194 protein-coding genes, 2 tRNA genes, 9 pseudogenes and 1 riboswitch (2 of these 206 cut by a window edge) are annotated in these 229,781 nt (G+C 71.8%); of the genes and pseudogenes, 95 read left to right on the top strand and 110 right to left on the bottom strand.

Translation table 11 applies throughout. From position 1 onward, the window contains the following. Positions 1-871: the 5' portion of a sugar ABC transporter substrate-binding protein gene (locus IG90_RS0109750; protein ID WP_030580595.1), read on the bottom strand. Its footprint begins 428 nt before the window's first position; 871 of the gene's 1,299 nt are visible here — the first part of the coding sequence; the start codon lies at positions 869-871; the stop codon falls past the left edge of the window. A gap of 279 nt (positions 872-1,150) precedes the next feature. Here IG90_RS0109750 and IG90_RS0109745 point away from each other — a divergent pair, with 279 nt between their 5' ends. The 7 genes and pseudogenes from IG90_RS0109745 to IG90_RS0109720 all read left to right on the top strand — a co-directional run. Then, the gene (locus IG90_RS0109745) at positions 1,151-1,915 is read left to right on the top strand and encodes a GntR family transcriptional regulator (protein ID WP_030580592.1); all 765 of its coding nucleotides are present in this window, start codon (positions 1,151-1,153) and stop codon (positions 1,913-1,915) included. Positions 1,916-2,165: 250 nt separating this feature from the next. Beyond that, positions 2,166-4,391: a carbon starvation CstA family protein gene (locus tag IG90_RS0109740; RefSeq protein ID WP_030580590.1), complete on the top strand. Its 2,226-nt coding sequence runs from the start codon at positions 2,166-2,168 to the stop codon at positions 4,389-4,391. After that, complete coding sequence (locus IG90_RS0109735) at positions 4,388-4,591, top strand: YbdD/YjiX family protein (protein WP_030580587.1); 204 nt, start codon at positions 4,388-4,390, stop codon at positions 4,589-4,591. Before IG90_RS0109740 ends, IG90_RS0109735 begins: the two co-directional genes overlap by 4 nt. A gap of 127 nt (positions 4,592-4,718) precedes the next feature. Continuing rightward, entirely contained in the window at positions 4,719-5,393 is a 675-nt protein-coding gene (locus IG90_RS0109730) for a hypothetical protein (protein WP_030580584.1), read from the top strand. After that, a pseudogene (locus IG90_RS41735) lies at positions 5,390-5,910 on the top strand (GNAT family N-acetyltransferase); the annotation flags it as partial. The gene IG90_RS0109730 and the pseudogene IG90_RS41735, both read left to right, overlap by 4 nt. A 67-nt stretch (positions 5,911-5,977) precedes the next feature. Further along, positions 5,978-6,101, top strand: a riboswitch (cobalamin riboswitch). Between the two features lie 136 nt (positions 6,102-6,237). Next, complete coding sequence (locus IG90_RS0109725) at positions 6,238-8,661, top strand: ribonucleoside-diphosphate reductase subunit alpha (RefSeq protein ID WP_030580581.1); 2,424 nt, start codon at positions 6,238-6,240, stop codon at positions 8,659-8,661. Next, a pseudogene (locus IG90_RS0109720) lies at positions 8,661-9,395 on the top strand (ribonucleotide-diphosphate reductase subunit beta); the annotation flags it as partial. The gene IG90_RS0109725 and the pseudogene IG90_RS0109720, both read left to right, overlap by 1 nt. A gap of 188 nt (positions 9,396-9,583) precedes the next feature. Here IG90_RS0109720 and IG90_RS0109715 read toward each other — a convergent pair. After that, positions 9,584-9,799 (bottom strand): hypothetical protein, encoded by a 216-nt coding sequence (locus IG90_RS0109715; protein WP_030580576.1) that lies wholly within the window; start codon positions 9,797-9,799, stop codon positions 9,584-9,586. Between the two features lie 81 nt (positions 9,800-9,880). Here IG90_RS0109715 and IG90_RS0109710 point away from each other — a divergent pair, with 81 nt between their 5' ends. Next, positions 9,881-10,861 carry a GlxA family transcriptional regulator gene (locus IG90_RS0109710; RefSeq protein ID WP_030580573.1) on the top strand — a complete coding sequence of 327 codons (981 nt, stop codon included), beginning with the start codon at positions 9,881-9,883 and terminating at the stop codon, positions 10,859-10,861. A 28-nt stretch (positions 10,862-10,889) separates the two neighbouring features. Here the strand turns inward: IG90_RS0109710 and IG90_RS0109705 are convergent, their stop codons facing one another. From IG90_RS0109705 to IG90_RS0109670, 8 genes and pseudogenes are all read right to left on the bottom strand, one after another. Further along, positions 10,890-11,627: a D-Ala-D-Ala carboxypeptidase family metallohydrolase gene (locus IG90_RS0109705; protein WP_030580570.1), complete on the bottom strand. Its 738-nt coding sequence runs from the start codon at positions 11,625-11,627 to the stop codon at positions 10,890-10,892. Between the two features lie 169 nt (positions 11,628-11,796). Then, positions 11,797-12,435, bottom strand: coding sequence for a peptide deformylase (def, locus tag IG90_RS0109700; protein WP_030580567.1), 639 nt, complete (start codon positions 12,433-12,435; stop codon positions 11,797-11,799). 120 nt (positions 12,436-12,555) lie between these two features. Beyond that, entirely contained in the window at positions 12,556-13,551 is a 996-nt protein-coding gene (locus tag IG90_RS0109695; protein WP_030580564.1) for a tetratricopeptide repeat protein, read from the bottom strand. Between the two features lie 92 nt (positions 13,552-13,643). Further along, positions 13,644-14,171: pseudogene (locus IG90_RS41730) on the bottom strand (metal-dependent phosphohydrolase); the annotation flags it as partial. 235 nt (positions 14,172-14,406) lie between these two features. Continuing rightward, positions 14,407-14,727 (bottom strand): mycothiol system anti-sigma-R factor, encoded by a 321-nt coding sequence (gene rsrA / locus IG90_RS0109685; protein ID WP_030580561.1) that lies wholly within the window; start codon positions 14,725-14,727, stop codon positions 14,407-14,409. Beyond that, a complete protein-coding gene (locus IG90_RS0109680) occupies positions 14,724-15,380 on the bottom strand; it encodes a sigma-70 family RNA polymerase sigma factor (RefSeq protein WP_007458152.1) in 657 nt (218 codons plus the stop codon). The genes rsrA and IG90_RS0109680 overlap by 4 nt, the downstream gene beginning before the upstream one ends. Before the next feature lie 302 nt (positions 15,381-15,682). Beyond that, positions 15,683-16,324 carry an alpha/beta hydrolase family protein gene (locus IG90_RS0109675; RefSeq protein ID WP_030580558.1) on the bottom strand — a complete coding sequence of 214 codons (642 nt, stop codon included), beginning with the start codon at positions 16,322-16,324 and terminating at the stop codon, positions 15,683-15,685. Positions 16,325-16,349: 25 nt separating this feature from the next. Further along, positions 16,350-17,165 (bottom strand): SOS response-associated peptidase, encoded by an 816-nt coding sequence (locus IG90_RS0109670; protein ID WP_030580555.1) that lies wholly within the window; start codon positions 17,163-17,165, stop codon positions 16,350-16,352. Positions 17,166-17,217: 52 nt separating this feature from the next. Here IG90_RS0109670 and IG90_RS0109665 point away from each other — a divergent pair, with 52 nt between their 5' ends. The 4 genes from IG90_RS0109665 to IG90_RS0109650 all read left to right on the top strand — a co-directional run bounded on the left by IG90_RS0109665 (position 17,218) and on the right by IG90_RS0109650 (position 20,864). After that, positions 17,218-17,931, top strand: coding sequence for a M50 family metallopeptidase (locus tag IG90_RS0109665; protein WP_030580553.1), 714 nt, complete (start codon positions 17,218-17,220; stop codon positions 17,929-17,931). A 114-nt stretch (positions 17,932-18,045) separates the two neighbouring features. Further along, complete coding sequence (gene aroA, locus IG90_RS0109660; RefSeq protein ID WP_030580551.1) at positions 18,046-19,398, top strand: 3-phosphoshikimate 1-carboxyvinyltransferase; 1,353 nt, start codon at positions 18,046-18,048, stop codon at positions 19,396-19,398. Between the two features lie 3 nt (positions 19,399-19,401). After that, the gene (gene rsgA / locus IG90_RS0109655) at positions 19,402-20,418 is read left to right on the top strand and encodes a ribosome small subunit-dependent GTPase A (RefSeq protein WP_030580549.1); all 1,017 of its coding nucleotides are present in this window, start codon (positions 19,402-19,404) and stop codon (positions 20,416-20,418) included. Between the two features lie 122 nt (positions 20,419-20,540). After that, positions 20,541-20,864 (top strand): DMT family transporter, encoded by a 324-nt coding sequence (locus IG90_RS0109650; protein ID WP_030580547.1) that lies wholly within the window; start codon positions 20,541-20,543, stop codon positions 20,862-20,864. Here the strand turns inward: IG90_RS0109650 and IG90_RS0109645 are convergent. Further along, a complete protein-coding gene (locus tag IG90_RS0109645) occupies positions 20,756-21,478 on the bottom strand; it encodes a TetR/AcrR family transcriptional regulator (protein WP_030580544.1) in 723 nt (240 codons plus the stop codon). The genes IG90_RS0109650 and IG90_RS0109645 overlap by 109 nt on opposite strands. 124 nt (positions 21,479-21,602) lie before the next feature. Here IG90_RS0109645 and IG90_RS0109640 point away from each other — a divergent pair, with 124 nt between their 5' ends. Together IG90_RS0109640 and IG90_RS0109635 are read left to right on the top strand one after the other, a co-directional pair. After that, the gene (locus IG90_RS0109640; protein WP_078841966.1) at positions 21,603-22,478 is read left to right on the top strand and encodes an inositol monophosphatase family protein; all 876 of its coding nucleotides are present in this window, start codon (positions 21,603-21,605) and stop codon (positions 22,476-22,478) included. A 68-nt stretch (positions 22,479-22,546) separates the two neighbouring features. After that, complete coding sequence (locus IG90_RS0109635; RefSeq protein ID WP_030580538.1) at positions 22,547-22,945, top strand: CBS domain-containing protein; 399 nt, start codon at positions 22,547-22,549, stop codon at positions 22,943-22,945. 24 nt (positions 22,946-22,969) lie between these two features. On the opposite strand, the gene IG90_RS0109630 is transcribed toward IG90_RS0109635, so the two are convergent. Then, positions 22,970-24,439 carry a catalase gene (locus tag IG90_RS0109630; protein WP_030580535.1) on the bottom strand — a complete coding sequence of 490 codons (1,470 nt, stop codon included), beginning with the start codon at positions 24,437-24,439 and terminating at the stop codon, positions 22,970-22,972. Between the two features lie 169 nt (positions 24,440-24,608). Here IG90_RS0109630 and IG90_RS0109625 point away from each other — a divergent pair, with 169 nt between their 5' ends. Beyond that, positions 24,609-25,022: a Fur family transcriptional regulator gene (locus tag IG90_RS0109625; RefSeq protein ID WP_030580532.1), complete on the top strand. Its 414-nt coding sequence runs from the start codon at positions 24,609-24,611 to the stop codon at positions 25,020-25,022. A gap of 109 nt (positions 25,023-25,131) precedes the next feature. Here the strand turns inward: IG90_RS0109625 and IG90_RS0109620 are convergent. The 4 genes from IG90_RS0109620 to IG90_RS0109605 form a co-directional block, all read right to left on the bottom strand. Beyond that, a tRNA-Met gene (locus IG90_RS0109620) sits at positions 25,132-25,205 on the bottom strand. 101 nt (positions 25,206-25,306) lie between these two features. Next, positions 25,307-27,412 (bottom strand): tetratricopeptide repeat protein, encoded by a 2,106-nt coding sequence (locus IG90_RS0109615; protein ID WP_030580529.1) that lies wholly within the window; start codon positions 27,410-27,412, stop codon positions 25,307-25,309. 221 nt (positions 27,413-27,633) lie between these two features. Further along, positions 27,634-27,710: transfer RNA gene (locus IG90_RS0109610), tRNA-Met, on the bottom strand. A 42-nt stretch (positions 27,711-27,752) separates the two neighbouring features. Continuing rightward, on the bottom strand, positions 27,753-30,788 hold the full coding sequence (locus IG90_RS0109605; RefSeq protein ID WP_030580526.1) for a UPF0182 family protein: 3,036 nt from the start codon (positions 30,786-30,788) through the stop codon (positions 27,753-27,755). Between the two features lie 135 nt (positions 30,789-30,923). On the opposite strand from IG90_RS0109605, the gene IG90_RS0109600 reads away from it, so the two are divergent. Then, the gene (locus IG90_RS0109600; protein WP_233435969.1) at positions 30,924-31,484 is read left to right on the top strand and encodes a PPA1309 family protein; all 561 of its coding nucleotides are present in this window, start codon (positions 30,924-30,926) and stop codon (positions 31,482-31,484) included. Between the two features lie 48 nt (positions 31,485-31,532). Here IG90_RS0109600 and IG90_RS0109595 read toward each other — a convergent pair whose 3' ends face one another. The 3 genes from IG90_RS0109595 to IG90_RS0109585 form a co-directional block, all read right to left on the bottom strand. After that, on the bottom strand, positions 31,533-32,648 hold the full coding sequence (locus tag IG90_RS0109595) for a YlbL family protein (RefSeq protein WP_030580520.1): 1,116 nt from the start codon (positions 32,646-32,648) through the stop codon (positions 31,533-31,535). Positions 32,649-33,046: 398 nt separating this feature from the next. Then, complete coding sequence (locus IG90_RS0109590) at positions 33,047-33,508, bottom strand: molybdenum cofactor biosynthesis protein MoaE (RefSeq protein WP_030580517.1); 462 nt, start codon at positions 33,506-33,508, stop codon at positions 33,047-33,049. Between the two features lie 105 nt (positions 33,509-33,613). Continuing rightward, positions 33,614-34,765: an SDR family oxidoreductase gene (locus IG90_RS0109585; RefSeq protein WP_030580514.1), complete on the bottom strand. Its 1,152-nt coding sequence runs from the start codon at positions 34,763-34,765 to the stop codon at positions 33,614-33,616. A 190-nt stretch (positions 34,766-34,955) separates the two neighbouring features. On the opposite strand from IG90_RS0109585, the gene IG90_RS0109580 reads away from it, so the two are divergent. Both IG90_RS0109580 and IG90_RS0109575 read left to right on the top strand, forming a co-directional pair. Then, entirely contained in the window at positions 34,956-36,419 is a 1,464-nt protein-coding gene (locus IG90_RS0109580; protein ID WP_030580511.1) for a zinc-dependent metalloprotease, read from the top strand. Then, positions 36,416-37,018: an NUDIX hydrolase gene (locus IG90_RS0109575; protein ID WP_245170710.1), complete on the top strand. Its 603-nt coding sequence runs from the start codon at positions 36,416-36,418 to the stop codon at positions 37,016-37,018. Before IG90_RS0109580 ends, IG90_RS0109575 begins: the two co-directional genes overlap by 4 nt. Before the next feature lie 53 nt (positions 37,019-37,071). On the opposite strand, the gene IG90_RS0109570 is transcribed toward IG90_RS0109575, so the two are convergent. The 4 genes from IG90_RS0109570 to IG90_RS0109555 form a co-directional block, all read right to left on the bottom strand. Continuing rightward, complete coding sequence (locus tag IG90_RS0109570) at positions 37,072-37,827, bottom strand: AIM24 family protein (protein ID WP_030580505.1); 756 nt, start codon at positions 37,825-37,827, stop codon at positions 37,072-37,074. Positions 37,828-37,846: 19 nt separating this feature from the next. Next, positions 37,847-38,527: an AIM24 family protein gene (locus IG90_RS0109565; protein ID WP_030580502.1), complete on the bottom strand. Its 681-nt coding sequence runs from the start codon at positions 38,525-38,527 to the stop codon at positions 37,847-37,849. 11 nt (positions 38,528-38,538) lie between these two features. Next, complete coding sequence (locus tag IG90_RS0109560; RefSeq protein WP_030580499.1) at positions 38,539-40,176, bottom strand: TerD family protein; 1,638 nt, start codon at positions 40,174-40,176, stop codon at positions 38,539-38,541. Positions 40,177-40,296: 120 nt separating this feature from the next. Continuing rightward, the gene (locus IG90_RS0109555; protein WP_030580496.1) at positions 40,297-40,920 is read right to left on the bottom strand and encodes a M48 metallopeptidase family protein; all 624 of its coding nucleotides are present in this window, start codon (positions 40,918-40,920) and stop codon (positions 40,297-40,299) included. Positions 40,921-41,167: 247 nt separating this feature from the next. Between IG90_RS0109555 and IG90_RS0109550 the strand changes: the two genes are divergently transcribed. Together IG90_RS0109550 and IG90_RS0109545 are read left to right on the top strand one after the other, a co-directional pair. Next, entirely contained in the window at positions 41,168-42,400 is a 1,233-nt protein-coding gene (locus IG90_RS0109550; RefSeq protein WP_030580493.1) for a ThiF family adenylyltransferase, read from the top strand. Positions 42,401-42,464: 64 nt separating this feature from the next. Next, positions 42,465-43,904 (top strand): ABC1 kinase family protein, encoded by a 1,440-nt coding sequence (locus tag IG90_RS0109545; RefSeq protein ID WP_030580490.1) that lies wholly within the window; start codon positions 42,465-42,467, stop codon positions 43,902-43,904. A gap of 68 nt (positions 43,905-43,972) precedes the next feature. Here the strand turns inward: IG90_RS0109545 and IG90_RS0109540 are convergent, their stop codons facing one another. The 5 genes from IG90_RS0109540 to IG90_RS0109520 all read right to left on the bottom strand — a co-directional run bounded on the left by IG90_RS0109540 (position 43,973) and on the right by IG90_RS0109520 (position 47,952). Then, complete coding sequence (locus IG90_RS0109540; protein ID WP_030580486.1) at positions 43,973-44,176, bottom strand: hypothetical protein; 204 nt, start codon at positions 44,174-44,176, stop codon at positions 43,973-43,975. 98 nt (positions 44,177-44,274) lie between these two features. Then, positions 44,275-44,634, bottom strand: coding sequence for a hypothetical protein (locus tag IG90_RS0109535; RefSeq protein ID WP_030580483.1), 360 nt, complete (start codon positions 44,632-44,634; stop codon positions 44,275-44,277). Next, positions 44,631-44,999: a WhiB family transcriptional regulator gene (locus tag IG90_RS0109530; protein ID WP_003966445.1), complete on the bottom strand. Its 369-nt coding sequence runs from the start codon at positions 44,997-44,999 to the stop codon at positions 44,631-44,633. The genes IG90_RS0109535 and IG90_RS0109530 overlap by 4 nt, the downstream gene beginning before the upstream one ends. Before the next feature lie 176 nt (positions 45,000-45,175). Continuing rightward, a complete protein-coding gene (locus IG90_RS0109525) occupies positions 45,176-45,505 on the bottom strand; it encodes a hypothetical protein (RefSeq protein WP_030580478.1) in 330 nt (109 codons plus the stop codon). 167 nt (positions 45,506-45,672) lie between these two features. Continuing rightward, positions 45,673-47,952: an ATP-dependent DNA helicase UvrD2 gene (locus IG90_RS0109520; RefSeq protein WP_078585255.1), complete on the bottom strand. Its 2,280-nt coding sequence runs from the start codon at positions 47,950-47,952 to the stop codon at positions 45,673-45,675. Between the two features lie 180 nt (positions 47,953-48,132). On the opposite strand from IG90_RS0109520, the gene IG90_RS0109515 reads away from it, so the two are divergent. Further along, the gene (locus IG90_RS0109515; RefSeq protein WP_003966448.1) at positions 48,133-48,387 is read left to right on the top strand and encodes a mycoredoxin; all 255 of its coding nucleotides are present in this window, start codon (positions 48,133-48,135) and stop codon (positions 48,385-48,387) included. Positions 48,388-48,465: 78 nt separating this feature from the next. On the opposite strand, the gene nudC is transcribed toward IG90_RS0109515, so the two are convergent. The 5 genes from nudC to IG90_RS0109490 form a co-directional block, all read right to left on the bottom strand. Further along, positions 48,466-49,422 carry an NAD(+) diphosphatase gene (gene nudC, locus IG90_RS0109510; protein WP_030580472.1) on the bottom strand — a complete coding sequence of 319 codons (957 nt, stop codon included), beginning with the start codon at positions 49,420-49,422 and terminating at the stop codon, positions 48,466-48,468. Positions 49,423-49,505: 83 nt separating this feature from the next. Then, entirely contained in the window at positions 49,506-50,900 is a 1,395-nt protein-coding gene (locus IG90_RS0109505; RefSeq protein ID WP_030580470.1) for a dipeptidase, read from the bottom strand. 10 nt (positions 50,901-50,910) lie between these two features. Continuing rightward, positions 50,911-54,315 (bottom strand): ATP-dependent helicase, encoded by a 3,405-nt coding sequence (locus tag IG90_RS0109500; protein ID WP_030580459.1) that lies wholly within the window; start codon positions 54,313-54,315, stop codon positions 50,911-50,913. Positions 54,316-54,370: 55 nt separating this feature from the next. Beyond that, positions 54,371-57,742, bottom strand: coding sequence for an ATP-dependent helicase (locus tag IG90_RS0109495; RefSeq protein ID WP_033893931.1), 3,372 nt, complete (start codon positions 57,740-57,742; stop codon positions 54,371-54,373). Between the two features lie 209 nt (positions 57,743-57,951). Continuing rightward, entirely contained in the window at positions 57,952-58,458 is a 507-nt protein-coding gene (locus IG90_RS0109490) for an MGMT family protein (protein WP_033893929.1), read from the bottom strand. A 221-nt stretch (positions 58,459-58,679) separates the two neighbouring features. Between IG90_RS0109490 and IG90_RS0109485 the strand changes: the two genes are divergently transcribed. From IG90_RS0109485 to IG90_RS0109475, 3 genes are all read left to right on the top strand, one after another. After that, positions 58,680-61,454, top strand: a complete 2,775-nt coding sequence (locus IG90_RS0109485; protein WP_030580453.1) for a lysylphosphatidylglycerol synthase transmembrane domain-containing protein — start codon at positions 58,680-58,682, stop codon at positions 61,452-61,454. Positions 61,455-61,544: 90 nt separating this feature from the next. Then, entirely contained in the window at positions 61,545-63,137 is a 1,593-nt protein-coding gene (locus IG90_RS0109480; RefSeq protein WP_030580451.1) for an alpha/beta hydrolase, read from the top strand. 107 nt (positions 63,138-63,244) lie between these two features. Then, positions 63,245-64,921: an alpha/beta hydrolase gene (locus IG90_RS0109475; protein ID WP_107062493.1), complete on the top strand. Its 1,677-nt coding sequence runs from the start codon at positions 63,245-63,247 to the stop codon at positions 64,919-64,921. A gap of 9 nt (positions 64,922-64,930) precedes the next feature. On the opposite strand, the gene moeZ is transcribed toward IG90_RS0109475, so the two are convergent. The 7 genes from moeZ to IG90_RS0109440 form a co-directional block, all read right to left on the bottom strand. Further along, complete coding sequence (gene moeZ, locus IG90_RS0109470; RefSeq protein WP_030580447.1) at positions 64,931-66,109, bottom strand: adenylyltransferase/sulfurtransferase MoeZ; 1,179 nt, start codon at positions 66,107-66,109, stop codon at positions 64,931-64,933. A gap of 99 nt (positions 66,110-66,208) precedes the next feature. Then, entirely contained in the window at positions 66,209-67,033 is an 825-nt protein-coding gene (locus IG90_RS0109465) for a spherulation-specific family 4 protein (protein ID WP_030580445.1), read from the bottom strand. Next, a complete protein-coding gene (locus IG90_RS0109460; RefSeq protein WP_030580443.1) occupies positions 67,021-67,986 on the bottom strand; it encodes an NAD-dependent epimerase/dehydratase family protein in 966 nt (321 codons plus the stop codon). Before IG90_RS0109460 ends, IG90_RS0109465 begins: the two co-directional genes overlap by 13 nt. A 173-nt stretch (positions 67,987-68,159) precedes the next feature. Next, positions 68,160-69,371 (bottom strand): hypothetical protein, encoded by a 1,212-nt coding sequence (locus tag IG90_RS0109455; RefSeq protein WP_078585264.1) that lies wholly within the window; start codon positions 69,369-69,371, stop codon positions 68,160-68,162. A 118-nt stretch (positions 69,372-69,489) separates the two neighbouring features. Further along, a complete protein-coding gene (locus IG90_RS0109450; protein ID WP_030580439.1) occupies positions 69,490-71,391 on the bottom strand; it encodes a DUF3492 domain-containing protein in 1,902 nt (633 codons plus the stop codon). Positions 71,392-71,795: 404 nt separating this feature from the next. After that, positions 71,796-73,223 (bottom strand): DUF3152 domain-containing protein, encoded by a 1,428-nt coding sequence (locus tag IG90_RS0109445; protein WP_030580437.1) that lies wholly within the window; start codon positions 73,221-73,223, stop codon positions 71,796-71,798. An 8-nt stretch (positions 73,224-73,231) separates the two neighbouring features. Continuing rightward, positions 73,232-74,197, bottom strand: a complete 966-nt coding sequence (locus IG90_RS0109440) for an alpha/beta fold hydrolase (RefSeq protein WP_030580434.1) — start codon at positions 74,195-74,197, stop codon at positions 73,232-73,234. Positions 74,198-74,381: 184 nt separating this feature from the next. Between IG90_RS0109440 and IG90_RS0109435 the strand changes: the two genes are divergently transcribed. From IG90_RS0109435 to IG90_RS0109420, 4 genes are all read left to right on the top strand, one after another. Beyond that, positions 74,382-74,597 carry a hypothetical protein gene (locus IG90_RS0109435; RefSeq protein ID WP_030580431.1) on the top strand — a complete coding sequence of 72 codons (216 nt, stop codon included), beginning with the start codon at positions 74,382-74,384 and terminating at the stop codon, positions 74,595-74,597. Positions 74,598-74,764: 167 nt separating this feature from the next. Beyond that, complete coding sequence (locus IG90_RS0109430; RefSeq protein ID WP_010061601.1) at positions 74,765-75,406, top strand: TetR/AcrR family transcriptional regulator; 642 nt, start codon at positions 74,765-74,767, stop codon at positions 75,404-75,406. A gap of 140 nt (positions 75,407-75,546) precedes the next feature. Further along, a complete protein-coding gene (locus IG90_RS0109425; protein WP_030580428.1) occupies positions 75,547-75,774 on the top strand; it encodes a DUF3107 domain-containing protein in 228 nt (75 codons plus the stop codon). Between the two features lie 202 nt (positions 75,775-75,976). After that, positions 75,977-76,252 carry a hypothetical protein gene (locus IG90_RS0109420; protein WP_030580425.1) on the top strand — a complete coding sequence of 92 codons (276 nt, stop codon included), beginning with the start codon at positions 75,977-75,979 and terminating at the stop codon, positions 76,250-76,252. A gap of 25 nt (positions 76,253-76,277) precedes the next feature. Here IG90_RS0109420 and IG90_RS0109415 read toward each other — a convergent pair whose 3' ends face one another. Then, on the bottom strand, positions 76,278-77,024 hold the full coding sequence (locus IG90_RS0109415) for a ferritin-like fold-containing protein (protein ID WP_030580422.1): 747 nt from the start codon (positions 77,022-77,024) through the stop codon (positions 76,278-76,280). Between the two features lie 451 nt (positions 77,025-77,475). Between IG90_RS0109415 and IG90_RS0109410 the strand changes: the two genes are divergently transcribed. Next, positions 77,476-79,701, top strand: coding sequence for a DEAD/DEAH box helicase (locus IG90_RS0109410; protein ID WP_030580419.1), 2,226 nt, complete (start codon positions 77,476-77,478; stop codon positions 79,699-79,701). Positions 79,702-79,857: 156 nt separating this feature from the next. After that, entirely contained in the window at positions 79,858-80,715 is an 858-nt protein-coding gene (locus tag IG90_RS0109405; protein ID WP_030580417.1) for an alpha/beta fold hydrolase, read from the top strand. A 47-nt stretch (positions 80,716-80,762) separates the two neighbouring features. Here the strand turns inward: IG90_RS0109405 and IG90_RS0109400 are convergent, their stop codons facing one another. Beyond that, positions 80,763-81,674, bottom strand: coding sequence for an NYN domain-containing protein (locus IG90_RS0109400; protein WP_030580414.1), 912 nt, complete (start codon positions 81,672-81,674; stop codon positions 80,763-80,765). 207 nt (positions 81,675-81,881) lie between these two features. On the opposite strand from IG90_RS0109400, the gene IG90_RS44745 reads away from it, so the two are divergent. Further along, positions 81,882-82,034, top strand: a complete 153-nt coding sequence (locus IG90_RS44745; protein ID WP_164493907.1) for a hypothetical protein — start codon at positions 81,882-81,884, stop codon at positions 82,032-82,034. 132 nt (positions 82,035-82,166) lie between these two features. On the opposite strand, the gene IG90_RS0109390 is transcribed toward IG90_RS44745, so the two are convergent. From IG90_RS0109390 to IG90_RS0109380, 3 genes are all read right to left on the bottom strand, one after another. Next, entirely contained in the window at positions 82,167-82,721 is a 555-nt protein-coding gene (locus IG90_RS0109390) for a MarC family protein (protein WP_030580410.1), read from the bottom strand. A 144-nt stretch (positions 82,722-82,865) separates the two neighbouring features. Then, on the bottom strand, positions 82,866-83,732 hold the full coding sequence (locus tag IG90_RS0109385; RefSeq protein ID WP_030580407.1) for a PHP domain-containing protein: 867 nt from the start codon (positions 83,730-83,732) through the stop codon (positions 82,866-82,868). Positions 83,733-83,831: 99 nt separating this feature from the next. After that, on the bottom strand, positions 83,832-84,509 hold the full coding sequence (locus IG90_RS0109380; RefSeq protein WP_030580404.1) for a DUF6758 family protein: 678 nt from the start codon (positions 84,507-84,509) through the stop codon (positions 83,832-83,834). 176 nt (positions 84,510-84,685) lie between these two features. Between IG90_RS0109380 and IG90_RS45685 the strand changes: the two are divergent. Continuing rightward, a pseudogene (locus IG90_RS45685) lies at positions 84,686-84,914 on the top strand (MFS transporter); the annotation flags it as partial. Positions 84,915-84,930: 16 nt separating this feature from the next. Here the strand turns inward: IG90_RS45685 and IG90_RS0109375 are convergent. Next, positions 84,931-85,515, bottom strand: coding sequence for a suppressor of fused domain protein (locus IG90_RS0109375; protein ID WP_030580401.1), 585 nt, complete (start codon positions 85,513-85,515; stop codon positions 84,931-84,933). Positions 85,516-85,960: 445 nt separating this feature from the next. Here IG90_RS0109375 and IG90_RS0109370 point away from each other — a divergent pair, with 445 nt between their 5' ends. Beyond that, positions 85,961-87,088 (top strand): magnesium and cobalt transport protein CorA, encoded by a 1,128-nt coding sequence (locus IG90_RS0109370; protein ID WP_030580398.1) that lies wholly within the window; start codon positions 85,961-85,963, stop codon positions 87,086-87,088. Positions 87,089-87,290: 202 nt separating this feature from the next. Further along, entirely contained in the window at positions 87,291-87,824 is a 534-nt protein-coding gene (locus tag IG90_RS0109365; protein WP_030580395.1) for a hypothetical protein, read from the top strand. A gap of 13 nt (positions 87,825-87,837) precedes the next feature. Here the strand turns inward: IG90_RS0109365 and IG90_RS0109360 are convergent, their stop codons facing one another. After that, the gene (locus IG90_RS0109360; protein ID WP_030580392.1) at positions 87,838-88,608 is read right to left on the bottom strand and encodes a hypothetical protein; all 771 of its coding nucleotides are present in this window, start codon (positions 88,606-88,608) and stop codon (positions 87,838-87,840) included. Between the two features lie 188 nt (positions 88,609-88,796). On the opposite strand from IG90_RS0109360, the gene IG90_RS0109355 reads away from it, so the two are divergent. From IG90_RS0109355 to IG90_RS0109345, 3 genes are read left to right on the top strand one after another with little or no spacing between them, the layout of a single operon-like run. Beyond that, positions 88,797-90,071 (top strand): magnesium transporter MgtE N-terminal domain-containing protein, encoded by a 1,275-nt coding sequence (locus tag IG90_RS0109355; protein ID WP_030580389.1) that lies wholly within the window; start codon positions 88,797-88,799, stop codon positions 90,069-90,071. Next, complete coding sequence (locus IG90_RS0109350) at positions 90,061-90,621, top strand: DUF1003 domain-containing protein (protein WP_030580387.1); 561 nt, start codon at positions 90,061-90,063, stop codon at positions 90,619-90,621. Before IG90_RS0109355 ends, IG90_RS0109350 begins: the two co-directional genes overlap by 11 nt. Before the next feature lie 43 nt (positions 90,622-90,664). Then, positions 90,665-91,798, top strand: coding sequence for an Mrp/NBP35 family ATP-binding protein (locus IG90_RS0109345; protein WP_030580385.1), 1,134 nt, complete (start codon positions 90,665-90,667; stop codon positions 91,796-91,798). Between the two features lie 77 nt (positions 91,799-91,875). Here the strand turns inward: IG90_RS0109345 and IG90_RS0109340 are convergent, their stop codons facing one another. From IG90_RS0109340 to sigE, 5 genes are all read right to left on the bottom strand, one after another. Further along, entirely contained in the window at positions 91,876-92,535 is a 660-nt protein-coding gene (locus IG90_RS0109340) for a hypothetical protein (protein ID WP_030580384.1), read from the bottom strand. A gap of 125 nt (positions 92,536-92,660) precedes the next feature. Beyond that, complete coding sequence (locus tag IG90_RS0109335) at positions 92,661-93,161, bottom strand: sec-independent translocase (protein WP_030580382.1); 501 nt, start codon at positions 93,159-93,161, stop codon at positions 92,661-92,663. 155 nt (positions 93,162-93,316) lie between these two features. Then, positions 93,317-95,152, bottom strand: a complete 1,836-nt coding sequence (locus IG90_RS0109330; protein WP_030580380.1) for a S1C family serine protease — start codon at positions 95,150-95,152, stop codon at positions 93,317-93,319. An 89-nt stretch (positions 95,153-95,241) separates the two neighbouring features. Continuing rightward, positions 95,242-96,303, bottom strand: a complete 1,062-nt coding sequence (locus IG90_RS0109325) for an anti-sigma factor family protein (RefSeq protein WP_030580378.1) — start codon at positions 96,301-96,303, stop codon at positions 95,242-95,244. After that, positions 96,300-97,061, bottom strand: coding sequence for an RNA polymerase sigma factor SigE (sigE, locus tag IG90_RS0109320; RefSeq protein WP_233435975.1), 762 nt, complete (start codon positions 97,059-97,061; stop codon positions 96,300-96,302). Before sigE ends, IG90_RS0109325 begins: the two co-directional genes overlap by 4 nt. 179 nt (positions 97,062-97,240) lie before the next feature. Between sigE and IG90_RS0109315 the strand changes: the two genes are divergently transcribed. Next, positions 97,241-97,906: an O-methyltransferase gene (locus IG90_RS0109315; protein ID WP_033895262.1), complete on the top strand. Its 666-nt coding sequence runs from the start codon at positions 97,241-97,243 to the stop codon at positions 97,904-97,906. A gap of 103 nt (positions 97,907-98,009) precedes the next feature. Here the strand turns inward: IG90_RS0109315 and IG90_RS41720 are convergent, their stop codons facing one another. After that, on the bottom strand, positions 98,010-98,177 hold the full coding sequence (locus IG90_RS41720; protein WP_003966491.1) for a DUF3117 domain-containing protein: 168 nt from the start codon (positions 98,175-98,177) through the stop codon (positions 98,010-98,012). Between the two features lie 315 nt (positions 98,178-98,492). Between IG90_RS41720 and chcB the strand changes: the two genes are divergently transcribed. Next, entirely contained in the window at positions 98,493-99,305 is an 813-nt protein-coding gene (chcB, locus tag IG90_RS0109305) for a 2-cyclohexenylcarbonyl CoA isomerase (protein ID WP_030580372.1), read from the top strand. Positions 99,306-99,312: 7 nt separating this feature from the next. Here chcB and IG90_RS0109300 read toward each other — a convergent pair whose 3' ends face one another. After that, a complete protein-coding gene (locus tag IG90_RS0109300; RefSeq protein WP_030580369.1) occupies positions 99,313-99,909 on the bottom strand; it encodes a DNA-3-methyladenine glycosylase I in 597 nt (198 codons plus the stop codon). Further along, the gene (locus IG90_RS0109295; RefSeq protein WP_051860072.1) at positions 99,906-100,340 is read right to left on the bottom strand and encodes a DivIVA domain-containing protein; all 435 of its coding nucleotides are present in this window, start codon (positions 100,338-100,340) and stop codon (positions 99,906-99,908) included. Before IG90_RS0109295 ends, IG90_RS0109300 begins: the two co-directional genes overlap by 4 nt. A 64-nt stretch (positions 100,341-100,404) precedes the next feature. Here IG90_RS0109295 and folP point away from each other — a divergent pair, with 64 nt between their 5' ends. Continuing rightward, positions 100,405-101,277, top strand: a complete 873-nt coding sequence (gene folP / locus IG90_RS0109290) for a dihydropteroate synthase (RefSeq protein WP_030580364.1) — start codon at positions 100,405-100,407, stop codon at positions 101,275-101,277. Positions 101,278-101,461: 184 nt separating this feature from the next. Here the strand turns inward: folP and IG90_RS0109285 are convergent. Beyond that, a pseudogene (locus IG90_RS0109285) lies at positions 101,462-102,238 on the bottom strand (LOG family protein); the annotation flags it as partial. Positions 102,239-102,342: 104 nt separating this feature from the next. Beyond that, positions 102,343-103,422, bottom strand: a complete 1,080-nt coding sequence (dapE, locus tag IG90_RS0109280; RefSeq protein WP_030580358.1) for a succinyl-diaminopimelate desuccinylase — start codon at positions 103,420-103,422, stop codon at positions 102,343-102,345. A 61-nt stretch (positions 103,423-103,483) separates the two neighbouring features. Between dapE and IG90_RS0109275 the strand changes: the two genes are divergently transcribed. Beyond that, a complete protein-coding gene (locus IG90_RS0109275; protein WP_164493906.1) occupies positions 103,484-104,413 on the top strand; it encodes a hypothetical protein in 930 nt (309 codons plus the stop codon). Between the two features lie 290 nt (positions 104,414-104,703). Continuing rightward, positions 104,704-105,189: a hypothetical protein gene (locus tag IG90_RS0109270; RefSeq protein WP_030580351.1), complete on the top strand. Its 486-nt coding sequence runs from the start codon at positions 104,704-104,706 to the stop codon at positions 105,187-105,189. Between the two features lie 93 nt (positions 105,190-105,282). On the opposite strand, the gene IG90_RS0109265 is transcribed toward IG90_RS0109270, so the two are convergent. Next, entirely contained in the window at positions 105,283-106,377 is a 1,095-nt protein-coding gene (locus IG90_RS0109265; protein ID WP_030580349.1) for a bifunctional succinyldiaminopimelate transaminase/glutamate-prephenate aminotransferase, read from the bottom strand. 166 nt (positions 106,378-106,543) lie between these two features. Beyond that, positions 106,544-106,864 carry a ferredoxin gene (fdxA, locus tag IG90_RS0109260; protein WP_007446848.1) on the bottom strand — a complete coding sequence of 107 codons (321 nt, stop codon included), beginning with the start codon at positions 106,862-106,864 and terminating at the stop codon, positions 106,544-106,546. Positions 106,865-106,983: 119 nt separating this feature from the next. Between fdxA and IG90_RS0109255 the strand changes: the two genes are divergently transcribed. The 3 genes from IG90_RS0109255 to IG90_RS0109245 all read left to right on the top strand — a co-directional run bounded on the left by IG90_RS0109255 (position 106,984) and on the right by IG90_RS0109245 (position 109,834). After that, the gene (locus IG90_RS0109255) at positions 106,984-107,988 is read left to right on the top strand and encodes a GNAT family N-acetyltransferase (protein ID WP_030580346.1); all 1,005 of its coding nucleotides are present in this window, start codon (positions 106,984-106,986) and stop codon (positions 107,986-107,988) included. A gap of 88 nt (positions 107,989-108,076) precedes the next feature. After that, positions 108,077-108,958: a transglutaminase-like and tetratricopeptide repeat-containing protein gene (locus IG90_RS0109250; protein WP_030580344.1), complete on the top strand. Its 882-nt coding sequence runs from the start codon at positions 108,077-108,079 to the stop codon at positions 108,956-108,958. Between the two features lie 270 nt (positions 108,959-109,228). Beyond that, a complete protein-coding gene (locus IG90_RS0109245) occupies positions 109,229-109,834 on the top strand; it encodes a response regulator transcription factor (protein ID WP_030580341.1) in 606 nt (201 codons plus the stop codon). Here IG90_RS0109245 and IG90_RS0109240 read toward each other — a convergent pair. From IG90_RS0109240 to IG90_RS0109220, 5 genes are all read right to left on the bottom strand, one after another. Next, the gene (locus IG90_RS0109240; protein ID WP_425338022.1) at positions 109,803-111,734 is read right to left on the bottom strand and encodes an ATP-binding cassette domain-containing protein; all 1,932 of its coding nucleotides are present in this window, start codon (positions 111,732-111,734) and stop codon (positions 109,803-109,805) included. The two genes, IG90_RS0109245 and IG90_RS0109240, sit on opposite strands and share 32 nt — an antisense overlap. Continuing rightward, positions 111,731-113,542: an ATP-binding cassette domain-containing protein gene (locus IG90_RS0109235; RefSeq protein ID WP_051860073.1), complete on the bottom strand. Its 1,812-nt coding sequence runs from the start codon at positions 113,540-113,542 to the stop codon at positions 111,731-111,733. Before IG90_RS0109235 ends, IG90_RS0109240 begins: the two co-directional genes overlap by 4 nt. 80 nt (positions 113,543-113,622) lie before the next feature. Beyond that, the gene (locus IG90_RS0109230; RefSeq protein ID WP_018956281.1) at positions 113,623-113,754 is read right to left on the bottom strand and encodes a SapB/AmfS family lanthipeptide; all 132 of its coding nucleotides are present in this window, start codon (positions 113,752-113,754) and stop codon (positions 113,623-113,625) included. Positions 113,755-113,795: 41 nt separating this feature from the next. Then, complete coding sequence (gene lanKC / locus IG90_RS0109225; protein WP_030580331.1) at positions 113,796-116,456, bottom strand: class III lanthionine synthetase LanKC; 2,661 nt, start codon at positions 116,454-116,456, stop codon at positions 113,796-113,798. A 210-nt stretch (positions 116,457-116,666) separates the two neighbouring features. After that, positions 116,667-117,644 (bottom strand): ArsR family transcriptional regulator, encoded by a 978-nt coding sequence (locus tag IG90_RS0109220; protein WP_030580328.1) that lies wholly within the window; start codon positions 117,642-117,644, stop codon positions 116,667-116,669. Between the two features lie 170 nt (positions 117,645-117,814). On the opposite strand from IG90_RS0109220, the gene IG90_RS0109215 reads away from it, so the two are divergent. Both IG90_RS0109215 and IG90_RS0109210 read left to right on the top strand, forming a co-directional pair. Next, positions 117,815-119,053: an MFS transporter gene (locus IG90_RS0109215; RefSeq protein WP_030580326.1), complete on the top strand. Its 1,239-nt coding sequence runs from the start codon at positions 117,815-117,817 to the stop codon at positions 119,051-119,053. Continuing rightward, a complete protein-coding gene (locus IG90_RS0109210) occupies positions 119,050-119,634 on the top strand; it encodes a sugar O-acetyltransferase (RefSeq protein WP_030580323.1) in 585 nt (194 codons plus the stop codon). The genes IG90_RS0109215 and IG90_RS0109210 overlap by 4 nt, the downstream gene beginning before the upstream one ends. A gap of 45 nt (positions 119,635-119,679) precedes the next feature. Here the strand turns inward: IG90_RS0109210 and IG90_RS0109205 are convergent, their stop codons facing one another. Further along, complete coding sequence (locus IG90_RS0109205) at positions 119,680-120,183, bottom strand: DUF4265 domain-containing protein (RefSeq protein ID WP_030580320.1); 504 nt, start codon at positions 120,181-120,183, stop codon at positions 119,680-119,682. 278 nt (positions 120,184-120,461) lie between these two features. On the opposite strand from IG90_RS0109205, the gene IG90_RS0109200 reads away from it, so the two are divergent. Beyond that, the gene (locus tag IG90_RS0109200) at positions 120,462-121,013 is read left to right on the top strand and encodes a matrixin family metalloprotease (RefSeq protein WP_030580317.1); all 552 of its coding nucleotides are present in this window, start codon (positions 120,462-120,464) and stop codon (positions 121,011-121,013) included. Positions 121,014-121,018: 5 nt separating this feature from the next. Continuing rightward, a complete protein-coding gene (locus IG90_RS40685; RefSeq protein ID WP_157846306.1) occupies positions 121,019-121,663 on the top strand; it encodes a hypothetical protein in 645 nt (214 codons plus the stop codon). 212 nt (positions 121,664-121,875) lie between these two features. Here the strand turns inward: IG90_RS40685 and IG90_RS0109190 are convergent, their stop codons facing one another. From IG90_RS0109190 to IG90_RS0109175, 4 genes are all read right to left on the bottom strand, one after another. Then, the gene (locus IG90_RS0109190; protein WP_167344989.1) at positions 121,876-124,113 is read right to left on the bottom strand and encodes a hypothetical protein; all 2,238 of its coding nucleotides are present in this window, start codon (positions 124,111-124,113) and stop codon (positions 121,876-121,878) included. 175 nt (positions 124,114-124,288) lie between these two features. Further along, on the bottom strand, positions 124,289-124,780 hold the full coding sequence (locus IG90_RS0109185) for a DUF6113 family protein (RefSeq protein ID WP_030580308.1): 492 nt from the start codon (positions 124,778-124,780) through the stop codon (positions 124,289-124,291). Then, a complete protein-coding gene (gene mshB / locus IG90_RS0109180) occupies positions 124,777-125,679 on the bottom strand; it encodes an N-acetyl-1-D-myo-inositol-2-amino-2-deoxy-alpha-D-glucopyranoside deacetylase (protein WP_030580306.1) in 903 nt (300 codons plus the stop codon). The genes IG90_RS0109185 and mshB overlap by 4 nt, the downstream gene beginning before the upstream one ends. Before the next feature lie 93 nt (positions 125,680-125,772). Continuing rightward, the gene (locus tag IG90_RS0109175) at positions 125,773-125,967 is read right to left on the bottom strand and encodes a hypothetical protein (RefSeq protein WP_010063247.1); all 195 of its coding nucleotides are present in this window, start codon (positions 125,965-125,967) and stop codon (positions 125,773-125,775) included. A 176-nt stretch (positions 125,968-126,143) separates the two neighbouring features. Here IG90_RS0109175 and IG90_RS0109170 point away from each other — a divergent pair, with 176 nt between their 5' ends. After that, positions 126,144-128,270, top strand: coding sequence for a S9 family peptidase (locus tag IG90_RS0109170; protein ID WP_030580302.1), 2,127 nt, complete (start codon positions 126,144-126,146; stop codon positions 128,268-128,270). Positions 128,271-128,701: 431 nt separating this feature from the next. Here the strand turns inward: IG90_RS0109170 and IG90_RS0109165 are convergent, their stop codons facing one another. From IG90_RS0109165 to IG90_RS0109110, 12 genes are all read right to left on the bottom strand, one after another. Continuing rightward, the gene (locus IG90_RS0109165) at positions 128,702-129,886 is read right to left on the bottom strand and encodes an ABC transporter ATP-binding protein (RefSeq protein WP_030580299.1); all 1,185 of its coding nucleotides are present in this window, start codon (positions 129,884-129,886) and stop codon (positions 128,702-128,704) included. Next, entirely contained in the window at positions 129,876-130,853 is a 978-nt protein-coding gene (locus tag IG90_RS0109160) for an ABC transporter ATP-binding protein (RefSeq protein WP_030580296.1), read from the bottom strand. The genes IG90_RS0109165 and IG90_RS0109160 overlap by 11 nt, the downstream gene beginning before the upstream one ends. A 13-nt stretch (positions 130,854-130,866) precedes the next feature. Beyond that, positions 130,867-131,844 carry an ABC transporter permease gene (locus IG90_RS0109155; protein ID WP_030580294.1) on the bottom strand — a complete coding sequence of 326 codons (978 nt, stop codon included), beginning with the start codon at positions 131,842-131,844 and terminating at the stop codon, positions 130,867-130,869. Next, the gene (locus tag IG90_RS0109150; protein ID WP_030580290.1) at positions 131,837-132,760 is read right to left on the bottom strand and encodes an ABC transporter permease; all 924 of its coding nucleotides are present in this window, start codon (positions 132,758-132,760) and stop codon (positions 131,837-131,839) included. Before IG90_RS0109150 ends, IG90_RS0109155 begins: the two co-directional genes overlap by 8 nt. A gap of 125 nt (positions 132,761-132,885) precedes the next feature. Continuing rightward, a complete protein-coding gene (locus IG90_RS0109145; RefSeq protein WP_030580288.1) occupies positions 132,886-134,520 on the bottom strand; it encodes a peptide ABC transporter substrate-binding protein in 1,635 nt (544 codons plus the stop codon). Positions 134,521-134,686: 166 nt separating this feature from the next. Beyond that, on the bottom strand, positions 134,687-135,829 hold the full coding sequence (locus tag IG90_RS0109140) for an ABC transporter ATP-binding protein (protein WP_030580285.1): 1,143 nt from the start codon (positions 135,827-135,829) through the stop codon (positions 134,687-134,689). Beyond that, a complete protein-coding gene (locus IG90_RS0109135; RefSeq protein ID WP_030580282.1) occupies positions 135,822-136,880 on the bottom strand; it encodes an ABC transporter ATP-binding protein in 1,059 nt (352 codons plus the stop codon). The genes IG90_RS0109140 and IG90_RS0109135 overlap by 8 nt, the downstream gene beginning before the upstream one ends. Positions 136,881-136,891: 11 nt before the next feature. Further along, on the bottom strand, positions 136,892-137,845 hold the full coding sequence (locus IG90_RS0109130) for an ABC transporter permease (protein ID WP_030580279.1): 954 nt from the start codon (positions 137,843-137,845) through the stop codon (positions 136,892-136,894). Next, positions 137,838-138,767 (bottom strand): ABC transporter permease, encoded by a 930-nt coding sequence (locus IG90_RS0109125; protein WP_030580276.1) that lies wholly within the window; start codon positions 138,765-138,767, stop codon positions 137,838-137,840. The genes IG90_RS0109130 and IG90_RS0109125 overlap by 8 nt, the downstream gene beginning before the upstream one ends. Positions 138,768-138,893: 126 nt before the next feature. After that, the gene (locus tag IG90_RS0109120) at positions 138,894-140,513 is read right to left on the bottom strand and encodes a peptide ABC transporter substrate-binding protein (RefSeq protein ID WP_030580274.1); all 1,620 of its coding nucleotides are present in this window, start codon (positions 140,511-140,513) and stop codon (positions 138,894-138,896) included. Positions 140,514-141,059: 546 nt separating this feature from the next. Next, positions 141,060-142,934, bottom strand: a complete 1,875-nt coding sequence (gene typA, locus IG90_RS0109115; RefSeq protein ID WP_030580270.1) for a translational GTPase TypA — start codon at positions 142,932-142,934, stop codon at positions 141,060-141,062. A 367-nt stretch (positions 142,935-143,301) separates the two neighbouring features. Then, positions 143,302-145,752, bottom strand: a complete 2,451-nt coding sequence (locus IG90_RS0109110) for an ABC transporter family substrate-binding protein (protein ID WP_030580267.1) — start codon at positions 145,750-145,752, stop codon at positions 143,302-143,304. A 363-nt stretch (positions 145,753-146,115) separates the two neighbouring features. Between IG90_RS0109110 and IG90_RS0109105 the strand changes: the two genes are divergently transcribed. Next, positions 146,116-147,186 carry a LacI family DNA-binding transcriptional regulator gene (locus IG90_RS0109105; protein WP_030580264.1) on the top strand — a complete coding sequence of 357 codons (1,071 nt, stop codon included), beginning with the start codon at positions 146,116-146,118 and terminating at the stop codon, positions 147,184-147,186. 96 nt (positions 147,187-147,282) lie between these two features. Here IG90_RS0109105 and IG90_RS0109100 read toward each other — a convergent pair whose 3' ends face one another. Next, on the bottom strand, positions 147,283-148,296 hold the full coding sequence (locus tag IG90_RS0109100; RefSeq protein WP_030580261.1) for an acetylxylan esterase: 1,014 nt from the start codon (positions 148,294-148,296) through the stop codon (positions 147,283-147,285). 252 nt (positions 148,297-148,548) lie between these two features. Between IG90_RS0109100 and IG90_RS0109095 the strand changes: the two genes are divergently transcribed. The 5 genes from IG90_RS0109095 to IG90_RS0109075 all read left to right on the top strand — a co-directional run bounded on the left by IG90_RS0109095 (position 148,549) and on the right by IG90_RS0109075 (position 154,642). Continuing rightward, positions 148,549-149,793 (top strand): sugar ABC transporter substrate-binding protein, encoded by a 1,245-nt coding sequence (locus IG90_RS0109095; RefSeq protein WP_030580258.1) that lies wholly within the window; start codon positions 148,549-148,551, stop codon positions 149,791-149,793. Positions 149,794-149,795: 2 nt separating this feature from the next. Then, entirely contained in the window at positions 149,796-150,767 is a 972-nt protein-coding gene (locus IG90_RS0109090; RefSeq protein ID WP_030580255.1) for a carbohydrate ABC transporter permease, read from the top strand. Further along, positions 150,764-151,642, top strand: coding sequence for a carbohydrate ABC transporter permease (locus IG90_RS0109085; RefSeq protein WP_030580253.1), 879 nt, complete (start codon positions 150,764-150,766; stop codon positions 151,640-151,642). The genes IG90_RS0109090 and IG90_RS0109085 overlap by 4 nt, the downstream gene beginning before the upstream one ends. A 94-nt stretch (positions 151,643-151,736) precedes the next feature. Next, positions 151,737-152,957 (top strand): glycoside hydrolase family 1 protein, encoded by a 1,221-nt coding sequence (locus IG90_RS0109080; RefSeq protein ID WP_030580251.1) that lies wholly within the window; start codon positions 151,737-151,739, stop codon positions 152,955-152,957. Positions 152,958-153,181: 224 nt separating this feature from the next. After that, positions 153,182-154,642, top strand: a complete 1,461-nt coding sequence (locus IG90_RS0109075; protein WP_030580249.1) for a glucoamylase family protein — start codon at positions 153,182-153,184, stop codon at positions 154,640-154,642. Positions 154,643-154,809: 167 nt separating this feature from the next. On the opposite strand, the gene IG90_RS0109070 is transcribed toward IG90_RS0109075, so the two are convergent. From IG90_RS0109070 to IG90_RS0109050, 5 genes are all read right to left on the bottom strand, one after another. Beyond that, on the bottom strand, positions 154,810-155,988 hold the full coding sequence (locus IG90_RS0109070) for a methyltransferase domain-containing protein (RefSeq protein ID WP_030580247.1): 1,179 nt from the start codon (positions 155,986-155,988) through the stop codon (positions 154,810-154,812). A gap of 280 nt (positions 155,989-156,268) precedes the next feature. Continuing rightward, positions 156,269-157,117: a helix-turn-helix domain-containing protein gene (locus tag IG90_RS0109060; protein ID WP_030580245.1), complete on the bottom strand. Its 849-nt coding sequence runs from the start codon at positions 157,115-157,117 to the stop codon at positions 156,269-156,271. A gap of 12 nt (positions 157,118-157,129) precedes the next feature. Further along, on the bottom strand, positions 157,130-157,648 hold the full coding sequence (locus tag IG90_RS0109055; protein WP_030580243.1) for a DUF6879 family protein: 519 nt from the start codon (positions 157,646-157,648) through the stop codon (positions 157,130-157,132). Further along, on the bottom strand, positions 157,629-157,904 hold the full coding sequence (locus IG90_RS45670) for a hypothetical protein (protein ID WP_078585257.1): 276 nt from the start codon (positions 157,902-157,904) through the stop codon (positions 157,629-157,631). The genes IG90_RS0109055 and IG90_RS45670 overlap by 20 nt, the downstream gene beginning before the upstream one ends. Positions 157,905-158,044: 140 nt before the next feature. Beyond that, positions 158,045-158,392 carry a hypothetical protein gene (locus tag IG90_RS0109050; RefSeq protein WP_030580240.1) on the bottom strand — a complete coding sequence of 116 codons (348 nt, stop codon included), beginning with the start codon at positions 158,390-158,392 and terminating at the stop codon, positions 158,045-158,047. A gap of 26 nt (positions 158,393-158,418) precedes the next feature. On the opposite strand from IG90_RS0109050, the pseudogene IG90_RS0109045 reads away from it, so the two are divergent. The 3 genes and pseudogenes from IG90_RS0109045 to IG90_RS0109035 form a co-directional block, all read left to right on the top strand. Continuing rightward, positions 158,419-158,637: pseudogene (locus IG90_RS0109045) on the top strand (transcriptional regulator); the annotation flags it as partial. After that, positions 158,634-158,849: a DUF397 domain-containing protein gene (locus IG90_RS0109040; protein WP_030580235.1), complete on the top strand. Its 216-nt coding sequence runs from the start codon at positions 158,634-158,636 to the stop codon at positions 158,847-158,849. The pseudogene IG90_RS0109045 and the gene IG90_RS0109040, both read left to right, overlap by 4 nt. Before the next feature lie 102 nt (positions 158,850-158,951). Then, on the top strand, positions 158,952-159,605 hold the full coding sequence (locus IG90_RS0109035) for a class I SAM-dependent methyltransferase (RefSeq protein ID WP_030580232.1): 654 nt from the start codon (positions 158,952-158,954) through the stop codon (positions 159,603-159,605). A 104-nt stretch (positions 159,606-159,709) separates the two neighbouring features. On the opposite strand, the gene IG90_RS0109030 is transcribed toward IG90_RS0109035, so the two are convergent. Beyond that, the gene (locus IG90_RS0109030) at positions 159,710-160,240 is read right to left on the bottom strand and encodes a MepB family protein (protein WP_030580229.1); all 531 of its coding nucleotides are present in this window, start codon (positions 160,238-160,240) and stop codon (positions 159,710-159,712) included. 131 nt (positions 160,241-160,371) lie between these two features. Between IG90_RS0109030 and IG90_RS0109025 the strand changes: the two genes are divergently transcribed. Continuing rightward, positions 160,372-161,154, top strand: coding sequence for a D-Ala-D-Ala carboxypeptidase family metallohydrolase (locus IG90_RS0109025; protein ID WP_030580228.1), 783 nt, complete (start codon positions 160,372-160,374; stop codon positions 161,152-161,154). Positions 161,155-161,213: 59 nt separating this feature from the next. Here IG90_RS0109025 and IG90_RS0109020 read toward each other — a convergent pair whose 3' ends face one another. Next, positions 161,214-161,645: a PaaI family thioesterase gene (locus IG90_RS0109020; protein ID WP_030580225.1), complete on the bottom strand. Its 432-nt coding sequence runs from the start codon at positions 161,643-161,645 to the stop codon at positions 161,214-161,216. 162 nt (positions 161,646-161,807) lie between these two features. Between IG90_RS0109020 and IG90_RS44270 the strand changes: the two genes are divergently transcribed. Then, positions 161,808-161,966 (top strand): hypothetical protein, encoded by a 159-nt coding sequence (locus IG90_RS44270; RefSeq protein ID WP_157846307.1) that lies wholly within the window; start codon positions 161,808-161,810, stop codon positions 161,964-161,966. A 240-nt stretch (positions 161,967-162,206) separates the two neighbouring features. Beyond that, the gene (locus IG90_RS0109010; protein ID WP_030580222.1) at positions 162,207-163,184 is read left to right on the top strand and encodes a glycoside hydrolase family 6 protein; all 978 of its coding nucleotides are present in this window, start codon (positions 162,207-162,209) and stop codon (positions 163,182-163,184) included. On the opposite strand, the gene IG90_RS0109005 is transcribed toward IG90_RS0109010, so the two are convergent. Both IG90_RS0109005 and IG90_RS0109000 read right to left on the bottom strand, forming a co-directional pair. Then, on the bottom strand, positions 163,172-164,698 hold the full coding sequence (locus IG90_RS0109005; RefSeq protein ID WP_030580219.1) for a DUF6056 family protein: 1,527 nt from the start codon (positions 164,696-164,698) through the stop codon (positions 163,172-163,174). The genes IG90_RS0109010 and IG90_RS0109005 overlap by 13 nt on opposite strands. Positions 164,699-164,705: 7 nt before the next feature. Beyond that, positions 164,706-166,217, bottom strand: coding sequence for a glycosyltransferase (locus IG90_RS0109000; protein ID WP_030580216.1), 1,512 nt, complete (start codon positions 166,215-166,217; stop codon positions 164,706-164,708). Between the two features lie 256 nt (positions 166,218-166,473). Here IG90_RS0109000 and IG90_RS0108995 point away from each other — a divergent pair, with 256 nt between their 5' ends. Both IG90_RS0108995 and IG90_RS0108990 read left to right on the top strand, forming a co-directional pair. Further along, positions 166,474-168,609 (top strand): TPM domain-containing protein, encoded by a 2,136-nt coding sequence (locus IG90_RS0108995; protein WP_030580213.1) that lies wholly within the window; start codon positions 166,474-166,476, stop codon positions 168,607-168,609. A 52-nt stretch (positions 168,610-168,661) separates the two neighbouring features. After that, positions 168,662-169,375: a PspA/IM30 family protein gene (locus tag IG90_RS0108990; protein WP_030580210.1), complete on the top strand. Its 714-nt coding sequence runs from the start codon at positions 168,662-168,664 to the stop codon at positions 169,373-169,375. Positions 169,376-169,397: 22 nt separating this feature from the next. Here the strand turns inward: IG90_RS0108990 and IG90_RS0108985 are convergent, their stop codons facing one another. The 5 genes from IG90_RS0108985 to IG90_RS0108965 all read right to left on the bottom strand — a co-directional run bounded on the left by IG90_RS0108985 (position 169,398) and on the right by IG90_RS0108965 (position 174,535). Further along, positions 169,398-171,965, bottom strand: a complete 2,568-nt coding sequence (locus tag IG90_RS0108985; RefSeq protein ID WP_030580207.1) for a SpoIIE family protein phosphatase — start codon at positions 171,963-171,965, stop codon at positions 169,398-169,400. Positions 171,966-172,179: 214 nt separating this feature from the next. Next, positions 172,180-172,623, bottom strand: a complete 444-nt coding sequence (locus IG90_RS0108980; protein ID WP_030580205.1) for an ATP-binding protein — start codon at positions 172,621-172,623, stop codon at positions 172,180-172,182. A 118-nt stretch (positions 172,624-172,741) separates the two neighbouring features. Continuing rightward, positions 172,742-173,146, bottom strand: a complete 405-nt coding sequence (locus tag IG90_RS0108975) for an NUDIX hydrolase (RefSeq protein ID WP_106972922.1) — start codon at positions 173,144-173,146, stop codon at positions 172,742-172,744. Between the two features lie 209 nt (positions 173,147-173,355). After that, entirely contained in the window at positions 173,356-173,556 is a 201-nt protein-coding gene (locus IG90_RS0108970; RefSeq protein WP_030580200.1) for a hypothetical protein, read from the bottom strand. A gap of 226 nt (positions 173,557-173,782) precedes the next feature. Continuing rightward, complete coding sequence (locus tag IG90_RS0108965; protein ID WP_030580196.1) at positions 173,783-174,535, bottom strand: GntR family transcriptional regulator; 753 nt, start codon at positions 174,533-174,535, stop codon at positions 173,783-173,785. 235 nt (positions 174,536-174,770) lie between these two features. Here IG90_RS0108965 and IG90_RS47050 point away from each other — a divergent pair. Continuing rightward, a pseudogene (locus IG90_RS47050) lies at positions 174,771-174,878 on the top strand (hypothetical protein); the annotation flags it as partial. 174 nt (positions 174,879-175,052) lie between these two features. On the opposite strand, the gene IG90_RS0108960 reads toward IG90_RS47050, so the two are convergent. Continuing rightward, entirely contained in the window at positions 175,053-176,642 is a 1,590-nt protein-coding gene (locus IG90_RS0108960) for a S8 family peptidase (protein WP_030580194.1), read from the bottom strand. A gap of 216 nt (positions 176,643-176,858) precedes the next feature. On the opposite strand from IG90_RS0108960, the pseudogene IG90_RS45665 reads away from it, so the two are divergent. The 3 genes and pseudogenes from IG90_RS45665 to IG90_RS0108945 all read left to right on the top strand — a co-directional run. After that, positions 176,859-177,604 (top strand): annotated as a pseudogene (locus tag IG90_RS45665) (pyridoxal-phosphate dependent enzyme); the annotation flags it as partial. Between the two features lie 161 nt (positions 177,605-177,765). Beyond that, on the top strand, positions 177,766-180,486 hold the full coding sequence (locus IG90_RS0108950) for a glycosyl hydrolase family 65 domain-containing protein (RefSeq protein ID WP_030580192.1): 2,721 nt from the start codon (positions 177,766-177,768) through the stop codon (positions 180,484-180,486). A gap of 73 nt (positions 180,487-180,559) precedes the next feature. Continuing rightward, positions 180,560-180,808: an SCO4226 family nickel-binding protein gene (locus tag IG90_RS0108945; protein WP_030580190.1), complete on the top strand. Its 249-nt coding sequence runs from the start codon at positions 180,560-180,562 to the stop codon at positions 180,806-180,808. Between the two features lie 176 nt (positions 180,809-180,984). On the opposite strand, the gene IG90_RS0108940 is transcribed toward IG90_RS0108945, so the two are convergent. Together IG90_RS0108940 and IG90_RS0108935 are read right to left on the bottom strand one after the other, a co-directional pair. Then, complete coding sequence (locus IG90_RS0108940; protein WP_030580187.1) at positions 180,985-182,100, bottom strand: SPFH domain-containing protein; 1,116 nt, start codon at positions 182,098-182,100, stop codon at positions 180,985-180,987. A 29-nt stretch (positions 182,101-182,129) separates the two neighbouring features. Next, positions 182,130-182,567, bottom strand: coding sequence for an NfeD family protein (locus IG90_RS0108935; protein WP_030580183.1), 438 nt, complete (start codon positions 182,565-182,567; stop codon positions 182,130-182,132). A gap of 395 nt (positions 182,568-182,962) precedes the next feature. On the opposite strand from IG90_RS0108935, the pseudogene IG90_RS0108930 reads away from it, so the two are divergent. Next, positions 182,963-183,373, top strand: a pseudogene (locus IG90_RS0108930) (Uma2 family endonuclease); the annotation flags it as partial. 328 nt (positions 183,374-183,701) lie between these two features. Here the strand turns inward: IG90_RS0108930 and IG90_RS0108925 are convergent. Further along, positions 183,702-185,120 (bottom strand): ATP-binding protein, encoded by a 1,419-nt coding sequence (locus tag IG90_RS0108925; RefSeq protein ID WP_030580177.1) that lies wholly within the window; start codon positions 185,118-185,120, stop codon positions 183,702-183,704. Between the two features lie 1,080 nt (positions 185,121-186,200). Here IG90_RS0108925 and IG90_RS0108920 point away from each other — a divergent pair. Both IG90_RS0108920 and IG90_RS0108915 read left to right on the top strand, forming a co-directional pair. Beyond that, complete coding sequence (locus IG90_RS0108920; RefSeq protein WP_030580174.1) at positions 186,201-186,476, top strand: hypothetical protein; 276 nt, start codon at positions 186,201-186,203, stop codon at positions 186,474-186,476. Continuing rightward, positions 186,473-186,880, top strand: coding sequence for a PIN domain-containing protein (locus IG90_RS0108915; protein WP_030580172.1), 408 nt, complete (start codon positions 186,473-186,475; stop codon positions 186,878-186,880). The genes IG90_RS0108920 and IG90_RS0108915 overlap by 4 nt, the downstream gene beginning before the upstream one ends. Here IG90_RS0108915 and IG90_RS47045 read toward each other — a convergent pair. Then, a complete protein-coding gene (locus IG90_RS47045; RefSeq protein ID WP_425338023.1) occupies positions 186,800-187,123 on the bottom strand; it encodes a hypothetical protein in 324 nt (107 codons plus the stop codon). The two genes, IG90_RS0108915 and IG90_RS47045, sit on opposite strands and share 81 nt — an antisense overlap. Here IG90_RS47045 and IG90_RS45650 point away from each other — a divergent pair. After that, positions 187,047-187,577: a hypothetical protein gene (locus IG90_RS45650; RefSeq protein ID WP_030580171.1), complete on the top strand. Its 531-nt coding sequence runs from the start codon at positions 187,047-187,049 to the stop codon at positions 187,575-187,577. The two genes, IG90_RS47045 and IG90_RS45650, sit on opposite strands and share 77 nt — an antisense overlap. Positions 187,578-187,652: 75 nt before the next feature. After that, complete coding sequence (locus IG90_RS44730; protein ID WP_164493891.1) at positions 187,653-187,826, top strand: hypothetical protein; 174 nt, start codon at positions 187,653-187,655, stop codon at positions 187,824-187,826. Between the two features lie 418 nt (positions 187,827-188,244). On the opposite strand, the gene ychF is transcribed toward IG90_RS44730, so the two are convergent. Then, positions 188,245-189,333, bottom strand: coding sequence for a redox-regulated ATPase YchF (ychF, locus tag IG90_RS0108900; RefSeq protein ID WP_030580168.1), 1,089 nt, complete (start codon positions 189,331-189,333; stop codon positions 188,245-188,247). Between the two features lie 319 nt (positions 189,334-189,652). On the opposite strand from ychF, the gene IG90_RS0108895 reads away from it, so the two are divergent. Beyond that, positions 189,653-190,216 (top strand): DUF6542 domain-containing protein, encoded by a 564-nt coding sequence (locus IG90_RS0108895; protein ID WP_030580165.1) that lies wholly within the window; start codon positions 189,653-189,655, stop codon positions 190,214-190,216. 92 nt (positions 190,217-190,308) lie between these two features. Here IG90_RS0108895 and ppgK read toward each other — a convergent pair whose 3' ends face one another. Both ppgK and IG90_RS0108885 read right to left on the bottom strand, forming a co-directional pair. Continuing rightward, a complete protein-coding gene (gene ppgK / locus IG90_RS0108890) occupies positions 190,309-191,061 on the bottom strand; it encodes a polyphosphate--glucose phosphotransferase (RefSeq protein ID WP_030580162.1) in 753 nt (250 codons plus the stop codon). A gap of 38 nt (positions 191,062-191,099) precedes the next feature. Next, positions 191,100-192,089 (bottom strand): 4-hydroxy-3-methylbut-2-enyl diphosphate reductase, encoded by a 990-nt coding sequence (locus tag IG90_RS0108885; RefSeq protein WP_206433874.1) that lies wholly within the window; start codon positions 192,087-192,089, stop codon positions 191,100-191,102. A gap of 93 nt (positions 192,090-192,182) precedes the next feature. Between IG90_RS0108885 and IG90_RS0108880 the strand changes: the two genes are divergently transcribed. From IG90_RS0108880 to IG90_RS0108865, 4 genes are all read left to right on the top strand, one after another. Continuing rightward, the gene (locus IG90_RS0108880; protein WP_030580142.1) at positions 192,183-193,586 is read left to right on the top strand and encodes an APC family permease; all 1,404 of its coding nucleotides are present in this window, start codon (positions 192,183-192,185) and stop codon (positions 193,584-193,586) included. A gap of 175 nt (positions 193,587-193,761) precedes the next feature. Further along, entirely contained in the window at positions 193,762-194,979 is a 1,218-nt protein-coding gene (xseA, locus tag IG90_RS0108875; protein WP_030580140.1) for an exodeoxyribonuclease VII large subunit, read from the top strand. Between the two features lie 94 nt (positions 194,980-195,073). Beyond that, positions 195,074-195,313 (top strand): exodeoxyribonuclease VII small subunit, encoded by a 240-nt coding sequence (locus tag IG90_RS0108870; RefSeq protein ID WP_030580137.1) that lies wholly within the window; start codon positions 195,074-195,076, stop codon positions 195,311-195,313. 218 nt (positions 195,314-195,531) lie between these two features. After that, complete coding sequence (locus IG90_RS0108865) at positions 195,532-196,122, top strand: malonic semialdehyde reductase (protein WP_030580134.1); 591 nt, start codon at positions 195,532-195,534, stop codon at positions 196,120-196,122. Positions 196,123-196,273: 151 nt separating this feature from the next. Here IG90_RS0108865 and IG90_RS0108860 read toward each other — a convergent pair whose 3' ends face one another. Further along, positions 196,274-196,825, bottom strand: coding sequence for a DUF4245 domain-containing protein (locus IG90_RS0108860; RefSeq protein ID WP_033893992.1), 552 nt, complete (start codon positions 196,823-196,825; stop codon positions 196,274-196,276). Between the two features lie 156 nt (positions 196,826-196,981). On the opposite strand from IG90_RS0108860, the gene glpX reads away from it, so the two are divergent. After that, positions 196,982-198,013, top strand: coding sequence for a class II fructose-bisphosphatase (gene glpX, locus IG90_RS0108855; protein WP_030580130.1), 1,032 nt, complete (start codon positions 196,982-196,984; stop codon positions 198,011-198,013). 96 nt (positions 198,014-198,109) lie between these two features. Here glpX and IG90_RS0108850 read toward each other — a convergent pair whose 3' ends face one another. Together IG90_RS0108850 and IG90_RS0108845 are read right to left on the bottom strand one after the other, a co-directional pair. After that, on the bottom strand, positions 198,110-198,481 hold the full coding sequence (locus IG90_RS0108850; RefSeq protein WP_030580127.1) for a WhiB family transcriptional regulator: 372 nt from the start codon (positions 198,479-198,481) through the stop codon (positions 198,110-198,112). A 184-nt stretch (positions 198,482-198,665) separates the two neighbouring features. After that, positions 198,666-199,364, bottom strand: a complete 699-nt coding sequence (locus tag IG90_RS0108845; protein ID WP_030580124.1) for a DUF1707 SHOCT-like domain-containing protein — start codon at positions 199,362-199,364, stop codon at positions 198,666-198,668. Between the two features lie 196 nt (positions 199,365-199,560). Between IG90_RS0108845 and IG90_RS0108840 the strand changes: the two genes are divergently transcribed. Further along, the gene (locus IG90_RS0108840) at positions 199,561-201,231 is read left to right on the top strand and encodes a fumarate hydratase (protein WP_030580121.1); all 1,671 of its coding nucleotides are present in this window, start codon (positions 199,561-199,563) and stop codon (positions 201,229-201,231) included. A gap of 60 nt (positions 201,232-201,291) precedes the next feature. On the opposite strand, the gene IG90_RS0108835 is transcribed toward IG90_RS0108840, so the two are convergent. Then, entirely contained in the window at positions 201,292-202,293 is a 1,002-nt protein-coding gene (locus tag IG90_RS0108835; RefSeq protein WP_030580118.1) for a LuxR C-terminal-related transcriptional regulator, read from the bottom strand. Between the two features lie 220 nt (positions 202,294-202,513). Between IG90_RS0108835 and IG90_RS0108830 the strand changes: the two genes are divergently transcribed. The 7 genes from IG90_RS0108830 (at position 202,514) to IG90_RS0108795 (ending at position 218,465) form a co-directional block, all read left to right on the top strand. After that, positions 202,514-203,788 carry an MFS transporter gene (locus IG90_RS0108830; RefSeq protein WP_051860090.1) on the top strand — a complete coding sequence of 425 codons (1,275 nt, stop codon included), beginning with the start codon at positions 202,514-202,516 and terminating at the stop codon, positions 203,786-203,788. After that, a complete protein-coding gene (locus IG90_RS0108825) occupies positions 203,733-206,996 on the top strand; it encodes a type I polyketide synthase (RefSeq protein WP_030580112.1) in 3,264 nt (1,087 codons plus the stop codon). Before IG90_RS0108830 ends, IG90_RS0108825 begins: the two co-directional genes overlap by 56 nt. Beyond that, a complete protein-coding gene (locus tag IG90_RS45645; protein WP_051860075.1) occupies positions 206,993-212,905 on the top strand; it encodes a MupA/Atu3671 family FMN-dependent luciferase-like monooxygenase in 5,913 nt (1,970 codons plus the stop codon). Before IG90_RS0108825 ends, IG90_RS45645 begins: the two co-directional genes overlap by 4 nt. After that, on the top strand, positions 212,902-214,203 hold the full coding sequence (locus tag IG90_RS0108810; RefSeq protein ID WP_030580108.1) for a M18 family aminopeptidase: 1,302 nt from the start codon (positions 212,902-212,904) through the stop codon (positions 214,201-214,203). Before IG90_RS45645 ends, IG90_RS0108810 begins: the two co-directional genes overlap by 4 nt. A 66-nt stretch (positions 214,204-214,269) precedes the next feature. Beyond that, positions 214,270-215,007, top strand: coding sequence for a thioesterase II family protein (locus IG90_RS0108805; protein WP_030580105.1), 738 nt, complete (start codon positions 214,270-214,272; stop codon positions 215,005-215,007). After that, complete coding sequence (locus IG90_RS0108800; RefSeq protein WP_051860076.1) at positions 215,004-215,867, top strand: SDR family oxidoreductase; 864 nt, start codon at positions 215,004-215,006, stop codon at positions 215,865-215,867. The genes IG90_RS0108805 and IG90_RS0108800 overlap by 4 nt, the downstream gene beginning before the upstream one ends. Positions 215,868-215,912: 45 nt before the next feature. Beyond that, entirely contained in the window at positions 215,913-218,465 is a 2,553-nt protein-coding gene (locus IG90_RS0108795; protein ID WP_030580099.1) for an amino acid adenylation domain-containing protein, read from the top strand. A 58-nt stretch (positions 218,466-218,523) separates the two neighbouring features. Here IG90_RS0108795 and IG90_RS0108790 read toward each other — a convergent pair whose 3' ends face one another. Continuing rightward, complete coding sequence (locus tag IG90_RS0108790) at positions 218,524-220,077, bottom strand: ricin-type beta-trefoil lectin domain protein (RefSeq protein ID WP_030580096.1); 1,554 nt, start codon at positions 220,075-220,077, stop codon at positions 218,524-218,526. Between the two features lie 106 nt (positions 220,078-220,183). Between IG90_RS0108790 and IG90_RS0108785 the strand changes: the two genes are divergently transcribed. The 3 genes from IG90_RS0108785 to IG90_RS0108775 all read left to right on the top strand — a co-directional run bounded on the left by IG90_RS0108785 (position 220,184) and on the right by IG90_RS0108775 (position 224,660). Further along, entirely contained in the window at positions 220,184-221,599 is a 1,416-nt protein-coding gene (locus tag IG90_RS0108785) for a class II fumarate hydratase (protein WP_030580094.1), read from the top strand. A 79-nt stretch (positions 221,600-221,678) separates the two neighbouring features. Beyond that, positions 221,679-222,365: a cytidylyl-2-hydroxypropylphosphonate hydrolase gene (gene fomD / locus IG90_RS0108780; RefSeq protein ID WP_030580091.1), complete on the top strand. Its 687-nt coding sequence runs from the start codon at positions 221,679-221,681 to the stop codon at positions 222,363-222,365. 384 nt (positions 222,366-222,749) lie between these two features. Next, positions 222,750-224,660, top strand: coding sequence for an ATP-binding SpoIIE family protein phosphatase (locus IG90_RS0108775; protein ID WP_030580088.1), 1,911 nt, complete (start codon positions 222,750-222,752; stop codon positions 224,658-224,660). A 70-nt stretch (positions 224,661-224,730) separates the two neighbouring features. On the opposite strand, the gene IG90_RS0108770 is transcribed toward IG90_RS0108775, so the two are convergent. Further along, a complete protein-coding gene (locus IG90_RS0108770) occupies positions 224,731-226,962 on the bottom strand; it encodes a transglycosylase domain-containing protein (protein ID WP_030580085.1) in 2,232 nt (743 codons plus the stop codon). 238 nt (positions 226,963-227,200) lie between these two features. Between IG90_RS0108770 and IG90_RS0108765 the strand changes: the two genes are divergently transcribed. From IG90_RS0108765 to IG90_RS0108745, 5 genes are all read left to right on the top strand, one after another. Then, on the top strand, positions 227,201-228,172 hold the full coding sequence (locus IG90_RS0108765) for an SPFH domain-containing protein (protein WP_030580082.1): 972 nt from the start codon (positions 227,201-227,203) through the stop codon (positions 228,170-228,172). Next, positions 228,169-228,456: a type II toxin-antitoxin system antitoxin gene (locus tag IG90_RS0108760; RefSeq protein WP_030580079.1), complete on the top strand. Its 288-nt coding sequence runs from the start codon at positions 228,169-228,171 to the stop codon at positions 228,454-228,456. Before IG90_RS0108765 ends, IG90_RS0108760 begins: the two co-directional genes overlap by 4 nt. A gap of 101 nt (positions 228,457-228,557) precedes the next feature. Next, the gene (locus IG90_RS0108755; RefSeq protein WP_030580076.1) at positions 228,558-229,082 is read left to right on the top strand and encodes a PadR family transcriptional regulator; all 525 of its coding nucleotides are present in this window, start codon (positions 228,558-228,560) and stop codon (positions 229,080-229,082) included. Continuing rightward, the gene (locus IG90_RS0108750) at positions 229,079-229,765 is read left to right on the top strand and encodes an ABC transporter ATP-binding protein (RefSeq protein ID WP_030580074.1); all 687 of its coding nucleotides are present in this window, start codon (positions 229,079-229,081) and stop codon (positions 229,763-229,765) included. The genes IG90_RS0108755 and IG90_RS0108750 overlap by 4 nt, the downstream gene beginning before the upstream one ends. Then, positions 229,762-229,781, top strand: the 5' portion of a protein-coding gene (locus tag IG90_RS0108745) for an FtsX-like permease family protein (protein ID WP_030580071.1). The gene runs 2,374 nt beyond the window's last position; only the first 20 of its 2,394 coding nucleotides appear in the window; it begins with the start codon at positions 229,762-229,764; its stop codon lies beyond the right edge, outside the window. Before IG90_RS0108750 ends, IG90_RS0108745 begins: the two co-directional genes overlap by 4 nt.

The following is a 229,781-nucleotide window of genomic DNA, read 5'->3' as shown; positions in this document are numbered from 1 at the left end:
TCTCGCCCGTGGTGACGCTGCCGGCCTCCCAGGCCTGGCCGTAGATGACCGCGGCCTTCTCGTTGGCCATGACGTTGGCGTGGTCCTGCTCGTCCTTCGTCACGTCGGCCTTGTTGTACTTCTTGACCAGGTCGACGTAGTGCTGGATGCCCTTCTGGGCCTCCGGGGTGGAGAGCGCGGCCTTCCACTCCTTGCTGCCCTCGTCGTACTCGGCTATCTGGCCACCGAAGGCGGCGACGTAGGACATCGCGGCGTACCAGTAGCGGCCCGGGTAGTAGAGGGACGAGGCGCGCTTGTCCTTCTTGCCCAGCTCGGCGTCGACCTTGTCCATCGCGGCGAGGAACTCGTCCTCGGTCTGCGGGAGGGCGTCGCTGCCGGTGCCGGCCTTCAGCATGTCCTTGTTGTACACGGCCAGACGGGCGCTGGCGTAGTAGGGAACGCAGTAGGTCTTGCCCTCGAAGGAGCACGTGTCCTTAAGACCCTTGATCCAGGTGTCCGAGTTCTCGTACTTCTTGGGGTCGATTTCTCCGAGCGCACCATTGAGGATGTACTGCATGGTCTCGGTATTGCCGAGTTCCACGACATCCGGGAATTTGTCGCCACCGAGGGAGGTGTCCAGCTTCTTGACCTTGTCGGCCCACTGCTGGTACTGAACCTTGACGGTGACACCCGGGTACTTCTTGTTGAACTCGGCGTTGACGTCCTTGACCAGCTCGGGCCAGGTGGACTGGGCCTCGCCCATGAGCCAGACGGTCAGGTTTTCCTTGCGGTCCTTCGGGTCCGCCGACGAGTTCTTGTCGTCCGAACCACACGCCGCGACCGAAACCAACATGCCCGCGACACCGATAGCCGCGATGAGCTTGCGCTTCACGTCAAACCCTCCTCAGGGATGCTGCAACCCCACCCACCGCGAAGACATTCGACGAGTTCTGCTGGGGCTGGACCTGGTCTTTAATGGTTTAGACCAGTACCGGGAGCTTGGCCTAGACCTTTAGGGGTGTCAAGGGTGTATAAGAAGTGCACTCGCGTCCGTTATAGGACCGACACCTAAGGGAGGGCGACGACCCGTGACCGGACCGTGCCACCATGTGAGCCGCGACAGACGGAGGAGCCGGTGACGGCAGCAACGCAGCAGTCGGGAAGGCGGGCCATGGGTGCCGACGGGGGCAGTTCGGGGAACGAGACCGGTACCGGTACGCGCACGGCGCGCGTACCGAAGTACTACCGGCTCAAGCGGCATCTCCTCGACATGACGGACACCCTGCCGCCCGGCACCCCGGTGCCGCCCGAACGCACTCTGGCGGCAGAGTTCGACACCTCGCGCACCACCGTGCGCCAGGCGCTCCAGGAGCTGGTCGTCGAGGGCCGGCTGGAGCGCATCCAGGGCAAGGGGACCTTCGTCGCCAAGCCGAAGGTCTCCCAGGCGCTCCAGCTCACCTCGTACACCGAGGACATGCGAGCCCAGGGACTGGAGCCGACGTCCCAACTGCTGGACATCGGCTATGTCACGGCGGACGACACGCTCGCCGGCCTGCTGGACATCTCGACGGGCGGCCGGGTGCTGCGCATCGAGCGGCTCCGGCTCGCCAGCGGGGAGCCCATGGCGATCGAGACCACCCATCTTTCGGCCAAACGCTTCCCGGCGCTGCGCCGTTCGCTGGTGAAGTACACCTCGCTCTACACCGCGCTCGCCGAGGTGTACGACGTCCGCCTCGCCGAGGCGGAGGAGACCATCGAGACCTCGCTCGCCACCCCGCGCGAGGCGGGTCTGCTGGGCACCGACGTGGGTCTGCCGATGCTCATGCTGTCCCGTCATTCGGTGGACGGCCAGGGCGAACCGGTGGAGTGGGTGCGCTCGGTCTACCGGGGCGACCGCTACAAGTTCGTGGCCCGCCTGAAGCGTCCGGCGGACTGAGGACCAGCAGCGCGCGAGCAGGCGGTGGCCCGGGGATCCCCTCCCCGGGCCACCGCCTTTTTCCGGCCATCCACGGGTGGAGCCGGATCGCGTGAACCGATCCCCCCTACCGTCCGTGTCGTTACTGCGGAACCTCGGTGGAGACATCTGCGATGCGCGACCGGTATGCGGACAGGGGTTCCGGAGGGCGGCCGCACCACCTAGATTTCGCGCACGTTACGACAGTGATCGCGCGAGGGGACGGATCGATATGCCGGAATCGCCCACATCAGCACCACCGGTTCCACCAGCACCGGGGCGGCGAGCGCCGACCCCGAAGTCCATAGCCGTCTGGAGCCTGGTGGCCCTTGCCGGCGCCATCGGCTGGGCCACCCTCGCGCTCTCGCGGGGTGAAGAGGTCTCCGCCGCCTGGATGCTGGCAGCGGCCCTCGGCTCGTACGCCATCGCGTACCGCTTCTACTCCCGGTTCATCGCCAACCGGGTCCTGAAGGTCGACAAGAACCGCGCGACCCCCGCCGAACGGCTGGACAACGGCGTCGACTTCCATCCCACCGACCGCCGGGTGCTGTTCGGCCACCACTTCGCCGCCATCGCGGGGGCGGGACCCCTGGTCGGCCCCGTGCTCGCCGCGCAGATGGGCTACCTGCCGGGCACGATCTGGCTCGTCGTCGGCGTCATCTTCGCCGGCGCCGTCCAGGACATGGTGACGCTCTTCTTCTCCACCCGCCGCAACGGCCGTTCGCTCGGCCAGATGGCACGCGACGAGATAGGGCCGGTCGGCGGGATCGCCGCCCTGGTCGCGGTCTTCATCATCATGATCATCCTGCTCGCGGTCCTCGCGCTGGTCATCGTGAACGCGCTCGCCCACTCGCCGTGGGGCGTCTTCTCCATCGGCATGACGATCCCGATCGCCCTCTTCATGGGCGTCTACCTGCGCACCCTGCGGCCCGGCAAGGTCAGCGAGGTCTCCCTCATAGGCGTCGCGCTGCTGCTCCTCGCGATCGTCTCGGGCGGCTGGGTCGCCGAGTCGTCGTGGGCGGACTTCTTCACGCTGGAGCCGGGCACGCTGGTCATCTGGATGATCGTGTACGGGTTCCTCGCCTCCGTGCTCCCCGTGTGGCTGCTGCTGGCCCCGCGCGACTACCTCTCCACCTTCATGAAGGTCGGCACGATCGGGCTGCTGGCCCTGGGCGTGGTCGTCGCCCTGCCGACCCTGAAGATGCCCGCGGTCACCGACTTCGCCTCCAGCGGCTCGGGCCCTGTCTTCGCCGGCTCGATGTTCCCCTTCGTCTTCATCACCATCGCCTGCGGCGCGCTCTCCGGCTTCCACTCCCTGGTCTCCTCCGGCACCACGCCGAAGATGGTCCAGAAGGAGACGCAGATCAGGATGATCGGCTACGGCGCCATGCTGGTCGAGTCGTTCGTGGCCATCATGGCGATGATCGCGGCCTGCATCATCGACCCGGGTCTGTACTTCGCCATCAACGCGCCCGCCGGCGTGATCGGCGACAGCGTCCAGTCCGCCTCCCAGGCCGTGGCCAACTTCGGCTTCACCATCACCCCGGACGCCCTGGCCCAGGCCGCGAAGGACGTGGAGGAGGCGAGCCTGCTCTCCCGGACCGGCGGCGCGCCGACGTTCGCGCTCGGCATGTCGGAGATCTTCTCCGCGGTGGTCGGCGGGACCGCCATGAAGGCGTTCTGGTACCACTTCGCCATCATGTTCGAGGCACTCTTCATCCTGACCACCGTGGACGCCGGCACCCGGGTCGGGCGCTTCATGCTCCAGGACATGCTGGGCAACGCCTACAAGCCGTTCCGCGAGGTCAGCTGGAAGCCGGGCGTCTGGTTCGCCAGCGCCGTCGTGGTCGGCGGCTGGGGCTACTTCCTCTGGGTCGGCGTGCACGACCCGCTGGGCGGCATCAACCAGCTCTTCCCGCTCTTCGGCATCGCCAACCAGCTGCTGGCAGCCGTGGCGCTGGCCGTCTGCACCACGCTGCTCGTCAAGTCCGGCCGCCTGAAGTGGGCGTGGGTCACCGCGGTCCCCCTCGCCTGGGACGTGGCGGTCACCCTCACCGCGAGCTGGCAGAAGATATTCTCGCCGGACGTGAAGATCGGCTTCTTCGCCCAGCGCGACAAGTACCAGGCGGGCATCGACGCGGGCGAGGTGCTGCCGCCCGCCAAGTCCATGGACGACATGCAGACCGTCGTCACCAACTCCACCGTCGACGGGGTGCTGTGCGCGCTCTTCGCGCTCCTCATCATCGTGGTGCTCGTCGACGCCGGCCGGGTCTGCTTCAACGCCATCCGCGACCCGGAGAGCGTGAAGCTCCACGAGGCGCCGTACGTCGAGTCCACGCTCGTCGCCCCGGCCTCGCTCATCGCGACCAAGGAGGAGAAGGCCGAACTGGTCGCCGCCGGCGTCGGCCCCGAGGGCGGTGCCCGCAAGGAGGCGGCGGGAACGGGGAGCCCGACATGACCGTCGCGGACGTACGGCGGGTGGCGGGACGGATCCGCTGGTACGTCCGTGAGCTGACCGGCGAGTCGGCGTACGACCGCTATGTGGAGCATGCGCGTGTCCACGATCCGGACACGCCGGTGATGACCCGCCGCGCCTTCGAGCGCAGCCGCACGGACGCCCGCGAGGCGGATCCGCGCGAGGGCTTCCGCTGCTGCTGAGCACCACCGGCCGATCGGGGCCGCCGCATCCCTCCGGGGACCCGGCGGCCCCTTTTCGCGCCCCGTACGGGCCCGGCCGTTCGTTTTCCCGGTGCGCGGAGCCCTCGCCGTACGAAAGGATGTGCCCATGACATCGCGCTCCCGGCCGCCCCGGCTCCGGCCCCTGCTCCTGACCGTGACGCTGGCACTGGCCCTGGCGGCGGCGGGCTGCGGCACCGAGCCGGCGCCCGACCGGGTGGCGGGCCGGAGCTCCTCGGGCGATCCGGCGCCCGACCGGGCGGAGTTGGAGGCGCGGGCGAGCGCCACGCAGATCGTCGCGGAGCATGTGTGGGTGACCGAGGCCGCGGGCTACGCCCTGGCGCGCCAGTCGGTCGGGGTGCTCGGTGACGACGGGTTCGGCAGCTCCTACACCGCACCGGACGGCGGAATGCTCCAGTTGTCGGTGGAGCGCCGCCCGCACGCCGAGGCCGACTGTACGGACGGCTCCGCGGCCGCCGGCGGCTCGGAGCCCCTGGTGACGTGCGAGCGGGACGGCGAACAGTGGTACCGGGCCACGGAGTCGGGCCACGCGTACGCCCGGGAACAGGGCGAACTCGTGATCACGGTGAGCGGGGCGCGCGAGAAGGTGGACCGGGCGACGCTGCGGTCGGCGGCGCGGGCCGCCCACCGCGCCGACGACCACGAGCTGGACCAGGTGCTGCCGCCGGCCGGGGATGCCTCCGGGCGGCAGCCGGTCGAGCGCGGCGACCTGCCACCAATGGGTGACGGCGCCCCGAACAACGATGTGGGAGCGAGTGGCTGACGGATCTGACGATCAGAGCGGCGGAGCCCGGCGAGTGGCCGCACCCGGCGACATCGTCGCCGGGGCCTGATCACGGCGACGATCTGCCGGACGGCCCGCAGGACCCGTATCCGCTCAAGCTGCGGGCGGTGGAGCAGCGGGCGGCCGAGGCCGAGGTGCTCGTCGCGCTCGATGCGGACGGGGCGGTGCTCGGGGGTGTGACGTATGCCGCTCCCGGCACTCCGTGGCGCGACATCGCCGGTCCGGACGAGGCCGAATTCCGGATACCGGCCGTGGCCCACGCCGGGCGCGGACGGGGCGTGGGCAGGGCGCGGGGGAGGCCCTCGTGCGGGCGTGCGTCGAGCGCGCCCGGTCCGCCGAGGGCGTCCGGGGGCTGGTGCTGTCGATGCAGCCGGCCATGCTCGGAGCCCATAGGATCTACCGTCGGCTCGGCTTTCCTCGGACTCCCGAACGGGGCTGGGAACCGGCGCCGGGCCTACGGCTCATGACCTTCCGGCTGGATCTGCAGACGGCCTCCCGAGGGGCGCACCACATCGCCGCGACACAACATGTGGGGGCCGCAGTATCTGGCGGCCCCCACATGTATGCTCGACCTCGCTGTCGTCGCAGGGGAATCCGGTGCGAATCCGGAACTGTCCCGCAACGGTGTGATCAGTGTGCTTTTGCGCACCGCCGAGTCCGAAGACCTGTCGACAGCGCGTCCGGCTCGACCGAACCGGACGCCAGACGTCCGGGCCTCGCGGATGGGCCGGTGGACGCCGTCAGCTGTGCTGCCCTGCCCCGGGTTTCGCGCTGCCCGGCTTCCCCGCCTTCCGCCGGCCCCTGCCGAGCGAGGTAAAGCCCAGTGACCATCGCGCCCGCCGATCCGGTTTCAGCCACCGAATCCGCCGAGTCCGCAGTGTCGACCACGGCCGGGAAAGTCCCGAACGACGGACCCGGGACCGCCTTGCTGCGGACCCTGACCGACCTCACCGTCGATCTGACCGACACCGACCCCGGCCGGGTCGCCGCCGCCGCGCTGCGCGGGCGCAACGCCCGTTCCGACGAGGCCGAGCTGCGCTCGCTGGCCACCGAGGCCGCCGCGGGGCTGATCTCCGAGGACCCGGCGTACTCCCGGCTCGCCGCCCGGCTGCTGACCCGCACGATCGCGGACGAGGCCGCGGGGCAGGGCGCGACCTCCTTCTCCGCCTCGGTCGCCGTCGGGCACCGCGAGGGCCTGATCGCCGACCGCACCGCCGCGTTCGTGGAGCTCCACGCGGCCGCGCTCGACCGGCTCGTCGAGCAGGCCATGGCGGACGGCGCCGACGACCGCTTCGGCTACTTCGGTCTCCGTACGCTGCACAGCCGTTACCTGCTGCGCCACCCGATCACCCGCCAGGTCATCGAGACCCCGCAGCACTTCATGCTGCGCGTGGCCGCCGGCCTCGCCGAGGACGACTCGGTGCGGGCGCTGGACGAGGTCGCCGCGCTGTACGGGCTGATGAGCCGGCTGGACTACCTCCCCTCCTCCCCCACGCTGTTCAACTCCGGCACCCGGCACCCGCAGATGTCCTCCTGCTATCTGCTGGACTCGCCGAAGGACGAGCTGGACTCGATCTACGACCGCTACCACCAGGTGGCGCGGCTCTCCAAGCACGCGGGCGGCATCGGTCTGTCGTACTCCCGCATCCGCGCCAGGGGTTCGCTGATCCGGGGCACCAACGGGCACTCCAACGGCATCGTGCCGTTCCTCAAGACGCTGGACGCCTCGGTCGCGGCGGTGAACCAGGGCGGCCGGCGCAAGGGTGCGGCGGCGGTCTACCTGGAGACCTGGCACGCGGACATCGAGGAGTTCCTGGAGCTCCGCGACAACACCGGTGAGGACCAGCGGCGTACGCACAACCTGAACCTGGCGCACTGGATCCCGGACGAGTTCATGCGCCGGGTCGACGCGGACACCGAGTGGTCGCTGTTCTCCCCCGCCGACGTGCCCGAGCTGGTCGACCTGTGGGGCGACGCCTTCGACGCGGCCTACCGGGCGGCCGAGGCCAAGGGGCTGGCCCGCAGGACGATTCCGGCGCGTGAGCTGTACGGCCGGATGATGCGGACCCTCGCGCAGACCGGCCAGGGCTGGATGACGTTCAAGGACGCCTCCAACCGGACCGCGAACCAGACCGCCGAGCCGGGCCGGGTCGTGCACTCCTCGAACCTGTGCACCGAGATCCTCGAAGTCACCGACGACGGCGAGACGGCCGTCTGCAACCTGGGTTCGGTCAACCTGGGCGCCTTCGTGGCCAACGGCTCGATCGACTGGGAGCGGCTGGACGCCACCGTGCGCACCGCCGTGACCTTCCTGGACCGGGTCGTCGACATCAACTTCTACCCGACCGAGCAGGCCGGGCGCTCCAACTCCCGCTGGCGGCCGGTCGGTCTGGGTGCGATGGGCCTCCAGGACGTCTTCTTCCAACTGCGTCTGCCCTTCGACTCCCCCGAGGCCCGCGCGCTCTCCACGCGGATCTCCGAGCGGATCATGCTCGCCGCGTACGAGGCTTCCTGCGACCTCGCGGAGCGGTCGGGTCCGCTGCCCGCCTGGTCCGAGACGCGGGCCGCACGCGGTGTGCTGCACCCCGACCACTACGACACCGAGCTGAACTGGCCGGAGCGCTGGGACGCGCTGCGCGCCCGGGTCGCGAAGACCGGCATGCGCAACTCGCTCCTGCTGGCGATCGCACCGACCGCCACGATCGCCTCGATCGCCGGGGTGTACGAGTGCATCGAGCCGCAGGTCTCCAACCTGTTCAAGCGCGAGACGCTCAGCGGTGAGTTCCTCCAGGTCAACGCCTACCTGGTGGACGAGCTGAAGAAGCTCGGCGTGTGGGACGCCCGCACCCGTGAGGCGCTGCGCGAGGCGAGCGGCTCCGTGCAGGGCTTCGCCTGGATCCCCGAGGACGTGCGGGCGCTGTACCGCACCGCGTGGGAGATCCCGCAGCGCGGCCTGATCGACATGGCGGCGGCCCGTACGCCGTTCCTCGACCAGAGCCAGTCGCTCAACCTGTTCCTGGAGACGCCGACGATCGGCAAGCTCTCCTCGATGTACGCGTACGCCTGGAAGCAAGGGCTGAAGACGACGTACTACCTGCGTTCGCGCCCGGCGACCCGGATCGCCCGTGCCGCGTCCGGTCAGGCGTCGGCCGCCGCCCTCATTCCCGTACAGCAGGCAACGGCTCCCGACGCGGACGCCATCGCCTGCTCCCTCGAAAACCCCGAGTCCTGCGAGGCCTGTCAGTAATGAGCACCAACGACGAGAAGAACCTGCTCGACCCGGGCTTCGAGCTGACCCTGCGCCCCATGCGCTACCCGGACTTCTACGAGCGCTACCGGGACGCGATCAAGAACACCTGGACCGTGGAGGAGGTCGACCTCCACTCGGACGTCTCCGACCTCGCCAAGCTGTCGCCGGGTGAGCAGCACATGATCGGCCGGCTGGTGGCGTTCTTCGCGACCGGTGACTCGATCGTCTCCAACAACCTCGTGCTGACGCTGTACAAGCACATCAACTCCCCCGAGGCGCGGCTGTATCTGTCGCGGCAGCTCTTCGAGGAGGCCGTGCACGTCCAGTTCTATCTGACGCTGCTCGACACCTACCTGCCCGACCCGGACGACCGGGCGGCGGCGTTCGACGCGGTCGAGGAGATCCCCTCGATCCGTGAGAAGGCCCAGTTCTGCTTCAAGTGGATGGACTCGGTCGAGAAGATCGACCGGCTGGAGACGAAGGCGGACCGCCGCCGCTTCCTGCTGAACCTGATCTGCTTCGCGGCGTGCATCGAGGGGCTGTTCTTCTACGGCGCCTTCGCGTACGTGTACTGGTTCCGCTCGCGCGGTCTGCTGCACGGTCTCGCCACGGGCACCAACTGGGTTTTCCGTGACGAGACGATGCACATGAACTTCGCGTTCGAGGTCGTGGACACCGTCCGCAAGGAGGAGCCGGAGCTCTTCGACGACGCGCTGGAGCAGCAGGTCACCGTGTTTCGAAAGTAGCGCCGTCCGCCCGGAGGGCGGGCTCGGCGGCGTCTGGTGCGTGCGATCGCAAGGCGGAGGGTCGCCCCGATACTGGATGTATCGAGGTGATCCCGACAACGCGGCGAGCGTGCGTGCCAGGCGTCGCCGAGCAGGCGGGACTTTCGAAACACGCCCTAGACCGGAGGGGTTTCTCAGACCCTGGCCCAGCTTCTGAGGTAGGGGCGCCGCGCAGCCGTCACCGGTCGCGCGGCGCTCCGCGTTTCCGGGGGCCCGGCCGGGCGCCGCCCCCGTTCCGCCTCCCGCAGCTGGCGGTCGACGCGGCGTTCGCGGACGACGCCGAGGGCGACGGGCGCGAGGACGAGGGCGAAAAGTGCCGCTACGAACAGGTAGTTCAGGAATGTGTTCATGCCTCTACTCTGGACCGCCCGGACGAGAATCATCAGTGGCAGGACTGCCATGGGGCATCAAATAGCTGCCACACTGGGTCCATGCTGACCAATGTCGCCGCCCTTCTCCTCGACGAGGTCCACCCCTTCGAACTCGGCGTCCTGTGCGAGGTGTTCGGTCTGGACCGCAGCGACGAGGGCCTGCCGGTGCACGACTTCGCGGTGGTCTCCGCCGAGGGCCCCGTCCTGAACACCCACGCGGGCTTCACCATCACCACGCCGCACGGCCTGGAACGGCTGGAGGAGGCCGACCTCATCGCCGTACCGGCGGGCAGCAACTTCGTGCGGCGGGAGTATCCCGAGGAGGTCCTCGACGCACTGCGCCGGGCCGTGGAGCGCGGCTCGCGGGTGCTGAGCGTCTGCTCGGGGGCGTACGTCCTCGGCGCGGCCGGGCTGCTGGACGGCCGCCGCTGCACCACGCACTGGCGGCACGCGGAGGAGCTGGCCCGGCGCCACCCGAAGGCGATCGTCGAGCCGGACGTGCTGTACGTGGACGAGGGCCCGGTGATCAGTTCCGCGGGCACCGCCGCCGGGATCGACGCGTGTCTGCACCTGATCCGGCAGGAGTACGGCCAGGAGGCGGCCAACACCCTGGCCCGGCGCATGGTGGTGCCGCCGCACCGGGACGGCGGGCAGGCGCAGTACATCAGCCGCCCGCTGCCCCGGAACGCCTGTGACACGGTCGGCTCGACCCTGGCCTGGATGGAACAGCACCTCGACCAGGAGATGAGCGTGGAACAGCTGGCCGCACTGGCGCACATGTCGCCGCGCACCTTCGCCCGGCGGTTCCAGCAGGAGACCGGGACCACGCCCTACCGCTGGCTGCTGCGGCAGCGGGTGCTGCTGGCCCAGCATCTGCTGGAGACCTCCGACCGGACGATCGACACGATCGCGGGGCAGACGGGCTTCAGCACGGCGGCGACGCTGCGGCACCAGTTCGTGCGGTCACTGGGCACCACGCCGAACGCCTACCGCCGCACGTTCCGGGGCCCGGCGGCCACGGCCGTGCCCGACGTCGCCTGAGCGCCGCCGGGCGCGGCCGCGGGAAGGGTCAGATGCCGCAGCTGGGCGCCGACCAGAAGTGGTTGCCCCCCTGGTTGACGTGCACGTGGTCGTTGTGGCCGGAGTAGCCGGGGCCGAGGATTCCCCGGAAGCCGTGGTAGCGGGCCTGCTTGGCCAGCGTGCACAGGGAGTGGGGCGAGGCGCCGAGGTCGACCGCGTCGCCGTACAGATGACGGCTGTTGCTCGCCCCGCCGACGGCCGAGTTGCAGGAGTAGGAGCGGAAACCGCTGGTGACACGGATCGACTGGTCACCGAGCGCGTGGCGCAGCGCCTCCAGCTTCCACATGCTGCTCAGCGCGTTGGCCTTGGCCGTACCCGCCGCGACCGCGCCGCCGGCCCAGGTGCTGTTGCACTTGTTGAGCTCGGGGTACGTGAAGTGGATCGGCGTGCAGTCGTTGTCCTGGAGTTCGTAGAGCTTGGCCTGGGTGGCGGGCCCGGCGACCCCGTCGGCGGCCAGGCCGTAGGCCGCCTGGAACCGCTTGACGGCGGCGGTGGTGGCGGGGCCGTAGGAGCCGTCGATGGCGAGGACCGCGTTGTAGCCCGGGTAGCCGGCCACCCGGATCTGGAGCTGGGTGACATCGCTGCCGGTGGCGCCGGCCTTCAGGGTGCGGGTCCAGGTGTAGCAGCCGTCGGCCTGCGCGGTGCCGGCGGTCAGCACCGCACCACCCAAAGCAAACGTAATGGTCATGACAAGTCCGAGCAGAACGCGTGCGGTGCGTCTCAGCACAGGGGTCTCCCTCTGAACGTCACGGTCGATGTGCCCGTGAGCCTGCCCCGGTCAGCTACGCGCGTCAACTACCTCTGGGGAAAATGCAGTTGTCTGCCGGGGGTGGAGTTCGAAAACCGGCGGGCACCCGACACCGGCGAACCGGTACCGGGTCCCTGCGGGGACGTCCTCAGTCGTTCGGGACGACCTCGTAGCGCGGCGTGCCCTCGTCCATCTGCCGCAGCGCGTCCTTGCGCTCCCGCTTGGAGAGCCGGTCGATGTACAGGTAGCCGTAGAGGTGGTCCGTCTCGTGCTGGAGGCAGCGCGCGAAGTAACCGCTGCCCCGGACCTTGATCGGGTTGCCCTTCGCGTCCTGCCCGCGCACCACCGCGTAGTCGGGGCGGGCGAGCGAGGCGTACGCGGTCGGGACCGAGAGGCAGCCCTCGTTGGAGTCGTCCAGCACCCGCGCCTCGGGAGCCAGCTCCTCCAGGACCGGGTTGCAGATGACGCCGGTGTGCCGCTTGCCGTCGTCGTCGGGGCAGTCGTAGACGAAGACCTTCAGGTCCACGCCGATCTGGTTGGCGGCCAGGCCGACGCCCTCGGCCGTCTTCTGGCTGGCGAACATGTCGTCGATCAGCTGCGCCAGCTCGTCGTCGAACGCGGTGACGTCCTTGCACTCCTTGTGCAGCACCGGGTTGCCCACGACCGTGATCGGACGGGAGGTACCGCGCGCGCGATAGGCCGCCTCACGCTCCTCGCAGTCCTCCGTGTCGACGAGGAACCCCTCCTCGTCCACGCCGATCCGCCCGTCCGTCTCCTGCTGCGACATGTCCGCCGTACGCCTTCCTGCAAAACCTGAACTCGGTGACCCCGCCGCATCCCGTCAGAGCCCGGGAACCGCGAGTGGAACAGCACCGCGATCGGTGCGCGTACAGCCTACGGGCACAGGTCAGCAGACTTCTTCGAGATCCCGCCACCCGCGGCTGTCCGGGCTGTCGGCGACCCAGCCGTCCAGCAGCCCGCGCACCAGACCGGCCGGGGCCGCGAGACCGCACTCGCGCTCCGGGACCCACAGATCGCCGCCGCCCGCGGTGCGGTGACCCAGCGGACCGGGATGGCCCGGTTCGCTGTGGTCGTGCGGGTCCAGGTGCTCCCCGTCGCCCTCGTCGCTCTCCATCCGGCTCTCCGAACACGCCCGGCACAGCAGCCGCACGGACGAGGACCAGTCCTCGGCGGCGAACCCGGCGTCCGACGCCAGCTTCTCCAGCGCGTCCCGGTCGTCCTCGGTGGCCGCCTCCAGCAGCACCACCCAGGTCGGCACCGGGGACGGCGCCCACAGCTCGATCTCGTCGAACACCGGGTACGAGGGCCCGGCCGCGGTGACCCGCTCGCCGTTGGGCACCCCGTCGTGCAGGACGACCTCGCCCCAGCGTCGCCCGGAGGACGGCAGCGGGATCGAGAGCACCTCGATCCGGGCCGGGTCGAGCCGGCGGCCCCAGACCACCTCGGCCTCGCCCTCCGGCGAGAGCCGCACCGCGGCACTGCCCAGCTCCATGCCGGTCGGCTCGGTGGTGGCCGCGCTGTGCTGGCCGCCTCCGGGAACCTTCAGGCCGTACGCCTGCCAGGCCCGCCTCGCCAGCGGCCAGTCCTGGAGCGCGGTGGCCGCGATCCCGACGTTCCACCAGTCCGGGGCGCCAGGCTCCCGGTCGAGCAGTGCGACGGCCCGCAGGCCCGCCGCCCTCGCCTGCTCCCAGTCGTGCCGGAACTTGTGCAGCAGCGCCAGATTGAACCAGGACTCCGAGAGCCAGGGCTCCAGATCCGCCGCGCGCGTCAGCAGCGCCCCCGCGTCCTCGTACCGGCCGTCGCCGATCAGCGTGAACGCGCGGTCCGTGGCCTGCCGCCAAGAGGCGGACGGCCGATGCCGTACCTTCCCGAAGATCCTCACGATTCCCGCCTGTCCCGACTGGACACCCTCGTCATCCGCTCTGCTTTCGCATCCAACCATGCCCGGCCGGACGCCCGCTCATTACCCATGGGTTACCCAGCTCCGGCCGGGGTCAGACCGCCCCCGCGAGGACGCGCCCCAGCGCCTTGACCACCTGCGGCCGGTGGTCGTGCCCCGTGCCGAGCCTGAGCTGCTCCAGCGCGCCGAGCGGTCCGCCCACGCCTTCCCCGCGCACGTCGTCGTATGCGTTGACCGTCCTGACGACCCTGGCGGCGGCAGTTGCGCCCGGTACGGATCGGTCAGCTGCGGCCCGGCCGGCCCCAGCTCCCGCCCCACGGCGACGGCGAGCGCGGCGACCCGGTGGGCATGGCCGGGTGGGGTGTACCCGGCGATCTCGGTGGCGCGGGCGAGCGAGGCGATCATCCGCCGGCAAGTCGTGCGGACGGCCGCGTACCGGCGGACGGAGACCTGCGTGAGCAGCAGCGGCCCGCGCAACCCGCCGGCGCCCATGGCCCCGCGACCGCGACCCCCAGCACCACCCGGGTCGCGCCGATCGCGATCCCGATCCCGGCGAGCGCGCGCACCTCGTCCGCCAGGAGCGGACCGTACGGCAGTGGGGCGCCGGGCCCGTCGGGGCGGGGACTTCCGAACGCGCCAGGAGGACGGTCAGCAGGTCGTCGCGAGGGCGCAGGCGGGGAGCGCGCACCAGGTCGCGCCGAGGACGGCGGCCAGGATGCGGGCACGCGCCGCCGCAGGTGTGCCCCTCACGCCCGCAGCATGGTCGGCGGACGCGCCACGCTGGCGAGTTGAGCGGCTCACCGAGCCGCTACGGGCCCGATGAGCACATTCGGGTGACTATTCGGCGGCGGTCGCCGACCGGTCCGTGTCGTGCACCGTCACGTCGTGATCGGGCACGGCCTCCCCGGCCCGGATCAGGTCGATCCGGCCCATCACCTTGGAGCGCAGGTCGGTCGGGACCTCGTCCTGTCCGCAGCAGCGCTTGACCAGCTTCTTCACGGCCTGTTCGAGGCCGTACTTCTCCAGGCACGGGGAGCACTCCTCGAAGTGCACCTCGAACTTGGTGCACTCGCCCTCGGGCATCTCCCGGTCGAGAAACTCGTAGAGATGGTCGAGGACCTCCGAGCAATCCGTCTCGTGCGGCTCTCCGCAGCTCATGAGGCCGAGCCCTTCCGATCGTCCGAGTCACCGGCACCGGCCGCGACGAGCCCGCGCTCACGGGCGTAGTCCTCCAGCATGCCGCGCAACTGGCGGCGGCCGCGGTGCAGCCGGGACATCACCGTACCGATGGGAGTCCCCATGATGTCCGCGATCTCCTTGTAGGCAAAGCCCTCGACATCGGCGAGATACACGGCGATACGGAACTCCTCGGGAATCGCCTGGAGCGCCGACTTCACGTCGGAGTCCGGGAGATGGTCGAGCGCCTGGGACTCCGCCGAGCGCAGACCGGTCGACATGTGCGACTCGGCCCGGGCCAGCTGCCAGTCCTCGATCTCCTCGGCGGCGCTGCGCTGGGGCTCCCGCTGCTTCTTGCGGTACGAGTTGATGAAGGTGTTGGTGAGAATGCGGTACATCCACGCCTTGAGGTTGGTGCCCTCACGGAACTGGTGGAAGGAGCCGTACGCCTTGGCGTAGGTCTCCTGGACCAGGTCCTCGGCATCGGCGGGGTTGCGCGTCATGCGCAGCGCGGCCGAGTACATCTGGTCGAGAAAGCCGAGGGCGTCGCGCTCGAAGCGCGCGTTGCGCTCGGCTGACGTCTCCGGTGCACGGCCGTCGTCGGTCCCTGTGTCGGTCCCAGTGACCGGACCCACCTCCTCCAACGATGTGGCGGAGCCGAAACCGGACCCGCTCGCCTCGGAGAATAGTCGACCTTGCTTCGACACGGCCTGTCGATTTCCTCCGCCCAGGGGCCGCTCGGGGGTGGTCCTCGCAGCAGGCAGCACGCTCCACTCCAGGTCAGCGGCGTTCGAGCGGCTGGGGCAGATGGTCGAACCCATGCGACGGACTCCCTCTCCACGTACGACGATGTTGTACCGACGTCCCGAACAACAGCGCCCTCGCGCGGAGCATTCCCGGGGCCTGTGCCACGCGCGAGAGGCCCGGGCCACCCATGTCATCCGAGTGACGCGAGCCACCCGGCGACCGCGTCGGTGAGGAGGCCCATCGTCTGCTCCTCGGTCGTCCCGGACCTCTTCGGCACCGCGAACCCGTGGTCGCCGTGGGGCACTTCGGTCAGCTCGTACGGGCCGGGCGGGAACTCCTCGGGCCGGCCGAACGGGTCGTTGCCGCCCTGCACGACCAGGGTGGGCACGCCCGCGCCGAGGAGTTCGTCCGCCCGGGACTTCTCGGGCTTGCCGGGCGGGTGCAGCGGGAAGCTGAGCGCGAGGACGGCCGCCGCGCCCAGTTCGGTCGCCGTCCGGCAGGCGACCCGGGCCCCGGCGCTGCGGCCTCCGGCGACGACGGGGAGCCCGGGAGCGGCCAGGGCGGGCCACAGACCGCGCCAGCCGGTGTCCAGGGTCTTCGGGGCGGGGGCCACCTTCTTGCCGGCCACCCGCCAGGGCTGCTCCACCAGGGCGACGGTGACACCGTGCCCGGGCAGGACGGCGGCCAGGGCCTTGAGGTCGCGGGCCTCGATACCGCCGCCCGCGCCGTGGCTCACAGCCAGCACGAGGCGGGGTGCGGACGCGGGGACCCAGGTGATCCTGGCCTCACCGGCGTCGGTGGTGACGTTCTGCGTACTGCGTTGACGGCTCACCGGGCCATCCTCCCCCGAGGCCCGTTCAGAACAGCGTGGACTCCTCCGGCGCGGCCAGCTCCTCCAGCAGTTCGGGGCCGTTGTTGCGGACGTTGCTGACGGCGGTGGCGACCGGGTAGGCGCGCATCAGCCCGCCGGGCGGCGGCTCCAGGAGCGCGCGCAGCTCGTCGAGGCCCGTGTGCGTGGGGTCCAGCCAGGTGTCCCAGCGGTCGGGCGTGAGCATCAGCGGCATCCGGGGGTGGATGTCGGCGAGGGTGCCGGGCCCCTCGGCGGGGGCGACGGCCAGCGGGGTGGTCTCGGCCTCGGTGGTGATCACCGAGCAGGTCACCCACCAGGCGTTCTCGTGGTCGCCGGGCAGCGTCGCGTCGCGCCAGAACTCGTACAGCCCGGCCATCGCGAAGACCGACCCGTCGGCGGGGGTCACGAAGTACGGCTGCTTCCGGGCCCGCTTCTTGCCCTTCTTCTCCTCCAGCTGCCGTTCCTCCGAGCCGGTGACCCACTCGTAGTAGCCGTCGGCGGGCAGGATGCAGCGGCGCTGCGCGAAGGCGCGCCGGAAGGAGGGCTTCTCGTGCACGGTCTCCGCGCGGGCGTTGATCATCCGGGCGGCGCCCTCGGGGCTCTTCGACCAGGACGGCACGAGTCCCCATCTCAGGGCGCGCAGCTGGCGAACCGGACGCTGGTCGTCGGCGTCCTTAACAGGACGCTCCAGAACCGCGTAGACCTCTTTGGTCGGCGCCACGTTCCAGTCCGGCTCCAGGGTCTCGGTGGGTTCCCACTTCTCGACACCGAAGAGCCCGGTCAGGTCCTCGGGTGCCCGACTGGCTGCAAACCGTCCGCACATGGATGCCAGACTGCCACGACCGCCCACCCCCACCGCAAGGAGTCGCCCGCCGATGAACAGCACCGAACTGGGCGATCTGTGGGATCGCGTCACCGGAACCCAGTCCGCTCCCGAGCAGTGGCTGGTGGTGGTGACGGCCGCGCTGGCGCTCATCGCCGTCGTGCCGAACCCGATATGGCGGCTGGCGCGCAACACCATCACCATCGCCCACGAGGGCGGCCACGGGCTGGTGGCCCTGCTCACCGGGCGGCAGCTCTCCGGCATCCGGCTGCACTCGGACACCAGCGGACTGACAGTGAGCCGCGGCAAGCCGACCGGGATCGGCATGATTCTCACGGCGGCGGCCGGCTACACGGCCCCCTCGCTGCTGGGCCTCGGCGGCGCCTGGCTGCTGACGAACGGCAGGATCACCCTGCTGCTGTGGGTGGCGACGGCGCTGCTCGCGGTGATGCTGGTGATGATCCGCAATGTGTACGGGGCCCTCACCGTCATCCTGACCGGCACGGCCTTCCTGCTGGTGTCCTGGCTGGCCTCCTCGGACGTCCAGTCGGCGTTCGCGTACGCGGTGGTGTGGTTCCTGCTGCTGGGCGGGGTGCGGCCGCCGTTCGAGCTCCAGTCCAAGCGGCGCCACGGAGGCGCCCCGGACTCCGACGCGGACCAGCTGGCCCGGCTGACCCACGCCCCGGCAGTGCTGTGGCTGTTCCTCTTCCACGCGGTGTCGCTGTGCTCGCTGATCGGCGGCGGGCGGTGGCTGCTGGGGTGGTGAGGGCGCGCCGGGGCCCCGGCGCGCCCTCCGGCCCGTACCACTCTCTCGTTACGAGCTGGTTTCCGCCCTTCTGGGCAGGATCGGGGTCGGCGCGGAACCACTAAAGTGATGGCCATGACCGAGAGTTCCGTGCACCCCGCCCTCTGGCCCGCCCCCCACGCGAGCGGCGCCGTCGACGCGACCGTCACCGTGCCCGGATCCAAATCGGTCACCAACCGCGCGCTCGTGCTGGCCTCGCTGGCCGCCGAGCCGGGCTGGCTGCGCCGCCCGCTGCGCTCCCGCGACACCCTGCTGATGGCCGACGCGCTGCGCGCGATGGGCGTCGGCATCGAGGAGACCGTCTCCTCCTCGTCCGCGACCAGCCCGTCCGCCGCGGCCTCCCCGGACAGCTCCGGCGAGGCCTGGCGGGTCATTCCGGCGGGGCTCCACGGCCCGGCCACGGTCGACGTCGGCAACGCGGGCACGGTCATGCGCTTCCTGCCGCCCGTCGCCACGCTCGCCGACGGCCCGGTCCGCTTCGACGGCGACCCCCGGTCCTACGAGCGCCCGCTGACCGGCGTGATCGAGGGACTGCGGGCGCTCGGCGCGCGGATCGACGACGACGGGCGCGGGGCGCTGCCGCTGACCGTGCACGGCGGCGGGGCGCTGGAGGGCGGCCCGGTGTCGATCGACGCCTCGTCCTCCTCGCAGTTCGTCTCGGCGCTGCTGCTGTCGGGGCCGCGTTTCAACCAGGGGGTGGAGGTCCGGCACACCGGATCCACGCTCCCCTCGATGCCGCACATCCGGATGACCGTCGACATGCTGCGGGCCGTCGGCGCCCAGGTGGACGAGCCGGAGACGGGCGGCGAGCGAGACGTGTGGCGGGTCTCCCCCTCCGCCCTGCTCGGCCGGGACCTGACGATCGAGCCGGACCTGTCCAACGCCCAGCCGTTCCTGGCCGCGGCCCTGGTGACCGGCGGCCGGGTCACGATCCCCGACTGGCCCGAGCGCACCACCCAGCCGGGTGACGCGCTGCGGGAGATCTTCACCGCGATGGGCGGCAGCTGCGAGCTGACCGAGCGCGGGCTGACCTTCACCGGTACGGGCCGTGTTCACGGCATCGACGTGGACCTCGGCGAGGTCGGCGAGCTGACCCCGGGCATCGCGGCGGTCGCGGCGCTGGCCGACTCCCCCTCCACGCTGAGCGGCGTCGCCCATCTGCGGCTGCACGAGACGGACCGGCTGGCCGCGCTCACCAAGGAGATCAACGAGCTGGGCGGTGATGTCACCGAGACGGCCGACGGGCTGCACATCCGCCCGCGCCCGCTGCACGGCGGTGTCTTCCACACGTACGACGACCACCGCATGGCCACCGCCGGGGCGATCATCGGCCTGGCGGTGAAGGGCGTGGAGATCGAGAACGTGGGCACGACCGCCAAGACCCTGCCGGACTTCCCGGACATGTGGACCGGGATGCTCGGGGCCTAGAAGATGCGCCGTTACGGGAAGAACCCCGACGAGGACGACATCCGCGTCCGCCCCAACCGCAAGGGCAACCGGCCGCGTACGCACATCCGGCCCAAGCACGAGGACGCCGAGGACGGCATGGTCCTCACCGTCGACCGGGGCCGGCTCACCTGCCTGGTCGAGGGCCGGACCGTGGTGGCGATGAAGGCCCGTGAGCTGGGGCGCAAGGCCGCCGTGGTGGGCGACACCGTCTCCATCGTCGGCGACCTCTCCGGCGAGAAGGACACCCTGGCCCGGATCGTGCGCATCTCCCCGCGCCGTACGGTGCTGCGCCGCACGGCGGACGACGACGATCCGTACGAGCGCGTGGTCGTCGCCAACGCGGACCAGTTGGCGATCGTCACCGCGCTGGCCGACCCCGAACCCCGACCGCGCATGATCGACCGCTGTCTGGTGGCGGCGTACGACGGAGGGCTCACCCCGCTCCTGGTGCTGACCAAGTCCGACCTCGCGTCGCCGGACAAGCTGCTGGAGGCGTACACGCCGCTCGGTGTCCCGTACATCGTGACCAGCCGTGAGGAGCTGGAGAGCGGGGACGCGGCGGCCCAGGTGCGCGAGTTCCTGAACGACCGCGTCACCGCCTTCGTCGGGCACTCCGGGGTCGGCAAGACGACGCTGGTCAACGCCCTGGTGCCGAAGGACCGGCGGCGGACCACGGGCATCGTCAACGCGGTCACCGGCCGAGGGCGGCACACCACCACCTCGGCCCTCGCGCTGCCGCTGCCCGGCGACCGCGGCTGGGTCGTCGACACCCCGGGCGTCCGGTCCTTCGGACTGCACCACGTCGACCCGTCGCGCGTCATCAACGCCTTCCCCGACCTGCAGCCGGGCACCGAGAACTGCCCGCGCGGCTGCACCCACGACGAGAACCAGCCCGAATGCGCGCTGGACGCCTGGGTGGCCGAGGGGCACGCCGACCCGGCTCGGCTGGACTCCCTGCGCAGGCTGCTCGCGACCCGGGAACGGCGCGAGGGCGACTGACGGCCACATGCGGCCGGAATCAGCCCTGGCCATGCGGACAAGTTTGCCGCCTTCAACCACTGGTGAAGGCATAATCACACCGAGTGGGACGTAGCCGTCACCTACGCGGGAGGCAACTGACGATGGCGTGGCTGCTGGTCGTGGTCGCAGGACTGCTGGAGACCGGCTTCGCCGTGTGTCTGAAGCTCTCCCACGGATTCACCCGGCTCTGGCCGACGATCGCGTTCGCCGCGTTCGCGCTCGGCAGTTTCGGTCTGCTGACCCTGGCTCTGCGGAAGCTGGACGTCGGTCCGGCGTACGCGGTGTGGACCGGGATCGGGGCGGCCGGGACCGCGATCTACGGCATGGTCTTCCTCGGTGACGTGGTCTCCACGCTGAAGCTGGTGTCGATCTCACTGGTGATCATCGGTGTGATCGGCCTCCAGCTGTCCGGCTCCGCCCACTGAGACCGCCCGCCCGCCTGCCCCGCCCCCGGCCGGCCCTCCACCCCCCGGGCGGGACGCCGGCCGGGCCGCCTCCCGGACGAGGCGGAGCGCGCGCGGCTGTCCGCGGCGTCGTCGCCCGGCACCGGGACGATCACACAGGACAGCGCGAGGCGTAACGCGATCTCGCAGCGCCCGGCGGCCTCGGGCGACGCGGCCGCAAGCCGTTCCCGGACCAGCGCGAACAGCTCCCCGGGGGCCGGCGGCGGTCTCCCACCCGTACGCCCCTGGGAGCCCGGCCGACGGTCCGGACGGGGCAGCCCCTCGGCCCAGTGCCCGGTGAGCAGCGCCTTGACCAGCGCGTCCTGGCGGGCGGCCCGTACCGTCCACAGCGCGACGGCGGCCGGTCGGTCGGGCGCGGGGGCGGTCAGGGCGCGGTCCACCCCGGCGAGATAGCCGTCGGCGGCCCGGTGCAGCAGGGCCCCGGCCAGTCCGCCCTTGCTGCCGAACTCGTTGTAGAGGGTCTGTCGCGAGACGCACGCCAGCGCGGCGACGTCGACCATGCGCACGGCGCGCCAGGGCCGGTCGGCCAGCGCCCGGAGGGCGGCGTCCAGCAGTGCCTGCCGCGCTGTCGGCATCGTCGCCTCCCCCGCCCCGGGACCTGCGGTTCAGAGTTGACGCGCTCCCAGCGGCTGTCAAGGGCCCCGGGCGGCGGCGGGGGCGCTGTAGCCCGCGCCCGGCGGCGCTGGATACTGTGACGGCATGCCCGACTACCACGATGATCTGCGCCTCGCCCACGTGCTGGCGGACGCAGCCGACGCCGCGACGATGGACCGGTTCAAGGCCCTCGACCTGAAGGTGGAGACCAAGCCGGACATGACGCCGGTGAGCGAGGCCGACAAGGCCGCCGAGGAGCTGATCCGCGGCCACCTGCAGCGGGCCCGCCCGAGGGACGCGATCCTGGGCGAGGAGTACGGGGTCGAGGGCAGCGGACCGCGGCGCTGGGTGATCGACCCGATCGACGGCACCAAGAACTACGTGCGCGGCGTGCCGGTGTGGGCGACGCTGATCTCGCTGATGGTGGCGGACGGAGGAGGCACCTCGCGTTCGAGCGAAGACGAGAGTGGGGGAGGCTTCCAGCCGGTGATGGGCGTGGTCTCCGCGCCCGCGCTGAACCGGCGCTGGTGGGCGGCGAAGGGCGCGGGCGCGTTCACCGGCCGCAGCCTCACCTCCGCGACCAGGATGCAGGTGTCGCAGGTGGAGCGGATCGCCGACGCCTCGTTCGCCTTCTCCTCATTGTCCGGCTGGGAGGCGCAGGGCCGTCTGGACGGCCTCCTGGACCTCACCCGGGCCTGCTGGCGGACGCGGGGATACGGCGACTTCTGGCCGTACATGATGGTCGCGGAGGGTTCCGTGGACATCTGCGCGGAGCGAGGGTCGCCCCGATACCGGATGTACCGGGGTGATCCCGACAACGCGGCGAGCGTGCGTGCCAGGCGTCGCCGAGCAGGCGGGACTTTCGAAACACGCCCCAGGGCGTGTGTCACGGGGCGCCGGGGGGTGCGGCACATGCGTGCGCACTCCCCCGGTTCGCACCGATCCACCCCTTGTCGACCCGCCTCAAGGGTGCAACTCTGAGAGTCCCCCCACTTGTGAACTTGTGAATCGACTCACAGAGTCGGCTCACCGAGGAGGTGGCTCGTTTCATGCTCGTCCGTGACGCCATGAGCACGGTGGTCCTCACCATCGGCCCCACCCATACGCTCCGCCAGGCGGCCCGGCTGATGTCGGCCCGTCGCATCGGGGCAGCTGTCGTCCACGACCCGGACACCTGCGGGCTCGGCATCATCACCGAGCGCGACATCCTCGACGCGATCGGATCGGGGATGGACCCCGACCGGGAGACCGCGTCCGCCCACACCACCACCGACGTGGTGTTCGCCGCCCCGGCCTGGACCCTGGAGGAGGCCGCGGAAGCCATGACGCACGGCGGGTTCCGGCATCTGATCGTGCTCGACGGCGACGGCCCGGTGGGCATCGTGTCGGTGCGCGACATCATCCGTTGCTGGGCGCCCGCGCGCCGTACGGCCGCGGCCACCGGCTGACACCGGCCGACGACAGGCGTCCGGTCAGCCGCGAAGGGCCTGGACCGCGGCTTCCAGCCGCTTGCCGAAGTCGCCGTCCGCCTGGCGGAAGTTGTTGATCGCGCGCTCGGCGATGTCGTCGCGCGAGACCTTGGCGATGAACCCGGCGAGGTTCTCGACCAGCCGGACCTTCTCGTCCTCGGAGAAGAGCCGGTAGAGGTCGCCGGCCTGGACGAAGTCGTTGTCCTCGGCGTGGCTGGGGGCCTCGGTGTTACCGGTGGTGCCGGTGAGCGGGAGCGGCTGCCACAGCGGCCGGTCGGTCTGGAACGGGCCGCCGAAGCTGTTCGGCTCGTAGTTCTTGGCGCCCTTGTGACGGCCGTCGTAGAGGAAGCCGTCCCTGCTGTTGGTCCGCGCCTCGGTGGCGTGCGGGCGGTTCACCGGCAGGTGGTCGGCGTTGATGCCGACGCGGTAGCGGTGGGCGTCGCCGTACGCGAAGAGGCGGCCCTGGAGCATCTTGTCCGGGGACGGGCCGATGCCCGGCACGAAGTGCGCGGGGCTGAAGATCGACTGCTCGACCTCGGCGAAGATGTTCTCCGGGTTGCGGTTAAGCTCCAGCTCGCCGATCTCGATCGGCGGGTAGTCCGCGTGCGGCCACACCTTGGTGAGGTCGAACGGGTTGAAGCGGTACGTGGCCGCGTCGGCCGCGGGCATGATCTGGACCTGCACCGTCCAGGACGGGAAGTCACCGCGCTCGATCGCCTCGCGCAGATCGCGCTGGTGGCTGTCGGGGTCCTCGCCGGCGAGCTTGTTGGCCTCGTCCTGGGTGAGGTTCTTGATGCCCTGGTCGGTCTTGAAGTGGTACTTGACCCAGAAGACCTCGCCGGCCTCGTTGTTCCACTGGTAGGTGTGCGAGCCGTACCCGTTCATGTGGCGCAGCGTGGCCGGGATGCCGCGGTCGCCGAAGAGCCAGGTCACCTGGTGCGTCGACTCCGGCGACAGCCCCCAGAAGTCCCAGACGTTGTCCGCCTCCTGCGAGCCGGTGTACGGGTCGCGCTTCTGGGTGTGGATGAAGTCGGGGAACTTGATGGCGTCCTTGATGAAGAACACCGGGGTGTTGTTGCCGACGAGATCGTAGTTGCCCTCTTCGGTGTAGAACTTCAGCGCGAAGCCGCGGGGGTCGCGGACGGCGTCGGCGGAGCCGAGGTTGCCCGCGACGGTGGAGAAGCGCAGGAAGGTCTCGGTCTGCTTGCCGACCTCGGAGAGGAACTTCGCCCGGGTCCACCGCGAGACGTCCTGGGTCAGCGTGAACGTGCCGTACGCACCGGCGCCGCGGGCGTGCACGATGCGCTCCGGAATGCGCTCACGGTTGAAGTGGGCGAGCTTCTCCAGCAGCGCCTGGTCCTGGACGAGAACCGGACCGCCGACGCCCGCGGTCTCGCTGTTCTGGTTGTCCGCGACCGGAGCTCCGGCCTCCGTGGTGAGCGGTCCCTGCGTCACGTGCGCCTCCTGCGTCATGTCCTGCACTTCGGTGATCGGCCGGCCTCGTTCGCCGGGCCGATGTTCCGCACAGCCTGTCCCTTGGCGTATGCCGAACTCGATCCTACAATGGACAATGTCTAAGTCAAGCGAACATCCAAAGTCACACTCGATCGGGACTCGATCCCGCCACTGTTAGGCTGACCCCATGAGCGACCTGCTGGAACGACTTCGTGGACGCGGCTGGCGCATGACGGCGCAGCGGCGTGTCGTGGCCGAGGTCCTCGACGGGGACCACGTGCACCTGACGGCGGACGAGGTCCACGCGAGGGCCGTTTCCCGGCTCCCCGAGATCTCGCGCGCCACCGTCTACAACACCCTCGGGGAGATGGTGTCCCTCGGCGAGGTGCTGGAGGTCTCCACCGACCGCCGGGCCAAGCGCTACGACCCGAACGCACACCGCCCGCACCACCACCTGGTGTGTGCGCGGTGCGGCGCCATCAGGGACGTCCACCCCGCGGGCAACCCACTGGCGGACCTGCCCGCGGGCGAGCGCTACGGCTTCACGGTCTCCGGCGTCGAGGTGACGTACCGCGGCATCTGTCCGAACTGCGCCGCCTGAGCCGAACCCGAAGCCCGGCCCGTCCGTTCGACGGGCGGGCCGGGCTTCTACGGTCGCCGGACATGACGAAGGCCCGGATCTCGATGAGATCCGGGCCTTCGTCCTTCAGTAGCGGGGACAGGATTTGAACCTGCGACCTCTGGGTTATGAGCCCAGCGAGCTACCGAGCTGCTCCACCCCGCGTCGGTGAATGCAACGTTACGCCAGCAGGTCGAACGGCGCAAATTCATTCACACCGGCCCCGGGCACGGCCCGCGCGGGCCGTGCAGCGTTGCCGTGCGGCGCTAAGCGGTCAGCTCCTGGTGCAGCGCCTCGCGCAGCCGCGCGGCCCGCTCGGCCACCTCGGCCGGGCCCAGCTCCACCGCCCGCGCGCACCAGCGCTGCCCCTCGGTCAGCTCGCCCCGCCGGGCGGCGAGGAGCGCCAGGCGCAGCGCGGCACGGCCGTGTCCGGCGCCGGCGGCACGGCTCCACCACAGGGCAGCCTCCCGCTCACTGCCCTCACGGGCCAGCAGCAGCCCGAGGTTGAAGGCCCCGTTGCGGCTGCCCGCCTCGGCCGCCTCCCGGTACCAGTGGGCGGCGCTCTCCACGTCCCCACGGGCGGCGGCGAGCATGCCGACCCGGACCTGGGCGCGGCGGTGGCCCTGCTGAGCGGCCCGCTCGTACCACTCCTCGCACTCGGTCTTCTCCGGCATCGGCTCGCCCAGCGCGGGCGGACCCGGCGGCGGCTGGCGCGCGTCCAGCACCCCGGCCAGCCGGAACGCGGCCTCGGCGCTGCCACCGCCCGCCGCACAGCGCAGGTGTCGCTCGGCCTCCCGGTCGTCGCCGTCGCGCAGCAGGGCCATGCCGACCTGGAGCGCCGCGTCCGTGTGCCCGGCCGCCGCGGCACGCTCGTACCAGCCCAGCGCCGTACGGTCCTCGTCGCGCCCGGCGTGCAGGATGCCGAGGTTGAAGGCCGCGTCGACGCTGCCCGCCTCGGCCGCCTTGGAGAACCAGGGCTCGGCCCCGGTGTGGTCGCCCGCCTGGAGGAGCAGCACCGCGAGCGCGTTGGCGGCCTCGCGGTGTCCGGCGTACGCGGCGCGGCGGTACCACTGCTCGGCCTGCGGGGTGCGGTCCTGGGCGGCGCAGAGCAGCCCGAGGTTGTACGCCCCGTTGACGTCACCGGCGTCCATGGCGGCCCGGTACCAGCGCTCGGCGGTCTGCTGCTCACCGCGTGCGGCGTGCAGCGCGCCGAGCGCGTTGGCGGCGTTGCCGTCGCCGTCCTGGGCGGCGCGCAGCCACCACACGGCGGCGCTCTCCTCGTCGCCGGCGTCACGCAGCAGGAAGCCCAGCGCGCAGGCGGCGCGCGGCTCGCCGTCCTTGGCGGAGTTGAGGTACCAGCGCCCGGCCTCCTTGAGCTCGCCGCGCTGCTCCAGGATCGCGCCGAGGTGCAGGGCGGCACGCCGGTGGCCCCGGGCGGCGGCCTGGCGGTACCACTGCTCGGCCTCGCCGACCCGGCCGGCGGTGGGGCCCGCCACGGGGCTGTCGCCGTCGGCCGCGCTCCTGGCAGCCACGCCCCTGGCACTCGCGCTCCTGGCGGCCGCCGAGTCCGTCGCCAGCAGGCCCGGGACGGCGGGCGCGGACGGGCCGCCGGGCAGCCCCAGGCCCGACCCGGTCCGCCCGGATACGGTGCCCCGGCCCAGGCCGAAGGCGTCGTGCGGGTCCTCGACGGCCTTCCGCTCCAGGGCGCGGGCCAGCCGGTAGGCGGCCTCGCGGTGCCCCTGCTCGGCGGCGGCGCGCAGCCAGCGCTCGGCGCCGACGTCGCTGCGGTGCTCCAGGAGGTCGGCCAGCGCGTACGCGCCCAGCGCGTGGCCCTGCTCGGCGGACTGGCGCAGCCAGTACTCCGCGCCGGGCTCGTCGCCGCGCTCGCGGAAGTGCCGGCCGAGCGCGTGCGCGGCGGCGGCGGAGCCGGCCACGGCGGCGATGCGCCACCAGCCCGCGGCCTCGTCCGGGTAGCCGCGCTGGTGCAGCAGGACGCCCAGGTTGTTCGCGGCGGCCCGGTCCCCGTCGGCGGTGGCGGCGCGCAGATACCGCTCGGCACTGTCCAGCTCGCCCCGGCGCAGCAGCAGCGCACCCAGGACGCTCATGGACGCGGTGTCCCCCGCGTCGGCGGCGCGCCGGTGGCGCGCCTCGCTCTCGGCGCTGTCCGCGGCGTCGACCGCGTCCGTGGTGTCCTCGCCGGACGGGCTCGCGGCGGCGGCCGGGTCAGTGGCGCCGGTCCGCTGGACCGGTGCGCCCGCCCCTGCGATGGCAGCAACGAAAGCCGCGTCTACCGCGCTTTCAGCATCTTGGCCGCGCTGCTGCACAAACCGCCCTGTCTCCAACAGAGTTGCCCTGTCCCCCATAAATACCATCGTCGCACCACCTGTAACCCGCGTACACCTGGTATATCGCGGCCAGTGAGGTCACTACAGCGTTTTGTCGACATGCCCACAGGGAGACAAGTCAAACACGTCCGGAAGCAACTGCTGCCCAGCGAAACGCACTTCACGCCCACAGCCTGGGATCGACACGGCCTCACGCACTACGGACATGACGAAGGCCCGGATCCCTTGGGATCCGGGCCTTGGCCTTTTGGTAGCGGGGACAGGATTTGAACCTGCGACCTCTGGGTTATGAGCCCAGCGAGCTACCGAGCTGCTCCACCCCGCGTCGTTGTGTTCAAACCGTACCACGACGCGGGGTGGACTTTTCTCAGCTGCCCTGGTCGGAGCCCTTGTCGGCTCCGTCGGCCGCATCGGGCTTCCTCGCCGGATCCGACTTGTCCGCGTCCGCCGGCTCGACCGCGCTCGCGGGCTCGGCCGAGCTGTCCGGCTTGGCATCACCCGCCGGCTTCTCGGCGTTGTCGGCCTTGTCCCCCTCGCTGCCCGCCTTGGGCTGCGCGGCGGCGGCTCGTTCAAGCGCCTCCTGGAGAGCCTCCTGGGCCTTGCCGTAAGCCGGCCAGTCCTGCTCCTTCAGCGCCTTCTCACCGTCGGAGTACGCCTTCTGGGCGTCCGCGATGGCCTTCTTGAGCGCGGCGCTGCCGGTGGCCGGGGGCTCATCGGTCTCGCCCGGCGGATCATCGGACTCCGGCGGTGTCGTGGTCCCGTCGTCCTCGGCCCCGAAGACGGCGTTGAGCGCGTCCGCGAGGTTGTTCTCGAAGACGATCTTCGAACCGTACGAGGCGGCCACCTTGCGCAGCAGCGGGTAGTTCTGGTTGCCACCGCGCGTGTAGACCGGCTCGATGTAGAGGAACCCGCCCTCCAGCGGAACCGTCAGGAGGTTGCCGTACTCGATGTCCGAGTCGGTGCCCTTGAGGTTCCTCACGAACTCGGCGACGTCGTCGTTGCCGTTGAGCTCACTCTGCACCTGGCCCGGGCCCTTCACCGTGGAGGTGACCCGCAGCAGCCGCATCGTGCCGTAGTCCTTGCTGGCCGCGTCCGCGTTCACCGCCATGAAGGCCCCCAGGTTGGGGCGCCCTCTGGGAGTGAACGTGGTGGTCAGCGAGAACTGCTGCTCGTTCTGGCCCGGCATCTTCATGCTCAGGTAGTACGGCGGAACGGAGCCCGGCTCCTTGTTGGTCGGGTCGTCCGGCACCTGCCACGCGTCGGAGCCGCTGTAGAACTGCGCGGGGTCCTCGACGTGGTAGCGGGTGAGCAGCTCGCGCTGGACCTTGAAGAGGTCCTGCGGATACCGCAGGTGGTCCATGAGGTCCTGCGGGATGTCACCGCGGGGCTCGACCGTCCCCGGGAACGCCTTGCGCCAGGTCTTGAGGACCGGGTCCTCGGTGTCCCACTCGTAGAGCTTGACCTTGCCGTCGTACGCGTCGACGGTGGCCTTCACCGAGTTGCGGATGTAGTTGACCTGGTTCTGCTGGGCGACGACCGCGCGCTGGTTGGTGGTCAGCGAGTCGGCCGTGGTGTCGCCGAGCGTCGTCCGGGACGCGTACGGGTAGCCGTTGCTCGTGGTGTACGCGTCGACGATCCACTGGATCCGGCCGTCGACGACCGCCGGGTAGGCGTCGCCGTCGATGGTCAGCCAGGGGGCGACCGCCTCGACGCGCTCCTTGGGCGTGCGGTTGTACAGGATCCGCGAGCCGTCACCGATGGCTCCCGAGTACATGATCTGCGGCTCGCTGAAGGAGACCGCGTACGCGGCACGGTTGAAGGCGTTGGAGAGACTGACCCCGCTGTCGCCCTCGTAGCTCGTGGTCTTCTCGCCGTCCTCCTCGTAGTCGAGCTCCTTCTGGGGCCCGCCGACGATGGAGTACTGCTCGGTCTTCTCGCCGTAGTAGATCCGCTGCTCGTACTTCCCGAACTCACCGGTGGAGGGCAGACCCGACTCGGTGAAGTCCGGAGACCCCGTCGGGTTGGTGCCGGTGGTGGTGCCGCGGGCCGCGATGGCGCCGTAACCGTGGGTGTACGTGAAGTGGTCGTTGATCCAGTTCCGCTTGGGCAGGCCCTGGATGTTCAGCTCACGCAGGCCGATGACGGTGTCCTGCTCCTTGCCGTCCTTGCCCTTGTAGCGGTCGACGTCCAGCGTCTTGGGGAACTGGTAGTAGTTCCTCCGCTGCTGGAGCTGCTGGAAGGCCGGGGAGACGACGTTGGGGTCCATCACCCGGTAGCTGGCAGCGGTGTTTGCCGCGGCCCGCAGCTTGGTGTCGTCGTTCGTGCTCGCCTGACCGTCGTAGTCGTCCACCTTGGCGTCATCGATGTCGTACGCGTCGCGCGTGGCATTGATGTTCTTCTGGATGAACGGCGCTTCCTTGGCCTGCTCGTTCGGCTGGACCTGGAACTTCTGCACGATCGCCGGGTAGAGCCCGCCGATCAGGATCGCCGAGAGCACCATCAGGCCGAAGCCGATGACCGGCAGCTGCCAGGTGCGGCGCCACAGCGTCGCGAAGAACAGCACCGCGCAGATCGCGGCGATGCAGAACAGGATGGTCTTCGCCGGGAGATAGGCGTTGGCGTCGACGTACCGCAGACCCGTCCAGTTGTCGGTGGCCTTGAAGTCACTGGACTTCACTGCCAGCCCGTACCGGTCGAGCCAGTACGCCACGGCCTTCAGGGAGACGAAGATGCCGAGCAGCACCGAGAGGTGGCCGGTGGCCGCCCCGGTGGCGCGGGCGCCGGGGCTGGTGATGCGCAGCCCGCCGTACAGATAGTGGGTCAGCGCGGCGGCGATCAGCGCGAGCACGGTCGCCGCGAAGCCGAAGCCCAGCAGGAAGCGGTACCACGGCAGGTCGAAGGCGAAGAAGGAGACGTCCAGCTGGAACTGGGGGTCCTTCTGCCCGAACGCAACGCCGTTGACGTACATCAGCCACGTACGCCACTGGCCGGAGGCGGAGGCTCCGGCGATCAGCCCGACGAGCGCCGTGGCGGCGAGCAGCACCCACTTCTTGTAGGGGGCGATGCTCATGCGGTAGCGGTCCAGGCTCTGCTGTTCCAGCGACATCGCGCTCAGCGGCGGCCTGAGCCGGTGTGCGAGCCAGATGTTCACACCGATGGCGATCGCCATCAGCAGTCCGAAGACGAGGAACAGCCCGATCTTGGTCCACAGGGTGGTGGTGAAGACGGATGAATACGCGACCGACCTGTACCAGAGCCAGTCCGTCCAGAACCCGGCGAACATGACGAAGGCCATGGCGAGAACCGCCAGGACACCCAACGTCATGAGCAGGGTACGGGCGCGCCGGGACGGGCGGCCGACTCTGATCCGTGGCCCGGTCGGGCCTCCGCCGCGGTCCGGCATCTGGAAAGCCAACGTGCGCACCTCGAAGTTCGCGGTCGTGTGGACAGGCCCAGCGATCCTGGAGCCCACCTATGCAACTTACTGAAGCTTTACCTAGTTCCCGTTCCCGGGGCGGAAGGAGGCAGGATATTGCCCATGCCCAACGTTTCCCCCTCAGGACCCCCGATGGCCGCGAGTCCGCTCACCGTCGCCGTCCTCGAAATCGACGCCTATGCCTCCAACCTCGGCTGGGACCAGCCCGCCCGGCTGTTCGCCTTGGTCGACACCGCCCGGCTAAGGGTCCAGGAACCCGGTCTCGCCGCTCAGCTGGGCCTTGAGGACCCCAGCTCGTCCGTCGCCGCGCTCACCCCGATCGAGCAGGACGAACTTCCCCCGGGCACCGCGCTCGACGACTTCCTCGGCACGATCGCCTGGCCCGACGCCGTGGTCGGCTGCGCCATGACGGTGGAGCGGCTGATGCTGCCGCCGTCCGCCGAGGCCTCCGTGCCGGATGGTCTCAGCGACAAGCAGCTGACCCAGTGGGTGGCCAAGCACCCCGACCGGCAGGAGGTGCGGATGACCGTGGCGGTCCTGCGGGACGGGGCACGCGAGTCCGCCGTACGGCTGCGCGAGAAGGACTCCCCCACCGAGGTGCTGACCGGCGCCGGTCTGGTGCCCGGCCTCGCCGAGGCGCTCGCGGCGACGTTCGAGTCCTGATCCGGCCGCTGCCCGGGGCCTTCGTACGGTTCCCGGGCGGCGCGGCCGTCAGCCGGTCGAGCAGCTCGGCAGGCCGGCGGTCTTCCCCGCGCGGATCTGCTCAAGCGACTTCGTGGCGTCCTCGATGGTCCTGACCCGCACCAGCGTGAGGCCGCTGGGGGTGTCGGCCGCTGCCGACGCGCAGTTGTCGTCGGGCGTGAGGAAGTAGCGGGCACCGGCGCCGCGGGCGCCGACCAGCTTCATGTTGATGCCACCGATCGGGCCGACCTTGCCCGCGTCGTCGATGGTGCCGGTGCCGGCGACGAACTTGCCGCCGGTCAGATCGCCCCGGGTGAGCTTGTCGATGATGCCCAGGGAGAACATCAGCCCGGCGCTCGGCCCGCCGACGTCCGCGAGCTTGATGTCGATCTCGAACGGGAACGTGTGGTCCGTCCCGGCCCTGATCCCGACGATCGCCCGGTCCTTCCCCTCCTCCTCGCCACCGTCCTCGGCGGCGGGAGCCTTCACGGTCCTGATGGTGATCTTCTCGCTGCCCTCGGGGTCACGGCCGGCCTTCTCGGCCGCGGCGGCCTCCTTCGCCGGGACGATGGTGAAAGTGACGTCCTCGCCCGGCTGGTGCTTGGTGACGAGCTCCGCGACGTCGCCGGGCTCCTTCACCGCCGTGCCGTCGACGGCCTTGATCACGTCCCCCGCGTGCAGCTTGTCCTCGGAGGGGCTGCCCTTGACCACCGTGGAGACCACGACCTGCGTGGAGACCGGGATGTCCAGCTCCTTCAGGGCGGCCACCTTGGCGCTCTCCTGGGACTGGCTGAACTCCTCGGCGTTCTCCTGGGTGGACTGCTCCTCGGTCTTGCCGTCCGGGTAGAGCGTGTCGTGCGGCACCACGACGCTGTCGTGCGCCAGCCAGCCGTAGACGGCCTCGACGATGTTCATCCGGTAGTCCGCTCCGGTGACGCGGACCGTCGTCATGTTGAGATGACCGGAGGCCGGGTACGTCTTGCGACCGGAGATCTGCAGAACGGGCTCGCCACGCGCTTCACCGAGGGTGTTGACCGTCGGTCCGGGAGACATCTCCGCATACGGCACTTTGATCAGCACGCCTGCGCAGAGCAGCGCGATGAGGATGAGGGTGGAGGCGAGCATCGTCGCGGTGCGGCGTGGCATGGAACGACAGTACGGGAAGGGCCTGTCAGTGCACTGTCGGGGCCGGTTCGTACGAGGCGGCCGGAACGCGGCGGAAGGTGGTCACGCGGCGTGCGGCGGTCTCAGAGAGCCTCGGAACCGGAGTGCGATTTCTCCATCGCGTCACGGAACCTGGCGTACCCGGCGAGTTCGGTGACATCGCCGGTCGTGCGATTGCGGGCAGCCCAACTCGCCCATATCGCACCGCCGACGGCAGCGAAAAGTGGAATCAACAGCCAAGCGAGTGCCGCCATCACGACCTCCCTACCCCATGAGCGACCGGATGCCCGATCAGCAGATTAACGATCCGGAAGACCAACGCTCGTGGCGGGGGTGCCGTTACGCAAATCGGGGCTGATGCGCCCCCGTGCGGTTTGCGCTCAGCAGGCTCCGACCCACTCCTCCGTGCCGTCCGAGAAGCGCTGGTGCTTCCAGATCGGAACCTCGTGCTTGAGGTCGTCGATGAGCCTGCGGCAGGCCTCGAAGGCCTCGGCGCGGTGCGGGCAGGCGACGGCGACGACCACGGCCAGATCGCCCACCTCCAGTTCACCCACTCGGTGGACGGCCGCCAGGGCACGGACCGGGAAGTCGGCGACGACCTTCTCCGCCACCCGGCGCAGCTCGTCCCCGGCCGAAGGGTGACAGGAATAGCCGAGCGCCCCGACGTCCTGTCCGGAGTCGTGGTTGCGCACGGTGCCGACGAAGAGCGCGATGCCGCCCGCCGCGTCGTCGCCGACGGCCATGAAGACCTCGTCGACGGAGAGCGGGGTGTCCCGGATCGCCAGCAGCCGGATGGGATCCGCTGCCGCGTGCTCGCCGGGGTGGTCGTGGTTGCGTGCCATGCCCCCATCGTGCCGTACGGCACCGACATCCCGGAACTGCCTCTTCCACCGGCGGCCGGCCGGCCGGTTTGGAGCCTCCTACAGGCCCGCGGGCGCGGTGGGCGCTCAGATGCGGCGGCGGGCCTTGCGGGCGCGGCGGACCACGGCGGCGGCGCCGAGCAGGGCGACCGTGGCTCCGGCGGCTCCGGCGGCGGTGGCGTCCTTACGGCCGAGGCGGCGTCCGGCGAGCGTGTGGCGGCCCTCGACCTCTTCGAGGAGGGCGCCGAGCACTTCCTCGTTCGTCCACTTCGGCCGCCATCCCACGTCGTGCAGCCGGCTGACGCTGACCACCCAGGGGTGCATCGTGTACGCCAGGTCGCCCGCCGGGGACGGGGTGAGGCCGATCCGGTGCAGCCGGGCGGCGGCCCCGAGCGCGACGGCGGAGGGCAGCTCCATCCTGCGTACGCCGCTGAGCTCCTCGACCTCCTCCTGCTCCAGCCAGCCGTCGCAGCCGACCGCGAACTCGCCGTCGATCTTCTCAAGGGCGGCGTACTCCAGGGCCGTCACCAGGTCCTCCACATGGCAGAACTGCCAGGTGGGGCGGGATCCGGCGACGACCAGGAGGCGCGGGGACTCGAAGTAGCGGGTCAGGGCTGTGTCGGTGCCGCCGATCAGGACGGTGGGGCGCACGACGGTGACGTTGAGCCCGGGGTGGGCGCGCGGGGCCCGGCGGCCGAGCCGCTCGATCTCCAGGAGGTCGCCGACGCCGGTGGCCTCCGCGGTGGCGCGCAGCTCGGCGTCCTCGGACAGCGGCACGTCGTTGTCGGCGAGCGCCCCGTAGACCATCGCCGAGGTGCACAGCACGACCCGGTGGACCCCGACGGCGGCCGCGGCGGTGAGCACGGTCTGGGTGCCGCGTACGTTGTACGCGGTGCGGGCGGCGGGGTCGGTCTCCAGGTCGAGATCGAGGGCCAGGTGCACGACGACGTCGGCGCCGCGCAGCTTCTCGGCGATGGCCGGGTCCCGTACGTCCAGGATGTGCCAGGTCGCCTCGGACACCTCGCCACGGCGCTCGTCGATCGCGATGACCTGCTTGATCGCGTCGGATGCGGCGAGGTGGGCGGTCAGCAGTTCGCCGATGCCGGTGGCGGCACCGGTGACCGCGACGACGGGGCCCCGGTTTCTGGGGGGCCTGGGGCGTTTCTTCTCGGGCGTGCTCTCGGGTGACGGGTCGGTCAGGTTTCGCGCTGCGCGAACCTGCGGATCTGGGGAACTCACCGGGCGTCTCCAGCGGTTGTCTTCAGTGCGTACCCGAATGACGCGTACGTACCAGGTGGCGTCCATCCTGCCGCAGGCCGGGAGTCGGCGGAGCACTGAGGCCCGAAGCGGGCGTGGTGTCTACGCTGGATGGTGATGTCGGGCAGTCGCCGTCGGTTCGAGCCGACGGCCCTACGAGCCGAGGAAACCCGTGAGTGACACCCCATTCGGATTCGGCCTTCCGCCGGAGGAGCCGGAGAACGGCGACGAGGGCAAGAAGAAGGACCCCACCGAAGGTGGGCAGAGCGCGGGCGGGCCCGCAGGCCCGTTCGGATTCGGGCCGGGGGCGGGCGGGGACAACCCGTTCGCCGCAATGTTCGGCTCGATGAATCCTAACGATCTCGGCGCGGCCTTCCAGCAGCTCGGCCAGATGCTGAGCTACGAGGGCGGTCCCGTGAACTGGGACATGGCCAAGCAGATCGCCCGCCAGACCGTCTCGCAGGGCACCCCGGACGGCACCAAGGACGCCAGCGTCGGACCGTCCGAGCGCACGGCGGTCGACGATGCGCTGCGGCTGGCGGACCTCTGGCTCGACGGCGTCACGTCGATGCCCTCCGGTTCGGTCTCCACCGTGGCGTGGAGCCGCGCGGAGTGGGTCGAGGCCTCGCTGCCGGCCTGGCAGCAGCTGGTCGACCCGGTGGCCGAGCGGGTGGGCCTGGCGATGGGCGATGTGCTCCCCGAGGAGATGCAGGCCATGGCGGGCCCGCTGATCGGCATGATGCGCTCCATGGGCGGCGCCATGTTCGGCCAGCAGATCGGGCAGGCCGTGGGCGTGCTGGCCGGTGAGGTGGTGGGTTCCACCGACATCGGGCTGCCGCTGGGGCCGGCGGGCAAGGCCGCGCTGCTCCCGCTGAACGTGGAGAAGTTCGGCAAGGACCTCAGCGTCCCGCAGGACGAGGTCCGGCTGTATCTGGCCCTGCGCGAGACCGCTCACCAGCGGCTCTTCGCCCATGTGCCGTGGCTGAGGTCGCATCTGTTCGGTGCCGTCGAGGCGTACGCCCGAGGCATCAAGGTCGACACCAGCAAGCTGGAGGACGTCGTCGGCCAGTTCGACCCCTCGCAGCCGGAGCAGCTGCAGGACGCCCTTCAGCAGGGCATGTTCCAGCCCGAGGACACGCCCGAGCAGAAGGCGTCCCTGGCCCGGCTGGAGACGGCTCTCGCGCTGGTGGAGGGCTGGGTGGACGCGGTGGTCCACGAGGCCGCGAAGTCCCGGCTGACCTCGGCCGACGCGCTGCGCGAGACGATGCGCAGGCGCCGTGCCTCCGGCGGCCCGGCCGAGCAGACGTTCGCCACGCTCATCGGTCTCCAGCTGCGTCCGCGCCGGCTGCGGGACGCCTCGCGCCTGTGGGCCTCGCTCACGGACGCCCGGGGCCTGGAGGGCCGGGACGCGCTCTGGTCGCACCCGGACATGCTGCCGACGGCGCACGACCTGGACGACCCGGACGGCTTCGTCCATCACGAGCAGGCCGACTTCTCCGAGCTGGACAAGATGCTCGGCGAGGCGGCGAAGGGCTCCGGCAAGCCGAAGGCCCCCGAGGCCGAGGCAGACGATCAGGGCGAGGGCGAGGGCGAGGCCGAGGGCGACGAGGACGGCAAGGACGGCCGCGACCGGTGACCCTGCACGACGACGCCACCCTCGTACTGAAGGGTTACGCCCCCGCGGACGAGGCCGGCGACCAGGCGGAGCTGCGCCGGGTCTACCTGGATCACCTGGCACAGCACGACGACGGCATGTGGAAGGCGTGCGGGGCCGGGCATGTGACGGCCAGTGCGCTGGTGATCGATCCGGAGCGGGAGAGGGTTCTGCTGACCCTGCACCGGAAGCTCCGGATGTGGCTCCAGATGGGCGGCCACTGCGAGGAGCAGGACGCCACTCTGGAGTCGGCGGCGCTCCGTGAGGCGACGGAGGAGTCCGGCATCACTGGGCTCACCCTGCTGCGCGGCGGACCGGTCCGGCTGGACCGGCACCCGATTCCCTCTCCCTGCAACCGGCACCTCGATGTTCAGTACGCCGCCCTGGCTCCGGCCGGAGCGGCGGAGCGGATCAGCGAGGAGTCCCTGGAGCTGCGCTGGTTCGGGTACGAGGACGTATCGGGAGTGGGCGGTTCCAAGGCGCCGAAAGGTCCTCGTAGCGGAGCTGCCAGGGCCTTTCGGCAACGCCGGAAGCGTGCGTGCCAGGGCGTGGCCGCCCGGTCAGAGGTCGACAGGCTCTGAGGGGCGGCCTCCATCGAGGCCGCCCCCTTACCGCTGTGCTCCGCGGGTGCCGGTCAGTTCCAGGCGTTGTTCTGGTTCTGGCCGTGCGCGCCCTGCTGGCCCATGCCGAACCGGGCGGCGGCGCCCTGGCCGATCTGGGCGTTCTGCGGAGGCAGGACCTCGCTCGGCTGGACCAGCGCGAAGCCCTGGCCGAGGAAGCTCAGCTCCCAGCCCTCGCCGGTGTTGCCGCGCCGCCGGAAGACACCGGTGGAGTGCGTCTGGGCCTGCATCTGCACGCGCAGGGAGCTGGACCAGGCGACGATCGCGTCGGCGTCGGCGTTGACGTACTTGTCGGGCGTGACCTGCATCATCAGCGGCTGGCCGGAGGTCATGAGGGCGACCTTGCCGGTGCCGGAGATGTTGAGCTGGTACTTGCCGCTGCCGGAGATCCCGTACTGGCTGTCCACCGCGATGACCTCGGTGTGCAGCGAGGAATCGAGCGCGAGGACGTACGAGCTGTCCACGGTCATCCCCTCGCGGTCGACGTCCACGACGTGGATGTACTGCGCGAGGTTGGCGAGGTAGACGGTGCCCTGGCCGGACACGCGCATCAGGTCGAGGCCCTCGCCGGTACGTGCGCGGGCGCGCCGCTGGCCCTGGGACTGGTATTCCCCGTCGAAGTCCATCAGCCCCTGGTAGGCGACCATCGCGCCCTTGCGGGCGAGGACGTCGTCCTGGCCGGTCAGCGAGACCCGCAGGAGCTGCGGGTTCTGGATCGCGTACCGGTCCTGGGTCTGCTGCTCGGTGTGGCTGAAAAGCGGACTCTGCATGATGTGTTCCCCCTTCCCCTCAGTTCCGGATCCGCAGGCGGTCCGTGCTGTCCTCGCTCGGCTGGACGACGACGATGCCCTGGCCGGAGAAGGCCATCTGGTACGCCTCGCCGCTGCCGCGGCCGATCAGCGAGCCGGCCTTGAAGCTGCGCTTGCCCTTCACCTTGAGGTTCGGGGACCAGGCGACGAGCGCGTCCGGGTCGACGTACGTCTCGTCCTCGCCGCGTCCGCAATCGACCACGATCGGGGTGCCCCGGGAGGTGATGGCGACCCATCCGGTGCCCTGGACGACGACGTTCCACAGGCCCTGCCCGGCGAACTTGGCCATCCCCTTGACCTTCTCGACGCCCCAGGTGAGGTGGGCGTCGAAGGCGAGGAGGTTGGTGCCGTTGACGGAGAGGGAGTCGTTGTCGAGGTTGATGACGACGACGTCGGCGCCGTAGTCGGCGAGGTAGAGCAGCCCGTCGCCGGAGCACTTCATGACGGGTGCGCCCTCGCCCGCGATCCACTGGGAGGCGGTCTGCCGGACGGCGGGCGGGTTGGGCTCGTACTGGATGAAGCCCTCGTACGCCACCATCGAGCCGGTGCGTGCGTAGAGGTCCTGCCCGGAGGCCATGGCGACCTTGAGCATGGTCTTGCCGTGGTTCTCCATACGGGCCGTGACAGGGGTCGGGGCGTAGCCCGCGAGTTGCTGGTTCATAACGGGCTCCCTCAGACCTCGTAGGGCTGGACGACGATGAAGTTGCCGGGGGCGCCCCGGAACTGGAGGTTCACGGTCTCCCCGCTGTGTCCGGGATACGCGTTGCGGCGCAGCCGGACCTGGCTGGAGACGATCACCTGGGAGGCGGCTGACCAGGCGACGACGGCGTTGCAGTCGGCGAACGTGGTGGGCGTGACCGGCAGGACGACCGGGGTGCCGTGGGTCTTCACGACCACGGTGCCGGTGCCCTGGAACAGCATGGTGAACAGGGCGCCGCCGGGGATGCCGTGCCCCTCGACCCTGCGGACCTCGTACTGGAGGGACTCGTCGAAGGCGAGGACGCTCTCGGCGGAGACGCAGATGCCGTCACCTTGCAGTTCGATCGGGTGCAGGTGTGAGCCCTCCTCGGCGAGGAAGACCTGGCCGCGGCCGGTACAGCGCATCAGCTGCATCTCCTGGCCGGTGGCGTTGCCCACGGCGCGGCCGACGAAGCCGGCGCTCTTGTGGCCGAAGTCCACCTTGCCCTGATACATCACCATGCTGCCCTGGCGGGCCAGGACCCCGGATCCGCCCATGGTCAGGTCGACCCGCATGAGCTGCTGGTTCTGCGGGGTCCAGCGCTGGCCGGTCGCGGTCTCCTTGTACGGCTGCAGGGCCGCCTGGAGGCCCGCACCCGCGGCCGGAACTCCCTGGGGCACGCCCTGCGGGACGCCCGGAGGCATGGAGACGGGGGGCTGCTGACCGTACGGGGCCGGTGCGGGCTGACCGTAGGGCGCGGGAGCCTGCTGACCGAAGGGAGCGGCGGGCGGGACGCCCTGACCCGGGATCTGGCCGAATTGCGGCTGCTGCGGCTGGCCGTACGGGGACGGGGCCTGGGGCGCCTGCGGAGCTGCGGGGGCGTGCGGCGCCTGGGGTGCCAGCGGGGCCGCGATCGTCGGAGCCGCGTGCATCGGCTGCTGCGGCGCGGGCGGCGGCGTGGGAGCGGACGGGGCGCCGAAGGACGGTGCGGGCTGCGGGGCCTGGGGTGCGGGCGGCGCGCCGAAGGCCGGTGGTGCGGCGGCCTGGGCCGGCGGAGCGAAGCCCGGGACGGCGGCCGGTGCGGCGGCGGGCGGTGCCTCTTCCTCCGCGACCTCACCGCCGAAGTTCTTCAGGAGCGCGTCGAGACCGCCGTCGAAGCCCTGGCCGACGGCGGCGAAGCGCCAGACGTCCTTCAGGTAGAAGTCGCCGAGCATCACCGCGCGCTCGGTGGTGAACTCCGATCCGGTGAAGGCGTACCTCACCACTTCCTCGCCGCCCGCGACGATCCGGATGTACCCCGGACCGATCTGGGACATCTGCCCGGAACCGTCGAGCGTCGCGGTGAAGGAGAGCTTCTGGATGGCTGCCGGAATGCGGTCGAGCGTGACGCGGAAGGACTCGGTGTCACCGGACTGCGCGCCGAGGAGCTGGATGGACTCCTCGGGCGATTTCGGCTGATTGAAGAAGATGAAGTACCGGTCGTCGGAGAGCTGCTCGTCGGCGTCGAGGCCGAAGCAGCTGATGTCGAAAGTCAGCCCCGGGGCTGCGATCTGCACGCCGACGTACAGATCCGTCCCTGGCGTGAGATCACTGATCTTGGCCTTGTGGCCGCGTTGGAATTCCCTGGCCATGCGTAACGACCGTCCCCCATCCCGAAGGTAAATGCGTCGCGTCAGGCTAACCGCAAACAAGGACGTCGGACCAAGCCGGTACACACCCGGTACAGAATCGGCGAACGCGACGGGCCCCGGTTACTCCTCGCGGGCGGCGGGCAGGTGGGGCAGTTGCTCGGCCGCCACCACGCCCTCCAGATACCCCCGGGCGCGCTCGGTCCGCGGGTACGCCTCCAGCAGCCGCCAGAACCCCGGACCGTGTCCGGGAACGAGCAGATGCGCCAGCTCGTGGAGGAGTACGTAGTCGACGACGTACTCCGGCATGCCCTGCAGCCGGTGCGAGAGCCTGATGCTGCCCTCGGCCGGCGTGCACGAGCCCCAGCGGGTGTTCTGGTTGGTCACCCAGCGCACCGAGACGGGCCGGGCGCGACCGTCGAAATACTGGTCGGACAGCCGTACGGCTCGCTCCGCGAGCTCAGTGTCGCCCAAGACGCGCTTGCTCTCCTGGGCCGCGAGCTTGTCCAGCATCACGCCCACCCAGCGCCGCTCCTCCGCCTCCGACATCCGGGCGGGGATGAGCACGATCGTGCGGTCGCCCTCCCGGTACGCCGAGACCGTTCTCCTGCGCCGGGTGCTCCTGCGGACCTCGACCGCGCTCGTCGCCGAAGCGCGGGGCGGACGGGCTGCCGCGCTGCGCTGATGGCTTCCGGCGCTGCGCGCGGGGGTCTCCCCGGCGAAGCCGGACGACGGGTCGGCGGGCACGCCACGACGTTACCCGCTGCCCGTGGGGGAAGTCCCGCCCCGCGAGCGGATCTGCGGCGATCCACTTTACGAGCGTGCACCATTTGAACGATTAAGGGCTTGAACGACTCATGCACCGCGCCTGTGGAAAACTCCGCGCACGGTTCGACGCGGCCCCGCATTCTGGCGGAGGTCCTGCGGAAAGGCTCTGCGGATCACTGGTCCGCGAGCGCACCCGTGCCCGCGACACCGCTCGGGGGGAGAGGTCATGTATCCGATGCTGAAGCCCGCACTGCGTCGCGCCTGGCGCGGACGGAACACCGTGCAGTTCGGTGTGACACCCGCACATGCCGTGACACTCGGACCGGTGGACATCGCCACGGGGAGCTTTCTGGAACTGCTCGACGGCACGCGCGGTCTGCCGCTCCTGCGCGAGGAGGCCCGTGCGCTGGACCTGCCGGAACGTCATGTGGAGATTCTGCTGCGGCGGTTGACGGAGGCCGGTCTCCTGGACGACCCGAGGTCGGCCGGCCCGGGGGCCGATGCCCTGCGCAGGAACGTCGAAGTGATGGACCGCCAACGTCCCGATGTCGCATCGCTGTCGGTCGTCCGCCCCGAACCGGGTGGCGGCCTGTGCCGGATGGCGGCCCGGCGCGCGATGCGGGTCCAGGTGCGGGGAGCGGGCCGGGTCGGGGCGTCCATCGCCTCGGTGCTGTCCGGTGCGGGAGTGGGGCACGTGGAAGTGCTCGACGGGGGCCGGACCGAGCCCTGGGACGTGGCGCCCGGGGGCCTCCCTCCGGCATCCGTGGGGGAACGGCGCGATGTGGCGGCCCGCCGGCTCGTCCGCCGGTCCGCCCCCGGGCCCGCTCCCCGGCGATCGGGAGCGGACGGGGCGGGAGCGGGCCGCACGGGGCCGAACGGAACGGGACCGGGTCGCAAGGGAGGGGACCCGGCGGTGGCGGGGGCGGGGGCTGACCTGGTGGGGAGCGCCGGACAGCCCGGTCTGTCCCTGATCGTCGTCGCCCCCCGGGACGGCCTCGCGGTGTACGCACCCGTCGTGGACACGGCCGGTCCCTGGATCGCGTCGGGCACTCCTCATCTCTACGCGGGGGTGATCGAGGCCACGGGGGTGGTCGGGCCTCTCGTCCTGCCCGGGGGCACCGGCTGCGCGGGCTGCCTGGAACTGCACCGCGCGGACCGGGATTCGCAGTGGCCCCGGATGCTGGCGCAGTGGCGTTCCGGGCGTCGGGGCGCGGTGCCCGCCTGCGACCTGGGGCTCGCGACGGCGGTCGCCGGTCTCGCCGCTGCACATGCCCTGGCGTTTCTGGACGGAGACCTCCCGGCAAGTACCGGAACTCGCTGGGAGGCCGCTCTGCCGCTGCTGGACTGGCGTTCCGAGCCGATCGGCCCGCACACGGAATGTTCCTGCGGGGCGGCCGGGGGCGCGGGAGGGGAACGGGCCTCCGGTGGTGTTCCGGCACAGGACACAATGGCGAGGTGACCGCCGTCGCCGGAGTGACACCGGAGGCCCGAGCGGCACGGCAGTCTGGGAACTGGAGGGGCACATGTCTGATCTTCCCCGGAAGGCGGTTACGCGTACGGCCAAGCTGGCCGCGCTTCCGCTCGGCTTCGCCGGCCGTGCCACCTGGGGGCTGGGCAAGCGGATCGGCGGAAAGTCGGCCGAGCTGGTCGCCCGTGAGGTGCAGCAGCGCACGGCGGACCAGTTGTTCAAGACCCTGGGCGAGCTGAAGGGCGGGGCCATGAAGCTGGGCCAGGCCCTCTCCGTCTTCGAGTCGGCTCTGCCCGAGGAGGTAGCCGGACCCTACCGGGCCGCGCTGACCAAGCTCCAGGAGGCCGCGCCGCCGCTGCCCGCGCGCACGGTCCACGGGGTTCTCGCCGAGCGGATCGGGGAGGACTGGCGGGAGTACTTCCTGGAGTTCGAGGACACACCGGCGGCCGCCGCCTCGATCGGCCAGGTGCACCGTGCGGTGTGGCACGACGGCCGCGAGGTCGCCGTGAAGGTGCAGTACCCCGGCGCCGGAGAGGCGTTGCTCTCAGACCTCGCCCAACTCAGCCGTTTCGCCCGGCTGCTCGGCCCGCTGGTACCGGGGGTGGACGTCAAGCCCCTGATCAAGGAACTGCGCGACCGGGTGTCGGAGGAGCTGGACTACGAGCTGGAGGCGCAGGCGCAGCGGGAGCACGGGGCGGAGTTCGCCGGCGACCCGGATGTGGTGATCCCTCAGGTGGTGCACCAGTCCGACCAGGTGCTGGTGACGGAGTGGATCGACGGGATCCCGCTGTCCGAGATCATCGCGGAGGGCACGGCGGAACAGCGCGATCGTGCGGGGCAGTTGCTGGCCCGCTTCCTCTTCTCCGGTCCGGCCCGAACCGGTCTGCTGCACGCCGACCCGCACCCGGGTAATTTCCGGCTGCTGCCCCCGGCTGCGGACGACGCGGAACACGCGGAGGAGGAAGATGGTCCGGTTGACTCGTGGCGGCTGGGGGTGCTGGACTTCGGCACGGTCGACCGGCTTCCGGGCGGGCTGCCTCGGACCATCGGCGACTCCTTGCGGCTGACGCTGGAGGGCGACGCGGCGGGGGTGTACGGGCTGCTGCGCGCGGAGGGCTTCGTGAAGGAGTCGATCGACCTGGACCCGGACGAGGTGCTCGACTACCTGCTCCCGATCATCGAGCCCACGCAGGTGGAGGAGTTCGCCTTCGGCCGGGGCTGGATCCGTGAACAGGCGGCCCGGATAGCCGATCCGCGCTCCCCCGCCCATCAGCTCGGCAGGCAGCTGAACCTTCCTCCGTCCTACGTCCTGATACACCGGGTGACGCTCAGCACGATCGGGGTGCTGTGCCAGCTCGGCGCGACGGTCCGGCTGCGCGACGAGCTCGAAGCGTGGCTGCCGGGGTTCCTCGCGGAGGACCTGGAGGCGGAGGAGACGGAGTACGCCGAGGGGGAGAGCGAGCCGGAGCCGGAGGGCGAAACCGTCGAGGCGTAGGCAGGGGCCTGAACCGGAGTCGCGGCCCGGGCCGGAGTCGGAGCTTCGGCTCGGGCCGGGTGGGGGGGTCACCACCAGAGGGAGTCGAGGCGGCTCTCGATCGCGCGGATGTGGAGGCGCGCACAGTCCTCGCAGAAGTGGAGCCGGCGTCCGTCCTCCACGGCGCGGACCCAGGTCGCAGGTGCCGTGTCGCCTTCGGCGGCGGTGCCACAGCGGGCGCACACCACGCCTCCCGCGGCGGGCTTCTCGGGGGGATGCGTCTCCTCGTCCACCTCCTGACGATATCCCCGTGACCGGACGGGCGACGGCACAACGCACCGCGGGGCCGCCCGGATACGGACGGCCCCGCGGTGGGGTGATGGCTGCACGGTCAGTGCATGACCGCCATGGCCAGCGCGCGGCGGGCGCGCAGCGAGGCGCGCTCTGCCCGGCGCTGCATCCGGCGGGCGGCGATCAGACGGACCGACTGGCGGTCCCCCTGGGCCTCCCGCAGGCGGTCGTGCATATGCGCACGAGCCAGGGCTTCTGGGATGAGTTGCATTTCGCGGGTCCTGTTCTGACGCGAGTCGTTCGCGCCGATGATGGTGACGTCTGGGGTTGCGGAGCCGACGGGCTCCTTCGTGGGGGTGATCATTGGTGCCTGATTCCGGGGGTCATGGGTGTAGGGACGGTCGATCGTTCCGAGGCGCAGCCTGCGTGTGGGGGCGGGGACCCCACAGGTCGCGGTCACGCTGCGACCGGGTTCTTGCGCGGACGGCCACGCGGACGCTTGCGGGCCACGACGACGCCCTGGACGAAGAGCTCGCCGCCCCAGACACCCCACGGCTCGCGGCGGTCCTTCGCCCCGGCGAGGCAGGCCTCGACGAGCGGGCAGGTGCGGCAGAGAGACTTGGCGTACTCGACGTCGGCGGGCGACTCGGCGAAGAAGACCTCCGGGTCGTAGGAACGGCAGGGGACGGGTACACCGAGGTTCTCGATGGCGTCGTCGAGCGCGGTGAGCGTGGTGAGCGGGGTCAAGGCGGAGTCCTCCGTGGAGCCGGGCGGCGAGATCGGGGTGGAGAGCGGTACTGACGGGGCGTGCGTTTCGGTGTGCACGGTGGGTGGTGTCCTCGTCTGGTCGTGCCGGCCTGTTGGCCGGTTGGCGGCTGCTGGTACCAGGTCCTGCTTGTCCCGAGGCTCCTTCGTTCCGTCTCGTCCGTTCGGACAAAACAAAAGGGCCGCGGATCCCGAGTGGGGTTCCGCGGCCCTGAAGGCGCCGGCCTGATGCTGGATCAGACTGGATCGCTCCAGGGTTCAGGCCCACGGAAGGCCCACATCGTGTGGTGCTGCTGCGTCTGCTTCTTGGCTCCGGCACCGGCTGCCGCAAAGGCATAGGCCTGAGCCTGTGCTGCCTTCGCTACTGCTGCCGCCGGTGCCTCGATCGGTCGCTCATTGAGCTCCCGCGTCACGGGGAGGCTCACCAGGGACAGCGGACGGGCGGCGGAGATGCCGGACAGACCGGTGGCGCGAAGCGAGGCGACCGAGGAGCGGGTGAGGCCGAGCGAACAGGCGGAGACGACCGAGAGATCGGTCATTTTCTGGGTTTCGATGATGCTGATCACTTCAATCGCCTCCTCTCGGCGTCTCAGGGGGACCGGCCGGGGCCGGTCCTGCGTATTCGGATAAGTACAGCACGGAATCAGGGCTTCAGAGAAGTCGCTGTTCCCGTGGTTAAGAACCTATGGTGACGACTGGGGCGGGCGCAAACTATTTTCTGGACGAGTTTTCCTCAGGTCTCGTCCACGCCCTCCTCGGGCTCGCCATCAATCGCCTCACCTGCGCAGATGGCCAGAACATCGGTGCCGAAGCGGCTCAACTTACGGTTGCCGACACCGGCGATGACGACCAGCTCGCCCGCGGTGGACGGCACGGCCTCGGCGATCGCCATGAGGGTCTTCTCGGTGAACACGCAGAAGTCCGGCTGGCCCAGCAGGGCCGCCTGGGCGGCACGCCAGTCGTACAGCCGCTCGTACAGCCCCTCGTCCATGTCCGATGGGCACTCCTCGCAACGCATCAGCTTCATCTCGCCCGCGTCGGTGAGCGTGCGTCCGCAGACCCGGCACCGCACCGGCCCCCGGTGCTTCCGCTCGACCACCGGGGTCCGGTTCGCCGCCGCGGCCCGGCCGGTGCCCCGGTCGATACCTCCTCCGCCGCCGGCCCCGCTCCGCGCGCCCGAAGCGGCCGAGCCCGGCCGCAGCCCGTTCAGGAAGCGGGTCGGCCGTCGGCTCGCGCGGCCGCCCGGTGACCGGGACAGCGCCCAGGAGAGCGAGAGGTGGACGCGGGCGCGGGTGATCCCGACGTACATCAGGCGCCGCTCCTCCTCGACCTGCTCGTCGGTCCTGGCGTAGGCGATCGGCATCATGCCCTCGGTAAGGCCGACCAGGAAGACGGCGTCCCACTCCAGGCCCTTCGCCGAGTGCAGCGACGCCAGGGTCACCCCCTGGACCGTCGGGGCGTGCTGGGCGGCCGCCCGCTCGTCCAGCTCGCGGACCAGGTCGGTCAGGGTCGCCCCGGGTTTCGCCGTCTCGAAGTCCTCCGCCAGGCGCACCAGCGCGGCCAGCGACTCCCAGCGGTCGCGCACGGCCCCCGACCCGGCGGGCGGACGGCTGGTCCAGCCCTTGGTGGAGAGCACCGCCCGCACCTGGGACGGCAGTCCCTCAGCCTCGTCGAGCAGGGAGTCGTTGCGCCCGGCGCGGGCCGCGCCGCGCAGGGCGGTGCCCGCCTCGCGGACCTCGGCCCGCTCGAAGAACCGCTCGGCGCCGCGCAGCTGGTAGGGCACCCCGGCGTCCGCGAGGGCCTGTTCATAGACCTCGGACTGGGAGTTGACGCGGTAGAGCACGGCGATCTCGCCGGCCGGCACGCCCGCGGCGATGAGGTCGCGGATGCGCCGGGCGGTGCCCTCGGCCTCGGTGGGCTCGTCGGGATACTCCGTGTAGCCGGGCTCGGGGCCCTTGTCGCGCTGGGAGACCAGCTCCAGCCGGTGGTCGGCGGCCTTGCCGTGGGCCTGGCTCAGCAGGCCGTTGGCGAGGTGCACGACCTGGGGCGTGGAGCGGTAGTCCCGAACCAGCTTGACCACGGTCGCCCCGGGGTGGCGGGTGCGGAAGTTCAGCAGGTGGTCGGGGGTGGCTCCGGTGAAGGAGTAGATCGTCTGGCTGGCGTCGCCGACGACGCAGAGGTCGTCCCGGTCGCCGACCCAGAGGTCGAGCAGCCGCTGCTGGAGCGGGCTCACGTCCTGGTACTCGTCGACGACGAAGTGCTGGTACTGGCCGCGCACGTGCTCGGCGATGTCGCCGCGGTCCTGGAGGATGCCGACGGTGAGCAGCAGCACGTCCTCGAAGTCGATCACCGAGCGGTCGCGCTTGAGCTGCTCGTACATGGAGTAGACCTGGGAGAGGACCGCCGGGTCCCGGGGGGCGTCCCGCTGGGTCTTGGCGACCGCCGCCGGATAGTCGGCGGGCACGGTCTGGGTGACCTTGGCCCACTCGATCTCGCTGGTGACGTCCCGCAGCTCGTTGCGGTCGAGCCGGAGTTCGCAGCGGGCGGCGGCCTCGGCGACCAGCTGCACCTTCCGCTCCAGCAGCCGGGGCAGCTCGCCACCGACTGCTTTCGGCCAGAAGTACTGGAGCTGCCGGAGGGCGGCGGAGTGGAAGGTCCGCGCCTGGACGCCGGTCGCGCCGAGCTGCCTGAGGCGGCCGCGCATCTCGCCGGCGGCCCGGTTGGTGAAGGTGACGGCGAGCACGGTGGCCGGCTGGAGGATGCCAGCGCGCACCCCGTACGCGATGCGGTGGGTGATCGCGCGGGTCTTGCCCGTACCGGCTCCGGCCAGCACGCACACCGGTCCGTGCAGGGCGAGAGCCACCTCGCGCTGCTCGGGGTCGAGCCCGTCGAGCACGGCGTCCGGGGTCTCGGGAACCTGGGGGAAGAGGGTGGAGTGCGTTGCTGCTGTCACCCCGCCATGCTGCCAGGTCCCAGGGGGCGGACGCGGCGGTTGTCCACAGGGGTGAGGCATTCGTCGTACCGGGACCCGGCGGTGCGGGGCCCTGGGCGGGGCCGGCACCGCCGCCACGGGAATGGTGAAGGTCTCCCGTACGTTCCTCAACCGTGCGGGACGGCTGCGGACAGTGGCCGGACCGTAGGTGACGCTGCCGGCCGCGCAGCGGTACGGACGAGACGAAGGAGCGCCAGCGACATGGCGGGCACTGTGACGATGTACAGCACCACCTGGTGCGGCTACTGCCGCCGGCTGAAGAGCCAGATGGACCGCGAGGGCATCGCGTACAACGAGGTCAACATCGAGCACGACCCGGAGTCGGCCGCGTTCGTCGAGAAGGCGAATGGCGGAAACCAGACGGTCCCCACGCTGCTGGTCGTGGCCCCCTCGGGCACCGAGTCGGTCATGACGAACCCGTCGCTCGCCCAGGTGAAGCAGGCGCTCGCCGCCTGATCCGGCCGGTGGAACGCCCCCCCGGACACACGTATGCCCCCGGCGATGCCGGGGGCATACGTGTGTCCGGGGGGGCGCTCAGCCGGTCCGCTTCGCGCCGCCGGGCCTCGGGAGCGGCTTGCCGTACCAGAGCTCGATCAGCCGGGCCGCGATCGAGATGCCGAACGGGGGCATGACCTCGCCGGACTCGAAGGCGGCGGTGAGGTCCTCGCGGGAGAACCAGCGGGCCTCCTCGATCTCCTCGCCGTCGACGGTGATGTCGAAGGAGGTCGCGCGCGCCATGAAGCCGAGCATCAGGCTGGAGGGGAAGGGCCACGGCTGGCTGGCGATGTACTCGACCTCGCCGACGGTGATGCCGGCTTCCTCGTGCACCTCGCGGGCCACGGACTGCTCGATCGACTCCCCCGGCTCGACGAATCCGGCGAGCGTGGAGAAGCGGCCCTCCGGCCAGTGCACCTGGCGGCCCAGCAGGGCCCGGTCCTGGTCGTCGGTGACCAGCATGATGACCGCCGGGTCGGTGCGCGGGTAGTGCTCGGCCCCGCAGGCCTGGCAGCGGCGGATGTGACCGGCCGCCGCGATGACGGTGCGCTCGCCGCAGCGGGAGCAGAAGCGGTGCAGGCGCTGCCAGTTCTCCAGGGCGACGGCGTGCACCAGCAGGCCCGCGTCGCGGGGGCCGAGGAGAAGGCCCGCTTCGCGGAGTCCGGCGGGCCGGGCCGACTGGTCCATGCGGCCGGGCAGCGAGTCCTTCTGGAGCGCGAAGTAGCTGACGCTGTCCTCGTCGGTGCCGAGGAAGTACCGGTGGGTCTCGGTGACCGGGGCCTCGAAGGCCTGGGTCATGACGATCTCGGTGCCCCCGTCGGGGGTGTCGTCGATCAGCACCTGCCCGCCGGAGACGACGAAGACGCGGGTCGTCGGGTGGCTCCACGCCACGGCCAGCCACGCCTCGTCGAGGCGGTGGTGTGCCGCGCGGTCGATGCCGCTCGGCGCGGTGAGGCCGATCGGACGGTCTGCGGTGGCGTTGTCGAAGGTGCTCACAGGTGCTTCCTACTCCCCCTGGGTGGATCGGGTGTGCACAGGTACGTGGAGGTGTGCAGAGGATTCAGCGGAGTTCCGGGCATTCAGCTCAGTGCCGTGGCCAGCTCGCCCCACAGGTGGGCGGTCGTCTCCACGCCCTTGAGGAGGAGGTCCAGTTCGACCTTCTCGTCGGGGGCGTGCCAGCCGTCGGAGGGGACGGAGACGCCGAGGAAGAGGACGGGGGCGCCGAGGACGTCCCTGAGGTCGGCGGCGGGCCCCGAGCCTCCTTCGCGGGTGAAGAGGATCTTCTTCCCGAAGGCCCGGCCCATCGCGCGGGCCACGGCCTGCAGGGCGGGGTGGTCCAGCGGGGTCAGGCAGGGGCGGGTGGCGGGCTGGAAGGCGATCCGGTGGCGGACGCCCGCCGGAATGCGGGCCTCGGTCCAGGCCTGGACCGCCCGCTGTACGTGGTCGGGGTCCTGGCCGTCGACCAGCCGGAAGCTGATCTTCACCAGGGCGGAGGAGGGGATGATCGTCTTGCTGCCGGCGCCCTGGTAGCCGCCGCCGATGCCGTTGACCTCGGCGGTGGGGCGGGCCCAGACACGCTCCAGCGTGGAGTACCCGGCCTCGCCGGAGGCGGCTCCCGACTTCGCGGTGCGCAGCCAGGTGGCCTCGTCGAAGGGCAGCTCGGCGAAGAGGGCCCGCTCGGTGCCGGTGAGGTCGGTGACCCCGTCGTAGAAGCCGGGGATCGCGACCTTGCCGTCCGCGTCGTGAAGGGCGGCGACCAGGCGGGCGATCTCGGTGGCGGGGTTGGGGACGGCTCCGCCGAACGATCCGGAGTGGATGTCCTGGGCGGGGCCGTACAGCTCGATCTCGCACTCCGCGAGGCCGCGCATGCCGGTGCAGACGGTCGGGGTGTCCTCGTCCCACATACCGGTGTCCGAGACGATCACCGCGTCGGCGGCGAGCCGGTCCGCGTGCTGCTCGGCGAGGGCGCGGAAGTTCGGGGAGCCGGACTCCTCCTCGCCCTCGATGAGCAGCTTGAGGTGGACGGCCGGGGTGGTGCGGCCGGTCGCTGCCAGGTGGGCGCGGACCCCGAGGGTGTGGAAGAACACCTGGCCCTTGTCGTCGGCCGCGCCGCGTGCGTACATCCGGCCGTCCCGGATCACCGGCTCGAACGGGTCGGTCGCCCAGCCGTCCTCGCGGGCGGCGGGCTGCACGTCGTGGTGGCCGTAGACGAGGACCGCCGGGGCGTCCGGGTCGTCGCTGGGCCACTCGGCGAAGACCGCCGGGGCGCCGGGGGTCTCCCAGATCTCGGTGACCGGGAAGCCGGTCTCCTTGAGCTTCGCGCTCAGCCACTCGGCACTGCGCCGTACGTCCCCGTCGTGCTCCGGCTGCGCGGATACGGACGGGATGCGCAGCCACTCGGCGAGGTCGTCGAGGAAGGCTGCGCGGTGCTGTTCGGTGTACGTACGGACGGCGCTGTCCGGGGTCTCGCTCATGCTCTTGAGCCTATCCGTCCTCCGGGGCGGGCTCGTCCAGCAGGATCCGCTCCAGCTCGGCCCGGCCGGGCAGCCCCCGCGGATGGACGGTCTCCCCGCTGCGTACGTAGAGGAAGGTGGCGGTGACGGCGTCGAGCGGCAGATCGTGCAGCTCGGCCCAGGCCAGCCGGTAGACGGCGAGCTGGAGCGGGTCGGCGGTGCGGTGGCGGGTGGTCTTCCAGTCGACGATCTCGTAGCGGTCACCCGTGCGGTACACGGCGTCGATCCGGCCCCGGATCACCCGGCCCGCGAGGGTGATCTGGAACGGGGTCTCGACCCGGTACGGCGTGCGCCGGGCGTACGCGGTGCGCTCGAACGCCTCCTTGAGCTCGGCGAGGTCCCGCTCGTCGGCGATCTCCGCGTCGCTCTCGTCGCCCCCGGGCAGTTCGTCGGGGCCGAGCATGGGCAGCGGCAGTTCCTCGTACCGCGATTCCACCCAGGCGTGGAACCTGGTCCCCCGGCGGGCGGCGGGCCCCGGCGGGCGGGGCATGGGCCGGGCCAGCTCCTGGGCGAAGGCGTCGGGGTCCTCGGCCAGCCGCAGCAGCTGGGTGGCGGAGAGCGATGCGGGCACGAGGACCTCACGCACGGTGGCGCGGGCGCGGCGCAGCTCCCCCGCCAGCGATTCCAGGTCGCGGTCCCAGGAGGCGAGGGTGCGGGCCTCCTCGGGGGTGAACCGCTCCGCCGGGTCCTCCTGCGGGTGACGTGCGGCGGGGATGTGCGGTGCGGACTCCCGTACGGGCTCCGGCGCCGTGTCCGGTGCCCCCGGGGGGCGTTCGGTGGGGAGCTCGTCCCGGTCGTCCCAGAGCTCGTCGGCCGGTGGCTCGTCCTCGTACGCCGGTACGTCGTCCTCTTCCTGGTGGCCCGTGGCCAGCCGCTCCAGGTGGGCCAGCACCGTGTCCCGGGCGGCGCGGCGGCGGGCGAGGGCGTCGGCGTCGAGCGGGAGCGGCCAGGCCAGGTCGGTGTCGGGCGCCGCGAGGGCCGGGTTCTCCTCGTCCTCGGCGGGCTCGTCCGCCCAGGCCTCGATCTCGCCGTGGCCCGCCGCGCAGTGCTCGTACAGCGCCTCCAGGAAGGCGGACGGGCCGCGCGTCCTCTTCTGGGACGGGCCCCACCAGTGGCCGGAGCCGAGGAGGAGGGAGCGGGGGCGGGTGAAGGTGACGTAGCCAAGGCGCAGTTCCTCCGTGTGCTGGTGCTCCTTCATCTCCTCCTTGAACGCCTTCAGCCCCTTGGCGTCGAAGCTGTCGACGGCCGGGAGCGTCGCCGCGTCGCCGCGCAGGGCGTGCGGGAGCACCTTGGCCTGGGCGGTCCACGCGTCCCGGGACCGGCCGCTGGGGAACTGGCCGGTGACCAGTCCGGGCACGGCGACGACGTCCCACTCCAGGCCCTTGGACTTGTGGGCGGTGAGGACCTTCACGGTGTTCTCGCCGCCGGGCAGCGCGTTGTCGAGGCCCTTCTCGTACTGCGCGGCGGTCCGCAGGAAGCCGAGGAAGGCGAGCAGCGACGCCTCCCCGTCGAGGGAGGCGAAACGGGCCGCCGTGTCGAGGAAGTTGGCGAGGGTCTCGCGTCGGCGGGCGGCCAGCGCCTGCGGCGATGCCGACAGCTCGACCTCCAGGCCCGTGGTCGCCAGGACGCGGTGCAGGACGTCCATCAGGGGGTCCGCGAGCGAGCGGCGCAGATCGCGCAGCTCACGGGCCAGCCGGGCGAAGCGGATGCGGGCCTCCGCCGAGAACGGCAGCCCGTCGTCCGCCGCGTCCCCCGCGACCAGGAAGGTGTCCAGCGCGTCCGCGAGCGATATCACCTCGGCCGGGTCCGTCCCCTCGACCGCGTCCGCGAGCCGCTGGTCCGCGTCGGTGTCGTCCGCCTGGCCCGCCCGGTGCACGAGGAGGCGGGCGCGGCGGCCCAGGAGCGCGAGGTCACGGGGGCCGATGCGCCAGCGCGGTCCGGTGAGGAGGCGGACCAGGGAGGCGTTGGCCCCCGGGTCCTGGAGGACCTCGCAGACGGCGACCAGGTCGGCCACCTCGGGCAGGTGCAGCAGTCCGGCGAGGCCGACGACCTCGACCGGGATGTCCCGGGCGACCAGGGCCGCCTGGATCTGCGGGAAGTCCCCGGCGGTGCGGCACAGGACGGCGATCTCGCCGGGCGGGGTGCCGGTGCGCACGAGGTGGGCGAGGGAGTCGGCGAGCCAGTCGATCTCCTCGGTGTGGGTGTTCAGCAGGGCGCAGCGGACCGTGCCGTCCCGCTCGGCGCCCGGCGCGGGGCGCAGCGCCTCGACGCCCTCGTGCATCGCGCGCAGCGGTTCGGCGAGGCCGTTGGCGAGCTGGAGGAGGCGGCCGCCGCTGCGCCGGTTCTCGCTGAGGCTGTAACGGGTGGCGGGGGTGCCGTCGGCGTGCGGGAAGTGCTCGGGGAAGTCGTCCAGGTTGGCGACGGAGGCGCCGCGCCAGCCGTAGATCGCCTGGCAGGGGTCGCCCACGGCGGTCACCGCGTGGCCGGCCGCTCCCGGCTCCGTACCGCTGCCGAACAGCGCCGACAGCAGCAGCCGCTGGGCCACCGACGTGTCCTGGTACTCGTCCAGCAGCACGACCCGGAACTCGTTCCGCAGGATCTCCCCCACCTCGGGCCGGGTCAGGGCCAGCTCGGCGGAGAGGGCGATCTGGTCGCCGAAGTCCAGGAGGTCCCGGCTCCGCTTGGCGGACCGGTAGCGCTCGGTGAGGCCGAGGAGGGAGCGGCGGGCCTCGGCGGTCTCGGGGATCCTGCGCAGGTCCGCGTTGCTGAGCTTGGCCGTCTCCAGCTCCCGCAGCAGCTCGGTGTCGTACGCGTCCAGCGCCCCGGGGCGTACGAGGTGTTCGGACAGCTCCCCGTCGAGCGCCAGGAGATCGCTGACCAGGGTGGGGAAGGAGCGGGTGAGCGCCGGATACGGGCCCGGGGCCTCGCGCAGCACCTTGGCCGCGAGCTGGTAGCGGGTGGCGTCGGCGAGGAGGCGGGTGGTGGGCTCCAGGCCGATGCGCAGGCCGTGCTCGGTGAGGAGGCGGCCGGCGAAGGCGTGGTAGGTGGAGATGGTGGGTTCGCCGGGGGGGTTGTCCGGGTCGATGACGTCGGGGTCGGTGACCCCGGCGGCGATCAGCGCCTTGCGGACGCGCTCGGCCAGCTCGCCCGCCGCCTTGTTGGTGAAGGTGAGGCCGAGGACCTGCTCGGGGGCGACCTGTCCGGTGCCCACCAGCCAGACCACGCGAGCGGCCATCACCGTGGTCTTGCCCGACCCGGCTCCGGCCACGATCACCTGCGGGGCGGGCGGCGCGGTGATGCAGGCCGTCTGCTCCGGGGTGAACGGGATCCCGAGGAGCTCCTTGAGCTGCTCCGGATCGGTGATGCGTGAGGACACCCGGTCAACGGTAACCGGGCCCACCGACAACCCACGCCGATGCCCACGAGAGGCGCTACTCCACCACCTGCCGCCCCTCCGGCTGCGCGCTGCACGAGGCGCGGAAGGCGCAGTGGGTGCAGTGGGTGCCGGTGGTGGGCGTGAAGCGTTCGTCCAGGACCTTTCCGGCGGCGGTGGCGAGCAGGTCGGAGACCCACTCCCCGGCCAGTGGTTCCTGGGCCTGGACCTTGGGGAAGGCGTCGCCGCCTTCCTTCTTGGGGGCCGGCTGACGGAGCTGGACCAGTTCGGCGCCGCCCGGCTCGGGGCGCTTTCCGTCGAAGACGTCGTCGACGGCGCCCTCGCGGACCGCGAGCTGGTAGACCGCGAGCTGGGGGTGGGCGGCGACCTCGTCCTTGGTCGGCGCGCCCTTGCCTGTCTTGAAGTCCACGACGTACGCCCGGCCCTCGGCGTCCTGTTCGACCCGGTCCATGGAGCCCCGGATACGGACGGCGTACTCCCCCGCCTCCAGGGTCACGTCGAAGTCGTGCTCGCAGGCGGTGGGGGTGCGGCCGCCGCGGTCCAGGACGTGCCAGTGCAGGAAGCGTTCCAGGGCCGCGCGGGCCTGGTCCTTCTCCTGCTCGGACTTCCAGGGGGCGTCGAAGGCGAGGCCGTTCCACACGGAGTCCAGGCGTTCCATGAGGACGTCGAGGTCGGCGGGCGTACGGCTGGAGGCGACCTCGTCGGCGAGTACGTGGACGACGTTGCCGAACCCCTGGGCGGCGGTGGCCGGGGCGTCGGCCTTCACCTCGCGGCCCAGGAACCACTGGAGGGCGCAGGTGTTGGCGAGCTGGTCCAGGGCGCTGCCGGAGAGGGTGACGGGCTGGTCGCGGTCACGGAGCGGGACGGCGGAGCGGGTCGGCTCCTCCAAGCCCCACCAGCGGTACGGGTGGGCCGCGGGCACCAGCGGCTGCCCCTCGTCGTCGGTGAGCGCGGCGAGCCGGGCGAGGCGGTGGGCGGCGGCCTCGCGCAGGGCGTCGGAGGCGGCCGGGTCGACGGTGGTGGCCCGCAGCTCGGCGACGAGCGCGGCGACGGCGAGGGGGCGGCGCGGGCGGCCGGTGACGTCGCGGGGTTCGACGCCCAGCTCGGTCAGGAAGCGGGAGGGCTGGTCGCCGTCGTCGGCGGGGGCCTTCACGGCCGTGACGATCAGGCGCTCGCGGGCCCGGGTGGCTGCGACGTAGAAGAGCCGCCGCTCCTCGGCGAGGAGGGCCCCGGGTGTGAGGGGTTCGGCGAGTCCGTCGCGGCCGATCCGGTCCGCCTCCAGGAGGGAGCCCCGGCGGCGCAGGTCGGGCCAGAGCCCCTCCTGGACCCCGGCGACGACGACGATCCGCCACTGAAGGCCCTTGGAGCGGTGGGCGGTCATCAGGCGTACGGCGTCGGGGCGGGCGGTCCGCCGGGAGAGGGTGTCGGCGGCGATGTCCTGGGCGTCGACCTCTTCGAGGAAGTTGAGGGCTCCGCGCCCACCGGTGCGCTCCTCGGCGCGGGCGGCCGTGTCGAACAGGGCGCACACCGCGTCGAGATCGCGGTCGGCGTTGCGCCCGCCCGCCCCGCCGCGCAGCACGGCCCGCTCCAGCCTGCCCGGCCAGGGGGTGCCGTTCCACAGGGTCCACAGGGCCTCCTCGGCGGTGCCGCCGCCTTCGAGGAGTTCGCGCGCCTTACGCAGGAGCGCGCCGAGGCGCTGCGCGCCGTGGGCGTACGCCGGGTCGTGCGTGACGAGCCGCTCGGGCTCGGCCAGGGCGCGGGCCAGCAGGGTGTCGGAGGGGGCGGGGACCCGGATTCCGGCGGCGCGCTCCTCGTCGCGCAGGGCCCGGCCGAGGCGGCGCAGGTCGGCGGCGTCCATGGAGCCGAGCGGGGAGGCGAGGAGGGTGAGGGCGGTCTCGGTGTCGAGCCAGGGGGCCGTGACCGCGGCTTCCGCCTGCTCGTCGGTCTCCGCGGGAGCGTGGTGCAGCGCCGCCGCGGCCACCGTCCGCAGGGCCGTCAGTAGCGGGGCGACGGCCGGTTCGTGGCGCAGCGGCAGGTCGTCGCCGTCGACCTCCAGGGGGACGCCGGCGGAGGTGAGGGCGCGGCGGACGGCGGGCAGTGAGCGGCCTCCGGCCCGTACCAGCACGGCCATCTCCTGCCACGGCACCCCGTCCTCCAGGTGGGCGCGGCGCAGCAGGTCCGCGATGTTCTCCAGCTCCGTGGACGCGGTGGGGTAGGTGTACGTCTCCACGCGGCCGCCGTCCCGGACGGCGTGCAGCTCGCGGTGGGCGCGGACCGTGTCCCCGGGAAGCCGGGTCAGCGGCATCCGGCGGGTGAGCAGCCGGGTCGCGGCCAGCAGTCCGGCCCCGGAGCGGCGGGAGGTGGTGAGGACGCTTACGGGTGCGGGGCCGCCGTCCGCCCGGCGGAAGGTGTCCGGGAAGTCGAGGATGCCGTTCACATCGGCGCCCCGGAACGTGTAGATCGACTGGTCGGGGTCGCCGAAGGCGATCAGTGTCCGCCCGGCCCCTGCCTCCTCCGCCCCGCGCTCCCGGGCGGACTCCGGCGCGCGCCCCCGGTTGCCCGCCAGCGCGTGCAGCAGGCGCACCTGGGCGGGGTCGGTGTCCTGGTACTCGTCGACGTACACCGCGTCGTAGGTCCCCGCGAGCTGCTCCGCCACCTCGGGGCGCTCGGCGAGCAGGACCGCGCGGTGCACCAGCTCCGCGTAGTCCAGGACGCCCTGGGCGTCGAGGATGTCGAGGTACTCGGCGAGGAACTGGGCCGCCGCCGCCCAGTCCGGGCGGCCGGTGCGGCGTGCGAAGGCGGCCAGCGCGTCCGGTCCGAGGCCCAGTTCGCGGCTGCGGGCCAGCACGGCGCGCACCTCGTCGGCGAAGCCGCGGGTGGTCAGGCAGGACCGCAGCTCGTCCGGCCAGCGGACGTGGGCAAGGCCCTCCTTCTCCAGGTCGAGCTGGCCCGCGAGCAGTTCGCGGACGGTGACGTCCTGCTCGGGCCCGGACAGCAGGCGCAGCGGATCGGCGAACAGATCGGCGTCCTGGTGCGCCCGGACCAGGGCGTAGCAGTACGAGTGGAACGTGGTGGCCTGCGGGCCCCGGGCCGCCCCGAGGCGGGCGGCCATCCGGTCCCGCAGTTCGACGGCGGCCTTGCGGCTGAAGGTGAGGACGAGGATGCGGGCCGGGTCGGCACCCCGGTTCACCCGCGCGGCGACGGATTCGACGAGGGTGGTGGTCTTGCCGGTGCCGGGCCCGGCGAGGACCAGCAGCGGGCCGCCGGGGTGGTCAACCACCGCGCGCTGGCCTGCGTCAAGGAGAGGAGGATCCACCGAACCCGGCGGAGTGCGCACCAGACGGTACGCACCCGTGGTCCGCGGCCGTGACTCACGGAGCGGACTGTGCCGGGTGGAGGAGGAACTCACGTGGATCGCCGGTCCTGGTGGATGTGCGTGGGTGTACTGGTGATGAGGAACGGGGTCGGTGCAGCAGAGGAAGAGGAAAGGGGCGGAGCGTGCCGCGCGATGACGACGCTACGCCAGCGACGGCGCGGAGGGCGGCGACCGCGCTGCGTCCCTCGTCACGTGCGCTGCCGCGTCGGGCCGCTGCTGCCGGAGGCCGATGGCGGAAGCTGTCAGATGTGAGCTTTCTCGCCCGAAGCGCGCGGAGCGCCCGTACAGCCCTGGCCGTCCCCGCCGCCGGGACCTCCCGGACCACCCTGGCCGTCCCCGCCGCCGGGACCTCCCGGCTCAGCGCCTCCGTCCCAGCGGGCTCTTCGCATGTCGATCCGCGGGATGTGCCCCTCCGCCTGGCGCGACGCCTCCCGCAGCGGGGTGCCCTCGGCGCGGTAGTGGTCCAGCGCCCGCAGCTCGTGCGCGGGGAGCAGCGTCCCGTCGGCGCGGACGACGCGCCACCACGGCACGGCCGATCCGTACAGCGCCATGACCCGGCCGACCTGGCGGGGTCCTCCCTCGCCCAGCCACTCCGCGATGTCGCCGTACGTCATCACCCGGCCGGGCGGGATCAGATCGGCCACATCGAGAACGCGCTCGGCGTATGCGGGGAGCTCCGCGTGGTCCGGCAGCTCGGCGCCGGCCGGGACGGTGCCGGAGCCGCCCCCGTCCGTCTGGTCCTGGCTCATCCGCCCCATCCTGCCGTACGCCACCGACAGCCCGGCCGAAACGGTGTGCGTCCGGGCACACAGCGTGCACGCAGGTGCAAAGGAGCGTATGTTGCGCTTCCCGCGCCCGTGCAATGCACCCTGATGCCCCCCTCTGTCTACGGGCCGTGCCACCATCATGCGGGCGGTGACCGGTGATACCAGAACACGAAGACGAACCAGAGGCGACGAAGGAGCAGGGCGTGCAGCCACCGAAGGCGGCGGACGCCTCCGATGCCGGGGAGCGCCCGCAGGGCGGTCCCGAGTCCTCGGGAACAGCCCCCGCCTCCTCCGGCGCACCCCGCGCCGACGGCCTCACGACGTCCACCACGGGACATCTGGCCGGCTCGACCCTGGCCTCCGCGGACGCCGCCCTGAGCGACCGTGTCTCCGGGGACGAGCCGCTGCTCCCCGCCCGGGTGCACCGCCCCTCCGACCTGATGCGGCTGCTCATCGGGGTGCTCGCGATCGCGGTCCTGTTCTCGGTCGCCGCGTTCGCCCAGGGCACCACCACCGGTCTCGAGGACGACATCTCCAAGGGCACCGAGCAGGCGCCCGATCTGCTGATCAAGATCGCGGGCCTGGTGTCCAGCATCGCCGTGCTGCTGGTGCCGGTCGCCTTCGCCATCGAACGCCTCATCAAACGTGACGGGCTGCGCATCGCGGACGGTGTGCTCGCCGCCGTACTCGCCCACGGAGTGACGCTCGCCACCGACCTGTGGGTGTCGCGGACCGCTCCCGGCACGATCCAGGACGCGCTGACCCAGCCGCAGACGGCCGGCGGACTGACCGACCCGGTGCACGGCTATCTCGCACCGGTCATCGCGTACATGACGGCGGTCGGGATGGCGCGGCGGCCGCGCTGGCGCGTGGTGCTGTGGGTGGTGCTGCTGCTGGACGCGTTCGCGATGCTCGTCGGCGGGTACACCACCCCGTTCTCGATCATCCTCACCGTGCTGATCGGCTGGACGGTGGCGTACGGGACGCTGTACGCGGTCGGCTCGCCGAACGTCCGCCCCACCGGCCAGCACCTGATGGCGGGTCTGCGGCACGTGGGCTTCCGCCCGCTCGCGGCGATGCGCACCGAGGACTTCCCGGACAACACCGATCAGAACGACCGGGGGCGGCGCTATCTGGTCACACTGGAGGACGGCCCGCCGCTCGACGTCACCGTGGTCGACCGGGAACAGCAGGCCCAGGGGTTCTTCTACCGGGCCTGGCGGCGCCTCACCCTGCGCGGGATCACCCAGCGGCGCTCCATCCAGTCGTTGCGCCAGGCGCTGGAGCAGGAGGCGCTGCTCGCGTACGCGGCCATCGCCGCCGGGGCGAACGCGCCCAAGCTGATCGCCACCTCGGAGCTGGGACCCGACGCGGTGATGCTCGTCTACGAGCACATCGGCGGCCGGTCGCTGGACTCGATGGAGGACGAGGAGATCACCGACGACCTGGTGCGCAGCGCCTGGCGTCAGGTGAAGGCCCTCCAGTCGCGGCGGATCGCGCACCGCAGGCTGACCGGCGACGCCCTCCTGGTGGATCGGTCCGGCAGTGCGTTCGTGACGGATCTGCGCGGCGGCGAGATCGCCGCCGGTGATCTGGTGCTGCGGATGGACGTGGCCCAGTTGCTGACCACGCTGGGGCTGCGGGTGGGGGCCGAGCGGTCGGTCACCGGGGCGCTGGCCGTGCTCGGCCCGGACGCGGTGGCGGACTGTCTGCCGCTGCTCCAGCCGATCGCGCTGAGCCGTTCCACCCGGGCGGCGCTGCGCCGGATCGCCCGCGAGCGTTCGCAGCGCGAGCGGGAGGCGGTCGTGGAGGCCTCGCTGGCGGCCAAGCAGGCGAAGGCCGGACTCACCGCGGGCCCCGGTACGGACGGCAAGGCGGACCTCAAGGCGGAGCGCAAGTCGCTGCGCACCGAGAAGCAGGCCGAGAAACGCGCCATCGACGACGCGCTGGAGGAGGCCCGCGAGGAGGATCTGCTCGCCCAGATCCGCCGCCAGGTGCTGCTGATCCGCCCGCAGGCCCCGGTCGAACCGGTCCGTCTGGAGCGCATCAAGCCGCGCACCCTGTTCAGCTTCATCGCCGGGGCCATCGCCGCGTACTTCCTGATCTCGCAGGTCACCCAGGCCGACTTCGGGGCGGTCGTGGAGCAGGCGGAGTGGGGCTGGGTGGCGGCGGCCCTCGGCTTCTCGGCCCTGAGCTATGTGGCGGCGGCGATGAGCCTGCTTGGCTTCGTGCCGGAGCGGGTGCCGTTCCTGAAGACCGTGCAGGCGCAGGTGGCCGGCTCGTTCGTGAAGATCGTCGCGCCGGCCGCGGTCGGGGGCGTGGCGCTGAACACCCGCTTCCTCCAGCGGGCCGGGGTGCGCCCCGGTCTCGCGGTGGCGAGTGTCGGGGCCTCGCAGCTGTTCGGGCTCGGCTGCCACATCCTGCTGCTGGCGCTGTTCGGCTATCTGACCGGTACGGAGAGGACCCCGGACTCGATCACCCCGTCCCGGACGGTGATCGCCGGTCTGCTCACGGTCGCGGTGCTGGTGCTGGTGGTGACGGCGGTCCCGTTCCTGCGGAAGTTCGTGGTGACCCGGGTGCGCTCGCTGTTCGCCGGGGTCGTGCCGCGCATGCTGGACGTGGCGCAGCGGCCGCAGAAGCTGCTCACCGGCATCGGCGGCATGCTTCTGCTGACCGGCCTGTTCGTGCTCTGCCTGGACGCCTCGATCCGGGCGTTCAGCGGTCCGGACGTGCCCCAGCTGAGCTACGCGAGCATCGCGGTGGTCTTCCTCGCCGGGAACGCGCTCGGCTCGGCCGCCCCGACGCCGGGCGGTATGGGCGCGGTCGAGGGGGCCCTGACACTGGGGCTGATCGCGGTCGGGCTGCCGAAGGAGGTCGCGGCGCCCGCGGTGGTGCTGTACCGCGTGATGACGCTGTGGCTGCCGGTGCTGCCGGGGTGGATCGCCTTCAACCAGCTGACCCGCAAGGGCGAGCTGTAGCCGGAGGTCCGGCAACGGTGGGCCGACCCCGGCCACCCGCATGGACCGCGCCCGGCCGCGCTCCTCGGCGCCCCGCCGCACGATGGGGTCATGAGGACTTCCCCCGCCCTGCGTGCCGCCGCCCTCGCCGCCACCGCCACCGTGCTGCTGCCGCTGGCCGCCTGCTCGGACGACGGCGACGGGGACGGGTCCTCGACACCCACCGGGGCCTCGACCGCCTCGCCGACCTCCACCGCCGACGACCTGGCGTCGCAGCAGCTCGAATGGTCCCCGTGTCCGCCCCCGAACACCGCCCAGGGCGGCGGCGAGTCACCGTCCCCGCTTCCCGGCGGCGTGGTGTGGGAGTGCTCCTTCATGGACGTACCACTCGACTACGCGGAACCGGACGGCCGCACGATCGAGCTGGCACTGGTGCGGGCGAAGGCCAAGGACCAGAAGCGGCGGATCGGCTCGCTGGTGTTCAACTTCGGCGGGCCCGGGGCGTCCGGTGTCGCGACGCTGCCCGCGTTCGGCACCGAGTACGACAAGCTCCGCACCCGGTACGACCTGGTGAGCTTCGACCCGCGCGGGGTGGGCCGCAGCGAGGGCGTCCAGTGCGCGGACGACGCCCAGCTGGACGCGTTCTACCAGGAGGACTCCACCCCGGACGACGCGGCCGAGGAGAAGGAGTTCGTCCAGGGGCAGAAGGACTTCATCGCGGACTGCGAGGAGAACTCCGGCCCCGAGCTCCCCTTCGTGGGCACGACGAACGCCGCCCGCGACATGGACCTGATGCGCACGGTCCTCGGCGACGACAAGCTGCACTACTTCGGCATCTCGTACGGCACCGAACTGGGCGGCGTGTACGCCCATCTCTTCCCGGACAAGGTCGGCCGCGCGGTCTTCGACGCGGTGGTCGACCCCACGAAGGACGCCGAGCAGTCCTCCATCGGCCAGGCCGAGGGGTTCCAGCTCGCCCTGGACAACTTCACGAAGGACTGCGCGGAGCGCGACGACTGCGCACTGTCCGGGGCTACCCAGCAGGAGGTCGAGCAGGGCATCGCCGACCTGCTGGCCGAGCTGGAGGAGGAGCCCATCGACGGGCTCGGCGACCGGACGCTGACGCAGACGCTGGCCACCACCGGGATCGCGTCCGCGCTCTACTCCAAGGAGACCTGGCCGCTGCTGGAGCAGGGCCTGGACGAGGCGGGCGGCGGGAACGGCGGGCTGCTGCTCGCGCTGGCCGACTCGCTCAACGGCCGCTCGGAGGACGGGCGGTACGACAACTCCAACGCCGCCAACATCTCCATCAACTGCGCCGACAGCAAGCAGCGGTTCTCCCTGGAGCAGACGAAGGCGGCCCTGCCCGCGTTCCGCAAGGCGTCCCCGCTGTTCGGGGACTATCTGGGCTGGGGCCTGATGGGCTGCACCGGCTGGCCGGTCGCGGGCGCCTGGCGGACCCCGGACGTCAGCGCCCCGGGCGCCGCCCCGATCCTGGTCATCGGCAACACCGGCGACCCGGCGACCCCTTACGCGGGCGCGAAGGCGATGGTGGAGGAGCTGGGCAAGGGCGTCGGCGTCGAGCTGACCTACAAGGGCGAGGGACACGGGGCGTACAACAGCAAGGACGCGTGTGTGCAACGGACGGTGGAAGGCTATCTGTTGAACGGAAAGGTGCCCCGGTCCGGCACGGTCTGCGGTTGATCCCGCGCCCCGACTCCCCTACCGCACAGGGCGGTTAGCATGTCCGCACACCACAGCCGCCCGATGCGTCACCACCGGCTTCGGGCCTCGGGGAGGGAAGCCGGAACATGCGTGCGCACGGCCGTGCCCAGCGGGCCGCCTTACGGACAGGAGCGGCCCTTCTGGCGGCGGGACTGCTCGCCGGCTGCGGGCTGTTGAGCTCGGAGCCGGATGTCAGCGAGCTCGCCGACGGCCGCCCCGGCGGCGCCTCCGCCTCCCCCGCGCCGACCGGGCTGAAGGACTCCCCCAAGACGCCGGAACTGCCCTCCGTCCTCACCTCCCAGCACCTCGACTGGAAGCGCTGCACTGCCCCGCGCGGCGGCAACGCCCCCGGTTCCGCGTGGCGTTGCGCGAGCGTGGACGTACCGCTGGACTACGCGGAGCCGTCCGGGGAGACGCTCTCCATCGCACTGGTCCGCAAGCAGGCCCGCGACCGGGGGCAGCGGCTCGGCTCACTGCTGTTCAACTTCGGCGGCCCCGGCGGGTCCGGCGTCGAGACGCTGCCGCGCGCGGCCCGGGCGTACGCGAAGCTGAACTCCCGCTACGACCTGGTGAGTTTCGATCCACGCGGGGTCGCCGCCAGCTCCGGGGTGCGCTGCCGCACCGACAAGGAGCAGGAGCAGGCCCACCGCAACATCGACATGACCCCGGACACGGCGGCGGAGGAGGAGGCGTTCATCGAGGACGCCGCGGACTTCGGCGCCGGCTGCGAACGCCGCTCCGGCGCGGTCCTCCCGCACGTCGGCACGACGAGCGCCGCCCGCGACCTGGACCTGATCCGCCAGGTCCTGGGCGACGAGAAGCTGTCCTACTTCGGCTTCAGTTACGGTACGGAGCTGGGCGGGACGTACGCGCACATCTTCCCGCACAAGGTGGGGCGCACCGTGCTGGACGCGGCCGTCGACCCGACGGCCGACGGGATCGGGCACGCACGCAACCAGACCAGGGGCTTCCAGCGCGCCCTGGAGAACTACCTCAAGGACCGCGGCCAGGACCCGAGGACGGCCTCCGAGCGCATCGCCCGGCTGCTGGCCCGTATCGACCGGAGCCCGCTGCCGACCGACTCGGGCCGCGAGCTGAGCGAGTCGCTCGCCATCACCGGCATCGTCAACCCGCTGTACTCCGCGTCGGACTGGCCCGCCCTGACGGCCGCGCTCGACGAGGCGGAGAACAACGGCACGGGCAATGGTCTGCTCCGGCTCGCCGACTCGTACAACGGCCGTGACGAGCAGGGTCGTTACGACACCCAGAGCCATTCCCAGCGGGCGATCTCCTGCGCCGACTCGACGTTCCGGCCCTCCGTGGACGAGGCCCGTGCGCTGCTGCCGGAGTTCCGGGAGCTGTCGCCGGTCTTCGGCCCGTTCCTGGTCTGGGACACGGCGGGCTGGTGTGCCCAGTGGCCGGTCGAGGGGGAGCGCGAGACGCCGGAGACCAGTGCGCCGGGCGCGGGGCCGATCCTGGTCGTCGGGACGACCGGCGACCCGGCGACCCCGTACGAGGGGGCGCGGCGGATGGCGGACGAACTGGGCGAGGGCGTCGGCATCATGCTGACCAACAAGGGTGAGGGACACGGGGCCTACGGCGGCAACGACTGCGTGACCTCGACGATCGACGACTACTTCCTGGAGGGGAAGGTCCCGGCGGGGATCACCCCGGTACATCCAGTATCGGGGCGACCCTCCGCCTTGCGATCGCACGCACCAGACGCCGCCGAGCCCGCCCTCCGGGCGGACGGCGCTACTTGATCAATACACCTAGTACACCGGCTTCTCGGGCTCTATCTGGTTGACCCAGCCGATCACTCCGCCGCCCACGTGCACCGCGTCGGCGAAGCCCGCCGACTTGAGGACCGCGAGCACCTCGGCGCTGCGGACGCCCGTCTTGCAGTGCAGGACGATGCGCTTGTCCTGCGGGAGGTCCTGGAGGGCGGTGCCCATGAGGAACTCGTTCTTCGGGATCAGCTTCGCGCCGGGGATCGAGACGATCTCGTACTCGTTCGGCTCGCGGACGTCGATGATCTCGATCTTCTCGTCGCCGTCGATCCACTCCTTGAGCTGCTTGGGAGTGATCGTCGCGCCGAGCGCCGCCTCCTGCGCCTCCTCGGACACGACGCCGCAGAAGGCCTCGTAGTCGATGAGTTCGGTGACGGTGGGGTTCTCGCCGCAGACCGCGCAGTCAGGGTCCTTGCGGACCTTGACCTGGCGGTACTGCATCTCCAGGGCGTCGTAGATCATCAGCCGGCCGACCAGCGGGTCGCCGATACCGGCGAGCAGCTTGATGGCCTCGGTGACCTGGATGGAGCCCACGGACGCGCAGAGCACGCCCAGCACGCCGCCCTCGGCGCAGGAGGGGACCATGCCCGGCGGCGGCGGCTCCGGGTAGAGGCAGCGGTAGCAGGGCCCGTGCTCGGACCAGAACACGGAGGCCTGGCCGTCGAAGCGGTAGATCGAACCCCACACGTACGGCTTGTTCAGCAGCACCGCGGCGTCGTTGACGAGATAGCGGGTGGCGAAGTTGTCCGTGCCGTCCACGATCAGGTCGTACTGCGCGAAGATCTCCATCACGTTCTCGGCTTCGAGCCGCTCTTCGTGAAGGACCACGTTGACGTACGGGTTGATGCCCAGCACCGAGTCCTTGGCGGACTCGGCCTTGGAGCGGCCGATGTCGGCCTGGCTGTGGATGATCTGGCGCTGCAGGTTCGACTCGTCGACCTCGTCGAACTCCACGATGCCGAGCGTGCCGACACCGGCCGCGGCCAGGTACATCAGGGCCGGCGAGCCGAGGCCGCCGGCGCCGACACACAGCACCTTGGCGTTCTTCAGGCGCTTCTGTCCGTCCATCCCGACATCCGGGATGATCAGGTGGCGGGAGTACCTGCGGACCTCGTCGACGGTGAGCTCAGCAGCTGGCTCGACCAGGGGTGGCAGCGACACAGGAACCTCAACAATGCAGGTGGTCGGATTCTACGTAGACCGGCTTCTCAGGGTCGACTACGTACGGTTGCTCTCCCCGTAACACTGCCACGCCCCTTCTCATTCCGAGATACCCGGTCCGACCCGCGAGACGATTTCGTCCCAGTACCTGGGCAGCGCCGCGAATGGGTCGCTTTGTCCGCTTCGGTCATCCCGGTCGGTGAAGAAGATCGTCCTGGCGCCCTGCCAGCGGGCGATGCGCATGGCCTCCTCCAGGTGGGTGCGCGGGACCCCGTGGACGAAGTGGGCGAACCGGTCCGGCGGATGGCCGGCCGTCCATTCGGCCACCTGCGACCAGCGGTAGTCGGTCCAGGGGCCCTGGAAGGTGACCAGCTGGTCGGCCGCCTCCGCGTACCCGGGATACGGGTGGGTGCCGTGCCCCAGCACCAGGCGGCCCCCGTCGTCCTCGCTGTCGCTCTCCGCCAGCAGCGCGTGGAGCGTGCCGGTCAGACGGCGGACGGCGGGCAGCCCGGCCCGGTCGGCGGGGCAGCGGGCGAGGTAGAAGCCGCCGATCCGGTACCAGTCGATGAAGGACCGGGCGTCCGCGATCAGCTCGTCGAACGGCCGCTCGCCGCGGGCCAGGTCGAGGTGGCCGAGCAGCCGGCCGCCGGAGGCCCGGACGGTGTCGTCCGGGGCCTGGCCGCGCAGGGCGCGTTCGCGGGCGTTGCGCAGCCGGCCCGCCGCCTCCAGGCAGTGCGGGTCGGGCCGGGAGCCGGGGCCCTCGGCGATGTTGAGGACGGCCCAGTGCAGCGGGGTGCCGGGGCGGGCCAGCTCGGCCCATTCGGCGGGTGCCAGCAGCGGGTGGGCGTAGCCCGGGACGCCGAAGCCGAGCTGTTCGCCGCCCGCGGTCCGGCGGGCGTCGGCGGGGGCGGTCAGATACGGCACGCCGCCTCCATCCAGATGTCCGCGAGGGACTCCTCCAGATTGATCCGGGGCCGCCAGCCGAGCCGGTCCCTCGCCGTGCGGACGTCGGCCTGCTGCCAGGCCCCGCAGCCGTCCGGATACGGGGACGGGGTGGCGGAGAGGTGTTCCATCACGGACTCGGCGGAGGTGCGCGGGGCGCCGATGGGCAGGCGCGCGGGGGGCGTGTCCAGCTCGTGGAGCGCGCCCGCGTACCCGGCGACCCTGGCCAGGACGGCGGCGGCGTCGCGGAGGCGGACGGCCCGCCCGGTGCCGATGTTGACGACGCCCTGGGCGGCGGAGAGCGAGGCGGCGTGGACGGCCCGCGCCACATCCCGTACGTCGACGAAGTCCCGCTGCACGCCGAGGCCGCTGAGCTTCAGCTCGCCGTCGCCGGACTGCATGGCCCGGCGCATCGCCTCGGCGAGCCGGCCGAGCGGGGAGCCGGCGGGGGTGCCGGGGCCGACGGGCGAGAAGACCCGCAGCACGACGGCGTCGAGGCCGGAGCCGAGGACCAGTTCGGTGGCGGCGAGCTTGCTGACGCCGTACGGGCCGCCGGGGCGCGGGACGGCGTCCTCGGCGGTGGAGGACCCGGGCTGCGAGGGCCCGTACTCCGAGGCACAGCCGACCTGGACGAGCCGGGCCCCGCAGCCGCTGCGGCGCAGCGCCTCGCAGACGGTGGCGACGGCGACGGTGTTGTGGCGGGTGAGGTCCCGGGCGCCGCCGCGCGTGGCACCCGCGCAGTTGACGACGACGCCGGGGTGGACGGCGTCCAGGAAGCGGGTGAGTGCCCCGGGGCTGCCGCCCGCGAGGTCGAACCGGACGTCGGCGTCGTCACCGCGCCCGAGGGCCGTCAGGTGAACGGCGGGGTCGGCGAGGAGACGGTCGGCGACGAAGCGGCCGAGGAATCCGTTGGCTCCGAGCAGCAGCACCCTCATCGCGCACCGCCTCGGTGCCGACGGCTCACTGCCGGTGCGGGGGATTGGGGGGTCATGGCGGGTTTCTCCTAGGTCAGTCGGTCGGTCGTACGGTGCCGGGCAGGGCCCGCGGCGTCGGCTCCGCGGGAGTGGTGCGGTGGTACGTCGGTGGGGCGGCTCGATCCCCGGGTCCCTCAGGTCCGGGTGTGGGCGGAGGCCCGGGAGAGCGCGAGGGCGGCGTGCAGCAGCAGCCCGAGTGCGGCCCCGCCGCAGGCGAGGGCGGAGACGGCCCCGGTCCCGCCTGCTGAGACGAGGGCGTCCACGGGTCGGGCGAGGGGTTCGAGCCCGGGGAGCCGGGCGGCGAGGACGAGGGCCGGGGCGCCCGCCTCGACGGCGCACGCGGCGGCCAGCGCGACGGTGCCCGGCTCGGGCAGCCCGTGGGCGGCGAGCAGCCGGGCCACGAAGAACAGGACCCCGAGGGCGACCGCCCCGACGGGTGTGCCGCCCCCGCCGAGGCCGAGGCCGGCCAGGTGCAGCAGGGGCAGCAGCGCGCCGAGGAAGAGGGTGACGGCCGCCAGGAGCAGGGGGCGCACGCCCGCGCCGAACTCCTCCAGGGCGCGGCTGCCGGACAGTCTGCGGTGGGCCTGGACGGTGAAGAGGTGGGCGCACCAGGCGGCCGGCGCGACGGCGGCGGTGAGGCCGAGGAGAGGAGCGGGGGTGCCGTCCCACGGGCCGTCCGGGCCGCCGGTCATGACCTGGGCGAGCAGCTCCTCGCCGTACACCGCGTAACTCAGCAGCCAGCAGCCGTACATCCCGGCGCGGCCCGCTCCTTCGGGGGCGCGCAGCGGCCCGCGGCCCAGGCACGCCCGGAGCGCCAGGCAGGCCAGGACGGCCCCGACGACGGTGACCAGGGCCCGCGTCCCGTCGCCGAGGAGGCCCTCGGTGACCCGGAGCACTCCGGCGGTCGCCAGGCAGGCGGCGCCGGGGAGCAGGGCGAGAAGCGTCCAGGCGGCGCGCGCCTCGGTGTCCGGACCGGGGCCGGGCGGGCCGGCCCCGACGGGCTCTCGCGCACGGGGCGGCATACGGGCGTACAGCTCCTCGGCGAGGGCGAAGACGTCCCGGTGGCGGTAGCGGGCGGCAGTGCGGTCGGTGAGGCCGTGCGCCTCCAGACCGGCGGCGATCTCCAGGGGATCCACGGCGCGTTCACACAGGTCGCGGTGGTGGTGCAGCAAGGACTTCACCGGGTCGGCCGGGCCCCGCCGGGCGCTGCCGCCCGGGGCCCGGCGCGCCGTGGTGCGGGGCGGGATCTCCGCGGGGCGTTCCGGAGCGGATGCGGGGCGCTTCGAGGCGGATACCGGGCGCTCCGGGGCGGCAGCGGGGGTCGCCGGGTCGTCCGGACGGGTCATCGGGTGGTCTCCGTGGTCGTGGAGGGCCGGGGTCGGGTGGTCATGCGTCGCCATCCCCCGCCGGTCGGAGGTCGGGTGGTCACGCATCGCCGCCCCCCGCCGGTCGGAGGTCGGGTGGTCACGCATCGCCGCCCCCCGCCGGTCCTGCCGCGACCGCGCAGACGCCCTCGGGCTCGGGTTCCGGCTCCCGCATGTGCTGCGGTTCGGGCTCGCCGGGCCGGTCCGGCAGCCGGCCCCCGGACACGGCGGCCCGGCTCGGCACGGCGGCGACGCCCACCGGCTGCCCCGGGCCCGGCGGTGGGCGAAGGTGTGGCCCGGGCTGGGTCCAGTGGCCGAGGAGGCGGGCTTCCGGCGGGGTGGCGAAGGGCAGGGGGTCGCCGTGGGCGTCCACCGTGTCGGCCTCCCGGCGCACCGGGGTGTGCGAGATCAACTCCAGGTAGATGCCGCCAAATGCCGCGAGGTTCTGTTCGACGGTGAAGAGTTCGAGCGCGCGTGCCCGCGCGGCGGCTCCCAGGCGGGCCCGGCGCTCGGGGTCGCGCAGCAGCGCGACGCAGGCGTCGGCGAGCGCCTTGGGGTTGCGCGGGGGCACGACCAGGCCGGTGCCGCCGATGACTTCGACGACCGCGCCCACGTCGGTGGAGACGGTGGCCCGGCCGCAGAACATGGCTTCGACGAGGCTGACCGGGAAGCCCTCGACGACGCTGGAGAGCACGATCACGCCGCCCGCGCCGTAGGCCTCGGCGAGGTCGGGGCCCTCAGGGCCGCCGATCTCCTCGAAGGTGACCGGGCTGACGCCCCCGGCGTGGGCGCCGGTGGCCTCGCCCGGGAAGAGCTGGGCGGCCAGGGCCTTGCAGTGGGCGAGGTACGTGGCGGCCTCATCGCCCTCGGCCGGGGCGCCGAAGATGCGCAGCTGGCCGCCAGGCTCGGTGCGGCGGACCTCGGCGAAGGCGTGGAGGAGGGCGATCAGGTCCTTGGCGGGCTCGATCCGGCCGACCCAGACCAGGGTGTCGGGGCCGCCCGCCCCGTCGCCCTCGCCCGCCGTGCCGAAGCGTTCGGCGTCCTCGCCGACCGGGCCGAACCGCTCGGCGGCCATGCCCGGGTAGACCGTGCGCTGCTTGGCGGGGTCGGCGCCGCAGCGCTGCTGCCAGCGGCGGACGTGGGTGTTGCCGGGGGTGACGATCGCGGCCTGCCGGTAGACCTCGGTGGCGAGGCGGCCGTGGAATCCTGCGAGGAGGGCGCGCACGGGGGTTCCGTACGAGGCGTCGGAGGCGGCCAGGAAGTGCGCGCGCAGCGGGACGCCGTGCTCGGTGACCAGCAGCGGCACCCCGAAGAAGCGTTTGGCCAGGAGTCCCGGGAGGGCGGCCGCCCCGCCGGAGGCCGCGTGGCAGAGGTCGACCGCGCCGAGGCTCTCCTGGTCGTACCAGTCCAGCGAGAGCGGCCGCAGTGCGCGTTCCAGCTCGGCGGCGGAGGCGAGGTGGTCGGGGACGGTGGCGCCCTGCACGGTGCGGCCGGTGCCGCGGGCGCGGGAGGCGGCCTCCAGGATCCGTACGGTGGTCTCGGAGCGCAGGGCGAGGTGGAGTCCGCCGCGTTCGCGGGCGAGCTCGGCGAGGCCGTAGAGCCCTTCGGTGAAGAGCTCCGCGCCGGGGCCCGTGCCCGCTGCGGTACCGGCCTCGTCGGGGGTGCAGATCGCGGTGGCGAGGGCGGTGAGGCCCTCGGTGAAGCGATTGCGGTCGCGTCGTCCGTAGGACTGTTCGCCGCCGGTCACCAGCCGGGCCAGCAGGCCGCGTTCGCCGCTGCCGCGCAGGGTGCCGTCCTCGGGGGTCCACAGCGGCGCGGTGCGCACCCGGCTGACCTGGTGCGGCAGCCGGACCCAGCCCTGGTCCTCCTGGTGGGCGGAGCGGCTCAGGGCGAACAGGTCGAACTCGTGCTGCGGCAGCCCGCGCACCAGTCGGTCGCACCAGAGTCTGGACTCACCGGTCGCATACGGATAACCACCGTCGGTGAGCAGTCCGATCCGCACGAGTACACCCCCGATCTCCCTTGTGGGCGGCCGCCGTTGAAACGGCGACTCGCAGCGGGACGACCGTAAGCGGATACGCCGGTGGCGCGACGGACGGTTGTCCGTCGCGCCACCGAAAGGGGTGAACCGCCGTAACTTTCCGGCCCCGGTCGCGTTCCGTCGCGATACAGCGCTCACTTGTTACGGAGGGTCAGGCCCGGGCCAGCTCCTTGCGGGCCGTCCTGCGGGCGTACGCGAGTCCGCGGCCTCCGCGGCACACGGCGGGGGCACCGGCACGACCCGGCGGGCCTCCACGCGCGGCACGGCGGCCGGCAGCTCCTTGGTGTACGGCTCGCGGGCGCGCCGAGCACCCGGGCCGCCGAAGCGGAACGAGACGCCGCCTCATGATGCGGACGCGCGGGGGGTCAACCGGTGGGGTGCACCCAGGGGTTGGCCTTGCACTTGACGCCTTCGATCTCAAGGGTCTTGGTCTGCTGCTGCATGACCGGAGCCAGGGCGCCGGGAGTGCGGCAGCTCACGTGGTTGTAGCCCAGGCGGTGGCCGACCTCGTGATTGATCAGCATCTGACGGTAGGACAGCAACTGGTCCGGGCCGAAGGTGGCGGCGCCCTGCGCCCAGCGATAGGCGTTGATCATGACGCGGTCGGTCGCGGCGGAATCGCAGGAGACATTGTCGATCGTGGTGTCCAGACCGGATTTGGCACACCAGTCACCGGTGGTCCCGGGACTGGCGAGCGTGATCACGAAGTCCGGAGTCCCCGACGAGATGCGCTCGAAGGTCATCGCGCCGTTGTGCGCCCAACTCCGGTCGTCGTTGAGGGTCTTCTGCACGGCTTCGGCGAAAAGGCCGGCGTCGAGGCCGAGGCCCTTCTCGACATCGATCCGGTAGCGGTGCTTCTGCCCCTTTCCGGGGGCCTTCGCCAGACCGGGCACCGCCTCGAACGTGCCGCTCGCCTTCAGGTCCGCGGCGAGCGGATAAGGCTGCGCCATCTTGTCCGCGTACGACAGGGGCTTGACCTCGGGCTTGACCGAGGGCTGCTTCGGGGTCGGGCGGGCATCGGAGCGGGAGGCCTCCTCGCCCGGGCCCTGCCGCTCCGCGTCGGCGGCGCCCGCGGCGGCGGCACGGTCGCCGGAGTCCTCGGCGACCTGTCCGGCCACCACGACCGCGAGCACGGTGGTCACCGCGGCGGCGGCGATCCCGGTGAACGTCCGCCCCTTGGAGACCCGGGGCGCGGGGCGTTCGTCCGGCTCCCCGGCCTCGGTGTCGGCCGCGCCCTCGGAGGGCCCGGCCGGCGGCGCGACGGGGGCGGCGTCCGGGGCCTCCGCGTCGAAGGCGTCCACGAACTCCCGGCGCGGGCCCGGCACCGGGGGGCCGTCGAACGTCGGCTGCTGGGCCGCCCGGCCGTCCGCGGCACGCTGGGCCGCGCGCTGGGCGGACACCTGCCGGGCCACGGCCTGCTCCCGGGCAGCGGTGTCCTGGGGCCCGGCGGGATACGGCCGGGCATCGGCGGGGCGGTTGCCCGGACCGGGGTGCTGGTGGGGCGGATGCGGCTGAGGGGCGCCGTGGGGTGCGCGGGCGTCGTATCCCTGGCCGTGACGGGGCACCGGTCCGGTCCCCCAGCCGCCGCCCTGCTCACGCTGTTCGGGGTGGCCGCCGCGCACCTGCGGGGCGTCGGAGGAGAACGGGGCCCGCTCGTCACCGGTCTGCGCGGGCGCGGTCCGCCTGCGCCGGCCGCCGCCGGACGCGGGCCTCGCCGCGGCACGCTCGCCGCCCGGTTCCGCCGCAGCGTCCGGGCGGATCGCCGCGGAGCTCTTTCGACTGTGTCGTCCCACGCCCCGGATCAGCTCCCGCCGCTATCGTCCAGCAGTTCCCGGAACGCCTGGGCGACCGCCTCCGGGTACTCCATCATCGCCACGTGCCCCGCGTCGGGCAGGGTCAGCAGCCGGGCGCCGCGGAAGGCCGCCGACGCCCTGCGTGCCATCCGGTACGAGACGAGCTGGTCCCGTCCGCCGTACACGAGCTGGGTCGGCGCGAGCACCCGCTCGGCCTGGCGCCACAGTCCGTGCTGGCCGCCCAGGGTGTACGCATCGACGATGCCCCGGGCCGAACGCGTCATCGCGTCCCAGAAGTACGGCAGCTCCAGCCGCCGCTCCATCTCGGCCACCGCATGACGGAAGGCCTCGTCGGAGACCCGTGCCGGATCGCCGTAACAGAGTGCCATGACTCCGCGCGTCCGCTGCTCCGCCGTCCAGTCCTTCGTGAGCCGGGCGAACAGGGAAGCGACTCCCGGCACCGCGAGGAGACCGGTCGGGACGGCGGGTCTCTGCACCCGCCACTCCGGCAGGGCGGGCGAGATCAGGGTGAGGGTGCACACCAGGTCGGGGCGGACGGCGGCGACCCGGGTGGCGACCGCGCCGCCCAGCGAATTCCCGAACAGGTGAACGGGCCCCCGCTCTTCCGCGTCCAGCAGCCGGATCACCGCACGGGCGTGTCCGGTCACCGAGTAATTGCCGTCGTCCGGCGGCGGCGAGTCCCCGAATCCGGGCAGGTCGACCGCCTCTCCGTCGACCAGGTCGGACAGCAGCGGCATCAGCGCGGACCAGTTCTGCGACGATCCGCCGAGCCCGTGCACGTACAGCGCGGGGGGAAGTCCGGTCCGGTCGCCCGGACGGCAGCGGACGTTCAGACCGACCCCCGGCAACGACACGGAGCGCAGCCGTTCGCCGTCGGCGACCCGGACGGCACTGACCGTGGGGGCCACCGCGGCAGCGGCGGCCTGGACACCCGGCAGCTCGGTCGGAGACATGCGGCAATGTTACGAGACGATCACGCCCTCATTCATGTGTTCGCCGTCACAGGCCGCATCGCGGGGTGGACGGGTAGCTCCAGGGCGCGCCGGCCCATTCCGCGAAGGGCTGTGCCGGGCGTCGTCCGCCCACGCGGAATGGGCAGGCACCCCCTAGGCTTCGTGGGAAGGAAGGGAGCTGCACATGACGGTCGACCCGAGCGACCCGGACACCTTCGAGGACGCCGAACCGGAAGAGGCGGGGCCCGAAGCCCCCGAGGCGGACGCCGCCGAACAGCGGGCGGACGTCCGGCCCGAGGACGACGAACGGCCGGAGAACATCGACCCGGCCACCGCCAATGAGGCCGATGTGGCGGAACAGCGCAGGGTTATCCCCTTGGACGAGGACGATTACCGGTAGTACGCCCCGGTTTGCTCGCGACCAGGAAGAACTGCGGCTTCCACAGCCGTCCGGTCCGTGAAATTCTGCGTCCGCGCCGCGCATACCCGGGTTACCCAAAAGTACGATGGCTGTACGGCGCAGCGTGCACGGACCGGCTGTGCTGGAACACATATTTGGGAGGCGGCGTGACAGCCATCGAGCAGACAGAGGCGGCGCGCCCGCGGGGCACACGGCTGCCCCGCCGCGCCCGACGCAATCAGCTGCTGGGCGCCGCACAGGAGGTCTTCGTCGCGCAGGGCTACCACTCCGCCGCGATGGACGACATCGCCGAGCGGGCCGGGGTCAGCAAGCCGGTTCTCTACCAGCACTTCCCCGGAAAGCTGGAGCTCTACCTGGCCCTGCTCGACCAGCACTGCGAGTCGCTGCTCCAGGCCGTGCGTACGGCTCTGGCCTCGACGACGGACAACAAGCTGCGTGTCGAGGCGACGATGGACGCCTACTTCGCGTACGTGGAGGACGAGGGCGGCGCGTTCCGGCTGGTCTTCGAGTCCGACCTGACCAACGAGCCCGCCGTGCGCGAGCGGGTCGACCGGGTGTCCCTCCAGTGCGCCGAGGCCATCTCCGACGTGATCGCCGGGGACACGGGCCTGTCCAAGGACGAGTCCATGCTGCTGGCGGTGGGGCTCGGCGGCGTCTCCCAGGTGGTGGCGCGCTACTGGCTCTCCAGCCGGTCCGCCATCCCCCGCGACACCGCTGTGCAGCTCCTCACCTCGCTGGCCTGGCGGGGCATCGCGGGCTTCCCGCTGCACGGCGTCGAGCAGCACTGAGCCCTCCGTGACGGGACGGGTGACGCCGTGTTCGCTGCGGGCGTTGCCGGTCGGGCCCTGAGGGCCGCTCCCGCCGGGCTAATGTGGCTGCGTACGGCGCGGTTCGCCGCGCAGGGACTGACCGTCGGAGGGACATAGCCGTGGAGGTCAAGATCGGGGTGCAGCACACGCCCCGCGAGATCGTGCTGGAGAGCGGGCTTTCCGCCGAGGACGTCGAGAGCGCGGTCGCCGCGGCACTGGGCGGCAAGGCTGAGCTGCTCAGCCTCACGGACGAGAAGGGCCGCAAGGTCCTGGTGCCGGCCGACCGGATCGCGTATGTGGAGATCGGTGAGCCGACCACCCGGCGGGTGGGGTTCGGGACGCTGTAGTCCACCGGACGCGTTGATCGCAGGAGCGGCCCGGCGGGGTTTTCCCCGCCGGGCCGCTCCTGCGTCGTGTACGGGGCCGCTCCCACGGCGTGAGGTGAACGGACGGGTCGGAACGGGCCGCTGGAGGGTTGCTCTCCGCAGGCAGGGGGTAGTACCGCCTACGACCGATTTGCCCGCCCCGCACACCCCCGCGAGGTGATCTGTGATCTGGGAATCCTTCGGCGCCGCCGTGCTCGGACTCGCCCTGTCCTGGGCGGCGATCCGATCACTGGCCGACCGCCTGCCGTCCGGCCGTGCGGTATATCTCACCGGTGCCCTGGGTGCCCTGTTCGGCGCGTATCTGACGCAGGCCGCGCTCGGTCCCGGCCATGCCCTGGCGACGCTGATCGGAGCCGTGTCCGTCGGGGCGGTGACGCTGTCGCTCCTGATCCGACCACGCGGCGGCCGCCTCGGCCGGTCAGCGGCGGCGGCCCGGTAGCGCGGTGTCGGGCGGCGGCGCGGTGTTACGCGGCCAGGCCCAGTGCGGCCATCCGCTTGGTGTGGGCCTCGGTGATCCGGGAGAACATCCGGCCCACCTCGGCCAGGTCGAAGCCGTCCGCGACGCCGCCCACCAGCATCGTCGAGAGGGCGTCACGGTCGGCGACCACCCGCTGGGCCTGCGACAGCGCCTCGCCCATCAGCCGGCGCGCCCACAGCGCGAGCCGCCCGCCGAGCCGCGGGTCGGCCTCGATCGCGGCGCGCACCTTCTCCACGGCGAAGTTCCCGTGGCCCGTGTCGTCGAGCACGGACAGGACCAGGGACCGGGTGTCGGTGTCCAGCCGGGCCGCGACCTCGCGGTAGAAGTCGCTCGCGATCGAGTCGCCGACGTACGCCTTGACCAGGCCCTCCAGCCAGTCGGACGGCGCCGTCTGGCGGTGGAAGTCGTCGAGCGCCTTGGCGAACGGCTCCATCGCGGCGGTCGGGTCCTCGTCCACGGCGGTGAGCCGCTGGTTGAGCTGCTCGAAGTGGTGGAACTCGGCGGCGGCCATCTTCGCCAGTTCCGCCTTGTCCCCGAGGGTCGGCGCGAGCTTCGCGTCCTCGGCCAGCCGCTCGAAGGCCGCCAGCTCTCCGTAGGCGAGCGCGCCGAGCAGGTCCACGACCGCGGCGCGGTACTGCGGGTCGGCGGCCGCGGTGGCCCAGTCCTGGGCGGCGATCCCGGTGGCTCCGGAAGCTTCGGCGGGGGTCTCAGTGGCGTGGTCAGGCGTCTCCATGAACGGAACGATAGCCCGCTCCGCACCGGGCCGAAGGGCCTGGTCAGCCGGGGACCTCATACCGTTCCGATGAATTCGTCCGACACACATGCGCGAATCCGGGGTACAGTGGTAATGCGCCTACTGAGCACTGTGCTGTGTCAGAGGCGCGCCCTTTGAATGAGGATGCCCGGTCGGTGGCCCGATCGGCTCCGACCCGACAGCCCTCCACGCGGTGCGTACGACACGTACGACTGCAGATGAGGGGCCCCCTCAGCGGCACGAGCGCTCGAGCGACGGCAGTGGTCCCGCGCCACCCGGCCCATCCACGGCCGGATGACCAACCCCGGCACGGTACGACCCCCAGCGTTCGCCTCGGACCGCGTCTCACAGAAGAGGCAGCACCCTGACTACGTTCCGCGACCTCGGTGTTCTTTCCGAGACGGCCGAAGCCCTCGAGGCAGTCGGCATCATGTCCCCCTTCCCCATCCAGGAGCTGACGCTCCCCGTAGCCCTCTCCGGCTCCGACGTCATCGGCCAGGCCAAGACCGGCACCGGCAAGACGCTCGGCTTCGGTCTCCCGCTCCTGGAGCGCGTGACCGTCCCCGCCGACGTCGAGGCGGGCCGCGCCACCCCCGAGCAGCTGACCGACGCGCCGCAGGCACTCGTCGTCGTCCCCACCCGCGAGCTGTGCCAGCAGGTCACCAACGACCTGCTCACGGCCGGCAAGGTCCGTAACGTCCGCGTTCTCGCGATCTACGGCGGCCGGGCGTACGAGCCCCAGGTCGAGGCCCTCAAGAAGGGCGTCGACGTGATCGTCGGCACCCCGGGCCGTCTGCTGGACCTGGCGGGCCAGCGCAAGCTCGACCTCTCCCACATCCGCGGGCTCGTCCTCGACGAGGCCGACGAGATGCTGGACCTGGGCTTCCTGCCCGACGTCGAGCGCATCATCACGATGCTGCCGCCCAAGCGTCAGACGATGCTGTTCTCGGCCACCATGCCCGGTGCCGTCATCAGCCTCGCGCGCCGCTACATGTCGCAGCCGACGCACATCAACGCCACGTCGCCCGACGACGAGGGCACGACCGTGAAGAACACGGTCCAGCACGTCTACCGCGCGCACAACATGGACAAGCCGGAGATGCTCTCCCGCATCCTCCAGGCCGACGGCCGCGGGCTCGCGATGATCTTCTGTCGTACGAAGCGCACGGCCGCCGACATCGCCGAGCAGCTGGAGAAGCGCGGCTTCGCCTCCGGCGCCGTCCACGGCGACCTCGGCCAGGGCGCCCGCGAGCAGGCGCTGCGCGCCTTCCGCAACGGCAAGGTCGACGTCCTGGTCTGCACCGACGTCGCCGCGCGCGGTATCGATGTCGAGGGTGTGACCCACGTCATCAACTACCAGTCGCCGGAGGACGAGAAGACCTACCTCCACCGCATCGGCCGCACCGGCCGCGCGGGCGCCAAGGGCATCGCGATCACGCTGGTCGACTGGGACGACATCCCGCGCTGGCAGCTGATCAACAAGGCCCTCGACCTGAAGTTCCCGGACCCGCCGGAGACGTACTCCACCTCGCCGCACCTCTTCGAGGAGCTCGGCATCCCGGCGGGCACCAAGGGTGTGCTGCCGCGCGCCGAGCGGACCCGTGCCGGTCTGCGCGCGGAGGAGGTCGAGGACCTCGGCGAGACCGGCGGCCGTGGCCGCAAGGCCGCCGCCCCGGCCCCGGCCGCCCGTGAGGAGCGCGAGCCGCGCACCCGTACGCCGCGTCAGCGCCGCCGCACCCGTGGCGGGTCCGCCGCGGAGGAGGGCGCCGCGACGGTGCCCGCACCCGCCAAGGAGGCCGCCCCGGTCACCCCGGCAGGTGACGAGGCCTCCGACGCGCCGCGTACGCCGCGCCGCCGCCGCCGTACCCGCCTCAGCGCCACCGAGGCTGTCGCCGAGGCGGCCGTGGCGGTCGCCGAGGCCCCCGTGGTTCCCGCCCCGGTGGCCGAGGCCGCACCCGTGGCCGAGGCCGCACCCGTGGCCGAGCCGGTCGCGGAGACCGTGGCGGAGACCAAGCCGCGCCGTCGTCGCAGCCGTGCCGCGGTGAAGCCGGTGACCGAGGAGACGGCTTCGCCCGCCGCCGCGGCTCCGGCCGCCGCCCCGGCCCCGGCCGAGTTCCAGACCGTGGCGGGCGCCGCGGGCATCGCGGAGCCGGTCGCCGAGCCGAAGGCCGTCAAGCCGCGCCGCCGCACCCGGATCGTGAAGCCGGCCGACGAGGTCGACTTCCAGATCGCCCCGGCCGCCGAGCCGGAGCCCGAGATGAAGACGCGTCGTCGTCCGGCCCACGCCACGACGAAGGCGAAGTCCGAGCCGAAGGCCGCGGCCACGTCGGCCGAGCCGAAGGCCCGGGCGACCAGGACGACGAAGTCCCGGGCGAAGGCGGACACGGCGGAGACCGCGGAGAAGGCCGCCGAGAAGGCCCCCTCCAAGGCCGTCGCCACCGAGCAGCCCGTCGTCGAGGCCCCGGCCGCCGAGGCGGACGCCAAGCCGCGCCGCCGCCGTGCCACCCGCAGCGTCACCTCGACCGCGAGCCAGGAGGCCGCCGTGGTCTCCGAGGCCGAGGCCGTGGTGAGCGAGGCCGCCGCCGAGACGAAGCCGCGCCGCCGCCGTGCCACCCGCCCGGCGGGCAAGGCGTCGGCGACGACGACCGAGAGCTGACGCTCCCGGCGACACCGCAGCACGAACGGCCCCGGCCCCCGCACACGCGGGGGCCGGGGCCGTTTCGCTGCCCGGAGCTGCCCGGACCTGCCCGGGTGCCGCCGGGAGAGCCGCCCGGTGACGTCAGGACGGGGGCGACGGCGATAGCCTCGCCGTATGAGCCGCCCGCCCACCTTCACCCCGCCGCCCTGCGCCGTCGCCCGTGTCCTTGGCACCGAGCGCGGCGACTTCGCCGTCCTGGACGCCGTACCGCGTACCCCGGCACGGGCCACCGCCCTGCTGCTGCCCGGATACACCGGCAGCAAGGAGGACTTCATCGCCCTGCTGGAACCGCTGTGCGCGGCGGGCTACCGGGTGGTCGCCGTGGACGGCCGGGGGCAGTACGAGTCCCAGGGGACGGACCGTCAGGAGGGTTACGCCCAGGTCGAGTTGGCCCGTGACGTGCTGGCCCAGGTGGCCGCCCTGGGCGGCGGCGACGGAGAGCTGCACCTGCTCGGGCACTCGCTCGGCGGCCAGATCGCCCGCGCCGCCGTCCTGCTGGACGCCACCCCGTTCCGCTCGCTGACGCTGATGTCCTCGGGTCCCGCCATGGTCGTCGCGGCCCAGCGGGACAAGGTGAAGATGCTGAGCGACGCGCTGGCCGTGCTGTCCATGGACGAGGTGTGGCAGGCGATGCAGGCGCTGGATCCCCCGCAGGACGCGGACACCGGCGACGGTGCGGACATGCGCCGGCGCTGGCTCGCCCACCACCCGGCCCAGTTGATCGCCACCGGGGCCCAGCTGACCGCCGAACCGGACCGGGTGGACGAGCTGGCCGCCGTCGGGCTGCCCGTCCACGTCCTGTCCGGGGAGCGCGACGACGTCTGGCCGGTGGAGCTGTTCGACTCCATGGCGCGGCGGCTAGGCGCCCGCCGCACCACGATCGCCGGCGCCGAGCACTCCCCCAACACCGCCCGCCCGCACGAGACCGCGAAGGCGCTGGCCGCGTTCTGGGACGGACTGCAGACCGTCTGACGCACCCCCGGCGGCCCGCCGGGCTCGGCCTCCCACCTCCCGTCCCGTCAGTACTGCGACTGCAGGTGCTGCCAGAAGCCGTCGCGGAGCGCCCGCCGCAGATGCGCGTGGCCCCGCAGCGAGTGCTGGAGCAGGCGTTCCGCCTCCACCAGCAGGTCCTGGTCGACGGAGCCCGGCAGGTAGGGGTGTCCTGGCAGCAGGTCGGCGAGGGATTCCCGGCCCCGGGCGGCGAGCCAGGCGGCCGCGATCTGCGCGCCGACGAAGCGGACGTCCTCCCGGGAGGGGGCCGGGGAGTCGTCCTCGTAGGTGGTGACGGGCCGCCGGGTGACGTAGGGGCGGCAGAAGTCGAGTTCGAAGGTGCGCTGGCTGTCGACCTCCCACAGCAGCGGCTCGGCCTGGTTGCGCCCTTCGGCGGCCTCGATGCCCCAGAGGTGCACGCGCGCCCCGTAGCCCTGGGCCGCCTCGACCGCCGAGACCAGGTCCTCGTCGCCGCCGACGAGCGCCGCGTCGCTGATGGCGCGGTGCCGGGCGAGGGATTCGAGGTCGGTGCGGATGAGCGAGTCGACGCCCTTCTGCTGGTTGTTGGCGTTGAGGTTGCCGAGCCGCACCTTGACGTCGGGGAGTTCGGCGATGGCCTGCTGCTCGGTGGTGTGGATGCGGCGCCGGGCCCCGTCGTACCAGTAGACGCGCAGCAGCCTGCTGTCCGCGAAGATCGTGCGGGCCTTGTCGATGAAGGCCTCGATCAGCCCTTCGGCGTCGAGGTCGAAGGAGCGCCGGTCCTCGGTGCCGGTGACGAGCAGCCCGGCCGCGGCGTACACATAGCCGGCGTCGACGAAGATGGCGTGCGTCGACGGGGTCTTGGAGACCTCGATGAGCATGCGCTGGAGCAGCTCGTTGGTGCGGTCCAGGCGGGCGGCGAGGCCGGCTCCGCCGATGGCCTGCGGGTCCGCCTCGTTCATGCGGACCTCATGGTCTGTGATGGTGTGGCTACCGAAGGGTACTTAGACATCCAAAAAATTTCCTTAGCGTAGGGAATGTTTGCAGGGGGCAAGCCGTTGTAACCCCCGTGGAACGCGAGGGAAGCCTCGCGTTCCTAGTCTTGCCGGTGGGACGCCCCACCGGCGCCAGTAGTTCTCCAGCAGGAGGATCGGACGAAGGGAAGCCCTATGCGCTTCGAGATCATGCGACTCGACGACGTCGACGGTACCGCCGTGGACAGCACCGTCGTGGACGCGGCCTCCGTCAACCGGATCGTGCAGCAGGCCGCATCTGTGGGCCGGCGCATCTACATCCGGCCGGCCGACAGCTCGGCTTCGTAACGCTCCATGGGCTCATGACGCCTGATGAGGTCCTGAAGGACCTCACCGCATTGCGCCGCCAGAGACGAAGCGCCCCCGCACGGAACGTCCGTGCGGGGGCGCTGTGGTGCCTGGGCGCGAGCCGCGGGGGTCTCAGGAGTCCTGGATGACCTGGGTGACGCCGTTGATGATCTGCTGGACGGCGATGGCGGAGAGCATCATGCCCGCGAGCCGGGTCACCAGGACCACGCCGCCGTCCTTGATCACGCGGATGATGACCAGCGAGTAGCGCATGGTCAGCCAGAGCACCACGTGCATGGCGACGATCGCGGACCACACCGAGAGCCGGCCGCCGAGACCGTCGGCGTGCTGCACCGCGAGGATGACCGAGACGATCGCGCCGGGGCCGGCCAGCAGCGGCATGCCCAGGGGTACGAGCGCCACGTTGACGTCCTTGGTCTGCGTCGGCTCGTCCGTCTTGCCGGTCAGCAGGTCGAGCGCGATGAGCAGCAGCAGGAGTCCGCCCGCGATCATCAGCGCGGGCACGGAGACATGCAGATAGTCGAGGATCTGCTGACCGAGCAGACCGAAGACGGCGATCACACCGAAGGCGACCGTGACCGCCTGGAGCGCCATCTTGCGCTGCACCTTGGCGGGGCGGCCCGCGGTGAGGGCGAGGAAGATCGGCGTGATCCCGGGCGGGTCCATGATCACAAATAGGGTGAGGAAAAGGGATCCGAAGACAGCGACGTCGAGGGTCGCCCCGATACTGGATGTACCGGGGTGATCCCGACAACGCGGCGAGCGTGCGTGCCAGGCGTCGCCGAGCAGGCGGGACTTTCGAAACACGCCCTAGCTGCGGGCGGCTCCGCCGGCGCCCGGCACCGGGAAGGCTCCCGTGGCGCGCCGGGTGATCTCACCGTAGATCTCGGGGTCGGTGGTGCACGCGCCGAGCTGGACGGACTTCCGGCTGCCGTGGTAGTCGCTGGAGCCCGTCGTGAGCAGCCCCAGTTCGCGGGCGAGGCCGCGCAGCCGGGCCCGGGCCGGCTCGTCGTGGTCCACGTGGTCGACCTCGACGCCGTCGAGGCCGGCGTCGGCGAGCGCGGCGATCGTGGACTCGGGGACGACCGCGCCGCGTTTCACGGCGGCCGGGTGGGCGAAGACGGTGACCCCGCCCGCCGCCTTCACCAGGCGGACGGCCTCGAAGGGGTCGAACTCGTGCTTCTCGGCGTACGCCCGGCCGCCGTTGCCCAGCCAGTCGGGCGTGAAGGCGTCGGAGACGGTGGGCACGACGCCGAGTTCGACGAGGGCGGCGGCGACGTGCGGCCGGCCGACCGAGCCGTCCCCGGCGATGCGGGCGACCTGCTCCCAGGTGATGGGGACGTCGAGGGCGCGCAGCTTGCGGACCATCTCCTGGGCGCGCGGCACCCGGTCGTCGCGCACGAGTTCGCGCGCGCGCTCCAGCTCGGCGTCGGCGGGGTCGAAGAGGTACGCCAGCAAATGCATGCCCACGCCGTCGACGCGGCAGGAGAGTTCGGCGCCGGTGACGAGGGTGAGCCCCGCGGGCAGCGCGTCGATGGCCTGCTGGTGGCCGCCCACGGTGTCGTGGTCGGTGAGCGCGACGACGTCCAGCCCCGCGGCGGCGGCGTTCGCGACCAGCTCGGCGGGGGTGTCCGTGCCGTCCGACGCGGTGGAGTGGGTGTGCAGATCGATGCGCACGACGCTTGACTCCGGGGCTCGCGGGCGGACGGGGGACCGCTCAAGGATAACCGCCGCACACCGCGCGTCCGGTCGTGACCGCCCCCGGTCCGGCGTGATCTACCGCTCGCCCGTCGCCTGTCGGGGCGGCCCCTCGGGGACGGTGAGCAGGCGGGGGGTGAGCGCGCCGCAGGGGACGAGGTCCACCTCCCCCCCGGCGTCCCGCAGGTCGGTCAGCACCAGCTCGTCGTACATCAGGAGCCCCGACTGCTCGGGCCACAGGATCGCCCAGAGCCACAGCCCCCGCGCCTCGCCCGCGAAGACGGCGCGGTCCTCCGGGACGTCCCTGACATGCCAGAGCGGGGTGGGGCGGCCGGCGGCGTGGACCTTGGCGTCGGGGGCGGAGTCGACGTTCAGATGACGGCCGGGGTCCGGGCCCTCGATTCCGGCGTACCGGGCGCCGAGTCCGACGCCGAGCTCCTCGGCGACGAGCAGCAGCTCGCCCATCCCGCCCAGCGGACCGGGTCCGGAGCAGGCCACGGCGCTCGCGCGTCCGCCGCTGCGGTCGTCGCCCACGCTGGCCACGCCGGTGAACAGCCAGCCCACGGGGAGCGGCCAGGGCATCCAGACGGGGACCTGCGCACGGTGCACCACGACGCCGAGCCCTTCGACGCTCGGCGGGATGACCGGCTGCATCGGGTGGACCTGGCCGTGCACGGAGCACTGCCAGGCGTCGGCGAAGAGACCGGGCGCCCTGACCCGGCCACCGCACTTCGGGCAACTGGGTTCGCCCCTCATAAGGACCAACCGTCCTCCCCGCCGGTCCTCGCGTCAAGGACGATCACCCGTCCGGAGCGTGGCCCTCACCGGGGAAAATAAATGTCATTGACACTTATTAGATCGCCTAACTCATTCTGTGCATAACGCATCGGTCCGGAGGGCGTTCCGGAGGAAGTCGGGGAGGGAGTCCGTGCACGGCCGGGTACAACTTCGTCCGCTGGTTCGCCGCGGCGGCCGCCCCCTTCCCTCGCCCCGAAGACCGAGGAGTGGACCGACGTCCACATCCCGTTGTGCTCGCGGCGTTCGCCGCCCTCGCCGGAGCGGCCGTCGTGGGCGTACGGCGTACGGTCCTGGCCCACGAGGCCGAGGAACCAAGAGCAGGTCCACGCGCAGGAGGACGGCGTGCCGGTCTTCGCCGGCTGACAGGCCCCGGGGATCGTCAGTCCAGCGGTACGGACGTGCGCAGCGGGTCGCGCAGGTCCGTGCCGTGCGTCAGCCACTGCTCCTGGAGCTCCTGCGCGCCGCGCACCCGCTTCCAGGCGGCCTCGTTGCGGGTCATCGGCAGCAGCGGCAGGAAGCGCACCGGGTCCATCGGCTCGTCCAGCTCCAGGTCCTCCACCAGGCCGCCGGACTCCGCGACCAGCACCGAGGTGAACGGCGCACCGGTCCAAAGCGGCTCGCCCAGGTCCAGTGAGGCGCCGGCCGCCACGATCAACCCCTCGACCTGCGGGGACGCGGCCAGCACCGCGAGCGGGCGCAGCACCTGGTCGGTGTCGGCGAGGCCGCCCCGTACGGAGAGGATCAGCTCGGCGCGGGGGCCCTTCACCGGGTCGGCGAGCGGGGAGGTGGGGTCGGCCATCGGCTGCCCGGACATGCCGAGCGTCGCGTAGCGCACCACGTCGCCGTCGAGGAAGCGGAGCACCTCGATGCGGTCCGTGCCGAGGAACGTCACATCGGCGCGGGCGTCCGGTTCCCCGAGGGCCGAGATGAGCCGGGCCTCGACCAGAGCGAGAATTTCTGCCATGCCGCGAGCATAGATCGCATAGGGAATGGGCAAAGTACGGGATTGGGCCTTGGGCGGCTGATAGCCTGGCCGCCGGTCGGGACAGCACGCAGAAGCGTCGCTCTTCTTCGTCCCGACGACACGTCGTCCCCCACGGGGGACCGGCCGGAGGAGGTGGGGACTGCCATGGATCCAAGTCGACCGTGCAGTACCGACCGCTCTTCCGCGCCTCGCATTTCCCGTTGATCCGACGCCTCGTCGGTCGTTCCGGGCCGACATCGCCGTCGCGTCCGGACGACTCCCCGAGAGCCGTTCGCGCGACGGAAGAGCCCTTCGTTTTTGCCTGTCTGTAGCGAACGCCGTCATCGCGCCCGCGCGGTGCCGCCCGCTTTGCGGACGTGAGCGCACGTCCTCATTCCGGGCTGTTCCACGCCCTCGCCGACGGCCCTCCGTGAAGGAGCCAGCCATGTCGATGATCCGTGACCTGCGCGCCGCCGTGCGCCCGACCCTGCGCCCGTCCCTCCGTAAGAACAGCGCCCCCTACAGTGCGTACGACACCACCCGCGACCCGTCCGCCTCCAGCGCCGTCGTCGACTGCGCCGTGTACCGCGACGGCCGCCGGCTGGTGACCCCCGCCACCCCGACGCCGCACGAGGCGATGCTCCAGGTGCGGGAGGAGGGCGGCTTCGCGTGGATCGGCCTGCACGAGCCGACCGAGGCCGAATTCGCGGGTATCGCCCGGGAGTTCGGGCTGCACCCGCTGGCCGTCGAGGACGCCGTCCACGCCCACCAGCGGCCCAAGCTGGAGCGGTACGACGACACGCTGTTCACCGTCTTCAAGACGATCCACTACGTGGAACACGCCGAACTGACCGCGACCAGCGAGGTCGTGGAGACCGGTGAGGTGATGTGCTTCACCGGCCGGGACTTCGTCATCACCGTCCGGCACGGCGGCCAGGGCTCCCTGCGGGCCCTGCGCCACCGCCTCCAGGACGACCCGGAGCTGCTCGCCAAGGGCCCCTCCGCCGTGCTGCACGCCATCGCCGACCATGTGGTCGACGGGTACATCGCGGTGGCCGAGGCGGTGCAGGACGATATCGACGAGGTGGAGATCGGTGTCTTCTCCACTCCGGCCAAGGGCAGCCCGCGCGGGTCGGACGCGGGCCGGATCTACCAGCTCAAGCGTGAGGTGCTGGAGTTCAAGCGGGCCGTCTCGCCGCTGCTGCGGCCCATGCAGCTGCTGAGCGAGCGTCCGATGCGGCTGATCGACCCCGACATCCAGAAGTACTTCCGCGACGTCGCCGACCACCTCGCCCGGGTTCAGGAGGAGGTCCTCGGCTTCGACGAACTGCTGAACTCGATCCTCCAGGCGAACCTGGCGCAGGCGACCGTCACGCAGAACGAGGACATGCGCAAGATCACCTCCTGGGCGGCGATCATCGCCGTGCCGACGATGATCTGCGGTGTCTACGGCATGAACTTCGACTACATGCCCGAGACCGACTGGAAGTACGGCTATCCGATCGTGCTGGGCGTCATCGGGGTGGTCTGTTTCTCCATCCACCGCATCCTCAAGCGCAACGGCTGGCTCTGAGAGCCTGTCGGGTGACCTCTGACCCGGCGGCCACGCCCTGGCACGCACGCTTCCGGCGTTGCCGAGACGTCCTGGCAGCTCCGCTACGAGGACATCCCGGCGCCCTTGGAGCCGCAACGCACCGGACCGCGTCCGCTTTCCGGTCGAAGGCCACCCGACAGGCTCTGAGCCCCGCGCCGGATCGCTGAGTAAGCTCGCGCCCATGACTGACGCCGCCGCGCCCGCTGCCGCCGCCGACCTGCTGGACAGGGCCCTCGTCGAGGAGGCCACGAAGAAGTCCGGGCTCATCTGGGTACGGGGCACCGGGCCGGCCCGTGCCGTCTGGCACATCTGGCACGAGGGCGCGGTGCACCTGGTCGGCGGCCCCGGCGAGCAGCCGCTGCCCGAGGGGCTGGCCGACGGCGGCCGCGCCGAGGTGACCGTACGCAGCAAGGACAAGGGCGGCCGGATCGTCGCCTGGACCGCGACGTCTCGTTTCCTCCCGCCGCACTCCGGGGAGTGGGAGGCGGCGGTCGCCGAGCTGAAGGGCAAGCGGCTGAACGCGCCGGACGCCGAGTCGATGACGGAGCGGTGGGCCAGGGAATGCACGGTGGTGCGGCTGACGCCCGAGACCGTGAGCACCGCGCTGCCGGACGCCTCGCTGGCGGCCGTCCCGCTGCCGACCGGCGCCACCACCCGGCAGCCGGCACCGGCCGCGCTCCCCCGGCTGCTGCTGAAGCGGCGCGGTAAGCGCTGAGCCGGCCCGGGGCTCAGCCCGAGGACTTGGGGAGCTGGCCTCCGTAGTCGACGGTGTCGTCCTCCTCGGGGGCGTCCAGGGGGAAGGCCTGCCCCCAGTCGGCCAGCGTGACCGTGCCTCCGCCGCCGCCCCGGGCCACCCGTACCGGATACGGCCGGCCCTCCAGGGAGACGTCGAAGGCCCCGCCCTCGCCCTTGCCGCCCAGAATCTGGATGGTGCGTTGCCCGGCGACCGTGTCCCGGCCGCCCTTGTTGATCTTTCCGTGCAGCGCGAGCACCCCGTCGAGCAGGACCTTCTTGTCGGTGAAGCCGCGCAGCTGACGGTAGCTGGGGTCGCCCTCGGGGACCTTGACGTACTTGCCGCCCAGCTTGTCGGCGGCCGCCACGTCGGCGGACCCGCCCTCGCCGCCGCCGCTCCCCTCGAGGGCCCAGAACTCGGCGGGCGCCTTGAGGAAGAGCTCGTCCTCGACCCGCAGCAGGGCGAAGCTCTGCTGCTTCGAGGTCACCGAGCCCATGCCGCCCTTCGCGTTGAGCCGCATCTCCAGCCGGTAGGTACCGCCCTTGCTGACGAGCGTGCCCGACAGCCGCACCGCGGTCGCGGCGCCGGCCGCCGCCCTGGCCTTCTTGTCGATCTCGGCGGCGGAGAGTCTGGCGACGCCGTTGGTCCCCTTGTCCGGGTCCTCCTCCGTGCCGCAGGCGGCCAGGGCCACGGTGAGCCCTCCGCACAGCACAAGAGCGAGGGCGGTCCGGCGATGGTTCCGCACGGCCGGGGCAAAAGAGGTCACGGGCGCACTGCCTCTCAACTGCGATCGGGGGTGGCAGACGGCAGCGTACCCGGGAGGCGGGCGCCGTCCGGCAGCCAGCCGTACGGACGGGTCCGCCGGGGCACGGTGCGGCGGTACGGGCTAGCCTGATCCCGCGTACGACTGTCCGGGCAGGTGAAACGCGCTGGTCACGGAGAAGGAGGCGGAGCATGGCGGCAGGAGCCCCCAGGGTCTTCGTCTCACATCTCTCCGGGGTGCCCGTGTTCGATCCGAACGGGGACCAGGTCGGCCGGGTCCGCGACCTGGTGGCGATGTTGCGGGTCGGCGGACGGCCGCCGCGCATCCTGGGCCTCGTCGTCGAGGTGGTCAGCCGGCGGCGGATCTTCCTGCCGATGACCCGGGTGACCGGCGTCGAGTCCGGCCAGGTCATCACCACCGGTGTGGTCAACATGCGCCGCTTCGAACAGCGGCCCACCGAACGGCTCGTCCTCGGCGAGTTCCTCGACCGCCGGGTACGGCTGGTCGAGACCGACGAGGAGGTCACCGTCCTGGACGTGGCCATCCAGCAGCTGCCCGCCCGCCGGGACTGGGAGATCGACAAGTACTTCGTCCGCAAGGGACGCGGCGGGGCGCTGCGCCGCAAGGGCGAGACGCTCACGGTGGAGTGGTCGGCGGTCAGCGGCTTCTCGCTGGAGGAGCACGGGCAGGGCGCCGAGAACCTGGTCGCCACGTTCGAACGGCTGCGCCCCGCCGATGTGGCCAACGCCCTGCACCACCTCTCCCCCAAGCGCCGGGCCGAGGTGGCCGCCGCACTGGACGACGACCGGCTCGCCGACGTCCTGGAGGAGCTGCCCGAGGACGACCAGGTGGAGATCCTCGGCAAGCTCAAGGAGGAGCGGGCCGCCGACGTCCTGGAGGCGATGGACCCCGACGACGCGGCCGACCTGCTCTCGGAGCTGCCCGAGGAGGACAAGGAGCGGCTGCTGACCCTGATGCGTCCGGACGACGCCGCCGACGTCCGCCGCCTGATGGCCTACGAGGAGCGCACGGCGGGCGGTCTGATGACGACCGAGCCGATCGTGCTGCGCCCGGACGCCACGGTGGCCGACGCGCTCGCCCGGGTCCGGCAGGCGGACCTGTCGCCGGCCCTCGCCGCACAGGTGTACGTCTGCCGCTCCCCCGACGAGACGCCGACCGGGAAGTACCTGGGCACCGTGCACTTCCAGCGGCTGCTGCGCGACCCGCCGTTCACCCTGGTCAGTTCGATCGTCGACAGCGACCTGGTGCCGCTGCCCCCGGACACCCCGCTGCCGACGGTGACCAGCTATCTGGCCGCGTACAACCTGGTCTCGGCGCCGGTCGTGGACGAGAGCGGTTCGCTGCTGGGCGCGGTGACCGTGGACGACGTCCTGGACCACCTGCTGCCCGAGGACTGGCGCGAGACCGACTTCCACGGCGAGGAGGGGATCCACCATGGCCGGTGAGGAGCGGTCCAAGGCCGCCTCCACCGGCGCATCCGGCATCGTGCGCCCGCCGCGTACCCGGCTCGACCTGCCGAGGTCGCCGCGGCGCAGGATCGTGCCGGAGTACGACCCCGAGGCGTTCGGCCGGTTCTCCGAGCGGATCGCGCGTTTCCTGGGGACCGGGCGGTTCATCGTCTGGATGACACTGATCATCATCGTCTGGCTGGCGTGGAACATCCTCGCGCCCAAGGACCTGCGGTGGGACGAGTACCCGTTCATCTTCCTGACCCTGGTGCTCTCGCTCCAGGCCTCGTACGCGGCCCCGCTGATCCTGCTCGCGCAGAACCGGCAGGACGACCGGGACCGGGTCACCCACGAGCAGGACCGCAAGCAGAACGAGCGCTCCATCGCCGACACCGAGTACCTCAGCCGGGAGATCGCGGCACTGCGGATGGGCCTCGGCGAGGTCGCCACCCGCGACTGGATCCGCTCGGAACTCCAGGACATGGTGAGAGACATGGAGGACCGGCAGATCCTCCTCACATCCGAGAGTGACGAAGGCGACCGCTGACGGGCTACCCGCCCGTAGGCCCCAGCGCCGTAACATCGTCGGTATGGCTACGGAAGACGCGGTGCTTGAGGCACTGTCGACAGTGAACGACCCGGAGATCCACCGCCCGATCACCGAGCTGGGCATGGTGAAATCGGTCGAGATCGATCCTGACGGTGTAGTCGCTGTCACGGTGTATCTCACGGTCTCCGGCTGTCCTATGCGCGAGACGATCACCCGGAACGTGACCGAGGCGGTCGCCCGGGTCGAGGGCGTCTCGCGGGTCGAGGTGACCCTCGACGTCATGAGCGACGAACAGCGCAAGGACCTGGCGAGCTCGCTGCGCGGCGGCACCGCCGAGCGGGAGGTGCCCTTCGCCCAGCCCGGCTCGCTGACCCGGGTGTACGCGGTCGCCTCCGGCAAGGGCGGCGTCGGCAAGTCCTCGGTGACGGTGAACCTCGCCGCGGCGATGGCGGCCGACGGGCTGAAGGTCGGAGTCGTGGACGCGGACATCTACGGGCACAGCGTGCCCCGGATGCTGGGCGCGGACGGCAAGCCCACCCAGGTCGAGAACATGATCATGCCGCCGTCCGCACACGGCGTGAAGGTCATCTCCATCGGCATGTTCACCCCGGGCAACGCGCCCGTGGTCTGGCGCGGTCCGATGCTGCACCGGGCGCTCCAGCAGTTCCTCGCCGATGTGTACTGGGGCGACCTGGACGTCCTGCTGCTCGACCTGCCGCCGGGCACCGGTGACATCGCGATCTCGGTGGCACAGCTCGTGCCGAACGCGGAGATCCTGGTCGTCACGACCCCGCAGCAGGCGGCGGCCGAGGTGGCCGAGCGGGCCGGCTCGATCGCCGTGCAGACCCACCAGAAGATCGTCGGCGTCGTGGAGAACATGTCGGGCATGCCGTGCCCGCACTGCGACGAGATGGTCGACGTCTTCGGCTCGGGCGGCGGCGCGCGGGTCGCCGAGGGGCTGACGCGCACGGTCGGCGCCGAGGTGCCGGTGCTCGGCTCGATCCCGATCGACGTACGGCTGCGCGAGGGCGGCGACGAGGGCAAGCCGGTCGTCCTGTCCGACCCCGACTCCCCGGCCGGCAGCGCGCTGCGCTCGATCGCGGAGAAGCTGGGCGGCCGTCAGCGCGGTCTGTCGGGCATGTCGCTGGGGATCACCCCGCGCAACAAGTTCTGACGCCGGTCACGGCGGACAGGGCGGGCCGGTGGTCATCCGGCCCGCCCTGTCGGTGTCGCTGCGCGTACCTGACGTCGCTACGCGTACGTCTCGATGTCCTTGATGGCCGCGAAGCCGAGCCCGTACGCGCTCATCCCCCGCCCGTACGCCCCGATGTGCACGCCCTCGTGGGCGGATCCGGCGAGCACCCAGCCGAACTCGGACTCGCGGTAGTGGAACTCCACCGGCACGCCGTCCACCGGCAGGGAGAGCGTCGACCAGGGCGCGTTGCCGAGGTCGTCGGCGAGGGTGAACGCCGTCTCGGTCTGCTGGTCCAGCCAGTCGTCGCGCAGGGTGTGGTCCATCTGCGGCGGCCAGGTGTACGCCAGCAGCCCGGAGCCCGCGAGCCAGGCCGCCGAGGACACCGTGGTGGCGTCCAGCACGCCCGTACCGTCACCGCTGCGTCTCACCGGGCTCGCGGCCACGGTGATCACCGCCGCGAAGCGCTCCTTGTCGGCGGAGCCGTCCGACTTCAGCGACGGCTCGTCACCGTGGCCCGTCGCACCGTGCTGCACCGTGCCGTCCGCCGCGGTGCCGACCTGCATCAGCCAGCGGGGGCCGGTGAAGGCCTCGTCCAGCCCGTACCAGGGGAAGGTCGCTTCCCGGTAGCCGTCGACGGTACGCCGGGCCGCCGGCACCTCCTCCGCCGTGGCCGTGCCCGGGACACCGTCCGTATCAATCCGACTCGTCGTCTCCATCTGCGCGGCCGCCTCCTCGATCAGTCATGATCCGGAGCGGCCCGCCCCCCGCGGGCTTGGGCATCCTCGCAACCGGACAGATGGAGAATAGCCATACCGTCCGGACGAGCCGGGATTGACCGGGGTCAGGTGGCGTCTGCGTCGAACGGCGGGCGCTCGGGCTGCGTCTGCGGCGGAGTCTTCTTCAGCAGGTCAGGAGCGGTGTCGCCGGTCTTGGTGAGGCTGGTGGTGGAACCGCCCGACGACGCGCCCGCCGAGCCGTTCGCCGCACTGTTGGCGGTATCGGACGCGGCCGGGGTGCGCCCGTTGACCACGTCGGTGACGTCGGCCATCTCCTTGCGCAGGTCGAAGCTCTCGCGGATCTCCTTCAGCCCCAGGTCGTCGTTGCCGTCCATCAGCTGCTTGCGGACGAACGTCTTGGGGTTGAGGTCCTCGAACTCGAAGTCCTTGAACTGCGGGCCCAGCTCGGAGCGGATGTCTTCCTTGGCGCTGTCCGAGAACTCGCGGATCTTACGGATGGTGCGCGTGACGTCCTGGATCAGCTTGGGCAGCTTGTCGGGGCCGAAGACCAGCACGGCCAGCACCCCGAGCGTCAACAGCTCCAGTGCGCCTATGTCATTGAACACCTTGCTGCTCCTCGTGTTCTCCGCGTGTTCTCCGTGCGATCGCGGCCCGGGGCTCCCCGCTGCCCGGACCGCTCAAAGGTACCTGTCGAAGGTGTCCGGGCGGTACCTCGCGGTGCCGCCGGGCGGACGGTCGTGCGACGACACCCGACAGCCTCTCAGCCGCCGCTCGCCGAGCCGAGCGTCAGGGTCACGGTCCGCTCCTCGCCGCCGCGGGTCAGCTTGAGGTCGAGGTCGTCGCCCGGCCGGTGGGCCCGGATCTTCACGATCAGCTCCTCGCCGCTGTGCACGCGCTGGCCCTCGACCTGGGTGATGACGTCGCCGGACTTGATGCCCGCCTTGGCCGCGGGCCCGTCCTTCGCGACGGCGGGAGTGCCGTCGGCGCCCTTCGTGCCGACCTTGGCCCCGTCGCCGGCGTACTTCATGTCCAGCGTGACGCCGATGACCGGGTGGGTCGCCTTGCCGGTGCTGATCAGCTCCTCGGCGACGCGCTTGCCCTGGTTGATGGGTATCGCGAAGCCGAGGCCGATGGAGCCGGACTGGCCGCCCGCCTCGGGGCCCCGGGCACTGTCGGCCGCACGGATGGCGCTGTTGATGCCGATGACATGGGCCTGGTTGTCGACCAGCGGCCCGCCGGAGTTGCCCGGGTTGATCGGGGCGTCGGTCTGGAGGGCGTCGACGTAGCTGATGTCGCTGCCGTCGCCCTTCTCGCCGCCCGCGGTGATCGGCCGCTGCTTGGCGCTGATGATGCCCGAGGTCACCGTGTTGGACAGGTCGAAGGGGGCACCGATGGCCACCACCGGGTCTCCCACCTGGACGTTGTCGGAGTTGCCCAGGGGCAGGGGCTTGAGGCCGGAGACCCCGCGGACCCGGACGACCGCGAGGTCGTAGCCACTGTCCTTGCCGACGAGCTCGGCGGAGGCCGTCTCGCCGCTGCTGAACGTCACGGTGATGTCGCCGCTGGACCCGGCCGGGGCGACGACGTGGTTGTTGGTGAGGATGTGGCCCTGGCCGTCGAGGACGAAGCCGGTGCCCGTGCCGGACTCGGCGGTGCCGCTGACGTGCAGGGTGACCACGCTGGGCAGGGCGCTGGCGGCGATGCCCGCGACGCTCTCGGGGGCCCGGTCCCCGTTGTCGCGGCCCGCCTGCGGCAGCTCGACGGTGGTCAGCCCGCCGTTGCGCTCGATGTACGCGCCGACACCGCCGCCGATGCCGCCGGCGACCAGGGCCAGCAGGAGCACCCCCATGAAAGCCCCGCCCCGGCGCTTCTTCCTGCGGCCGGGCTCGACGCCCTCGGGGGGCCCCGGCCGGGTCAGCGGCTGCCCCGGCGCGCCCCACGGGTCGTACTGGAGCCACTGCGAGTGCCGCTGGGGCGCCGGTGAGGGGTGCGGCCCCTGATGCTCGGGGGACCCCTGCGGCGGCTGCGGTGCGTGCGGCGGGTGGACGGCCGGCGCCGGGTGCTGGGCGGGCGTCCGGGGCTGCGGGGGCGAGAGCGGGAAGCCGTCGGCGTCGGCGGGCGCGGGCTGCGGGGCCGGCGCGGGGGCCGGGATTCCGGCGCCGTTCGTCGCGGCGTACTGCGGGGGCGGTCCTCCGGCCCCCGGCGGTACGACGGTGCCGTGGGCCGGGGTCGGCCGCTGCACCGGCGGGGCCGGCGCCCAGGGGCCGGGGCCGCCGTAGGGCGGGGTGCTGTACTCGTCGGGCTCGTGCAGCGGGGGTCCGGACGGGCGGGGGCCCGGGATCTCCTGGCCGCCGTGCTCGTCCGGCCCGCCGGAGGCCTCGGACGGCCCGGCCGGGGCCTGGGACGGGACCGCGTCCGGTACCTGGGCGGCCGGCTCGCGGTCCGCGGCCATCGGAGTGTCCGACGGGGTAGGTGTTGATGCCGGCGGCCGGGCGTCGTCCGCCCGGTCCGCGGCGCCGGGCGCCCGGCCCGTGCCGTCCGCCGCAGGGCGGCTCCACCACTTCGCCTGCGGCCCGGTGGGCTTCCCGTCGTCCATGTTCTCCCCGCAACTGGCCTCTGCACGCCCCACAGAGGCGTCCCTCACCGGAATTCAACCAGGTTTGCGAATCGTCCCGCAGGGTCCGGTCAGGGCCGAGGGGAAAGCGGGCTCGCCAGATCGTTGGCGGGCGGGCCCGGGGGCGGCCCCGGGGGGACTGCGGAGGGGATCGCCTTCGGCGGCGCCACATTGCCGAGCGCAGCAGCCAGCAGCGGGGCGCCGGAGGTCGTCGGGCGTATCAACGGGGAGACGGACACGTTCAGCACGGGGAGCGTGAAGGGCTGCGCGCCCGAGTGCGGGACGCCCAACAGCGGCGGAGCGGTAGGCAGCCCCTGCCGGTTCGCCGGAGGACTGACGGCCGGAACCGCCGGGGTCCTCCCGGTGAACGACGGAGGCAGCCCGTTCGTCCCGGCCGGGACCGTGCCGGACACCGGCCGCTCGGTCGCCCGGCCGCCGCCGGCCACCGCGAGGGCGCCGCCGCTCCGGCGGCTGACCGCTGTGGCGCCGCTCTCGGCGCGGGTCTCGGCGTCGAGCGGGGTGACGTTGTTCCCGGTGCCCTCGGCGCGCAGGGAGAATTCGGGGCCGGAGTCCAGCGGCAGGGTGCCGCCCAGCGCGATGGCCGCGATGGAGACGGCGCTGGCCGCGGCGAAAGCGAAGCGCCGCCCACGCCAGGGCGAGCGGTCCGCGTCGCGGGCCACCTCGTGTATGCGGAAGACCGAACCGGATGCCGAGCCGCCGGGGAGCACGGCGGTGGAGCCGTGGGTGGCGGGGAGGTATCCGAAGCCGTCCAGGGGAGAGGGCGCGGTGTCGGCGCGGGTGCCGGCGCCGGAGGTCCGCAGCCCGGGGAAGAACTCGTCGGCGAAGGGCCTCCGGCCGCCGAACGGCCCGCCGGAGCTGGTGTCGTCGCCGCCAGGACCCCCGGGAAGGCCCTGCAGGCGGGCCAGGAACCCCTCGGAGGGCGAGGGCGAGGCGGACATGGCGAAAGCGCTCTTGAGGCGACGCTGGGCATCGGCCTCAGCCTTGCACCTGGCACAGGTCGCCAGGTGGGCCAGGACCCGCTCGCGGGCGTCGTGTTTCAGCTCGCCGTCGACCAGCGCGGCGAGGCGGTCCCCCAGGTGCGCTTCCGTAGGGGTGGGTCCTGTGCCGCTCACGCCGTTCCGCCCTCCCCCGCCAGGACCGCGTCCGCCAGGGAGCGCTGCTCGGCGCGGGCCTCGGGCGAACGGTGCTTGAGCGCCTTGCGCAGATGCGAGCGACCGCGGTGGATACGGCTGCGGACGGTGCCGAGCTTCACCCCGAGGGTGGCGGCGATCTCCTCGTAGCTGAGGCCCTCGATGTCACAGAGGACCACGGCCGCACGGAACTCGGGCGCGAGGGTGTCCAGCGCCTGCTGCACGTCGGCGTCGAAGTGGGTGTCGTTGAAGGCCTGCTGGGGGGACGGCTCACGGCTGGGCAGCCGCTCGGCCGCGTCGTCGCCCAGGGAGTCGAACCGGATGCGCTGCTTGCGCCGGACCATGTCCAGGAAGAGATTGGTGGTGATGCGGTGCAGCCAGCCCTCGAAGGTGCCGGGCGTGTACGTCGACAGCGAGCGGAACACCCGGACGAAGACCTCCTGGGTCAGGTCCTCGGCGTCGTGCTGGTTTCCCGTCAGCCGGTAGGCAAGGCGGTACACGCGACCGCTGTGCGTGCTGACGATCTCTTCCCATGAGGGCGGGGTCCACGCCTGAGAATCCGCATCAGAGGCGAAGGTCGCGGTCGGTGCGGAGTCTTCGGAAGAACGGTCAGCGATGTCGGTCACGGATTTCGGCTCGCCGGCCGACCTGAGCAGGCGCCGCAGCACCCCTCTCCGGTCCACAGGCGCAGCCGCACCTCCCCTATCGGCTCTGGTGGTGTCCAGCGGAGCCCCTACCATAGCCACCTCGCCCGTTAGCTCCGGATAAGCCTTTTTTCCCTGATGGGGCCGGGCGTCGCCCGGAACTTCCCCGCAGCTCGCGGGTCCGATCCGCGGACCTGGTCGCTGCGCTTTCCCCACTCCTTGCACAACGCCCGGTCCCATCTGCGGGTTCCCGGCTCCAGCGGATACAGTCACCGTTGCGCCAACTACGGGGACAGGAGAGGGTCATTACCGCCAACCGGCAGACGAGCTGGGCGTTCGCCGACGCCTTTGTCGCCGAGGACGAAGCACTGCACGTGGCCCGGGAACGGGCTCGCGAGCTGGGGCTTCGCTCGGTGTCACCGGGCACCGGCGCTGCGCTGCGCCTGCTGGCCGCCGCCGCGGACGCCAAGGCGGTGGCGGAGATCGGCACGGGCACCGGCGTGTCCGGCATCTATCTCCTGCACGGAATGCGGCCGGACGGGGTCCTGACCACGGTGGATCCCGAGCCCGAGCGTCAGCAGTTCGCCCGGGAGGCGTTCCGCGAGGCGGGCTTCGCCACCAACCGGGCCCGGTTCATCCCCGGCCGCGCCCTGGACGTCCTGCCCCGGCTCGCGGACGGCGGTTACGACCTCGTCTTCTGCGACGGCGACCGGCTGGAGAGCCTCGACGTGCTCGCCGAATCGTTGCGCCTGCTGCGGCCCGGCGGCCTGGTCTGCTTCGAGGGCGTCTTCGCGGACGGCCGCACCGTCGACTCCGCGGCCCAGCCGCCCGAGGTGCTGCGGCTGCGGGACCTGCTGCGGGCGGTGCGCGAGAGCCAGGAGATGATGTCGACCCTGCTGCCGGTCGGCGACGGCCTGCTCTGCGCGGTCCGGCGCGGCTGAACACGTAGATCCTCATGGTGAGCACGTAGATCCTCATCAGGACGCACCACTGCCCGGCACGGAATCCGTACCGGGCAGTGGTGAAGGTGATGGGCGTTCCGCGTCAGCCGACGACCTTCTTCAGCGCGTCGCCGAGGGCATCGGCCTCGTCCGGAGTCAGCTCGACAACAAGCCGACCGCCGCCTTCGAGCGGAACGCGCATGACGATGCCCCGCCCCTCCTTTGTCACCTCGAGCGGGCCGTCGCCCGTCCGCGGCTTCATGGCCGCCATGCTCGTTCCCCTTCCTGAAACCAGCTCATCGCAACCGGCGGCCCCATGACAGGCGCTGCCTCACCGGCATCGAACACATTGCTTCTTCGCCATTATCCCGCATCAAGGACCCCGATGACCAACATCGGTCTGCATCGCTTGCGCAACGCGCTCTCGCAAAACCACCCAATTCGGCGATCCGGCTGCGATACTGCGCCGCCCCGGACCCCCAGGTGAGAGCCAATTGTTAGACGCAGGTCACATCTCTGCCCAGCTCCGGATCGGCCATGCTTGCCTGAAGTGGCAACGATGCCCGAGCAGCGAGGGGATACCGGAATGGCCGACGAGCCGGCGAACACCGTCCTGTACGACGTGAGCGAGGGTCTCGCGACGATCACGATCAACCGACCCGGCGCGATGAACGCCATGAACACCGCGGCGAAGGTCGCGCTGCGGGACGCCCTGCTGGCGGCGTCGGCGGACACGGGCGTCCGGGCGGTGCTGCTCACGGCCACCGGGCGCGCCTTCTGCGTCGGCCAGGACCTCAAGGAGCACGTCGCCACGCTCTCGGCCACCCGCGAGGCGGGCGGCGGGAACGCGCTGAGCACGGTGCAGGAGCACTACAACCCGATCGTGCGGGCGATCACGGAGATGGCGAAGCCGGTCGTCGCCGGGGTGAACGGCGTCGCGGCCGGGGCCGGGTTCGGCTTCGCGCTCGCGGCCGACTACCGGGTGGTCGCCGACACCGCCTCCTTCAACACCTCGTTCGCGGGCGTCGCACTCACCGCCGACTCGGGCGTGTCCTGGACCCTGCCCCGGCTGATCGGGCCGAGCCGCGCCGCCGATCTGCTGTTCTTCCCGCGTTCGATCTCCGCGCAGGACGCCTTGGAGCTGGGCCTCGTCAACCGGGTCGTCCCGGCGGCCGAGCTTGCCGAGCAGGCCGCCGCGGTCGCCCGCACCCTCGCCGACGGCCCCACGGTGGCGTACGCGGCGCTGAAGGAGTCGATGGCGTACGGCGCCGGGCACACGCTCGCCGAGGCGCTGGAGAAGGAGGACGAACTCCAGACCCGGGCGGGCGCGTCGCAGGACCACACCATCGCGGTGGAGGCGTTCCTGGCCAAGGAGAAGCCGGTCTACCGCGGGAAGTAGCCGCGGCTCAGCGCGGTGCGCTGCCGCCGCCGCGCGCCACGCAGTCCGCGAGGTGGTCGTCGACCAGTCCGCAGGCCTGCATCAGCGCGTAGGCGGTGGTGGGGCCGACGAAGCGGATCGAGCGCTTCTTGAGCGCCTTGGCCAGCGCGGTGGACTCCGGCGTGACGGCCGGGACGTCCGACAGCGTGCGCGGGGTGGGCCGGCCGGCCGGGTCGGGGGCGTAGGACCAGATCAGCTCGTCCAGCTCCCCGGCCGGCCAGTCGGCGAGCACCTTGGCGTTGGCGAGGGTCGCGTCGACCTTGGCCTTGTTGCGGATGATCCCCGGGTCGGCCAGGAGCCGCTCCCGGTCGGCATCGGTGAACTTCGCGACCGCCTCGATCCGGAATCCCTCGAACGCGGTACGGAAGGTCTCGCGGCGGCGCAGGATCGTGAGCCAGGAGAGCCCGGACTGGAAGGCCTCCAGGCAGAGCCGTTCGAACAGGGCGTCGTCCCCGTGGACCGCCCGGCCCCACTCGGTGTCGTGGTAGCCGAGGTAGTCCTCGGTGGACAGGCCCCACGGGCAGCGCAGCCCGCCGTCGGGGGCGGCCAGGGCGCCGCCGCTCATCGCCCGTCCTCCTCGGCGCGGTCCGGGCCGCCGGTCTGCTCGTCGCCCGGCTGCTCGAAGAGGTCGGTGCCCGTCGTCACCGCGGTCGCCTGCGCCCCGGCCAGGGTGGACTCCAGCTCCGCGATCCGGGCGTCGCGCTCGGCCAGTTCGGCGCCGAGCCGGGACAGGGCCTCGTCGACGTCCGCCATCCGGTAGCCGCGGGGGGCCATCGGCAGGCGCAGCGCCTCGACGTCCGCCCGGCCGACCGGGCGGGTCGCGGGCAGGGGGTCGGTGAACCGCTCGGGCGGGACGTCCCTGAGCACCGCGCTCCCCCCGCCGCCGACCACCGCGAGGGTGACCGCGGTGACGACCACGACCATCGTGAGCAGCAAGAACCAGAACACGCGCATCTCCCCGGGGGCGGAAACCTCGTCCGGCTCCGATCGTGCCATGCGGCACGGACAGTCAGGGCCGACCGTTAGGGTCGCAGGCGGGCTATCTGGGAGGAAGATCGGGATGCGAAGCGGCGCACTCAGGCTGGGGCGGCGGGAATTCGGTCCGCACGAGCCGGTGATCATGGCGATCGTGAACCGGACCCCGGACTCGTTCTACGACCAGGGCGCCACGTTCAGGGACGAGCCGGCGCTCGCCCGGGTCGAGGAGGCGGTGGCCGAGGGCGCCGCGATCATCGACATCGGCGGGGTGAAGGCGGGCCCCGGCGAGGAGGTGAGCGCCGCGGAGGAGGCGCGCCGCACGGTCGGGTTCGTCGCCGAGGTCCGCCGCCGTCACCCGGACGTGGTGATCAGCGTGGACACCTGGCGGCACGACGTGGGCGAGGCGGTCTGCGAGGCCGGGGCGGACCTGCTGAACGACGCGTGGGGCGGGGTGGACCCGAAGCTGGCGGAGGTCGCCGCGCGGTACGGGGCGGGTCTGGTGTGCACGCACGCGGGCGGTGCGGAGCCGCGGACCCGGCCGCACCGGATCGCGTACGACGACGTCATGGCGGACATCCTGCGGGTGACGGTGGGGCTGGCCGAGCGGGCGGTGGAGCTCGGGGTGCGGGCGGACGGGATCATGATCGACCCGGGTCACGACTTCGGGAAGAACACCCGGCACTCGCTGGAGGCGACGCGGCGGCTCGGTGAGATGACGGAGACCGGGTGGCCGGTGCTGGTGTCCCTGTCCAACAAGGACTTCGTCGGGGAGACGCTGGACCGGCCGGTGAAGGAACGTGTCATCGGCACGCTCGCCACGACGGCGGTTTCGGCGTGGCTGGGGGCGCAGGTGTATCGGGTGCATGAGGTGGCGGAGACGCGGCAGGTCCTGGACATGGTGGCGTCCATCGCCGGGCATCGGGCTCCTGCCGTTGCCCGGCGGGGGCTGGCGTAGGGGCCTGCCGCCTGCCCGGCGGGTGAGGTCCGGGGCGCTGCCCCCGGACCCCGCTCCTCAAGCGCCGGAGGGGCTGGTACCGATGCCTTCAGTCGCCGGGCCGGCTCGATCGGGCCGGATCTGCCTGAACAGAAACCCTCGAACGCCGGGCGGGCTTGAGGTGGCCGGGCTCGATTTCACCGGCGACCTCCTTCGTGACCAGCATCACCGCTTCCTCCACGTCGTCCGTCACGTGGAAGAGCAGCAGGTCCTTCTCCGAGGCCTTGCCCTGGGCCACCACCGTGTCGCGGAGCCAGTCGATCAGGCCGCCCCAGTAGGCCGTGCCGAACAGGACGATCGGGAAGCGGGTGACCTTGCCGGTCTGGACGAGGGTCAGCGCCTCGAAGAGTTCGTCCAGGGTGCCGAGGCCGCCGGGCAGGACCACGAAGCCCTGGGCGTACTTCACGAACATCGTCTTGCGGACGAAGAAGTAGCGGAAGTTGACGCCGATGTCGACGTGCGGGTTGAGGCCCGACTCGAAGGGCAGTTCGATGCCGAGGCCGACCGAGACGCCCTTCGCCTCCCGGGCGCCCTTGTTCGCGGCCTCCATCGCGCCCGGGCCGCCGCCGGTGATCACCGCGAAGCCCGCGTCGACCAGTGCCTTGCCGATCGCCACCCCGGCCTCGTACTCCGGAGATCCGGCCGGGGTGCGGGCCGAGCCGAAGACGCTGATCGCGCTCGGCAGTTCGGCGAGCGCGCCGAAGCCCTCGACGAACTCCGACTGGATGCGCATCACCCGCCAGGGGTCGGTGTGCACCCACTCGGAATCGCCCTCGGAGTCCAGCAGCCTCTGGTCGGTCGTGCCGGGCTGGACCTGCTCCCTGCGGCGCAGGACCGGGCCCAGCCACTGTTCCTCGGGGCCGACCGCGCCCTCGGGGACCTCCGCACCTTCGGGGATTCGTGCGTCCTCGGCGTTGCCCATGTTCCGCTCCCTCCACCGACCTGCGTCGTCCTGGGCCGGGCTGTGTCGTGCTGCGTCCGGCCAGCGTAGATCGGCGGAGGTTACGTACGGGGGAATGCCGTGCGTCAGCTGGTCAGCCAGGAGCGCAGCCGTTCCTCGCAGTGGGTGATCTTCGCGACCGCCACGTGCTCGTCGCGCTTGTGGGCGTACATCGGGTCGCCGGGACCGTAGTTCACCGCGGGGACGCCGAGCGCGCCGAAGCGGGAGACGTCGGTCCAGCCGAACTTGGGCCGGGCGGTGCCGCCGACGGCGGTCATGAACGCCTGGGCGGCGGGGTGCGAGAGGCCGGGCATGGCGGCGCCGGAGTGGTCGTCGATGACGATCTCGGCCACGCCGCAGTCGGCGAAGACCTCGCGGACGTGGGCGACCGCCTCCTCCTCACTGCGGTCGGGGGCGTAGCGGTAGTTGACGACGACGGTGCAGGCGTCCGGGATGACGTTGGTGGCGACGCCGCCCTCGATGCCGACGGCGTTGAGGCCCTCGTGGTATTCGAGGCCCTCGATCACCGGGCGGCGGGGCTCGTACGCGGCGAGCCTCGCGAGGATCGGGGCCGCGGCGTGCACGGCGTTGGAGCCCTTCCAGCTGCGCGCGGAGTGCGCCCGCTCCCCTGCTGTACGCAGGTGGACCCGCAGGGTGCCCTGGCAGCCGCCCTCGACCTCGCCGTCGGAGGGCTCAAGGAGGACGGCGAAGTCTCCGGCGAGCCACTCGGGGTGGGCGTCGGCGATGTGGCCGAGGCCGTTGAGGTGCGCGGCGACCTCTTCATTGTCGTAGAAGATGAAGGTCAGGTCGCGGTTGGGCTCGGGGACCGTCGCGGCGATCCGGAGCTGGACGGCGACGCCGGACTTCATGTCGGAGGTCCCGCAGCCCCAGAGGATCCCGTTCCCGTCGAGGCGGGAGGGGACGTTGTCGGCGATCGGCACGGTGTCGATGTGCCCGGCGAGGACGACGCGCTCGGCGCGGCCCAGGTTCGTCCGGGCGACGACGTTGTCGCCGTGGCGGTCGACGGTGAGGTGGGGCAGGGCGCGCAGGGCCGATTCGATCGCGTCGGCGAGGGCCTTCTCCTCCCCGCTGACCGAAGGGAGGTCGACGAGCCGGGCGGTGAGCGCCGGTCCGTCCAGGGTGAGGTCAAGGGTGCTGTCGGCCATGGCCCCGACCCTAAGGGACTTGGGTATCGGCCCCGGCCTGACCCTCCAGTACGGTGGGCCTGTGCCCCGGACAGCCAGCCCCGCCCGCCGCAGCCGCCTCATCCGATTCGCGGCCGCCTTCGCCGTGCTCGCGGCCCTGGGCGGATATCTGGCGGTGCAGTACGACTCCTCCGGCTCGAAGAGCCTGCCCCGCTGCGTCGTGGAGGCCTCCGACGGGGACGGCGGGGCGTCGCACACGTACGAGATGAGCCTGGCCCAGGCGGTGAACGCGGCGACGATCTCCGCGGTCGGCACCACCCGGGGCATGCCCGAGCGGGCGGTGACGATCGCACTGGCCACCGCGCTCCAGGAGTCCACGCTCCGCAACATCGACTACGGGGACCGGGACTCGCTGGGACTGTTCCAGCAGCGGCCGTCGCAGGGCTGGGGCACTCCGGCGCAGATCATGGACCCGGTCTATTCGTCCGGTGAGTTCTACGACCATCTCGCCGAGGTCCCGGGTTACTCGCGGCTGCCGCTGACGGTGGCCGCGCAGCGCGTGCAGCGCAGTGGTTTCCCGCAGGCGTACGCGAAGCACGAGCCGGATGCCGCGCTGCTGGCCGCCGCGCTGACCGGGCGCAGGCCGGCCTCGCTGAACTGCACCCCGTCGACGGCCACGGCGGACGGCCCGGGGGATGCCGGGCAGGTGCGGGCCGAGCTGGTGCGGGCCTTCGGCAAGGACGTGCTGCCCGCCGCGAAGGCCGCGGGCTCGTCCGCCGCCTCGACCGTGTCGGTGCCCGTCCCGGCGGCCGCGGCGCGGGCCGGGGACGCGTCCCCGCCGCGGCGGGGCTGGGAGCTGGCGCACTGGGCCGTGGCGCAGTCCGAGGCGCTGCGGATCGAGCGCGTGAGCTACGCGGACCGGGTCTGGGACGCCGGTACGGGCTGGCGGACGGAACGTGCGAAGGGCAGCGAAACGGGCACGTCGACGGTCAGGATCCGGGTCGCTCAGTAGTACGGCCCGTCACCCGTTCGGACCCTGGGGGCCAAGGCCTCGGACCTTTTCCGCACGGCTTCCCACGAGGTCGTCAGCCTCCTCCGATTCCCTTGCCCCACAAGGGAAGTGACGGTTCATCGGGATCCGGCGGTTTGGATCGTTTGCCCGGGTTCTTCCGCTGCGGATAATCGGACGCATTACTCAGTCTTTACCTTTGCCCACCGCAACTTTCCCCTCCCCCGAAGCGGTTGTCAGTGCGTCCGATCACCGGACGGACGACCTCGTGCACAACCCGCTGAAGGAGCATCATGTCCCTCCCCCTGACCCGTCGGATCGCTCGTGCCGCGCTGCTGATCGCCGCAGGCGCGGCCCCCGTGGTCGGTGCGGCCGGCGCCGCGAGCGCCGCAGATCTCCCGGCGAGCCCGGACCTGGGCGGCCTGACCGCGCTGGACGGTGCCGGCCTCGGCGACACCGTGGACAGCGCCGCCCAGCAGGGCACCAAGGCGGCGGGCGAGACCGGTGGCCGGCTCGTCGGCACGGCGGTTCCCGCCGCGGGCCAGACCCTTGGCACGTCCGCCGCGGTCGCCGTCCCGGCCGCCCAGGAGACGGCCGGCCAGGCCGCGGGCAACGCGGGCCAGGCCTTGGGCGGTGTGGCCGACGCCGCCGGTGGCGGCCTGCCGACCGAGGCCCTCACCCAGGGCGGTCTGCCCACCGACGCGCTCGGTGGCGGTCTGCCCACCGACGGCCTCACGCAGGGCGGCCTGCCGCTGGGCGGTCTGCCGATCGGCGGCTGATCCACCGCCGCACCAGGAACGCGCCGAGGGCCTCGGGAGTGCGCACTCCCGAGGCCCTCGGCGCGTTGCGTCGCCGTGCGGTGGCGGCTCCGGTCAGGACAGGCGCTTGACCGCCGCCGCCACCCGCTCGTCGGTCGCGGTGAACGCCACCCGGACGAAGCTCGCGCCCGCGGGGCCGTAGAAGTCGCCGGGCGCCACCAGGATGCCCAGCTCCGCGAGGTAGGCCACGGTGTCCCAGCACGGCTCGTCGCGGGTCACCCACAGGTAGAGGCTCGCCTCGCTGTGCTCGATCCGGAAGCCGTGCGCCTCCAGGGCCGCGCGCAGGGCCAGGCGCCGGTCCGCGTAACGGGCGCGCTGCTCGGACACGTGCACGTCGTCGCCGAGGGCGGCGACGGCGGCGGCCTGGACCGGGGCGGGCGTCATCATCCCGCCGTGCTTGCGGATCAGCAGCAGCTCGCCGAGGACGGCCGCGTCACCCGCGATGAAGGCGGCCCGGTACCCGGCCAGGTTGGAGCGCTTGGAGAGCGAGTGGACCGCGACGATGCCGTCGTAGTGACCGCCGCAGACGTCCGGGTGGAGCACCGAGACCGGCTCGGCGTCCCAGCCCAGCTCCAGGTAGCACTCGTCGCTGAAGACCAGGATCCCGTGCTCGCGCGCCCAGGCGACGATCCGGGTCAGCTCGTCCTTGGGCAGCACCTTCCCGGTCGGGTTGGACGGCGAGTTGAGCCAGAGCAGCTTCAGCCCCGCCGGGTCCAGCTCGGTCGGGTCGTCGTACACGACGGGCTCCGCGCCGCAGAGCCGGGCGCCGACCTCGTACGTCGGGTACGCGAGCCGGGGGTAGGCCACCTTGTCGCCCGCGCCGAGTCCGAGCTGCGTCGGCAGCCAGGCCACCAGTTCCTTGGAACCGACGACGGGCAGCACGTTGGCGTGGGTCACGCCGACCGCGCCGAGGCGGCGCTCCACCCAGCCGGTGAGCGCGTCCCGCAGGGCCTCGGTGCCCCACACCGTCGGATAGCCGGGGCTGTCCGCCGCGGCGACCAGCGCCCGCCGGATCAGCTCGGGGACCGGGTCGACCGGGGTGCCGACGGACAGGTCCACGATGCCGTCCGGGTGGGCCTGCGCCGTCGACTTGTAGGGCGCGAGCTTGTCCCAGGGGAAGACCGGGAGACGGGAGGAGACTGCGGACACGGCGTTCTGCTTTCTCGGATGTTCTCGTACGGGCGGCGGCGGAACGGGCGCACGGTGACGGCCCTGCTGTCCGGGGCGTGCGGCACGGCCCGGCGTACGGGGAAACGCCTCGGTCCCGCACGGTGACAAGCCGTACGGGACCGGGCCGCGCGCGTGGTGCCGCCGGTTACTGGTTCTGCGGCGGCAGTCCGGCGATGAACGCGTGGTCGCGCTCGATGAGACCGAGCTTGGAAGCACCGCCCGGCGAGCCGAGGTCGTCGAAGAACTCGACGTTCGCCTTGTAGTAGTCCTTCCACTCCTCCGGAGTGTCGTCCTCGTAGAAGATGGCCTCGACCGGGCACACCGGCTCACAGGCTCCGCAGTCGACGCATTCGTCCGGGTGGATGTACAAGGACCGTTGGCCCTCGTAGATGCAGTCGACGGGGCACTCTTCGATGCAGGCCTTGTCCTTCACGTCGACACAAGGCTGCGCGATGACGTAGGTCACGCTGTCGTTCCTCCTCGGTAGGGCGTTGGCTCTCGCGCGGGAGCGCGGCGTCGTCGATGCCCCGCCCCCTAGTATCTCCGTTCTCGGGCACGATCCGAACAGGAGGGGCGGACAGAGCTGTGGAATTCACCGTCGGCGGACGGCTGGAAGTCCGCATCACACCCGCTGACGTGGGCAAACGCGTTTCCGTGCGGCTCCGGACGGAGGGCGGGGGCACCGGCGCGGAGTTCACCGACGCGGTCGGCGTGCTCACATCATGGAACAGCGGTGTGCTCTCGGTCACACGAAAGAGCGGGGAAACCGTCCACATCGTGGAGTCGTCCCTGGTGGCGGGGAAGGTCGTGCCCGCCGCCCCGGCCCGCCGGCGGGGACCCGCCGCCTCCTTCGAGGAGCTGGCCGCCCACGCCGCGCGTGCCTGGCAGCCCGTGGAGAGCGAGGCGATGGGCGACTGGCGGCTGCGCGCCGCCGGGGGCTTCACCCGGCGCGCCAACTCCGCGCTGCCGCTCGGCGATCCGGGCCTGCCGATCGACGAGGCCCTCGGGCGGGTCCGCGACTGGTACGCGGAGCGGGGCCTGCCCGCGTACGTCCAGACGGCGACCGGGGCCGAGGGCACGCAGGAGATCCTGTGCGCGGAGCTGGAGCGGCACGGCTGGCGGCGCGAGGTCTCGGCGGAGGTGCGGATCGCCGCACTGGCACCGGTCGGTGACCGGGACGCGGAGGTGTCGGCGGTCCGCCTGACCCGTGAGCCGGACGCGGCCTGGCTCTCCCGCTACCAGCGCTTCTCCACTCCCGGCCGCCACGTGCTGCGGGTGCTGGGCAGCGGCCCTTCGGTCTGGTTCGCCACGGTGCCCGGGGACGCCGGCGCGCCGGACGCGATCGGACGGTGTGTCGTGGACGGGCGGTGGGCGGGCTTCATGGCCGTCGAGGTCGCTCCGGAGCAGCGCCGGCGCGGGCTCGCCACCACCGTGATGACCGCGCTGGCGCGCCGGGCGCTGGACGAGGGTGCCTCGGCGGCCTGGCTCCAGGTGGAGGAGCACAATGAAGGGGCGCGGGGGTTGTACGACGGCATGGGCTTCGCGGCCCACCACCGCTACCACCACTACCGCCACCACCGCTCGGTGTGAGGGACCACGCGGTGGGCCGCAGGGGCGTCGGGCACAGGACCGTGGGCCGCGGGGACGTGGGCCGCGGGGACAGGGACGTGGGTCGCATATGAGTGCGCTGGATTCCGGGACGGCCGAGCGGCGGCGGCAGTTCGCCGAGGAGGCCCGGTCCGAGCGGCCGGACCTCGCCCTCCTCTGTCTCCTGCTGGGCGCGGAGGCCGGACCGGTGGGCCCGGCCGAGGTCCGCCCGGTGGTCCCGGGGGAGGCCGACCCCGACCCGTACGGCATCGACGCCGCGCAGATCGAGCTGGACCGGCTGGCGGGGCTGCTGCCCCACGGCTCCCGCTCCCCCGCCGCCTGGGCCTCGGCGCTGGCCGAACTGCTGGGCGGGCGCTGCGGGTTCGGCGGCTCCTCGGTCGACTACCAGCGGCTGGACTCCTCGCTCCTCCAGCAGGTGCTGCGTCGCCGCCGGGGCCTGCCGATCCTGCTGTCGGTCGTCTGGATCGAGGTCGCCAGACGGGCGGGCGCCCCGGTGTACGGCGTGGCGCTGCCCGGCCACTTCGTGGTCGGCTTCGGAGAGCAGGAGCACCCGGTGCTGGCCGATCCGTTCGCCGGGGGCGCGCCGCTGACCGGTCAGGACGCGGAGCGGCTGGTGGCGGGGGTGACCGGGGCGGCGCTGGAACCGTCGATGACGGTGCCCGCGCGACCGCTGGAGATCGTGCTGCGGATCCTGAACAACGTCCGGGCGTGGGCGGCGGCCCGGCCCGAGCGCACGGACGTGGCCCTGTGGGCGGTGGAGCTGTCGCTGCTCCTGCCCTCGCATCCGGCCAGGCTCCGCTACGAGCGGGCCCAGCTCCTCGTCCAGCGCGGTGAGTTCCTGCGCGGGGCGGCGGAGATGGAGGAGTATGCGGAGGTCCTCGACGGAATCGAGCCGACGACGGCCGAGAACATCCGGCGCAAGGCCCACGCCGCACGCGCCCTGCTGAACTGAACCGGCCCTCCGGCGGGGAATCCACAACATCCGCGCCGCGTCGCCCCTCCTGACGCCCTTGTGGCGGCGAGACGGTCGATCCGTGAGCGACGTGCGCTCCCGTTTTGCATCCGAACGCCCCCTTCCGCGCCCAACGGGAGCGTTATTCGGCCCGTTCGTCGGCGTACGCGAATGCCCATGCGTTCAACTGGAAACCCGTCACCGGGTGCGTACAGTCCGTCGCGTTCCGCGTCGGGCGGGGGCCGGAAGAGAAGAGTTGAGGGCAGATTGATGACAACCGTGCTGTTGGTCCACACCGTGCCGTTGTGGCGCGCATCGTTGGCCTCGCTCCTCGGCACGGGGCGGGGAATGGAGGTCCGCACCGCCGAACACGGTGCGATACGCGCCGCGTTGAACGAGCCGGGCCCCGACGTGATCCTCACCGACCTCGACTGTCCGGGCGCGCTGGACGTCCTCGACGAGGTGAAGACGATGGCCGCACCGCACGGCGAGCCGTTTCCGCTCGCCGTGCTCACCCGGAGCGACCGGCCGCGCGGTCTGCGGCGGGCGTACGAGGCGGGAGCGCTCGGCTACATCGACAAGTACCGCCCGGTGGACGACCTGTCCGAGGTGATGCACAAACTGGCGGACGGCGGACGGCACATCGACGAGTCGCTGGCGTTCAGCCTCCTCCAGGTGGCCGACATGCCGTTATCGCCGAGGGAGTTGAGTGTGCTCTCGATGGCCGAGGGGGGTGACACCGTGGCCGGGATAGCCGCCCGACTGCACCTGACGCCGGGGACGGTCCGCAATTATCTGGCCGCCGCCATACGGAAGTCCGGGGCGCGCAATCGGCTGGACGCGATCAGACGGGCGAAGGAGGCGGGGTGGATCTGATGCCGCGCTCCTCGCCGCGTCCTTCCTCTTCCCGCTGGTCCGGCTGTTCCGGCTCCCAGCGGCCCGCCAGGTCCCGGTAGAGGGCGCAGGAGCGCAGGAGTTCGTCCGGCGTGCCGCACTGGGTGCGCGGGCCGTCCATCACCAGGGTCCGCCCGGCGCGGCGGGCCGAGCTGAGCCGGTGGGCGACGACGACCAGCGCGCCCGGCAGGGCGGCGAACGCCAGCTCGGCGCGGGTCTCGGCGGCCGGGTCGAGCCGGCTGGTGGCCTCGTCGAGGATCAGCAGCGGCGGGGCGGCGAGGTAGGCCCGGCCCAGGGCGATCAGCTGCCGTTCGCCCTGGGAGAGCCGGTCCGGTTCGACGTCCGCGTCCAGGGAGCCGAGCCGGGAGAGCAGCGCGTCCAGGCCGAGCGCGTCCGCCATGGCCGCGATCTCCCGGTCGCGGGCGTCGGGGCGGAGGTAGCGGAGGTTCTCCCGCAGCGAGCCGCTGAACACGTAGGCGTGCTGGGGCAGCAGGACGCGTACGGAGGTGGCGTCGGCCGGGCGCGCCGGCCGCCCCCGCCACCGCACCGCTCCCCCGGTGGGCCGCTCGGTCCCGGCGAGGACGGCGGCCAGGGTCGACTTGCCGCTGCCGCTCGGCCCGACGACCGCGAGGTGCTCGCCGGCTTCGATCGTCAGGGAGAGCCGGTCCAGTACGGGCTGGGCGCCGGGTCCGTACGCGAAGCTGACCTCGTGGAGTTCGGCGACCGGGGTGCCGCGCGGCGGCGGTTCGGCGTCCCGGGCGGGCGGCGGGTCCTCGGCGGGCGGGGGCGGCGCGTCCGTGAACCGGTCCAGGACCACGACGAGCCGGCCCCCGGCGGTGCCCAGCATGGTCATCAGCGCCTGGACGGCGGGGGCGAGCGCCTGGGTGAGGTAGGTCAGCGCGCCGACCAGCGCGCCCGGCGTGAGCCCGTTCCGCAGCAGCCAGGGCGCGCCCAGGAGCAGCAGGAGCGGTGGGAACCGGCCGCAGACGGCGAGGGCCAGCACCCGCACGCCCGACCAGCGGGCCAGCGAACGGGAGGCGGCGAGCTGGGCCCCGGCGAGGGTCCGGGACTCGGCCACCGTCCGCTCCGCGGCTCCGGCGGCGGCGATGTCGCGTACGGAGGCGGCGAGCCGGCCCGCGTGGGCGGCGTACGCCTCGTCGGCGGCGAGGTAGTCGCGTTGACGGGCGGCCATCGGCGGCAGGGTGCCGAGGAACAGCGCGGCCCCCAGGACCAGCGGGGGCAGCACGATCAGGAGGAGAACGGGCGAGAGGGCCAGCAGGCCGGCGACGGCCCCGGCGGCCGTGAACACGAACGAGCGCAGCGTCAGGACGAGCCCGGCCCAGCCGTCCCGGGCTATCTCACTCTGATGGGTGACCTGTGACAGGGACCGGGTGCCGGCGTCGCCGGCGGAGTGGGCGAGCGCGCCGGACAGCGCCCGGGACACGGCGCGCCGGACCAGCCCGTCGCGCAGCGGCTCCACCAGGTCCGCGAGCCGGCCGAACACGCCGCGGGCGGCGAGCACGGCGGGCAGTACGGCGACCGCGGCGACGGCCAGCCAGAGGAGGCCGGTCAGCGGACGTCCGGCGAGGCAGGAAGGGCCGGGCCTCGTGGCCGACCCTGCGCAGCGAGCCGTCGCGCCGGGGGTCGGTCTCGCGCGGTGCGGTGCGCCGGGGGTCGGGGGGTCGGTCTCGCGCGGTGCGGTGCGCCGGGGGTCGGTCTCGCGCGGCACGGTGCGCTCGGGATCGGTCTCGCGCGGCACGGCGGGCCGGGCATCCGTCTCGCGCGGCACGGTGCGCTCGGGATCGGTCTCGCGCGGCACGGCGGGCCGGGCATCCGTCTCGCGCGGCACGGTGCGCCGGGGCTGGGACTCGTCGTCCTTCACCGGGTCTCCGCTCCCGCGTTCTGCGTTCCGGCGACCGGCGTCACGGGTGTGCGGCTCGCGGGAACAGCGCGCTCGACGGGTGCGTCCGTGCGGAAGACCGCCCGGTAGTCCGGGTCCGCCCACAGGTCGTCGTGGCGGCCCGTCGCACGGAGCCGGCCGTCCTCCAGCCAGGCGACCCGGTCCGCCCGCGCGGCCGAGGACAGCCGGTGGGCGACGATGATCCGGGTACAGCGGCCGGCCCGAGCGTCCAGGGCGCGCCGGACGTGGTGCTCGGTCACGGTGTCGAGGCTGGACAGTGCGTCGTCGAGGATCACCAGACGACCCGGGTGGGCGAACGCGCGCGCCAGGCCGAGGCGTTGGCGTTCGCCGCCGGAGAGCGGGGCGTCGGCGACCGGGGTCGCGTAGCCGTACGGGAGCAACGCGAGGAACCCGTCCGCGCGGGCCGCGCGGGCGGCGTCGCGTACGGCTTCGGGTGATGCGGTCCAGGGCCCGTAGGCGATCGTGTCCTCGACGGTGGCCCCGGGGAGGGCGGGGCGGGCGAAGGCGTACGCCACCTCGCGGCGCAGCCGGGCCGGTTCCATGCCGTCCATCGGGACGCCGTCCAGCAGCACGCTGCCGGTGTCCGGGTCGAGGAGCCGTCCGGCGACCGCGGCGAGCACCGACTTGCCGGAGCCGGAGCGTCCGACGACGGCCAGGGACGTGCCGCCGGGGACGGTCAGGTGGACGCCGGTCAGCAGCGGGCCGCCGTCCTGTTCCACGCCGACGTCGCGGAGTTCGAGGTGTCCGGGGGCGTCGGGCGCCGGGCCCAGACCGCGGTGCGGCAGCGGTTCGAGGGTGAGGAGGGGCTCCAGGCTCCGGGCGGCGGCGCGGCTGCGGGCGAGGGCGCCCAGGGCGCCGGTCAGGGCGCCGATGCCGACGGCGAGGCCGGCGTAGCGGGAGGCGGCGACCAGGTCGCCGACGCCGATCGCGCCCGCGCCGAGCCGGAGTCCGGCGACCGCGAGGACCAGCAGCATGAGCAGGGGCAGCAGGAGCCCGCTGCGGCCGACGGCCCGCCCGTAAACCGCCCAGGTGCGCCTGCCGTGCTCGGCGAGGGTGGGCAGGGGTTGAAGGACACGGCGGTGTTCCCGTGCCCCGGTGCGGGCGGCGCGGATGGTGTCGGCGCCCTCCAGGGCCTCGGTGAGCCGGTGGGCGATGAGCGACTGGGCGCGCTGGTAGTCGGCCCCGGCGTCGGCGGTCCGGCGGGTGAAGGTGCGCAGCAGCGCGACGAGGAGGGGTGCGCCCAGGAGGAGGGCGGCGGCCGTCCACACGTCGATGAGGAGGAGGCCGACGACCGCGCCGAGCGGGAGCAGGACGCCCGCGACGGCTCCGGCGGCGGTGACGGGTGCGGACGCGGCGTCGGCGGTGCGGGCGGTGAGCCGGGCGGTGAGGTCGCCGGTGGGCAGGGCGAGGGCCCTGCGGGGTTCGGCGGCCAGGACCCGGGCGGCGGTGCGGGTACGCAGGGACGCGGTGAGCCGGGCGGTGGTGGTCGTGCCGGTCACGGCGGCCGCCGCGTCGAACCCGGTCTCGGCGAGGGTCAGGGCGGCGCAGAGCAGCAGCCAGGACCAGGGCACGGGGCCGCCGGCGACGAGCCGGTCGACGGTGTGGCCCAGGGCGGCGGGCAGGGCGAGGGCGGCGAGCGCCCCGCCGGTGGAGCAGAGAAGGAGCAGGCTCAGGGCGGCCGGGTGCTGCCGGGCGAGCCGCCGGATGCCGGACGCCGCGCCCGGGCCCGGACGTGGTGGGCTGGGGCCTCGGCGTGGTTGCAGCCGCACGGGGGCGCCTCTCCTGTTCCTGCGGGCACGTGGCCGGCCGGCCCCCCTGTGAGGATCACAGGGGGGCCGGCCGGTGCGGGTCACGGGGTGCAGAGGACCACGCTGAGGGAGCTGTACTCACAGACCAGCAGCGAGACCTGGCTGCCCGTGGCGAGCTCGCCGAAGGAGTCCTCGGCCGGGGTCTCCATTGCCTGAAGGTCGAGAAGCGCCATGATGTGTCCTTTCGGGACGGTAGTGGTGCTGGACGGTGGTGCTACGACGACCCCTGGCGGGGCCGGTTCATGGGGCCGCTCGCGCGGCCGGGGTGTGCCGCCGGAGCGGCGGGCAGGAAGGGAAGTCCGGTGGAACCGCCGAGCGCGGCGCCCAGGGCGAGGAGAGCGCCGGCGGTCCCGGTGGCCAGGTCCATCGACAGGCGCATCAGCTGCTCGCCGGGGAAGGCGAGTCCGCCTCCGTACGCCACGGCGTGGCTGCCCAGCAGGTCGGTGTGGCGGGCGATGCCGCGCTCCCGGTCGGCCGCCTCGCACAGCGGGGTGGCCGCGAGGTGCGTCAGGAGCCCGGCCGAGCCGCGGAGCAGTCCGGACTGGACGTAGAAGGCGGAGAGCGCGGCCGGCAGGAGGGCGCGGCCCGCCGCTTCGAGCGCCGGGTCCGGACGGTGGGCCAGGTAGGCGTCGATGACGGCCGCGATGCCGGCGCTGCCCGAACCGAGGTACGGCATCAGCCGCTTGCCCTCGACGACGAGGAGTTCGCCGTCGTCCCCGGCCCGGCACCGCTCCAGGTCGCGGCGGATTGCGGTGGCCGCCAGGCCGAGCAGGGCGGCGTCACCGGTGGTCGCGTACCGGCGTATCAGCAGCAGGGCGATGCCGCTCGCGCCGTGCAGCAGTCCGGTGCGGGACGACGGCGGACCGTCGACGAGCGCGCGGACGGCGAGGGCTGTGCAGCGGGCCGCGGCGGCGGACAGCGCCGGGGCGTCGGCGGCACAGGCGGTGCGGGCCAGGTCGTCGAGGGCGAGGCCGATGCCCGCGTACCCGTTGTGGAGGCCGGGCGCGAGGCCCTCCAGCGGCTGGTCGAGGATGATCCGGAGGAGGTCGGCGGCCTCGGCGGTGCGGCCGATCCGGTTCAGGGTCCAGGCGATGCCGGTGAGTCCGTCGTAGAAGCCGAGCGGGCTGCCGGAGGCCGGGTCCTTGGCGTGCCGCAGGAGCCAGTCCTCGGCCGGCTCGCACGGCCCGGCGCCCGTCTCATGGAGGGCGTAGAGCACGCCGGCCGCCCCGTACGCGAAGGACTGGCCGCCGGTGGCCGTGGCGAACTGGGCGATGTCCCCGGGGAAGCAACGGTCCTCGCGCTCCGGTGTGCAGGAGGCGGTGATGGCCCGGACCATCGCGTCACGGCTGCGCGGCCAGTCGCCGGGGTCGGTGACGGAAGCCGGAGCCGCAACCACGGCGGCATCCCGACCGGCGGCAGCGGTCCGGGGCGCGTCCTCCCCCGTGTCGCGCAGGATCTCCGCGACCGCGGGCCGCAGCGCCTCCTCGGTGACCGGGAAGACGCGGGCGATGTCCCGGGCGAGACCGGTGGCCTTCGTGCGGTCGATGCCGAACAGTGTGGTGAGCGGCAGGTACAGGGCGAGCCGCAGACAGGCGAGCGCGTAGCGGTCGATGTCGGCGCCGCGCCGGTCGGGCGGGGCGACGAAGGCCGGGTTGGCGACGATCTGGCGGCGGCGCTCGGCGGCCGGGGAGGCGGCCTCGAAGTCGAGCAGGACGATCCGCGCGGCCTCCTCGTCGACCATGACGTTGCTCATGTGCAGGTCGCTGATGACGATGCCCCGGGCGTGCACCGCCTTGACGGCGCGCTCGACCTGCCCGTACAACTCCTCGGCCCAGGCCGCGTGTCCGGCGAGCAGTTCGGGTGACGGGTGCTGCCGGGCGAGCGGGAAGCGGCGGGCGAAGACGGTGTTGAGGGTGGTGCCGGGGATGTACTGGAGGACCAGGAAGTGGTGGTCGCCGACCTCGAAGACGTCCCGGACGGCCGGTACGCAGTCCAGCCCGGCCAGTTGCTCCAGGGCGGCCCGTTCGCGTTCCAGCCGGGCCACGGCGTCCGCCCCGTCGGCGGCCAGCCCGGCGTACGGGCGGGCCTCCTTGAGGACGACCTGCTCGCCGGTACGGGTGTCGCGGCCGAGGTAGACCCCGCCGCCGTTGGAGAAGTGCAGCGCCTTCTCCACGGTGTACGGGAGGTCCGCGAGCCCCACGGCGGCGCGGGCTTCGAGGTGCGGCCTGAGGAAGCCGGGCGGGGTCACCCAGGAGGGGACGCGAAAGGACGGGCCCCGGTCGTCCGGGACGAGCCGGCCCTGCGGATCGGCGACGGCGGGCACGGGCCGCCCGTCGGGACCGGCGCAGAAGCGGGCGGCGAACGCCCCGTACCGGGTGTGCACGGGCCCGTTACCGCACCGCAGGTCGCTCAGGATGTACGGGCCGTGCTCGCCGTCGAGGAGCTGCATCAGCGCGGTGCACACCTCGGGGAACGCCTCGTCGGACGGCGGGTAGACGGTGATGAACTTGCCGCTGCCCGCCCGGTCCGCGTACTTGGCGTTCCGCAGGGCCAACAGCCCTGGATTCGGTATGCACTTGAAGGCCAGCCGGTGTTCCAGACAGTGGGCGAGGACCCGGTCCAGCACGGAGGCCGCGTTGTCGAGGGCGGCGGAGACGTGGATCTTCCAGCCCTGGGGCGGCAGCCGCAGCCCGTCGGGGGTGTAGGAGAGCCAGTCGCCGCGCCGGGAGCGTGTCCATCCCCGGGGTGCGGCGCCACGGAGCGGCGCGTAGGACGAGCGCTCCTCGTCGGCGGCTCCGCCCGGTCCGGGGGAACGGTGGGGTGCGTCGTAGAAGCGGCGGTCCGCCTGGCAGTACGCGGCGTACTCCGGATTCACGCACGGTCCCCTCGCTCGGTTCTTTCGTGGCGAGAGAGAAATTGCCACAACGACGAGGGGCGCCCATAGTCACTGTTGTCACGACTCGTACATGCGCGCCACCCATGCGGAGCGCACCGCGCACCGGTGCGCTCGTGCCCGTCGCCCTGCTGCGGGCGGGTGCGGGCCGGGGGCGTACGGGGGCGCGCGCGGGGCGCTCTCCCCCTACCCTCAGCCCGCTCCGTGCACCAGCACGTCCCCCGCCTCAGTACGGAAATAGAGCACGGAGCGGCCCGCCCGGCGGCGGCGGACCAGCCCGGCGTCCAGCAGGATCCGCAGATGGCGGCCCACCGAGCCCAGCCCCTGGCCGGTCAGCGCGACGAGCTGCGTCGTGCTGAGCGGGGAGGCCAGCAGCAGGAGGACGGCCGCCCGCGCCGGTCCGATCAGCGCGCCCAGGGCCGCGGGAACGGGGACGCGGCCGGCCTCGGCGAGCGCGCCTGAGCACGGGTACACCACCCCGTACCGGCGCGGGATGTCCCAGCAGACCCAGCACTGGTACGGCGTGACGGGAATGAACAGCAGTTGGGCGCTGCCCAGTTCGCGGGGCGGGTTGTCGTGGGTGTTGATCTGGAGTCGGCTGTCGCCCAGCCAGCGGACGCCGGGGCACATCCCGTTGAGCGCCTCGGCCCAGCCGCCACGCCCCAACTGGGCCGCGCGGGCGATCACATCGGCCTCCAGGACCCGCCGCCGCCTCGGCCAGTCGGGCAGCACGGTGTGCGTCCAGACCCATTCCACGGTGTCGGCCGCGCGCTCGGCCAGGTCGTCCCGGTCCAGTGCGGCGGGCAGCGGCCCGCGCAGCGTCTCGGCCAGTTCGGCGCGGGCCCGGACGGGCGGGGTGGCCCGGATCCGCGCGATCTCCTCGGCGAAGGAGGGCGGGGCCTGGCCGGGCGGGGCGGGGACGGGCGCGGGGGTGAGGAAGTCGGCGGTCCAATGAGGCGCGAGGGCGGAGCGGATCACCAGCGCGGAGAGCGGATCGTCGGCCGCCCGCTGCCGGTACGCGGACAGGTGGGTCTCCAGCCAGGCGCGCTCCCCCGGGTGCGCGGCGGAGGCCCGCTCCAGGAGCATCAGGCTCGCGACGGTCTCGGCGAGCGGCGAGACGACGAACCTGCTGTCCGCGAGCGTGTCCGCACCGACCTGCCACCAGCCCACGCGGACCCGCCTCCCTGTTCCCGTACGAGCTTCCACTTACGCGCTTCCTCTTACGCGTTTCCCGTCCGGCCGGAAGGAGGAGCGGCGCACGCGGTCCGGCCGGGCTTCGGGCTTTCGCATCCGCGCGAAACAGTAACGGCCCCGGCGACGACGTCCGGAGACTCCACCCCATGCGCACCTACCGCGAGCTGTTCCGGACCCCGGAGTTCGCCCCCTTCTTCGCGGCCGTCTCCGTGCAGACGGCCGCCCAGACCGCGACCGGCCTGGCCCTGGGCACCCTCGTGTACGCGCGGACGGGCTCGCCCCTGCTGTCGGCGCTGGCGATGTTCGGCCCGTCGCTGGCCCAGGTCGCCGGGGCGCTCACCCTGCTGTCGGCGGCCGACCGGCTGCCGCCGCGCGCCGCGCTGACCACCCTGGCCCTGCTGTCCGCGGGCGCCGCCTGCGTCCAGGCCGCTCCCGGACTGCCGCTGTGGGCCGCTTTCGCCGTCCTGCTGGCGCTGGGCGTGGTCGCGTCACCGGGCGGGGGCGTACGGTACGGGCTGCTCAACGAGATCGTTCCGCGCGAGGGATTCCTGCTCGGCCGCTCCGTGTTCAACATGACGGGCGGCGCGATGCAGATCTGCGGGTTCGCGGTCGGCGGGCTGCTGGTGACGGTGTTCTCGGCGCGCGGCACACTGCTGATCGGGGCGGCCCTGTACGGGGTCGCGGCGGCCGTGACCCGGTTCGGGCTGACCGCCCGGCCGCCGAGGGCCACCGGCCGGCCTTCGGTCCGCGAGACCCTGCGGACGAACGCGCTGCTCTGGTCCTCGGTGCCGCGCCGGTACGTGTTCCTGGCGCTGTGGGTGCCCAACGGCCTCGTCGTCGGCTGCGAGTCCCTGTACGTCGCGTACGCGCCCGGGCACGCCGGGCTCCTCTTCGCCTGCGGGGCCCTGGGGATGCTGGTCGGGGACACGCTGGTCGGACGGTTCGTCAGGGCACGATGGCGGGCGCGGCTCGGGGCACCGCTCCGGCTGCTGCTGGCCGCGCCGTACCTCCTCTTCGCGCTGCGGCCGGGGCTGCCGCTCGCGCTGGCGCTGGTCGTCCTGGCGAGCGTGGGCTTCGCCGCGAGTCTGCTGCTCCAGGAACGGCTGATGGCCCTCACCCCGTCAGAGCTGAGCGGCCAGGCGCTCGGGCTGAGCTCCTCGGGGATGCTCGCGATGCAGGGGGTGGGGGCGGCCGTGGCGGGCGGCATCGCCCAGCTGACCTCCCCCGCGACGGGCATGGCGGCCGTGGCGGGGGTCTCGGTGGCGGTGACGCTGGCGCTGGCCCCGGGGCTGCGTGACCGGTCCGGGGCCGTCGGGGGCAGACTGCCAGTAGCGGGCGGATCACCGCGAGCGTCCCGTACACCCCGCACGGAAGAGACCACATGAGCGACGAGACCAGGCGCAGCCAGAAGGAAGCCATGCTCTCCGGCGAGCTGTACATCGCCGACGATCCGGAGCTGGCGGCGGAGGCGCTGCACGCGGCCGTGCTGAGCGAGCGCTACAACGCCACCTCCGCCGCCGACCCCGAGGCCAGGCGCGCCGTCCTGGCCGAACTCCTCGGCGAACTGGGCGAGGGCGTGGAGGTACGGCCGCCGCTGCGGGTCGACTACGGCTACCGGACCACCATCGGCCCCCGGACGTTCATCAACTTCGGCGCGGTCCTCCTGGACGTAGCCCGCATCACCATCGGCGCGGACGTCCAGATGGGCCCGAACGTCCAGCTGCTCACCCCGACCCACCCCGTGGACCCCGAGCCGCGCCGCGCCGAGTGGGAGGCCGCGCAGCCGATCACCATCGGCGACAACGTGTGGCTGGGCGGCGGGGTGATCGTCTGCCCCGGGGTGACCATCGGCGGGAACACGGTGGTCGGCGCGGGGGCGGTCGTCACGAAGGACCTGCCCGCGAACGTGGTGGCGGTCGGCAACCCGGCCCGGGTGATCCGGAAGATCGGCGAGGAGGAGGCGTGAGGCCTCCGGTGCGACGCCCGGCGGGCCGCGTCGCCGCCCCGGGTGCTACGCGGCCCGCCAGGCATCGGTGACGCACGAGACCTCGAAGTTCCACCAGCCCTCGTCCCGGCCCCGGATGAGCAGCGCCTTGACCCCACGCAGGTCCGCACCGCCCGGCACGGTCAGGGCGACCAGCGGGAACTCCGCGCTGTAGACCTCGCCCGTGAGCCCGAAGGCGGCGAGCCGCTTGTGCACGGCCCGTGCGTCGCGCCCGAGCGGACCGTCCGGCACGGGCAGCACCCGTACGGTGCAGTTGCCCGAGTCCGCCGCCCGGCCGGCGGCCCAGTGCACCCCGTCGTCGTCCGTACGAAACCGTACGGTCTCGCCCTCGGCGACCCCGTCCTGGAGGAAGGGCACGTTGTTCGCCCGCGCGGTGTCCGCGCCGAGCCGCGTCGCCCACAACCCCTCGGTGTCGTACGGCAGCCAGTCCTCGCGCGGGACGCAGCGGAACCAGACCTTGATCCGATCGGCTTCGCGGGGCGGGCGCTTGGGACCGGCGGGGGAACTCATGGTCGGCTTCCCGTAGTTGACGCCACGGGGTCGTACAGGAGCGGGGCCCGGCTGCTGTTGAGCGCCGGGTCCCGCTTCGCCGCGTACGGACGCGCCCTCACACGCGCCAGCGACGAAGGGGCCTCACACCTCACATCGCTCAGAAAAGGGAATCCTGAATTCCGGTGAACCTCTGGTGTAAGATTTCCTGCCTGGTCGATCACGTGACATTCCCGAAACGGACAGCAGCACCCCTTTCGGCACGCCCGCGTGATTCCACAGAATGAGGGGGATTCAACATGAGAAACCAGCAGCCCATAGGCCGGTACGGGATTTCCGCCTCCGTACTGGCAGTAATCCTTTCCGTTCTCGCCGGAGTCACGGCACCCGCGGCATTCGCGGCGGATTCACGAGGCAGGTCATCCGTCGACTCCGGCGAGATTCGCTGGGAGGACGAAACCAAATTCGACGACGCACGGAAATGGGCCGCCACTGCCTGGTACAACAGCAAATACAAGCTGACAAAGATCAAAATCGCTCCGGACGCATGGAACACCATCACCGATCTGGAATGGAAGGATGAGAACCGCAGGGACGTCTCCTGGGTCGCACAGTGGCGTGGAAAGGCCGGCGCGGATGCCATCGTCATGAACAAGGCCTATCTGGACGACGGGAAGAAATACGGCACCAAGGCGTGGCGACGCAAGGCTGCGGCACACGAGATGGGGCATGCGCTCGGGCTCGGCCACAGGTCCGACGGTAATCTTCTGGCGAAGACGATGGGCGGCATTCCTTCGAACGCTCGCCCCACTTCGAACGACCGCGCCGGCTACAACAAGCTCTGGGGTTGATGACTGTGAAGCGGAAGAATGTCTTCGTCCTTTCCGGTGCGGCCGTCCTGGTAGCCGCCGGACTGGGCACAGCCGCCATCTATCAGCAGGTCACCGATCGCGTGGAAAGTTCGGGTTCTCAGCTGGCACTGACCTACGAAGCCGACTTCTCCGACGACGCCAACCTCGCCGGTGGAGCCGACAACCTCTTCTACGGCAAGGTCACCGTGGTAAAGGGCCAGAAGGACCTGGGTATCGGAATCGAGACTCAGTATGCTGTGGAGGTCCAGCGTGTCTTCAAGGGCACGGTGACCGGCGTCATCGTCGTCAACCAGCAGGGCGGCAGGGACGCGGACGGTAACGTCGTCGACCTCCCGGAGGACGACACTCTGCTCCAGGCCGGCTCGCGGTATTTGTTCGCGACGAAATATAATCCGGACCGCAAATTCCACACCGTGATCCCCGTTCACGGAGACCAGCCGATTCCGAACGGTGAAGCCCCCGCGCCGGGAATCCCGGACGCGAACGGGGACGGACAGGCCACCATGTCCGACCGGTGGGTGGCAGCGGTGCAGAACCAGAACGACCTCTCCACCGCGCCGCCTGCTCCGGAGCCGACCGAGGAGCCTGATGAGGACCCGACTCCGGAACCCTCCCCCACCGCTCCCTGAGCGGTGAGGGAGGGCCTGGTGAAGGGTCGTCACCTGGTGGCGGCACTTCACCAGGCCGGGGGGTGCGCTCGACGGACTTCCGGGCACGTTCGGCGACACGGTCTGTTCGGGGCCGGGGCGACACGGGCTGCTCGGGGTCCGGATCGCGTACGGCGCAGCCCCCGCCCGGAGGTCCGGGCGGGGGCTGTCAGGGGTGCGTCCGGCCGGGAGGCTCAGCCCTGGCCGGTCAGGTCGATGGTGACCGTCCGCTCGGCCTCGGTCTTCCCGGCCAGGGCGGTCTTCATCGCCTGGGCCACGTCGTCCGGGCCGACCTGGTGCTTCTTGCCGTCGCCCTTGACCGCCATGATGCCGTCGAAGACGCCGTCCAGGAGCGTGTCGATCGCCTTCTTGTCGTAGACGTCGACCAGCCGGCCGTCCACGGCCTTCATGGAGAGGATCTGCGGCAGCGACCTGGCCGGGCCGAACTGGATCTGCTTGGGACCGGCCTTGATGGTGATCAGACCGGACATCGCGGGCTCGGCGAACTCCTTCATCGCCCGGTCCAGTTCGGTCTTGGTGATGGTGGGTTGGGTGGTGGTGACGGGGAGTTCGACCAGCCGGGCCTGCCCGGTCTGCACCTGGGCGCGGTAGGCGTCCCGGACCGAGATCAGGGACTGGCCGGCGTCCAGCGTCTTGCCCGGCTTGCCCGGCACCGCCACGGCCTTGTTCGGCTCGAAGCGGATCGTGCCGTCGTTGGCCGAGCCGGATGCGCCCGCCAGGTCGGTCAGCGCCACGCCGAGCTTCTCCTCGTCGACCGGGATCACCGGGTCGGCGGGGCGCTCCCCGCCGAACAGCGAACCGATCACCGAGACGGGGTTGTAGTCGCTGCCCGCCGCGCCGCGCACGGTCTCCTGGCTGTCCAGGGTGAGGCCGGCCTTCGCAGGGTCGAGCTTCTCCTCCTTGCCGTCCACCGACAGCTGGAGGGGTGTCTTGGCCCGCTCGCCGAGGGCGGCCTCGAGCTTGGTGACCGCCTCCTCCTTCGTGCCGCCGCCGATGTCGACGCCGAGCACCGTGGTGCCCTTGGGGACCTCGGAGTGGTTCAGCAGGAGACCCGCCCCGTACGCGATGCCGAGCAGCACGGCGGCGGCCACCCCGAGCAGGACCAGCTTGGAGCGGCCCTTCTTCGCGGGGGCCGGGGCGGGGGTGCTCTGCTGCGCCGGACGCGGGGCGGCGGGGCCGGGCGTGGGAGCACCGGGTCCCCCCGGACCACCGGGTCCGCCCGCCACCGGGCCGCCGGGGGTGCCCGGCCCGCCCGGGAACGTGGCGCGGGGCTCGCTGGGCACCACGGGGATGCCGCTGGTCAGCGTGTCGCCCGAGACATGGCCGCCGGGGCCGGGCTCGGGCGCCGGGGCCTGCGGCGTGAGGATCGCGGTGTCGTCGGACATCCGGGGCGGTACGCCGCCGGGGATGCCCGGGACCATCGGGCCGGGTCCGCCGAGGCCGGGGACACCGTCGAGGTTCGGAGTCAGCGAGGAGCTACCGGTGACCGGTCCCGTGGTGGGGCCGGACGGGCCGGGCGTACGCACCCCGGGGCCGGGGGTTGAACGCGGGCCTCCGCCGGGGGGCTCGGTGCCGTAGGCGTCGAGCGCGCTGCGGCCGGTGCCGGGCGCGCCCGGAGTGCCGCCAGGCTGCGGGGCGTCCGAGAAGTACGGCAGGTCGGGGCGCGACGAGCGGCCCGCACCGCCGTCGGACGCGCCACCGGGGCCGGTGGTGCTGCGGGGGCCGCTGGTGCTGCCGGGGCCGCCGGTACCGGGGCCGCCGAGGCCGCCCGCTCCAGGACCGCCAGGACCGCCGGCACCGGGACCGCCAGGGCCACCCGGGCCCGAGGCGCCGCCGGGGCCGGAAGGAGCCCCGGCGGGAGCGCCGGACGCACCGGGGCCCTGGGCGGCTGCTCCCGGCCCGGCGGCCGGGGCCTTGCGCGGGGCGAACCAGTCGCTGCCGCTCTTCTCCCGGGCCGGCTTCTCCGCGGGCGTCGGGTCGGCGGCCGGGCCGCCGTCCCGGGACCGGTCCGCGGGCGCTCCGCCGTCCGGGCCAGCGGAACGGGCGGACGAGGGGCCGGACCCGGCTCCGGGCGCGGACGGCGGCGTACCGGGGCGCGGGGTGGCGCCGGTGCGCTCCGCGTCGGAACGGCCGCCGGCGATGTCGCTCTCCGCCATCGGCGTACGCATCACGACCGGCGGGATCGGACGCGACCCGGGGATGTTGATCCGGATGCGCGTCGTCAGCGTCGTCTCGGTCTTCGGTTCCTCGGGCCGGGGCGGATCCACGGATTCCGGGGTCTCGTCGGAGCCGTCCTGTGACGGGTGCAGCGACGGATACTGGCGGGATCCGTACGGCGGCGTACCCGACGGGTACGCGGCTCCGCCGCGGCCCTGGGGCCCGGAGGACGAACTGTCAGTTTCACGACTCAAAGCAGGTTCTCCCGATTGGCTCCGCCGCCCGTACTTCCCCCATGCCGCAGGCCAGGGGACGGCTCGGCGCGCGCACCACCATACTGGCCGCCGCCGCCGGACACTCCGCGACCGGGGCAAACCTCCACCCCCGCATCACACCTGTGGGGGTCGTTCCGGACCCGGACTTGGCACTTCACGTACCGGACCGGCCGCTGCGGATGGCTGATTGCGGCACTTTGGAGGTGGTGGCGCACATCACAGCGGCGGCGGTCCCGCCGACGACGAAGAGCACCAGACCGAGTTCGTCGCCGAAGACGTAGTCGCCCTCCGGCCGGCCGCTCAGGAGCAGGAACACCGTGATGAACCAGCCCGCCGCCGGGGCGAGCGCGCCGATCTGGGTGCGGGTCAGGATCCGGCCGCCGTAGAAGAGGCCGGCGGAGCCCGCCAGGGCGATGACCAACCCGCCCGGGAACCAGGCGGCTTGGACGAGGGTTCCGGCGATCCCGACGAACGCGCCGAGCACGGCGAGGCCCGAGTAGGCCGCGATCCGGGCCGGGTTCGGACGCGCGGCGAGGCCGATGGGCCCGGGCGGCCTGGGCGGCGCGTTCCGCCGCGGCGCGTGGGTGGCGTCGAAGGGGCGGGAGGACTGCGCGCGGCCGCGCCCCTTGCCGGGGTTCCCGCTCATTCCGCACCTCCTGCGGCGTCCGGCAGGCCCGCGAACAGGTCGCTCTCACGTGCCCCCTCGATCACTCCCGGTGCGCCCCGCACCAGTTGGTAGCACTCGGCCGTAAGCAGGGGCTGGCCGAGGCCGTTGGAGAGGGCGAAGCAGGGGCCGTCGACCGTGATCTGGGTGGCGTGGGCCCGCATCGCCGCCGACTTCGCCCCGGCGTACGCTGATCCGTCGATCTCCGCGGTGATCTGCTCCGCGCCGGTCACGCCCGGGACGTCGTCCACGGCGGCGACGCCGGAGAAGGCCCCGGGGGCGGTGGTGCGCAGCCGGTCGAAGGCGGCCTCGACCACGGTCCGCTCCACCCGGTTCCAGTAGATCTTGGCGATGGTGTGCGGTGCGTCGGTGCCGAACGACGGGTCGGCTGCCAGGTCGGCGGCGCGCATCGCGACGCGGTGGGCCTGGATGTGGTCGGGGTGGCCGTAGCCGCCGTCCGGGTCGTAGGTGACCAGGACCTGGGGGCGGACCTCGCGGATCACCTCGACGAGGTGGGCCGCCGCCTGGTCCACCGGGGTGGACCAGAAGGAGCCGGGGCGGGCGTTCTGCTCGGTGCCCATCATTCCGGAGTCCCGGTAGCGGCCCGCTCCGCCGAGGAAGCGGTGGTCGGTGACGCCGAGCTCCTTCATCGCCGCGGCCAGCTCGCCGACGCGGTGGGGGCCCAGCGCGTCGTCCCGGTCGGCGGTGAGGCGGGCGAGCAGGGGCGGGATGACCTCGCCCTCCTCGCCGAGCGTGCACGTCACCAAGGTGACGTGGGCACCCTCGGCCGCATACCTGGCCATGGTGGCGCCGTTGTTGATCGACTCGTCGTCGGGGTGCGCGTGCACCAGCAGCAGACGGCGGGCGGGGAGGTCCTTCATGGGGACCACCCTACGAGCCCCGGAGGCCCCCCGTGCCCCCGCGCCCCCGTGCCCCGCGTCTCCTCGGCCCCCGGCGGGCGGCCGGGTGGGCGGTCAGAACTTGATGCTGCTGATCATCCCCGCCACGTTGGTCGTCAGATCGGAGATGGTCGGTGCGATGGACGAGCTCGCGATGTAGAACCCGAGCAGCATGCAGACCACCGCGTGCCCTCCCTTCAGTCCGGACTTCCGGATCAGCAGGAAGACGATGATCGCCAGCAGCACTACCGCCGAAATCGAGAGCGCCACGGCGGTTCACCTCCATCAGTACGGTCGGGACGGGAGCACACGCGGAGTCAGCAGGTTCCTACCCACCGAGCGCTACGGATCATAACTTTCCGTTCCAGGGCATTGATCGGGGCACAGCAGCACGAGGGGCGCACGAACCGCGCCGCACGGCCGAGTTCGGAGCTAGGTTCGTTGCCATGACCTCGAAGAAGCTGTCCTTTCCCCGCCAGCAAGCACGGACCCAGCGCTTCACTCTCGGCGCTCCTCGCGCCTTCACCGTCTCACCTGATGAGACGCGCGTGATCTTCCTCCGGTCCACGTCCGGAACGGACCGGACCAACCGGCTCTGGGTGCTCGACCCGGCGACCGGGGAGGAGCGCGTCGCCGCCGATCCCGAAGTCCTGCTGGGCGGTTCACAGGAGAAGCTGTCGGCGCAGGAGCGGGCCCGGCGCGAGCGGACCCGGGAGGGTTCGTCGGGCATCGTCGCCTACGCGGTGGACGCGGCGGCGGAGTTGGCGGCGTTCGCCCTGTCCGGAAAGGTGTACGTGGCCGAGCTGCGGGCCGGGACCGCGCGGGCGCTGCCGGTACCGGGCCCGGTGATCGACCCGCGCCCCTCCCCCGACGGCCGGCACATCGCGTACGTGGCCAAGGGCGCGCTGCGGGTCGTGGGCGCGGGGGGCGAGGACGACCGGGCGCTGGCCGAGCCGGAGGACTCCCATGTCACCTACGGTCTGGCCGAGTTCATCGCGGCTGAGGAGATGCACCGCTACCGGGGATTCTGGTGGTCGCCGGAGTCGGACCGGCTGCTGGTCGCGCGGGCCGACGACAGCCCCGTACAGCGGTGGTACATCGCCGATCCGGCGAACCCGGAGCGCAGGCCGGCCGAGGTCGCCTATCCGGCGGCGGGCACGCCCAACGCCGAGGTGCGGCTCTTCGTGATGGACCTGGAGGGAGCCCGCCGGGAAGTGGTCTGGGACCGGGCGGCGTTCCCGTACCTGGCCCAGGTGCACTGGTCATCGGCGGGTGCTCCGCTGCTGCTGGTGCAGGCCCGTGACCAGCGCAGTCAGCGGTACCTTGCGGTGGACCCGGAGAGCGGTGCGACCCGGATCGTCCATGTCGACGAGGACCCGGTGTGGCTGGACCTTTTCCCCGGGGTGCCCGCGTGGGCGCCGGACGGGCGGCTGGTGCGGATCGTCGACGAGGGCGGCGCACGGGTGCTGGCGGTCGGGGACCGGCCGCTCACCGGGTCACAGCTGCACGTCCAGTCGGTGCTGGACGTCGGGGAGTCCGACATCCTGGTCTCGGCGGTGGCCGGTGAGGACGCGGTCGAGCCGGAGATCGGGCAGATCCACGTGTACCGGGTCAACGAGCTCGGAATCGAGCGGGTTTCCGAAGGGGTGGGTGTGCACTCCGCGGTCCGCTCGGGCGGTCTCTCGGTCGTGGTCTCGGCCGTCCCCGAGGAGCCCGGAGCCACCGCGTGGGTGGTGCGGGACGGCAAGCGGCTGGCCCGGATCCCGAGCTTCGCCCAGGTGCCGGCGGTCTCCGCCCGCGTGACGCTCACCGAGGGGGGCGCACGACGGATTCCGTGCGCCGTGCTGCTCCCCTCGGACTACCAGGAGGCGGATGGTCCCCTTCCGGTCCTGATGGATCCGTACGGCGGACCGCACGGCCGTCGGGTGGTCGCCGCCCACAACGCGCACCTGACCTCGCAGTGGTTCGCGGACCAGGGCTTCGCGGTGGTCGTGGCGGACGGGCGGGGCGCGCCGGGCCGCTCGCCGGGCTGGGAGAAGGCGGTACGGGACAACCTCGTGCTGACCATGGAGGACCAGGTCGAGGCCTTGCACGGGCTCGCGGACCGGTTCCCGCTCGACCTGTCCCGGGTGGCGATCCGCGGCTGGTCCTTCGGCGGCTATCTGGCGGGGCTCGCGGTGCTGCGGCGGCCCGACGTCTTCCACGCGGCGGTCGTGGGGGCGCCGGTCACGGACCAGCGGCTGTACGACACCCACTACACCGAGCGCTATCTCGGCGACCCGGCCGAGCAGCCCGAGGTGTACGCGTACAACTCGCTGCTCACCGACGACGGTCTCTCCGAGCCCGCCGCCGAGGTCCGGCCGATGATGATCGTGCACGGCCTGGCCGACGACAACGTGGTGGTCGCGCACGCCCTGCGGCTGTCCTCGGCGCTGCTGGCTGCCGGGCGTCCGCACGAGGTGCTGCCGCTGAGCGGGGTGACGCACATGACGCCGCAGGAGCAGGTCGCGGAGAACCTGCTCCTGCTCCAGGTGGACTTCCTCAAGCGGTCGCTGGGGCTGACCGGAGCCTGAGAGCCTGTCGGGCGGCGGGGACGAGGGCGGGGCCCGAAGCCGCCGCCCTGCGCAGGCCCGAAACCGGTGACGGGGGCGGGGGCGGGCGGCTGACCAGGGGCCTGGAACGGCCGCCGGGGGCCCGTACGGCGGGTGGCCGGGAGGCGGGACGCCCCAGGGGCCCGCGCCGCCCCACGGGCCCGGGAGGCCGCCCGAGGCGCGCTCGGCACCCGGGCGGCGCGTTCGGCACCCGGGCGCGCGAGGACGGCGGTCACGGCCGCAAGTGCGCTCGGGGGCGGGGCCAGAAGCGCCGGGCGACCGGCCGGAGCGACAAGACGACGCTCCGGCCGGTCCACGGCACCCGCACGGCCGTACGCTGTTCAGCATGGAGCGTCCGTATATCGGTGCGGCGACGGTGAAGTTGCCTGCTTGTTAACGAATCTGACGCCGGTTCATGGCGTTTCGTCCCCCTTCGGCCCGTGGACCTCCGACCCGGGGCCCTCCGGCCCGTCCTCCGTCGGCACCACGCGCTTCTCCTCCGCGAAGTGGCACGCGGAGTCGTGCCGGGCCGGAGTGTCGACGAGCCGGAACTCCGCGGGGACCGCCAGCAGCGGGACCTCCAGTTCGCACCGCTCCTGCGCCTTCCAGCACCGGGTGCGGAACCGGCAGCCCGAGGGGATGTTGGCGGGCGAGGGGACGTCGCCGTGCAGGATGATCCGTTCCCGGTGGGCGCGGGCCGTCGGGTCCGGTACGGGCACGGCGGACAACAGCGCCTGGGTGTACGGGTGGGTGGGGTGGTCGTAGATCTCCGCGTCGGAGCCGATCTCCACGATCCGGCCGAGGTACATCACGCCGACCCGGTCGGAGATGTGCCGGACGATCGAGAGGTCGTGGGCGATGAAGACGAAGCTGAGGCTGAACTCCGCCTGGAGCCGGTCCAGCAGGTTGACGACCTGGGCCTGTACGGAGACGTCGAGCGCGGAGACGGGTTCGTCGGCGACGATGATCTCCGGGTTGAGGGCGAGGCCGCGGGCGATGCCGATGCGCTGGCGCTGGCCGCCGGAGAACTGGTGCGGATAGCGGTTGATGTACTCCGGGTTGAGCCCGACGACGTCCAGCAGGTCCTGCACGCGTCGCCGCCGGCTGCCCTTGGGGGCGACCTCGGGGTGGATCTCGTACGGCTCCCCGATGATGTCGCCGACCGTCATCCGCGGGTTCAGCGAGGTGTACGGGTCCTGGAAGACCATCTGGATGTTGCGGCGGACGGCCTTGAGCGCCCGGCCGGACAGCTTCGCGATGTCCTCGCCCTTGTAGCGGATCGCGCCGGCGGTGGGGCGTTCCAGGTGGACGAGCATCTTGGCGACGGTCGACTTGCCGCAGCCCGACTCCCCCACGATGCCCAGCGTCTCGCCCGCGTACAGGTCGAAGTCGACGCCGTCGACGGCCCTGACCGCGCCGATCTGCCGCTTGAAGAGGACGCCCCGGGTCAGCGGGTAGTGCTTGGCGAGGTCGCGGACCTGCAGGATCGGGTCGCCCTCCGTGTACGGCGTGACGGCGTCCTCCCGCGCCGTGGACAGCAGGGTGGAGCCGGCCGCGCCACCGCCGGTTCGCGCACTCCCGTCGCGGTCAGCGTGCATCGAGCGTCTCCTTCCAGAAGTGGCAGGCGCTCCGGCGCTGCTCGTCCACCTCGTAGAGCGGCGGCACGTCGCTGCGGCACACGTCCTGGGCCATCGGGCAGCGGGGGTTGAAGGCGCAGCCCGGCGGGATGCGGGTGAGGTTGGGCGGCAGGCCCTTGATCGCGTAGAGCTCCCGGCCCTTCTGGTCCAGGCGCGGGATCGACTGGAGGAGGCCCTTGGTGTAGGGGTGGGCGGGGGCCCGGTAGATCTCGTGCACGGGGGCGGTCTCGACGATGCGGCCCGCGTACATGACGGCGATCTTGTCGGCGACGTCGGCGACCACGCCGAGGTCGTGGGTGATCAGGATGAGGCCCATGTTCAGCTCGCGCTGGAGCTCGGCGAGCAGTTCCATGACCTGGGCCTGAACGGTGACGTCGAGGGCGGTGGTCGGCTCGTCGGCGATGATCAGGGACGGTTCCAGGGCCATCGCCATGGCGATCATGATGCGCTGGCGCATGCCTCCGGAGAACTGGTGCGGGTAGTTGCCGACCCGTTCCTTGGCGGCCGGGATGCGGACCCGGTCCATCAGCTCGACCGACCTGGCCTTCGCGTCCTTGCGGGACATTCCGCGGTGCACGACGAACATCTCGCCGAGCTGATCGCCGACGGTGAGGACCGGGTTCAGCGAGGAGAGGGCGTCCTGGAAGATCATGGCCATCTCCTGGCCGCGGATCCTGCGCCGCTCCTCCGGCTTGAGCTTCAGCAGGTCCTGGTCCTTGAAGAGGATCTCCCCGCCGGTGATCTTCCCGGGCGGCATGTCGAGGATGCCCATGATCGCCTGGGCGGTGACGGACTTGCCGGAGCCGGACTCGCCGAGGACGGCGAGCGTCTCGCCCTCGGCCACCGAGTAGTTGACCCCGTTGACGGCCTTGGCGACGCCTTCGCGGGTGTGGAACTCCACGTGCAGATCGCGCACTTCGAGCAACATGGCAACCGGCTCCTCAGCGCAGCTTGGGGTCGAGGGCGTCGCGCACCGCGTCGCCGAGCATGATGAACGCGAGCACGGTGATCGCCAGCGCTCCGGCGGGCCAGAGCAGCATGTGCGGGGCGTTGCGGATGTAGTTGGCGGCCGCGGAGATGTCGATGCCCCAGGAGACGGCCGGGTCCTTCAGGCCGACGCCGAGGAAGGAGAGGGTCGCCTCCAGCGAGATGTACGTGCCGAGCGCGATGGTCGCCACGACGATGACCGGGGCGATGGCGTTCGGGGTGATGTGGCGCAGCATCATGCGGGAGTTGGAGGCGCCGAGCGCGCGGGCCGCCTGGACGTAGTCGTTCTGTTTGGCGGTGATGACCGAGCCGCGGGCGATGCGGGCGATCTGGGGCCAGCCGAGCAGGACGATGAAGCCGACGACGGGCCAGACGGTGGAGCTGGTGACGACGGACAGGAAGACCAGGCCGCCGAGGACGACGGGGATGCCGAAGAAGACGTCGGTGAGGCGGGAGAGGATCGAGTCCCACCAGCCGCCGAAGAAGCCGGCGAGTCCGCCGAAGACACTGCCGAGGATCGCGACGCCGAGGGTGGCGCAGACGCCGACGGTCACCGAGGTCCGGGTGCCGTACACGACCCGGGTGTAGACGTCGCGGCCCTGCGGGTCGAAGCCGAAGGGGTGGCCGGGCTCGGAACCCTTCTGGGCGTCGTCCAGGTTGGCCTGGAGGGGGTCGCCGCTCGCGATGAGCGAGGGCCAGATCGAGATGATCACCAGGAAGAGGATGACCAGCGCGGAGATGATGAAGACCGGGTTGCTCCGCAGGTCGCGCCAGGCGTCCGACCAGAGGCTGCGCGGCTTTCCGGCAGGCCCGGTGCCGTCGGGGCCGGCCGGGTTCTTCTCCAGGCTGGCGCCCTCCTCCATGGCGAGGTCCATCGCGCCGCCGGCTCCCGCCGGGGAGATCGCTCCGTCCGATGACTGCGGCTCAGGCATAGCGGATCCTCGGGTCGAGTACGGCGTACAGCAGGTCGACGATCAGGTTGGCGGCCAGGAAGACGAGGACGAGGATCGTGACGAACCCGACGACGGTCTGGGAGTTCTGGCGCAGGATCCCCTGGTAGAGCTGGTAGCCGACCCCGTGGATGTTGAAGATCCGCTCGGTGACGATGGCCCCGCCCATCAGGGCTCCCACGTCGGTGCCGATGAAGGTGACGACGGGGATCAGCGAGTTGCGCAGCAGGTGCCGTACGACGACCCGGCGGCGGGGCAGGCCCTTGGCGACGGCGGTGCGTACGTAGTCGGCGCGGGCGTTCTCGGCGATCGAGGTCCGGGTGAGCCGGGTGACGTAGGCGAGCGAGACCGAGGCGAGGACCAGTCCGGGGACGAGCAGTTCGTCGAAGGCGGGGTCCGCGGAGACCGAGGGCTTGATGATGCCCCACTTGACGCCCAGGAGGAGCTGGAGCAGCAGACCGGTGACGAAGGTCGGGACGGCGATGACGACGAGCGTCAGGATGAGGACGGTGGTGTCGACGGGGCGGCCGCGCCGCAGGCCGGTGACGACGCCGAGGCTGATGCCGATGACGACCTCGAAGACGATCGCGACGATGGTGAGCCGGATCGTGATGGGGAAGGCCGTGGCCATCAGCTCGGTGACCTTCTGCCCGTTGAACGCGGTGCCGAAGTCGCCGGTGAACACGTTGCCCATGTAGGTGAGGTACTGCTGCCAGACCGGCTTGTCGAGGCCGAACTCGGAGCGCAGCTGGGCGGCGGTGGCCGGGTCGCACTGGCGGTCGCCGCAGAGGCCCGCGATGGGGTCGCCCATCACGTTCACCATGAGGAAGATCAACAGCGTGGTGCCGAAGAAGACGGGGATCATCTGCAGCAGCCGCCGGATCACATAACGTCCCATGAGGGGCTCCGGGGGTCGGGGTGAACGGGCGGACGGCCGGGCGGGGCGGGCCCGGCGACGGCGGTGCGGGTGCGCGGACGGCCGGGGCGCGTTTCGGGCGTCCCGGCCGTCCGCGTCTCAGCGCGTCACTTGACGGTGATCTCTTCGTAGACCGGAACGCTGAACGGGTTCAGCGCGACGTTGTCGACCCGGTCCGAGTAGCCGGCGCTGCCGTTCTGGTACCAGAGCGGGATGGCCGGCATCTCCTCGACGAGGATCTTCTCCGCGTCCTGGAAGGTGGTGACGGCCTTCGCCCTGTCGCTCTCGGCGTTGGCCTTGTCGACCAGGTCGTCGAACTCCTGGTTGCTCCACTTGCCGTCGTTGGACGGGGCGTTGGTGTAGTAGAGCGGCTGGAGGAAGTTCTGGATCAGCGGGTAGTCCATCTGCCAGCCCGCACGCCATGAGCTGGTCAGCTTCTGCGTGGAGACCTGGGCGCGGAAGTCGGCGAAGGTGCCGACGGGGCCGCCGACGCAGGCCTTGTTGTTGCCCATGACGTTGTTGATGCTGTTGCAGACGGCGTCGACCCATTCCTTGTGGGAGCCGGTGTCCGCGTTGTACGAGATCTTCAGCTGGCCGCCCGGGATGCCGCCGCCCTCGTCGATCAGCTTCTTGGCCGCGGCCTTGTCGTACGTGCACTCCTTGCCGCAGAGCCCTTCCTTGAAGCCGCCGTCCTCCCCGAGGACCGGGGAGGTCCAGTCGGAGGCGGGGGTGCGGGTCTTCTGGAAGATCTGGTCGGTGATCTGCGGCCGGTTGATCGCCATCGAGAGGCCCTGGCGGACCTTGCGGGCGTCGTCGGTGTCCCACTCCTTGTCGTAGAAGGGGAAGGACAGGGTCTGGATGATGCCGGCGGGGGTGTTGATGTACCGGTCGCCGAGGTCCGTCTCGACGTTGCGGAGCTGGGAGGCGGGCACGTCGTCGACGAGGTCGAGGTTGCCCGACGTCAGGTCGGTGTAGGCGGTGTTGTTGTCGGTGAAGACCTTGAGGTCGACGCCGCCGTTCTTCGCCTTGTCGTCGCCCGGGTAGTCGTCCCACTTGCGCAGGTTCATCGAGGAGCCCTTGGCGTACGACTCGATGGTGTACGGGCCGTTCCCGACGGGCTTGGAGAGCCAGGCGTCGTGGTCGTCGTAGAACGCCTTGGGCAGGGGGACGAAGGCGGAGTAGCCGAGGGTGTCGGGCCACAGGGAGAACTTCTGGGTGAGCTTGGTGGTGAAGGTCAGGTCGTCGACGACCTTCAGGCCGGACAGGGTCTCGGCGGAGGCGGAGCCGGACTCCGGGTGGACCTTGTCGTAGCCCTCGATGTACTGGAAGAAGTAGGCGTTCTTCTGGTTGTTCTTCAGCGCGGCGCCGTAGTTCCAGGCGTCGACGAAGGACTTGGCGGTGACCTTCTCGCCGTTGGAGAACGTCCAGCCGTCCTTCAGCTTGATCGTGAAGTTCTGGGAGTCCGTCGACTCGATGGACTCGGCGACCATGTTCTGGGCCTCGCCGGTCTTCGGGTCGTAGCGGATCAGTCCGCGGAAGACCATGTCGAGGACCTTGCCGCCCTGGACCTCGTTGGTGTTGGCGGGTTCCAGTGGGTTCTGCGGGTCTCCCCAGGAGGAGCTGACGATGCCGTCGGCGCCGCTGCTGCCGCCGCCGTCACCGTCACCGCCTCCGCAGGCCGTCGCTGCCAGGGCGACGGCCACCGCACATGCGGCCCACCTGACCTGTGTGGCTCCGCGCATGAAGTGCCTCCTAGAGTCATCGAGTAGCTCAATGCCTCATATCACCTCATAACGCCATGTATCGCATGCGGGCTTACCCCGTACGGGCGGGCACCGGGGAAACGCGACGATGCCCGGTCCCCCTGTGGGGGGAACCGGGCATCTGCCGTTCACGAACCGGAAGCGGTTACGCCGCGTGCACGACGTCCCGCTCCTCTGCGAAGTGGCACGCCGACTCGTGCGTGGCGGGCGTAGCGCCCGCGACGAAGCGCTCGGGGATCGCCAGCAGGGGCTCCTCCGTCGCGCAGCGCTCCTCCGCCTTCCAGCACCGGGTGCGGAAGCGGCAGCCCGACGGCGGGTTCGCCGGTGACGGAACGTCACCGGTCAGGATGATCCGGTCGCGTCCCTCACGGGCCGCCGGGTCGGGGACCGGGACCGCCGACAGCAGCGCCTGGGTGTAGGGGTGCGTCGGGTGGTCGTAGATCTGCGTGTCCGTGCCGATCTCGGCCATCTTGCCGAGGTACATCACGCCGACCCGGTCGGAGATGTGCCGGACGATGGACAGGTCGTGCGCGATGAAGAGGTAGGACAGGTTGAACTCGTCCTGGAGCTTCTCCATCAGGTTGATGACCTGGGCCTGCACCGACACGTCGAGCGCGGAGACCGGCTCGTCGCAGATGATGATCTCCGGGTTGAGCGCGAGGCCGCGGGCGATGCCGATGCGCTGGCGCTGACCGCCGGAGAACTGGTGCGGGTACCGGTTGATGTACTCCGGGTTCAGCCCGACGACGTCCAGGAGGTCCTGGACGCGGCGGCGCCGGTCGCCCTTCGGGGCCACCTCGGGGTGGATCTCGAAGGTCTCCCCGATGATGTCGCCGACCGTCATCCGCGGGTTCAGCGAGGTGTAGGGGTCCTGGAACACCATCTGGATGTTGCGGCGGACGGCCTTCAGCGCACGCCCGGACAGCTTGGTGATGTCCTGGCCCTTGTAGAAGACCTCGCCGGCGGTGGCCCGCTCCAGCGTCATCAGGAGCCGGGCGACCGTGGACTTGCCACAGCCGGACTCGCCGACGATGCCCAGGGTCTCACCGGCGTACAGGTCGAAGGAGATCCCGTCGACGGCCTTGACCGCGCCGATCTGCTTCTTGAAGAGAATGCCCTGCGTCAGCGGGAAGTGCTTGACGAGGTTCCGCACCTGGAGGATCGGCTCGCCCTGGCTGACGGGCGCGTCGACGGCGGCTACGGCCGCCGCCTCGGTCGCGGCGTCCACGGTCTCCACGTCGGAGACGTTCGGGGTGGCGTCCACGGGCTCCTTCTTGAGCTCAGCCATGGATCGTCTCCTTCCAGAAGTGGCACGCGCTGCCGCGGCCGACCAGCTCGAGGCCGTCCTGCTCGGTCACCGGGGCGAGCGGCGGGACGTCGGTGCGGCAGATGTCCTGTGCCTTGGGGCAGCGCGGGCTGAAGGCACAGCCCGCGGGGATACGCGTGAGGTTGGGCGGCAGGCCCTTGATCGCGTAGAGCTCCTGGCCCTTCTGGTCCAGGCGCGGGATCGAGTCCAGCAGACCCTTGGTGTACGGGTGGGCCGGGCGGCTGTACAGCTCGCCGACCGGTGCCGTCTCCACGATCCGGCCCGCGTACATCACGGCGATCTTGTCCGCGACGTCGGCGACGACGCCGAGGTCGTGGGTGATCAGGATCAGACCCATGTTGTACTCGCGCTGGAGCTCGGCGAGCAGGTCCATGACCTGGGCCTGCACCGTCACGTCGAGCGCGGTGGTCGGCTCGTCCGCGATGATCAGGTCCGGCTCCAGGGCCAGCGCCATGGCGATCATGATGCGCTGGCGCATACCGCCGGAGAACTGGTGCGGGAAGTCCGAGATACGGGCCGCCGCCGCCGGGATCTTGACCTGGTCCATCAGCTCGATGGACTTGGCGCGGGCCGCCTTCTTGGACAGGCCCTGGTGCACCCGGAACATCTCGCCGAGCTGGTAGCCGACGGAGAGGACCGGGTTCAGCGAGGACAGCGCGTCCTGGAAGATCATCGCGATCTTGCGGCCGCGGATCTTCCGGCGCTCCTCGTTGGACATCTTCAGCATGTCCTGGCCGCGGAAGAGGATCTCGCCCTGCGTGATCTTCCCGGGCGGCATGTCGAGGATGCCCATGATGGTCTGCGCGGTCACGGACTTGCCGGAACCGGACTCGCCGAGCACCGCGAGCGTCTCGCCGGCGCTGACGGTGTAGTTCACACCGTTGACGGCCTTGGCCACCCCGTCGCGGGTGTGGAACTCCACGTGCAGGTCACGGACGTCGAGCAGTGGACCGTCGCCACTCACGGACTCCCGCGGTGCGGGGACGTGAGCCGTCTTGTCGATGGTGGTCACGAACGCCTCCCTCAGCGCATCTTGGGGTCGAGGGCGTTGCGGACCGCATCGCCGAACATCAGGAAGGACAGCACCGTGATCGAGACCATCACCGAGGGGATGACCAGGACGTACGGAGCGTTGCGGAGCTGGTCCTTCGCAGCGGACACATCGATACCCCACGAGACCGTCGGCTCGGCGAGGCCGATACCGAGGAACGACAGGGTGGCCTCGGCGGCGATGTAGCCGCCGAGCGCGATGGTGGCGACCACGATCACCGGAGCGATGGCGTTCGGCAGGATGTGCCGCGTCAGGATCCGGGTGGTGGAGGCGCCGAGCGCCCTGGCGGCGACCACGTAGTCGGCCTGCTTGATCGTGATGACCGAGCCACGGGCGACACGGGCGATCGAGGTCCAGCCGAGGAAGGCCATCGACAGGATGACGACCCAGACGGAGCGCTGCTCGAAGCTGGTCAGGATGACCATGGCGCCGACGATGAAGGGGACGCCGAAGAAGACGTCGGTGATCCGGGACAGGATCGTGTCGATCCAGCCGCCGAAGTAGCCGGCGAGCATGCCGATCACCAGTCCGGTGATGGTGACCGCGATGGTCACGACCACGCCGACGGTGATCGAGGCGCGGGCCCCGTAGACGACACGCGCGTAGATCGAGCGTCCCTGGCCGTCGTACCCGAGCCAGTCGGGGGCGAAGAAGTGGCCCCAGTTCGGGTGCTGGAGGTAGTGCTCGGCCAGGTTGGCGTCCCTCGGCGATGCGCTGGTGAACAACCCCGGGAAGATCGACATGACGGCGAGCAGCAGGATCAGCGCCATCGATATGAGGAAGAGCGGGTTGCGGCGCAGGTCGTGCCAGGCGTCCGACCAGAGGCTGCGCGGCTTGCCGGGCGCGGGACCCGCGTCCGTGGCGGGAGGCGCGTCGACGGCCGTGGCCGGAGCGTCGGTGCCCTTGAGTGCGGTGGTGTCAGGCATACCGGATCCTCGGGTCCAGGACCGCGTAGAGCAGGTCGACGAGCAGGCTGCAGGCGAGATAGACGATGACGAGCAGCGTCACGACGCCGACGACGGTGGCACCCTCACGCTTGGCGAGAGCCTCGAAGACGAGCGATCCGACGCCCTTGATGTTGAAGATGCCCTCGGTCACGATCGCGCCGCCCATCAGGGCGCCGATGTCGGTGCCGAGGAAGGTGACGACCGGGATGAGCGAGTTGCGCATCAGGTGGACGCCGATGATGCGGCGGCGCGGCAGGCCCTTGGCGACAGCCGTACGCATGTAGTCGGCGCGCATGTTCTCGGCGACCGAGGTACGGGTGAGGCGGGCCACGTAGGCGAGTGACAGGGACGCCAGCACGATGGCCGGCATGATCAACTCGGTGTTCGTCGGTTCGAGGCTCACGTTCGGCTTGGCGATGCCGAGCTGGAACGCGAAGAAGTACTGGACGAGGAAGCCCAGCACGAAGGACGGCATGGAGATCAGCACCAGCGTCAGGCCGAGCAGACCGCGGTCCCTGAGGGACTCGGCCTTCAGACCCGCGATGATGCCGAGCGAGATCCCGGCGACGACCGTGAAGACGAAGGCGAAGATCGCCAGTCTGACGGTGATCGGATAGGCATCGGCGATGACTTCGGCGACCGGACGCTGCGTCCCGATCTGATTGCCGAGGTCACCCTGGAACAGATTGCCCAGGTAGTTCAAATACTGCTGCCAGATCGGCTGGTCCAGACCCAGATCCGCCTTCATGGCGGCAATCTGCGCAGCGTCTACGTGCTGTTCACCGGCAAGTGCTCTGACGGGGTCGCCGGGCAGTGCGTACATCATCAGGAAGACCAGCAGGGTCGACCCGATGAAGACCGGGATCATCTGGAGCAGTCGTCGTGCGACATAGCGCCCCATGGGTGCCTCCGTGTGGGGATAACTGCGGCGCGGGGGCCGCCTCTTCAGAGACGACCCCCGCGCCTCCGGCCGCGCTGAGGGGCAGCGCGGGCGGATGACGGCCAGTTGGGGAATGACCCGCAGGCGTTACTTGGTGGTGACGCCGGTCAGTTCGAGGTCACCGTGGAAGTCGACCTTGACGTTGTCGACGTTCTTGCCGTGGCCGCCGTTGATGGCGTAGTACCAGAGCGGGATGGCGGGCATCTTCTCCACCAGGGCCTTCTCGACCTCCTGGTAGGCGGCGACGGAGGCCTCGAGCGAGTCGGCCTTGTCACCCTTCGCCATCAGCTCGTCGATCTCCTTGTCGGCGAAGCGACCGTTGTTCGACTCCGCCTTGGAGTGGTAGAGCTCCTTGAGGAAGTTCACGTTGACGGGGTAGTCGGCGACCCAGCCACCGCGGTACATGCTCTTGACCTCGTCGTTGTCACGAGCCTCGAGGTCGGTCGGGAAGTCCGGCTTGGCGTCGCCGACGCAGTCGACCCCGGTGGCGTTGCGGATCGACTCGCAGACAGCGGTCACCCACTCCTTGTGCCCACCGTCGGCGTTGTACTGGATGAAGATCTTGTTCTCCGGAACACCGCCGCCCTCCTTGATGAGCTCCTTGGCCTTGGCCGGGTTGAACTTCAGGATGTCCGATTCGAGCGTCTGGTTGCCCTTGACCTGCGGGGGCGTGAAGCTCGTCGCCGGGGTACGGGTGCCGTTCAGGACGGTCTTCGTGATGGTGTCACGGTCGACCGCCATGGACAGACCCTGGAGGACCTTGGGGTCGATGTCCTTGAACGTCTTGGAGTAGAACGCCGGGACCAGCGTCTGGATCGCGGCGTACGGCTGCGCGATGGCGCCGTCACCGAGGTCCGTCTTGTACTTCGGGAGGTCACGCGGGCCGACCTGACGGATCATGTCCAGGTTGCCGGAGATGACGTCCGAGTACGCGGCCTCGACGGTCGAGTAGTTCTTGAACTGGATGCCCTTGTTGGCAGCCTTGTTCGGGCCCTGGTACTCGTCCCAGGCCTTGACCTGGATGAGCTTCTTGTGGTCCCACTTCTCGAACGTGTACGGGCCGTTGCCGATCGGCTTCTGGCCGAACGCCTTCGGGTCGTCGTAGAAGACCTTGGGCAGCGGCGCGAACGTCGCGTAGCCGAGCTTGTAGTTGAAGTACGGAACCTTCTCCGCCAGCTCGATCGTGAACGTGGTGTCGTCCACGGCCTTCAGGCCGGACATCTCCTTGGCCTTGGGCGCACCCTTCTCGGGGTGGACGTCCTCGTAGCCCTTGATGTCGGAGAACCAGAACGCGTTCTGCTGCTTGTTCTCGACGTTGGCGTACCAGTTCCACGCGTCGATGTACGACTGCGCGGTCACGGCCTCACCGTTGTGGAACTTCCAGCCGGCCTTGAGCTTGACGGTCCACGTCTTGGAGTCCTCGGTCTCGACGGACTCGGCGTTCGTGAGAACGATCTCGCCCTTGTCGTCGAAGTCCAGCAGCTGGGTGAACAGCGACTGGATGACGTAGGAGCCGTTGCTCTCGTTCGTGTCCGCCGGCATCAGAGGCTTCTGGGGCTCGCCGACGTCGATCGAGACGTAACCGGCGGGCTGGCCCGACGTGTTCTTCTTGCCTTCGTCGCTGCTGTCGCTTCCGCCACAGGCAGTCGCGGCCAGGGCGATGACGGCCGCTCCCGCGACCCACTTGGCGCTCTTGGCACCGCGCATGGGTTTCCTCCTCATGAGTCCACTTTTGACTACAAGAGGGGCACTGGAGAGATTCACCGACACCCCTGACGGTGATCGTTCAGTGCCCCGAGTGTGCTCGTGAGTCGGCACTCCCCACAGTGCGTGACCCATTGACCCGAGCTCAATGGAGCCAACTATTGGGTACGGCCGGGCTGTAAACCACACTTAAAGGGTCTCGGTTTGACAACATCAGCACCCTCAGCGTGCCCGAAATCCGGACAAAGTGATCCCAGACAGACACGCCCGAAACGGACTGTTGACACATGTTCCGGAGAGCGACCCCCGATATCCGGACACCCCGGTCACAAAAAACGATTGACGAAGGCCCAGCCCACCACAGTGTCCGTGGTGGGCCGGGCCTTCTGTCAACGCCCGTACTGACGGTCCGTCCGGACGGGCCCCTGAAGGGCCGTCCGGTCTTCGCATACGGAGTGCGCGGCTCCGGGGTACCGGAGCCGCGCACAGGTCCGCCCGGAGGCCCTCAGGGGCGTCCGGGCGGACCTCAGGCCGTTGGGCCGGGGTTGATCAGCCGTGCTTGGCGCGCGAGGCCGTGCGGCCGCGCTGCTTGGCGTCCAGGACGACCTTGCGGATACGCACGGTCTCCGGGGTCACCTCGATGCACTCGTCCTCGCGGCAGAACTCCAGGGACTGCTCCAGCGACAGCTTCCGGGCCGGGACCACGTTCTCCGTGGTGTCCGCGGAGGCCGCACGCATGTTGGTGAGCTTCTTCTCCTTGGTGATGTTCACGTCCATGTCGTCGGCGCGGGAGTTCTCGCCGACGATCATGCCCTCGTAGACCTCGGTGCCGGCCTCGGTGAAGATGACACCGCGCTCCTGGAGGTTGACCATCGCGAACGGCGTGACGGAGCCCGAGCGGTCGGCCACCAGCGAGCCGTTGTGACGGGTGCGCAGCTCGCCGAACCACGGCTCGTGGCCCTCGAAGATCGAGTGCGCGATGCCGGTGCCGCGGGTCTGGGTCAGGAACTCCGTACGGAAGCCGATGAGGCCGCGGGACGGAACGATCCACTCCATGCGGACCCAGCCCGAACCGTGGTTCGTCATGGTCTCCATGCGGCCCTTGCGGGTCGCCATGAGCTGGGTGATGGCGCCGAGGTGCTCCTCGGGCGAGTCGATCGTCATGCGCTCGATCGGCTCGTGCGTCTTGCCGTCGATCTGCTTGGTGACGACCTCGGGCTTGCCGACGGTCAGCTCGAAGCCCTCGCGGCGCATCTGCTCGACCAGGATGGCGAGCGCGAGCTCACCACGGCCCTGGACCTCCCAGGCGTCGGGGCGCTCGGTGTCCAGGACGCGGAGCGAGACGTTACCGATCAGCTCGCGGTCGAGGCGGTCCTTCACCTGACGGGCGGTGACCTTGTGGCCCTTGCCGCCCTTGCCGACGAGCGGCGAGGTGTTGGTGCCGATGGTCATCGAGATGGCCGGCTCGTCGACCGTGATCAGCGGCAGCGCGATCGGGTTCTCGGGGTCGGCCAGCGTCTCGCCGATCATGATGTCCGGGAATCCGGCGACGGCGCAGATGTCGCCCGGGCCCGCCACCTCGGCCGGCTTGCGGGTGAGCGCCTCGGTCATCATCAGCTCGGTGATGCGGACGTTGGACATGGTGCCGTCACGCTTGATCCAGGTGACGGTCTGGCCCTTGCGCAGCTCGCCCTGCTCGACGCGGCAGAGCGCGATACGGCCGAGGAAGTTGTCGGCGTCCAGGTTGGTGACGTGGGCCTGGAGCGGCGCGTCCGCGTCGAACTCCGGGGCCGGGACGTGCGACAGGATCGTGTTGAAGAACGGCTCCAGGTTGTCGCTGTCCGGCGGGACGGTGCCGTCCTCGGGCTTGGTCAGCGAGGCGACGCCGTCACGGGCACAGGCGTAGACGATCGGGAACTCGATCTGGTCCTCGTCCGCGTCCAGGTCCAGGAACAGGTCGTACGTCTCGTCGACGACCTCGGCGATCCGGGAGTCGGGGCGGTCCGTCTTGTTGATGCACAGGATGACCGGCATCTTCGCGGCCAGCGCCTTGCGCAGCACGAAGCGGGTCTGGGGCAGCGGGCCCTCGGAGGCGTCGACGAGCAGCACGACCGCGTCCACCATCGAGAGACCGCGCTCGACCTCGCCACCGAAGTCGGCGTGGCCGGGGGTGTCGATGATGTTGATCGTGATCGGGTCCCCGCCGTCCTTGGGGTGGTACTTCACCGCCGTGTTCTTGGCGAGGATCGTGATGCCCTTCTCACGCTCCAGGTCGTTCGAGTCCATCATGCGGTCGTCGAGGTGCTCGGCGGCGTGGGCGGCGAACGCTCCGGCCTGCTTGAGCATGGCGTCGACCAGCGTGGTCTTGCCGTGGTCGACGTGGGCGACGATGGCTACGTTACGGATGTCGTGGCGCGTGGGCATGGGTGGCTTGAGCTTCTCTCGGATCGTGGGATCAGGCGTCTCAGTCGGTCTTCGAGTCCTCGTACGCCCGCCGGGCGGCACGCCACGGCTCGTCCCATGGTACGGGCCTTGGGCCCGCCGGGCTTCCCGGGCCGATCCGCGGAGGCGGTCTTCCCGTGTGATTCAGGCGATATTCAGCCGGTGTCAAGGTACAGCCGGGCCATGTGCGTGGCCGGAACGCGGGCGGAGCTGCGGGGGGGGTGAGGAGTGGTGAAGCGATGAACGGCCCGGGTCAGGGCAGACACCACACTGCCCGCCGGATGAACCGGCGGGCAAGGGTTTTGAGGTGCATCTGAGCTTGGCGGCGGGAGTCGGTGGTGCTTGGCCGCTACTTCTTGCGGTCTGCGGGGGAACCTGCCGCTTGCCGGTTCTTGAACCCGATGTCCTGATACCGGGGGGCCGCGAAGCCGAACGCCCCGACGTTCGCGAGCTTCTTGTCGACCGCGACGAGCTGCGGGCGCTGGAAGAGCGGAATCGATCCGGCGGCGGCCCAGATCCGGGCGTCCGCCTGCTTCATCAGCTCCCGCGCGGCCTTCTCGTCGAGCTCGGCTGCGGCCTGGTCGAACAGCTGGTCGATGTGATCGGTGCCGACCCGGGTGTAGTTCTGCTCCACCAGGAGCGATCCGTCGGTGGCCGGCTCCGGCTTGGCGTAGATCGGGCGCCCGTCGGTGGCCGGGTAGGCGGTGGCGGGCCAGGAGTAGAGCGCCAGGTCGTACTCGCCGGAGGCGATGTGGTCCTTGAAGTAGCTCTCGTCGGGGACCTTGGTGATCTCCGTGCCGATGCCGATCTTCTCCAGCATCGCCGCGATCCTGTCGCCGACGCTGCGCAGTGCCTGGGAACCGGGCCCGGAGGGGAGCACGAAGCGCAGGGTCAGCGTCTTGCCGTCCTTGCCGAGCTGCCCCTTGGCCGCGGCGGGCGCCGGGGCGGCGGTGCCGGCGGGGGCGTAGGCTCCGGCGGCTCCCCCGGGCTGCTTGTCCTGGGCGGCGACGGCGCCGTCCTCACCGAGGGCGCCGGCCTGGCGGAGCAGGGCGGCGCCCTGGGCGGCGGCCCACGGGGCGGGGGCGAGGGCGTGGCGGGCGGAAGCGGCGCCGGTGGCGGCGGGAGCCTGCCCGGGTGCGGGGGCGCCGGGCTTGTTGTCCTCGCCGACGACGTAGAGGCCCTCGTCGCGGGAGGCGGCGCTGTCCTCGGAGGCCTGGTCGGCCTTCTTGCGCTCGGCTGCGGAGTCCTCGCTGTCCTCGTCGGCCTTCTCCTCCTCGCTCTTCTTCTCGGTCTTCCCGGCCTTCTCCTCCGCGGCTTCCTTGTCTTCCTTCGCGTCCTCGGCGGTCTTCTTCTCCGCCTCGGCGTCGTCCTTGTCGTCCTTGTCGCCCTTCTTCTCCGCCTCGCTGCCCGCCTTGGTGTCCTTGGGTGACTGAGCGGCACCGCCCCGGGTCCAGCCGGCGTCCGCCAGCAGGGCCTGGGCCTCCTTGGTGTCCTGTTCGCCGAGCGCCCCGCTGCCGTCCTTGTAGCCGGGCTGCCCGGCGAGGGCGAGGTGGCTGCCGAGCGGCTTGGCCGGGAGGCCCAGCGGGCCCAGCACCGACTGGGCCAGCTCCTGGCGGTCCAGGGCACGGGCCACCGCCCGGCGGACCCGGTCGTCGGCGAGCGGGCCGGACTCGCCGTTCAGCGCGAGCTGGGTGTAGGCGGGCTCCAGGGACTTGCGGACGGCGAAGTCGCGCAGGGCCTTCTGTTCCGCGGTGTACGCGATGACGGCCTTGCGGTTCTTCTCCCGGGCGGCCTGCGCGATCTGGGCGGCCTCCTCGTCGGAGCCGTGCGCCTGGGCCCAGGAGCGCAGGGCCTCGGCGGGCGTGGTCCCGGCGCCCGGGCCGTGGGCGAGCGGTTGGCCGTTGTCGCCCCGGTCGCGGTGGGCGAGGGTGATGCGGTCGGCGGTGGCCGCGTCGATGTCGGCGACGTCCACCGTGCCGTCGGCGAGTGCCTGGGTACGGTCCTCGGCGGCGACCGCCCGGAAGACGAGGGTGTCCAGCTTGGCCTTGTCGCCCCACCAGCGCGGGTTGCGGGCCAGGGTCACGGTGCCCTTGGACTTGCTGACGCCGCGCAGGACGAAGGGTCCGGCGGTGTTCTTCAGGGCGGTGCGCGCGCCGTCGTTGAAGGCGTCCGGAGAGCCGGTGATCTCCTTCGGGTAGAGCGGCGAGAACAGCGAGCGCCAGTCCGCGTACGGCTTGGCGAACGTGACCCGCACCTGAAGGTCGTCCGCGCCGCGCTCGATCTTCTCGATCCGCTCGTAACCGGAGTTGCGGGCGGTCCAGAACGCGGAGTCCTTGCCGCTGAGCGCCCGCCACTGGGCGACGAAGTCGGGGGCCCCGATCTCCCGCCCGTCGCTCCACACCGCCTGCTGGTTGAGCTTGTAGAGCACGACCTGCTTCGGTTCGCGCTCGATGACCTTCGCGGACTCCAGGTAGTCCGGGTTGAGCTTCGGCTGCCCGGACTTGTCCATCGGGAAGAGGGCCGGGAGCAGGGCTCCGGTGATCCGGGTGGTGGCGCTGTCCGCGTCCGCCTGGAAGGCGTTGAAGGTGGCGGGCAGCGCGTCGACCGCCCAGTTCACCGTCGAACCGTCGGCGACCGTCTCGCGGGCGGCGGGCGCGATGTCCTGGGGTACGCCCCGGGAGGTCTCCTCGCTGCCGGAGCTGCAGCCCGCCAGCACCGGGATCGTGAGCACCCCCGTCGTGAGGAGCGCGAGCGATCGGCGCTTTCGAACCGTCCCGCGCGGGACGCCGACGTGGGACATGGCTGATACCTCCGGGGCCGGCCCGGACCACCCCGTACCGGAATGGACCGGATAGTGCGTATGTGGTGGCATTTGCAGTTGATCACACTGGTTCCTTCCGTCCACTGAAAGCGCCCCCTCGCGCGAGGGGGTGCAGACACGACGGGCGGGAGCCGCAAGCTCACCCGGCCGGAGGAACGTTTCACCCGACGCGGCGCGCGTGACACCGGGTGACCTTGCTCCTCCCGCGGCCCAGGATTTAGGGTGAATGCGCTTTCACGAGCCTCGTGATCGCATCGGCCGGCGAACAGCCGCCGGCCCGGTGACGGCACCCGCGCCCCGGCGGGGTGCCGCGGAAGATGAAGCGGACGGACGGTCGGTCGAGTGAGCGCCCCCACGGTGTACGACGTCGCCGAGCGGTCGGGCGTCTCCATTGCCACGGTCTCCCGGGTCTACCGGAACCCCGATTCCGTACGCGCCCAGACCCGCGAGAAGGTCATGGAGGCGGCCCGCGAGCTGGGGTACGTGCCGAGCGGCAGCGCCCGGGGCCTGGCCAGCCGGACCACGGGCGTGCTCGGGCTGTGCTTCCCCGACTTCGCGGACCAGGACGCCGAGACCGCCGCGGTCGCGAGCGACGCGGACGACGACCAGGCCGTCATGCTCTACTCCGACCAGATCATCCGGGGCATGGAACGGGCGGCCCGGCGGCACGGCTACGCCCTGCTGATCGCCGCCTCGCTGGACGGCGGGCCGGAGAGCCTGGTGGCGAAGGTCGCGGGGCGGGTCGACGGGTTCGCCGTACTGGCGCGGACCGTGCCGACCGAGGACCTGGAAGTGATATCGCGCCGGCTGCCCGTGGTGATGCTCGCCGGACCGCGCGAGATCGACCACCTGGACCACATCGTGGTGGCCAACGCCGAGGGCGAGCGCGAACTGACCCGTCACCTGATCGAGGACCACGGGCTGCGCCGGCTGGCGTTCATCGGCGGAGAGGAGCACGCCCCGGACGCCGAGGCCCGGTTCCGGGGCTTCCAGGAGGCGTGCCGGGACGCGGGGCTTCCGGTGCCCTCCCGGCCGGAGCTGCGCGCCGGGATGATGACGCAGGCCGAGGGCGCGCTGGCGGCGGGCACCCTGCTGGACCGGTCGGTGGGTACGGGGGTGGAGCGGCCGGAGGCGATGCTGTTCGCCAACGACCAGATGGCGGTCGGCGCGCTCCAGGCGCTGGAGCGACGCGGGGTGCGGGTGCCCGAGGACATCGCCGTGACCGGGTTCGACGGCATCCCGCTGAGCCGGATCGTCCGCCCGCCCCTGACGACCGTCCGGCAGCCGATCCGGCGGCTGGGCGAGCAGGCGGTGGAGCTGCTGGTGCAGCGCCTGGCGGACCCGGGCCGCGCCCCGGTCTCCCTGGAGCTGCCGGTCTCGGTGACGCGGCGGGCCAGCTGCGGCTGCGGGTGAGCCGGCCGAAGCCTGGCTGACGTCGGCCAGAGCCTGGCAGCCCTCGGCCAGAGCCTGACGGACGTCGGCCGGAGCCTGGCAGCCCTCGGGCCGGAATCAGACCGCAGTGCCCAGCCGCTCCCCGAAGAACCGCGTCCGGTTCGCGTCCAGCTCCGCCGCCTCGGCCGTCATCCCCCGGTACGCGAAGTGCCCCGCCGTCAGCACCTGGAGCTCCCGCTCGCCGGCCAGCGCGTTGTGCACGGCGAACTGTCCCGGCGGCGGCACGGAGGGGTCGAACAGTGCGGCCGCGACCAGCGTGGGCAGCGTCAGCCGGGTCGCCGCCGTCGCCGCGTCGAAGTAGCCGAGGACGTCCGTGACCTCGGGGTGTTCCCGGTGGTGCGCCCGGACCGCCTCGCCGCTGCCCGCGCAGGGCAGGGTCAGGCGCAGCGGGTGGTTGCCGAAGGTGGGGACCGTGAGCTGGGCCGCGCCGAAACGGTCGTCCCAGGGCAGCGCGAGGGCCCCGAGCCCGCCGCCGAAGCTCTCGCCGAGGTAGCCGAGGCGGGGCCCGCCGGGGAGGCCGGCCCCCGCCAGTTCCGGGACGAGGGCGGTGAGGGCGGAGGCGGCGCACCACAGGTCGGCCACGCAGCCACCGATGACATAGGTGTCGCGGGAGCCGATGCCGTGCAGGACGTGTTCGTCGGCCAGGTCCGGGATGCCCTCGACCCGGCCCCGCTCCCCCATGCCCCGTACGCACGGCAGGATCGCGGCGGCCCCGGGCAGCGGCGCCGGAAGGTCGCGGCCGGGCCCCTGGCGGCCGCCGTAGCCGTGCCCGACGACGAATCCGTACCGTACGGGCCCCTCGACGGGCAGGGCGAGCCAGCCGCCGAGCCGGACGCCGCCCGCGGAGGTGTAGCCCACGCCGTGGATCGTCACGCCGTCGCGCTCCTCCTCCACCGGGCCGATGACCGGCCGCGGGTCGACCGCGCGGGCCCGCGCGTACCGGCCCCGCCAGAACGCGTCGAAGCCGTCGGGGGCGGGCGGGGCGGGGACGCTCAGCAGGGCGTCCGGCGCGCCGTACCCGTAGGCCGGGTCGAACGGGAAGCCGTGGGAGAACGCGACGGGTGGAGCCATGCCGCGAGGGTAGACGCCGGCTCACCGGCGGACGCCCGGACCTCTGGACGACGAATCGGTCACATCGCCTGTTGTTCCACAAACGGCGCGTTTACGGTTCGACAACAAGGCGCCGGCGTGTCGAGCACGTTGCACGAGTGTGACCCAGCACCCTCTTGCGGATTCCCGAGCGCCTGGCGCACAGTGATGTATGCGCTTACAGGCAGCGCATACATCGCGCAGCATCCGGATTGCTCAAGGAGGAGCCCTCCCATGTCCCGCATCGCCAGAACCGCTCCCGCCGGCATAGCGCTCGCGCTCGCCGTGACCCTCTCCGCCTGCGGCTCCTCCGGCGGCGACGTCGCGGCGGACGAGAAGCAGACGCTCACCGTGTGGGCCATGGGGGCCGAGGGTGAGAAGCTCGCCGACGTGGCCGAGGTGTACGAGAAGGCCAACCCGAACATCACCGTCAAGGTGACCCCGATCGGCTGGGACGTCGCCCACCAGAAGCTCGTCTCGGCAGCGGCGGCGGGCACCCTGCCCGACGTGGCGCAGATGGGCGGCAGTTACCTGGGCGAGTTCTCCGAACTCGGCGTGCTGGAGCCGGTGGACACCGAGGTCTTCGACAAGAAGGACTTCTTCCCGGCGGGCTGGGAGCAGGGCGAGGTGGACGGCACCGCCTACGGCGTGCCGTGGTACGTCGACACCCGGGTCCTCTACTACCGCACGGACCTGGCCGAGAAGGCGGGCGTGAGCAAGGCTCCGGCGAACTGGAAGGAGCTCCGGGACCTGGCCACCGCGTACCAGGAGAAGGCCGGTACGAAGTGGGGGCTGTCCATCCAGCCCAGCGGCCTGGACACCGTGCAGAACTTCTACTCCTTCCTGTACTCGGCGGGCGGCGAGATCGTCAATGACAAGGGCGAGGCCGTCGTCGACAGCCCGGAGGCCGTCAGGGCGCTGAAGGAGTACGGCTCCTACTTCGACAAGGGCCTCGCCAACAAGTCCGTGCCGCCCGGGTACGACGTGGTGAAGGACTTCGGCAACGGCCGGGTCCCGATGTTCTTCGGCGGCCCCTGGCACGTGACGCTCCTCGACGAGGGCCAGCCGCAGATCAAGGGCAAGTGGGCCATCGGATCCGTTCCGGCGGACGCCTCCTCCACCTCCATGGCCGGCGGATCCTCGCTCGTCGTCTCCAAGGACAGCGAGCACAAGGCCGCGGCCACGGAGTTCATCAAGTACCTGACCGACACGAAGGGCCAGTCCGACTGGTACGAGCGGACGAGGGACCTGCCCGCCAACACCTCCGCGTGGGAGTCCGGGACGCTCGCCGACGACGCCGACCTGCGGACCTTCAAGAAGCAGATGGACACCGCCAAGTCCTCGCCGTCCCTGGCCAACTGGACCGAGATCACCGACAAGGTGGACCAGGCCATCGCCAAGGTGACGCAGGGCAAGGCTTCCGCCGAGGACGCGCTGAAGACGGCGCAGTCCGAGATCGAAGGCCTCGTGAAGCAGTAGCCATGAGCACCACGACCGAGAAGGCCGCACGGCCCGGGAAGGCGGGGGGCGCGCCGTCCCCCGCCCCCACGGGCAGCCGAGGCCGCAAGCCGTCGATGGGCGTGCAGAACGCCGCGGGCTGGCTGTTCTCCACCCCGTTCCTCGTCCTGTTCACCGTCTTCATGGCGTTCCCGATCCTCGCCACGCTGGTGATGAGCTTCACGGACTTCGGGCTGCGCAACGTGACGCGCCCGTGGGAAGCGGAGTTCATCGGACTCGAGAACTACGTCAACCTCTTCGGCGACGAGAAGTTCCTGAAGTCCCTTTTCAACACGGGGTACTTCGTGGTCGTCGGCGTACCGCTGACCATCGGGACCGGGCTGGTCGTCGCCGTTCTGCTGAACAACGGCATCGACCGGGCGCGGACCCTCTTCCGCGTCGGCTTCTACGCCCCGGTGGTCACGACCATCGTCGCGGTGGCCGTCGTCTGGCGGTTCGTACTCGATCCGAGCGACGGGCTGATCGCGGGTCTCTTCTCCGAAGTGGGCTGGACGGCACCGGACTTCCTCGGCTCCGAGACACTGGCGATGCCCTCGCTGATCGTGATGGCGGTCTGGCGGAACGTCGGCACGGTGATGGTGCTGTTCATCGCGGGCCTCCAGGCGATCCCCACCGAGGTGCGGGAGGCCGCGAAGCTCGACGGCGCGAGCGTGTGGCAGGAGTTCCGGGGCATCACGGTCCCCCTCCTGCGCCCGACGGTCCTCTACGCCACGGTGATCACGACGATCGGCTACCTCAACGTGTTCGAGGAGCCGTTCGTGATGACCCAGGGCGGCCCGTCCGACTCGACCCTCACGGTCTCGCTGAACATGTACCGCGAAGGGTTCAACTTCTTCCACATGGGCTACGCGAGCGCCATGGCGTACGTCCTCTTCGTGGTGATCATGGGCATCACGGTGCTCCAGCTCCGACTGCTGAAGGACAACACGAAATGAGCGCCAACAGCAGCAACGCGGCGGTCAAGCCCCTGAAGCACAACGCCGGAAAGCGGAACATCTCCCGCCCCCTGGTCCACGTCCTGCTCTCGCTCGGGCTGCTGGTCATGTCGGCGCCCTTCCTCTGGATGGGGCTCTCCGCCTTCAAGACGCAGAGCGAGCTGTCGGCCGGCCCGCCGGTGTGGATCCCCACCGAGTGGACCCTGGAGAACTTCCGGCAGCTGCTCGACAAGCTGGACCTGCCGCTGTACTTCATGAACTCGGTGATCGTGGCGGTCCTGGTGACCGTCTCGAACCTGGTCTTCTGCTCGATGCTCGGCTACGCCCTGGCCAAGCTGAACTTCGTCGGCCGCGACAAGATCTTCGGCCTGGTGCTCGGCGCACTGATGGTGCCCGGCAACCTGATGCTGCTGCCGCTGTTCGTGCTGATGAGCAAGCTCCAGCTGATCGACAGCTACGCGGGTCTGGTACTGCCTTTCGCCGCCGGGGCGTTCGGGGTCTTCCTGATGCGCCAGTTCATGCAGTCGATCCCGGACGAGCTGCTGGAAGCGGCCCGGATGGACGGCGCGAGCGAGTGGTACATCTTCTGGCGGATCGTGATGCCGCTGGTGAAGCCCGCCCTCGCGACCCTGTCGATCTTCACGTTCCTGGGTTCCTGGAACAACTTCGTCTGGCCGCTGATCGCGACCAACGACCCCGACAAGTACACCCTCCCGGTGGCGCTGGCGACCTTCGCCACCGATCCCAACAAGGCCGGCGGCTCCAACGGGATGCTGATGGCCGGGGCCTTCCTGATCGTGCTGCCGGTGCTGGTCGTCTTCATCGCGCTGCAAAGGCACTTCACGCAGGGCATCGCCACGGCGGGCATGAAGTAGGGCGTCCGCCGGGGCACTTCACGTACGAGGCCGCACCCCACCCCGTAACAGAGCGCGGCCACACCCCTCACCACCACCAGAAAGACATGTCGCGATGACACACACCCCTGCTCCGAACCCGAAGACGCCCGTCCCGTTCCCGGAGGGCTTCCTCTGGGGGGCCTCCACGGCCGCCCACCAGATCGAGGGCAACAACACCGACAGCGACTGGTGGGTCAAGGAGCACGCCGCCGGCACCCACATCCAGGAGCCGAGCCTGGACGCCTGCGACAGCTACCACCGCTGGCCCGAGGACATGGACCTGCTGGCCTCGCTCGGCTTCACCGACTACCGCTTCTCCATCGAGTGGGCCCGCATCGAGCCGGTCGAGGGCCGCTTCTCCCGCGCCCAGCTCGCCCACTACCGGCGAATGGTGGAGGGAGCGATCGAGCGCGGCCTGCGCCCGATGGTGACCCTGCACCACTTCACCGTCCCGCAGTGGTTCGAGGCGCGCGGCGGCTGGACGGCCGAGGGCGCGGTGGAGCTGTTCGCCCGGTACGTGGCGGCCTGCGCCCCCGTGATCTCCGAGGGCGTCAGCCACGTCTGCACGATCAACGAACCGAACATGATCGCCGTGATGGCGGGCCAGGCCAAGCGCGGCGACAACGGCTTCCCGCCCGCCGGCCTGCCCACCCCCGACGACGAGACGACCGAGGCCGTCATCGCCGCCCATCACGCGGCCGTCAAGGAGGTCCGGGCCCTGGACGCGGGCATCCAGGTCGGCTGGACCATCGCCAACCAGGTCTACCAGGCCCTCCCCGGCGCGGAGGACGTCACCGCCGCCTACCGCCACCCGCGCGAGGACGTCTTCATCGAGGCGGCGCGCGGCGACGACTGGATCGGCGTGCAGTCCTACACCCGTACACGGATCGGCCCCGGAGGACCGATCCCGGCGGCCGACGACGTCGAGCGGACGCTGACGTCGTGGGAGTACTACCCGAGCGCGGTCGGCGAGGCACTGCGCCACACGGCCGAGGTGGTGGGCGACGTCCCGCTGATCGTCACGGAGAACGGCATCGCCACCGCCGACGACGGCCGCCGCGTCGACTACTACGCGGGCGCGCTGGACGAGGTCGCGTCCGCGCTGGCGGACGGCATCGACATCCGGGGCTACCTGGCGTGGAGCGCCCTGGACAACTACGAGTGGGGCACGTACAGGGCCACGTTCGGCCTGATCGCCATCGACTGGGAGACCTTCGAGCGCACCCCGCGGGACTCGGCGAAGTGGCTGGGCTCGCTCGGCCGCACTCGCGAACTCCCGCGCACGGCAGCCTGATTCACCGCTGAGGCCGCATCCCCGATACCGGGAGCCACCTGACGGCTCCCTCGGGTGGGCCGGGGCCGGCGGATCCTGACGACCGCCGGCCCCGCCCCCCGGCACCAACCCCCCGCACGACCTCGCACGCCCGGCGCGGCCTCCCACGCGCCCGCACGACCTCGCACGCCCGAACACCACGACTTGCCCTCCCCCTCCCCCTTCTGCCACCAGGAGCCGGAACGATGGACCGTCGCACGTTTCTCACCGCCGCAGGGACCGGGGCCGCGGCCCTGTCGCTCGGAGCCGTAACCGCCCCGGCGGCTGTCGCCGCCCCCGCGGACCCACGCCTTCTCAGGACCTGGTTCCGCGACACGTACCGCTCGATCGAGGCGATGACGACCGACTTCGGCCTCGTCACCGACAAGATCGACCTCAGCGGCCCCGGAGCCCCTGCCCAGTCCGCCCAGACCTCGCCGACCAACATCGGCTGCGGCCTCTGGTCGGCGGTCGCCGCCGCGGGCCTGGGCGTGATCGGCGAGAGCACGATGATCCGCGCCCTGACCCGTACCGTCGCCGCCATCGAGAAGCTGGAGCGCCACCACGGATTCTGGCTCAACTGGTACGACGCGCACGACGGTTCGGTGCTCACCCGGTGGCCGGGCACCGGCGACCCGGTGCGCCCGTTCCTGTCCTCCGTCGACAACGCCTGGCTGGTGACGGGCCTGCGGATAGCCGCCGACGCCGCGCCCTCGCTGCGCCCCCGCGTCCGCCGCGTCCTGGCCACGGCGGACTGGTCGTACTTCTACACCCCCTACGACCCGGCCGACCCGGTCGCGGGCCCCGGCCAGCTGCGCGGCGGCGTCTGGACCGACACGGACGAGCCGACCCCGCACCACTACGGCGCTCTCAACACCGAGCCCCGCATGGCCAGTTACCTGGGAATAGCCGACGGCTCACTCCCCGGCGACCACTACTGGCATCTGCTGCGGACGATGCTGCCGGAGCACGAGCAGGAGCAGAAGCCTGGCGGCGAGTACGTCACGGTCGACGGCATACGGGTGTGGAACGGCCACTACACCCACCGCAACCGGAAACTGATCCCCACCTGGGGCGGCTCGATGTTCGAGGCGCTGATGGTGCCGCTGTTCGTGCCGGAGCAGCAGTGGTCGCCGCGCGCGTGGGGCGTGACTCACCACCGCTACGTACGCGGTCAGATCGACCACGGTCTGCGGGAGGCGGAGTACGGCTACTGGGGCTTCTCCCCCTCCAACGTCCCCGAGGACGGCTACCAGGAGTACGGGGTCGACGCGCTCGGCATGGCGGTCGACGGGTACGCCTCCAACACCGACCGCACGCACACCACGGACGGCGAACCCCTGCCGCCGCCCTCGGCGTTCACCAACGGCGTCGTCACCCCGCACGCCTCGTTCCTGGCCCTGCCGTACGCGGGCCGGGAGGCGGTGGCCAACCTGCGGGCGCTGGAGCGGGACTTCGGCGCGTACGAGGACGGGCTCGGCTTCCGGGACTCGGTGAACGTGTCCACGGGCCGGGTCAGCGACTTCACGCTCGCCCTGGACCAGGGCATGATCGTCGCAGCGCTCGCCCAGGAGCTGCGGCCGGGCCTGCTCCAGCGGCCGTTCCGCACCGGCGGCTTCCGGTCCCGGGTGCGGCCGCTGCTGGAGCGGGAGCGGTTCTCGATCTGAGGCTCCGGTCAGCCCGTTCTTCGTGCGGAGGACATGCCGGGTGACGGCGTCGAAGGACAGCGCACTACCGCGTCACGGAGGCCGCCTGCCGGCCTGCGGGGCCCGAGCGACGCGCTGTTCGAGCCACACCCGGCGGTCCGGCCCCCACCGGGACCATTCATCTCAGGTCAGGTCAGGTCAGGCACCGGGTTGTCCGGAGTGTCCAGCCACACCACATGTGTGCCGTCAGGAACAACGGTCAGACCGAATCGCTCCGGCCTGGGGCAGCCTGCGCCGCACCACCAGTCGTAGGCGGCCTCGACCGTCCCCCACAACCGACGGGGTCCGTGCTCCCACACGGTGAAGCGGTCGGTGGTCCGCCCGTCCCGGTCCACGGCTGCCCAGGAGGTCGCGTCGGTGGTGGCGAGCCACAAGCGGTCCGTGACTCCTTCCACATCGGGATTCTCGTGCCAGGCCCGCCATACGTCGCGGAGCAGAAGGCCGACCGCGAACTGTGCGGCCCAATCCCCACCGGCGACCGCCCAGGAGGACAACCGGGTCGCGGACTCCTCCGGTACGTGGCTGTCACGCACCACATCGCGGTAGATCCGCAGTTCCGTACGCTGGCCCCGCATCAGCATGAACGCCGAGTGCGGGGAGAAGAAGCCCGAAGCACCGCCGTACCCGTCCACGGTGAGCCTCAGCAGCCCGTAGCAGAACCAGGGCGACTCCCACGGGACGAGGACCACGCCGCCGGGCTTGGTCTGCGTGATCCACGCCGGAGGAACGGTCCGCACGGAACAGGTCGCGATCACCCGGTCGTAGGGGCCGCCGGCCGCATGACCCCGGGCCCCGTCGCCGTGGATCACCCGGGCGTCCAGCCCCGCGCCCTCAAGGCTCCTTGTCGCCCGGACCGCGAGCGCCGGGTCCACCTCGACCGTGACCACCCGGCCCGGCCCGAGCCGGTGCGCGAGCAGCGCCGCGTTCCACCCGGTGCCGCTGCCGATCTCCAGGACGCGGTGGCCCGCCCGCACATCCAGCATGTCGAGCATCCGGAGGACGATGGACGGGGCGGAGGCCGAGCACGAGGCCCAGCGTTCGTCCTGCTCCACGGCCCTGCCGTCGTTGATCTGCGTCACGACAGCGGTGTCGGCGTATGCGTGACGCAACCAGTCCTCAGGGGCCGCCTTCCGAGAGCACTCCGTCAGGTTGTCGCCCACCCAAACCTTCTCAGGAAGGAAGGCATGCCGGTGTACGTCCCGGAAGGCGGCTTCCCAGGCCGGGTCGATGGGCACGCCGAGACTCTCCTCCACGACGTGGAGCAGGCAGCTCATGGCTGCCCGCTCGTCCGCTCCGACGGGCTCCATCTGCCGCACACCTACTTTCCCTTGTGCTTCGGCTCAGGTGCCGGCTTCGCGGTGTCGGATGAGGGCTTGGCCGTACCCGGATCCTTGCCGCCCGAGTGCTTCCCGTCCCCACCGCCGCCGCCCTTGCCCGTTCCCCATCCCATAACAGCCCCTCACTCTCGACTCGTTGTGAACGTCCAGGGCCGTACCTCAGGGCCCGCCCCAGCGCTTCGGCTCGATGAAATGACCGTAAGGAGGGGAGGAGCGGGGGAGCCACGTTGTTGCATACGGTTGCACGGATTCACCGGAGGGCATCCAGAGCAGCCGTGACCAGAGCACGGGCGTTTACGCCGTAAACAGCGCTCTCCGCCAGCTCGGCGAAGGTGTCGGCATACATCGCGATTTCGCTGGGCTGCGTGATCGTGAGGTACCCGGAGACCAACTCGACGTTGGCTTGTGCGGTATCGAAGATCCAGAACCCTTCCACGGGCATCCTGGAACGGTCTGCCCTCATGGGGACCACACCCAGGCTGACATGGGGCAGGGAACCCACAGTGAGGAGATGGCCGAGCTGTCCGACAAGGACGTCGGCTCCACCAATGCCGTTCCGCAGTACCGACTCCTCCATAAGGAAAGCGAATCGGCGACCGCCCTCGTACAACACGCTCTGACGCTCCATGCGAGCGGCCACCGCCCCGGGCACGTCGTCGACCTCGACCCGTCGTCGCTGCACAGCACGCAGCACCGCTTCGGTGTATCCACGTGTCTGGATCAGGCCCGGCACGAGCCAGGAGGAGTACGAACGGAAGCGGCGGGTGCGCTCGAACAGCGGCAACCGTGCTTCCTGCGCCTGCTTGAGTCCGGCTTGTTCCATCCGCCTCCAGCCGATCCACATGCCTTCGGCGTAGCGGAGCGACGCGAGGAGGTCGACCGTCTGATCCTCCGCATCGCACGCACGACACCACGCCCGGATGTCACTGGCTGATGGAGGCGTGCGCGCGTTCATGATCCGGGACGACTTGGACGGATGCCAGCCGCAGCGCGCGGCGATCTCGCGCCCGGTCAGCCCAGCGTCCCGGCACAGGCCGGCCAGACGCTCCGCAAGAACCTGTCGGGCTTGCTGAGCACTGGAGGAGGGGGAGAGGGCCATGGCTACGCGGGATCAGCGGGGTCGATAGTTCTCATGTGGCGTAGCGTGTTCCCACACTGTCTCGAAGATCTCCGTGCAGAGCTTCACCAGCGTTGGATCATCCGTGTACTCCCGCCCGTCTTCGTCCAACTGCCCGTCACCGGCGAAGTGGTGGAAGAGAGCCTGCTCCCCGTCGAACACCCAGAAGTCCGTGCTGGGCAGCGTGAGACCGGTCGCCTTGCGCCTGGGCAGCCAACGAACCTCTTCGCCCGCGGCGATGTTCGTGAACGTGTTGTCGTACTCGTATCTCACGTAGTCGCTGATCGGCTCGGAGACGACCCGAGCGCGCCGGACCGTGACGCCCCGGCTGGTGGCACCGTGAACCGCATCGTGCCAGCCGCCCCACCATGCCGTCCGCTCGGCTCGATCCAGCCGCTCGCCTCGCTGCCATGCGATGTACGCGGGGTCGTCGAGCATGTACGAATCACGCAATTCAAGGTGCACGGCCGAATGCTGTGCCCGGGCCAGACCACTACGCGCAGGGGGTTGCACTTTCTGTCTCTCCGTCCTCGCCCCGACGAACGGGAATGTAGTTCAGCATGGCCGCAGGAAGCCTGATGATCGTCTCGTGGTCCGGGACGTCGGTGGAATGTCCAGGGACCGAACCGACGTCCTTGCACTCCCTCACTTCTGCCTCAGTCGCTTTGTACGACTGAATCAGAAGGTCTCCCGTCTCCTCATGAATCCAGACCGTGGGTGACTCGTCGGTCGGCGAGTTGGGGTTGATACCGAGAAACCGTAAAGCCATGGTCCGCTCCCACTGTCGAGGGGTTGCACCCGCATGCACAAGCCTCGCTCCGTGATATGACGGCCGTCAAGGAGCCCCGGGGGGGCGCACGGAAGGAAAGGCGGTTGACTGGCTGAGCCCTTCGCGAGGGACGGTGGCGTTCACTCGGCGGGCTCCCCCGGGCGCTCGCCCGCGAGGACCGCGTCCACCGCCGCGAGCGTCGGATCGACGACGTCCCAGTCGTGTGCGTCGGGATGGCCGGCGAAGAGTCCGCACGCGTCCTCTCCCCGGGCGTCGGGCTCGCCGCACCAGGGCAGTGCGGCGAGCCGGGCGCCGTTCCGGTCCCAACGGACCCAGACGGCCTCACGGTTCGCGTCGTCGTCCCAGAGCATCGTGGCGTGTAACCCGATGTGGTCGTCGGCGAGTTCGCAGAGTACGTGTCCGGCTTCCGGAGGCTGCCCGTGGACGGCGAGCCGGACTACGTGCTCCGGGGGTGGCCCGCCGTCCACAGGTGCGCGGCGTGCTCGGCCGTCTCGTCGGTGAGCAGCGGCCCTTCAATCGGCTGGTGAACCTGCTGACGCTCCAGGACCGGTCCGTGGTCTCCTACGTCGAGTCCGAGACGCAGGGGCATCTGGACCGCGAACTCAGCTCCGTCATCCCGATGGTGAGGGCCTACCATCAGTTGCAGGCCGTGTCTCTGTCGCAGACAGATACCGTGGACATGATCCACCAGCATCGAAAGGGCACCCCGTGACGACCGAATCCACGACCCAGCAGTGGGTCAAGTCCTCCTACAGCGACAACGGCGGTTCGTGCGTCGAGTGGGCCCCGCGCACCGCGGCCACCACCGGCATCATCCCCGTACGCGACTCGAAGAACCCGAGCGGCCCCGCCCTCGGCGTCCCCGCCACCGCGTTCGCCGCCTTCGTGGCAGGCGTCAAGGCCGGGGACTTCGACACCGTCTGACCCGCCTGCCGACGCCGCTCGGCCGGACACCCCGGCCGAGCGGCTGACGGCCCTCCCGTGCCACGGACGACGGCTGCCCAGCCGCTCTGATGGACTCACCTCATGACAGCGTTACTGCCCCGCATCCTGCGAGCGCTCGAACAGTTCCACGCCACCCACCCGTGGGATCACAACGCCCACTACCACCGGTGGATCCTGCGCCGGCTCCCCGGACGTTTCGCCGCCGCCCTGGACGTCGGATCGGGCAGTGGCGACCTCGTGCGGCTGCTGGCCTCCCGGGCCGAGGCGGTGCACGGCATCGACGCCGACCCCGCCATCGTCGAACGCGCGCGGGAACGCACCGCTCCCGGGGCCCCGGTGACTTTCTCCGTCGGGGACGCGCTGGAGGACGTACCGTCCGGGCTGTACGACGTCATCACCTGCGTCGCCGCCATCCACCACCTGCCGTTGACCGACGCGCTCACCCGCTTCCGCGAGCACCTGGCTCCCGGGGGAACCCTGATCGTCGTCGGCCTCTACCGCCCGCAGTCCCGGAGCGACCACCTGATCGACGCCGTCGCCGTTCCGTCGAACATCGCCATGGCCTGGATCAAGAACAAGGGCCGCAGAGCGCCGCGCCCCGCCGCCATGACCGCACCGACCCGGCCGGCGTCCACGGCCTTTCCGGACATCGTTCGCGACGCCCGACGCGTGCTGCCCGGCGCGCGGCTGCGCCGACGGCTCTTCTGGCGCTACACGTTGGTCTGGAATCGGTGAGTACCTTCCACCGACCACGGTGAAGGGGCTCGACGCACCCATCGGCACCCACGGGCAATCATCGGCACTCATCGGTACCGAAAGGCTTCCCGACCGACGGCGCCCTACGGGTGGTAGAGAGCGCGGGCGCGCACCAGGTCGACGGGCCCGTGCCCGTCCTCCCCGAGGTCCAGGAAGTGCTTCACCTGCCACGTCTGGGTGCCGCGCGCCTGGCGGCTGGTCGTGATCGCACCCGGCGGGTAGACACGGAAGCCCCGCTTCCCGCCCACGCCGTTCCGGGACACGACGCCGCGCTCGCACAGCACGTCCCGCGGGAAGACGAACTGCCCGAAGTGGCCGTTGTCGCGGCTGCCGATGACAAAGAGATCAACCCCGTCATCGGCGTCGTACGGCCGGATCGGACCTTCCGCGGACCGCTGCCACACGGTGACGAACTGACCGGCCTTGGTCGGGGTGGTCCTGGCCACGCGAAAAGCCACCGCCCGCCCGTCCAGCGTGAACCCGTGAGCCGCGTAGTCGGCGCTCTCCGGTTCGGGCACCGGCTGCGAGCAGGTGAAACCACCCGGGTCGTACACCGATGACTTCGCCGCCCGCAGGTCACCGTGAAGCCCCGCCCACGGTCGATTGATCGCCATACCCTCATCCTGTCACCCCGCCACGAGGCCGCACCCCTGACAGTATGTTGACATGACCTTGACACTATCGGCCCTGCGCCCGAGGCTCGGAATCCCCCATGGACAGTTTGACGACAATGAGGTGCAGCCCCATGCGATCACGCCCCATCGGATTCCTCCTCTCGACCCTCGCGGGCGCGGCCCTCGCGTTCGGCGGAACCGCGGCCGCCTCCGCGACGCCGCCCGCGACCCCGGCCCCCGGCTCCGCGCCGGCCGGGAACATCGGTACGGCCGACGCCTGTTACACCTGGAGCGGCACTCTCCAGGAGGGCTCCAGCGGCGAGGCGGTACGTCAGCTCCAGATCCGCGTCGCGGGCTATCCCGGCACCGGCAACCAGATCGCCATCGACGGGGTGTTCGGACCGGCCACGAAGGCGGCTGTGCAGCGCTTCCAGGCCGCGTACGGCCTGGCCGCCGACGGCATCGCCGGAGCCCAGACGTTCAGCAAGATCTACGAGTTGCAGGACGACGACTGCACGCCGGTCAACTTCACCTACGCCGAGCTGAACCGCTGCAACTCCGACTGGTCCGGCGGCAAGGTCAGCGCCGCCACCGCACGCGCCAACGCCCTGGTGACCATGTGGAAGCTCCAGGCCATGCGGCACGCGATGGGTGACCGGCCCATCACCGTCAACGGCGGCTTCCGCAGCGTGTCCTGCAACAGCGCGGTCGGCGGGGCCGCCAACAGCCGCCACCTGTACGGGCACGCGGCGGACCTCGGCGCGGGCTCCCAGGGCTTCTGCGCCCTCGCCCAGGCGGCGCGCAACCACGGCTTCACCGAGATCCTCGGCCCGGGCTACCCCGGCCACAACGACCACACCCACGTCGCCGGGGGCAGCGGCCGTTTCTGGTCCGCGCCCAGCTGCGGCATCTGAGGCCCGGCGGTCCGCGCCCTCCCCGTCACCCCGCCTGCCCGGCGGGGTGACGGCGGCGGTCAGCTTCCGGAGTCCCCGGCGACGGCGATCGTGCCCTGGGCCACCGCGCAGAGGGTTTCCACCCCTTCGGCATCCACCATCAGCAGATCGCAGCGGCAGACGACCCGGGTACGGCCGGGGCGGACCACCTGCGCTCGCGCGCGCAGCACCTCGCCCCGGGCCGGGCGCAGATAGTCGATGGTGAAACCGGCCGTCAGGACGGACGGACCGACGGCCGCGCCCGCCGCGAAGGTGAGGGCGTTGTCGGCGGCGTAGCTCAGGACGCCTCCGTGGACGAAGCCGTTCTGCTGGCGCAGCTCGTCCCGTACGTCCAGCTCCAGGACCGCCGCTCCCTCGCCGAAGGCCGTCAGCCGTGCGCCCAGCAGGACGCTGAAGGGCTGGGCCTCCAACACCTTCTGTCCGAAAGCGAGTTCCGAGGCACGTGCCTCCATGTTCCACCTCTCATCCCTGGTGCGGTGAGCGTCGCCCCCCGGGAACCGATCCGTCAACACCGGCCCTGCGGAACCCCGTCGGCCGGACCACTGCTGTCTGCCGGATGGTGCGGGCGGCCGAGAGCCGGGCGGCGGCGGCCGGGTCCTTGTCGGCCCAGGAGCGTGGCGGAGGCCGCCCACATGCTCGTCGAGGAACTGCGGCAGCTGGGCGTCGGCCTGGCCGACCTCTCCTACGACGGCACCATGACCGGCCGCGGGCGCGGCTTCCAACTCGCCCTGCCGGACCTGGGAATCCCCCGCGTCCACCAGCCCGCCGTGTGAGACGGGAGCGAGGTCTCTCGATCACGCTTGCGCGGGTGGGGCACTGCCGGACTCATTGACACCGGAGTGCCCCGCTGTCACCGTCTCGTCTGACGACGGCAGTAGCGGACCGAAGCCCCCGGTCCGTCGTACGCACTTCCCACCGCCCCACGCGCCTCCCCCCCATTCCCGCGTCTCCCAACCCCACCTCACCTCCGCGCCGTCGTCGACTGGGAGCGCTCCCACAGAAGGGCCGCACGCATGAGAAGACTCCTGCGCACGCTCGCCGCATCGGCGTTCGCCTGTCTGCTGCTCCCCCTCGGCGCCGGGCAGCAGGCCGCCGCCACCGCGCACGCCGATCCGATCGGCATGACCAGCGGGTTCTACACCGACCCCGGCTCGACGCCCGCCGCCTGGGTCGCGGCGAACCCCGGAGACGGGCGGGCCGACGCCATCCGCGACAACATCTCCTCGCGCCCCATGGCCCGGTGGTTCGGCTCCTGGAGCGGGGACATCGGGGCAGCGGTCGGCTCCTACGTGGGAGCCGCCGACGCCGCCGACAAGCTGCCCGTCCTGATCGCGTACAACATTCCCGGCCGCGACGCCTGCGGCGGGCACTCCGGCGGCGGCGCGGGCACCCCGAGCGCGTACCACGCCTGGATCTCCGCGTTCGCCTCGGCCATCGGCGCGCGGCCCGCCCTGGTGGTCATCGAGCCCGACTCCCTGGGCGACTTCAGCTGCCTGAACCAGCAACAGATCGACGAGCGCAACGGCATGCTCAAGGACGCGCTCGCCCAGTTCGCCGCCCACGCCCCCAACACCTGGACCTACCTGGACGCCGGAAACCCGGCCTGGATCGGCGCCGCCACCATGGCGCAGCACCTCGACGGCGCGGGAGCCCGGCAGGCGCACGGCTTCTCGCTGAACATCTCGAACTACTACGGCACCGGCGAGAACTCCGCGTACGGCAACGCCGTCAACGGGTCCCTGTCGGCGTCCTACGGCTATACGAAGCCGTACGTCATCGACACCAGCCGCAACGGCAACGGCTCCAACGGCGAGTGGTGCAACCCGGGCGGGCGCAGGACGGGGGCGGCCGCCCAGACGGGCGGCGGGGCCGAGATGCTGCTGTGGCTGAAGACCCCCGGGGAGTCCGACGGCGACTGCGGAGTCGGCGCCGGCTCGGTTGCCGGGCAGTTCCTGCCGGAGGTCGCGTACAAGATGATCTACGGGTACTGAGGGCCGCGCTCCCTGGCCCCGTCCGTGACCCGGTCGAGTCCGTAGAGGTCGGCGACGCAGCCGCCGGGCCAGTACGAACGCCCGCCCTGGCTGAACGGCTCCAGCATGTTGCTGATCACCAGGCGCTCGTACGGCAGGACCCGTCTCCCGGCCTCCGCCCCCTCGCGGAGCCTGCGGTCCTGGGCGTCCCACTTCTCGGCCCGGGCCCGCATCGCGGTGTCCAGGTTGCTCAGCGCCACGGCCGGGCCCAGGCAGACCAGGACGCAGAGCGCGGCGCACGCTGCCTTCGCCGGGGCGGTGCGACGGGTGTGCCGGCGGAGGGCCAGGCCCAGCAGGGCGCCCGCGCCGACGAGCAGGATCACGTACAGCAGGAGGTAGTCGTTCCACAGCCGGTTGGCGCCCGGGTCGCTCACCCGGGCGCCGAACACCGGATAGGCGATGACCGTGCAGAGGTAGCCGGAGACGAGGAGCGCGAGCACTCCTGCGGCGGCGAGCAGGGACCAGCGCGCGGGCGGGCGGGGCGGTGTCCCGTCCGCCCGTCGGCACAGCAATCCCAGCAGTGCGCCTGCCGCGACCGCGCCGGTGTACTGCCAGGTCGTGGTCACGGTGACGGTGATCTCGGCGAACGCGCGCAGCGACGCCGCGAGGGAGTCGGGGGCGAGCAGGGACGTGGTCTCCGCGCCGAACCGCTCCCTGCGGCGCATGGAGCCGGGTGAGGTGATGAGGACGACGGCCCCGGCCGCCGTCCCGGCGATTCCCGCCGCGCACCACCGGCGGACGAACCCCCGGTCGGTGGCCGGGACGACCCGGCCGGACAGCAGGAGCACGGTGAGGAGCACCGTCACGACGACGATCGCCGTCTCCTCCGACAGCGTGGCGAGGAAGGCCCCCGTGAGCACCGCGACGACGAGCGCGAGGGCCCGCCCCCGGCGGGTGCGGGCGAGCAGGAGCGGGATCAGGGCGGCGCAGGCCAGGACGGGCGGCAGCGTGTGCGAGACGGACGCGGCGGGCCAGTAGAACGTCTTGTACGTGTTCGGCGTGACGAACAGGAAGAGCGCGGTGGCCATGGCCGCGAGCAGGAGCGGCAGGCCGCGCGGGGTGCGCAGGCCGGCCCGGCGCAGCGCCAGGACGGTCACCGTCCAGAGGACCGCGAGCACCAGGACCCCGCTCACGAAGGGGAACCACTGGTGGCCCGCGACCTGGAACTTCGCGTACGCGCCGACCAGGAGCGCGTTGGCGACCCGCCCGTTGTCGTCGAAGTAGAACTTCCCGACGAGGCCGGTGACGCCGTCGTCCCGTACGACGGGCAGGAAGCACCAGTCGTCCGCGCCGGGCCTCACCCACCGCCCGAACCAGGACGCGGCGGCGAGCAGGGCGAGGGGAGGGAGCGCGAGGGCGGTCACCCAGAGGGCGGTCCACGGGCGGTCGGAGGGGCGGTCGGCCGCCCGGTCCGGCGCCGCCTCCTCGCTCGGCGGACCCTCCGGGGCGGCGGTCACGGGAACGTCGTCGGACATGGCGGCCTCACCGGTCCTGGGGCGAACGGGTGGACAGCGGTGCGGGCGCCGGGCCGCCGGTCAGCGGTTCGGCCGGGACGTCCACCGCCTCCGGTACCGCGGTGGCCTTGGTATGGCCCGAGGTGATCGCCCACCGCGCCAGCAGGAACGAGACGGGCGTGACGAGGACGCCGGCCGCCAGCGCCGCGAGGTTCTTGTCCATCCCGAGGCCGCTGACCGCGCCGTAGAGCAGCGCTCCGGACGCCACCAGGTTGACCAGGCTGGAGAGGGGATAGCGGACGAACGCGTGCCAGGTCGGCCTCGTCCGGCAGGTGACGTAGGAGTTGAGCAGGAACGAGCACACGATGCTGACCCCGTAGCCGATGACATGGGCGGTCAGGTAGGGGATCCAGCGGTTCAGCGAGGCGTAGATCCCTAGGTAGACGGCCGTGTTCACACAGCCGATGAGGATGAAGCTGCCGAACTGGCGGACGGTACGGGACCGGGTGGGCACGGCCGTGGCGGGGGCGGCGCGTTCGGCCGGGTCCCTGGTGACCGCTGTGACTCCGGTGGGCCGCGGGCGCGGCGGCGGGCCGTCCGGCAGCGTCCGGCAGGTCGCGTCGGTCTCCCGCACCACGTAGGGCGGGCGGTGTTTCGCCTCGTGGTAGATGCGGCCGACGTACTCCCCGATGACCCCGAGCGTCACCAGCTGGATGCCGCTGAGCGCGACGACGGCGGTGAGCAGGGTGGCGTAACCGGGCGTCTCCGCGCCGTGCAGGACGACGCTGACGACCGTCCACAGGGCGTAGACCAGGGCCGAGACGAAGACCCAGAAGCCGGTGTAGATCGCGAGGCGGAGCGGCCGGTTGTTGAAGGAGAGCAGTCCGTCGATGCCGTAGTTCAGCAGCCGCTTGCCGCCCCACTTCGACCGGCCCGCCACCCGCTCACTGTTGCGGTAGCGGAAGGTGACCGTGTCGAAGCCGATCCAGGAGAAGATCCCCTTGGAGAAGCGGTTGCTCTCGGGGAGGGACAGGACGCTCTCCACGGCCCGCCGCGACAGCAGCCGGAAGTCCCCCGACCCGTCGATGAGCTCCACGTCCATGCAGCGGCGGACGAGCGCGTAGTAGGTGTGGCTGAGGGTGCTGCGGAGCACGCCCTCGCCCGTGCGGTCGCGGCGCGGGATGACCTGGTCGTAGCCGTGCCGGTGCAGTTCCAGCATGCGGGGGATCAGCCCGGGCGGGTGCTGGAGGTCGGCGTCCATGATCACCACGGCCGCCCCGCGCGACATGCGGAGGCCGGCGAGCATGGCGGCCTCCTTGCCGAAGTTGCGGCTGAAGGAGGTGTAGTGGACCCGCGGGTCGCGGGCTGCCAGGCCGCTCAGCAGGAGGCGGGTGCGGTCCCGGCTGCCGTCGTCCACGTAACAGATCTCGAAGCTCTCCCCGAGGGGGTCCAGGACGCCGACCAAGGCGGCGTGGAAGGCCTCGATCACCTCGGCCTCGTCGAAACACGGCACGACGACCGACAGCTGAAGGCCAGTCACACGCCACCTCCGGACTTCGGGCCACTCGCGGGAACCGGGCCTGACCGGTGCGGCGCCGTCGGCCTCCGGCACCGGGCCCGAAGCGCGCCACGTCCGCCCCATCTGACGACGGGCGGCGGCCTCGGCCTTTCCGCACACGCGCGGGGGGACTCCTTTCGCGCGCCCTTTCATGCGAACGGCCGACGCGGACCGGCGGATCGCCGGGTCGCGGGGGTCAAAAAGCACACATAGCCTCGCAAAGGTGACACCTCCTCGATTGCCAGGGATCCGGCGTGCCGCACCCGGCAGGGCTTGGCCCGCCGGTCCGGTCACCGGGCTGCTCACCGTGCTGTCCGCCGTGTGCTGGCTGGTGCTCCCCGCCGCCCCGACCGCCCGCGCCGACGACCCCGTCGAGCTGTCCCGGGACGGGCAGATCACCGACCGGGTGGGGGCCCTGGGCGACCGGGCGGGGCAGGTGGAGGACGCTCTCGACCGGTTGTACGACAACGAGCGCATCCAGCTCTTCGTGGTGTACGTACGTGACTTCTCCGGCCGGTCCGGGCAGACCTGGAGCGACGAGACCGCCAACCGCAACGGTTTGGGCCAGGACGACGTGCTGCTCTCCGTCGCCACCCACGACCGGCAGTACGCCTATTCCGTCGATGCGGGCTCTCCGCTCACCGACGCTCAGCTGCGGGACGTGGCGGGCACCGCGATCGAGCCCGCGCTGAGGGAGAACGACTGGGCGGGGGCCGCGATCGGTGCGGCCGACGGCTACGCCTCCGTACGGGCGGGACGCCCGGTGACCGCCCCCGCCATCACCCCGGGCCCCGCCGACCCCGGAACGGGCGACTCCGGCTCGACCGGCGTCCGCGACTTCATCCTGCCGGTGGCCGTCGCCGTCGGCGTCGGCGCGGTCGGCCTCTACGCGTACACCCGGCGCAGACGGCGCACGGCGACCCGCACCACCCCGGCGGCGACCGGCTGGGGCCGGGGCGCGGGGGCGGGCGGTGCGCCGGAGCCGCCGACGCCGCTGCCGGAGCTGGACGCGCAGGCCAAGGAGGTGCTGGTGGACACGGATGACGCGGTGCGCACCAGCGAGGAGGAACTCGGCTTCGCCACCGCCCAGTTCGGCGAGGAGGCGGCGAAGCCCTTCACCGAGGCGGTCGTCCGGGCGAAGGACGAGCTGACGCGGTCGTTCCGGTTGCGCCAGCAGCTCGACGACGCCTTCCCCGAGGACGACGCGACCCGCCGCCGGATGCTGGCGGAGATCCTGCGGCGGTGCGCGACCGCGAACGAGGGGCTGGACACCGTCTCCGAGGACTTCGACCGGCTGCGCGCCCTGGAACGCACCGCACCCGAGGCCCTGGCCACCGTGGCCGCCACGCACCACGGCCTCGCCGGGCGGGTCGCGGCGGCCGAGTCGGGCGTCGCCGGGCTGCGCGAGCAGTACGGGGAGGGCGCCGCCACGCCCGTGGCGGTCGGCGTCGGGCAGGCCGAGGACCGGCTCGTCTTCGCCGCCTCGGCCGTGGAGCAGGCCGGTACGGCCGTCGAGGGCGGCGAGAACTCCCGGGCCGCGGTGTACATCCGGGCCGCCGAGGGCGCGGTCGGCCAGGCGGGCACGCTGCTGGACTCGGTGGACCGGCGGGCGGCGGAGCTGGGCGAGGCCGCGCGGAAGCTGCCCGCCGCGCTGACCGAGACGGAGGCCGACCTCGCGGATGCGGGCGGGCTGCTCCAAGGGACCGCCGAAGGCGCGTCGACGGCGGACCTGCGCGGCCGGATCGCCCGCGCCGAGACCGTACTCGCCGATGTCCGGGGTGTGATGGCCGCGGGACCGTACGACCCGGTCGACGCGCTGCGCCGGGTGGAGGAGGCGGACGCGGCCCTGGACGACGCGCTGGCGGGGGCCCGGAACCAGGAGCGGAGCGAGGTGAAGGCCCGGTCGCTCCTCGGCCAGGCGATGCTCACCGCCCGGTCCGCGATCGGGGCGGCGGCCGACTACATCACGACCAACCGCGGTGCGGTCGGCAGCCAGGCCCGTACCCGGCTCGCGGAGGCGCAGCGGCGGTGGGAGCGGGCCCGGGAGCTGTCGGGCACCGACGCCCAGGGGGCGCTGGCCGAGGCGCGGCAGGCGGACGCGCTGGCCGGGCAGGCGATGAGCCTCGCGGAGCAGGACGTCCGCGGCTTCGGCGGGACGCAGGGTCCCGGCGGTATGCGGGGCGGGGGCGGCGGCGTGGGCGGGGCCGTGCTCGGCGGCATCATCCTCGGCGGGCTGTTCGGGGGCGGCGGCCGGGGCGGGGGCATGGGCGGCGGGTTCGGCGGGGGTGGCCGGTCCGGCGGCTTCGGCGGCGGGCCGGGCAGTTTCGGCGGGGGCGGGACACGGGGCCGCCGGGGCGGTGGCGGCCGCTTCTGAACGACCGGCAGGACCACAGCGTGCACCATCTCGACACCCAAGGAGCCGTGCCATGACCAAACAGACCATCCTCGGCCGCGTCACCCAGCTCGCGAAGGCCAACGTCAACGCCCTCCTCGACCAGGCCGAGGACCCGCAGAAGATGCTGGACCAGCTGATCCGGGACTACACGAACAACATCGCGGAGGCGGAGCAGGCGGTCGCGTCCACCATCGGCAACCTCCGCCTGATGGAGCAGGACCACAAGGAGGACGTCGAGGCGGCGGCCGAGTGGGGCGGCAAGGCGCTGGCTGCCAGCCGGAAGGCGGACGAGCTGCGCGGGGCCGGGTCGGTGGCGGAGGCCGACAAGTTCGACAACCTGGCCAAGGTGGCGCTGGGCCGTCAGCTCCGGTCGGAGCAGGAGGCGAGGACGGCCGAGCCGACGATCGCTTCGCAGTCCGAGGTGGTGGACAGGCTGAGGACGGGGCTCGATCAGATGAAGGTCAAGCTCTCCGAGCTGAGGGCCAAGCGCGACGAACTGGTGGCGCGCGCCAAGTCCGCGCAGGCGCAGAACCAGATGATGGACGCCGTGAAGAGCATCGACGTCCTCGACCCGACGAGCGAGCTGAGCCGCTTCGAGGACAAGGTGCGGCGCGAGGAGGCGAAGGCGCTGGGCAAGCAGGAGCTGGCCGCCTCCTCGCTGGACGCCCAGTTCGAGCAGCTGGACAGCCTGGGTGCCAGTGCGGAGGTCGAGGCCCGGCTCGCGGCCCTGAAGACGGGCGCGTGACGCCGGGTGCGCCGGGCCGGGGTCAGTACATGCTCAGGAGCTGCTCCACGGAGAGTTCGGCGGCCGGGGCCCCGTCCGGCAGGGCCAGTTCGAACCAGACGGTCTTGCCGCGCGGGGTGCGGCGCGAGCCCCAGGCGGCGCTGAGCAGGCCGACGAGCTGGAGGCCGCGGCCGCCCTCGTCGGTGTCGCGGGCGCGGCGGCGGCGCGGCTGGACGAGACCGGCGTCCCACACCTCGCAGACCAGGGTGCGGTCACGCAGCAGCCGGAGCCGGATCTCGCCCTCGCCGTAGCGCAGGGCGTTGGTGACCAGTTCGCTGACGAGGAGTTCGGTGGTGTCGACCAGGTCGTCGAGGTCCCAGGCGACCAGCTGGGAGCGGGCCAGCTCACGGGCACGCCCCACCGAGCGGGGTTCGCGCGGCAGGGTCCAGTCCCCCACCGCCTCCCCGGGGAGCCCTTGGATACGGGCCATCAGCAGGGCGATGTCGTCCTCGCCGTGCCGCGTGTCGAGGGTGCTCAGAACGTGGTCGCAGGCGTCCTCCAGCTCCATCTGCGGGCCGGTGAGCACGGCGCGCAGCGCGTTCAGGCCCTGGTCCAGCGGCTGGTCCCGGGACTCGACCAGGCCGTCTGTGTAGAGGGTGAGCAGGGCGTTCTCGGCGAGCTCGACCTCGACCTCCTCGAACGGCTCACCGCCGACGCCGAGCGGCATGCCCGGCGGTACGTCGATGAGCCGGGCGGGCCGGCCGGGCTCGACGACGGCCGGGGGGAGGTGCCCGGCGTTGGCGAACGTACAGCGCCGGGTGACCGGGTCGTAGACCGCGTACACGCAGGTCGCGAGGTACACCTCGGAGAGGTCCGCCTCGCGGGACTTCTGCGCGGCGCGGGAGGGCCACTGCGCTCCCCCGCTGCCGCCGAGGCCCTCGCTGCGCTCGCCGCCGCCCGGGGAGCCGAGGCCGCGGGCGACCTCGTCGAGGGCGGAGAGCACTTCGGCCGGCTCCAGGTCGAGGAGGGCCAGGGTCCTTACGGCGGTGCGCAGTTCACCCATGGCGACGGCGGCGCGCAGGCCGCGCCCCATGACGTCGCCGACGACGAGGGCGGTGCGGTGACCGGGCAGCTCGATCACGTCGAACCAGTCGCCGCCGACCTCGGTGGCGGTGTTGCCGGGCAGGTAGCGGCAGGCGATGTCGAGACCGGCGGCCTCGGGGTCGCCGGGGGGCAGCAGGCTGCGCTGGAGGATCAGGGCGCGTTCGTGCTCGCGGCGGTAGAGGCGCGCGTTGTCGATGCAGACGGCGGCGCGGGCGGCCAGTTCGGTGGCCAGCGCCCGGTCGCGCTCTCCGAACGGCTCGCTGCCCTTCGTACGGGAGAACTGGACGAGGCCGACGACGGTGTCGTGCGCGACCATCGGCACGGCGAGCGTCGACTGCACGAAGCCCATCTCGTCGCCGGGCACGTCCTCGACCCGGCCGGAGCGCAGCGCCATGGCACAGGGCGAGCCGAACGGGAAGCGGTGGACGGAGCCGAGCGCGGGCGGCAGGTCGTCCGGGCCCGGAGTCCCGCTGCCCGCCACGGCGGTGGGCAGGGCGTCGGCGACCGCGCTGGCGTGGGCCACCCGGCGCAGCTCCGCCGAGCCTCCGGCGGACTCGCGGTGCGCGGGCGCCCAACTGCCGGGAGCGGCCTCCTCGCCGGTGAGCAGCCCCTGGTAGAGGTCGACGGCGGCGAGGTCGCAGAAGCCGGGGACGGCCACGTCGAGGAGCTCGCGGGCGGTGGTCTCCAGGTCGAGGGAGTTGCCGATGCGGGCGCTGGCCTCGTTGAGGAGGGCGAGGTTGCGGCGGGCACTGGCCGCCTCGCGGGCGGCGATGTGCCGGCGGGTGACGTCGGTGGCGAGGCCCGCGACGCCGACGGGGCGGCCCGCCCCGCTGTGCACCCGGTAGAGGTTCATGGACCAGTGGCGGCGCTCGGTGCCGCCGGGGGCGGTGCCCACGAGCTGGAGGTCGGTGACGGACTCCCCGGTCTCCAGGACCCGCTTCAGGGTGGCGGACAGCCGGTCGGCCTCGGCCCGCGGCAGATAGTCCTCCACCGTGCGGCCCCGGTGGTCCTCGGCGGCGCCGCCGAAGACCGTGGCGAAGCGCTGGTTGGCCCGGACGACGGCGAAATCCGTACCGAACAGCACGAAGCCGAACGGAGATTGGCCGAATATGGCTTGTGACGCGGCGAGGTCCGTCTCGATGCGCCGCAGGGCCCGGACGTCCACGACGATGCAGAGCGCGGCCCGCTCCCCCTGGCCCGTCAGACTCGGCATCACATAGACCTCGGCGACGCCGTGCGCCCCGCCCTCGCCCGGCATCCGGAACGGGACGAGGCCCGTCCACTCCTTGCCGTCGAGGATCTCGCCGACCCGCCGATGTCCGTCGGAACGCAGCTCGGCGGGCATGAAGGCCTCCACCGGGTCGCGGCCGATCGCCTCGGTCGAGGTCATGCCGAAGAGACCGGCGGCCCGGCTGCTCCACTGCTCGATCAGACCGTCGGGGCCGATCGAGAAGGACGCGACCCTGATGTAGTCATAGATCGAGCCGGGTGGGCTGCTCTGCCACACGACATCGCCGGTGGTCCCGACGACATCACCCGTTGTCCCAGGTATTTCGCTCACGCGACCGTCCCCTCCAGCTCACGCACCGGACCGGTCCTGCCCGCAGTATTCAGCACTACGGCCCCGACCGACACGGCGTTCACGATCACAGCAAGGTCTCAGTCCCTTTCAGTCAGGTTCTGCCCGACCTCTGATGATCGCTGTGCTTCCCTCCACTCTCCTAACCAGGGAGAGCCAGCTCGAACCACACGGTCTTGCCGCTCTTTCCGCGACGGGTCCCCCAGCGACGTGCGGAACAGGCCACGAGCTGGAGTCCCCGGCCGCCTTCGTCGTCGGGTCCCGCACTGCGTTCGGTGGGTGGATCCGGAAGCGGATCGGAGACTTCCACCAGCAGTCCCGGTGAGGTGGGAGGGCGGTCGGCGAACAGAAGGTCCCCGTCGGGGTACGAGCGGACCAACCGCACGCCGATGGGCCCGGAGGCGTACCGCAGGGAGTTGGTCACCAGTTCGCTGACGAGCAGGACCGCGAGGTCACCGACCGTCGCGTCGAGACCCCACGAGCCCAGAGCACCCCGGACGGCGTGCCGGGCATTGCGCACGGAACCCGGTTCGGCCGGGAAGGTCCACTCGGCACAGTCGCCTTCGGTCTCGGTCACGCCGATCACTTCCCAGGGACGACCACGGGCGCACCCACGCGTAAATAGGGCCTAAACAGCCCATACCCACCATTTATTGCTTACTACCGCGCGCCCTTCCGTTTGGTGCATACGGGCGTACCGAGGGTCAGATCAGCTCACCCGCCGCTTTGAGGTCGTCGAAGAGCAACTGGTCCACGGGCGGCACGAGGGCCCGGTCGGCGAAGGAGAACCACGCGACCTCCTCGATCTCGCTGCTCGCGACGAGCGTGCCGCGGTAATCGCCGTAGTAGCAGCTCATCCGCACCAGGGCGGCGTCCGGCCGCTCGTCGACGGGGGCCTCGTACGTCCCGGCGTGGACGACGGTCTCCCGGATCAGGCCGACCGTCAGTTCCTCCTCGACCTCCCGCAGGAGGGTCTGCAGATCGGTCTCCGCGCCCTCGCGCTTGCCGCCCGGGATGTAGAAGACGTCCTTGCCACGGGGCCGTGCGCAGAGGATCCTGCCGCCCTCGATCCGCACCCACGCCACCGTGTCGATCAGCACCGTCATCACTCCCCCCGCTCGCCGCACCACCGGCGGCATCCGCACCCCGGTCCGGGCGGGACCCTACCGCCCGGACCGCCGGCGCGCGGAATGCGGGGGCGGGAGTCGGAGGCGGGAGCAGAGCGCACGCGGGCGCGGGCGCGGAGGCATCCAGGAAGGCCGTGGGGCCCTGGCGAGGCGGAACGCCCCCCCGGGGCCCCACGGGGCCGTCCGTCGCGTCAGGGCCTGTTGCCCTGACCCACGCGCTCCACCCGGTAGACCTGGCGGCGATGGCGGTCGTCGAGGCCGTCGGCGACCTTCTGCGCCTCGGCCTGCGTGGCGTACCTGCCCACGCGGTAGCGGTTGCCGCCGTCGTCCTGCCGTATCACCTGCCAAGGGAGCGCGGCGCCACTGTCGCTCATCGTGTCGCTCCCCCGCATATCGCCCCTCTTCCCGCCGGCGTGCACGTCTCTAAGGATCCCCAGGAAACCGCAGTACGCATATGCCCGAGCGTACGCCTGACCTTCACTCAGTGCAGGCGGGTTTACACAAAGAGATACGCATCCGGCCATCACGAAGGGGGCGCATCCGCAGAATGCGCCCCCTTGCGCCCCACCAGCCCCACCCGGCGAGCCCTCACCGGGTCCGACGGGGCGTCACCTCACCTCATCTCACCGGCAGGTGGTAGGCGACGCGGTACCGGTCGGCCGGCACCACCACGTCGGCCGTCTCCACCGCCCGCCCCGAGGCGTAGTACGTACGCCCGATGACGATGACCACGTGGCCGGGCACACCGCCGAGCGCCAGGAGCTCCTCCGCCAGCCCCGGGCGCGCGCCGACCTCCTCGACGACGTTGTCCACGACGACGTCGATCGCGGCCATCCGGTCGACCACCCCGCAGCCGCCCAGCGGGCCCTCCTCCGGCAGCATCACGGGCGTCCGGCCGGTGACGGCGAGCGGTTCCCAGGAGGTGGAGAGCATGATCGGCTCACCCGCCTCCCGGAAGACGTAATGCGTGCGCATCACCCGGTCGCCGGGCTCGACGCCCAGCCGCCCGGCGACCTCGGGGCTCGCCCCCTCCTGCTCACTGCGGGACTCCCAGGTCCCGCGCGCCCCCTCGGCCGTCTGCTCCTGCCGGAACGGACTGGCCCCCCTGTCCGGCCGGTAGCCGGAGCGGGCGATCATGCGGGGCACGGGACGCTCGCGCACATACGTGCCGGAGCCGGAGCGCCCCTCGACCAGCCCCTCCGCCATCAGGACCTTCCGCGCCTCCAGGGCGACGGTGTCCGAGACCCCGTACTCCTCCCGGATGCGGGCCTGCGACGGCAGGCGGGTATGGGGCGGCAGCGCGCCGTTGACGATCTTCTCCCTGAGATCGCTCGCCACGCGCAGATAGGCGGGCTGCTCACCGAAAGTCACAGGCCACTCCCAACAGGTTGACAGTCTGCGACAGCCTGGCAACCGTGGGTTGTACACCGCAAGCGTAGGCCAGAGTTTCACCCAATGTGATGATCCTGTGACGGTTCACGCATACCTCGCACACGGACACCGGACCAGCCCCGGCCACCCTCCACCCCGACCCGCTCCCGCCCCGACCCCGTCGTCGACCTCGATCCCGACCGCGATCGACGCGGGCTTCGACGTGAAGCGCCTCATGAAGGACTTCGACTTCGTCAACATCCAGGGCTACGACTACCACGTCTCCGGCGAGAAGAAGACGGCCCAGCAGTCCGCCCTGTACGCGAGATACGACTTCAGCGTCGACCGGACCGTGCGCGACCGGGTCCGCCGCGGCGCGCCCAGGCACAAGCTCGTGATGGGCAATCACCGCCGTCGACCGCGGGCTCAACCGCCGGTAGCGGTAACGGGGTCGGGGCGGTCGCGTGATGCGACCGCCCCGACGTCATGTCACCGGTTCAGTACCGCTTCGCGGGGATCAGAAGTGCAGACCCCAGCTGTTGATCCGCCCGGTGTCGTAGCTCGCGTTGTCGCTGACCCGGAGCTTCCAGGTGCCGTTGGCGGCGACGGACGAGGCGTTGACCGTGTACGTGGTCACCACGTTGTCGGCGCTGCCGCCGGAGCCGTACGCCTTCAGGTTGAAGACCGTGCCGTTCGGTGCGACCAGGTCGATCTTCAGGTCACCGATGTAGGTGTGCGAGATGTTGACCGGGACGCTCAGCGCGGCCGGGGCGTTGCCGGTGATCCCCGTGACGGTGACCGGCGACTCGACGGTGGCGTTGTCGTTGATCGGGTATCCGGTGGTGTTCTCGAACTTCTTGCCCGGGTCCGGGATGGTGCCGCCCGCGCCCACGTGCAGGAGGCGGTTGGGCGAGCCGGAGCCCGGGTTGCCGACGACCCCGGGGGTGGCGGCCGCGACGAGACCGGCGGAGACCTGGGCGGGGGTCGAGCCCGGGTTGTCGGCGAGGTAGACGGCGGCCGCGCCGGCGACGTGCGGGCTGGCCATCGACGTACCGGAGATGGTGTTCGTGGCGCTGTCGCTCGTGTGCCACGACGAGGTGATCGAGGAACCGGGCGCGAAGATGTCCACGACCGAGCCGTAGTTGGAGAAGCTGGAGCGGGCGTCGGTGTTGGTCGTCGAGCCCACCGTGATGGCCTCGGCGACACGCGCCGGCGACTTGGTGGAGGCGTTGGTCGACTCGTTGCCCGCCGCGACGGCGTAGGTGATGCCGGAGGCGATGGAGCGCTGGACGGCCGCGTCGAGGACCGAGTCCGCGCCGCCGCCGAGGCTCATGTTGGCGACGGCGGGCTTGACGGCGTTGGCGGTCACCCAGTCGATGCCCGCGACGACCCCGGCGGTGGTGCCCGAGCCGCTGTTGTTCAGCACCCGGACGCCGACGATCTTGGCCTTCTTGGCGACGCCGTACGCGGTACCCGCCACGGTGCCCGCCACGTGCGTGCCGTGGCCGTTGCCGTCCTGCGAGACGTTGTCGTTGTCCACGGCGTCGAAGCCGTTGAACGCCCGGCCGCCGAAGTCGCTGTGGCTGATCCGCACCCCGGTGTCGATGATGTAGGCGGTGACGCCCTCGCCGGCCTTGTCAGGGTAGGTGTAGCGCTGGTCCAGCGGGAGGCTGCGCTGGTCGATCCGGTCGAGACCCCAGGACGGCGGGTTGTTCTGGGTGGCGGACGCCGTGAAGGTGCGGTTCTGCGAGACGGACGCGACGGCCGGGTCGGCGGCGAACTTCTTCGCCTCCGCGGCGGTGGCCTCGACCGCGTAGCCGTTGAGGGCCGAGCGGTAGGTCCGTTCGATGCTCGCGCCGTACTTCTTCGCGAGCGCCTTGCCCTGGGCGGAGTCGGACCTGGCGGCCGAGTCCTTCAGGGTGACGATGTAGCTGTCGCCGACGGCGCCCGGAGCGCCCGCGTTGAGAATCACGCCTTCGGGTGCGCGCTCGGCCGCGGTCGCCGGGAGGGTGCCGGCGGCGGCGAGGGCTACGGCGGCTGCGGTGGCTATGACGGTCGCCGTGGCGAGTCTTCGACGTGCATGGGGGGTGTGACGCATCACTGACATGTGAGGGGTCCTCCTCATAGGCGGTGCGCTGGTGGGGGGTGGTGCCGGAGCCGCGCGAGACTCCCGACAGGGGCATGACAAATCGACCGTCCGAACGCCCCGTTTTCTGCGTCGACGTGACCGGCATGCCCTGCTGCCAGCGAAAGATTGACCTATCCATGGCAAACACACAAGGGCACCCTGAGCCGCGCCGTACGCGCGCCGTTCACCTGCCCCATGCCCGGCAGCCTGGCGACCATGACCATCCACCACTGCCCGCAGGGCGGAACCCGGTCCTCCATTTCCGCCCTGACCTGGTGCTGTCCGGTCTGCCGGGGCCCCTGGGACCTGGACTTGCCACCGGCCCCCGGGCTCACCCTGGAGGTGCTTACCGGGCGCGCCGATTCACTTGGGCGTTACGAAGAGAACCTGCCGCTCTCCGCCCCCGAGTTCTCCCTGGGCGAGGGCCACACCCGCGCTCGTCCCGCTGACGGAGACCGGCTCGGCCAAGCCGGACCACCTGATGCCGACGCTCTCCTTCGAGGACCGGGGCGCCGTGATGCTCGCGGAGCCGGCCCGGCGGCTGAACCCGGGCCGGGTGGCGGCCGACAGCAGCGGCAACGCGGGCACGTCCGCCGCCGCGTACCGCGCGCGGCGGAGCCGCCATGCACGGTGTACGTCCCCGAGGGCACATCGCCCGAGAAGACCGAGCAGATCCGTGCCCACGGCGCGCGCCTGGTGACGTCCCCGGCGGCCGGGAGGCGACGGCCCTGGCGGCCCGAGCCGCGGCGGGCGAACCGGGTGTCGTCTACGCCTCGCATGTCTTCGACCCGTAGTTCCCGCACGGCACGAAGACGTACGTGTACGAACTCCGGGAGGAGTTGGGCGGCCGGCTCCCGGACCGCCTCGTGGTCCCGGACGCCCTCGTGGTCCCGGTCGGCAACGGCACCCTGTTCCTCGGCGCGGCCCTCGCCACCGCCGAGCCACAACCCCCTGGGCCTGATCACGGCCCCGGGGGCTGTGCCGGGTGCCGGGGCGGTATCTGCTCCATCCGGCGGTCCGGCGGACGCCCGGTGCGGGGTGCGTACGCGGGCCCTGCGCGGCGTGACGGCCGACCGCACCGCCGCGTCCTTACCTTCGTACCGTGAGCCTCTCGCGTATCTCCGTCCTCGCGCCCCTGGTCGCGGCCGCCCTGATCGCACCGCTGCCGCACCCCGCCGGCGCGGCCGAGTCCCCCGGCCCCGTACCGCTGCCGGGCCCGGCCCGCCCGTCCGCCTCCCCCGCTCCGGGCCCGACGGCGTCCCCGCCCCCGTCCCCGGCCGTGCCCGCCTGCGGCCGGACGGACGGTCAGGGCGCTCCGGGGACCTCCTGGTCACCGACGTCCACCCGCTTCGGCGAGGCCGAGGGCTACGACCCGTACGTCGGCAACGGCTACCTCGGCCACCGGGTCCCCGCCACCGGCGCCGGATACGCGGCCACCGGCGAGAAGACCGGCTGGCCGCTCTACACCCCGCGCTACGACGGCGCGTTCGTCTCCGGGCTCTACGCGCGGGACGAGGCCGTCACCGAGGGCCGCGAGGTGATCGCCGCCCTGCCGAGCTGGACCGGCATCGACGTGGGCGTCGGCAAGGAGACCCTCGGCGCGGACACCCCGGCCGGACGGATCTCGCACTACCGCCAGACGGTCTTCCTCAGCTGCGGCCTCGTCCGCACCTCGCTGCGCTGGACGACCGCGGACGGCCGCGCGACCGACCTCGTCCACGACGTCCTGGCCGACCGCTCCGACGTCCACACCGGTGCCGTACGCCTGCGGATGACCCCGCGCTGGAGCGGCACCGCGACCGTCACCGGGCGGCTCGACGACCGGGGCGCACGCCGGATCACGCTGCGCGAGGACGGCACGTTCCGCACGCTCGGCACCGGGATCGAGGGGGCCGTGGCGCAGGCGATGCGGCGCGGCTCGGGCGTGGTCGAGACGCTGCGGCCGGAGGCCCGTACGTCCCCGAGGGCGACCCCGGTCCGCGCGGGACGGACGTACACCTTCGAGAAGTACGTCGGCGTGGACACCGCCCTGACCTCACGCACCCCGGCCGAGGACGCCCGCGAGGCGGCGCACCGGGCGGCTCGGCGCGGCTGGGGCCGGGTCTTCGCCGCGAACGAGGCCGCCTGGCGCGAGGCCTGGTCCGCCGATGTGCTGGTCCCCGGCAGCCCCGACCTCCAGCGCTGGCTGCGCTCCGCCCAGTACGGACTGCTGGCGAGCACCCGGCGCGGCTCCTCGGACAGCATCGCCCCAGCCGGTCTGACCAGCGACAACTACGCGGGCTTGGTGTTCTGGGACGCCGAGACGTGGATGTTCCCGGGCCTGCTGGCCACCCGCCCCGAACTGGCGCGTTCGGTCGTCGAGTACCGCTACCGCACCCGGGGCGCGGCCCGCGCGAACGCCGAGAAGTACGGCCACCAGGGCCTGTTCTACCCGTGGACCAGCGCGAGCCGGGGTCGCATCGGCTCCGAGTGCCAGAGCTGGGACCCGCCGCACTGCCTGACCCAGAACCACCTCCAGGGCGACGTCTCGCTCGCCGTCTGGCAGTACTACCTGGCCACCGGCGACCGCGACTGGCTGGCGGCGAGGGGCTGGCCGCTCCTGCGCGGCATCGCCGACTTCTGGCAGTCGCGCGCCACGGCGAACACCGACGGCAGTTACTCGATCAAGAACGTGGCCGGGCCCGACGAGTACAGCAACGGCGTCGACGACGGCGTCTTCACCAACGCGGTCGCCGCCACAGCCCTCCGCAACGCGACCCGCGCCGCCCGACTCCTCGGCCACCGCCCGCCGTCCGGCTGGAACCGGGTGGCGGACGGCCTGCGCATCCCGTACGACGCGGAGAAGAAGGTGTTCCTGCAGTACGCGGGCTACAACGGCTCCACGATCAAGCAGGCGGACACGGTGCTGCTGACGTACCCGCTGGAGTGGCCGATGGAGCCGGGCGCGGCGGCGGCCACCCTGGATTACTACGCGGCCCGCACCGACCCGGACGGCCCGGCGATGACGGACTCGGTGCACGCGATCGACGCGGCGGAGATCGGGGAGCCGGGCTGCTCGGCGTACACGTATCTCCAGCGTGCGGTGCGGCCGTATCTGCGGGGCCCGTACGACCTGTTCTCCGAGGCGCGCGGCGAGAAGTCCGGCGCCCAGGACCCGCTGTCCGGCTTCCCGGCCGAGGACTTCCTGACCGGGAAGGGCGGCTTCCTCCAGGTGTTCACGCACGGCCTGACGGGACTGCGCCTGCGCGAGGGCGGCGTGCGCCTGGACCCGACGCTGCCGCCCCAACTGCGCGAGGGCGTCACGCTGAAGGGCCTGCGGTACCGGGACGCGGCGTACGAGGTCGAGATCGGCCCCCGGACGACCACGGTCCGCCTGACGTCCGGCGCCCCTTTCACGGTCCACACGGCGGAGGGCCCGCGCCGCCTGGCCTCCACGCTGACCCTCCCCACCCGCCGCCCCGACCTGACCCCGACGGCCGACGCGGCACGCTGCCGCCCGGTGACTGCGACGTCCGAGGCCCCGGGCCTGTACGCGGAGGCGGCGGTGGACGGGGCCCCGGCGACCTCCTGGTCCCCGGACGGCGCGGAGGGGTCCCTGACGGTGAACCTGGGCGCCAGGCCCCTCCGGCTCGCCTCCGTGACCCCGGTCTGGAGCGACGTCACCCCCGCCTCGCACACCGTGGAGACGTCCCTCGACGGCCGCTTCTGGCGCCCCTACCTGGCGGGCGACACGGCCCGCAAGGTCCGTGTGACGGTCCGCTCCGAAGACCCGGAGAAGCCGGTGGGGATCGCGGAGCTGCGGGTGGAGACGGGCGGACGGTAGAACGCGCCCGAACCCGGCATCGGGTGGAGCATGGAAGAGGGGCCAGAACCGAACATCCGGAGGTGTACGAGTCATGGGCATGTACATGGATGTCCACCGGGGCATGAAGGGCATCACGTCCGATCAGCTGGAGGAAGCCCACGCGGCCGACGTGGCGATCGAGAAGGAAGAGGGAGTCCACTTCGAGCACGCCTGGGCGGACCCGCAGTCCGGCACGGTCTACTGCCTGTCCACGGCCCCCTCGGCGGAAGCGGTCCAGCGCATCCACGAACGCGCGGGCCACTCGGCGGACGAGATCCACGCGGTACCGCTGGCGGTCTGACCAGGCACGCGGTGCCGTCGTCGGTGTGAGCCGGGGCCGGGCCCGGGGGTACTGGCCCCCGGGCCCGGCCCCTCGGGGTACTGACCCCCGGGGTACTGACGGCGGCCGCCGCCGGATCGTCCTGCCCGAGTGCCGCGCAGCTCGGCCGGTAGAGAAATGTGCGCCGATGGGTGCGCTCAACCACCGGAGGTCTGCCCCCTGCCCGGCAGCCGTGTCTCTCCCGCGGCCTCCGCCTCGGCCTTCGCGTCGCTCACCGCGGCGGCGGCCTCCTTGGCCGCCTCGTCGGCGGCGGCGACGGCATCCAGCGCGAGCGTCGAGTTCGGCTCGATCTCGGGAACCCCGACGTTGTCCTTGTCGCTGTCCGCGACATCGGCGGCGGCGGTGCCCTCGTGCTGCGCGGAGGGGGACGGTCCCGTGGCCGACGACTGGTCGCCGAACGCGGTGGTGACGGTGCGGATCGCCTCGGTCAGCTCGCCCGGGATGACCCAGAACGTGTTGTTGTCGCTCTGCGCGAGGTGCGGCAGCGTCTCCAGATACTTGTAGGCCAGGACCTTCGCGTCGGCGTTGTTGCGATGGACGGCCTGGAAGACGAGCTCCACCGCCTTCGACTCACCGTCCGCCCGCAGGATCATGGCCTGCTGGGTGCCCTGCGCCTCCAGGATGTCCTTCTGCTTCGTGCCCTCCGCGGTGAGGATCTTGGCCTGCCGCTCACCCTCGGCGTGCAGGATGGCCGCACGCTTGTCGCGCTCGGCCCGCATCTGCTTCTCCATCGCCTCTTTGATGGTGTTCGGCGGATCGATGGCCTTGATCTCGACCCGGTTGACCCGGATGCCCCACTTCCCGGTGGCGTCGTCGAGCACGGCGCGGAGCCGGGCAGTGATCTCCTCACGCGAGGTGAGTGTCCCCTCCAGGTCCATGCTGCCGATGACATTGCGCAGCGTGGTCACGGTGAGCTGATCGATGGCCTGCAGGTAGTCGGCGACCTCGTAGGCCGCCGCCCGCGGGTCGGTGATCTGGTAGTAGAGCACGGTGTCGATATTGACCACGAGGTTGTCCTCGGTGATCACCGGCTTGGGGTCGGACGAATACACCTGCTCACGTACGTCGAGCTTGGTGTTGACCCGGTCCGCCACCGGCAGGACGAAGTTCAGGCCGGGCTGCAGCGTCCGGCGGTACCGGCCGAACCGCTCGATGTTGTAGCGGCGCGCCTGCGGGACGATCCGTACGGTGGCGGCCACGAGAAAGACCACGACAATCGCCGCCACGAGAATCGGGATGACGATCGGATCCATGCTTCCTCCTTCGCTGCGTGTTCAGTCGTTCACGGAAGGAGCTCGCGGGGATACACGACTGCTGTAGCGCCTTCGATCTCCATGACGTCCACCAGCGCTCCCACCGGGATCACAAGGCTTTCGTCGAGGGCGCGAGCGGTCCACTCCTCACCGGAGATCTTGATCAGCCCGTGGGTCGCGGTGACCTCCTGCATGACCTCCGCCCGCTTCCCGATCAGCGCATCGCTGCCCTCGTGCGTCAAGGGCGCCTGCGCCATGTGGCGCAGCGCGACGGGGCGTACGAGAGCGAGACCCGCGACCGCCGTCAGTCCGAGCGCCACGAGCTGACCGAGCAGGCCCACGCCCACTCCGGCCACGACGGCGGCGACCAACGCCGCTCCGGCCAGCAACCCGAAAACCAGCGTAAGAGTGAAGAACTCCGCGGCACCGAGCGCCGCGGCGGCGAGCAGCCATACGAACCACGGCATCGAATCAGCCTCCCAAAGGGGACCTCTCCAGCTACCTACCCTTCAGACACCGAACGGAATCGTTTGTCCTGACCGATCTACGATCGGGACGCGGGACGCCCGGACCACGCCGAGACTCCGCAGCCCCGGCCCCCGAGGAGGAACAACGGTGATCGGACGACGACGGACCCCATCGACGAACGCTTCCGGGATGGCACGGGCGTGGACCCAGCTGACCTGGGAGTGCTTGCGGGGCTCGCCGTTTTCCTTGCGCCTCACGCCGACAACGCCGACGCACTCTCGCACTGGATCGCCCAGGTCCGCAGCGCCGACCTGCCCCACCTGCATGCCTTCGCCAGAGGTCCAGAACGAGACCGCGACGCCGCAAACGCCGCCCTCACACTTCCGTTCAGCCCGTGGCTCTCATGGAGCAGGCGCCGGCCGACGTCAGGGTCGGACGGGAGATGACCATCAAACTCGATCAACGCAATCGGCCCGAGCCGGATCTGCTGGTGACGACGGCCGACTTCGAAGGTGACCGCACCTGGTTCGCACCGGAGGAAGTACGACTCGCCGTCGAGGTGGTCTCCCCCGAGTCCGCACACGGGGACCGCACGGTGAAGCTTCACAAATACGCAGAGGCCGGCATCCCGCACTACTGGCGCATCGAGGACGAGGACGGAGCACCCGTCGTCCACGTCTACGAACTTGACGAGCCAACCGCCACCCACGTACCCGTTGGCATCTTCAAGGGCTCGCTCAACCGTCCGGTGCCCTTCGAGATCAACCTCGACCTGGAGAAGCTCACTCCACCCCGCCGCGGCTGAGTCAGCACCAAATCAGCACGGCAATGCGGTGGGGCCGGACTTACGCAGGTCCGACCCCTCTGACCAGCATTCCTGACGAAATACTCGCTTGCGGCAGCCAACCCGTTACACGTTGAAGCGGAACTAACCCACAAGGCTCTGACCTGCATATATGCGGGCGCATCCCAGCACCATCCCCGCACGGGATTCACGCCAGAGTACGAGAGGGCTCAGGATCGCCAACGCTACACAACAGCGCTGACAGAAGACCGAGGGCCGAGAAGCTTTTCCGCACCATCTCGGCCCCGTCGCGCTCACGAACTCCCGCACCTCGCCCGCAGTTCGCCACTCACAGCGGCCAAGCGGTAAGCAAGTCCCCGGGGCCGTAGGTGGCATCGAGGCCCGGAGAGTCGATGCCGCTGCGCGAGACCGCCACGACAGGAACGGGTTCGTCGGTGAGGGCGGCCCGGTGCCGATGGAGAGCGGCCAGGTCGTGCCGGTCGAAGGGTGACTGCTCCAGCCACTTGATGGAGCCCACGAAGAGAAGCTCCTTGGCGATAGGGGCGCGGTCCGCCCCGACGATGTCGATTTCGACGTCGTTGGTGCGGGTCCAGTAACCGCCCACCGCGGGCGCTGCGGGGAGCCGGTCGTCGGGCAGTACCCGCGCCAGGGCCTCGCGGACAAGGGGCTCGACGGCCCGGCCGCGCCAGCTTGTCCAGTTCTCCCGGATGCGCGCCAAGGTCAGATCACCCCGCCCCCGTTCGATCTCCTCCATGGAGGGGCCAAGCAGGTGCAGCCAAAACCGCAGGTAGGGATCCGTCACCCGGTAGCGGCGATCCTTCGACGGACGCAGCGATACGGGCAGCTCTGCGGCGACGATCCGCTTGTCCGTGAGCAGTTCCAGCGCTCGTTGCAGCGGCGTGGCTCCGATTCCGCCGGCTGCCCGGGCGATGTTGGTGAAGGTCCGCTCACCACTCCCAATGGCCGCCAGCACCGTACGCGCCTGGGCCTGCGGAGGGAATTCGGCAGCCAGCGAGCGCTCGGCCGACACCAGCAGGGCCGAGACCGGATCACTCAGCGCCTCGCCGAGGAGGTCCCAAAGCCCCTCCCCTCTCGACCACTCCGCGCAGATCAGCGGCAGCCCGCCGGTGACCAGCGCGGCGTCGAAGGCTTCCGCCGGTTCCAGCCCGAGCATCCTCCCCACCTCAGCGGGGTTCAGCGGCCCCAGCACCATCTCCCGGCCGCGCTGATGGAAGGGGCGTCCATAACTGTTCAGAGCCTCCATCATCGACAGATCGGAGCCAATGAGGACCAGCAGCACCGGTTTGGTCTCCAGCGCCCGGTCCCAGGCCCTTTGCAGCATCCCCTCAAAGGCGCCATCGGCGTCCATCAGGTACGGCACCTCGTCGATGACCAGCACGCTCGCCCGGTCGGCAGGCAGCGCCGCAGCCAGCACATCGAACGCGGCGTCCCAGCTCTCCGGCCGCGCGGCGGCCACCAGCCCCGCCAACGGCAGCGTCGACGCTTGGGCGTCACGGGCCAGCCGTGCCAGATCCTCCCTGGGGGACGCACCGGTCGCCGCGTAGAACAAGAACGGGGCTCCGGAGTGCTCCGCAAACCGCTCAACCAGTCGCGACTTGCCCACCCGGCGCCGCCCACGCAGCATCACACACCGACCGGGCCGCTCCCCGCCGACCCCTGCCGCCACCTTGTGCAGTTCCCGCTCCAACGTCGCCAGCTCCTGCCGACGGCCTACGAAATCCACCACACCTACCAACCTCCACGCATGTTACTAATGGCTACGTTAGTAACATGTACGTTAGTCTATGGTTTTCGTCAGTGCCGTCACCCCGACACCGCCTCCGCTGGTCCAGCTGGCGCCGCCACCAGGCCGTCGCCCGCCACTGCCACTACCAGCGCCGCACGCGCCCCGATCGAGTGAGTAACGAACCACCACCGATCTGACACAACGTCAGCCAAGCTGGACCAACGGCCGGCGCAGGACCTGGGGGTGCGGCACGGACACGGTTTTGGTCAGCGGATCAACGGGGAAGCCGAGCGCCCGGCAGGCCCACGCCGGAGCATCCGCGATCGACTTGGCCATCGCGCTCAGCGAGCGGGCGCCTGCCAGCACACTGGCCGCCGCGGCGGCCACCAGCTCGGACAGCAGATAGCGGCGCCCGCGCGGCCCGGCGGATCAGGTATCAGGTCCAGAAACCCGGACAGCGCGACCGCGTCCGGCAAGCGGCGCCAGCATGGAAGCGAGGGCCGGTTCATCCAGACCGCAGAGCGCGAGAGAACATGCAGGAGCAGGCACGGACTCTCGAAGTGATCATGGGACGTAGACACCCACATGCTCACCGAGGCCGTGCCCGCACCGAGTTTCCCTCGAAGCAGGCCCCCAGTTCCATCCCACCCCGGCAAACCGGACAAACGTCGATCTTGCAAAGGACCCTGCTGTTCCGGGGCCGCCGCCTCAAGCGATGGAAGCGCCGACACGACCAGCCACGCCAAGACTTGCTGCCTCAGCGAACAGGCCATGGCCACCCTGCACAGCCGGCGCCTCCTACGGAAACTCCGCCGCAGCACCAACCGCATCACAGGGATCGTCCAGACGGTCCTCGTCCTTCATCACGCCTCAGCATGAGGTTGGAAAGGGCTCAGTGCTCGTCCCAGCACGGGCGCGCCCTCGCCCCATCCCAGCACAGCCCCAGCACAGCCCCAGCACGGGATTCACTGCAAAGCACAAGAAGATCCAGAGCGCCAGGCTACGCATCAACGCCCGCCCCGGGTACAGACCGCACAGCGCTCCAGACGCTGTAATAGCTTCTGTACTAGACTTGCAGCCATGAAGTCACCCCGCCCCGGCGGCACGGAGAACATCTCCGTGTCGATGCCCTCCGAACTCCTCGGTGCCCTGCGCACCCGTACCGGTAAGCGCGGCGTGTCCGCATACGTGACGGCAGCGGTCCGGCATCAGCTCGCCATGGACGGCCTCGCCGAGATCGTGGCTGCCTACGAAGCCGAGCACGAGCCGCTGAGCGATGCCGAGGTCCAGGCTGCGCAGAGCGAACTGTTTGGTGACGCACTGGCGCCCTACGCGTCGAAAGACAGCGCCGCATGAAGGAGCCCGCGGCCAGGTCCCTGGTGCTCGACTCCCAGGCGCTGTCGCTGCTACTGCGCAACGATCGCCAGATGATCACCCGAATCGAGGCCGCTCGACGCGTGGGCGTACCCGTCCTCGTATCTGCCCTGACGGTGGTCGAGGCCGTCTACGGGAAAACGGACACCGCCCGGCTGCGCTGGCTGCTCTCCCGCCTTCAGGTCCAAGACGTCACCCAAGCGGACAGCCTCACAGCTGTGCAGCTACTGAGCGACGCCGGCGGCCTACACGGCCACAAGCACGCCATCGACGCCCTCGTCGCCGCGATGGCGCTCCGCTCCCCGTCACCTGTCCTCGTGCTGACCTCGGACCGCGACGACTGGTCGAAACTGTGCGGCGACCGCATACAGATCAAGGACGTCTGACCTCGGCGTCCACTCAAGTGTCCACCTGCTGATCGGCTGCTGCTTCGTAGAGGCATCCGCAAGGGCAACGATGATCGCGTTGATGGCCGGACCATCGGTGAAGAAGTAGTCAGCCTGAACCTCGGCGTTCTCCTTCTTCAACGCCTTGAGCTGGGCGGATTCCTCGGTGGTCGTACCCGGCAGCCGCCCGGAGTCGACCTCGCCCTGCTTCACCCAGTTCCGCAGCGTCTCGGCCGAACCGATGCCGAGTTTCTGCGCGACTGCCTTCAGCGCGGCCGATTCGGTCAACGCCGAGGACGCCACCGGATGCCTGCCATGCAAGATTCCGTGGTACGCGTGGACAGGCTGGCGCAGCGACATCAAGATCACATGGTCGGGCGGCTGGTCCTACAGCAAGTGGCGAAACAAGAAGTACTCGTGGTGGTGGGACGCGATGGCCGACTGGACCCCGCTGGCGATCGTCGGCTGGAAGGAGCGGTGGCGCGGGCGCACCCAGCGAGGTGTCCGCTGCACCCTGCTGTCCTGGCGCAGCGAAAAGGTTCTGACCGAATGGGTATCGGTCTACACAACCCAATACCAGGACAAAATCACCTACCGCAAGACGTCCACCAACTTCAGGTTCAGTGAAACCTCGTGGTGGACGACGACGCACCGCAGAACCTGCGTTTACTCATCGAAGATCTACTGGGGGTACTGACCGGCCCAGGCTGCCCGGCTCACCGGGCCGGGCAGCCGTCGGCAGAAACGCCCCAGCACCAGTCGGGAGACCCACGTGAACAATTCCTCCATGGGCGTCGTGCTGATGTCCGTCGGCGCTGTCATCACCGTGGCCGGAGCCCTGATGTACGTCCTCCCGGGCCCCGGCCTCCCCCTCCTCGTGGTGGGGCTGGTGGTCATGGCCGCCGGAGCTGCCATACGGATCGTCAGCCGCAGGGCAGGCAAGTAGCTGCCCTGTTGACCTAGCTGAACATCCTCCTTGAACCCGCTCTGGGCGAACTCCCGGGGCGGGTTCCTGCGTCAGACATCCCAGGACTTCGGCCTGCCATCCACTACTGCAGCGACGGCGACAATGCTATTCCGTGTTGCCCTTGCCTCCGCGCTCGCAGCAATGGCTGATAGCTTCGCGAATGCCTCACTAACGACCGACGACGTCAGTTACGGAACTGTCGAACTGGGCAACTTCAGCGGCTGGAAGGCACCGACACAGATCCCGGCAGCCTCATGGAAGGGATCGGCGTCGGCAGCCCCAGCAGGCGAGCCTGGCGTCTGGAAGTAGCTGGCGGGGCCAGGACGAGGCCGCCCTGGCCCCGCCAGCTGCTTTTACTTTGGCCATGAACTCCACCACGTCAGCGACGTAGTGGAATTCATAGACTGAAGCGGAACTCCACCACGTCCCCGTCCTGCATGACGTAGTCCTTGCCTTCCATGCGGGCCTTGCCCTTGGCGCGGGCCTCGGCGACCGAGCCGGTCTCCACCAGGTCGCCGAAGGAGATGATCTCCGCCTTGATGAAGCCCTTCTGGAAGTCGGTGTGGATCACACCGGCCGCCTCCGGAGCCGTGGCGCCCTTCTTGATGGTCCAGGCGCGGGCTTCCTTCGGGCCTGCCGTGAGGTAGGTCTGGAGGCCCAGGGTCTCGAAGCCGACGCGGCCGAGGGTGGCGAGGCCGGGCTCTTCCTGGCCCATGGACTGGAGCAGTTCGAGGGCCTCGTCGTCGTCGAGCTCGATCAGCTCGGACTCGATCTTGGCGTTCAGGAAGATCGCCTCGGCGGGGGCGACCAGGGTGCGCTGCTCGTTCTTGAAGTCCTCGTCGACCAGTTCGTCCTCGTCGACGTTGAAGACGTAAAGGAACGGCTTGACGGTGAGCAGGTGCAGCTCGTGGAGGAGCCGGCCCTTCTCGGTGGACGCCGTGATGCCCGCGGCGAACAGGGTCTGGCCGGACTCCAGGATCTTCTGGGCCTCCTCGACCGCGGCGAGGACCGCGACCTTCTCCTTCTGGAGGCGGGACTCCTTCGTCAGGCGCGGGACGGCCTTCTCGACGGACTGGAGGTCGGCGAGGATCAGCTCGGTGTTGATCGTCTCGATGTCGTCCTTCGGCGAGACCTTGCCGTCGACGTGGACGACGTTCTCGTCCTTGAAGGCCCGGATGACCTGGCAGATCGCGTCGGACTCGCGGATGTTCGCGAGGAACTTGTTGCCCAGGCCCTCGCCCTCCGAAGCACCCCGGACGATGCCGGCGATGTCGACGAAGTCCACCGTCGCCGGGAGGAGCCGCTGGGAGTTGAAGATCTCCGCGAGCTTGTTCAGGCGCGGGTCCGGGACGCCGACCACGCCGACGTTCGGCTCGATGGTGGCGAACGGGTAGTTGGCCGCCAGCACGTCGTTCTTGGTCAGGGCGTTGAACAGGGTCGACTTGCCGACATTCGGCAGACCGACGATTCCGATCGTGAGCGACACTTTGGCGACTTCCTGGAGTGAGGAGGGGGTCAGGGGCGTCCGGGTCCGGCCCGGCTGTTCGGGCCGGTCCCGAAGTGGACCGATTCTCCAGTTTACGGGCCGGGCCGCCGGGCCCGAACAGTGCTGCTTTCGGCCGTGTGACATCGAACGCATCCCCAAGGTCGGCCAAAGCGCGTGTCCAACGCCTGATTCCCCGCCCCCCGCGACCTACGTTGTGCGGGTGGAGCAGCACAGGACAGGTCCCCCGCAGCGCCGGCAGCCCTCGCAGGCCGCGCCCGCCCCGCCCGCGCCGGGGGGTTCCCCCGGTGAGAGTTCCGCCGTGTACCGGGTGCGGGTGCGCAGTGTGCCGCCCGTGGTCCTCGCGCTGCGGCGGTTCCCCAATCCCCGGCTCACCGGGATCGGGGCCGGGCTGTTCGCCGCGCTCACCATGTTCGTGCTCGCCTGCGTCGACCGGCTGCTGTTCGACAGCTCGGAGCTCGTGTACGGGCTGCTCTTCCTGCCCGTCAGCGCTCTCACCGCCCTCTGGGTCCGCCCCGCCGACCTGGTAACCGCGCCGATCAGCGTGCCCATCGCCTTCGCCGTCGGGGTGTTCCCGATCTCCGGGGGGTCCGAGGGCTTCGGCGGGCAGATCATGGGCCTGGTCACCGCCCTCGCCGTGCACGCCGGCTGGCTGTACGGCGGGACGCTGGTCGCGGGCCTCATCGCCTCCGTACGCAAGGTGCGGCAGATGCGGGCCCGGCGGCGGTACGTGCTGGCCCGGGGGCCCCAGGGGCGTAGCGCCGCCGCTCCTGAGCGGGCGCCCCGGGCTTCCGCCGCCGCGAAGCCCGTACGGGCCGGGGCGGGTGCGGCAGGCGCGGCTGCGCGCCGCCCCCAGCGGCCCTGAGTCCCGCCCGCCCGGGCTCGGCCCCGTGAGCCGAGCCCCGCCTGGCTCGTTCAGCTTCTGCCCCGCCCCGTGAGCCGAGCCCGTCGGCTCGGTCAGCTCCCGCCCTGCCCCGTGCCCGCCGCCGCCATCGCCGCTCCCACGATGCCCGCGTTGTTCTGGAGCTGGGCCGGGAGCATCTCGGCCCGGACCTTCTCGATCAGCGGCAGGAACTTCTCCGCCTTGCGGCTGACACCGCCGCCGATGATGAACAGCTCGGGCGAGAAGAGCATCTCCACGTGCAGCAGGTACTTCTGGACCCGGTGCGCCCAGTGCTGCCAGCTGAGGTCCTCGTCCTCCTTGACCTTCGTGGAGGCGTGCTTCTCCGCGTCGTGGCCGTGCAGCTCCAGGTGGCCCAGCTCGGTGTTGGGGACGAGCCGGCCGTCGGTGAAGACCGCGCTGCCGATGCCCGTGCCGAACGTCAGCATGATGACCGTGCCCGCGCGGCCCTTGCCCGCGCCGAAGGTCATCTCGGCGACCCCGGCCGCGTCCGCGTCGTTCAGGATGGTGACGGGCTGACCGATCCGTTCGCCCAGCAGCGTGCGGGCGTCCGTGTCGATCCAGCCCTTGTCGACATTGGCCGCGGTACGGGTGACCCCGTCCGTGACGACCCCCGGGAACGTGATGCCGACGGGGCCCGACCAGTCGAAGTGGCCGACGACCTCGGCCACGCAATCGGCCACGCCCTTGGGCGTGGCCGGATGCGGTGTCAGTACTTTGTGGCGCTCCTGCGCCAGGTCTCCGCGGTCCAGGTCCACGGGAGCACCCTTGATCCCGGAACCGCCGATGTCCACACCGAAGATCTCCATGGAGCCCACGGTACGGGCAGGCCGCGCCCCTTGCGCGGTTACTCGGCGGAAAGGGCGGCGGCCTCGGCGCGCAGGTCGCGGCGGAGCTCCTTGGGGAGCGAGAAGGTGATCGACTCGTCGGCCGTCTTCACCGTCTCCACGTCCGCGTAACCCCGCTCGCCGAGCCATTCCAGGACCCCGTCGACCAGGACGTCGGGGACGGAGGCGCCCGAGGTCAGGCCGACCGTGGTCACGCCCTCCAGCCAGGCCTCGTCGATCTCGCTCGCGAAGTCGACCAGGTGGGCGGCGGGCGCTCCGGCGTCCAGGGCGACCTCGACCATGCGGATGGAGTTCGAGGAGTTCTTGGACCCGACCACGATGACCAGCTCGGCGTCCTCGGCGAGCTTCTTCACCGCGATCTGGCGGTTCTGCGTGGCATAGCAGATGTCGTCGCTGGGCGGCGAGAGGAGGTTGGGGAACTTCTCCTTGATGGCGTCGACCGTTTCCATCGTCTCGTCGACGGACAGGGTGGTCTGGGAGAGCCAGACGACCTTCGACTCGTCGCGGACCTCGATGTTCGCGACGTCCTCGGGGCCGTCGACCAGGGTGATGTGGTCGGGGGCCTCGCCGGAGGTGCCGATGACCTCCTCATGACCCTCATGGCCGATCAGGAGGATGTCGTAGTCCTCCTTGGCGTACCGGACGGCTTCCTTGTGGACCTTGGTGACCAGCGGGCAGGTCGCGTCGATGGTGGCGAGCTTGCGCTCGGCGGCTTCCGCGTGGACGGTGGGCGCGACTCCGTGCGCGGAGAACATCACGATGGAGCCCTCGGGGACCTCCGCGGTGACGTCCACGAAGATCGCACCCTTCTTCTCCAGGGTCTGCACGACGTACTTGTTGTGCACGATCTCGTGGCGGACGTAGATCGGGGCCCCGTACTGCTCCAGGGCCTTCTCGACGGCGATCACGGCACGGTCCACGCCCGCGCAGTAGCCACGGGGTGCGGCGAGCAGGACACGGCGGGCAGGCGTTGCAGTCATGCGTCCCATCGTAAGGCCGTGCCGAACAGGCGCGAGGACGGCCGGATCGGGAGACTGATCGCGGTGCGCGTGCGGTGAAAGACGGACGGTGACGGAGGGGCGATGGCGTCGGTGTCGGAGAGCGGTCCGGGCAGGGGTTCCGGTGGCGGTTCGGGGAGCAGCACGGAGCAGGGCAGGCTGCGGCGGACGCTGGGGTTCCGGGATCTGGTCGTCTACGGGCTCCTCTTCATCGCCCCGATGGCCCCCGTCGGCGTGTTCGGCACGCTCGACGCGAAGTCCGACGGCGCGGTCGCGCTCGTCTATGTGGTGGCAACGGTCGTCATGGCGTTCACCGCCTTCAGTTACGCCCAGATGGTGCGGGTCGCCCCCTTCGCCGGTTCGGTCTTCACGTATGCCCGCAAAGGGCTCGGGGAAGGGCCCGGGTTCATCGCGGGGTGGATGGCGATGCTGGACTACCTGCTGATCCCGGCCGTCGCCTACCTCTTCTCCGGGATCGCGATGAACGCCCTGGTCCCGGAGGTGTCGCGGTGGGTGTGGACCGCGATCGCCGTCCTGATCACCACGCTGCTCAATCTGTGGGGCGTACGGGCGGCCGCCCGGGTCGGTTTCGCGGTGCTGGCCATGGAGATCGTGGTGCTGCTGGTCTTCGTCGTCTCGGCCGTGGTCGTCCTCGTGCGGGACGGGGCGCAGCGCGGTTGGCTGACACCGCTGACGGGGGACACCGGGTTCTCCATGACGGCGGTGCTGGGGGCCGTGTCGATCGCCGTGCTCTCCTATCTGGGCTTCGACGCCATCGCCTCGTTCGCCGAGGAGGTGACGGGCGGTTCACAGAAGGTGGCGCGGGCGGTGCTGTTCTGCCTGGTGCTGGCCGGCGTCCTGTTCGTCGCGCAGTCGTACCTGGCGGCGCTGCTGGAGCCGGTGAGCTCGGCGGAGCTTGCTGCGAACCCTGCGGCGCAGGGGTCGGCGTTCTACGACGCGGTGGACGCCTCGGTGGGGACCTGGCTGCACGATCTGGTGGCGGTCAGCAAGGCGATCGGCGCCGCGTTCGCCGCGCTGGCGGGGCAGGCCGCCGCCGGACGGCTCGTCTTCGCGATGGCCCGGGAACGGCGGCTGCCGCCGTTCCTCGCGAAGGTCGACCCGAAGTCGGGCGTGCCGCGGGTGGCGATCCTGTGCGCGGCGGTCGTGACGCTGGTGGCCGCGGTGTGGGCCGCCCGGCGGGACGACGGCCTCGATCATCTGGTGTCCGTCGTGGACATCGGGGCCCTGACGGCGTTCATCCTGCTGCACGCGTCGGTCGTGGGCTGGTTCGCCGTACGCCGCATGGCAGGGCCTCCGGTGTGGTGGCGCCACGTCCTGGTCCCGGTGGTCGGCGCGGGGGCGCTGGTCGCGGTCATCGTGGAGGCGACGACGTCCTCCCAGTTGGTGGGCCTCTGCTGGCTCGGGGTGGGGCTCGTGGTGCTGGCGGTGCAGGGGACGGGCCGCCGGGGCGGGGGTGTGGAGGGGTGAGTTCCCGGGGTCCGTGGTGCGTGCTGCGTGCTGCGTGCTGCGTGCTGCGTGCTGCGGAGGGTGAGTTCCCCGGGGTTCGTCGTGCTGAGGGCGCGCGCGGTAGGCGGGTCCGGTACGGCGCGGTCCTCCGCGCGGGGCGGGGGTCCTGTCGGTGGCTGCCGATACGCTCGCCCGTATGGCTCTCAACACGTCCGCGGAAGCGCCGCTGCCCGTCGGTGAGGTCTCCCGGCTCATCGGCGGGTGGATCGACCGGCTCGGTGCCATCTGGGTGGAGGGGCAGATCACCCAGCTGTCGCGGCGGCCGGGGGCCGGGGTCGTCTTCCTGACGCTGCGCGATCCGTCCCACGACGTCTCGGTGAGCGTGACCTGTTTCCGGCAGGTCTTCGACAGGATCGCCGACGTGGTGACGGAGGGCGCGCGCGTCGTCGTGCTGGCCAAGCCCGAGTGGTACGCGCCCCGGGGGCAGCTGTCGCTGCGGGCGACGGACATACGGCCGGTCGGGATCGGCGAGCTGCTCGTACGGCTGGAGCAGCTCAAGAAGTCGCTCGCCGCCGAGGGGCTGTTCGCCCTGGACCGCAAGAAACCGCTGCCCTTCCTCCCGCAGCTCATCGGGCTGGTCTGCGGGCGTGCCTCCGCCGCCGAGCGCGATGTCCTGGAGAACGCCCGCCGCCGCTGGCCCGCCGTGCGCTTCGAGGTCCGCAACACCGCCGTGCAGGGGGTGAACGCGGTCGCCCAGGTGGTGCGGGCGGTCGAGGAGTTGGACGCGCTCGACGAGGTCGACGTGATCGTGGTGGCCCGGGGCGGCGGCAGCGTCGAGGATCTGCTGCCCTTCTCCGACGAGCAGCTGATCCGGACCGTGGCCGCCTGCCGTACGCCGGTGGTCTCCGCGATCGGCCACGAGCCCGACTCACCACTGCTGGACCTGGTCGCCGATCTGCGTGCCTCCACACCGACGGACGCGGCCAAGAAGGTCGTCCCCGACGTGGGCGAGGAGCTGGAGCGGGTGCAGCAGTTGCGGGACCGGGCGCTGCGGACCGTACGGGGGCTGCTGGACCGTGAGGAGCGGGGGCTCGCGCACGCGCTGGGCCGCCCCGCGATGGAGCGGCCGCAGCGGTTGGTGGACGAGCGCGAGGCCGAGGTGGACGCGCTCCTCGGGCGCAGCCGCCGGGTGCTGGGCCACCTGCTGGACCGGGCCGACTCGGAGCTGTCGCACACGCTCGCCCGGGTCGTCTCGCTGTCGCCCGCCGCGACCCTGGAGCGGGGGTACGCGGTGCTCCAGCGGCCCGACGGCCATGTGGTGCGCTCTCCCGACGAGGCCGGCGGGCCCGGAGAGCCGCTGCGGGCGCGGGTGTCGGAGGGCGAGTTCACGGTGCGGGTGGACGGGGACGGATGAGGCCGGGGCGCGGGACCGGGGGGGCCGGACGGGCGCATCACACGGGCGTGCGGCGCCCGCAATGTCATAGCAGCTCACATCTAGGGTGGATCACATGACGGACGACGGTACGGCGGTGGCTGCCGCCACGGGCACGCTCGGGTACGAGCAGGCGCGGGACGAGCTGATCGAGGTCGTGCGCCGGCTGGAGGCGGGCGGCACGACGCTGGAGGAGTCGCTGGCCCTGTGGGAGCGGGGCGAGGAGCTGGCGAAGGTCTGCCGGCACTGGCTGGAGGGCGCCCGCGCCCGGCTGGACGCGGCCCTGGCCCGTCCGCAGGACGCCGACGAGGGCTGAGGACGAGGGCGGAGACCGGCGAGCGGACCAGCAAGCCCGCCGGGGCCCTGTCGTCGACGGCGGCCGGCGCCCCGTTCCCGTACGACCGGGAGCCCTCACACGGGACAGATACAGTGTGCAATGGATCACTCACGGTCAGTTTTAGTTGAAAGTTAACCTATCCCTGGCGTACCTTCGGGACCTGTCCCCACCGCGTTCGTTCGGAAGGCTTGCACCACATGTCCCTCGTTCTCGACCCCGCCGCCCAGGACCTCCTCTTCCGCGAGGCACGCACCGCCAACACCTTCACCGACGAGCCGGTGACCGACGAGCAGGTCCAGGCGATCTACGACCTGGTCAAGTTCGGCCCGACCGCCTTCAACCAGTCGCCGCTGCGCGTCGTCCTGGTCCGCTCCGCCGAGGGTCGCGAGCGTCTGGTGCAGCACATGGCCGAGGGCAACCGCCCGAAGACCGCCACGGCCCCGCTGGTCGCGATCCTGGCCGCCGACAACGAGTTCCACGAGGAGCTCCCGGCGCTGCTCCCGCACTTCCCGCAGGCCAAGGACATGTTCTTCGCGGAGCGCCCGGTCCGCGAGTCGGCCGCCGGCCTCAACGCCGCGCTGCAGGCCGCCTACTTCATCATCGGCGTCCGCGCCGCCGGCCTGGCCGCCGGCCCGATGACCGGCTACGACGCCGCGGGGATCCAGAAGGAGTTCCTGGACGACGACCACGCCCCGCTGATGGTCGTCAACATCGGCAAGCCGGGCGAGGACGCCTGGTTCCCGCGCAGCCCGCGCCTCTCCTTCGACGAGGTCGTCACGACCGTCTGAGCCGAGACCGTACGGCCGGGCCCGTAAGTCCGTGAGCCCGTACAGCTCCAGCTCATGCCGAGGGCCCCGGAACACCAGGTGTTCCGGGGCCCCTTCGCGCAGGCGGGTCCGCCGGTCTCGCGCAGGCGGGTCCGCCGGTGCGGGTCGCGGGTCAGGAAGCCGGCTTCGCGGGCGGCGGCGTCGTCTTCAGTGCGGCGGCCATCTCGACCAGGCTCGCCTTCGGCGCCGAGCCGGTCACCACCGTGGTGTGACCCTTCTCCGGCAGGACGAGCGCGTTGTACTTCGCACCCTCCCAGTACTGCCACTCCCGGCCCGCCACCGTCTCGGTCCGGCCGGTGTCCTTCGCCTTCTGGCTGACGTCGGGGACGTACGTGCCCGCGGCGGCGGTGGACTGCTCGACCGCGACGTACCTGCGGTCCGGGTCGAGGAAGCCCAGGTGCCAGGCGTCGCCCGCGGCGTCGTCATAGCTGACGGAGGTCGCCTTCCACTTCTCCGGCAGGCCCTCCGGCGCGGCCACCGGGTAGGGGGCGGCCGTACGCACCGTCGCCAGCTCCACGGTGAAGTCGACGGCCTTGATCGGATCGGCGTGCTCGTCCTTCGGGATGAAGAGGTAGATGACGCCCGCGCAGGCGGCGATCACCAAGGTCGACAGGATCATGTCCCGGACTGTCTGCTTGCCTCGCTTGCTTGCCACGGGATCCATGGTGGCACGCGGCCTGACACGCCCGGCCGCAGGGTGCTGGTCACGGCCGCGAGGCCGGGCGCTCATGCGTGACCCGCCCTGCTCATTTTATCGACCTACCGATAGAGTCACAGCACCCTCATATCCGGTCGTCGCCGTACAGAAAGGTGCGCTCCGATGTCCGAGCATCATCTGCCGTCCCAACTGGAGGTCTCCCCGGAGGCCCCCGACCGCAACCTGGCCCTGGAATTGGTCCGGGTCACCGAGGCCGCCGCCATGGCAGCCGGGCGCTGGGTGGGCCGCGGCGACAAGATCGGCGCCGACGGCGCCGCCGTGAAGGCCATGCGGACCCTCGTCTCGACCGTCTCGATGAACGGCGTCGTCGTCATCGGCGAGGGCGAGAAGGACGAGGCCCCCATGCTGTTCAACGGCGAACGGGTCGGCGACGGCACCGGCGCCGAGGTCGACATCGCGGTCGACCCGATCGACGGCACCACGCTCAACGCCAAGGGCATGCCGAACGCCATCGCGGTGCTGGCCGCGGCCGACCGCGGCGCGATGTTCGACCCGTCCGCGGTCTTCTACATGGACAAGCTGGTCACGGGGCCCGAGGCGGCGGACTTCGTCGACATCAACGCGCCCGTGTCGGTGAACATCCGGCGCGTGGCACGGGCGAAGAACTCCACGCCCGAGGACGTCACCGTCGTCATCCTCGACCGCCCCCGGCACGAGGGCATCGTCAAGGAGATCCGGGAGACCGGCGCGCGGATCAAGTTCATCTCCGACGGCGATGTCGCGGGCTCGATCATGGCGGCCCGCGAGGGCACCGGCGTCGACCTGCTGATGGGCATCGGCGGGACGCCCGAGGGCATCATCTCGGCGTGCGCCATAAAGTGCCTCGGCGGCGTCATCCAGGGCAAGCTCTGGCCCAAGGACGAGGCGGAGCGGCAGCGGGCGCTGGACGCGGGCCACGATCTGGACCGGGTGCTGTCGACCGACGACCTGGTCAGCGGCGACAACGTGTTCTTCGTGGCGACGGGGATCACCGACGGTGAGCTGATGCGCGGTGTGCGGTACCGCGCGGAGACGGCGACCACCGAGTCGATCGTGATGCGTTCCAAGTCCGGCACCATCCGGACGATCTCCTCGACCCACCGGCTGTCGAAGCTGCGCGCCTACAGCGCCATCGACTTCGACCGTGCGAAGTAGCCGGTAGTCCGGGACGAAGGTACGAAAGAAGCGGAGGGGAGGGGGTGCGGGAGCGAACGGCCGCTCCCGCACCCCCTCCCGCAGACACGGGTACGTTCAGCCCGCCGCGGCTATGTGCTCGGCCGTCGACGCGGCCGTGAGCTCGATGTCCCGCCGTCGTCGCCGGGCCAGCGCCACCCGGCGCTCGGCCGCGGTGAGCCCGCCCCACACCCCGTACGGCTCGGGCTGCATCAGTGCGTGCTCCCGGCACTCCACCATGACCGGACACCGGGCGCAGACCCGCTTGGCGGCCTCCTCGCGGGCCAGCCGGGCGGCGGTCGGTTCCTTCGACGGGGCGAAGAACAGGCCCGCCTCGTCACGGCGGCAGGCCGCCTCGGAATGCCAGGGGCCCGCATCGTCCTCCCGAGCGGGGGTCCGCTGGGCCGGAACGGCGGCGACCTGCAGAGGCTGATGCGGCGGTTGCAGCACGGTCTACTCCTGACGACGGCTACGGCTTCGCGAGCGAGAGTCGATGCAGCACTCCCTACCCGCTGTGCGTACGCCTATGCACTGAGTGGCACCGGCACGCGACGCACCGCAATGCGCCCCTGCGGCATTCTGGCCGATTACCGATTACCGGAGGCCGTCCGCCCTGCCGTATTCCCTGGCCGATTCAGTGGCCGAGATGTTTGCGCAGCCGCTGCTGAAGGTCCGCGACGAACTTGCCCCGCTTCGGCCTGGCTTCCACGGTCCCGAACACGGAATAGCCGTTCACCACGACGACCGGCGCTTCCTGGTCCGGAGATTCGAGTGTCCGCACTTCGAAGGTGCCGAAGACACCCGTGCCGTTGCCGCGCAGGGAAATGTTCTCCGGCACCCTGATGTCGACACTGCCGAAGATGGACGTCGCATTGATGACGGTGAAGCGTTGGCCGAAAAGCGCTTCGGTCAGATCGATCTCCACGCTGCCGAAGAGCGCGAAGGCGTTCGTCCGGCCGCCGACCCGCCAACGGCCCTTGCGGGTGGCGCTGCTGAAGACCGCGACCAGGTTCTCCGCGGGACCGTTCGGGGCTTCGGGGCCGTAGACGTACGGCTGCGCGTCCGGACGCGGGGCGGCGGTGGAGCCGGAGGATGCGGGCAGGTCCCGGACCAGCGGCTGGAGTTCGCCGACGGTCTTGGCCCGGTAGACCAGGTCGATCCGCTCCGCGTGCTCGTCCGCCGTCAGACGGCCCTCTGCCATCGCCTCCCGCAGGACGTCCGCGATCCGGTCACGGTCGGCGTCGGAGGCGCGGATGCCATCGGCGTCCAGGACTTCGGCGGGCGGCGGGACGGCCGGCGCGACAGGCTGCTGGGGCTGCTTCTCTAGGTCCACCGAACCAGCGTACCCAAACGCGATAGATCGCGACTACCCCTCCCACCGGCGCGCCCCGGCACCCGGGCCCCCGTTTCCGCGCGAACGTCCAGGTGAGCCTTACCTCACAGCGTCCTCCGGACGGAGGAGCTCTACCCTGGTGGATGCGCTGCCCGAGGGAGGTCAGCCGCTGTCGCCGAGTGAGGAAATGGCCGTCATGGCAGAGTTTGCGTACTCCGATCTGCTCCCCCTGGGGGAGGACACCACGCCGTACCGTCTGGTGACCGCCGAGGGTGTCTCCACCTTCGAGGCCGACGGCCGTACGTTCCTCAAGGTCGCCCCGGAGGCGCTGCGTACGCTGGCCGCCGAGGCGATGCACGACATCTCGCACTATCTGCGCCCGGCCCACCTGGCGCAGCTGCGGCGGATCGTCGACGACCCGGAGGCGTCCTCCAACGACAAGTTCGTGGCGCTGGACCTCCTGAAGAACGCGAACATCGCCGCCGCGGGCGTCCTGCCGATGTGCCAGGACACCGGTACGGCGATCGTCATGGGCAAGCGCGGGCAGAACGTGCTGACCGAGGGCGGTGACGAGGAGGCCCTGTCGCACGGGATCTACGACGCGTACACCAAGCTGAACCTGCGCTACTCGCAGATGGCCCCGCTGACCATGTGGGACGAGAAGAACACCGGCTCCAACCTCCCGGCCCAGATCGAGCTGTACGCCACCGACGGTGGCGCGTACAAGTTCCTCTTCATGGCGAAGGGCGGCGGCTCGGCCAACAAGTCGTTCCTCTACCAGGAGACGAAGGCCGTCCTGAACGAGGCCTCCATGATGAAGTTCCTGGAGGAGAAGATCCGCTCGCTGGGGACCGCGGCCTGTCCGCCGTACCACCTGGCGATCGTGGTCGGCGGCACGTCGGCGGAGTTCGCGCTGAAGACCGCCAAGTACGCCTCCGCGCACTACCTGGACGAGCTGCCCGCCGAGGGCTCCCCCACCGGGCACGGCTTCCGGGACAAGGAGCTGGAGGAGAAGGTCTTCGAGCTGACGCAGCGGATCGGGATCGGCGCCCAGTTCGGCGGCAAGTACTTCTGCCACGACGTGCGCGTGGTGCGGCTGCCCCGGCACGGCGCCTCGCTGCCCGTCGCCATCGCCGTGTCCTGCTCGGCGGACCGCCAGGCCACCGCGAAGATCACCGCCGAGGGCGTCTTCCTGGAGCAGCTGGAGAAGGACCCGGCGCGCTTCCTGCCCGACACCACCGACGAGCACCTCGACGAGGCCGGCGGGGACGTCGTGGAGATCGACCTCAACCGGCCGATGGACGAGGTGCTGGCCGAGCTGACGAAGTACCCGGTCAAGACCCGGCTCTCGCTGACCGGACCGCTGGTCGTGGCCCGTGACATCGCGCACGCCAAGATCAAGGAGCGGCTGGACGCGGGCGAGGAGATGCCGCAGTACCTCAAGGACCACCCGGTGTACTACGCGGGCCCGGCGAAGACGCCCGAGGGGTACGCCTCCGGTTCCTTCGGGCCGACGACGGCCGGCCGCATGGACTCCTACGTGGAGCAGTTCCAGGCGGCGGGCGGCTCGAAGGTGATGCTCGCCAAGGGCAACCGCAGCAAGCAGGTCACCGACGCCTGCGACGCGCACGGCGGCTTCTACCTCGGCTCGATCGGCGGCCCGGCGGCCCGGCTCGCCCAGGACTGCATCAAGAAGGTCGAGGTCGTCGAGTACGAGGAGCTCGGCATGGAGGCGGTCTGGCGCATCGAGGTCGAGGACTTCCCCGCGTTCATCGTCGTCGACGACAAGGGCAACGACTTCTTCACCGAGCCCGCCCCGGCTCCGACGTTCACCAGCATTCCGGTGCGGGGGCCGGGTCTCGGCTGACCTGCCCCGTAGACGTACGAGGGAGGGCCCGTCCGCGCGGACGGGCCCTCCCTCGCGTTCTCAGCCGTCCAGCAGGCCCGATGTCGCGACCAGGTATCCCAGCTGCGCCCGGCTGTTGCTGCCCAGCTGCTCGGAGACCTTGCGCATGTGCTCGGCGACGCTGCGGCGGCTCATGCCGATCCGGCGGGCGATGGAGGCGTCGGTCTCGCCGTTGACGACGGCTTGGAGGATGGCGCGCTGGAGGTCGGAGGTGACGACGGGGGTGCGCAGCGGTGCGCGTTCGGGGCGGACCGGGACCGCGCGGGACCACGCTTCGTCGAAGTGCCGGACCAGGAAGCGGACCAGGGACGGGTGCTGGACCCGCAGGGCGCTGTGCGGTTCGTCGGAGAACGGGACGAAGGCGAGGTCCTGGTCGAAGACGATGAACCGGTCCACGACCTCGGCCAGGGTCCTGATCTCGGCGCCCTCGGCGGTCACCTGCTCGATGTAGGCGAGCGTGGTGCGGTCCGAGCGGACGGTGTGCTGGTAGAGGGTGCGCTGCCGGATGCCGCGGCGCAGGTTGCCCAGATCGCGCGGGAGCGACTCCTCCAGGACGTGGGCCGGGCGTCCGCCGCCGGGGTGGGCGGTGCGGACCTCGGCGCGGCAGCCCCTGACCCCGGCGTCCAGGGCCTTGCTGATGACGGCCTCGCCGGAGAGCCGGGTGAGGGCGGGGCGTTCGTGCCGGTGCATCTCGGTGTAGAGGCCCTCGAAGGCGGCGAGGGTGGCGCGGGCGGAGCGCAGGGTGCGGCGCTGCTCGACGATCGCCTCCTCGATCGGGGCGAGGGCGGCGAACGAGGCGGTCTCCGGCGGTACGGGAACGAGGTGGCCGGGCGACTCCTGGTCGGCCACCATCAGGTGCAGGGACCGCAGGCAGCGGGGCGCCGCGCAGGCCGGGAGGCTGCCTTCCGTCAGCGCACGGCGATAGGCCGCGAGGGCCGCCTCGCAGGGTTGTTCCGGTATCGACCGGTCCGAGGGTGATTCACGGCAATCACATACCGGTGAGGGGGAATGATCGTCCTTCACAAGGATGCAGATTACCTTTGTGCAATCAGGAGTACTCCGCCCGGTACCCGTGCTCGACGAGTATGTCCGGGTGACATCTGGAATCGACGACGCGGACGGACCGAAGGTGAACGAGACCGACGGCGGCGACGGGAAGGACCGGGACACCGCGGTCTCCGAGCGCCGTTTTCGATTCCTCGTCGCCGGATACTCGGTGTCTTCCTACGGCACATTCCTGAATATGGTGGCGCTCAATCTCTTCGTCTACGAGACGACGGGCCGGGCGCTGGCCATGGGGCTGTTCATGGCGGTGCGGCTCGCCTCCGGATTCGTCGCCGGTCTGGTCGTGGGCGGTCTGCTCGCCCGTTTCAGCGCGAAAAGCGTCATGCTGTGGGCGAATGTCGGCCAGGGCGGCGTGATGCTGGTGCTCATCCTTGCGCCGGAGAGCCTGGTGACCGAGGCGCTGATGGCCGTCTCGGTGGTGATCGGGGCGTGCGGGACGCTGTTCATGGTGGCGTTGCGCAGTTCGATCCCGGAGATGGTCGGGGAGGACCGCAGGGCCTGGGCGAACTCCCTGTCGATCACCGGCCGTTCGCTGGCCATGGTGGCGGGGTTCGCGTCGGCGGGTGTGGTGGTGTCCCTCGTCGGGTACACCGCCGCCTTCCTGCTCGACATGGCGACGTTCGTGGTCTGCGCGGTGACGGTGGCCCTGCTGCCGATCGCGGGCGGCAAGGGGGCGGGCATCGCCCAGGAAGCCGCCGGGGCCGGGAAGCCCGCCGGCGCGGCGGACAAGGCTGCGGACAGGGGCGTAAGGCGGTGGCGGCCCGTGGCCTTCCTCGCGCTCGCCGCCGCACCCGGTCTGGGCCTGATGGTGGCCCTGCGCGGGGTCGACGCGTTCGGTTCCTCGTCCCACAACGCGGCGCTGCCGGTCTACTCCACCTCGCTGGACGCGTCGAACCCCGCGGTGTTCGTCAGTGCGTTCTGGTGCGTGTGGGCGCTCGGCAACATCGGGGCCCAGCAGGTGATCCAGCGGTACGCGCAGCGCACCGGACGCTCCGTGGGGGCGCTCGGATTCGGCTACGGCACGGTGGTGATGTCGGCGGCGTTCATCGCGGCGTTCGCCGGGTTCCCACTGGCCGTGACAGCGGTGATCGCGCTGATCGCGGGGGCCGCGGACGGTCTCACCGAGGTCTCGTACACCTCACATCTCCAGACACTTCCGGCCACGTTGCGCGGTCACGCCTTCGGTCTTTCGGCCACGTTCGAGAACCTCGGTTTCGGCGTCGGCATGATCCTGGTGGCGGCGGCCCTCGACCGGTTCTCCCCGCTGGCCGTGGTGGGCTGGTCCCACGGCGCCGCCATCGTCGTCGCCGTGGTGTTCCTGCTGAGGGTGGCAGCGCTGCGGCGCGCGGAGCGTACGGGGCGAACGGGGCGTGCGGGGCTGCGAAAGGAAGAAGCCGTTGAGGGACGACCGGATCGCGGTGATCGGGACGGCGCTGAGGTTTCCCGGGGCTGACACCCCCGAGGCGTACTGGCGCGACATCCGGACGGGCACCAGCCGTGTACGCCGTTTCACCCGGGCCGAGTTCGCCGCGGCCGGGGTCCCGGCGGCGGAGTACGAGCGGCCGGGGTTCGGCGGGGCGAGCGCCCTCCTGTCGGATGTGGACGGCTTCGACGCCGCGTTCTTCGGGATGGGCGGGCGGGAGGCGGAGCTCACCGATCCGCAGCAGCGGCTGTTCCTGGAGTGCTGCTTCCACGCCCTGGAGGACGGGGGTTACGCGGGCGGCGAGAACGGGTACGCGGGCAGCGACGGCGGCTCCGTACGGATCGGGGTGTACGGCAGCTCCGGCTACCGCCTGTACTCGCTGCACAGCTATCTGGCGGCGAACCTGGCGGCGGAGGCCGGCTCGGGCGACTGGATGACCGCCAAGCAGGTCCAGGTCGGCAACTACACCGACTTCACCGCCACCCGGGCCGCCTTCCGGCTCGGCCTGACCGGGCCCGCGCTCACCGTGTCGACGGCCTGTTCCAGCGCCCTGGTCTCGGTGCACCTGGCCTGCCAGGCACTGCGCGCCGGGGACGCGGACCTGATGCTGGTGGGCTCCGCCGCCCTGCATCTGCCGCAGGTCACCGGCCAGGCCCCGGTGAAGGGCTCCACCCTCTCCCCCACCGGCACCGTCCGGGCGTTCGACGCGGACGCGGACGGCACGGTCGGGGGGAACGGGGCCGCCGCCGTCCTCCTCAAGCCGTTGGAGCGGGCGCTGGCCGACGGCGACACCGTGCACGCGGTGATCCTGGGCTCGGCGGTCACCAACGACGGTGCGGACAAGACCACCAACGACGGCTCCGGCAGAGGGGGGTTCGCCGCTCCCGGGGTCTCCGGGCAGCGTGACGCGGTGCTCGGGGCGCTGAGCGCGGCGGGCGTGGACGCGGCCTCGATCGGCTATGTGGAGGCGCACGGCACGGGCACGCTGAAGGGCGACCCGATCGAGTTCGCCGCCCTGACCGAGGCGTTCCGCGCGCACACCGACCGGACCGGCTTCTGCGCCCTCGGCTCGACCAAGCCCGCCATCGGCCATCTGGACAGCGCGGCGGGGCTCGCGGGGCTGGTCAAGGCCGTCGAGGTGCTGCGGCACGGGGTGGTCCCGCCGCTGGTGAACTTCTCCCGGCCCAACCCGGCGCTGGCGTTGGACGACAGCCCGTTCCTGCTGCCGGTACGGGAGCGGGCCTGGCCGCTGGCGGGGGTACGGCGAGCGGGTGTGCACTCCATCGGCATGGGCGGTACGAACGCGCATGTGGTCCTGGAACAGGCGCCGGAGGCCGTGAGCCCGACGGCCGCGGAGGTCCCCGTGCCCGTTCCCGCCCTGCTGCCGCTCTCGGCCGCCGACGGGGCGGCGCTGCGGGCGTCCGCCGCCGCGCTGCGGGGCCGCCTGGCGGGTGCGGAGCCCCCCTCCCCCGCCGACCTGCTGACCACGACCGCACTCGGGCGGCGGCTCCTGCCGCACCGGCTGGTCGTCACGGCCGCGGACCCGGTGGCCGGTCTCGACGCGTTCCTGTCCGGGGCGCCGGCGGGCGAGGCGTACACGACCGGGGTCGTGGGCGAAGCGCGGCGGCCCGCGTTCCTGTTCAGCGGCCAGGGCGGCGGACATCCGGGCATGGGCGCGGAACTCGCCGCGCGCTTCCCGGTGGTGGCCGAGGTGCTGGACACCTGTGCCCGGGTGTACGCGGAGGAGACCGGGAGGGACGACTTCCTGGACCGGATCGTCGCCGGGCGGGGCCCCGGGCGCTGGGACACCGCCTTCGCGCAGCCCGCCCTGTTCGCCCTCCAGATCGCCCAGGCGAGGCTGTGGGCGCGGCTCGGGATCGCCCCGGTGCGCGTCGCCGGGCACAGCGTCGGCGCGTACGCGGCGCTGTGCGTGGCCGGGGCGCTGGACACCGAGGACGCGATGCGGCTGGTGTGCGGGCGCGGGCGGCTGATGCAGGAGCGGGCGGCCCCGGGCGCGATGGTCTCCGCGTTCGTCCCCCGGCCCCGGGTACGGGAGCTGCTGGCCGCCGTCCCCGGGCTGGAGCTCGCCGTGGTCAACGGTGGGGCCCACCATGTGCTCGGCGGGCCTCCGGAGGCGGTGGACGCGGCACGTGCCCTGCTGGCGGCGCGGGGTGAGGCGTACGAGGTGCTGGCGGTGGACCGGGCGTTCCACACGGCGCTGCTCGACCCGGCGCTGGAGGAGTTCCGGGTGCTGGCCGACAAGGCGGAACTGCTCCCGCTGCACACGGAGTTCGTCGACGGCATCGACGGCACGGTCCGGCCCGCCGGGTGGCGCCCGGACGCCGCGTACCTGGTCGCGCAGGCCCGCCGCACGGCCGACTTCGCCGCCGTCCTGGACCGGCTGGCCGGGTCGCCTGAGGACGGTTCGCCGCTGGCCGGCTCCCCGCTGCTGCTGGAGCTGGGCCCGTCGGCCGTGCTGACGGGGATGGTCCGCCGGTCGCTGCCGGACGCCGTCTGCGTGCCGACGCGGCAGTGGGAGCGGGCGGTGGCCGCGCTGCACTGCGCCGGGGCCGGGGTGGACTGGGCCGCGCTGCTCGACGGCTGCGGCGGCCGGCGCGTCCGGCTGCCCACGTACCCCTTCCAGCGCCGCTCCCACTGGAGGGGCCCGGCCCCGTACACACCCCCGGCGTCCCTCACACCACGCACACCACGCACACCGCTCTCGGAGGACCGCATGACCGAACAGGCCGTACTGGACAGGGTGCTGGAGCTGACCGCGCGCCATCTCGGACACCGTCCCGACGAGGTGGCCGCCGACCGCACGTTCGTCGGCCTCGGCGCGGACTCGCTCCAGCTCATCGGGATGGTGCGGCAGCTGGAGGCCGAGTTCGGCACGGAGATCAGCATGCGGGAGATCCTGGAGGAGGCGGGCACGCCACGGCTGACGGCCGCGCTGATAGCCGGGCGGAGGGCTCCCGGGATATCCGTGTCCGTGGAGCCGACGCCCGCCGACGCGCCCGCGCCCGCCGCCCATGTGCCCGCGCCCGTCGCTGCCGGGCTCGCGTCCGCGCCCGCCTCCGCCTCTGCCTTTGACGAGCCCGTATACGCCACCCGGGCCGAGGTCGCCGCGCTCTCCGAGCAGATACGTCAACTGGCCGAGACCCAGGCCGTGATGCTCACCCAGCTCTCCGATGCCGTCGCGCTGCTGACCGCCCGCACCGGGACGGACACGCGATGAGCGCGACGACGCGTACGTCCGCCGACGCCGTGGCCCGAGCGGCAGAGCTGTCCCGCGGGCTCACCGACCAGCTCGCGGCGGCCCGAGGCCAGGCCCAGGCGGACGAGCCGGAGCCCGCCGCCGGGGAGACCGCGCACGGCCCCCGTCTCGTCGTCGACGCGGCGGGCGGGATGGCCGGGGCGGGGGCCGACGAGGCCCAGCGGTCCCACACCGCTGCCCTGATCCGCAGGTTCACCGAACGGACCCGCACCTCCAAGGAGCTGGCCCAGCAGCACCGTTCGGTGCTCGCCGACAGCCGGGCCGTCGTGGGGTTCCGGGACGCCACCAAGGAGATGCTCTACCCGATCGCGGCCCGCTCGGCGCACGGCTCCCGGCTCACCGACGTGGACGGCAACGCGTACACCGACATCACCATGGGCTTCGGTGCGCTGCTCCTCGGCCATGAGGCGGAGCCCGTCACCGAGGCCGTGCGCCGCCACCTCGCCGACGGTCTGCGCTTCGGCCCCCGGTCCCCCGACACCGGGGAGGCCGCCGCCCTGCTCGCCTCGCTGACCGGCATGGAGCGGGTCGCCTTCGCCTCGTCCGGTACGGAGGCGAACTCGGCGGCGATCCGGCTGGCGCGCGCCGCGACCGGGCGCGACAAGGTCGTCATGTTCCGGGGCTCGTACCACGGGCACATCGACTCCGTCCTCGGCCGCCCCGGCGGCCCCGGTCAGCACGCCGTGCCCGTGTCACGGGGCATCCCGGACAGCGCGGTGGCGGAGCTGATCGTGCTGGAGTACGGGAGCGAGGAGGCGCTGGAGACGATCGACGCCCTCGGCGACACGATCGCCGCCGTGCTCGTCGAGCCCGTGCAGTGCCGCAACCCTGCCCTGCGACCGGTGGAGTTCGTGCGCTCGCTCCGCGAACTCACCGCGCGCCGGGGCATCGTGCTGCTCTTCGACGAGATGCTGACCGGGCTGCGCCCCCACCCGCGTGGCGCCCAGGAGCACTTCGGGGTGGTGCCGGACCTCGCCACGTACGGCAAGGCGCTCGGGGCAGGCTTCCCGATCGGCGCGGTGGCCGGGCGGGCGGACCTGCTCGACGGGGTGGACGGCGGGTTCTGGCGGTACGGGGAGCCCGGCGGGCCCTCGCGCGAGACCACGTTCATCGGCGGCACGTACATGCAGCACCCGCTGTCGATGGCGGCGGCCCGCGCGGTGCTCACCCACCTCACCGAGCGGGGGCCCGGGCTCCATAGCGGTCTGAACGCCCGCACGCAGGCGCTCGCCGACCGGCTCAACGCCTTCTTCCACGACGAGGAGTTCCCGCTGGAGCTGGCCCACTTCGGGTCGATGTTCCGGTTCAGGCACCGCGCCGACCTGGAGTTGCTCTACCACCACCTCCAACTGCGCGGCGTGTACGTATGGGAGTGGCGCAGCTTCTACCTCTCCACCGCCCACACGGAGGAGGACGTGAGGCGGGTCGCGGAGGCGGTGGAGGGTTCGTTGCGGGAGCTGCGCGACGGGGGGTTCTTCCCCCGGTCCGCCGGGTCCGCCCGCCCGGCCGCCGTGCCGCGTGCCGAAGTCCCGCGCCCGGCACCCGACTTCGGCCTCTACTTCTTCGGCGACTACCCGGAGACCGCCGATCCCGGCACCGGCGCCGGCGCGGGAACCGGCACCCCGGAGGCGTACGACACCGTCTTCGAGACCGCGCGCTTCGCCGACGAGCACGGCTTCTCCTCGCTCTGGCTGCCCGAGCGGCACTTCGACTCCTTCGGCGGGATCTTCCCGAACCCCGCCGTGCTCGCCTCCGCCGTGGCCCGGGAGACCGAGCGCATCCGGATCAACGCCGGATCGGTCGTCCTGCCGCTGCACGATCCGGTGCGGGTCGCCGAGGAGTGGTCGGTGGCCGACAACCTCTCCGGCGGCCGGGTCGGCATCGGCTGCGCCACCGGCTGGCACGCCCGGGACTTCGCGCTGCACCCGGACCGGTTCGCGGACCGGCGGCGGATCGCCTTCGACCACCTCGACGAGGTGCGCCGGCTGTGGCGCGGGGAGGCGGTGCGGCGGCGCACCGGCGAGGGCACGGACACGGAGATCAGGATCCGCCCGCGCCCGGTGCAGGAGGAGCCGCCGTTCTTCCTGGCCACCTCCGGTCAGCGCGCCTCGTACGAGGAGGCGGCCCGGCGCGGCCTCGGGGTCGTCACCAACCTGATGAGCCAGACCGTGGACGAGCTGGCCGCGAACATCGCGCACTACCGGCGTACGCGAGCGGCGTGCGGGCTCGACCCGGCGGCCGGCCGGGTGACGGTGCTGGTGCACACGTATCTCGGCGACGACCACACCACCGCCCGGGCCGAGGCGCTGGAGCCGATGATGCGGTATCTGCGGTCCTCGCTGCTGATGCGCTCGGCGGCCACGGCGGCGGGGCAGCGGCGTGAGGACGTGGCGGCGGCCGGCGAGGAGGACCTGGACTACCTGTTCCGCCGGGCCTACGACCGCTACTGCGACCAGCGGGCCCTGATCGGTACGCCTACGAGCGTCGCCCCGCTCGTCGACGCGCTGCACGGGGCCGGGGTGGACGAGATCGCCGCGCTGGTCGACTTCGGGATGGACCGGGAGCGGCTGCGGTCGGGGCTGGAGCGCCTGGACCTGCTGCGCCGCCGGACACAGGAGCGGGACGCCGGAGAGCGGGACCGCGGGGCTCAGGACGCCCGGGAACGGGACCGGCGGGCTCAGGACAGCCGGGAGCAGGACAGCCGGGAGCAGGACGTCCGGGAGCAGGACACCCGGGCTCAGGCCACCCAGGAGCGCGACGCCCGGGAACGGGACCGCCGGAGTCAGGAGACCGTCGCGCCCGCCACCTCGGCGCAGCGGCGGCTGTGGCTGGCCGCGCAGTTGATGGAGAACCCGGCGGCGTACAACGAGACCCAGGCCGTACGGCTGCGCGGACCGCTGGACGTGGCGGCGCTGCGGGCGGCGGTCGACGGGCTGGTCGAGCGGCACGCCGGGCTGCGGACGGTGTTCCGGGGCGAGCAGGAGGCCGGTGTCGTCCAGGTCGTCCGGGAAGGGCTCCGGATCCCGTTGACGGTCACCGACGCCGGAGGACGGGACCCCGAGCGGGCGATCGCGGCGCTGCTGTCCGAGGAGAGCGGCCGGGCCTACGACCTGGCCGGGGGGCCTCTGTTCACGCCCCGGCTGCTCCGACTGGCCGATGACGATCACGTCCTGGCCCTCGGCATGCACCACATCATCACGGACGCGCACTCGGCCGCGCTGATCGCCGACGACCTCCGGGAGCTGTACACGGCGGCCCGCGCCGGACGCCCGCCGGTCTTCGGGCGTCCCGCCGGGACGACCGTCGGGGCCCCCGAGCCCGCGTGCGACGCGGCCGACCTGGACTGGTGGCGCGAGCTGCTGGGCGGGGGTCCGCCGGTGCTGACGCTGCCGACCGACCGGCCGCGCGGCCGCCGGGTGGCGGGGCGCGGCGGGGCGGTCGCCCGGACCGTGGACCCGGAGCGGACGGCGGGGCTGCGGGAGTGGAGCGGGCAGCAGGGTGTGACCCTGTTCGCCACGCTGTGCACGGCCTGGCAGCTGGTGCTGCGCAGGCGGTCGGGGCAGGACGCGTTCCTGCTGGGCACCACCTTCGGGCGGCGGCGGCCGGAGACCGCGGACGCGGTCGGCTTCCATGTGGCGCTGCTGCCGTTGCCGCTGTCCGCCACGGACGCGACCCCGTCGGCGGAGGCCGTACGGGCCACCGGCCGGGCCCTGTTCGCGGCGGACGAGCACAGCGGGGTGGACCTGGACGCACTGCTGGCCGCCGTCCATCCGGACCCGGGGAACCCACGCCCGCTGGTGACGGTTTCGGTCGATCTGGACCGCGCGGCGCTGGCCGGAATCGAGCTGCCCGGGCTGCGGGCGCAGGAGGTGGCGGCCGGGACGGAGTCGGCGCCGCTGGAGCTGGCGCTGATGGCCACCCACGGCCGGGACGGCAGCCTGCGGCTACGGCTGCGTTACGACGCGGACCTGTTCGACGCGGCGACGGCGGAGGGCTATCTCGCGGAGCTGGACGAGCAGGTGGACGCGTTGACGGCCCCGCGGGTGGACGCGCCGACTGCCACGCAGGTGGACGCGTCGCCTGCCCCGCGGGTGGGCACGTCGACGGACCCGGGTGCGGATCGGCGGGTCGCGGCGGCCCCCGGCACCGCCGCGCTCCTGCGCGAGGTCTGGCAGTCCGTCCTCGACCTGCGCGACGTCCACGCCGACGACAACTTCTTCGACCTGGGCGGCAACTCGATCGCCGCGATCCGCCTCGTGAACCGGGTCCGGGACACGCTCGGCGTCGACTACCCGCTGGCGGACTTCTTCGCCGACGCCACCCTGCGGGCCATGACCGGGCAACTGTCGGGCGGCGGCCCCACGACGAAGGAGGACGCGGTCGCCCCCGCCGTCGTCGTCGACCGCGCCCCCGTCAGCGACCAGCAGGCCCGGATGATCGCCGGGCACCACGCCATGCCCGACCCCGCCGTGTGGAACGTGCCGACGCGGATCACGTTCACCGGGGCGCTGGATCCGGCGGCCCTGCGGTCCGCCGTGTCCGAGGTGATCGCCCGGCACGACGCGCTGCGGACCCGGTTCGTCCAGGAGGACGCGCCGGAGGGGCCCTGGTGGCAGGAGGTGCTGGCGGCGGGGCCGGTGGCGTTGCCGGTGGAGGATCTGACCGGGCTGCCGGACGGTGAGCGGCGGCCCCGGGCGGACGCCCTGTGCCGGGCGGACGCGGCGGCCCCCTTCGAGCTGGGGCGGTCACTGCGGCCCCGGGTGCGGCTGCTGCGGGTCGAGGAGGACCGCTGGGAGCTGATGTTCGTCCTGCACCACGTCTGCGCCGACGGCTGGTCGCTGTCCGTGCTGCTCGCGGAGATCGCGGCGCTGTACACGGCGGCCGCGGCGGGCGTCCCGCACGGGCTGCCCGATCCGGCGATGCAGGCGCCCGGGTACGCCCGGTGGCAGCGGGAGCACCACGATCCCGGCGCCGAGGCGGATCGGGCCGCTTTCTGCGCCCGCTACCTGGACGGGGTGCCGTCCGCCGTCCCCGTACCGACGGACCGGCCGCGTCCGCAGAAGCTGAGCGGGCACGGGGACACGGTGCGCGGGGTCGCCCCGGGTGCGGTGCGGGCGGCGGTGGAGGAGCTGGCGGCCGGCCGGCGCACCACCCCGTTCGCGGTCGCGGCGGCGGCTCTCGGGGTGTTCCTGACCCGTCTTTCGGGGGAGCCGGACACCTTGTTGAGCGTGCCGTACGCCAACCGCGAGGGCACCGCTTCGGAGTCGCTCGTGGCGATGACGTCCACCGCGGTGATGGTTCGCGTGCGACTGGATTCAGCCAATCTCGACGAGACCTGCGCGGAGCTCGCGGTCCGTACGGGCGTGGGTGCGCTCGGCGCCATGGCGCACGTGCTGCCCACCGCGCGCATCATGCAGGCGATGCGGGACGCGGGTGCTGTCAGCGTCCCCGACCGGGTGCCGCACGTCCTGGCGTTCCAGAACTCCGTCGACACGGACATCGAGATCCCCGGGCTGCGGGTCGAGGTGGCCGATCTGGCACCACCGCTTTCCCGCAGCGAACTGTGCTTCGGGCTTGCGCCGCGCCGGGACCCCGCGAAGGGTTATCGAACGTTCCTGGAATTCTCCACCGACCTGTGGGACCACACGACCGCCCACGACCTTCTCTCGTCGTACACCGACCTGCTCGCGGAGTTCTGCGCCCGGCCCGACCGGCCGGTGCGGGAGCTTCTCGGAGGGCGCCCCTCCCAGGGGCCCTCGGGCCAAGGCTCCGGGGGTTCCGCCGGGGGCGCCAGCGCCGGGCCCGACCAGCCCGGCGGACCGTCACCCTCCCAGTCACTGCCGAACACCGGAAAGGCGGACGCCGAATGACTCCGGCCCCCCACCGCAGCCACACCGACGACCTGCTCTCCTTCATCGCCGCCAGCCCCTCCCCATACCACGTGGTGGCCAGTGCGGCCCAGCGTCTGGAGAAGGCCGGGTTCCGCGAACTGCGCGGCACGGACGACTGGACGGGCGCGACCGGCGGCTGCTTCGTCAGCCGGGCCGGTGCGCTGATCGCCTGGTACGTCCCCGAGGGCGCGCCCGCCCACACCCCGTTCCGGATCGTCGGCACCCACACCGACTCCCCGAACCTGCGGATCAAACCGGCACCGGACAGCGGGACTTCGGGCTGGCGGCAGATCGGGGTGGAGATCTACGGCGGGGTCCCGCTGAACACCTGGCTCGACCGGGACCTGGGCATCTCCGGCCGGCTCGCCCTGCGCGACCCCGGCTCCGTCCCGCGCAGCCGGCTCGTGCAGATCGACGAACCCCTGCTGCGGGTACCTCAGTTGGCCATTCACCTGGACCGTTCGGTGAACGAGGGGGTGGCACTGGACCGGCAGCGGCACATCGCGCCGATCTGGGCGCTGGGCGACCCGCAGGAGGGCGAGCTGCTGCGCCGGGTCGCGGCGGCCGCCGGGGAGGACCCGGCGGACGTGCTGGGCTGGGACCTGATGCTGCACGACATCCAGCCGCCCGGATACCTGGGCGTGGAGCGGGAGTTCGTGGTGGCGCCGCGGCTGGACAACCAGGTCTCGGTGCACGCCGGGGTGACCGCGCTGGTGGACGCGGCGACGGGCGCCACGCAGCCCTCCTTCGTACCGGTGCTGGCCGCCTTCGACCACGAGGAGGTCGGCAGCGGTTCCGAGACGGGTGCGCAGAGCCCGCTGCTGGAGCGGGTCCTGTCGCGGTCCGTGTCCGCGCGCGGCGGCAGCGACGAGGACTGGTCGCGGGCGCTGGCGGGCGCGTTCTGCGTCTCCGCCGACATGGCGCACGCGGTGCACCCCAACTACGCGGAGCGGCACGACCCCGACCACCGTCCGCTCCCCAACGGCGGCCCGACGGTCAAGGTGAACGTCAACCAGCGGTACGCCACCGACTCCACCGGCATCGCGGTGTTCACGGCGGCGGCCGAGCGGGCCGGGGCCCCCTGGCAGCCGTTCGTCTCCAACAACGCGATGCCCTGCGGTACGTCGATCGGCCCGCTCACGGCGGCCCGTCTCGGCGTCACCACGGTGGACGTCGGGGTGCCGGGCCTGTCGATGCACTCGGCGCGCGAGCTGTGCGGGGTGCGCGACCCGGGCCATCTCGCCGCCATCCTCACCACGATCATGGTCGGGGACTGACAGGCGCTCCCGGGCTTCACCGACCAGCACGGGATCCGGAAGAACAGACAGAGAACAGGAACGACCGTGGCCGACGAAGAGACCGTCCTCATCTGCCTGCCCTTCGCCGGGGCGGGCCCCTCCTTCTTCACGCCCTGGCAGAAACTGGCGCCGGAGGGTCTGCGGATCCTCCCGGTGTCCCTGCCGGGCCGCGAGAAGCGGTTCCCGGAGCCCGCCCACACCTCGGCGGCCCCGGCCGTCGACGACGCCTACGGGCAGGTGACGGCGGCTCTCGGCGGACAGGACGGGGGCGGCGGCGGCCCGGTCGTGCTGTTCGGGCACAGCATGGGCGCGGTGCTCGCGTACGAACTGGCGCACCGGATCGAGCGGTCGGGCGGAGCGATCCGGCTGGACGCGCTCGTCGTCAGCGGCGCGCCCGGTCCGTGGACGCCGCGCACGGACCGGGCGGACGGGCTGCCGGACGAGGAGTTCGCCGCCCGGGTCGGGGCGTTCGCCGGGTACGACCATCCGGCGCTGGCGAACCCGGAGATGCGGGAGCTGCTGCTGCCGGCGCTCCGGGCGGACGTCCGGCTCCACGAGACGTACGTCCCTTCGACGGACCGGCCGTTGGGCGTGCCCGTCATATCCGTCCGGGGGCGGGAGGACACCCTGGTCGGGGCGGCTGAGGCGGCCGAGTGGGGCCGGGCGACGACAAAGAAGCTGACGGTGGCCGAGCCGGCCGGCGGGCACATGTACCTCACCGAGCGGCCGGGTGAGCTGCTGGAGCTGGTGGCCGGCGAGCTGCGTGCGGCGAGGGGCCGGTGACGGTCGGGAGCGCCGCCCCCGCGGCCGGCGGCGGGGGACGGCTCGCCGGGCGGACGGCGCTGATCACGGGGGCGGCGCGCGGTCTCGGCCGGGCCTGTGCGCTGGCCTTCGCCCGTGAGGGGGCGGACCTGCTGCTGCTGGACGTGGCGGGCGAGCTGCCCGGGGTGCCGTATCCGCTCGGTTCGTCCTCGCAGCTCGCGCACACCGGGCGGCTCTGCCGCGAGGCCGGGTCCGCCGTGCTCACCCGGCAGGCCGACGTCCGGGATCTGGCGGCGCTGGAGTCGGCGGCGGAGGCGGCCGAGGAGCGCTTCGGGCGGATCGACGTACTGGTCAACAACGCGGGGATCGCCGCCCCTTCGGGCCGCCCGGCGCACGAGATCACCGAGGCCGAATGGCAGTTGATGATCGATGTGGATCTGGGCGGTGCGTGGCGGGCGATCCGTGCGGTGGGCGGCCGGATGGCCGCTCAGGGGTCCGGTTCGATCGTCAACATCGCCTCGACGGCGGGCCTGGTGGGCTACCGGCACTTCGCGGGGTACGTCGCGGCCAAGCACGGTCTGGTCGGCCTGACGAAGGCGGTGGCCCTGGACTACGCGCCCCGCAAGGTCCGGGTCAACGCGGTGTGCCCGGGCTCGGTGCGGGACGACGAGGCGATGGAGGGCCGGATGCTGGCGGAGATCGCCCGCTCGCTGGAGGTGCCGGTCGCCGGGCACGAGACGGCCTTCGTCCGGGACCAGCCGATGAACGCGCTGGTGGAACCGGGGGATGTGGCGGACGCGGTGCTCTGGCTGGCCTCGGACGAGTCCCGGCAGGTGACCGGAAGCGTGGTCACCGTGGACGGCGGCTTCACCGCCCGCTGACAGCCGTACTACCCGTATCCCCTCCGTGGACGAGGAGTTGTGCACGTGCCGCCTGCCCATCACGCCCTGACGGTCCGCCTGCCGCCGGCCGCCACCGGCACCGCCCTCGCCGCCGCCCTCACGGCGGCGGCGGAGCTGTGGTGGCCCGGGGAGCGCCTCCCCCGGCTGTGGACGGAGACCGTGGCCGCACCGGCCGGATCCGACGCCGCCGCCCGGCGGCGCGAGGCCGAGGCCCGCCGACCGGTCGCCCCCGGCCACCGGCTGCGCGCGGTGCTGCTGCGGTACGCGGACGGGGCCGGAGCGGACCTCGGCCCCGACCTCGTCCTGACCGCCGACGGAGCCGCGCTGGACGCCCGCTCGTTGCGGACCGTCGCCCGGGTGCTGCGGGGCGAACTGCCCCCGGACGCGGTGACACCGCACGACGGACCTCTCCCCCTGAGCCCGCGCCTGGACGGGGAGACCCGGCTCCACGCCTCGGCGCTCGCGGTCACCGTCGGGCGGCACACAGGTGCGGCCTGGGTGCGCGTCGCCGTCCCCGTACCGGCCCGGGACCGGCCGCCGTACGCACTGGGGGCGCTCGACGGGTACGCGGTGTTCGCGGCGGACCTGTCGCCCGGCCGCACGGTCGCGGACCTGCTCGCCACCGAGCCGCTCACCCCGGCCGAGGGCGACGAGGGCGGTGTCGTCACGCTGTCGGACGACCCGGACACCATGTCGGTACCGGACCGTCACGTGGGGCGCGTAAGGCAGCAGTTGCTGGATCTCCCGCCCAACACCCCGCTCTCGGCGCTGGATCCCCTGAGCGCGTCGGAGTCGGTGGAACAACTGACGCTGGGGGTCACGCCGAAGGCCCCGGCCCCGGGCGTCACGCCGAAGGCACCGGCCCCGCTCCGCATCGACGAGGCCTTCGCCGCCCAGGCCGCCGCCCGCCCGGACGCCCCCGCGCTCACCGCCGGTCCCACCACCCTCTCGTACGCCGAACTGGACACCCGGGCAGAGGAGTTGGCCGACGGGCTGTACGCCCACGGCGTCCGCCCCGGTGACCTCGTCGGGCTCTGTCTGCCCCGCTCGGCCGACCTGGTGGCGGCGATGCTCGGCATCCTGAAGGCGGACGCGGTCCACGTACCGCTGGATCCGGAGCATCCGGCGGACCGGCGGGAGCGCATCGCGCGGGACGCGGGGGTCCGGCTTACCGTCGAGGACCCGGCCGTCCTCACCGGCCACCCGCCCCGCCCCGCCGCTGAACGGCAGGGGGCCGGGGCCCCGGCGTACGTCATCCACACCTCGGGCTCGACCGGCCGCCCCAAGGGGGTCCTCGTGCCGCACGCCAATGTCACGGCCCTGGTCGACGCCGTCCGCGACGACTTCGGCCTCTGTCCCGACGACACCTGGACCTGCTTCCACTCGGCGGCGTTCGACTTCTCGGTGTGGGAGATCTGGGGCGCGCTGCTCACGGGCGGGCGGCTGGTGGTCGTGGACCACTGGACCACGCGCTCACCGCGGGACTTCCACGCCCTGCTGGTACGGGAGCGGGTGAGCGTGCTGAGCCAGACCCCGTCGGCGTTCACCCAGCTCGCGGCGGCCGACCGGGCCGCGCACGTCGCGCCGGCCCCCCGGCTGGTGGTGCTGGGCGGCGAACCCCTGGACGCCCGCACGCTGCTGGACTGGTTCGACCGGCACCCGGAGGACCGCTGCCGGCTGGTCAACATGTACGGGATCACCGAGACCACCGTCCACGTCACGGCGGCCACGGTGACCCGCCGTGAGGCGCTCACCGGATCCCGGTCGGTGGGGCGGGCCCTGCCCGGCTGGTCGGTCCGGGTACTGGATCCGCACGGGCGGCCGGTGCCGCCGGGTGCGCCCGGGGAGATCCACGTGGGCGGGGCGGGTGTGGCGCTCGGCTATCTGAACCGGCCCGCCCTGACCGCCGAGCGCTTCGTCCCGGATGTCCTGGACCCGGCGGGCCGGCTCTACCGCAGCGGCGACCTGGGGCGGCTGCTGGCCGACGGGAGCCTGGAGCACCTGGGCCGGATCGACGACCAGGTGAAGGTGCGGGGCTTCCGGATCGAGCCGGGCGAGATCCGGCACGTGCTGCTGGAGGACCCGGCGGTGTCGGCGGCGGCCGTCACCGTGACCGGCGGCGAGGGCGGGGACGCGGCGGCCGTGCGGATCGACGCCTATGTGGTCCCGGCCCCAGGGGCGGGCGAGGACCCCGGCCCCGTACGGGAGCGGGCGGCTCGGCTGCTTCCCCCGCACATGGTGCCCGCGACGGTGACCGTGCTGCCGGCCCTCCCCCTCACCGCGAACGGCAAGCTGGACCCGGCCCGGCTGCCCACGCCCGGAACCCGCCGGGCCCCTGCCGCGGCGCCCCGCGCGACCGCCCCCGCCACCGTCCTCGCCGGCATCTGGCAGGAGGTGCTCGGCGTCGAGGCGGTCGGCCCGGACGACGATTTCTGGGACCTGGGCGGCAATTCGCTGTACGCGATCCGGATCGGCACGCTCGCCCGGGAGCGCGGGCTGCCCGGCGTGCCGCTGCGCCAGCTGTATCTGACGCCGACGCTGGGGGCCCTGTCCGAGGCGCTGGCCCAGGAGGCATGACGAGGGGGCGGCCGCACCACGGCGACCGCCCCCTGTCAGTCCCTGATGACTGCCGCGATTACACGAAGCGCTGCTTCGCGCTGCCGTCACACGTCTGGAGCCTGAGCGGGTCCTTGGCCCCCGCCAGCGTCAGACACAGGCCGGTCGCGGCGGCCGGGCGGAGGGTGCCCGCCTGCTGGACGAACTTCTGGTTGGCCGCGCCCGAGCAGTCCCACACCACGAGCGCGGCGCCGGCGTTGTACTCGGCGCCCGGCACGTCCAGACAACGGTCGTGGCTCAGCGCGGTGCGGGCCGTCCGCGTACCGGCGTCGTACCACCAGTTCTGGTTGCGCCCGCCGTGGCAGTCCCAGCCGCCGATCGCGGTGCCGTTACGGGTGACCGAGGCGGGCACGTCCACGCAGGAGCCGGTCGCCTCGTTCTTCAGCGGCGCGAACAGGTCGTCCCAGGCCGCTCCCGTCAGGACCGGGTTACCGGTGCTCGCCGGGTCGGCACAGCTCGCCTCGCGCAGCCCGGAGCCGTACAGCTGGGTGAGGCAGGACGCGAAGGCCCGGTGGCCGGCCGCGTTGGGGTGGAAGGACTGCCGGACGGAGTTCTCGTCCGGCAGGCCCGGCTTGCTCAGGTCGATGTAGAGGCCGCGGGCCCAGGGGCTCTCGGTGCAGACCTCGCGACCGTGGAAGAGCCGGGAGTTGTCGAGGTAGGAGGCCCCCGTGGCGGCCGCGGCCTTGCGCATGCCGACCTGGAAGGCGGGTACGGCGGTGTTGCGGCCCCAGACGGTGTCGGAGTCGTAGCCGAGTCCGCCGCAGATCAGCTTGCCGGGGAACTTCGGGTTGTCGCGGAAGTCCGGGCCGATCGGGCTCGGGTAGCCCATCAGGACGAGCTTGTAGTCGCTGTTCGCGTACCCGGCGTCCGTCATGACGGTGCGCAGGTCGCGGACGGTCTGCTCGACCTTGGGGACCAGTGCGTCCACCCGGGCCTGCCAGCCGCCCGCGTACTTCGGCTCGCAGGGGCCCTGGAGGCTGATGTAGCGGACCACGCAGTCGGTCATGACCGGGCCGAACTGGAGGTCGTCGTTGGCCCCGGCGACCAGGACGATCATCTTGATCCGGGTGTTGCGGGCCTTGATCGCGAGGCTGTCGCTCTGCACGAGCTCGTCGGCGTACTGCTTGTTTCCGCCGATTCTGATGTTCCCGGTATAGGCGCCGGAGCACGAGACGTTGTACGTGACGTCCGCCGCGATGCCCGTGCGGTGGATGGCGGCGTCCGGTGAGCGGTGGCACCAGTTGTCCGGCCCGTTGGTGCCGGGGTCGTAGGTGCCGACGCCCTCGCCGGAGATCTCGCTGTCGCCGAGCGAGATCAGCCCGGTCTTGCGGTCGCCGAGCGGCCGCTCGGCGGGGCTCCCGTACAGCTGGGTGGCCTCGGCGGCCCGGACGGCTTCCAGCGCGGGCGGGAGAGGGGTGGATGCGATAGAGCTGGTACCCGACTCCGTCGCGCCCGCGGGTCCGGCGGCGGCCATACCGCCGACGGCCGCCGCGAGAGCGACGGTGGCGGCGACCGTAGAGCGGAGCCGGCGAAGGCTTCGGAGCCCTCGAAGTCTGGTGCTGGTGCGCCTCATTGCGCCTCCCGGTAAGTGGTTACCTCCGGTATTTACTGGCCGGTAGGCGACTTGGGAATACGTAGAACAAGACACGTGCTCATCTTTTTCAGGAGGTTTAAACACCATGGACGACACGTCAGGTGACAGGTCGGGCGACCACGGGTTCCGGATCGAGCACGACTCGATGGGTGAGGTGCGGGTTCCCGCGGACGCCAAGTGGCGCGCCCAGACCCAGCGGGCCGTGGAGAACTTCCCCGTCTCCGGGCAGCGTCTGGAGCGGGCGCACATCGAGGCGCTGGCCCGGATCAAGGGTGCGGCCGCCAAGGTCAACGCCGAGCTGAAGGTACTGGATCCGGACATCTCCGCCGCGATCCAGGAGGCCGCCGCGGAGGTCGCGTCGGGCCGCTGGGACGAGCACTTCCCGGTCGACGTGTTCCAGACGGGTTCGGGCACCTCGTCCAACATGAACACCAACGAGGTGATCGCCACCCTCGCCACCGAGCGCCTCGGCCGCGAGGTCCACCCCAACGACCACGTGAACGCCTCCCAGTCGTCCAACGACGTCTTCCCGTCCTCCATCCACATCGCGGCCACCGCCGCCGTCACCGCCGATCTGATCCCCGCCCTTGACCACCTGGCGGAATCCCTGGGGCGGAAATCGGCCGAATTCGCGGAGGTCGTGAAGTCCGGCCGTACGCATCTGATGGACGCCACCCCGGTCACCCTCGGCCAGGAGTTCGGCGGCTACGCGGCCCAGATCCGCTACGGCGTGGAGCGGTTGCGCGCCTCGCTGCCCCGGCTCGCCGAACTGCCCCTGGGCGGTACGGCGGTGGGCACCGGCATCAACACCCCGCCCGGCTTCTCCGCGGCCGTGATCGCGGAGGTGGCGGACGCCACCGGGCTGCCGCTCACCGAGGCCCGCGACCACTTCGAGGCGCAGGGCGCGCGGGACGGGCTCGTGGAGACCTCGGGCCAACTGCGGACCATCGCCGTCTCGCTGACGAAGATCTGCAACGATCTGCGGTGGATGGCGTCGGGCCCGCGCACCGGTCTCGCCGAGATCGCACTGCCCGACCTCCAGCCCGGCTCGTCGATCATGCCGGGCAAGGTCAACCCGGTGATCCCCGAGGCGGTCCTGATGGTCGCGGCCCAGGTCACCGGCAACGACGCGACGGTCGCCACGGCCGGTGCGGCGGGCAACTTCGAGCTGAACGTGATGCTCCCGGTCATCGCGAAGAACCTGCTGGAGTCCGTACGGCTGCTCACCAGCGCCTCCCGGCTGCTCGCGGACCGTACGGTCGACGGCATCACCGCCGACGTGGAGCGGGCCCGCGCCTTCGCCGAGTCCTCGCCGTCCGTGGTGACCCCGCTCAACAAGTACATCGGCTACGAGGAGGCGGCGAAGGTCGCCAAGAAGTCGCTGAAGGACGGGACGACGATCCGCGAGACGGTCCTGGCCTCGGGCTACGTGGAGCGCGGCGACCTGACGACGGAGCAGCTGGAGGAGGCGCTGGACGTGCTGCGGATGACGCGTCCGTGAGGCGCGCAGGCGGCGTGCGGTGACATCCGGGTGACCTGAGTCGCAGCGGGCCGGTGGGAGCGCTCCGTAGGATCTCTCCATGACAGGTACGGGAGAGCACGCACGCTGGGCGCCGGGGGATCAGATCCTCTGGCGCTACCGCGACAACGGCCGGGCCCACCGGACGGCCGGCGCCCCGCCCGTGCACATCTGCCGTCCGGTGACCGTCGTCCAGGACACCGACGAGCTGCTCGCCGCCTGGATGGCGCCCGGCACCGAATGCGTCCGGCCGGTGCTGGCCGACGGCACCCAGGTGCACGCCGAGCCGCTGGCCACCCGCTACACCGCGCCGCGCACCACGGCCCGCTCGACCTGGTTCGGCTCCGGGGTGCTGAAGCTGGCCCGGCCCGGGGACCCGTGGTCGGTGTGGCTGTTCTGGGACCGCGGCTGGATGTTCCGCAACTGGTACGTGAATCTGGAGGAGCCCCGGACCCGGTGGTCCGGAGGGGTGGATTCCGAGGATCACTTTCTCGACATCTCCGTGAACCCCGACCGGAGCTGGAAATGGCTCGACGAGGACGAGTTCGCGCAGGCGCAGCATGTCGGTCTGATGGACCGGAGGACCGCGCGCCGGGTCCGGGAGGCGGGCCTCGCGGCGGTCGAGGTGATCACCGGGTGGGGGCCGCCGTTCCGGGACGGCTGGGAGCACTGGCGGCCCGATCCGCGGTGGCAGGTACCGCCGCTGCCGGATGACTGGGACCGCACCCCTGCCCGTATGCCGTCGTGAGACCCTGGAGAGCCCCTTCGGGCGGTCCGGTCGGCAGGTCCGGGCGCACGGAGGGCTGATCGCCGCAACCAGCGGGCACCACACCGGAACTGACCACAAGTCATCACCCCGGTCGTGCGGAGCGACGGGCCACGGACCCGGACGTTCCGCTCGGTCGCGGGATCCACTACGAGGGGGTGGAGACGTGCACGCTGTCCGCTGCCCGCTCGCCGCGTCCGCCGCCGGAGGGATCGCCTGTCGGCCATCTCCGCGGCGCTCGGTTTCGGCCCCTTCATCGGGGGCATCCGGTGACAGCCGTTGTTCTTCCCGCGCTTGCCGGGGCACAGTAGCGCCCCACGAGGTGACTGCCTCATACAACCGGCCCGGACGGACGGAATCCCACGCGTGACGGAGCATCCCACCTCCCACGAAGGCCGGCAGCCGCTGGCTGCCCGGCCGCAGGAGCGCACCCGGCCCCGGCAGCAGGACGCCGCGGCCGCTGCCGCGGCTGCCGCGGTACCGGCTCCGGCCGCCGCGCCGAACCCGGGTCCCGGAGCGGCCGCCGTCGCCGACGCGCAGGCGGCCACCCGCCGTGAGGGCGACCGGCTGCGCTTCGTCGGCGCGGCGACCCGGCGGATCGCCCGGGGCATAGACCTGGACGAGATCGTCCTCGGCCTGTGCCGGGCCAGCGTGCCGACGTTCTCCGACGCGATCCTGGTCTATCTGCGCGACCCGCTGCCGGTCGGCGACGAGCGCCCGGTGAGCCCGTTCGTGCTGCGGCTGCGGCGCAGCGACCGGCTGCGCGTCAGCGACGAGGAGGGCGGCGAGGCGGCGGTCGGTTCCGAGACGGAGCGGCTGCGGCCGCTGGTTCTGGACCCGCAGGCCGACCTGATGCCCGCCGCCGAGCTGTGCGAGGTACAGGCGGGCGGTGCGCTGGCCGAGGTGCTGCGCGGGGTGCGGCCGGTGTTCGGCGACTCCGCGGCGGCGCGGGCGGCCCTGCCGGAGCTGCTCGGCCCCGGCCGGTCCGTTCCCACCGGGCACCGGGCGATCCTCGCCCCGCTGCGCGGCCGGCGGCGGGTCATCGGGGCGGCGGTCTTCGTGCGCGGCACCGAGCGCACTCCGTTCGAGGCCAGTGATCTGCTGGTCGCGGCGCAGCTGGCGACGCACACCGCGCTCGGCATCGACAAGGCCGTGCTGTACGGGCGCGAGGCCTACATCGCCGACGAGCTGCAGCGCACGATGCTGCCCGACTCGCTCCCCCAGCCCACCGGCGTCCGGCTCGCCTCGCGCTATCTCCCGGCGGCCGAGACGGCCCGGGTCGGCGGCGACTGGTACGACGCGATCCCGCTGCCCGGCAGCCGGGTCGCGCTGGTCGTCGGCGACGTGATGGGCCACTCCATGACCTCGGCGGCGATCATGGGTCAGCTCCGGACGACGGCGCAGACCCTGGCGCAGCTCGATCTGCCGCCGCAGGAGGTGCTGCACCACCTGGACGAGCAGGCGCAGCGCCTGGGCAGCGACCGGATGGCGACCTGCCTGTACGCGGTGTACGACCCGGTCGCGCACCGGATCACCATCGCCAACGCCGGCCACCCGCCGCCCGTGCTGCTGCACCTGGGCGGGCGGGCCGAGGTGCTGCGGGTGCCGCCGGGCGCCCCGATCGGGGTGGGCGGCGTCGACTTCGAGGCCGTCGAGCTGGACGCGCCGGCCGGTGCCACGCTGCTCCTCTACACCGACGGTCTGGTGGAGTCGCGGCTGCGGGACGTGTGGACGGGCATCGAGCAGCTGCGGGAACGCCTCGCGGCGACCGCGCAGCTCACCGGCCAGGACCACGCGCCGCCGCTGGAAGCCCTGTGCGACGACGTGCTGGACATGCTCGGCCCGGGTGACCGGGACGACGACATCGCGCTGCTCGCCGCCCGCTTCGACGGGATCGCGCCGAGCGATGTGGCGTACTGGTCCTTGGAACCGGAGGACGCGGCCCCGGGCCGGGCCCGGAGGCTGGCCCGGCGGGCGCTGAGCCGCTGGGGTCTGGACGATCTGGCCGACGAGGTGGAGCTGCTGGTCAGCGAGGTCGTCACCAACGCCGTGCGCTATGCGGAGCGGCCGGTGACGCTGCGGCTGCTGCGGACCGACATCCTGCGCTGCGAGGTCGGCGACGACTCCCCGCAGCTGCCCCGGCAGCGCCGGGCACGGGACACGGACGAGGGCGGGCGCGGGCTGTTCCTGGTCAACCGGCTGGCCCGGCGCTGGGGCGCGACGCGCCTCTCGACGGGCAAGGTCGTCTGGTTCGAGATGGCGACCCGGGGGCAGTAGGCGCGCCGGTGCGGTCATGGGCGAGGGGCGGACCCGCACGGGTCCGCCCCTCACTCGTGCGCTCAGGCTCTCACTGTCCGAGCAGTCCGTCGCCGCCGGGCCGCTCGCCCGGCTGGCCGTCGCCCTCCCCGGGCTGCGGCGGTATCTCCGGGCTCGTGGGGGGCTGGGTGACGGGCGGGCTGCTGCTGGTGGGCGGGGCCGGCGTGGTCGGGGTCTCGCTGGGCGTCTCGCTCGCCGTCTCGGAGGGCGTGTCCGACGGGGTCGGGTCCTCGGACGGGGTGGGGTCCTCGGAGGGGGTGTCGGACGGCGTCGGCGGGGCGGGCACCTCGCCGCGCTCCACGTCCTGGAGGTCGAACGTCTTGTCGGACCCGCCGCCGAGGGCGCCGAGGGTGTAGTCGGCCCAGATCCTGGCCGGGAAGCCGCTGCCGCTGGCGCGGCCGGAGTTGGCCGTGCCGGTCAGGGAGACCTGCTTGCGGCCGCCGTCGCCCTCGCCGAAGAGGGCCACGACCGTGGCCAGTTCCGGGGTGTACCCGGCGAACCAGGCCGACTTGTTGTCCTCGGAGGTGCCGGTCTTGGCCGCCGCGTCGTAGGCGGGGCTGTTGGCCGCGCCCCCGGAACCAGCGTCGACGACCCCGGTGAGCCCCTTGGTCACGGTGTCGGCCGATGCGCGGCTGATGACCTGCTCCCGCTTGGGCTTCTCGGCGTTCACCGTGCGGTCGCGGTGCTCGGCGGACCGGAGGATGTGCGGGGTGACCTTCCGGCCGTGGTTGTCGAGCGTGGCGTACACGCCGGCCATGTCCCAGGTCGAGGCGTTCATGGTGCCGAGGGTGACGGCGGGGCGCTCGGGGAAGTTCTTGTCCGGTACGCCGAGGGCGAGCGCGGTCTCCTTCACGGCGGCGGGCGTCACGTCGACGATCATCTGCGCGAAGACGGAGTTGACCGAGCTGTTCAAGGCCTTCTGGACGGAGACCGGACCGTAACTGCGGTCGTCCTGGTTCTGCGGGGCGAACGGGGTGTCGCTGCCGACGACGGGCCGCTTGCTGGTGCCGTCGTAGATGGTGTTGAGCCCGATCAGGCTGCCGTCCTGCGTCTTCGACTCGTTCTCCAGGGCGGAAGCGAGCACCAGCGGCTTGAAGGTCGAGGCGGGCTGGTAGTCCTGGCGGGTGGCGTTGCTGATGTAGTGCTTGATGTAGTCCTCGCCGCCGTACAGGGCGACGACCTCGCCGGTCTTCGGGTCGACGGAGGTGGCGCCGGCCTGGACGGTGGCGTCGATCTTGTTGCCCTCGCGGTCGAGCTTGGACTCCAGCTGGTCGTCCACCGACTTCTCCAGCGCCTGCTGGCGCTTCTTGTCGACGGTGAGGGTGAAGGTCCATCCGCCTGCCTCGCGGTCCTCCCCGGTGACGCCCTGCTTGTCCAGCTCCTTGTTGGCGGCCTCGACGAGATAGCCCGCCTGGCCCTCCATGCCCGCGGCGGGCTTGGGCTTCTGCGGGTAGGCGAACTTCAGCTTCGCCCTCTCGGACTCGGTGAGCCAGTCCATCTCGACCATGTTGCGCAGGGTGTAGGCCCAGCGCTCCTTGACCAGGCGCTTTCCGGTGTCGGTGGCGGAGTTCCAGTCGTACTGGCTGGGCGCCTGGAGGAGGGAGGCGAGGTAGGCGCCCTGGGCGACGTCCAGGTCCTTGGCGTCGACGCCGTAGTAGGCCTGGGCGGCGGCCTGGATGCCGCTGGCGCCGCGTCCGTAGTAGGCGGTGTTGATGTACCCGGCGAGGATCTCGTCCTTGGACTTCTTCTGGTCGACCTTGAGCGAGATCACCAGCTCCTTGAGCTTGCGGCTCACGGTGGGGTCCTGCGTCAGGTAGAAGTTCTTCACGTACTGCTGGGTGATGGTCGAGCCACCCTGCTTGCCCTTGCCGCTGAGCGTGTTGAGGAGACCGCGGGTGGTGCCCTTCAGGTCGACGCCCTGGTCCTTGTAGAAGGTCTTGTTCTCGGCGGCGACGAAGGCGTGCTGGACGTTCTTCGGCACCTCGTCCAGGTCGACGATCTGGCGGTTGACGCCCTTGCCGGTCCGGGCGAGGACGGTGCCGTCGCTGTACTTGTAGACGTTGCTCTGCCGCTCCGCCATGGCGTTGGCGGCGGGGACGTCGACGTACAGGTAGAGCGCGCCGAAGGCGCCCATGCCCAGCAGGACGATCCCGAAGAACGTGCCCAGCAGCTTCTTCCACGTGAAGAGTCCGCGTATGCCGCCGCTCTTCGCGGCCCGGCGCGAATCCTGCGCCTGGGCTCGTCGCGCATCCGCTCGACCCATTGGTGTGTTGCTCCCGCTTCTCTGCTCGACCGGTTCGCTCGGTTTCCTCAGTTCGCTCAGACCTGCCAGCTAACACCGACGACAGGGACAAAAGACAAGCGATCCGGCCTTTTACGGACGTGAGAATCAGCACCCGCTCCCTAGGAACCGACTCCCCAGGGGTGGACAAGGTTGCGAGAATCGATAATGTGTAATCACATTGCTAGCGCGGTGAAAGCCGCTCCGAACGGGGGATCCCATGACCGCACAGCACCACGACCGCCGCCCGGACGCTCCGGAGGCGGATCTCTCCATCGATGCGCCCGACATGCCCGCACCGCAGGTCAGGGAGGTCACCGCGCACTCCATACCGGGTGGCGTCGGCCTGCTCCTGACGGTGCTCGGGGTGTTCGCGGGGGTCGGCCTCGCCATCGTCGGCGGGGTGATCGGGGCGGGTGGCAACAACGCGGTCGGCGTCCCGCTCCTCGTCTTCGGGGTGCTCCTCGTGATCACCTCGTTCTTCTGCATGAGCGGTGTGAAGATGGTCGCCCCGGGCGAGGCCCGGGTGATCCAGCTCTTCGGCCGGTACGTCGGCACCATCCGCTCCGACGGACTGCGCTGGATCAACCCGCTGACCTCCAGCCGGAAGATCTCCACCCGCGTCCGCAACCACGAGACCGCCGTCCTCAAGGTCAACGACGCCTACGGCAACCCGATCGAGCTGGCCGCGATCGTCGTGTGGAAGGTCGAGGACACCGCCCAGGCGCTCTTCGAGGTCGACGACTTCCTGGAGTTCGTCGCCACCCAGACCGAGGCGGCCGTGCGGCACATCGCCATCGAGTACCCGTACGACGCCCACGAGGAGGACGGCCTCTCGCTGCGCGGCAACGCGGAGGAGATCACCGAGAAGCTCGCCGTCGAGCTGACGGCCCGGGTGAGGGCCGCGGGCGTCCTGATCATCGAGTCGCGCTTCAGCCACCTCGCGTACGCCCCCGAGATCGCCTCCGCCATGCTCCAGCGCCAGCAGGCCGGCGCGGTCGTCGCCGCCCGCCAGCAGATCGTCGAGGGCGCGGTGGGCATGGTCGAGATGGCCCTGCACCGGATCGCCGAGCAGGACATCGTGGAGCTGGACTCCGAGCGGAAGGCCGCCATGGTCAGCAATCTGATGGTGGTGCTGTGCGGCGACCGCGCGGCCCAGCCGGTCCTCAACACGGGCTCCCTCTACCAGTGAGCGAACCGACGCCTCCCCGGCGGACACCGGCGTCCCGGCCGCAGCAGCGCAAGCAGATGCTGCTGCGGCTGGACCCCGCGGTGCACGACGCGCTCGCCCGCTGGGCCTCCGACGAACTGCGCAGCGCCAACGCGCAGATCGAGTTCCTGCTGCGGCGGGCGCTCGCGGAGGCGGGCCGGCTGCCGGGGGCGGCACGGCCGATCGCCCGCCGGGGCCGGCCCCCGAAACAACCGCCGAAGGAGCCGGAGCCCCCGCCCGGACCCGACGCCCTGGACAACCCGTAGCACCCCGGCCCCGGCCCGTCCCATGGGCCGGGGTCGCTTTCCGGACGCGTACACACAGCAGGTATACACAGCAGGTATACACACCGTGTAGAGTGCTGCTCATGTCTATCGGTCACACCCTCCTCGGGCTCCTGGAGTCCGGCCCCCGACACGGCTACGACCTGAAGCGGACCTTCGACGAGAAGTTCGGCCAGGACCGCCCGCTGCACTACGGCCAGGTCTATTCGACGATGTCCCGGCTCCTGAAGAACGGACTCGTCGAGGTCGACGGCGTCGAGAGCGAAGGAGGCCCCGAGCGTAAGCGGTATGCCATCACCGACGCCGGGATCACCGATGTCTCCCAGTGGCTGGCGCAGCCCGAGAAGCCGGAGCCCTACCTCCAGTCGACGCTCTACACCAAGGTCGTCCTCGCGCTCCTGACCGGTCGCAGCGCGGCCGAGCTGCTGGACTCCCAGCGCTCGGCGCATCTGCGGATGATGCGCATCCTGACCGACCGCAAGCGCAAGGGCGACCTCGCCGACCAGTTGATCTGCGACCACGCCCTGTTCCATCTGGAAGCCGATCTGCGCTGGCTGGAACTGACCGCTGCCCGACTCGACCAGCTCGCCAAGGTGGTGGCTCCGTGATTCCCGAAGGCTCCCTGCTTGCCGCGCACGATCTGCGCAAGACCTACGGCGCGACGCCCGCCCTGGACGGCGCGTCGTTCTCCGTGCACCCGGGCGAGGTCGTCGCCGTGATGGGCCCGTCCGGCTCCGGCAAGTCGACCCTGCTGCACTGCCTGGCCGGGATCATCACGCCCGACTCCGGCACCATCACCTACGCGGGCCGCGAGCTGTCCGCGATGTCCGACGCCGAGCGCAGCGCCCTGCGGCGCAGCGACTTCGGCTTCGTCTTCCAGTTCGGCCAGCTCGTCCCGGAGCTGACCTGCGTGGAGAACGTCGCCCTGCCGCTGCGGCTGAACGGCGTCAAGCGCAAGGCCGCCGAGCGCACCGCCCTGGAGTGGATGGAGCGCCTGGAGGTCGACGGCCTCGGGGCCAAGCGCCCCGGCGAGGTCTCCGGCGGACAGGGTCAGCGGGTCGCCGTGGCCCGCGCGCTGGCGGCGTCACCGAAGGTGATCTTCGCGGACGAACCGACCGGCGCGCTGGACTCCCTCAACGGCGAGCGGGTGATGGAGCTGCTCACCGAGGCCGCACGCTCCGCCAACGTCGCCGTGGTCCTGGTGACCCATGAGGCCCGGGTCGCCGCCTATTCCGACCGTGACGTCACCGTGCGCGACGGCCGGGCCCGCGATCTGGAGCACGCCGTATGACACTGCTCGACAAGAG

The organism is Streptomyces anulatus, from assembly GCF_000721175.1.
Classification (GTDB): domain Bacteria; phylum Actinomycetota; class Actinomycetes; order Streptomycetales; family Streptomycetaceae; genus Streptomyces; species Streptomyces anulatus_C.
Note: the sequence above shows the minus strand (reverse complement) of the source record. Positions and strands in the feature narration are given on the sequence as shown.

What these genes read in the sequence shown, in the direction of transcription:
- IG90_RS0109745 (WP_030580592.1), top strand. Translation starts at nt 1,151, where the DNA reads ATGGGTGCCGACGGGGGCAGTTCGGGGAACGAGACCGGTACCGGTACG.
- IG90_RS0109740 (WP_030580590.1), top strand. Translation starts at nt 2,166, where the DNA reads ATGCCGGAATCGCCCACATCAGCACCACCGGTTCCACCAGCACCGGGG.
- IG90_RS0109735 (WP_030580587.1), top strand. Translation starts at nt 4,388, where the DNA reads ATGACCGTCGCGGACGTACGGCGGGTGGCGGGACGGATCCGCTGGTAC.
- IG90_RS0109730 (WP_030580584.1), top strand. Translation starts at nt 4,719, where the DNA reads ATGACATCGCGCTCCCGGCCGCCCCGGCTCCGGCCCCTGCTCCTGACC.
- IG90_RS0109715 (WP_030580576.1), bottom strand. Translation starts at nt 9,799, where the DNA reads ATGAACACATTCCTGAACTACCTGTTCGTAGCGGCACTTTTCGCCCTC.
- IG90_RS0109710 (WP_030580573.1), top strand. Translation starts at nt 9,881, where the DNA reads ATGCTGACCAATGTCGCCGCCCTTCTCCTCGACGAGGTCCACCCCTTC.
- def (WP_030580567.1), bottom strand. Translation starts at nt 12,435, where the DNA reads ATGTCGCAGCAGGAGACGGACGGGCGGATCGGCGTGGACGAGGAGGGG.
- rsrA (WP_030580561.1), bottom strand. Translation starts at nt 14,727, where the DNA reads ATGAGCTGCGGAGAGCCGCACGAGACGGATTGCTCGGAGGTCCTCGAC.
- IG90_RS0109670 (WP_030580555.1), bottom strand. Translation starts at nt 17,165, where the DNA reads ATGTGCGGACGGTTTGCAGCCAGTCGGGCACCCGAGGACCTGACCGGG.
- IG90_RS0109665 (WP_030580553.1), top strand. Translation starts at nt 17,218, where the DNA reads ATGAACAGCACCGAACTGGGCGATCTGTGGGATCGCGTCACCGGAACC.
- aroA (WP_030580551.1), top strand. Translation starts at nt 18,046, where the DNA reads ATGACCGAGAGTTCCGTGCACCCCGCCCTCTGGCCCGCCCCCCACGCG.
- rsgA (WP_030580549.1), top strand. Translation starts at nt 19,402, where the DNA reads ATGCGCCGTTACGGGAAGAACCCCGACGAGGACGACATCCGCGTCCGC.
- IG90_RS0109650 (WP_030580547.1), top strand. Translation starts at nt 20,541, where the DNA reads ATGGCGTGGCTGCTGGTCGTGGTCGCAGGACTGCTGGAGACCGGCTTC.
- IG90_RS0109645 (WP_030580544.1), bottom strand. Translation starts at nt 21,478, where the DNA reads ATGCCGACAGCGCGGCAGGCACTGCTGGACGCCGCCCTCCGGGCGCTG.
- IG90_RS0109640 (WP_078841966.1), top strand. Translation starts at nt 21,603, where the DNA reads ATGCCCGACTACCACGATGATCTGCGCCTCGCCCACGTGCTGGCGGAC.
- IG90_RS0109635 (WP_030580538.1), top strand. Translation starts at nt 22,547, where the DNA reads ATGCTCGTCCGTGACGCCATGAGCACGGTGGTCCTCACCATCGGCCCC.
- IG90_RS0109630 (WP_030580535.1), bottom strand. Translation starts at nt 24,439, where the DNA reads ATGACGCAGGAGGCGCACGTGACGCAGGGACCGCTCACCACGGAGGCC.
- IG90_RS0109625 (WP_030580532.1), top strand. Translation starts at nt 24,609, where the DNA reads ATGAGCGACCTGCTGGAACGACTTCGTGGACGCGGCTGGCGCATGACG.
- IG90_RS0109615 (WP_030580529.1), bottom strand. Translation starts at nt 27,412, where the DNA reads ATGGTATTTATGGGGGACAGGGCAACTCTGTTGGAGACAGGGCGGTTT.
- IG90_RS0109605 (WP_030580526.1), bottom strand. Translation starts at nt 30,788, where the DNA reads ATGCCGGACCGCGGCGGAGGCCCGACCGGGCCACGGATCAGAGTCGGC.
- IG90_RS0109600 (WP_233435969.1), top strand. Translation starts at nt 30,924, where the DNA reads ATGCCCAACGTTTCCCCCTCAGGACCCCCGATGGCCGCGAGTCCGCTC.
- IG90_RS0109595 (WP_030580520.1), bottom strand. Translation starts at nt 32,648, where the DNA reads ATGCCACGCCGCACCGCGACGATGCTCGCCTCCACCCTCATCCTCATC.
- IG90_RS0109590 (WP_030580517.1), bottom strand. Translation starts at nt 33,508, where the DNA reads ATGGCACGCAACCACGACCACCCCGGCGAGCACGCGGCAGCGGATCCC.
- IG90_RS0109570 (WP_030580505.1), bottom strand. Translation starts at nt 37,827, where the DNA reads ATGCAGAGTCCGCTTTTCAGCCACACCGAGCAGCAGACCCAGGACCGG.
- IG90_RS0109565 (WP_030580502.1), bottom strand. Translation starts at nt 38,527, where the DNA reads ATGAACCAGCAACTCGCGGGCTACGCCCCGACCCCTGTCACGGCCCGT.
- IG90_RS0109560 (WP_030580499.1), bottom strand. Translation starts at nt 40,176, where the DNA reads ATGGCCAGGGAATTCCAACGCGGCCACAAGGCCAAGATCAGTGATCTC.
- IG90_RS0109550 (WP_030580493.1), top strand. Translation starts at nt 41,168, where the DNA reads ATGTATCCGATGCTGAAGCCCGCACTGCGTCGCGCCTGGCGCGGACGG.
- IG90_RS0109545 (WP_030580490.1), top strand. Translation starts at nt 42,465, where the DNA reads ATGTCTGATCTTCCCCGGAAGGCGGTTACGCGTACGGCCAAGCTGGCC.
- IG90_RS0109520 (WP_078585255.1), bottom strand. Translation starts at nt 47,952, where the DNA reads ATGCCTCACCCCTGTGGACAACCGCCGCGTCCGCCCCCTGGGACCTGG.
- IG90_RS0109515 (WP_003966448.1), top strand. Translation starts at nt 48,133, where the DNA reads ATGGCGGGCACTGTGACGATGTACAGCACCACCTGGTGCGGCTACTGC.
- IG90_RS0109505 (WP_030580470.1), bottom strand. Translation starts at nt 50,900, where the DNA reads ATGAGCGAGACCCCGGACAGCGCCGTCCGTACGTACACCGAACAGCAC.
- IG90_RS0109490 (WP_033893929.1), bottom strand. Translation starts at nt 58,458, where the DNA reads ATGAGCCAGGACCAGACGGACGGGGGCGGCTCCGGCACCGTCCCGGCC.
- IG90_RS0109480 (WP_030580451.1), top strand. Translation starts at nt 61,545, where the DNA reads ATGAGGACTTCCCCCGCCCTGCGTGCCGCCGCCCTCGCCGCCACCGCC.
- IG90_RS0109475 (WP_107062493.1), top strand. Translation starts at nt 63,245, where the DNA reads ATGCGTGCGCACGGCCGTGCCCAGCGGGCCGCCTTACGGACAGGAGCG.
- IG90_RS0109460 (WP_030580443.1), bottom strand. Translation starts at nt 67,986, where the DNA reads ATGAGGGTGCTGCTGCTCGGAGCCAACGGATTCCTCGGCCGCTTCGTC.
- IG90_RS0109455 (WP_078585264.1), bottom strand. Translation starts at nt 69,371, where the DNA reads ATGACCCGTCCGGACGACCCGGCGACCCCCGCTGCCGCCCCGGAGCGC.
- IG90_RS0109440 (WP_030580434.1), bottom strand. Translation starts at nt 74,197, where the DNA reads ATGTCTCCGACCGAGCTGCCGGGTGTCCAGGCCGCCGCTGCCGCGGTG.
- IG90_RS0109435 (WP_030580431.1), top strand. Translation starts at nt 74,382, where the DNA reads ATGACGGTCGACCCGAGCGACCCGGACACCTTCGAGGACGCCGAACCG.
- IG90_RS0109415 (WP_030580422.1), bottom strand. Translation starts at nt 77,024, where the DNA reads ATGGAGACGCCTGACCACGCCACTGAGACCCCCGCCGAAGCTTCCGGA.
- IG90_RS0109410 (WP_030580419.1), top strand. Translation starts at nt 77,476, where the DNA reads ATGTCCCCCTTCCCCATCCAGGAGCTGACGCTCCCCGTAGCCCTCTCC.
- IG90_RS0109405 (WP_030580417.1), top strand. Translation starts at nt 79,858, where the DNA reads ATGAGCCGCCCGCCCACCTTCACCCCGCCGCCCTGCGCCGTCGCCCGT.
- IG90_RS0109400 (WP_030580414.1), bottom strand. Translation starts at nt 81,674, where the DNA reads ATGAACGAGGCGGACCCGCAGGCCATCGGCGGAGCCGGCCTCGCCGCC.
- IG90_RS44745 (WP_164493907.1), top strand. Translation starts at nt 81,882, where the DNA reads ATGCGCTTCGAGATCATGCGACTCGACGACGTCGACGGTACCGCCGTG.
- IG90_RS0109390 (WP_030580410.1), bottom strand. Translation starts at nt 82,721, where the DNA reads ATGGACCCGCCCGGGATCACGCCGATCTTCCTCGCCCTCACCGCGGGC.
- IG90_RS0109380 (WP_030580404.1), bottom strand. Translation starts at nt 84,509, where the DNA reads ATGAGGGGCGAACCCAGTTGCCCGAAGTGCGGTGGCCGGGTCAGGGCG.
- IG90_RS0109375 (WP_030580401.1), bottom strand. Translation starts at nt 85,515, where the DNA reads ATGGCAGAAATTCTCGCTCTGGTCGAGGCCCGGCTCATCTCGGCCCTC.
- IG90_RS0109370 (WP_030580398.1), top strand. Translation starts at nt 85,961, where the DNA reads ATGTCGATGATCCGTGACCTGCGCGCCGCCGTGCGCCCGACCCTGCGC.
- IG90_RS0109365 (WP_030580395.1), top strand. Translation starts at nt 87,291, where the DNA reads ATGACTGACGCCGCCGCGCCCGCTGCCGCCGCCGACCTGCTGGACAGG.
- IG90_RS0109355 (WP_030580389.1), top strand. Translation starts at nt 88,797, where the DNA reads ATGGCGGCAGGAGCCCCCAGGGTCTTCGTCTCACATCTCTCCGGGGTG.
- IG90_RS0109350 (WP_030580387.1), top strand. Translation starts at nt 90,061, where the DNA reads ATGGCCGGTGAGGAGCGGTCCAAGGCCGCCTCCACCGGCGCATCCGGC.
- IG90_RS0109345 (WP_030580385.1), top strand. Translation starts at nt 90,665, where the DNA reads ATGGCTACGGAAGACGCGGTGCTTGAGGCACTGTCGACAGTGAACGAC.
- IG90_RS0109340 (WP_030580384.1), bottom strand. Translation starts at nt 92,535, where the DNA reads ATGGAGACGACGAGTCGGATTGATACGGACGGTGTCCCGGGCACGGCC.
- IG90_RS0109330 (WP_030580380.1), bottom strand. Translation starts at nt 95,152, where the DNA reads ATGGACGACGGGAAGCCCACCGGGCCGCAGGCGAAGTGGTGGAGCCGC.
- sigE (WP_233435975.1), bottom strand. Translation starts at nt 97,061, where the DNA reads ATGGTAGGGGCTCCGCTGGACACCACCAGAGCCGATAGGGGAGGTGCG.
- IG90_RS41720 (WP_003966491.1), bottom strand. Translation starts at nt 98,177, where the DNA reads ATGGCGGCCATGAAGCCGCGGACGGGCGACGGCCCGCTCGAGGTGACA.
- chcB (WP_030580372.1), top strand. Translation starts at nt 98,493, where the DNA reads ATGGCCGACGAGCCGGCGAACACCGTCCTGTACGACGTGAGCGAGGGT.
- IG90_RS0109300 (WP_030580369.1), bottom strand. Translation starts at nt 99,909, where the DNA reads ATGAGCGGCGGCGCCCTGGCCGCCCCCGACGGCGGGCTGCGCTGCCCG.
- IG90_RS0109295 (WP_051860072.1), bottom strand. Translation starts at nt 100,340, where the DNA reads ATGGCACGATCGGAGCCGGACGAGGTTTCCGCCCCCGGGGAGATGCGC.
- folP (WP_030580364.1), top strand. Translation starts at nt 100,405, where the DNA reads ATGCGAAGCGGCGCACTCAGGCTGGGGCGGCGGGAATTCGGTCCGCAC.
- dapE (WP_030580358.1), bottom strand. Translation starts at nt 103,422, where the DNA reads ATGGCCGACAGCACCCTTGACCTCACCCTGGACGGACCGGCGCTCACC.
- IG90_RS0109270 (WP_030580351.1), top strand. Translation starts at nt 104,704, where the DNA reads ATGTCCCTCCCCCTGACCCGTCGGATCGCTCGTGCCGCGCTGCTGATC.
- IG90_RS0109250 (WP_030580344.1), top strand. Translation starts at nt 108,077, where the DNA reads ATGAGTGCGCTGGATTCCGGGACGGCCGAGCGGCGGCGGCAGTTCGCC.
- IG90_RS0109245 (WP_030580341.1), top strand. Translation starts at nt 109,229, where the DNA reads ATGACAACCGTGCTGTTGGTCCACACCGTGCCGTTGTGGCGCGCATCG.
- IG90_RS0109230 (WP_018956281.1), bottom strand. Translation starts at nt 113,754, where the DNA reads ATGGCGCTTCTCGACCTTCAGGCAATGGAGACCCCGGCCGAGGACTCC.
- IG90_RS0109215 (WP_030580326.1), top strand. Translation starts at nt 117,815, where the DNA reads ATGCGCACCTACCGCGAGCTGTTCCGGACCCCGGAGTTCGCCCCCTTC.
- IG90_RS0109210 (WP_030580323.1), top strand. Translation starts at nt 119,050, where the DNA reads ATGAGCGACGAGACCAGGCGCAGCCAGAAGGAAGCCATGCTCTCCGGC.
- IG90_RS0109205 (WP_030580320.1), bottom strand. Translation starts at nt 120,183, where the DNA reads ATGAGTTCCCCCGCCGGTCCCAAGCGCCCGCCCCGCGAAGCCGATCGG.
- IG90_RS0109200 (WP_030580317.1), top strand. Translation starts at nt 120,462, where the DNA reads ATGAGAAACCAGCAGCCCATAGGCCGGTACGGGATTTCCGCCTCCGTA.
- IG90_RS0109185 (WP_030580308.1), bottom strand. Translation starts at nt 124,780, where the DNA reads ATGAGCGGGAACCCCGGCAAGGGGCGCGGCCGCGCGCAGTCCTCCCGC.
- mshB (WP_030580306.1), bottom strand. Translation starts at nt 125,679, where the DNA reads ATGAAGGACCTCCCCGCCCGCCGTCTGCTGCTGGTGCACGCGCACCCC.
- IG90_RS0109170 (WP_030580302.1), top strand. Translation starts at nt 126,144, where the DNA reads ATGACCTCGAAGAAGCTGTCCTTTCCCCGCCAGCAAGCACGGACCCAG.
- IG90_RS0109165 (WP_030580299.1), bottom strand. Translation starts at nt 129,886, where the DNA reads ATGCACGCTGACCGCGACGGGAGTGCGCGAACCGGCGGTGGCGCGGCC.
- IG90_RS0109160 (WP_030580296.1), bottom strand. Translation starts at nt 130,853, where the DNA reads ATGTTGCTCGAAGTGCGCGATCTGCACGTGGAGTTCCACACCCGCGAA.
- IG90_RS0109155 (WP_030580294.1), bottom strand. Translation starts at nt 131,844, where the DNA reads ATGCCTGAGCCGCAGTCATCGGACGGAGCGATCTCCCCGGCGGGAGCC.
- IG90_RS0109150 (WP_030580290.1), bottom strand. Translation starts at nt 132,760, where the DNA reads ATGGGACGTTATGTGATCCGGCGGCTGCTGCAGATGATCCCCGTCTTC.
- IG90_RS0109145 (WP_030580288.1), bottom strand. Translation starts at nt 134,520, where the DNA reads ATGCGCGGAGCCACACAGGTCAGGTGGGCCGCATGTGCGGTGGCCGTC.
- IG90_RS0109140 (WP_030580285.1), bottom strand. Translation starts at nt 135,829, where the DNA reads ATGGCTGAGCTCAAGAAGGAGCCCGTGGACGCCACCCCGAACGTCTCC.
- IG90_RS0109130 (WP_030580279.1), bottom strand. Translation starts at nt 137,845, where the DNA reads ATGCCTGACACCACCGCACTCAAGGGCACCGACGCTCCGGCCACGGCC.
- IG90_RS0109125 (WP_030580276.1), bottom strand. Translation starts at nt 138,767, where the DNA reads ATGGGGCGCTATGTCGCACGACGACTGCTCCAGATGATCCCGGTCTTC.
- IG90_RS0109120 (WP_030580274.1), bottom strand. Translation starts at nt 140,513, where the DNA reads ATGCGCGGTGCCAAGAGCGCCAAGTGGGTCGCGGGAGCGGCCGTCATC.
- typA (WP_030580270.1), bottom strand. Translation starts at nt 142,934, where the DNA reads ATGCCCACGCGCCACGACATCCGTAACGTAGCCATCGTCGCCCACGTC.
- IG90_RS0109110 (WP_030580267.1), bottom strand. Translation starts at nt 145,752, where the DNA reads ATGTCCCACGTCGGCGTCCCGCGCGGGACGGTTCGAAAGCGCCGATCG.
- IG90_RS0109100 (WP_030580261.1), bottom strand. Translation starts at nt 148,296, where the DNA reads ATGGCTCCACCCGTCGCGTTCTCCCACGGCTTCCCGTTCGACCCGGCC.
- IG90_RS0109095 (WP_030580258.1), top strand. Translation starts at nt 148,549, where the DNA reads ATGTCCCGCATCGCCAGAACCGCTCCCGCCGGCATAGCGCTCGCGCTC.
- IG90_RS0109090 (WP_030580255.1), top strand. Translation starts at nt 149,796, where the DNA reads ATGAGCACCACGACCGAGAAGGCCGCACGGCCCGGGAAGGCGGGGGGC.
- IG90_RS0109085 (WP_030580253.1), top strand. Translation starts at nt 150,764, where the DNA reads ATGAGCGCCAACAGCAGCAACGCGGCGGTCAAGCCCCTGAAGCACAAC.
- IG90_RS0109080 (WP_030580251.1), top strand. Translation starts at nt 151,737, where the DNA reads ATGACACACACCCCTGCTCCGAACCCGAAGACGCCCGTCCCGTTCCCG.
- IG90_RS0109075 (WP_030580249.1), top strand. Translation starts at nt 153,182, where the DNA reads ATGGACCGTCGCACGTTTCTCACCGCCGCAGGGACCGGGGCCGCGGCC.
- IG90_RS0109070 (WP_030580247.1), bottom strand. Translation starts at nt 155,988, where the DNA reads ATGGAGCCCGTCGGAGCGGACGAGCGGGCAGCCATGAGCTGCCTGCTC.
- IG90_RS0109060 (WP_030580245.1), bottom strand. Translation starts at nt 157,117, where the DNA reads ATGGCCCTCTCCCCCTCCTCCAGTGCTCAGCAAGCCCGACAGGTTCTT.
- IG90_RS45670 (WP_078585257.1), bottom strand. Translation starts at nt 157,904, where the DNA reads ATGGCTTTACGGTTTCTCGGTATCAACCCCAACTCGCCGACCGACGAG.
- IG90_RS0109035 (WP_030580232.1), top strand. Translation starts at nt 158,952, where the DNA reads ATGACAGCGTTACTGCCCCGCATCCTGCGAGCGCTCGAACAGTTCCAC.
- IG90_RS0109030 (WP_030580229.1), bottom strand. Translation starts at nt 160,240, where the DNA reads ATGGCGATCAATCGACCGTGGGCGGGGCTTCACGGTGACCTGCGGGCG.
- IG90_RS0109025 (WP_030580228.1), top strand. Translation starts at nt 160,372, where the DNA reads ATGCGATCACGCCCCATCGGATTCCTCCTCTCGACCCTCGCGGGCGCG.
- IG90_RS0109020 (WP_030580225.1), bottom strand. Translation starts at nt 161,645, where the DNA reads ATGGAGGCACGTGCCTCGGAACTCGCTTTCGGACAGAAGGTGTTGGAG.
- IG90_RS0109010 (WP_030580222.1), top strand. Translation starts at nt 162,207, where the DNA reads ATGAGAAGACTCCTGCGCACGCTCGCCGCATCGGCGTTCGCCTGTCTG.
- IG90_RS0109005 (WP_030580219.1), bottom strand. Translation starts at nt 164,698, where the DNA reads ATGTCCGACGACGTTCCCGTGACCGCCGCCCCGGAGGGTCCGCCGAGC.
- IG90_RS0108990 (WP_030580210.1), top strand. Translation starts at nt 168,662, where the DNA reads ATGACCAAACAGACCATCCTCGGCCGCGTCACCCAGCTCGCGAAGGCC.
- IG90_RS0108970 (WP_030580200.1), bottom strand. Translation starts at nt 173,556, where the DNA reads ATGCGGGGGAGCGACACGATGAGCGACAGTGGCGCCGCGCTCCCTTGG.
- IG90_RS0108960 (WP_030580194.1), bottom strand. Translation starts at nt 176,642, where the DNA reads ATGTCAGTGATGCGTCACACCCCCCATGCACGTCGAAGACTCGCCACG.
- IG90_RS0108945 (WP_030580190.1), top strand. Translation starts at nt 180,560, where the DNA reads ATGGGCATGTACATGGATGTCCACCGGGGCATGAAGGGCATCACGTCC.
- IG90_RS0108940 (WP_030580187.1), bottom strand. Translation starts at nt 182,100, where the DNA reads ATGGATCCGATCGTCATCCCGATTCTCGTGGCGGCGATTGTCGTGGTC.
- IG90_RS0108935 (WP_030580183.1), bottom strand. Translation starts at nt 182,567, where the DNA reads ATGCCGTGGTTCGTATGGCTGCTCGCCGCCGCGGCGCTCGGTGCCGCG.
- IG90_RS0108920 (WP_030580174.1), top strand. Translation starts at nt 186,201, where the DNA reads ATGAAGTCACCCCGCCCCGGCGGCACGGAGAACATCTCCGTGTCGATG.
- IG90_RS0108915 (WP_030580172.1), top strand. Translation starts at nt 186,473, where the DNA reads ATGAAGGAGCCCGCGGCCAGGTCCCTGGTGCTCGACTCCCAGGCGCTG.
- ppgK (WP_030580162.1), bottom strand. Translation starts at nt 191,061, where the DNA reads ATGGAGATCTTCGGTGTGGACATCGGCGGTTCCGGGATCAAGGGTGCT.
- IG90_RS0108885 (WP_206433874.1), bottom strand. Translation starts at nt 192,089, where the DNA reads ATGGGACGCATGACTGCAACGCCTGCCCGCCGTGTCCTGCTCGCCGCA.
- IG90_RS0108880 (WP_030580142.1), top strand. Translation starts at nt 192,183, where the DNA reads ATGGCGTCGGTGTCGGAGAGCGGTCCGGGCAGGGGTTCCGGTGGCGGT.
- xseA (WP_030580140.1), top strand. Translation starts at nt 193,762, where the DNA reads ATGGCTCTCAACACGTCCGCGGAAGCGCCGCTGCCCGTCGGTGAGGTC.
- IG90_RS0108870 (WP_030580137.1), top strand. Translation starts at nt 195,074, where the DNA reads ATGACGGACGACGGTACGGCGGTGGCTGCCGCCACGGGCACGCTCGGG.
- IG90_RS0108865 (WP_030580134.1), top strand. Translation starts at nt 195,532, where the DNA reads ATGTCCCTCGTTCTCGACCCCGCCGCCCAGGACCTCCTCTTCCGCGAG.
- IG90_RS0108860 (WP_033893992.1), bottom strand. Translation starts at nt 196,825, where the DNA reads ATGGATCCCGTGGCAAGCAAGCGAGGCAAGCAGACAGTCCGGGACATG.
- glpX (WP_030580130.1), top strand. Translation starts at nt 196,982, where the DNA reads ATGTCCGAGCATCATCTGCCGTCCCAACTGGAGGTCTCCCCGGAGGCC.
- IG90_RS0108840 (WP_030580121.1), top strand. Translation starts at nt 199,561, where the DNA reads ATGGCAGAGTTTGCGTACTCCGATCTGCTCCCCCTGGGGGAGGACACC.
- IG90_RS0108830 (WP_051860090.1), top strand. Translation starts at nt 202,514, where the DNA reads ATGGTGGCGCTCAATCTCTTCGTCTACGAGACGACGGGCCGGGCGCTG.
- IG90_RS45645 (WP_051860075.1), top strand. Translation starts at nt 206,993, where the DNA reads ATGAGCGCGACGACGCGTACGTCCGCCGACGCCGTGGCCCGAGCGGCA.
- IG90_RS0108810 (WP_030580108.1), top strand. Translation starts at nt 212,902, where the DNA reads ATGACTCCGGCCCCCCACCGCAGCCACACCGACGACCTGCTCTCCTTC.
- IG90_RS0108790 (WP_030580096.1), bottom strand. Translation starts at nt 220,077, where the DNA reads ATGAGGCGCACCAGCACCAGACTTCGAGGGCTCCGAAGCCTTCGCCGG.
- IG90_RS0108785 (WP_030580094.1), top strand. Translation starts at nt 220,184, where the DNA reads ATGGACGACACGTCAGGTGACAGGTCGGGCGACCACGGGTTCCGGATC.
- fomD (WP_030580091.1), top strand. Translation starts at nt 221,679, where the DNA reads ATGACAGGTACGGGAGAGCACGCACGCTGGGCGCCGGGGGATCAGATC.
- IG90_RS0108770 (WP_030580085.1), bottom strand. Translation starts at nt 226,962, where the DNA reads ATGGGTCGAGCGGATGCGCGACGAGCCCAGGCGCAGGATTCGCGCCGG.
- IG90_RS0108765 (WP_030580082.1), top strand. Translation starts at nt 227,201, where the DNA reads ATGACCGCACAGCACCACGACCGCCGCCCGGACGCTCCGGAGGCGGAT.
- IG90_RS0108755 (WP_030580076.1), top strand. Translation starts at nt 228,558, where the DNA reads ATGTCTATCGGTCACACCCTCCTCGGGCTCCTGGAGTCCGGCCCCCGA.